Below are 230686 nucleotides of genomic sequence, written 5' to 3'. Positions count from 1 at the left end.
CCGTTTCAATAAGCATGGATTGCTGGACATACACTTGAGCAATGCTTGCAAGAAATGCACCGATGATAAACACCTTACCCACTGCAAAAAATTCCTGGGAAGTATGATGCAATACCCCCTTTAACTTTGAAGCTCCTCTGTTTCGATTTAATGGCCTTTGCAGAGTCAAATCTTCTGTATTAAATTTAAGAATATTTGTTTTCTTGAAACTAACATAAATTACCGTCCCCGCAATGAGAGCTGTGATTATACACAAAATAAATCGCCCGTAAATAATTTCAGGATGTCTTTGAAAGGCATAAAACGTCGAACCGAATACAATAAAATTCAAAATGGGAGCACCAATCAGAAGTACGGTGCCGGCATGCACTGGCATACCCTTTTGAATCAATCTTCTGACCACCGGGATGATTGCGCATTCACACACAGGAAGGATAGCAGCTGCCATTAACGCAGTAATCATTGCCGGAATAGGCCTCTTGGGGATAACTCTCTGTATGATTTCTTCGGTTATAAATATTTGAATAACTGATGCCATTAATGCGCCAATAACTATAAAAGGAAGTGCTTCAAGTAAAATGCCAAGAAAAACAACAAATACAGTCCTCCATTCACCTTGAAAAATGACTCCTATGATTTGAAGGGTTTCATGATTTCCAAAGAAAAAAAGATAAACAAAAAGCAAAAAAAGTCCATAAAGAAATATGTCCTTTACAGGAGATGAAATTGACATATATAGCTCCTTTAAAACGAAATAATTACGATTTATTTTTATGCTTGTCTACTTTATTACATTCCTGTTTTTCTTTTTTGAGCCAAACAAAAGGGTTTCAAATGATGATAACTTTTTGTACTTACATTGCTTAATTTATTCCAAGGCAAAACGTGGTGTTGTGTCTATGCTTCGTTAGTAATTGTAGAGATTCAGTGTAAAACATTTATTTACTGTGTTGGAAAAGAATCGTTGGATTTCCTTTCAGAGACTGTTGACAATCTAATTCGTAATCATTACTATTATTAAGTATTAATTGTAATGGTATCTTGGAGTAAGTACTCCGCCTTCATCAAGCTTCCTAAGAATGCTTTTTCTACCATACTCATCCCTCTTCACCTGCCGTAAGGTCAAGTTTAAATCCACCTGGAATCGCTCTTCCGACAGGAAATGATTCGGTAGATTGCCTAGGCTTTGGTACAGGCTTTTGGTTCTCATGATAGGAATCAATTTCTTCTACGGTCAGTAAAGATTCATTTTCCCAGTTTTTCAGAATCCCAACCACATAGCTTAGCCTTCGCTTGTTATTGGCACAGGCAATATTCATCGCTTTTAAAATCACCTCTTTCGGTTGTAAAAAGATAGAATCATCTAACCATACTAACAGCTGCTCTTTCGCATTCATGTTCGAAAAACCAAAGCCATTGTTGTCCCAAAACTCAATAATTTCTTTTACATCTACAACTTTTTGATTATTTTCTGTGTCTGGATTTTTCTCTTTATTTGGATTAAAAGCTTCTTGTTGTTGTTTTTCTTATTTATTATCTTTTTTATTTTCTTCTTCTTTTTGCCCCCTTCTCGTATCACGATACGTCAACGTATCGTCATGCTTTCCACATTCTATTTCTAGATATGTATCATTTTCATCTTGGTCGCTCACTTCGTTGCCGTGAATCATTTCTTCTTGTTTACAAAAAGATTCATAGAGGCTGCGAATTTCCTGTTCATTATTTACACATAAAAAAAGCTACCAATGTTTGATCGGCAGCTTCAAGTTGTTATTTGATAAAACCCTTTTGTGTTTTGATGTAAGACATCTGAAACTTCCTCAGCGGAAAGCTTCTTGAGCAGAGCGATTTTCCATATGGATTCCTCCATCATATTCGGATGGGTCATTTTCCCTGCAAATGGACCTTCAAATGGCCAAGGACCATCTGTTTCAACCATCATGAGCTCGAGAGGATAGACGCTGACAAGCTGCTGGATTTCTTGTTCATACACCACATCCGGAGTAATAGAAATATGGTAGCCGTTTCTTATCATTCGGTCTATTGTTTTCTGATCCCCTTTAAACCAATGAAAATGCGCTTTGGAAACAGAATATTTTTCGAGAAGGTCACAAACGAGAGGCGCATCATCGTAAACAGCATGAAGAACAATCGGTTTGTCCCATATTTTCGCCTTACTTATAAACACTTCTAATACTTCAAGATAAGGAGCAATCGAAATCCCCTGCTCTTGCCTTAAGTAGTATGGCAGCCCCACCTCTCCTACAGCAATCATCTCGTCACGGTGGTCGTCCATCCAATTTAGCAGCCCCTTTAGCTCGTTTTCAGAAGGCAATGCTTGTTCTGGATGGTAGCCAAATGCAGGTTTTACCTTTTGATATTTTTGTGAAAGCAAAAGGTTTCTTTTACTGGAATCCAAATGAAAGGATACAGAAATCAAGGCTTCGATATGGGCAGAATCCAATACAATCCTTTTGATTTCCTCATCCTGATAGCGATCCAAATGTATATGAGCGTCGATCATGTTCATTTGATTTCACCTACTAATTGGTAATATACATCCCTTTTCCGTTGAATAAAGCTTTCATCTAGTAGAATACCTTCGTGCCGCGGCCTTTCAAATGGAACCTCTATGTTTGAAACGACCTTTGCTTGCTTACCAGACAGCATCATCACTCGATCGGATAGAAACAGTGCTTCCTCAATATGATGAGTAATAAAAAGAATAGTCCTTCGATGTGATTCCCACATTTCCAATAACCATTTCTGCATTTCAAACCGGGTTAGCTCATCTAATGCTGAAAAGGGCTCATCAAGACAGATCACCTCTTGCGGGCTCAATAAGGCACGGATAAAAGCAGCCCGTTGCTTCATTCCTCCAGATAGCATGTGAGGATAGGCGTTTTCATAATCAGAGAGTCCTGCAATCGCCAGCATTTCTCGTGCTGCTTTTACCTCTTTTTTTCCCTGAAGCTCTTGGCCAAGAAGGACATTTTCAAGTATCGTCCTCCACGGGAAAAGAGAAGAAGTTTGAGGCATATAGCTAATAAAACCACGCTTGCCATTAACGCACTGGTTGTCTAATAGGATCTCCCCTTCATCTGGTGAAAGAATTCCTCCTATTAAATTGAAAATGGTGCTTTTCCCACTACCTGAAGGGCCAATAATAGAAACAAATTCATCTTTATTAATGGAAAAATCAAGGTCATTCAGTACTTCATTTTGCCCGAAACGTTTCGAAACGTTTTGAAAACGAAGATAGCTCATTTTTTCTCATCCCCTTTCGGCTGCCAGCGAACCACTCTTCGTTCCATAAAAACGATTAAAAAGAAAAATAAGAGGCTTAAGAACATGATGGTAAAAATGGCAACGAACACCCGGTCCGTTCGAAAAGACGACGATGCGAATGTCATAAAGACACCAATCCCCTGCTTAGCACCAAGCCATTCAGAAATAACGGCACCCATTACACTATACGTGGCAGAAACCTTAAAGCCTGAAAAAATCGAGGGCAACGAAAACGGCAGCTCCAATTTCCAAAAAAGCTGTGTTTTGGATGCACCTGCCATCCTCATATAATGCTTCAACTCTGAAGGGGTTTGGCTAAATCCATCTAAGGCGGCCACTGTAATGGGAAAGAAACATACAAGGGTGATGACAATCATTTTGGGCAATAAGCCAAACCCAAACCAAATCACCAACAGTGGAGCCAGAACGATAATGGGAACATTTTGCGATAAAATCAACAACGGATAAAAAGAATCCCTTAAAACAGGTACCAGATGGAATAAAATGGCGACTGCCAGTCCAATGAATGCTCCAACTACAAATCCAAATAATGAAATTTTAACCGTTGAAAACACATCTGGATAAAAATCACGCCAACCGGCAATGGCCTCTGTGAAAATCTTTGATGGCGGCGGAAGAAGCCATTCCGGCACTTCTGCTATTTTAACGACAATCTCCCAAATGACAAACAAAAGGAGGAGAACTAAAATCGGTCTCCACCCTTTTACAAGATTCTTCCTCATGATCGATATTTCTCCGTTAAGTCATCCATGGAAATGCCTGTTGGCTGATAAAGGATTTTCACTTGAGAAATGACATTTTTGCTTCCCATTTCAATCATTCGTTCATTCATTTTTGAAATCACGGTAAATAATTCGTGCAGTTCGCCTTCCATTGTTGTTTCTAACGGGTGTACCTCATATTTCACACCAGATTCAACAATGACTTTAATGGCTTCATCAACGTATGGAATGACGTCTTGTCCATCCTTTGTTTTCGGTATGATTTGAATGCTGATTAATGAATTTGCCATGTTTTTCTACCCCCTAGTGTTTTGGTAAAAATTCATTTGTAAATGCTTTTTTCGCATCTAATTTCTTGTCAAGAAGCTTATTATCATACATCCATTGCGCATAATTTTCCCAAACCTCTTGCTTTTGAATTCCCCATTCCTTTGCATCATCCTGATATTTTGGAGACAACCATTCTTGACTCTTCTTTACAAGCTTTGGATCTAAATCCGGTGCTGCTTTAATCAGGATATCTGCAGCTTGATCAGGGTTTTTAATGGCAAATTCATACCCCTTGGCAGCGGCATTTACGAACGCCTTAACCGTTTCAGGGTTCTCTTCGATCATTTTTTCATTTGTTTCTAAAACAGGTGTATAGTAGTCCAGTTTGTCAGAGTAATCTGTTAAGTAAACCATATTAATTTTTTCATTACGAAGGTCTGCTTCTACACCAGTCCACCCATAGTAAATCCAAGCGAAATCGATGTCTCGTTTCACAGCCGTAAAAAAGTCCGTATCCCCCATGTTCACGATTTTCACCTTATTAGTATCAGCGTTTTCCTTTTTCATTAGAGAAGTGATGACAGATTTTTCGACTGGCGAGCCCCATCCACCGTATGTTTTTCCTTCAAAATCCTTCGGAGATTGAATCTGTTTGCCAACAGGTGAAGCGAATCCTGATGTATTGTGCTGAATCACTGCAGCGATCGATACGAGCGGCACCCCTTGTATACGTGCCTGAGTAATCGCTTCTTGGTAGCCAACACCAAATTGCGACTTGCCAGAAGCTACTAGTTGGTCAGCACCGGTCTCACCTGGCATGATAATATCCACATCCAAGCCTTCTTTTTTAAAGAATCCTTTTTCTTTTGCAACATATAATCCAGTATGATTGGTATTTGGCGTCCAATCCAGTACAATCGAGACCTTTTTAAGCGGTTGTTTTTTTCCTTTTACGTTTTCTGTTTCTTTTTTGCTGCTACATCCAGTCATTAGAAAGACTGATAGGACTAGTACTAGCCATTTCTTCATTTTGAATCCTCCATATGTAAAAATAATATCTAAAGTGAAACAAAATAAATAGGCTGAAACCTCAGTGTTGGTTTGAAGGCAAAAACTTGCTTAAACAAAATAAAGCACCCAGGCAAAGAAACCTGAGTGCATATCAGCAAACAATTAATTGTTTAAGAATATGTTCCCTCCGCCGGTATCAACCAGATCAGGTTCCAAGGGTCATCGTCTCACGGACTAAATCTCAACCGGCATCACCGGTTCCCCCACATTACATCGTATTCCACTCCATATCCTACTATTATATCAGTCAAGGCAGACAATGCCAACTGCTTTTATCTATTTATGCTTGTTAACAAATACTTCCTATCATGAAACATCCAGTTCTCATCTTCTGTATAATTTCACTCCCATGAAAATTCAAAAAGCCAAAAAAAGAGCATAACAAAATAGACTCAGAAGTTACATATTTGGTTATTATCCTGAGAAAAAATACCATATATTGATGATTTTAACTATAATAGCCGTTCTCAACATTTGAGAACGGCTTTTATAGTATTGATTTATGTTTGAATTATTTAGAAGTCTTCTTTTGTTTTTTATCACAGCAAGTGCATTGTCCGTATAAAGTTGATACTTTCTCATTCTCAAAATGATCAATTGTCTTATTGCAACTTTGGCAAATGATAGTTCCCATTAGAAAAACTCCCTTTTGTTTGAATTTTATAAGATAGACAATTCTAATTTCTTAAAATGTAAGCGTTTTTTATTTGTTAATATTATAATAGTATGTCACATTTTGTTTGTCAATAATAAATTGTATGACACATTTAAAGAGATAATGTGATAATTATCCCAATCTATCGGAAAAACGTTCCGGACCACATCAGTATTGGGGTCGGATGATAAATTTATTTTTATCAGGGGGCTCACCAACATTTCGGAAATTTTGTACGGTAAGCAAATTAAAATAAGAAAATTGCTTGTTATGTGTACACTAAGATCTTACCAAAAATGTATTTAGCCTTAATAATTGGAGCTTTGGTTTTGGTAATGAGTTTTGGTGCTATAAATTAACTGATTTTAGGTCTTAAAAGACTTCGCTTATTCAAGCACCAAAAACGGTCGTTTATGGTCATTTATCCATAACTAATGAATGAAATGACTTTTTTAATTTTGTTCAACAATCGGGCCATTTAGTTGAAGATCTCATCAGATAATTAATAATATTTAAAGGAATAATTCATTCTGATAAAGAATATTAAAAATGTGATGATAAGGAGGCGATTGTATGGCAAATCATGTAGAAAATCTATATAACTATCATGTATGGGCAAATCAACGGATTATTGATCATCTTAAGACACTTTCTCCTGAGAAATATCAAAAGGAAATGAAAAGTGTCTTTTCTTCTGTTTCAAAGGTTTTATCTCATCTCTATTTGGTGGAATATGGATGGCTTAATACCCTCGAGGGTCAGAGTATGAATGAAGCAATGCAATCTTCATTTCAAATTCAAGAAAAGATTGAGAAACTGCCCATTGAAGACTTAGAAACGGAATTTCACACTTTAACATCTCGGTTTAAATCCTTTTTGAACCGACAGGAAGATATGGAAAAGAGAATAATGTTGGATAATCCATGGGCAGGATTAAGAGAAACAAGTCTATCTGAAATGGTCTTACACGTTGTGAATCATGGAACCTATCATAGAGGGAATATTTCAGCTATGTTACATCAGTTGGGTGATTCTTCAGTTATGACTGATTATGCTTTTTATTGGTATTCTGAAAATGTTATTCATTATAAATAGGCAAGAGAAGAGTAATCCATTTTTTCTTCAAAAAGGTGACGTTTATTGAGGATCGAGAGATGTTTAAGATCTTTCTTTGAGCTAACGGATAACTTTAATCAAACAATTGTTGATCCAAAGTAATCTCACTCTTCTACGATATTTAACATTACCAGCAAGAATAAATTAATTGCTTCCACAATACCGGCTAATTTGAGCTTCTTGTTTATTCAAGAAAAGGGCGCTTTAATGAAGTAACTAAAGCCTAATTTCTCGGTGTTAAAAGCGAGAGATTAGGCTTTTTTTTATATATGGATTTCCTTACCGTTGTAAACCCGTATTTTCCTGATGTTACTCTCTTAGCGTATGTTTTCCGCGTTTTGTTGGTAGGACCCCAACTTGGGAGAACAAATAATTTAGTTATTCAAATGGAAAGTCAACTAAAGTTTGAAATCATATTAAAAGCTATCCCAAGAGAATTAGGATAGCTTTAGAAAAGTATTGTGAATTTCAATATTTTTACATATTTAGAGTTTTATATTTTCCACCCTCTTCCTTAATGGCCATACTGTCACAAAAAGGGAGATGACACACCCTGGCTGTCATCTCCCTTTTTTATGCTTATAATCAATCCCAACTAAATACAATTCGCGTCAACTACCTGTCCAGATACCGACATAAGTTCATTTATGTTGACCCATCCACCAATATTTTGAGATTGGTCAACACCTTCTATTGTAAAAGTCAGGCTAATATTGTTGGAAAGTGACAAAGTGGATCTTTTGCCAATGCAATTCTGTGCTTTTTGCAGAGAATCCACCCTTACACCTTCACACGAAATCGTATACCTTTGCATCGGTACGTAAATTAATACTCCTCTTAAAGGATCATAGGTCCTAATTAAACCTTCAGCAGTTGTTCCATCTCGGAATGATAATCTAATCCATCGCTTTTGTTGATAACAAGCAAGAATTTTTTGAAATAGTCCTTGTCTGTAGTCATAGAAATATGGATAGAAAGGCTGGTAAGGATTATTTGGATACAATGCAGCCTCCCCCTTTCTTTTATCAGTAAATCTCCTCATGTATATGAGAAAAAAAAGGGTTGGTGCTTGTCATCACCTGGTGTGTATAAGAAAAGCGAATATTGCTAACTGTTCGTTGGGTTTTATTTGAAATATACCAATATATGAAGGACGGCAAGTATTTTCCTTTTAACTGGAATTTCAATGATTTTTGGCTCGCCAAATACAGTACCTAAAATGACTACAGAACCTCTCTAGCTACGTGAATCATTTATAAAAGTTTTAACGTGGTTCTGAATAGTACCTCGCACCCAAGAGCAACATCTTCAAAAGAACTCCACTCATCTGGATGATGACTTATGCCATTGTGGCTCCTTACAAAAATCATTCCAATATCTGTAAGATCTCCCAACACCATCGCATCATGAGCAGCCCCGCTTGGTAATTCATAAACAGGATACTGTAATTCTTGCAGAGAATCTTTTACTGCTCTCATCACTATTGGTGAACTCATCACAGAAGATAGGGATTGAACCTGCCTAATTTCACACCCTAAACCACGGTTTGCAGCAATTGTCCGAATTGAATTATAGATTTTAGTAACCGTATTTTTACGCCGTTCATTAGATATATCCCGAACATCAAGTGTAAAATCCACTCTCCCAGGAATGACATTACTACTTCCAGGTTTTACTTCCAATTTTCCTACTGTCGCAACACTTCCGATATTGTCCCGTGCTATTTTCTCAATGGCTAATATACATTCTGCTGCAGCTGTTAAAGCATCTTTTCTCTCATTCATCCAGGTCGTTCCTGCATGCCCCGCTTCACCCATGATCGTTACTTCTGCCCATTCTCCACCAGAGATCCCCGTAACTATTCCAACAGCTAAATCTTTATTTTCTAACACTTTTCCCTGCTCAATATGTACTTCAATATAAGCTTTTACCTGACACTCACCCATCCATAAATGGAGGGGGTTCCACCCTTAAACAACCTTAGCTCTTCCAAATCTATAACAAACAAAAGATGGACTTCACTTTGGTCTAAAAGGCTTCGACAGCCGAAATCGTTCGAATGCACATAATCGAAACATGATTATTTACACGGGCTCGGATTCCCTTGCCACTTACAACTTATTGACTGTTCCGGGGTATGTCTGCACCGAGAGATTTAACCTATTAATCTCTAAGGGATTTATACACCAAATGTTGAGATGAATTTTCTATGTGCTTTCATATTTTTCAAATTTGAGATGCACTCATTTAATACATTGGAAAGTTGAAACCAATCTTTTTCAGCCTGTTGAAGATCCACTTGATTTGATTTTGTTACATATCTAGCTAAAAATGCACTGTATAAATCACGTTGTGCCCGGACCCCGCAATCACAACAATGCCAGCGGTCCTTGAGTCTTTTTTCTTAATGGCACCACAATGACAGGTTTGCGATAACTTTGTGGAGTAGGTTGGAAACTCTCGGAACCTTCCACCTTGCGATTCCACTTTTCGTTTTAACATTTTCAAAAACATACTGGGTGCTTTTCTACCAATACTTTTGCCAAACATTTTCTGAAATCCTTTATAGGAGAGTTTTTCTGTTTGAATGGAAGAGGCTTGTTGAAGGATTTGATTGGTATCTCGACCATGGAGTTGTTTTCTAACTTCTTTTATCTTACGTTCCAATTCTCTGTGTTCTGAACGCGTGTTTATGTATCCTTTAGAGTTGACCCACTTCTTTTTACCTTTTTTCATTACGCCATTGCTTTGATAATGATTGGGGTTATTTGCTCGTCGCTGCCGGTCCATTTTACGATTGATTCTTCTTTTTTCCTTATCGAGTAATACAACTTCTTCACAAAATTCCCTTAATTCGGCTTTCGATTCCCCTACCATCGCAAGCGTGGAAGGTCCGATATCCAGTCCAAACTCTTCTTTTCCTAATTCATATTTACGATGGGAGTGTCCTTCAAGAATTAATTGAACATAAAACCGATTTTTCCCTTTCACTTCCTCTTTGATAAGCCGACAATATTTTATTCTTTGCTTTAAGGCATACTGCATCCATTGATCTTTGGGGTCGATTAGGCATTTTAACGATAGAGTTTTCCCGATAAAAACATAACCATTGGAGTAAGTTAGAAATGTTTTATTGTTTTTGCCCTCTAAGGAAACAAACTCACCTTTTCGTTTAAATTTTACTTTTTTAGCTTTCTTAAAAGCGAATTTTTGCACGGCCTTAAATGCTCTTGTCGAGAGTTTTTGACAGATGTGCGTCCCTAAATGTTCCGCAATAAACTTCGATGCATTCTTCGTTTTTGTCCCAAAGGATTGAATAGAATAATCCGTAAAACTAAATGTTGCATTAAGATGTTTAAAGTTAGCTCTACGCTTTTCTATATCAGTTTCCGAAGTTTTAGATAATCGGACGGTTTCCTTATATAATTCTGTGTTTTGAATCACCTTAATCCTCTTCACACTTTCCCCTAAACAAGCATTATAAAGCTGTCTTCCACAATCAGACAACATCAAAAGCAACTTTTCTTCCTTTGCATTTGTTTTTAATCGAATCGTTGCGATAAAAGAGGGCGTTTTTTCTTTTGATGATGCCATGGTTTTACACTCCTTTTTGGTTTTCTATGTACTGTTTTACAACATCAAGCGTTGTTCCCCCAACAGTGGAAACAAAATAGCTATTGGTCCATAGAGATGGAATTCTACTTTTTAACCATGGGAATTCGCTGCGTAAGTAACGAGAACTTCTCCCTTTCATCATTCTTATTAGTTTATTAATTCCAAATTGAGGATCACATTCAACAAGTAGATGAACATGATCTGGCATAATTTCCATTTCGATTACTTCAGATTTTGTCTCTTCTGCAACCTCTAATAGAATAGATTTAAGTCTTTCATCTACTCCATCCATCAATACATTTCTTCTATATTTAGGGCACCAAACCACATGGTATTTACATGAATATACTAGATTATTATTACTTTTATATTGAATTAGACTTTTCATATCCTTGTTATATCAAATATTTTTATCTAATGCCAATTTAAAAGAACGCTTGTTCTAATGAATATAATAAATAAACAACCTTACCCCATTCATAAATGAAGGGGCTTACGGTTGTTTGTTTTGGTCATTATTTCTAATAGAATTTCATGCCAATCTTCTTCTAAATATTTATACAATAATCCAATATTACTACTTTAGATATAAAGGCTAAAGGAAAATAGAAGGATTTACTTTCCTCTTTCGTCTCTTAAAATACATAGTAGGAGGTTGAGCAGCATGTTATTGCATCAAATATTGAATGGAATGCTTCTTTCGATAAAAATAGGAACATGTAGAAGTATAATGGAAACATGTAGTTTAAGTTAAGGAGGGTTGATAGAGTTGGGGGAATTTCTAGCTTTTTTAGTTGAGGATTTTAGGTACAAACTTTATGTTCCGAGCGAATATCAAGCGGAAAAAGAAACTCCGTTGATGGTGATGCTTCATGGATGTGAACAAGATCCGGATGATTTTGCTGCTGGAACGAATATGAACGAGCTTGCTGAGAAAGAAATCTTTCTCGTACTCTATCCTGACATGAATCACCTGTTTAATCCTTTGAATCCGGCTGGTTATAACCCTTTTGGCTGCTGGAACTGGTTTTTGGATAAAAATCAGCACCGAGGAGAGGGACATCCCAAGTTAATTAATGGGATGATTAATCAGGTTAAAAGGACGTACCGTATTGATTCAAGTAAGGTGTACGCAGCGGGATTATCTGTAGGTGCGGCACTTGCTTGCATTCTTGGAGTTACCTATCCAGATGTATTTAGCGGTATCGGAGTGTGTGCGGGACTTCCCTATGATGCTGCGAATGTATTTTTTCTAACCGATCCAATGGCTAAGGCTGCTAAAGAAAGCATGCAAAAAGGCGTTTCGAACCCCTATGCATGTGGTAACAGCGCCTTTCAGGAAATGGGAAAGTTCAAGAAGAAAATGCCTGTTATTGTTTTCCATGGTATCTGCGATACAGTTGTACATCCTATTAATGGACAACAGGTTATCATACAGTGGGCACAAACTAATTTTCTTGTAGAAGGTGGTACAGGAAGAGCTGATATTACACCTCACCAGGTCAAATCACACCTTATCAATGGAAAAAGTTGTACTAAACATGTATACGGTGATGGGGGCGGTGAACTTTTAATGGAACTATGGATGATCGATCAAATGGGGCACGCATGGTCTGGCGGGAGCTCAAATGGTTCATATACCGACCCATTAGGGCCAAATGCAACAGAAATCATTTGGAATTTTTTCACTAAACATCATCAGCACACTGTTGAAAATCTTGTTGAAGATCTGGTCGAAACACCTAAAAAGAACTTTTTTCGTGACCTTTTTACAAAGCTTTTTAAGAAAAGAGGATAAAACTATTCATCTTATTCTCTTAGGTCCACCTACTCCAACCACATCCTCGAAAGCCACCCGATTAAACTCGCAAGGCTTTACTGCTTCACGAAGTTGATGAGTAATTGGATCAACGTAATGAAATCAAACGTTGCATATCGAATGCTAAATGTAAAAAAGACGCAGGTTGCCATTTAATTTTACCGAGGTCCCGTATGAACATTTCAATCACCTCTTCGATTTTCATTATATACGAACTAACGTTTTGTAAAAAAAAGGACCCGTTTAGGTCCAATTAATGGCTTTCTTCAACTAAAGCAACCCGTTAGCCATCCATGCAGCGGAAAAATCGTCGCCGCACCACAAAGAATGAAAATTTACTGAAGTGACCATACTGGTCCTTAATCCAGACAATCCAATCCATAGATCTAAGAATTAGGGCTCTCTTCATTTTTTTTAACGAATGAGCAGGGTCTTTTTAAGTATTGTCATTTTTCTAATGTTGAAGAAACTTATTTTCATTGTAGTTGAAGATTAATTTGTCCAGTAACCATATAACAGGATTGATAAAATAAAAGTTGGTATCAATAGTAAAATCTTAATTCGCAACCTAATAGTGTAAACAAAAAAGAAACGGATTTTTCGCCCGCTTCTTATCGAAAGTTTTGTTCAATGAATTTTTGTTCTTCTTCGGGTGTCAACAATTGTGTCGCAACTCCGATTGTCCCGTTTTGAAGAGAAAGAATTTCGTTGTGTGTTTCGACCGCATTTTCGAAATTCCCTTCGTTCCATTCGTCCAAGATTCGTAAATAAACGTCTTCGTGTACATAATCCGTTTCGTCTATTGTTTTAAGCAATTCGTCAATTCTTTCGGGCGTCATTTCGGTCGACCCGTCCTTCATATCTGCAGCAACTTTTTGGTGCGTCATACGGTGAACAATCCATTGGAATTCGGCTTCGGTAGGAACGTAAATGCCTTCAGTGATTTTCGCTTCAAGTTTGGCTTCGTTTTCTATATCCGTGTCAAGCGAAGTTTCGGTTCCCACTTTTTCTTTCCAGTCACTAGTCATAGCTTGATATATTAGCACACCGACGACAATGACACCCAATACTCCAACAATCGAAATACCAATCAAAAGTCTGTTCAAAAATTTATCCATTTACCCAACCGCCCCTTTTATACTTATCACAATTTTTATTCTTATGAATACGGATTTCAAATCATTTCGTTTCAAAATACGGGTCAAGCAAAGATTCTTTTTCAACTACAACATGACGAAGTTCCTCCGCAAGTTCGGCAATTTCCCATTGTGCCCCACGTCCTTTTCTACGTTTTGAATAGAAATAACGATCAAACCCATTAAAACAAAAATGCAGGGAATTACTCCCTGCATTTTTTGTAACATTTTAAAGGAAATTTCGAAAAGGTAGTTCCCCCTTTTTCCTCCAAGGTTAATTATACCAAAAAATATAATAACATAGGACTTTAGTTGCAATAATTATTGCTAAAAAAATAGAGAGAAATACAATCCTTCATTACTGTACTTCTCTCAATTCCAAGAGAGTAGGATAGCTTTAGAAAAGTATTGTGATTGTGAATTTCAATATTTTTTTTACATATTTAGATTTTTATATTTTCCACCCTCTTCCTTAATGGCCATACTGTCACAAAAAGGGCGATGACACACCCTGGCTGTCATCGCCCTTTTTGTGCTTATAATCAATCCCAACTAAATACAATTCGCATCAACTACCTGTCCAGATACCGACATAAGTTCATTTATGTTAACCCATCCACCAATATTTTGAGATTGTTCAACACCTTCTATTGTAAAAGTTAGGCTTATATTGTTGGAAAGTGTCAAAGTGGATCTTTTGCCGATGCAATTCTGTGCTTTTTGCAGAGAATTCACCCTTACACCTTCACACGAAATCGAATACCTTTGCATCGGTACGTAAATTAATACCCCCCTTAAAGGATCATAGGTCCTTATTAAACCTTCAGCAGTTGTTCCATCTCGGAAAGCTAATCTAATCCAACGCTTTTGCTGATAACAAGCAAGAATTTTTTGAAATAGTCCTTGTCTGTAGTTATAGTAATATGGATAGAAAGGCTGGTAAGGATAATTTAGATACAATGCAGCCTCCCCCTTTCTTTAATCAGTAAATCTTCTCATGTATATGAGAAAAAAAAGGGTTGGTGCTTGTCATCACCTAGTGTATATAAGAAAAGCGAATATTGCTGACTGTTCGCCGGGTTTTATATGAAATAACCAATATATGAAGGACGGCAAGTTTTTTTCCAAATCGACCTTAGTAGGTCTGTATAATTATATTTACAACTTGCATTTCTTTTTTAGGCGAACAGGATTTGTACTGTTCGTCTTTTTAATTTTTTGGCCGTGTTAAACTTGCCTGTTGATTTCCGCTCCATGCGCTTCCCTTTCCGCGGGCGTTTCGGGGGGCCTCTTCGTCGCTTTAGCGCCTGCGGGGTCTCCCCAGACCCGTACTCCCGCAGGAGTCTTCGCGCCTTCTGCTCCAATCAACAGAGTGGTAAAATCAACAATAACCTTTAACACAGCCAAATTTTTTCAAGGGTGCTTGCCTCTCTCAACGTAAAGCAAGAAATAAAAAAGAAGCTCCCCAAAAGTTTACTCAACTTATGAGAAGCTTCCGTTAAAATCCTCGGATATTCAAAATGTTAGAAATTTACTCTATTATTTAATAACCCATATATATCAAGGCTTTGAGAGCGTTATTACACCATTCCGCCCATACATCAAAAATATTGAAGTAATAGGGGTCTTCAAGTTACTACTTTGAAAAAACTTAAAACAAATGAAAAGGATGCTATGAGATGAATAATTAATACTTAATCTCTGCGGAAATCCGCCTCTTTTAATGGAACCATTTTTGTTTTGTTAACAATTTTATAGCCTAAATAGCCCACTAGGAATAGAGGTAGTCCAATATAAGAAACCAATATACCATACCAGTCAACCTTAGAGCCGATAAATGCCCCATAATTTGTTCCAAGCATTGCGATTAAACATAATACTGTCGCCAAAATTGGACCTAATGGGAACCACTTTGCTTTATAGGGCAGGTCGTTGAAATCTTTTCCTTGTGCAACATAAGCTTTACGGAATCGATAATGTGTAACCGAAATACTTAACCAAGAGATATAACCAGCTAAGCCAGCAGCGTTTAATAACCAAGAATAAACAGTTCCATCACCAAAAAGGGAGGTAAGGAAGCACAGCATCCCAACAAGGGTTGACATGTATAATGCGTAAATCGGAACACCGCCTTTATTTACTTTTTTCAAGAATGACGGAGCTTTTCCTTCTTCCGCTAATACCCAAAGGACGCGCGAAGCGGCGTATAAAGTGGAATTTCCTGCTGACAGAACTGAAGTAAGGATTACTGCATTCATAGCAGCAGCAGCAAAGGCAAGACCTGCATTTTCAAATACTAAAGTAAACGGACTCACTGCAATATTCTCTAAATCTGCGCTTAATAATTGTGGGTCGGTATAGCTGATTAAACATCCAATAATAAAAATCGCTATTACATAAAACAATAAAATTCTCCAGAAGATCTGTTTCACTGCCTTAGGTAAATTTTTCTCAGGATTTTCACTTTCACCGGCTGTAATTCCGACAAGCTCCGTGCCTTGAAAGGCAAATCCTACTACCATAAATACACTAAATATGGATAACAAGCCGCCTTTAAATGGTGCTTCTCCTTTTGTGAAATTTTCAAAACCGCCAGTATGACCCTTCAATATTCCAAAGATCATTAATAATCCAACAACAATAAAGATTAAAATGGTTGCAACTTTAATCAATGAAAACCAAAATTCTGATTCACCGTAACCCTTAACGGATAAAACGTTTAGGCCAAAAATAAGTATAAGGAAAATTGCGCTCCAAATAATACCTGGGGCATCGGGAAACCAATATTTCATGATCAATGCCGATGCTGATAATTCCAAAGCAAAAATAATCGCATTATTGTACCAATAGTTCCAACCAACAGCAAAACCCAGTGCAGGGTCGACAAACCTTGAGGTATACGTACTAAAAGAACCTGAAATCGGAATAAAAGATGCCATTTCTCCTAAGCTGCCCATGATAAAATATACCATTATTCCTGCAATTATATAGGCAGCTAAAGCTCCACCAGGACCAGCATCATGAATCGTGGTTCCACTGGCTAAAAATAACCCTGTTCCAATTGTTCCTCCGATAGCAATCATGGAAAGATGCCGTGTTTTAAGCTTTCTTGCTAAATGTTCTCCATACTCGTGTTCGTGTACTGTTTCTTGGGATTTAAGTGCGGTATTTTGCATATGACACCTCTTATTATAGTTTGATTAATAGATAAGTACTTTTACCTAAATTAGCAGGAATCTAAAAGATGTCTTAAAATATGAATTTCATTCTCAATTACGTTGATAGTAGTCTTCTTCTTATTTGTTTACTTTGTCCACTTGCTGAAGTAATTTTGAGAGATTCATTGTTTTCAGACCTTCAGCAGATTTTTCAATATCTTTTGAGAATATACGGTCTTTTTTAATTGAAGGAACAATTTCTCTTCCTTTCTCATAAAGCCGTTTTGTTTGGCTTGCCATTTTTTCAACTCCACGGTATTCAACCGCCTGCATCGCACAAATAAGCTCAATTGCGAGGACTCTTCTTGTATTCTGAATAATTTGATGAGCATGCCTTGAAGCGATCGTTCCCATGCTTACATGATCCTCTTGATTCGCCGAAGAAGGAATCGAATCTACACTTGCTGGATGTGCGAGCGTTTTGTTTTCTGAAGCAAGAGATGCGGCAACTTATTGCATGATCATAGCACCAGATTGTAGTCCCGGTTCAGGGCTCAAAAATGGCGGTAAATCATTTATCTGTGGATTGATTAACCGTTCAATTCGTCTTTCAGATATATTTGCCATTTCCGCAACAGCAATTTTCATAAAATCCATTGCAAAAGCAATTGGCTGTCCATGGAAGTTACCACCGGAAATGACTTTTTCACCATCATCAAAGATTAGTGGATTATCTGTAGCTGCATTCATTTCAATTTCTAATTTTTCTTTTACATAATCAAGTGCTTGCCACGTGGCACCATGAACTTGCGGGATACAGCGGAGGGAATAAGCATCCTGTACTCTCAATTCCCCCTGTGTCGTCGTCAATAAACTATCGCTTAGGTAACCTCGGATTCGTGCTGCGGTATCAATTTGCTGTTGATAACCCCTTGCGATATGAACCTCTTCAGCAAAAGCATCAATAATCCCATGTAATCCTTCAATGGTCATAGAGGAAATTAACTCACTTTGGTATGCGAGTTGTTCTGCTTCTAGATAACCAACAACTCCCATTGCAGTCATTGCTTGGGTTCCATTGATAAGAGCAAGGCCTTCTTTTGCCTCAAGTGTTACTGGGAAGATTTCTTCTTGCTGTAAGGCTTCAAGTGAATCCATTCGATTTCCTTTATAAAATACTTCTCCTTCCCCGATTAGCACTAACGCCAAGTGTGAAAGCGGTGCCAAATCTCCGCTTGCTCCAAGGGAACCTTGCTGCGGAATCACAGGGATAATATCCTTGTTTACTAAATCTAATAACCTTTCAATAACAAGCGGCCTAATTCCAGAATAGCCCTTTAAAAGTGCGTTAGCGCGAAGAAGGACCATTGCTTTTGCGACAACCTCTGGGAACGGCTCACCTACGCCGCAAGCATGTGAACGAATTAAATTTAGCTGAAGATCTTGAACATGATCTTTATTAATAAGGACATCACTAAATTTTCCAAACCCTGTTGTAATCCCATAGACTACTTTTGATTCTGAAACTATTCTTTCTACTGCTTCCCGACTCTTTCTAGCAGACTCCATACTCATTTCTGAAGCGCTTACCTTCTGATTTCCGTATAAAATTTCCTTGATTTGTTTTAATGTTAAACTTTGACCTGTTAATGTTATCATTAACGTTCCTCCTCTAGCACTTTAGTATAATAAAGAAAGAGGCTGGATTCCGATTCCTATTAGAATTGGAGTCCAGCCTCTTTTATAACCATTTTTGAATATTGAACTATTTCTTTTCGCAGCCTCATAGGTAATCATCCTTTTATTCATATTCTATAATCCTATTGCTATGATAATTATTCTATGTAACGTAACCTTATTTGTCAATTAATTTTTCAGAATTTTAGCACAATAATACTTTAGCACAATAGCAAATGAAAGACTGTCATCCTAAATTAAATGTCGACTTCTCTTGAATCCAAAGCGAATTGCTTTATATACCTAAAAAAGGAGAGTATATATTAGACTTCTCTAATACGTACTCTCCTTTATAATAAATCAATAAAGTTAAGAAATCGCTTGACCTCTTTTACTCATAAGGACTTCCATTCACCATACTTATTGGCCCTTAGGACAATTTGGCACTGGATCGAGTTCCTTATTCGGGGCATTCGTGTTATGCGCCTTGTATGTGTTGCCACGTTTGTCCTGAACAATAATCTCCGCGAATGCAGGTTTTTGACCACAATAGATGCTGTGCGTCCATACATCGTCTTTCATTTTTTTTGCTTTGCCATAAAACTGTGTACTGTACTGCTGACCGTCATAAGCTATAAGATTCTTTAAGCCTTTCCCTTTTGCCTCGTTTTCGGCCACTACTTTACCATCAGTGCCAACCAGCTGCACGGTTATACGTTGGATATCCTGTTCCTTGAGTTGCTCCGGAACGACGGAGAACCCTACGTTGTAGCCTGGTACTTTTTCGGCCCCTAACTCCGTTCCATATGTAAAATCCTCCGGGAGGATTACGTTGGTTTGTGCGGAAACCGGTACGCTAAACAATAGTGCTGCTCCGATTCCAAGTCCTGCTAGTAGTTGTCGTTTCATGTATATTTTACCTCCTTTAGTAATTTCCTTCTTAGTATGGAAAGAATTAAAAGGACTATGCATGAAAGGAATACAGTACTTTAGGCACAGCAATACCCCCTGCCGAATGACAGGGGGCTTAGCTTGTTCATTCTCCGAGTTACTTAGCATTAAAACGTTCCACTTTTCTTACATGATCCATCGTGATTCTTGAAGTAACGCCTTGCAATTTATCATCTTGAGGACTTCCAGCCCATTCTTTAGGCCGGCTTCAAGCCATTCCGTATCAAATAACTTTTCCCATGTTGCTTTTACTTCATGTTCAGGGAATCCAAGTTTTTCAAACTCTTCCCAAGGAACAATAGAAATTGTAAAACCCAATCCCCAAACTCCACATTTTTCTTTTATCTATCCGATTCTACTCCTTCCCCGCTATCATATGAAGGAAATGACTGGTTATACTAAAGAGGACGAATTGACTCAGAAAGGGGGGAAAACGATGTGACACGGAACCTGGTAGCCTTTTTTCTGTTTGCTGTCCTCTCTTTCGCCGGCGGTCTCCAGACAGACGGCCAAGCCCCTCCCGACCCCATCCAGATGGGGATGGAAGAGGGATATTATGAGGGAATCCGTTCGGGGCTAGAAGACCGACATAATTTCCGGATTTCACGTGCCTGGCAGCAAATGCCACAATCCCGGCTGTTCATGGACAACAAGAAGGAAATCGTCCTGCCCCTCATGAAAATAGGGCTTCTCCGGCAGGTGTATCTCTCTTTTTCTTCCGGGAAGAAATTCTACTCATACCTTCATGCCCACCCGGAATTGACGGCGGAACAGGCGGCCCGACGGATACTCGGGCAGAGGTTTGTAAGGGCGTACGAAAGAAGCTTCCGGAAAGGCTATGAGAGATCCCTCACGGCCACGCCTGAGGAGGCGGCAAACTATGCGGCCTTTTTGAAGGCGAAAAGCTGATAAGGGGAAAACAAAAAACGGCAATTTTATACTGAGGACATAACGTCTACATCAAAATAAAACTCAAAATCATTGCGATAACGATGATCCATTTTAGGAATTTCCAAGAATATTAAAGGACATTGGAAGTAATAACAAACTACCTGTTGGATCGCTTTAAATCGTAATCACGCTATTTCATTTTGTAGTTGACTAAGTTCTTATAAATCCAGGTTGGCGGGGCTGCGTGGGAATCGACCCCACCAGACCTGGGGGGCCACTTTAAGGACTAATCACGTCTAAATGATTTATCAGCTGTAATATCGTTAAATGGTAAAATCAGTTTTTTCACCTTATCAAGGCTCATCGAATCTATTTCCTGTACTAATCGTGGAATGGACTGCTCTGGATAACCGTAATCACGAAGTAATTTTTCCTTTTCTTCATTTTGTACCATGTATTGACACCTCCAAAATCTTTTTAGAATTAAACTTTGATATAGTTACCAAATAAAGTGAATGTATATCCAATTTGCTAATAATGATACAAGCCCGAATGCAATATTCATCCATGCCAAAATAAACGCTAATATATCGTCTTTTTTCTGTTTAGCTTTTTTGTACATTTTTGCAAGTTTGAACAGTCTTAAAAAAATAAAACATATTTGCATGGTACTGTCCAAAAATTTTAAGATGCTTCACTTGAAAATGACCATTTTTACCTAAAATGTTTTCTATTAAGGCATCTGTTTCTTTTATAGATGCAGAAATCTTACTTTGAGAAATTGATCTATGTACTCCTCCACCTAATTAATACTTTTTGCCACTTTCTTATAAATATTCCTTATGTCTCTTATATCTGGGATTTTATTATCTTGTTGAACCTTTAAGAATACCCAACTACAGTATGCCATCTCAAAATATTTAAGGATGATATAAAAAATGCCCTTTTATCAAAAAAACACGGTTTGGTACGACCGTGTTTCCTTTGACTAAACTTTTCTTTAGTTACCCATATTTTATATTGAGTGGAATTCACTGAGGATAAAAGAGCTCTGACACTATAAAATTGTCAGAGCTTTTATAATTAATTCGTAGTATTTATTTCATGATTCTGTTTCTTAGAGTAAACGCTTATAAAGATAAATGATGCGACTAAGAAAATGAAAAGAATGACTCCCACGATTTCGAAATCTAGTTCTGCCCAAGGGTTAAAGAAAGTAAATGCCAGATAGAAGGAAACCCCGTATGCCAAGACGACAATCACCCAACCCATTATTCGTGACGCAGCTTGACCGATTTTGCTGGACTGGTTCACCATTTTATAGACAATCATCGAATCAATTGTATCTGTAATCATCATGCCAAACATAAAAACTAGCCCTAAAAATAAAGGGGTATATTCACTTGCATTTCCTGCCGCCAAAGACCAGACGGCGGTTTGACTTACTGTCTCGGCAGCCAAGGCAAACAAAGCCCCTACTAAAATAATAAGAAAAGGATTTGTAGTCCCCTTCGCAATTTTTGGAATAAACTTTCCCTTTAGTCCACTAAGTTGAAACTCTTCGTGATTGTTTCTAGTGCGTAACAGATTATACGTATTTAACGTTCCAATAAGGAATAAAGAAATAATCGACACCCATGATGCAATATTATCAAAATAAGCTGGGAATGAAAAATTCTCTATCACCATTCCTAAAATACCAGCTGTCACAGCTACCATTCCTCCGTGACCAAGTGAAAATAATGTACCCACCCAACGTGCAAACGAACTGCCCATTCGCCAATTATAACGGGTTTGTCCATCAATAAAGGCAAGATGATCAGCATCCAACCCATGCCGAAGCCCCAATACAAAAACAAGTAAAAACAGTGATACAGTTTCCATTTAAAAATTCCTCCCTTTTATAAACAGTTGCAACATAAAAAATCAATCCTAAACCTTTGACAGATTGAGGATTTTTGGGTACGTGCAAATAGTCGACAAACTGGCAGAATACAATTGTCGTTTCATCTAATAAAGATGATCCCTAATACAACTGGCATAAAACTTGCCGTATTACCTGCAGCAATCGCCCACATCGATTTTGGGAATCTTTCAAATTATTATCTTTTCCCTGCTTTCATAATGAAATAAATTTATAGGAACACCCTTGAAAGCGAGTGACATTTCCCTAAATAAGTGTGAAACCACCTCATCACCGTTTGGAAGATTTCCATCTAGTAAAATTCCCGCGACCGTTCCACTGTGGGCGACAACGATTCCACCCTGATAGCGATGGGCCAGCTGATCTAATAAAGGAAAAACAGGCTTTGGCAATATTTTTTGATTCACCCGTGCACTGAGGGTTGCTGCCTCCCCAATATAAGTTAAATTTTTCTCCTTAAACCCTTTTGTAACCAGATCATAGGCTTTCATAAATTGCTGTTGATCGTTCTGGCTGTACTCTTTCGGAACTTCATTAAATTCAATTGTGTTGATTATACCCCCAAGGTCGATACCAACGAGGATGAATGGGGGTAAGGCCCCAAAGCTCTCAATCAGCTGACCGTGAATATAGTCATAGACCACGACTTCCTCATACATTACCCCATCGGTAGGTTCCACTTTTGCGGCAATCATTGAGATCATTTCATTTGTGAGCGGAAGACTATAGCTGTCAGCAATTGCTCTTAATGCAGCAACAATATCTGCTGAACTGCTGGCCAGACCTTTACCAACTGGGATATTAGAGCGTATCTCGAGATCCCCGCCGCCCTTTACCCCAAACAGTTGGAATAACCATTCCCCTGCTCTTTGAGCTTTTACTTTTGAGTCTGCCACTCTTATTCCGTTAACGATTGGATCTGGAATAAACCTAGCCTCACTTCTTAAACTCGATATCGGCAGAGTGATTAAATAAGGGCGATCACCAATGATTCCTTGGACCAATTCTCCAAATGTTCCATTGCAGCTTCCTTTTCCTAGTTTCATATAATTAGACTCCCTAGGCCTTCAATGTCCGCAACGGTTTGCCCATCTTTGCCCGCTCAGAAGGTACACCGAAATAGAATCTTTACGAAACAACTGTCGGGCCGTCAGTAAAATGCCGCCATGTCCAAATTTTTCAATGTAGACCATTAAAACTCAATTCCCTTCACGGCAGGAATTCCTTCATTATAATAGTGCTTTACGGGCTTCATTTCGGTTACTAAATCAGCGCAAGTGATGATCTCCTCTTTGGCAGACCGTCCGGTAATGACCAGATGCATCCCCTTGGGGCGGTGCTGAATCAACTCCAGTACTTCTGTCAACGGAAGGACATCGTCAATCGGGAATTTATCAATCGCGAGCGCATTATTCAGTTCATCTAAAATGACAACATCGTAGCCGCCAAACAGTACCTTTTCTTTCGTTAACGCCCACGCTGTTTTTAGGGCTTCCCGATGTTCCTCCGGTGTTTTCGTCCACGTAAAGCCGACTCCTGTCTGCACAATTTCAATCCCCAATTTTTCGAACGTAATTTTTTCTCCGTACGTTCGATCAGGTGATTTAATAAATTGAATCATGAGCACCCGTTTTCCCCGCCCAGCGGCACGGACAGCGAGCCCAAGAGCTGCCGTCGTTTTCCCTTTTCCATCACCGGTATAAACTAATGTAAGACCGCGTTTTGCTTTGTTTTCTGTTAACTTTTCCATCCGTTTCACTCCTCGTTACAGCCAGACTGTTTTTTCTTCAAAGGATGTCCGAGCCGGCACTTTCGCCTTTTTTAATACTTCTGGATCGGGATAACCGATAAACAAATTTCCGATAATTTTCTTGTTTTCGGGTGATCCAATAAACTCAACCATTCGTTGGTCGCGAACAAGTCCGACGCCCCTTGTCCTCCAGACCAGCCCTAATCCCAATTCTTTGGCGGCAAGCCACATCGAATGGATTGCGCAGCATACGGCATATTCATTGTCGGCAGAGGCCTCTTCATCTTCTTGAACGATGTCGGCTGTAACGACAATATGAACCGGTGTGGTTTTCAGCACTTTTAAGGAGCTTTCGATTAAATTTGGTTTGGTTGGAAAGCGTTCCTGTAAATATTCATAGGCCAACGCCTCATATCGTTTTTTAGCTTCGCCTTTGATGACATAAAAACTCCATGGTTCCCGCATCCGGTCATTCGGTGCCCATGTCGCTGCTTCTAATAAGCTGTGAATCTTTTCGTCTTCGACCTCTCGAGCCGCATAATCACGGATCGCTCTTCGATTTTTGATTTCCGCTATAATCGACATCTTAGTCCCTCCCTATTCCAACAATTTGTTTTTCTTCTGCCTCTTGAAACCAGCGTAATTTCTCGCGCAGGCCGACCACATCACCCACCAGAACAATCGCCGGATGAGTAATCCCGGCTTCAAGGACCCGGACTTCGATATCCTTTAAACTTCCGGTCACCGTCTTCTGCTTGGCCGTGGTCCCCCATTGGATAATGGCGGCTTTCGTATCAGGGCTTTTTCCGTTCTCGATTAATCTCGAAACAATATAAGGTAAATTCCCAATTCCCATATAAAAGGCAATCGTATCGATTCCTTGAGCGAGGGCTGGCCAATTTAATTGATCCTCATCCTTTTCCGCTCGGCTGTGGCCAGTGACGATCGCGAAGGAGGAAGCATAATCGCGGTGGGTCACCGGAATTCCGGCATAAGCAGGCGCTGCAATACCAGCTGTAATCCCCGGCACCATTTCATAGCGGATCCCATGTTCCGCGAGAATTTCCGCTTCTTCACCGACACGGCCGAAAATACAGGGATCGCCTCCTTTTAATCTGGTGACAGTCTTGCCCTGACTGGCTTTTTCAATTAACAGCTCGTGAATTTGATCTTGAATGATCTGATGTCTTCCTGGCTGTTTGCCGCAAAATATCAGCTCTGCCTCCGCCTTTGCATATTTCAGCAGTTCCTCATTTACTAAGCGGTCATATAAAATCACATCCGCCTGCTGGATACACTCCATCCCATAAACCGTAATCAGCTTAGGGTCTCCTGGTCCAGCACCAACAAGATACACTTTCCCATTTGTCATCTTCTCGCTCCTTTCCTACGATCCGCTGCTGTCTCACAGATTTCCCTTGCCAAAAGAGTGAGAGGCTTGATGGCTGTTTTTACGCTATTCATTGGGTGATCCCCCTTTTTGGTAATCCTTCATTAATTGTTCAATGACATTGAGTTTTACATGTTCCCTAACATGTTCTGCCAGCCGGTCAAACGCTTCTTCCCTCAATTGGTTAAAAGATGGGCGCTTGTGGATGGGCTCCAACCCCTTTTTGCGTCGGATCTGATTAAGCAATTCCTCGCGAAATTCATCATTATGGAATATCCCATGAAAATAAGTACCAATGATGTTTTCATCTGAAGAATGGCAGCCATCCCATTTTTCATTCGTAAAAATAAGCCCTTGGGACACTCCTGTAGCCAAGGTTTCGCCCATATGAATCTCGTAACCTGTCACATGAAAGTTTTTTCCGAAAAGATGCAGCATCCCATTTGATAGGATCGTCGTCTTTTCTTTCGTAATGGTCGTTTCAATTGGCAGTAACTGAAGACCTTCGATTTCTTGATGGAGCGACTCGATCGCTAAAGGATCCTCAATTTTTTCACCGAGCATTTGATAGCCGCCGCAGATCCCGAAAAGAACGGAGTGTTTCTTTTTCTGATATTCTGCTATTTTTTGAGCGATGCCGCTCTTTCTTAAAAACAGCAAATCTTCAATTGTATTTTTGCTACCTGGGAGAATCACTAAATCTGGGTCATGTAATTGATCCGCTCTCGTTATAAAACGGACATGACAATCGGGCTCGGCAAAAAACGGGTCGACATCGGTGAAATTGGAGATTTTCGGATACTGAATCACCACGATATCCAATTCTTTTTCAGTATTTTGAGTGGAGGTATATTGATTTAAAATCACTGAATCCTCGGCATCAATATTTAGATTCTCCAAGTAAGGAATCACGCCGAGAACGGGTTTACCTGAATACTCCTCAAACCACGTTAAACCGGATTCTAGCAGGCGGATATCGCCGCGGAATTTATTGATGATCACGCCTATCACTCGGTCGCGGTCCGCTGGTTCCATCAGTTGGAGGGTTCCTACTAAACTAGCAAACACTCCGCCTTTTTCGATATCCCCAATTAAGATCACAGGGGCATCCGCCATTTTGGCGACGCGCATATTGACCATTTCCCGGTCATTCAGATTAATCTCGGCCGGACTGCCTGCGCCTTCAATGACAATCCGTTCATAATTTTGGGACAGGGTGGAGAGTGATTTTTGAATTAGTTCCAATCCCGTTTGAAAGAATTCCCGGCGGTACCTTCCTGCTTCCATATTCTTAAATGGTTTACCATGGACGACAATTTGCGATTGGTTATCTCGGTTCGGTTTTAGTAGAATCGGGTTCACATCAGTAGTTGCCTGAATCCCTGCGGCTTCGGCCTGAACTCCCTGTGCTCTGCCGATTTCTTTTCCGTCCACGGTGATATAGGAATTTAACGCCATATTTTGTGATTTAAACGGAACTGTTTTATATCCGTCCTGGGCGAAAATCCGGCAAAAGGCCGTTACGACAACACTTTTGCCGACATCCGAATTGGTACCTTGAAACATAAGTGGAAGAGCTTTAACCATTTTCTTTGAACTCCTTACATTTCTTCACCCAATTTTCCACAAGCTCGGGGCATGAGCCAAAATGAAAATGGGTATAACCTGCAATTAAATTCCCTTTCCGATAGCCCTCCTGCTTAAACCCGCGCATTCCTTTCGTTTGGTAGGCCGGGTCAAAATCCGTTCTCGAATGAAAGGTAGAGTAGTGAAATTCATGACCTCTTGCACTCAGATTACCCGCTAACAAGAAATTTTCTCCTTCTGCGGTGATCTCACGGTATCCCAAAGCCGCTAGTTTTTTCTGCATTTTCACCTTTCCGGGAATGATCCCGACCATTTTGTAACTCGTTTCATCCGTTGTTTCCAACGATTCGGTTAAGTACATAAACCCACCGCATTCCGCCAAGGTTGGCAATCCTTTTTCAATGGCCGATCGAATCGAGTCCTTTACATCGGTTTGTTTGGTCAGCTCCTCGGCAAATTCCTCTGGGAACCCGCCGCCGATATACAAGCCATCGACTTGTTCCGGCAGGCATTCACCCTTTAATGGAGAGAACTCGATCAGCTCTGCTCCGGCGGCTGCTAACATGTCGAGGTTTTCCTGATAGTAAAAGTTAAAGGCGGCATCTCGTGCGACTGCGATTTTTACAGCTGCCTGCTTTTGTCTCTTAAACTGAGATTCGTTTACCTTTAAAGGGGAAGCTTTCGCTAGCTCATATAAAGAATCTACATCGATGGTTTCAAGCACTAAATCACCAAGCTGCTCAAAAAATGGATCCAATTCTCCCCGTTCAACGGAGGGTATCAACCCTAAATGCCGTTCCGGAATCGAGAGTTCCTCGTTTCTTTTCAAATAGCCAAGGACGGGAATACCGCATTCTTGCTCAATCGCGGTTTGAACGATTTTAAAATGCCCTTCGCTCCCTACCCGATTGGCGATCACCCCGACAATATTGGCTTCTTCCAGTAACGTTTGAAATCCCTTCACAATGGCCGCCGCACTACGGGCCATACTGGCACAATTCACGACCAAAATAACAGGACTTTCGGTGATGAGACTGATTTCGGCAGTGGAGCCCGTATTGTTAAGTGGATTTTTCCCATCAAAGAATCCCATTACCCCCTCGATAACGGAAATATCCGCCCCAACACTTGCGCGGTTAACAATCTCTTTGACCATCTCGTGGTTGAGCATCCAGCTGTCAATGTTTCTTGACGTTCTTCCCGTGACGGCCGTATGATAGGTCGGGTCGATATAATCTGGACCGCATTTAAAGCCCTGGACGGTATAACCTTTTTTCCTTAAAGCAGACATCAGCCCAATGGTCAGAGTCGTTTTTCCGACACCGCTGCCTGTTCCTGCAATCACAAGTCTGCGATTTGACATCTTCTTTTCCCTCCTCCATCAATGGGGAATGACCGCTACTGAAATGGTGACATTACCTGATTTCTTCTTCATTAGCGCTAACTGTTCCGCACCGCTGTACAATAAGGCGGCCGGCTCACTGACACCGTACGCACCGGTATATTTAAAAACCGTTTCAGAAGGGTTCTGAAGTTCAATGGCATTCAATTCAGCTGGTGTGTAATAAATAAACTCCCAGCGGTTTTTATTCACCACTTCGAGCAGCCCCGCTTCATCCTGTTTTAGATCAATCGTGCAAACCGCTTTGACACTTTTTTTCGAAAACCCTAATTCCTCAAGCGTTTCGTCGATAACTGCTTCGATTTCAGCACGAGTGGTTCCGCGGTTGCAGCCCATTCCAAGGACAATCACCTTTGGTCGATATAAAACACCATTATGTAAAATCTCCGTTTCGTCCTCGGATAAATTCCGATGGGTTACTACTAAGGCTGCATCCGGCTTTGCGGCCAGCGCTTCTTGGATTGTTGAATACGGCTGAATATTTCCCGGGAGCGGGCGGCCATATGGCCACCAGCCTTTTTCACCTGACTCCTGAACCACGGCGATTTTTTCTTCGTTCACAACCGAAGCGCTAACGGGCGTCAGCTTTTCAGCCGAGTCCCAAATCCAGCCAAACCGTTTTCCGAACAAATCAACCGCAATCGTTTCCTGTACATCTGAAGCGGTGGTAATAATGGGACGGGCCTGTAGGGCGGCCGCCACTTCTTTCGTTAGTTCATTGGCACCGCCGATATGGCCTGACAGTACGCTGATCACATGTTCACCCTTATCGTCGATAACGACAACGGCAGGATCTGTTTTTTTATCCTTTAAAATAGGCGCAATCATTCGGACCACAGCTCCAAGGGAAATGATGATGATCAGCCCCTTATAGGCCTCGAAAAGAGAGGGCAGAAGAAGGCGAACGCTTCCGGTGAATAACTGGATATCCTTGTTCCGCTCATCTCCTTTTTCAAACTTCGCCATATAGTACACATCGGCATGTTGAAACGAATGTCCCAGCTTGCGGGCCAGTTCGACCCCATGCTTTGTAATCGCAACAACGGCATAGTCACCCTTCTGCTGAATGACCGCCTTTTGCGCTTCCTGAAGCTCGATCATTACGAGTCCACCCCCCGGCGGAATCCATGTGTAAATGTTTTGTCATACAGCTTGGAACGATAATCTTGTTCGTGAATGTTTTCATCTAGCGCCCAGCCGGCTAAGATCATCGCCTGTTTACGAATTCCGTTTACTCGCATATCTTCGTCCAAGCGTTCCAGTGTGGTCCGGACAATTTTTTGATCCGGCCACGAGGCTTTATAAACGACCGCAACAGGGGTATCCATGCTCCAGCCAGCCCCGGTCAATTCCTTGACAAGCTTTTTCGTTAACGTCGCACTTAAGAAAAGCGCAATCGTGCAATGATGTTTGGCTAAATCCGCCAGCTTTTCAAATTCTGGCACAGGTGTCCTGCCTTCAGCTCTTGTCAGGATTACGGTTTGCGTTAAATCAGGAATCGTCAGCTCGGCTTGCGCGGCCGCGGCGGCTGCAAACACAGAACTCACACCCGGAACAATCTCTACTTCGATTCCTTTCTTCTTTAACAAGACGATTTGTTCCATAATCGCCCCATAGACAGCCGGATCGCCCGTGTGGACACGAACGACCTTTTTCCCTTGATGAATTCGGTCAGCCATGACGTTGACCATTTCTTCTAAGTGCATCCCGGCCGTTTTTAATATTTCGGCGGAAGGTTTCGCTTTGGCAATTAAGTCTTCGTTTACAAGAGAATCTGCATAAAGAATGACATCTGCCTGCTTAAGATGCTGAAGACCTTTTACCGTGATTAAATCAGGATCGCCTGGTCCGGCACCAATGATATAAAGCTTCATTTTCTCACCACCATTAATGTTAAGTATTCAAGCTCCGCTCCTTCGAGCTCATCTGCCCGCCAAATAATCTCCTCATCCGACGTTACCTTTGTGACGACTGAAGCCTTGTCAAGCAAATCTAAATCACGTAATACTTCCAGCATTAAATCAATGACTTTCGCTACTTTTATAAATATGACACAATCATTGTCTTGAATGACTTTTTTCATGTTTTCATAGTCATCCCGTGCTGGAACAATCGCCACATGCTCATCCCCATCTGCCAATGGAATTCCCAGCCTAGAAGCCGCCCCATTAATGGACGAAATCCCCGGAACGACTTCAATCGGAACCTGCGGATACTTTTCCTGCATCAAACGCATCATATGAATAAACGTGCTGTATAAAAGAGGATCCCCTTCAGTAACAAAAGCGACATCCTTTCCATCCTGCAGTTTCTCCCACACATTTTCCACGGTTTCCGTCCATTTTCTTTCCAAAGTGGCTGGATCCTTTGTCATCGGAAAGACAAGGCCCAGCATTTCTTTTTCGTTCGGCTGAAAATAGACATCAATGATTCGATGGGCATAACTTTTGCTGCCCTTTTGTTTTTTCGGATAGGCAATCACTGGTGATTCCTTTAATTTACGAAACGCCTTAACGGTAATGAGCTCTGGATCCCCCGGGCCAACCCCAAGGCCGTATAATGTACCTAACATGTTTACTCCCCTTCCTTGCGCCATGCTTCTATTATGTAAATCGGATTTAATGCATCAAATCTTGTCAGATTCAAAATGGGCTTACTTCTGGATATTTGCGCAAGAGTAATGTTCGTCTCATATCCCCGCTCTTTAAACGCCATCATCGCTTCGGAAAGATTTTCAATCGTGACGGCATTTAAGACAATGCGTCCACACGCTTTCAAGCGGCTGCAGCAAATATCCAAAATGTCTTCCATTCCGCCTGCCGTCCCGCCAATAAAAACCGCATCCGGATCTGGGAAGGTATCTAATCCCTCTGGTGCTTTCCCGTGAAGAAATGTTGCATCCACACGAAACTTAGCTAAATTTTGCTTACAGTTTTCCAAGTCGCCCTCGTTCTTTTCGATGGCAAACACTTGTCCTTCCCTGGCGATTTTCGCTGCCTCAATCGCAACAGAACCTGTGCATGTCCCAATATCCCAAACCGTACTGTCTTCCATTAACCTTAGGGCACTAATGCTTAGTGTGCGAATTTCCTTTTTGGTAATTAAGCCCTTATCCGGTTTGCGCTGAAAAAACTCCGCATCGTCAATGCCAATCGGCCAATGCGAGCTTTCCCCCTTTTTCTTGAGAATCACCACATTGAGCGGTGAAAACTCTTCATCCTTCATTTCATCAAGGGTAAACCAGCAGCATCGTTCCTTGTCACTGCCAAGGTTCTCTCCCACAAACGCCTCATATTCAGTCATGCCAAAGGAAAGCAAATACTGAGCGATTTTATTCGGGGAATTTTCCGTGTCGGTTAAGATTGCGACCGTTTTTTTTCCATCCACCCGCTGGGCCAGCCCTTTTATACTCCTGCCGTGAACGCTAGTGAAATACACATCCTGCCATCTTTCTTTCATTCTGGCAAAAGCAAGCTGGATCGAACTTAAATATGGATAAATATCCAAATCGATTTTAGAAGATAAGTAGCTTCCAATTCCATAGAACAACGGGTCTCCAGAAGCTAGAATCACTACGTTTCTCGTCTCCGACTGCAACCGTTCGACAAGTGAAGAAAGCCCGCCTTCAATCGCCATTTTTTCGCCGGCGAATTCAGGAAAAAAAGAAAGCTGTCTCTTTCCTCCTATTAATAGTTCACTTTCATTAATCCACTTTTCGTACATCGGGAGCAGGCTGACTTTCCCTTCGTCTCCGATGCCGATCATTTTAATTGATGCCATTCTTTCGCACCACCTTTCCTAACATTTCCCCCTTAATGGTATAAAGGGTCGTATCTATATCGATCCCGCCATCGACTTCCTTTAACGCAGCAAGGCAGCAATGGTCGCTTAGCATTTCGAAAAAGGAAAGATGGCCCTGTGCTGTCATCATATCGCCAACCTGTGATGCCGTATTGGCCGTTCGAATTTGCTCAACCAGAGCGGCATCAGCACCGGTACGGCTTGCCACCTCCGCTAAAAAGTCAAAATCTACCGGAGCACTTTTCGAGTGGACCATCATGATCCCCATTGCCACCTTTGAGAATTTTCCCATCATGCCGACCATCGACACTCTTTTTACCCCTTGCTTCTTGCATTGTTTAAGGGTGAACCCGACAAAGTCACCCATTTCGATAAAAGCTTCCTCAGACAGCTCGGGGAATTGCTTCATGGCATTCTTCTCGCTCCGCCCGCCTGTTGTAATGACAACGTGCTCGCAGCCACTGGCCCGGGCAACACTAATAGCCTGGATGATGCTGGCCTTATAGGCCGCTGTGGAAAAAGGAACGACAATCCCTCGGGTACCGAGGATAGAAATCCCGCCAATGATTCCTAAGCGTCCATTGAGTGTTTTTTTGGCGATTTCTTCACCGGCTGGTACGGAAATGACGATCTTAATCCCTCTCGTAATCCCGAATTCTTTTAATACCCCTTCGGCCGTCTCACGGATCATCCTGCGGGGAACGGGGTTAATCGCGGCTTCGCCAACAGGAACGGGCAATCCGTCCTTTGTGACCCGGCCAACCCCAATTCCCCCGTCAAGGACGATACCTGGTTCATCGAGCCATGACACGGTGGAAACGATTAAGGCCCTGTGGGTGGCATCCGGGTCATCCCCCGCGTCTTTAATCGTACTGGCGGTAGCCGTTTGTTCCGTCACCTCACAGCTTTCTATCTGAAAGGTTGCAAACCGCTTGACGGGCAAGTAAATGGTCGATTCTGTTTGCGGCTCACCGGTTATTAATGCCGTTAGCGCCGCTTTTGTTGTCGCCGTTGCACAGGCCCCTGTCGTATATCCTTCCCGCAGCTTTCCTTTTGGTACTTCCTGCATGGGTTATCCCCGTTCAGCCATAATGGAAATGGCGTTTAATGCAGCAACAGTCACGGTACTGCCGCCTTTCCTGCCAATATTGGTGATGAATGGGATATCGAGCTTGGCTAATTCTTCTTTTGACTCAGCGGCGGAAACAAACCCAACTGGTAGACCAATGACAAGACCTGGTTTCGCTTCTCCTTCTTTAATCAGGCGGATGAGTTCGAGTAAGGCGGTTGGGGCGTTCCCGATGGCAAAAATGCCGCCGTCCGCTTCTTTGATCGCTTTTCGCATCGAAATAATTGCCCGTGTGGTATTTAACCGTTTGGCTTCTTGTACCACATCCGGGTCAGAAATATAGACCTTGATTTCTCCGCCGAATTTTTGAATTCGCGCTTTATTAGCCCCGCTTTGAATCATTTGAACATCGGCAACTACCATTTTCCCGCTCCGAATCGCACGGATGCCGGACTGAATAGCATCAGGATGAAAGAGGACGCTTTTCCCGAGTTCAAAATCAGCGGATGCATGGATGATGCGCTGGACAATCGGATATTGCTCCTCGGTAAACGGGTGCTCCCCAATTTCTTCATTAATCATTTCAAAACTTCTTCCTTCGATCTGTTCCGGTTGGACGGTTAACGGTTTAAATTCGGTACGAAAATCCATTTCTCTCACTCCTGTATTTAAAATGATTGTTCTGTTGTGACGGTTGGTGTGGAACCAATCCTTTTATCTAATTCTGCGATGACATCAATAAAATTAGCATAGACGGTGACATAATTCAGTTTCGGGCGGCCAATAAGGATGACCTCAATCCCCAGTTCCTTGGCCGCTTCCACCTTTTCATCGACCGATCCGACTTTCCCGCTCTCTTTCGTCACCATTAAGGTCACGCCATATTGCTTATATAGGGCTTTGTCGAACTCTTTTGAAAATGGTCCCTGGATCGCAACAATATTTTTCTGCAGCAGCCCTAGCTGCTCACATTTTTCCATATTATCCACACGAGGAAGCATCCTGGCGATCAAGCGGATGTCCGGGTTTCCTAATAGTTTTTCTGTGAAAATTTGAAGCGTCTTGCTGCCAGTCGTCAGCATCACCACGCCTTTTTTGGCCAATGCAAGCTCCGCTGCTTCCTGGTAGCTTTCGACGACTATCATGTTGTCATATTGAAAAGTTTGTGACTCCCGTTCATACCGGATATAGGGGATTCCCGCCGTTTGGGCCGCCTTGATTGCGTTTTTCGAAGCTTCTTCCGCAAATGGATGACTGGCATCGACAACCGCTAGAATCCCTTTTGTTTCAATCAACCCCACCATGTCTTCATCCGTTAATCTTCCTACTTGAACAGGTATCCCTGACTCCCTTAATTCAACCGCTGCATTTTCTGTGACAACGGAGGCCAAGAGATCGAAGCCCTCCTTTTTTATTTCTAAAGCAAGGGCTCGTGCATCACTTGTACCGGCTAATACGAAAATCATCCTCTATCTCCTGCCTTTTGCTCTGCATGTTCGTGATCATGGTGATGGTCGTGGGCATGGTCATGATGGTGATGGTCATGGCCGTGATGATGATCGTGATCATGATCATGGTGGTGGTGATGATCGATATGTTCCATCACATTGAGACGGTATTGGCAGGTATCGCAGTTCATCTTCACCTCATCACGGAGGGCTTCTTCCACCCGATCGATTAAAATCGTCTGTAATTTTGGATGATAACCAAAATAGTCAGCCAACAGAAATTCAACCGCGGAATATTGATTTTGAATAGGAACCATCATTTCTTCTAACCGTTTAATCAGGATGCCGGTGAATAGAAAGTAAGGCAGGATTACCACTTTTTTTGCTCCAAGCTTAATACAGCGCTCAATCCCTTCGTTCACAAGGGGATTGGTCACCCCCATAAAAGCAGGTTCGACGATTTTATAGTTTGTTTTTTCCCATAGTAATCTAGCAATTTTATATAAATCGCTATTCGCATCGGGATCGCTTCCGCCCCGTCCTAACAAAAGGACAGCCGTATCGTCTTCGATGGATTCTAAATTCTCGCCAATTTCCATTAATCTCGTTTTTAGAATTTCAAATGTTTCCTCATGAACTCCAATTGGCCGGCCATAAGTAAATTGAACAAGTGGATATTTATTCTTCGCCTCATCAATAGCTGCTGGAATATGAATTTTGGAGTGTCCTGCCTGTAAGAGCATGATTGGAATCACGACAATATGGTCGGCCCCTTTCTCCACACACAGATCGATTCCTTGATTAATGGTTGGTCGTTCAAATTCTAAAAAGCACGTCTCCACCAGGAAAGAATCGTCCCAAGTCTTTCTCATCTCACGGATGAACTCGCGAACCTGCTGATTTCCCTCTTGATCTCTGCTCCCATGCCCCACAAATAAAATTGCTTTCAAAATATTTCCTCCCCTTTGTTTGTAAATGCCTAACCTGCCAATTGACCGCTAGACGTCTCCCCTTTACTCCCCGCAAACAGCCGCTTCGATTTTAAGGTTTGGTGTGATATCCTGGTACACAAAACCTTGAACCTCTTTGACCCGTTTAAAAAATTTATAGAAACGTTCATTTGGATAGGCCTTTTGTTTGTACTCTTGAACAATCCCCTCTATGACCCCGACAATTTGGTCCGGTGCGATTCCTTCCGCTACGATTTGGCCGGGATGTGCCGTTCTTCCGGCTACCTTTGCCCCTAGAAATAAATCAAACGCTCCTTTTCGGTAAACAATGCCAATATCCTCTTTTACGGCTCCATAACAGGCCATACCGCAGCCATTTACACCCAGTTTTAATTCCTTAGGAAGTTCCATTCCGCCAAGCTTTTCATGTAGTTCCTCTGCATATGGAATGGACTCCTTCTTTTCTCCGTCACAAAAATCACAGGCTTTTACGGTTAATACGTCGCCAACAGGAGCAATCAAAAAGTTAGCCGCCGTTAGTTTTTCAACAATCTCATCAGGCTTAGAGGTTAAAATTTGCAGCTTCATAAAATGGTCTTGTGTGTATTCCATGACACCTTCTTCTCCGACAAGTTGGGAAAGAATGACCATCTGATTCGCGGTAAATTTTTTATTGGCGACACCAGGGCTGACCGCTACCTCCAAAATAGATTGAAAGTCTTGCTTCACCAATAAACCTTGGGTTAGGCCATCGTTCTCCCCAAGGATCATTTGCAAAGCTTCCTCAGCCAGCTCTCTTGGCGACTCTTTCACTGAGGTTGGGGTGACTTGTTTCTTGTTCACCGGTGTTACATCTTCCGTTTGCTCCAGTGCCCATGGTTCGGCTTCCTTTTGCAAACGCTGATGCGGTTTCAACGGCTGTATTGCCTGGTTTAATGTATACTTCCGCTGATAACCGCGCGGAGTGATGATCAAGCCGTCGTAGAAAAATGTGGAGGAGTTTCCAATTAAAACGGTGGTTAACATACCAATTTCATGTTCGAGCATCTCTTTTAAATTGGTTAAGACGATCTTTTGACTATCACGGTAAGCACTCTTTACCAATCCTACAGGGGTTTCTGGCGAGCGATATTTTAGTAGAATTTTTTGAGCTTCCATGATCTGCCGTGTTCTTCTCCCGCTTTTTGGATTATATAAAGCAATCACAAAATCAGCTTGAGCGGCCGCTTCGATTCGTTTCTCGATTATCCTCCAAGGTGTCAAATGGTCACTTAAGCTGATCGTACAGGCATCATGCATGACTGGCGCGCCTAATAAAGCAGCACAGGAGTTGATGGCAGAAATGCCAGGGACCACCTCCACTTCTACCCCTGAGTCTTTTTTCCAGCCTTTTTCGATTAGCACTTCGTAAACCAGTCCTGCCATTCCATATACACCGGCATCACCGCTCGAAATGACGGCTACCGTGTATCCGAGCTCAGCTTGCTTCACAGCCTCCTGGGCACGGCTCACTTCTTCTGTCATTCCTGTGCTGATGATTTGCTTTCCAGTTATTAATCCCTTGATTAAATCAACGTAGGTTTTGTAGCCGATGATGATATCACTTTCTTCGATGGCTTCTTTTGCCCGTCCGGTGATATGTTTTTCATCACCAGGGCCAAAACCAATAACCAATAATTTGCCTTTCACACTATTACGCCACCTTCCAAAATTTCCAACTAGAATCCAGCTACTATCCGCTGTTAAATCTTTTCTTTAACCGCTTTTTGTACTCCTTCGATGCATTCCGACCCTTCTGGCTGTATGAATCCTGCTTCGGAATATTGATAGATCGCATGCTCCTGAAGGCAATGACCTTCCGCCAGATGACGCTTTACAATCGTAGTTCCTACTTCTGGGGTTACGTTTTTATACCAAGTCCCTGACGGATAGACGATGGCAACGGGTGCATCCTTACATCTCCCATTGCATCTCGTTCTTGTTGTATGTATCAGTGAATCTAAGTTTAAATTGGTGATTTCATTCCGAATTGCTTGTGTCGCTTCCTCCCCACCCTTTCTCATACAGCTGCTGCCGTTGCAAATGAAAACATGGTGTTTCGTCCCTTGTAAATTCCAAGTAGTCATGTCACACTCTCCTTTTCGTTTTTTACGTAAAAAAAGCACCCCTATGGACATAGGGGTGCAGAATATATACACACAAAAAAATAGCGGTGTATGTTCAGCACTTCTACCTATGTTCCCGTAGGTTGATTGAAGTTATTAGGTAAAGGCAGGTCTCCTGACTTAGGTTCATCATCCATTGCGTCTTCCCGAATTCCTTCAGTGACATCTGCAATAAACTCCCCATACAGTGGCGGGTACCGTGACGGATTTAAACCGTACTTCCCTATTAAGCACATATTCGTGCACCTATCCTAATCTATTCAATTGTTAAAAAGGCTTGTTCCTTCTAAAGCTAAACTATGAGAATTAAAAATGATTTAGAATCATCAAAACGAAAAAATCCGTTCAACATTAGTTGAACGGATAAAACGTCAGCACAAAAAAAGTTAATAAATAATCCTTTTTGTCCAAACGTTCCATCTTCTCAACCCCCGAAGAAATCGAAACATTAAAAGTTAAGACAGGTCTCCTGACTTGTGTTTCTTCCTACTTTAGACCCTTCCCGAATCGTCATTAAATAAACGGTCCAGTGGTTTGTCTATTTCGTCCACACTCACAGTTGCGGGGACAGTTCTGGTATTGCACCAGATTCCCTATTAAGCCCTAAGGCATCTTAACTAATTGTTAACAAATTCATATGTAATTTTAAGAGATAATAATTATACTAGTCTAACAAATAGAATATTTCAAGTGCTTTTTTAATCCCTTATTTTATAATCCATGTTGGTCACCTCCGAGGATCGATCTTGTCTGGCTTTTTTTAATAAGAATATTATTATACCTATTAAAAATGATGACACAATTTAAAAGTTCTAAAAAAACTAGGGAGACCAAGCCTTTTTTGTATGATTCAACAAAATGAACCAAATAATAAATGAAAGCAAATCAAGGTATTATTAATTTGAGGTGATAAAATGCCAATCCTCGAAGTTGATGAGAGTACCCTTTACTACACTGTTAAAGGTAAAGGAATTCCAATCATATTTATTCATCCGCCCGTTCTAACTTCAATAAATTTCATATACCAGTTAGAAGGACTATCTCGTTATTTTCAGGTTATCACCTTTGATATACGAGGACATGGAAGGAGTCCTTTTTCAAGAAAGCCTGTTACCTATCCACTAATCGTTGAGGATATAAAAAAACTAATGGACTATTTGGATATTAAGCAAGCCTTTTTATGTGGATATTCAGCAGGGGCATCCATCCTATTGGAATTTTTGTTATCAACATCAAAAGGGCGTGCTTTAGGTGGAATCATTATTAGTGGAATGTCTGAGGTAAGTGACTGGCGTCTAAAAAACAGAATACGCCTTGCTAAAAACCTTGCAAAGATTGGGGCATTGCCTGCTTTAGCTCGCTCAGTATCCAATAGCAATTCAAATACAAAAGAGTTGTTCGACAAAATGTTTCTAGAAGCTAAAAAAGGTGATGTTAGAAACATCTTGCAATACTATGATTACAGTTTGAACTATAACATTTCCGATCAACTAGAGAACATTACTATGCCAATTTCCCTCATTTATGGTGGAAAAGATAAAACATTTTATCGTTATGCACAACAACTACATACGAAACTACCTCAAAATGAAATGACCTTTGTTGAAGGCATTAAACATCAGGTCCCAACAAAGGCAGCAAGTAAATTGAATCATGTTATTTATCACTTTATCCAAAACCTTCCAGAAAAACAGGGGTGAATAAGCTTGGATGTTAAACTATTTCATTTAATAAATTTGCTTTCCGGACGTCATTTAATAATAGATAAATTAATGATACTTATTCCAAAAAGATGAAATTTGTTTTCTTTATTATTTTAGTGATTTTGCTTTTAAAAAAAAGGAATGTAACTATTGAAGCAGTAGTGTCTATCATGATTTCGTTATTCTTGCATTTTATAATTAAGTTATTTTATTTTAAGCCTCGCCCATTTATTGAAGGGAGAGTAGGTATACTTACCCCTTCAAAATTCGATTCGTCCTTTCCAAGTAAACATACTTTAATAACTTTCGCCGTTTCGACAATAGTCCTGTTTAGTCAACGCATCCTTGGATCTATTATGTTGGGGTTTTCTTTTTTAACGGGATTGTCACGAATTTGGCTAGGACATCATTATCCTTCTGACATTGCAGGAAGTGCTGTATTAGGCTCTTTTACAAGTGCGATTATTCATAAATTATTACAAAGGAAATGGCAATGAAAACGCTTAAGAAAATTGCATTGCCTATGAGGTATTATGATTTTTTATTGAAAAATGTTGACAAACAATCAGCTGGTTTAGTTCAATAAGAAAAGGTGATTGCCTTTTGTATTAGTAATCACCTCCTGTCTTTTCTATTCAATAAAGTCTATTTTTTTCCCCGACACCATTCAATCGCAATTTCTTTAAAACACTCATCTCGGAAAGGTCCAATTGTTACATCTCCCCACCAAAGGTGGCCACCGTCTGTCTGTCAGGACCAAACGCCTGACCATTCCATTTCAATACAGTTTGTACATATCCTAGACTGTCCGCATTGTACCTGCCAGCTATCCTTTGATACGCTTCGAGTTCATATCTATTATCCCTGTTAAAATCAATCGGGTATAAACCAGACAAGGGATTCACCCACCCATTAATAGGAGCCTTTAATATACCTTGGGGGTTATAGATTTCCGATAAATATTCCTTCCCCTTATAAGTAAGGTCAAGAATATACTTTTCTCTGAAATGATAACTGATTACCTTTGCTTTGTATTGATTTTCATATGTCACATCGTACTTATAGGAATCATTGAATGCATCCGAATCAAATATTTGCCTTATTTGACCGTTCATATAAGAAAAGATATACGCATAAATAGTGCCGGCGCTTCCTCCGGTATCAATGACCACTAAAATATCATCGCCTTTTTTGCCTGTAAAATTACCAAGAAACAAGGTTGGATTGTATCCTGAGTTATTTTTAAAATGAATGTGATCATAGTGATGTGTTCTCCCATTTTGGACAACCAAGGTGATATCTTTCCAAAATGGACTATCAGGAGTTTTATATGCCGTAAGATAAACATTATCCTTTATCCCGTCTCCGTCAATATCACCCCTCTTTACCGTTAAAACTGTTGGACTATTGGTATGAAGTTGTCTTGTATCAGCAGATTGCAGTTCGGCCCGTATTTCTAAAAGTTTGTGCTTCGAAGGATAAGGATTGGGAAAGGACAAAGCCATATCAATCGTTTGAAGTGCTTCATTTGTTAATCCGGCTCTTGCCTGCGTTTTAGCCAAACAGTACCAATAATAGGGATGATTCGTCTCACGTATTTTTGTGTAATAGTGATGCAGTACTTTATTAAAATCATTGGTGTCCATTTACAACCCACCTGTCTTATTATTCTCCATATAGATTTATGTTCAAATCCACAGGAGCATTCCAAGATCTGGTCTACATGGGTTATCGACTAGTAGGTTCCATTTTTTTCATATAAAAAAAGCAGCCTACCTGAGCTATTATCAGCCATAACCTGCTTTTTTCGTTATGTTCATCTAGAATCAGTTTTATCACCTAACAAGTCTATAGGAGAAATGTCTCCACCCAACCAGATTGCTTGAAATCCTAGCTCGATAAAAAGTTAAGGGGCTGCCCAAAAAGTTAAGTACCCGCCTTTTTGAACAGCCCCTTGTTCTATTTAATCAATTCTTTAAGTGATTAACACGGAAAACCGATTTGAACGTTAAAAATTACCTGCTTTTTTAATGATAGGATTTTCGCTCTTCGTCCTTAATTTTCTAATATCTAGACGAATGAGGAGTGAAACGGCTAGAGCTATGACAAATATCCCTGAAAAAATGACTAAAGTCCCGTGATAGCTTCCCGTGGTCTCCCTGACCCAGGATACAAAAATTGGACCCACTAAACCGGCTGCAGCCCATGCAGTCAATATGTAGCCATGAATGGCCCCAAGCTGCTTTGTTCCGAATAAATCGCCGATAAAGGCAGGTATAGAGGCAAATCCTCCTCCATAACAGGTCATGATCATATAAACAATGATAGAAAACAGTATTCCAACTGTAATATTTGGAAGCATAAAAAAGGCAACGATTTGAAAAGCAAAAAATAGTGTGTAAACATTGGGCCTTCCGATGTAATCGGAAATGGTAGCCCAAGCTATCCTTCCTGATCCGTTAAATAACCCCATGATTCCAACCATTGCCGCTGCTCCCGCAGCTGAGATCCCTGCTAACTCTTGAGCCATTGGAGAGGCAACAGAAAGAATCGCGATTCCACAGGTAATATTGATGAAAAGCATCACCCACAAGGCCCAAAACTGTCTTGTTCTGACTGCCTCATTGGCGGTCAACTGACGAAGGTCCTCTTTAATTTTTTTAGTACCGGACTTTTTGGCTGCTGCTTCTAGGCTCTTAGGAACCCATCCCTCTTTTGGCGGCGCAAGATACTGTGCAGAACAAAAGATGATAATGAAGTACGCAGAACCAAGAATATAGAAAGTGTTTGAAATGCCATATGTTTCGATTAAATGATTCATAATCGGACTGCTTATCAATGAAGCAAAACCAAATCCCATGATGGCCAGTCCAGTTGCGAGACCTCTCCTGTCAGGGAACCACTTTACCAGCGTGGAAACAGGTGTGATGTAACCAACTCCCAACCCTATTCCTGCAATCATACCGTAAAATAAATAGAGTAATAGCAATGATTCTAAATGGATGGCTAAACCTGCCCCAGCAATTCCAACTCCAAAAAACAGAGCGCTAAGTGTACCAGCCGCTCTCGGTCCAAACTTCTCGACAAAGTGCCCTAGAAAAGCTGCTGATAAACCTAAAAATAGGATCGCCAAGCTAAACGTAAACGAAATTTGCTTCAATCCCCACCCCATCTGTTCTTGCAGCGGTTTTGTAAAAACACTCCAGGCATAAACTGAACCAATTGAAATATGAATTCCAACGGCCGAAAGAGCGATCAGCCAACGATTTTTTGTTTGCATCCTTCCATCCCCTATTTCATGTTGTATTCCCTTGCTGTTAGTTGATTTCCAATAGTACTTAGTCGTGAGTAACGATCATTTTGCTAGCTGCTACTGCGGCTCGCTGCCTTGCTTCTTCGACTGATTCTCCGCTGCTTAACACTACTGCCATCCGTCGTCCCACTTTTGTTTCCGGTTTTCCAAAGACCCTTACCTGTGTATCTGGGATGGATAAGCTTTCAGAAATTCCAGCTATTTGGTAGGTCTTGCTTTCCTTCGTTGCTTTAATCGTATGACTTGCACCAGGTTTCAATAGCTGAACATATGGAATCGGGTAGCCTAAAATTGCTCTTACATGTAAGGCAAATTCGGATAGGTCCTGCGTTACCATTGTAACCATCCCCGTATCGTGAGGCCGTGGCGATACTTCACTAAAATAAACACCTTGTGGAGAAAGAAATAATTCAACTCCAAAAAGTCCGTACCCGCCAAGAGCATCAGTGATGTTTTTGGCGATATCCTGCGCTTTTGCGATTTGTTCCGTTGACATGTCATGCGGCTGCCAGGATTCAATATAGTCACCATCTTTTTGAACATGTCCTATTGGTGCACAGTAGGTTGTTCCTGAAATGGAACGGACTGTTAGTAGTGAATTTCCGATTCAAAATGGATAAATTCCTCGACAATCACCCGAGTTTTTTTGGCTCTTCCACCTAAAATAGCCTCGTTCCAAGACCATTCTACATCCTCGATCGAACGGCAAACAGTTTGCCCTTTTCCAGATGAACTCATGATTGGTTTAATCACGCATGGAATCCCGATTTCTTCTACGGCATCCCTTAATTCCTCTAATGTGTTCGCAAAAGCATATTTCGCTGTAGGGAGCCCCAGTTCCTCGCTTGCCAAGCGTCGGATTCCTTCCCTATCCATGGTCAAGTTCACAGCTTTAGCCGTCGGTACAATACGAAATCCTTCATTTTCAAGATCAATTAATGTTTCTGTTGCGATCGCTTCTATTTCAGGGACTACCATATCCGGCTTCTCTTGTTCTATCACTCTGCGAAGTTCTTCTCCATCCAGCATGTCCACCACATAGGAACGATGGGCCACTTGCATTGCCGGCGCGTTTTCATATCTGTCTACAGCTATGGTCTCAAGTCCTAAACGCTGAGCCTCGATGACCGTCTCTTTACCAAGCTCACCAGAACCTAGTAACAACACTTTTTTTGTCTGGGTACCAAACATCTTACACAACCCCTTATTGTTTGTCTTTTGCTTATATTAACCCATATTTACACTTCATTCAAGTGATAATTTCACACAAAACACGAACATTATTTAATATTTTTATGAGTTTCATTCGTCATTTTTCTTGAAAGCGTTACTATTTTTTAACAGATGTACTTGTATTATTTATATTTGTTTATTCTTCACTGCCTTGTGTGTTGTTTTTATGTACACCTGCTAACGAATCAGCGTACTCGTCGTCTTTCGCACATCATATTCTTTTCTTTGTTATTAAAGGCAAAAGGACAGGGTCTTATTCATACGAAAGAAAGCGATTCTCTGTATTTGGAGAACCGCTTTTTCTTATTTGGAAACGGATTTAACACCTAAATATTCTTCAAGTGTAATCCCGCTATTATTAATTGGTTTCGAAATATTACCAACGTAACGAAGATGCCACGGCTCATGTTTATAACCCGTAATGGATTCTTTTCCTTTTGGGTAACGAACAATAAACCCATAATTCGCACTGTTTTTACTCAACCAATTCGCTTCTTTTCTGTTTCCGAAACAGGACGAAACTGCACATATTCCGTCTGTTCCGCTTACATCGATCGCTAAACCTGTTTGATGCTCACTTGTGCCCGGAATCGCACTGTATGTTACCGCTTTTTCAAATCCATCACTCTTAACATAATTGTTAAACAATACTTTTTGTGTAGAATAAGAACGATACGCAGATACCCCACTTAAATAAATTCCATCTTTTTTTGCGGCAGCAAACATCTTTTCCAAACTTTTAGCCGCTTCCCATCTCATTTTACGTTTTTCAATTTTTTCTTTGAACAGAAAAGGTACTTCCGGAAATACTAAATTCTTCGGTACATAAGTAACAGGTAAATAATATTTTTTATTTACAACGGTTGCTATCGAAGATGGATAGGGAGTTAAGGCTACAGCGCTTATTCTTGTTTTCCGTTTTTTATTAAGGTTTTTATCGGTTGGATTCGATATGTTCATTTGATTTATTTTGGGCGTCTTAGATGAAGATGATTCATTTGATTTTTTGTTGCATCCAGTAAGACTAATTATTAAAAAGAACATTAAAAGGACAGTGATGTTTTTCTTAATCACGTATCATAACCTCCTTTAAGGTTACTTTTATAATGACTTATTATAAGCAGGTTTAATCTTGGAAATTATTGAAGAATCCGTGCTGTTAGTTCAAAAAGAAGAAGCTGCCTCGATGACAGCTCCGTTCTTCAACTATTGCACCCCAATAGTTGAAGTACAACACTACACAATCTTGTTAAGGAAAGCACTTTGTTCAATAATGCTACATCAAATGTTTCTCAAAACAGTCAACACCTTTACCTCTCCAAGTACTATTAGCATAATACTTAAAACCCAACGATTTCCAAAACTCTATCGCATTCAAATTTTTTTGTATTACACCAATACGAACAATATTGAATTTTTGTTGTTTTAATTTTTCCTCAAAAGAAACATAAGCCTTTTTCCCATATCCCAAAGAATGATAATCACCATGAATTAGGAGTAAACCTAACCATGGATAGTTGTCTTTAGGATTATTTTTTAGAAAATCAATTATTCCAATGTGCTTATTTTCATGTATTATTAGGAAACTATCAGTAATTTGGGTAAGAAATTCACTACTTACTTCTTTTATCGACCTTAAAGGATTTCCATTTTCTAAAATGTTATAGGTTGGATTTGAATTAACTATACTCAAGCACCCGTTAGTTGAACAAGAACGGCTAATAAAAATAAATCCTATTCGTAAAATAAATAATTGGGGTTCGCTGTAAAATTCACTTATTATTCAATCTGTTTTTATAAAAATCTACATACTATGAGTTTTGTCTAAGGCTTCACGCAATGCATTTGCCAATTTGAAAGGATCGTCATTTGCCCAAAAATGCATAAAGAACAGACGTGGATTCTCTGTTAACATGTGATTATGTAAAGCAGTTACTTCGATACCATGTTTACGTAATATTGTTGCAACTGGATTTACTTCTTCAGAAGTAAGTACAAAATCACCAGTTATGGCTGCTTTCCCATTTTCAGTAGGATGTATATGTATTGCTGTTGCCACTCCCATAGCAGGAGGAATTTCCATTCCGTTAGCCATTATTTTTTCTAACCGAGCAATACTTACATGATAAACACCATTTGAAACGGTACCTTTATGTTTAAAGATTTTATCTAATTTTTGATTATCAATTGAAAAGGAATACGAGTGACCTTTTTGATCCAGATTTATTTTGGTTTGTTTCAAACCTAAACGAATCGCTTTCGCTAATTGAACAGCATTACTATGTCCTTCAATATGCATATACATTATCCGAGGTGATTCATCTAATAAATGATTATGTATCGCAGTTACCATAATTCCTTGTTGAAGCAATTCAGTCATAACTGGTTTAATTTCTTTTTCCGTTAGAACTAAATCACCCATAACCATCGCTTGGTTTGCCACTTGTTTAAAAGCCACCCATCCCCCTAATGCCAATCCTGTACGTATTGGCATACCCTTGACGCTTACTTTCAAATCATTTCGTGGTAGGCTGATATAAAAAACTTCATCTTTCCTCAATTCACCTGTTTTTCCTATTTCTTTCTCTACAAGTTTCCATTGTGATGAAAGATCAGCCGTAGCTAAACGGTAGGGTGAATAGTTCTTTGCATAGATTAAGGTACTCGCTGTAAAATTACCAATTAAAACAACAACTAATAAACAGGTTATTATCTTATATTTTCGTATGTGCATAGAATAAGTCTCCTTTGGATGTATAATCGATTTTATCCTATTTAGAATCCCCTTTTTTTTGCTTTTTCTTGCACATAAAATTTTTAACAAACATCTCCCATCACTATAATTATCCAATTCCTTATTCCACTAACCTGACCGTTACTTGAAGAAGATAAAAAGCGATCTTCGTTTTCGAAGAATCGCACCCCGTTATTGAACATCAAAGGAAAAACCATCCCTGTACCCACACAGCACTAAATACATTAGCCACCAAGTAAATCACTTGCCTTAAGATTCAAAATAAAAACGGTCCTGACCAAAAATTCATTTTACATCTTAATGAATTTTTAATGTTTTATTAAGGGAACGAACAAGTTCGTTTTGTATACTTGAAATTGCCCAATTTGATTGCAGTACCATTCTTGAATTCACGACAGAAAACTATAAGGTTATTTGGGTTTAATTTATATAAAAAGATTTTTTGGGGGGGAAAGCAATGAAAAAATTAGTAGAGGCAACCATGCAAAGAGCCATTCTTATGATTGTGTGCGTTGTTATTATTTTGGCTTGGGGAGGTATTTCTGCTTTCCAAATGCAACGAGATTATTTGCCTGGAATAAACAATACCACTCTTTCAGTTAGTATGAGAGTGCCTGGGTACCAAGCAGCTCAGGTAAAACAGCAAGTGACCGATAATCTAGCAAGTGCCGTCAAAACAGTCGATGGTTTATCCAATGTGGAAACCACTTCTTATGATGGTGGATTATTTATGAGTTTGTATTTTCCGATGAATACAGACATGAAACTAGCGGAAGATCAAGTAAACAAAGCCTTGGCAAATGCAGACCTTCCGTCAACGATTACAAGCTCACCTTCTGTAACACGATTAACAACAAGTTCATTCCCAATTTTGACGTACAGTTTAACAAGCTCAAAATTGGATGAGCAAACACTACGTTCCACTGCAACACAAGAAATTGTTAAACAATTAAAATCTGTTCCTGGTGTAGCGGATGTATCCGCAATTGGGGGAGCAAAAGATGGATATGTATTAACTGTCCGCATGAAAGACCTAGTGAAAAACGGATTAACATTGGATGATGTGAATAAATCGTTTGCTTTGGCTGTTCCATCAATGCCACAGGGGACTATTGTAAACAACCAATTGTCAATACCAGTATCTTTTGATGGATTACAATTGACTCCACAGGACATGGAAAACGCAACGATTAAGAATAAGGAAGGAAAAGTAATTCCTATTTCAGCATTTGGTTCCATAACGCATTCCTTAAATGACGTTAAAACCGTCTCCAGAACAAAGGGAGCACCAAGTGTTACTTTAAATGTAATCAAAACACCATCGGCAAATATCACGGATGTTGCAGCTCAAGTAAAGAACCGTGTTTCACACCTTCACTTGGATACGGTAAATCCAAAAGATGTTTCGTTCCAAGTGTTACTTGACCGAGAAAAAGAATTAAACAGTTCTCTTTTCGGATTAGTTCGAGAAGGACTACTTGGATGTTTATTCTCAATGATCTGTGTGTTCTTCTTTTTCCGAAATGTTAGAAGTACATTATTAATTGCGATTTCGCTGCCAATTTCATTGTTTGCTACAACTGCTTTCTTAAAGTCAATGGGTATCACGTTAAATATTTTAACGGTTTCTGGTTTGATTGTAGCGATGGGGCGTATTGTCGATGATTCCATTGTTATCTTGGACAACATGTATCGAAAACGGGAAGAATCGAAAGATAAACCTCTGCTTTCCATTCTTGCATCATCTGTAATAGAAATGATTCCTGCGATATTAGGTTCTACCTTAACAACGATTGCAGTTTATATTCCAATCGCCTTTGTTGGCGGCGTCATCAGTGCATCTTACAGTGGATTTGCCTGGTCAGTCGTAATTGCATTAATCATTTCATTCTTTGTTGCGATGCTTGTCATCCCTGCACTTGCTTTTATGGGATGGAAAGGTGAAAACGGGGAAAAACAAACTGTTAAACTCGATTCAAAAATGAAACCAATCTTGCAATCTGCTTTTAAACATAAAAAAGCAATGATTATTGTTTCTATCTTAGTCTTCTTAGCTGCTGGTATCTATTCTGCTTTTCTTCCAGTAAGTTTATTACCTAGTGGAAAACTTGGGCAAATTGCCATTAAAGCAGAATTGCCAAAAGGAAGCACGTTAGTTCAAGTAGATTCTGAGGTCCAAAAAATCGAAAGAGCATTAAAAGAAAATCCAAAAGTCGATGCGTATTCATCCAATTTTGGTTCCACCATGACACCACAAAGTGATGACGTATTTGACCAAGGTGGAGGTTTTATAACCTATCCAAATGTCGCCAATTTATCTGTTGTTTTGAAAAACGACAAGGATGCAGACTCTGTTATTAAAGAGTTGCAAAAACAGCTTCCGACATTATCTAAAAAAATGATTTATACTGTCACAAGCCAGAACATTTCTGGTGATGACTCACAAATGCGTATCCTGTTTACTGGTTCAGACCAAGCAACTTTGGATCAAGTAGCTCAAGAAGCAAGAACGAACTTATCAAAAATTGCGAACCTAAGCGTCGATGGTAAAGTAGATTTAACGAATGGTTCACCAAAATACAAAGTTACATTTGACCAAAAAGCAATTCAAGATAAAGGGGTTAAAGTTGCTGACATTCTGACCGTTGTTAATCGTTACATGTCTTCATCTAAGGACGCTACGATTACAGTTGATCATAAATCCCTTCCTGTGGACCAATATTTAGATCAAATTGCAACAGGAGCAAACTCTACAATTACATTAAATGCCTCTGCGGATGATGTTTTAGCATCTCTTGCTGCTGAAACGTTTAATGGGAACAATGGTGAAATGGTCCGTTTTGACCAACTAGCAAAGATTACAAAAGACCAGTCTGCTTCAACGATTAGCGAACGAGATGGTCAATCATTCTCTCTTGTAACAGCACAGATTACATCGAATGATATTAGCAAAGTGTCAGGCGAAGCAGATAAGGCTCTAAGCAGCTTGAAACTTCCTAAAGATGTAACCTATTCATTGGGAGGAATCACTGAACAAGTAAAACAAATGATTTTCGATATGTCCGTTGCCGTAGCATTTTCTATCCTTTTAGTTTTACTCATTACTTCTACAATTTTCAAAGGGTGGAGAGCTCCATTATCAGTACTTTTAAGTATCCCACTTGCTTTAAGTGGTGTCGTGATAGCATTAATTCTATTCCACGGCGAATGGAATTTGGCTGCCTTAATCGGAATACTAATGCTTACAGGTATTGTTGTAACAAACGGTATTGTGTTAATTGATAAAATCGAAAGAAATCGAAAAGAGGGAATGCCTGTTAAAGAAGCTGTGTTGAATGGTAGTCTTTCAAGGATTAGACCAATCTTAATGACAGCAGCAACGACAGTCCTTACATTGTTACCACTTGCATTTTCACATAATGCGGATACGGTTATTTCTCAAACCCTCGGTATTGTGGTAATTGGAGGTATGGTAACATCAACAATTAACAGCTTTATCATCATCCCAATCATTTACGAGTGGTTGCATAAAAAAGCAGGAATTAAAAACATTAATACACCAAAAGAAAAAAGTAAGAGCTAATAAATATTGTAAGGTATTTCAATCATAGAACTAGTTTTTGATGTAATAAGGCACTTATTTAAATTAAGTGCCTTGTTTTTTTATTTGGGTTCGCTTCTTTAACAAATAAAACAAGGAATTAACTAAAAAATAAAGTGCAAAATCGATAATCGCTCTTCAACTCCCTCAGTTTGATACGAATATCTCTTGAATGCTCACTTATTCGCAGGATTTCATAACCCTTATAAATAGAATGACGGGTAATTGGAATGAATCCATATCATTTGGCTTCGTGAAGGCATAGTTAAATAAAGGAGTTAGCTATTACTCCATATATTACCATATAATGTACATCTCCACGCCGCCCCTGGAGGCTTTCCCTCCCATGTCTCAACGGGTCAATTGCCCTCTCATTCCTTCGTCATGCCTATCCAAGGGGTGGAGGCCAGTTATGCTAAACTGATGGGTCACAGTGCCCTTTTGTTGAAGAAACCTGGTACTCCGTACATATTTGAAATACTACGAATAAGACAACATTCAAAATTAAAGTTAACTATTTTAATTGTTACATTTTATAAACTAATGTTTTATTTCTAAGCAGCTAAAGGGATTAATTCCTGTATTTTATTTGGACAGTAAGACTCGTTTCGTCGTGCTATTCCTACAAAAATCCTTGCTAGTTTACCGATCAGTTTCATTATTGATTTCATTTTCTTTATCTTCTTAACCTTCACATTATGGGCATGGAGAGCTTTAAACTCAGGGTTATTCATCACAAGGCTCATCGTTGCTAAGTAGAGGAAACGTCGTAGTCTTGACCTTCCACGCTTCGAAATAACAATCTGACCTTTCCACTTGCCAGAACTTGCTTCAGCTAAATGTAATCCTGCATGACGTAAAAGAGAGTTTCCGTGTGAGAATCCACTTAGATTACCTGATTCACCTAGGATCCCAGCTAATGAAATTTCACTTATTCCTTTAATCATAAGTAGTTTTTTTGCAAATGGAATATTGTTGAGAACTTCTGTAACTAGTTGTTCAACTCTTTCGAGTTGTTTTACAGCGAGGTCATATTCTTCTAATAATTGTTCTAGATGGAATTTATAAGCATCAAGTGCTTGTCCCGTTCCAATCGAAGATTTTGCTAGATTGATCAGTAATTGAGCCTTTTTAGGTCCTGGTTGTCTTTTCATTAATGACTTCCATCCCCTCTGGACATCTATTGACTCCATTGAAGATATTTCAGCTGGAGTTGGAAACAAACGAAGGGTTGCGATTGCACCTTTGCACGAAACATCGTTAAACACTTGTCGCAACTCTGGAAAGACAACATCCACCCATCGATTTATTTGATTAATAGTCATTACTAGACGTTTTACAATCACATCACGATTAGACATTAGAACTCTAAGTTTCTCAAATGATTATGAAGATGGGCGAATAAAGGAATAGTAGCCGTTTTTGACCATATCTGCGATAACTAGTGCATCTTTTTTATCACTCTTAGATTGGGTATTATCTCGATTCTCTTTATTCCTTTTTACTAAGTGGGGATTGACTGTTACTACCTCGATCTTTTGGTTATATAACCATTTTGATAGGTTAATCCAGTAATGGCCTGTAGGTTCCATACCTACAATTATTGAATCTAAGTTTTTTAGTTTTTGTAAGTTTTGAATCCAACTTAATAGTTTTACGAACCCCTCTTCATTATTTTCAAATGAAGAGGATCTCCAACTACAATTCCACGGAAGTTAACAGCTCGAGCAACGTGTAATTGTTGGGCTATATCCACACCAACAATAAGATGTGTATCGGAAATTCTTTCTATTAGTTGATTTTGTTTGTCTTGCATTTTAAAATTCATAGTAGGGCTTCCTCCTTAGGACTCTGAGTTAGATTGGACTCTATACTCGTATCTTACTGAGGGGCTCTATTTTTTTCAAACCTGATATTTAACGATCTACAGGAATGCTAAACTGCTTCGTTAGCTTAAGTACAATCCTTCACAATCTCATCGATAAATACCCAAATTTTTTTTAAACTGATCCTCCACAATCTGGCCCAATTCATAAAGAAAGACGCAATTCTTACAGAATAGCGCCAGATTCTTGAATATCATTTTTGTTATAATGAATATAAAAACGGATTCAGTGCGCAAACTGAGTTAAAAAATGAAATAAATTCTGATAGTACAAAAAACCGGCAGGCGCCGGCTTTTTTGCATCATAACGATATCAGCTCTTTTGAGCATTCATTGCTTCCCATTCTTCTTTGCTAGGACCATATACGCCAGGAACTTTCAAGTCAGCTTGTCTCATAAGGACAGTCAATTGTCCGCGATGATGAGCCTGATGTTGAATTAGCAGACGGAAAACAGCTTGAACTGGCATGTCCATTCCAAATAAATTCACCATTTTGTTCATTTTTTCATCTGAAACCTGTTCAGAAAATGCTTGTGTTAACCGCTGACTTACTGTTTTGTAGGTCTCGCTGATTTCAGCAGCTGATTTCGGTGCCTCTTTTTGAAGATCAGGAATCTCAAATTTTAATCCAACCTGTGAAGGAAAGTAGTAAGATGCTCCAGTAATGTGCCAAGCCAGGCTTCCAATGCTGTATAATCTTGGAGAAACTTCCTGATTCAACGATTCATCCGTCAGCACATCCAGCACTTTTTGGGTAACAGCTGCTTCTTGTTTCCATTCGTTTAAGAAATCATTTACTGATGTAAACATTCCATTCCCTCCTTAAATTAGCAAATCCTTCATTTATTAAACAAGCCTTTCAAATTCATTGTATCATGTTCAGCTATCCATCCGCTTCTCTCAAAGGCATATTAATCGAAGGATATTTTGCTATTCTTGTAAAACCCTATTCAACAATCTGGTCCTTAACATAAAGAAAGAGCACAATTCTTGCAACAGAAATGCGCCCGATAATGGAAGAACGAAAATATTATTAAAGGCTATCGAGTCCATTAACCTTATTGACTAGAGTATTAGCTAAATTAGCACCTTATTATAATCAGCGCACTACTTCTGTTCCTGCTATCCAGTCATAAACATTTTTCCTTTTTTTATTTGTGAGAGGAATTATTAGATATAAAAATATTACAAGATTAACAGCATATAGAATCACATAAACTGTAAACTCAGAAAAGTCTGTTGGAAGCATTAATCTCCATATACCGAAGTGAGCAACCTCCCAAGGAAAAAACTTGATAGCTGTTCGAAAAGCTGAGCGACCGATTCCAATGCGCTGACCGACACCGTCAACAACACGGATACCCATTTTTCTCTTCCCCAATGTTCCCTGCCATTTAGAACATTCACATAAAATAAAATAAAGCGTAACTGGCAACGTCATCATAAAAAAACCTGTTAGTTCAGCTTTTACTGGGGAACTTGTAAATAAGGGGTTTAAAAATGATCGAAATACAAAAGAAATGCCACCTATAAAAATACCATATATAACGATTACTAGATAATCTAATAAGGAAGCGTAAATACGGATTTTAAATGGCGCATAAGACATAGCATGACCAGCTCCTCTATTTCCGTCGCATGATCTCCCAAAAAACAACTCCTCACCAAATATATTTATTTCGGAATGATACCTAACAATCTTCTACCTATTAACCATATTGCCAGACTAGTTCCCCATAAGATCAAAGCAGAGCCAAAGCCCACTACAGACATAAATGCATTTATTTGATATTCCCCCAGCGTAACCTTCTCAGGTACAAACAGTAATGTAATAATAGCAAGTAAACAAAGGAGTGTACCCGTAAAATAATAGATTCTTACTCGGAAAAGATGGGCCAATGGAAGAAAATGAACACCGACAATAATAGCGATTATGAGAGGTATAAGTTCAGAATGACGAGTAGCGTTACATACAGCAATCATGATGAATATAGCCAAACCCTCGGCCGCGAAAATAATGTTAAACCAAAACATCGTACGATTCCCACGCCTAAAATCTGTTTTTGAAACCTGATTCGTTAATTCCCGTGATGCACGTATTAATGAAACACCGCAGATGAACAGAACTATACATATGGTAATAGCAGCAATTAACAACAATGGAACTCCCCAGCCGTTTAATCCCATAATCCCTGTATACGCCCACAGAGTTCCAAAAAACGCCATGAAAAATATGCCAACTGCCGATCCACGAACTGCGGCTCTAGGAATAGTACTTGATGCATGTGTCACAAATAAAAATCTCCTTTCACCTATGTATTTGTTCATTACAACCACTTGTTTGTTTACATTTGCTTTAGGCGGTTCATTGGCGAAAAAGCCATCTATACCTTTATATATTTACATTTATATTTATATTTATATTTATATTCAGGCCGGCAAATTAATGAACTATTCTGCTCGCCCCTTATCTCAAATACCTTATTAAACTATATGGACCAATACACGAAAAAGACGCGTTATTAAATAAACGCGCCCGATTGTTGAATATTGGAAAATGTGAAAAAGCTACAAAAATGGCACTTCAGTTATTTTACTAAAGCACCCGTTAGCTTAAGTACATTTCTTCACAAACTTTTTTAAAAATTAAGAACTGAAAAAACAGCTATTGTCCAATTAAGTTATAACGCCAATTATTGCACCTCATAAAGTTTCCTGGAGGATATTCAAATTCGCATTCAGAAATAAACTGAAAGTTAAGCTTCCGACAAATTGCATTAGAAGCAGGATTATCAATCGATGGGAATGCGTGAATGTATGTATATTTGTTCTCATTAGATGCCTCTTCTATCGCTAACTTTACTGCTTTTGTAGCTATTCCTTTCCCTTGATACGAGGGTAGAATGCTCCATCCAGTTTCATATACACTTTCATTATTCCAAGTAGTTTGCCAATAACCCACAGAACCTACTGCTTCTAATTCTGGTAACAATATAATGCTAAACATACATCCTCTATTACCAAGCTCAAGATATCGTTTATGTCGTTTCAAAATCTGCTCTTTACTCTCTGGACCTCCAAGATGCTGCATCATTTCTGGAGCGTTTATACGAAAAAGTAAATCAAGGTCATTATCCTCCCAAGGCTTTATCTGAATGATATACTCCAAATTTTCTTCATCCCCTCATTTTTTATTATTTACTCTTTCTTTACGAAAGCTAAAAATCCTCTATTTAATGATATTGTTGTTTAATTAACGTGATCCGTTAGCACAAAAAGAAAATGAGCTGCGACAGCACCTCATTGTTTAACTCTTGCACCCGTTAGTTGAATAAGGAATTTAAAAATTAATTTTCTTTTTAGGTATTTTGAGTGGTTTTTCAACTAATCTTGCAACTTGTTTACCTTTCTTAAACCTTACATTATTTAGCCAATAAACGAATGCATCTGCATTAAAACTAACTCCGTAGTATATTTTTCCTTCTTCATCAACATGAGCAACCACCCAATAAGGATGATCATTTTTTCTATCATATATCCATCTATCAAAATCCCTTTGAAGTTGTCGAATATTTCTTCCAACTTTTGAAGGACACTCTATATATTCAGTGTCTTCTTCATATGTAAATTCAATTTTTACTATCATTTTGGATACTCCTATTTTAAGATGATTTTAATATATTGTTACTTATTGAACTTACGCACCCGATAGTTTAAGTAAAAATGTTCACAATTTTTTACCTTAACAAAATCTAATCCCTTTATGTGTAGGGGCATATCAAAAAGACGCCTTTCTTACTAACGAAAAGCGCCCGTTTGTTGAATATATTGCATCTCATTTTCGAAGAAATAATCAATAGTATGAGTGAAAATAATTGAATTTATTCTTTCCTGAGAACAGGTGCCTTTCGATACCTCGTCAGCTGCTCAAATCCGAATGCCGCCTCAATTAAAAGTGGTTCACTGAAGGATGTCCCGGCAAAAGTAATTCCCACAGGCTCCCCTTCAAGAGTATATCCAGCTGGGACTGCTATTGTTGGATATCCTGCTTTCGCACTAATGTTCGATCCTTCCTCACCTGGAAAAAGAATCATGTCTAATTGATATTTGTCAAGTGCATAATCAATCCCCTTAGTAGTTGAATGATACTGATCAAACTCAAATGCCTTTACATACTCTTCCTCCGTTAATGTTCCACTTGTCGATTCAGATTCCAGCAAAACAGCTTGACCATACTTAAGCATCTTTTCTTCATTTTCCTTATTAAATTCAATTAAATCATGAAGTGTACGAATAGGAACGGATGGATGAAGGCCATTTAAGTATTCATTTAAATCTGGTTTAAATTCATATGTCAGCACATAGTATGGCCATTTCAATTTTGCAGAAGGAATTTCGATATTCTCGATGATTTCTGCTCCTGATGATTTTAGAATTGAAATGGCATCATGAATGACTTTCAACTGTTCCTGACTAAATACATTAATAAATCCTTCCCAAGCGATTCCAATTCTCTTCCCTTCGAGTCCATTTGAGATAAGATGCTTGGTAAAATCCTTTTCAGCTAACGGATTTGTCATTGTTATAATATCTTCATCATCACGGCCAGATAATATACTTAATAGAATAGCAGCATCCTCTACTGTCCGGGCCATTGGTCCAGCCGTATCCTGAGTATGAGAAATCGGAATAATTCCTCTGCGGCTGATTAAGCCAACGGTCGGTTTGATCCCCACAAGTGAGTTCTTACAAGCAGGAAATAAGATTGATCCTGATGTTTCAGTGCCGATAGAAACGGCAGCAAGATTGGCAGCAATTGCTGCTCCTGACCCAGAACTCGAACCACCAATTTCAAATTTGCCGGGTCCATAAGGATTTAGTACCTGACCACCGCGGGAGCTATATCCTCCCTTCATTCCTATGGCCATAAAGTTCGCCCATTCCGTCATGTTTGTTTTTCCAAGAATTACAGCACCCGCTTTGCGCAATTGTTCTGCGACAAACGAATCTCTTAAAGCAATCGAATCCTTTAACGCTAAGGAGCCGGCACTTGTATGCATCTTATCAGCTGTATCAATGTTATCCTTGATCAAAATAGGAATTCCATGCAATGGACCTCGTGGCCCCTTTGCCCTCCGTTCAGCATCAAGCGCAGCGGCAATCTGCAAAGCATCCGGATTCACTTCTAGGATAGAATTAATCTCCTTATCAAAAACGGAGATTCTATGTAAATACATCAAGACAAGCTCTTTCGATGTTAGCTCACCGCTCTTCAGCTTTACTTGAATCTCCGTGATCGTAACCTCTTCGAGCCAATTATCATGCAGCTCTTTTAACTTTGGATTTTCCATACTTTTCCCTCTCCCGTTCTTCTATATTCTAGAAAGAGAGAGAAAATCCTCTAAGTATTTTTTACATCATGAGTATCCAATTTTTATTTAAAATGTTACCCAATAATCTGGCCCGATTGTTGAAAAAAAGCTAATAACGATTGTTCAACTAAACTGCTCCGTTAGTCGAATAAGAAAAGGCTACCATAATGACAGCCCTGATCTTCAACTCTTGCACCCGTTCGTTAACTTTTTTCAATCTTACAAATCCACTTATAATAATTCAGTAAAATAACTAACAAAATAGGGTCAACAAGAATAGAATACTCCAATTTCCACCACCCATAATTGAAGAATCCCCAAGGTTCTGGAAGTAATGCTATTACTTCATAAATCAACATAAATACTAACCAATAAATATAATAAAGAATTCTTTTTAATAATGGAGAGTTAAATGGATACCAATTCAAAAACATCATATTTACAGGTGGTATAAGCATTGTAAGGGTAGGTAAAGATGCCCAATCAACACCTTTTGTAAAGTACCAATAACCTTGGTATTTGTGGTCAATATACAAATCAGCAAGTCCCTGAGAAATAATGGTAAATGCCCAAATATGAACAATTTGATTTTTAGTAAGACGGTTGTTAGTTATAAAAGCAATTAAATTAAAAAGTATAACAGCTATAATAAGCCCAAACATAAAAAATGTCCTTTTTTTAACTAGTTTTCTCTTATCATTGTTCAATTATCCTGCACCGTTAGTGGAACAAGAAAAAAGGCTTTACCCTTGTTTATTTTCATAACTAACTGTAGTAAACCGCTGCTAATAATAAAAACTGTCTGCTATACAGACAGTGAAAGTTTAAAGTTATAACACTGGTGGTTTATCTTTAACATTTTATTTTATCTTGCTGAGGTGGCTGCTCTTTCCATTTATTTTCAATCATTAAGGCTTCAGCTTTTTTTGCTGATTTTGCAGTATCCCCTAACAAATCCAAGTAATGTCTTTTTAAATCATTCCTCTGACTAGTAGCTAATGACGTAGCATAATCAGAAAGTCCAGCTGCCGATAAAATAGTAATTTGATACATCATCAATTTATCGGAAAACGGAGGGTGCAAGGAGCTAAAAACTTGAGTCTCTGAAGGCATAGGGGCAGGAAGGTCACTACCTGTTAAAAATTGAGTATGCTCATTAATAATTTTATCAGCTAAATCTGCTGATTTTTGCATAAATTCACGAACTTCTTTAGAATCTGCTGTTTGTCCGAAACCTTTAGCTATCGCTTTACCTATTACATTCGCTTCAATGTTCCCATATAAATGAGAAATTTCAACTGCATTTAAATATCTTTGGTTTCCCAACAAATTAATACCATTTAGATAATCTTTATCTTCAATAAAGTCCGTTTTCTTTGGTGGTTCAATGAATGGGGGTCTTGTATATAACCCTTTATCTAACAATACATCACTAACATCATCAAAAACTGTTGTTGAATCTGATAGACCTTTCTTAAAATGTTCTCTAATATCTTTACGAGTAGACAACGTAAACATTAAACCACAAGATACTACCATTACTCTTGATAAATTCTTTATGTACTTTAAAAAAAAGGAGTCTGAAAATAGTCGTGGGGCATTAACATCTACATCCTGACTACCAAACCCTATTGGAATTGGAACACTTTCTGACTGTAATATCTGTTTAGTATTGTCCTTAAGATGTTCTACAATTTGATAGGTCTTTTTCAGAACATCTATTACTTCTAAATCTTCGGCTTTTGCAATAAAGTATTGCAATACACAACTATTGTGTGTGTGACTAATATATTCAGTCCACAAGGAAGCCATTTCTGACGAAGTAAGTTTGACACTTTCTGGAGAACTCATTTAGAAAATCACTCCATTTTTAAAGATTATTTTTAAGTTCTCCCTTGCATAGGATTAATATTCCTACTTATCATTGTTAATTAAAACTCCAATAACTACATAAAAAAATTGCCTCCTTATTGTACTAACCTGCTTCGTTAGTTGAACAAGAAAAGCCACCATAATGGCAGCTTAATCTTAAACCCTTTTCAATTTTCCAGTTCGAAAAGAACTTTTGATTCTCTCTTACATTTTGCTTGAGGTTATTGCTCAGATTTCTCATCAGCAGGTATTCGCTTATGTTTTTCATTAATTATTTTTTTGTTAAGTATCCTAACTCCACCAACCATTAGCAACCTCATATCCTCTACGATATACTTAGCTAACTCTTCGTCAGAAATGTCATCTCCAACAATATCAAGACGAAAATCCTGCCCTTGTATTCCACCACCATTAGTAAACTCGATTTCAAAGTCGAATTGAACTCTTTTATCCATTTTGAATCCACCTTATGTTAGTTTTGGGTTGATTATTATATTCATATTTTAGTTGAATGAAACAATAACCTCCTGAACTAACCTGACCGTTAGAACAACAAGAAAAAGGGATCGCCGCAGCAAACCTTCTTCAATTCTTGCACCCTTTAGTTTAAGTACATTTCTTCACAATCTCACACTAATAAAACTTTTTTAAGTCCATTTTTGTTTAAAATTCCTATTTCATAAAATGGTCCAATATAAAAATAAAAGCACAATTCTTATTCCAGAATTGCGCCCGATTGTTGAATAACATGAAGGTGTTATATCGACAATAGTTACCCTGAGAACATGACAAATAATTAATGCAGGGAAAATTTTTCAGTGCATTTTCCAAACATATATTTTATTTCGGAAGATTTAGTTACCACGAGACACCGAACCGATGGTGTACTTACCCTAACTGGCGTTTAAATTGTTTACTGGCGAAGAAGTAAGCGATGACCATGATGCCGACGCACCAGGCAAGCGCGATCCAGATACCGTTGCCAACAGACCCTTCATACAAGAGTGCACGAATCGCATTCACGATTGAAGTCACGGGCTGGTTCTCAGCGAATGCACGGACAATTTTAGGCATGGTTTCGGTGGGGACAAAGGCCGAACTGATAAAAGGCAGGAAAATCAGCGGGTACGAGTAGGCTGTCGCCCCTTCCATAGACTTCGCTGTCAATCCGGGAATGACCGCCAGCCATGTCAGCGCCAGCGTAAACAGCCCGAGTATCCCAGCTACCGCGAGCCAATCCAGGATATCAGCGCTGGAACGGAAGCCCATCAAGAGAGCGACGAGGATAACCACCACGACAGTAAGCGCATTGGAAACAAGAGAGGTTAACACGTGAGCCCACAATACCGACGAGCGCTTGATGGGCATGGTAATGAAACGCGCCATCAGCCCGCTCTTTACATCCGTAAACAGCCGCAGGGAAGTGTAAGCGACGCCGGATGCGATAGCCATCAGCAAGATTCCCGGCAATAAATAATTGACGTAGTTGTCCGTGCCTGTCTCTATGGCGCCGCCAAATACGTAGACAAACAGCAGCATCATCATAATCGGCGTAATCGCCACCGTGATAATCGTATCCGGGCTGCGCATGATGTTGCGCATTAAACGCCCTAGTAATACCCCTGTATTGCTTTTCATTTACATCTCCACCTTTTTGCCGATGATCGCGAGGAAAATTTCCTCCAATGTAGGCTTCTTCTCGATGTACTCCACTTTCGCTGGCGGAAACATCTCTTTGAGTTCGCTAAGGGTACCGGTCGTGATGATTTTTCCGCCATGCAGGATGGCGATACGGTCCGCCAGTTGTTCGGCTTCCTCAAGGTACTGGGTCGTCAACAAGATGGTCGTGCCGCCGCCGGCAAGCTCCTTGACGGTATCCCAGACTTCAATCCGCGCTTCGGGGTCAAGCCCTGTCGTCGGTTCGTCGAGAAAAATGACCGCTGGAGTCCCGATCAGGCTCATGGCGATGTCAAGCCGGCGCTTCATCCCGCCGGAATACTTATCCGCCCGTCGGTTGGCCGCATCGGTCAGGCTGAATCTTGCAAGCAGATTGTCGGCGACTTGAGCGGGATTAGAAACTCCCTGCAACTTGGCGATCATCATCAGGTTTTCCCGCCCGGTGAGCATGCCGTCTAAAGCTGCGAACTGCCCTGTCAGGCTGATGCTCTGGCGAACATGATCCGGTTGGCGCTGGACGTCAAAGCCGCAAATACCTACTTCTCCGCCATCGGGCTTCATCAGCGTAGAGAGGATGTTGACTGTCGTCGTCTTGCCCGCTCCATTTGAGCCCAGCAGTGCGAAAATTTCGCCACGCCGGACCTCAAAATCCACCCCCTTTAAGACTTCCTTGTCTTTAAAGGATTTTTTTAACCCTTTTACAGAAATCGCTGCATTGTTCATACTTTTTTCCTCCTTATAAAAAGCGTCTTTGCGGAGCAAAATGCCTATACTCTTCTATTTAGTCTGACTGATAATCAGTATTACTTATTACCAGGTTAAAAATATAACTGAATAGCGAAGGCGGCAATTCACATTTGTAACCAGCTAATCAGTCGGTATGATCTATTGAATTTATTTTTTTCCAAATCGCTTCATGATACTCTGATTCAAATCTTCACGATACTTCGCGAAATAGGTTTTAGCGTTTGCCACTAGTTCGTCGGCAAAGGACGCCACGTCGTCCCCAGTGATTTCCAGCACTTGTCTGCCTTCCGCCGCACCAGTTTCGAACAACTCGATTAATTCATACTGCATGTGCAGCATATCCATCCCGTTGCCCGCTGAGAAATTCCACATGTAGTTTTGAATTTTCTTAAATACAAACTGGTAGTCCTCTGGCAGGGCTTCAACCCGTGCCAGCATCATCTTATACTCTTTTTTATCACCAATCATTTTTTTGAACATTTCCAACATGTTATTTTTCCTCCTTTTTTATATAACTGAACAAGACACTCCAAAAATATCGGACGGAATATCTTATGAAGCTAGATTGACTTTAAGACATTGATTTTTGATGATACAAAATCCCATTTTTTCCAAAACAATTCAAGTTCCTGGCGGCCAGCCTCATTAAGTGAGTAAAACTTGCGGGGCGGCCCCATATCTGACGGTTTTTTTTCTATGGTCACAAGTTTTTTCTTTTCTAATCGTACGAGAATGGTGTAGACCGTCCCTTCCACGACTTCGGTAAACCCGAGCTCGTTTAGGCGGCGGGTAATCTCGTAGCCATAGGTTTCATGGCGGCTGATGATTTCCAGCACGCAGCCTTCCAGCGAACCCTTCAGCATTTCAGTTAAATTTTCCATGTTCAAAACCTCCTTTACCTCCTCTATTTTGTCTGACTTATATTCAGTATAACTTAGTACTAAATAAAATTTCTACTTAATAGCTTTTGGGTAATCGCGCTATTAAGTATTGCTTATTATAGGTACATCGTAACACTTAGTAGTAGGGATGTCAACTGTTTTTCTTAAAATATTTTTGTACCCTCACTATTCAGTGGTATCGGTATCCAGTGTTACTTATTACAAGTATATCGTAACACCTAGTAGAGGGACTGTCAACTGGATTTTCTAAATATTTCTAAAACCAGCTATCCCCATTGGATACAGCCATTTTTCTTTATCGAGCTTTTACTTCCTCCTATGCTTCTTTCACAATGATTACACCGTGGATCATTCCCATCCAGCAGCTGTACATGTGAATAGGGAAATTCTATCCCTCCATTATTTTTCTATTATCTAATTCACTACTTGCTCATTAACTTTGTTAAGTAAAAAGCCGTCTTCTGTTTCAATGAACCCACCGAATAGATCTAGAAATTTGCTGTTCATTAGTATATACCTCTTATGTCTTTACTGGATTTATTATAAATTAAAAGCTTTACTCCCTCTAAGAAATAAAGCTAAATATATTTTCTCCATATTAAAAAACATATCCTCCTTATTTAACTAAACTGCCCAGTTAGTGCAACAAGAAAAGGCTTTACTCCTTATTGAAGTAATGCGCCCGAGTGCGGAATATTGAAAAATGCGAAAGAGCAAAAATGCTCTTAGTTATTAAAAGAAAAGCAATAGATAGATAAAGAAATGGTAAACCTTGCAATGAAGATTCCTTAAATATATCTTTCCTTCCTGTTTATCAATTGCATAAGGAAACGGATAAACATCATTAAAAGAAAGGTGCTTATAAATGTGTATATCCATGTCCATGTATGGTATTTAATTAATTCGGTATATCTTTCAAAAAAAAACTCAATTATCGTTAAAACAGTGGTGTACAAAATACATTGTAGAACAATGTTGAGATATCTTGAACGATAAGTCGTTTGATAAAAGTAAATACAAACAACTGGAAATAGAAGATATTCATAAAGAAGGCTGGAACTAAAATAGTTACTTAAAAATCTCACTGGATATTCGAGCATTTTCTCTTCTACAACAAGAACACCAAAAAACGTTGAAAAACAAGAGGACAATGAAAAAATTAAAATCCAATTTTTGATTGGTGGTTTTCTTAAACTAGAAAACAATAGGGTGATCCCGATTATGAGCAGTGACCACAATATTATTCTTTCCATAGATAAAATAGCCCCCTATCTTTACTTTGCTTATCAATGAGTATAACCAAAGTAAAGATCAAAGATTTTATCAATTGCATAAAACCCATTAAAAAAGACGCTTTCCGGAAAAGCACCCGATTGCGGAAGACCCAGATATTGATAATAATTGCTGCCTTTAGCTTGTTAAACTTACGCACCCGTTAGTTTAAGTGCAATCCTTCACATTTTAATACTTTATTAAATCAGTGAAAGACAAAATTGTTAAACCATCAATTTATTTCTGTCATTCTAAATTATAAGGGAGTTTATTTCATAGGAGATAACTATAGATTCCTCTTAAACAATATCCCCACTTGTTCTGCAATCACACGAGGTGGAACTGTCATTCCATTATTAGGCCACCTTTCAAATAACCCTTCGGAAGCTGAGCTAAAAAATTGAACAAAATTTTTTTAAAAAAGGACATACTGTCAGTGGCATATTACTGTCGATGACAGTATACTGTTATTAACAGTAAGTTGTTGCCGAAAAAATTTTACACTTAAATTAGGAGGTTATATATTTCATGAAACATACAGGGAGACATACAGGTGCATTTCTTCTGCTGTTTTTAACAGAGGGAGATAGCTATGGAGGGAAACTTCTGCAGAAATGTGAAGAAGAGCTTCCCATCAATCCAATTGATAGTGCCATTCTTTATCGCACATTAAAAACATTAGAGAAAGAAGGTGCTGTTGAGTCTTATTTGGACACATCTGATCAAGATAAGTTGATAAAAATGTACAAAATTACTTCGGTTGGAAAAAGAAAATTAGAAGATTTTCAAATAGATATCGAAGAAAAAATGAAGAACTTATCATTTTTCTTAAATAAATACAAAGAATGGAAGGAGTCTAATCATGATTAGTGGTGCTATCCTTTACGCTATGGCTATTCTTCTTCTTAGTATTTCATTTATAAAAGATCGAAATAAAACAAGAGATGCTCTATTAAAGTCATGGAAAAGCTTTCGTAATATAATACCTGACATGTTATCAATTATGCTTTTCATTGGACTATCACTATCTATATTAACTCCATCCTTAATTTCTTCAATCATCGGAGAAAAATCTGGATTGACAGGTATTGTTTATTCAGCATTAATTGGATCTATTGCACTAGTTCCAAGCTTTGTTGTATTTCCTCTTGGACATACATTAGTCCAAAATGGTGCAGGACTCCCTCAAGTAGCTGTATTAATGTCTACATTAATGTCAGTAGGAATCACAACTTTACCTATGGAACAAAAGATATTTGGGCGAAGTTTTGCCTATTCCCGCAACGCATCTGCAGTTTTAATGTCTCTAATATTTTCATATATTATATGGGTGGTGATGGGATGAATGAATTAAAAAGATATCGTTTCTTTTTCATTTTATTATTTGGGCTCATAATCCTTACTTATATAAACCAATCGGTGGGATGGAATGCGTTTCAATTAACAGGAAAAAGCATTTTAGATATGCTGTTTCTACTCCCACCTGTCTTAATATTCTTAGGTTTGCTTGACAAATGGGTGGAGAAAGAAACACTAATTAGATATATGGGGAGGAAATCCGGCATCTATGGCATTTCTTTCTCCCTATTATTAGGAGTAATTGCAGCTGGTCCCCTCTACGTAGCCTTTCCAATTGCGGCACTTTTATTAAAAAAAGGAGCAAGTATGCGGTATATTGTATTTTTTTTAGGAGTTTGGACAACTGCAAAATTACCAGTTATTGTTTATGAATTTGCTTCATTTGGAGTTAAATTTACACTCATTCACATTTGTTTTGGTTTATTATTTTTCTATTTAATGGGTATTATTTTCGAGAAATTTTATGACCATCGACAATTGTTAAAGTATGATATTACTAAAGAATTTTAGATTTAGATCAATAAGTCTTTAATCCCTCAATTAAAGATTAGAGGATACAGAATGTACTGAATCCTCTTTTTTATTCCCTTCTTCAACTCCCTTAGTTCGACGCGAACATACATTCGTGTATAATTTCCCCTTTCGAAAATAGACCATTCACTTCTGTAAAAGCAGAATTAGAATTTGCAGAACCTTATCGAAATGAGTTCATAGATACAATCAAGTCCTTTATTGAAGAAGACTTGGCAAATATAAAGATTGACCGCTCTGATTCAGGGTACATAAGAGATTTAGGTGACATGCTGTTACGTGTTGCCTATCATGAATCAGTTCATACTGGTCAGTTATTGGATTATTTAAGAACAGCTGGGGTTCCAAGAATTCGTATCTGGGATTAGCTTTTACATTGGTGCAACACAATTGTGATGCACCTTTTTAATTTGAACGTTTTTTTAGGACATGTAAGTTAGACAATTTCCAAGTTGTGTTCTTGAACTAACCTGCTTCGTTAGTGCAAAAAGAAAAATGCGTCTCCACTTATTGTAGAAACACACCCGTTAGTTTAAGTGAAAATCTTCACAATCTTTTTTTACCATAACAAAGTCTAATCCCTTAATGTGTAGAGGCATATCAAAAAGACGCCTTCTTACTAAAGAAAAGCGCCAAATAAATGAATAAAGATATATCAGAAATGATCATATGTATAGGGATTATTTCTTCAAGAGATATACCTTATTCTTTCCGTTCAAGTGAATGAGTACAGACACCTAATTTTTTTATTTCTTAGCAATCTATTTTCGATCGAGTGTATGAGGAGGTTCTTCCATCCATTCTCGTTCAATCAACATTTCTATTCCATCTTTACCGTAAATCATGATCTCTATAAGAAATTTGGAGTATTGCGTGGCCAAGTCGATTCTCGATGCTGTGGAAATTGCGTGGCCGATATAGGTAATGGCGGTTGAATTAGCTAATGTAATCATCCCCAGAATGAATCGATCTGAAAAGGGGGACACGGTCGATAAAGATACTGTAGCATTGATCATTGAGTTTTCTGGAAGATCATCTTTAGTTAGAGTATCGTTTAAAAACTCTATTTGCTTTTGGGCCAGTTTCTTTCCTCGAATTAGATAATTTTTGATGTTTTCATCTTTGACAATCTGAATAAATGCCGTTAAAAAAGTTTTGCCAAGAAGGTTACGTTCACTATTGAAAAATATATCAGTTAATTCTAAAACATTTAATGACCGACTGGGTTCAAACCATTTAGATAAAATAGTTCCCTTTTCTTTTACGAATTCGATGCGATCTGGATAGGGAATAAATTGAGGCCGATCATAAATTCCTTTTGTAAGCATCATCTGGACTGACTGATTATAAAACTCTATAAAAGACGTTATACGTTTTGAAAAAAACAAGCGTACGTCTTCACGGGCTACACTTGTCAACAACATGCCATCATTCATAATCGCAATCTTGCACATACCGTATAAATAACTAAGTGAAATAGGATCGGAAAATAAAGGGGGTGCAGATAAGTTTACATCCTCCTCCGTATATCCCCTTGGAACAGGGAACTTTTCTTGAATAAACATGTTCTTATTCTCTTCAAGATAGGTTTGAGTGGTATTCAAAGATTCAGAAAGTAATGGTCTTAATTCTTCATCTTTAAGGTGTTTTAAGAAATATTTCGATAAACAAACGTTCATACTATCACTAATATAAGTTGACCATAGCGCCCCAATCTCTGTTGATGTAAAACCGACCTCATGCTTGTTATTCATTGCCCCTTCTCCTTCCAAATAATGAACTTCGTTTTAATATAATCCCCTTTATTACATTATGCGAAAAATTCGATGTTTCTATGAATGGCTTGTTGGAAGTTAATTAAGCATAGAAAAAATATTTGGAGCTTTATTGCATCATATTCTATAATCTGGCCCGATTGTTGATAAAAAGCTATTGACGATTGTTCAACTAACCTGCACCGTAAGTACAACAAATAACAGAATTGCTGCGGCAATTCATCTTTAACTCAAGCACCCGTTACTTTAAGTACATTTCTTCACAATCTGCTTATTTCTTTTTTCGCATAAAAAGAGAGTAAGCTACCATTAATATTTTGATATTACAACGCGGTGTAAACCTTACACCTGAAACAAGTACTATCGTTGTAATTTTCAAATATAAATCAAACTTAAGAGCAAGTTATTTATTTTTAGGTTCATTTTTTTCACCCCAGTTATATACGAAGGATGAACATTAGCAATGCAGAAATAATTGCGAGTAAACTACTCACACCAAAAGCTGTAAAAGCACCAAATGATTGCCACTAAAACCCTGTCATGTTGTATTTCGAGCTGTCAAAAGAATAACAGGAGTATTACTGTTTTCCTTTCTAAAACTCCTTAGTACCTCGATTCCACTTAACCCAGGCAACATCACATCCAATAAAATCAAGTCGATTTCGGATTGTAAGGCGGTTTCTAATCCTGCTTTACCATCATGTTCTACTGTTACTTGAAAACCCTCATACTCCAATTCCACTTTTAAGGCACGAGCAATTTGAGTTTCATCCTCGATTACTAAAATATGCGTTTTCACTTCACATTCGCCCCTTCTACAACTAAACCATTAATCATACTCTACTTTATGCCTGTCCAAAACAAGCCGTAGCATTTCAAACAACAAGAAGTTAAAAAATATCCATACACAGCCATATACATAACCACCCACAATATCACTTGGAAGGTTATGGGCAGAAGCAATATTTACAACCGCCAGACTTATTAATAAAATTAATCCAAATAAAGGACCAAATATGGGTAAATACTTGTTTTTCGAATGACGGACAAGTAAAAACAAACAGGTTCCGTAAATGATAATCATAATCGTAGCATTTATGTCAGGAAAATTTGCGGAATGAAATTTTCCTACAAACCCGAATGATTGAAGGTATGAAAATGTTTTAATTATGGCATCATGAAAGGGTCTTGCACCCCCTATGGAAACCCCAAGAAGAAGATATTCAAGAACCCTGTTCCGTCCCTTTTTCCAAATCCGAATGATGGTTATCGCAATAATGCTAGCAAGGACAAACGGAGGTTGGAATACTAAAAACCCTTTCATCCAACTCATATAAATAACAGACTTGACCATATATTCTGCTATTTCATTAAACTGAGCAAAGTCGTTATATAAATAGTTTTGAGCCATTCCCAGCATCAAGGTAACCATACCGATTAACACTAAAGTGAGAAAAATAAGAAAGATCTCTATTTTTCTAATGGTTTTTAGATGATTCAACAACCGTTGTATGAAACGAATAAAAAAGTCCTTGATTTGATTCTTATAAAACCGATAGGCCAAATAACCTGCCAAAAATATAACAAAAACAAGAATAAATATAATGAAATATTTACTGGCTGCTTTATGAAAGGGCTCCCAACGAGGTCCCAATACTTTTCCTAGGGTAATAAAACAAAATCCCCATAAAAATGAACCTGTAAAAGCAGGAATAATAAATTTTCGAAAAGGCATTCTTGAAATACCTGAAATATAACCAGTGAAATGCCTAATCCCTGGAATGAAATAAGCAAAGACCAACAGTTTGCTGCCTGAACGCTCAAACCAAGCCGAAGTTTTTTTATATCTTTCTGGTCTCAAATGGATATATTTTCCATATCTTTCAATCAATTTATATCCTCCTGCCTTACCAATCCAATAAGTTGCAGTAATACCCGCACCGCCTGATACAAAGACTGTCAGGAGTGCTAAAATGTAACTCATTTTGCCTTGATATACAAAATAACCAGCGTAGCTCATTAAAAATTCGCCTGAAATAGGTAGGGCCAAAAGCTCTAGAAAGATTCCTGTTAATAGAATCAGATAACTGTGCTGTTCAAATATAGTGATTAAATGTGACATAATTATGCCTCCAATATTTATAAAAAGAAACACTAAAGTCAATTCAAATTTAGTTCTAAATACAATGTAGCACGATAAATGAATTCAATTTCCATATTAATGAATTCTTAATCTGGTTTTAAGAGAACAAAAAGGTTGATGGATAAAATAAAAAAGCTAATCCCTTCGTGAACTGTGACCCATAAAATGGACAGTCTAAAAAAAGACCGAGTATTTTAAGCTGCTAATAAGTGACTCCGGTATTGTGCCGGAGTCATTTTATTTAGGCTCCATTGATATCTGTTGGTGTTGTACTCCTCAATATAGGTTCCTATCAATCCCTGTAATTCCTCAAAGCTCTGACATGAAGAATAGTCTACTTCATCCTTTAAATGACCAAAGAATGATTCCATTGGGGCGTTATCCCAACAATTTCCCTTACGGGACATAGACTGAGTAAGCTTTAGCTTTTTCACTCTTTTTTGAAATTCTGGATGCGTGTAATGGAACCCTTGGTCTGAGTGAATCATAGCTTCCGGATGAACTAGATCACCAAGTGCTACAGAGAGTTTATCCAATGTACAATAAACAAGATCCATCTTTAATGTTCTGGACAAATGATAAGCAACAATTTCCCTTGTCGAGGAGTCCTTTACACAAGACAAATAAGCCGGTTGCGCTGCTCCATAGTACACATAAGTAATATCCGTTAGCAATACTTTTCCAGGCTCACCTTGGTCAAATTCTCGATTTAATAGGTTAGAGAGAGTCTTATGTTCTTGGGTAGCTTTAGCCATTTTTTTGTAAGGATTAATTTGGCGAACCTTTGCCACTAAATTAAACTTCCTCATAATCCGTCGGATTTTTTTGTGATTCATTTCCACAAAATAGTCATTCTCTAAAATCATTTTGATAGTAAGTGCTCCAGCGAAACCCTTTTTCTTATTAAATATTTCCTTGATTAACTCATAATCATTCCAATCATTCTCTTCTCGCTCAGACCGCATGCTTTCAGCCTTTACCCAAGCATAATATCCACTTCTGCTTACCTCTGCCTTCTGACAGAGGAATTTCACCATATGTATAAGCCCAAACTTTCTAATAGTTTGTTCGATAAGCATATACTTCTCTGAAACGGTTACTTTTTCTTCTTCTTCGCCTGCCTTTCTAGTTCGTCTAGCTTTTTTAAGAATTCAAGCTCCGCTTCTAGGAATTTAATTCGTGCTTCAGCTTTCTTTAAGTTATCCTCAACTGAAAGAGGCTTTGAAGAGGGTCTACCAGTGCTTGCTTTTCCACGCCTTTCTGTGAAGAAACCATCCTCCCCAAACTGCTCAAATGTTTTCCTCCAGCGTTTTAAACATTCACTAGGTTTATCAGACCCAATCATTTCTAAGTCAAATCCATGTTCAATAAAAATTTGGGCAGGTCCTTTACCATTTGAATTTTCTTTAATTGCTTCTACCTTAAATTCAGGCTTATATGCGATAGAACGATCCGATACGTGTTGTACATTTGGATTCTGTTCTAGTAGTTTCATTTGAATTTCATTAAAAATAATTTTACTCATTATATGTCCTCCGCTCACATCATTGAGTTTGATTATAAACGGGTTTTTGTGAAATGGACACAGAAAAACCCGAATAAGGGACTTTTTATAAAGTGTCCATTATTCGGGTTATAGTTCATCGAAAAGGTTACCAGCTTTTTTACAATGGATATTAAAATTAAAGTTTTTTAACCTTAATTGGACTTACCATTAACAGAGCGAGGAATAAGGTAATCCATGCATTGCTATATAAAAAGAATCCCATACCAGCCAATGGCAATCCAGCAGCTGAAATGGGTAAACCTTTAAAATACCCAATGGTTGGTTTAACACTAAACTTAGCTAATCTTATTGCCCCCATCGTTGGGAAAAGGATAAACGCCAAAGAAGTTAAAATTGATGGTGCTGCTAACGAATGAAATAAAAGTGCTGGAGCAACTCTGAGGTTTGGCATCCACCTGAGGAGAAGACTATGGCTGATACCGTATAATTTTCATTAGTTTCAAGGTAATGATATTCTCTTTGTATACATTTATTACCACTTCTACATTTTAATGTTTTTTCCTTCTATCAATTTTTATTGAACTATTCTTCTTCGTTAGTGCAATAAGAAAAAGGGATCGCCGCAGCCATCCCGATCCTTAACTCTTGCACCCCGTTACTTTAAGTACAATACTTCACAATCTTCTATGTTAATCAACAAAAAAGGCGATACCGTTTTTAAGTATCGCACCTGTAATACCGTTTATAAACTAAACTTTATTTTGATCTATTCGTTGGTTATTTTGTTCTTTTCATTATTTGAATTAAACAATACAATATTCCCCAAGGTAAAATATAGGTAGTAATAATTTTAAAAGCACTAACATAAAGATTTAAATCATTTGTTAACATTTGATTTTCTAAAAAATAATAAAACGTACCTATTAAAACTAGAGTTAAAATAATAAACCTATATTTAAGAAGGAATCTAGTTGAATTTTCTTTAAATTTTATTAAACCGTCTAAAGGAATAACTAATTGCTTTTCCTTATTCATTATTTAAGCCTCCCTTTTATATATAATTCAACATCATAAATGTAAATTCATTCCTCAACTAACCTGCCACGTTAGTTTAATTAATTTGTAGGAATCCTCCCATAATGCCGTATATCCCAACAGCCAAACATAAAAGTCCACCAATCATAAATAAAATTTTAATGAGAAAGAAATTGAACGAGATTGGTAATGGGGTTATATACTTAATTTGCTAAATTGGTTAAACTCTGTTTTTCTCCTGTTTTCTTAGTTTTTCATACACTCTTATTGTCCAACATTAACCAGTTGGTTTGCGCTTACATTGCTGATATACTAGGAAGTGGCTGCAAAAGCCACCTGAAAAATTACTACATGGTTTGGACAATTGGCGCCGTTGTTCACACCGAATGACTTGAGTGATTGCTTTTATATTCTTTAAATCAGAAAATTCGATTAAATTTTTACATATTTAAACTTGATAAAAAAGGCTTTTTCACTTTATGATTGTGTTGTTTAACTCTATTGGTTCTCTTAGTTTTTTTTTGTACTTTTTCTTCAACTATACTGCCCCTTTAGTTGAAGAACGATAAAGAAATAGGCTGCCACAAGCAACCAATTATCTTCTTCAACTCTTGCACCCGTTAGCTTAATAAGAGAAAGAGAAGTATTGTTATTTAGTTACCACTACATATTGCCTCTCTCTAAATGAAAACCGTTCACTTAATTCATCAAATAAGCGTTTTTGGTTTAGCCTAAAATTTCCTATATCATTAATGAAATGCTTTGTTTTTAAGTTAACAATAATATATAGTGTATCGTTCTTTTCTTTCAGTTCATCTCCATCCAAGCAAGTATATAATTCTATACTCTCACCGTCGGAAAGATTTTTATTAATATACTTAAATAAATCGCTATAACATTTTCTATTATTACGACAATCAAGATGATACACAAAAGGGTTGGAAAATTTCCCCCTTATTTCATCATAACCTTCTAAGTCCCATACTGATATGCCAAAAAAGTCATCTTCTGTCTCATAAATAATCATATTCTCATTCTGCTTAGGGTTTTGACCAAAATCACCAGTTGGAATCTCCCTATTTGAAGCTATATAATGATGAACTGTCAAAATTCTCACCCCTTTTAATGAAGAAAAAAGACTGCCGAAACAGCCCATTTGTTGTTAAAAGCACCCTATAGTTTAAGTAGAAATCTTCACAATCTTTTCTTTACCCTAACAAGATCTAAAATCTTAAATGTGTTGGGGCATTACAAAAAGACGCCTTCATATTAAAGAAAAGCACCCGTTCGTAATATAAGGTTAGCCAGATCTGGCTAACCTTTTTTTATAAGATTAATTAATATGAAGGTATCCCCTAGAGATAGGGTCAATCCTCTCCATTTAGATGTTTCTTTATTTAATAAACGGTTACCGTTCTTGCTGAGCTAACTAATCCTTTGGCATCCTTGGCGGTTACAGTCAGTTTTGTTCCGGTTCTTTGTTTTGGAATGGAAACCTTAAAGTTTCCATAGTAGTCAGATTTGGCACTGTAAACCCTTGTACCGATTCTTACACTAACATCTACATATCGTTCTGTCTTACCCGAAACTGTTGTTGAATAATACCTTACTGCATTTACTAAAGGAATATTAGGCGCAACTCGTGCTACCGTAATTGATGCTGCCGCACTAATATTTCCAGCGGTATCTTTAGCTGTTATATAAATTTTTATTCCGCTATTCTGAATCGGAATGGCTATTTTATAGTTACCATAAGCATCGGCTTTCGTGCTGTAGGTTTTCAAATCTATTTTTGCCATTACAATGGCATACTTTTCAGTTTTGCCTGATACATATGAAGATTTATTATTAACCGCATTGACACCAGGAGTATTCGGAGCGACCCTCGAAACCGTCGTGGAACGTGTTGCACTGATGTTTCCTGCCGTGTCCTTAGCTGTAATATTCAGTTTAGCGCCACTATTTTGGATTGGAATAGCTACTTTATAATTCCCATATACATCGGCTTTTGCAGAATAGGAGCGTGTACCTATTCCTACTGTCACGACTGCGTACTTTTCCGTCTTTCCTGTAACCTGTGCCGCTTTATTGGTAACAGCATTAACAGACGGGATATTCGGGGCGACTCTTGAAACAAGAATCTTCTTTTCTATGCTTTGAAGCTGAGCGCAATCCTGAACGGTAATTGAAATCGCAGTACCATAGTTTTGGATTGGTATGCTGATAGAAAAATTACCAGCGGAATCAGCTTTTCCGGTGACCGTTCTATCTGGCACTCTTACCATTACTAAAGCAGAAGGTTCAGTTTTTCCAGTAATAACAGAAGTTTTATTAGTGATTGTCTGAACCAATGGCTGTTCTGGCGGGGTTACGTCTTTTACCCGGATATTCACAGCATTGCTTTCGTAGTATCCGTCCATGGAGATAATTTTTATCTCAGTGTCAGGCGACTGCCTGGTGATAGGGATTGAAAAAGTCCCATCCTCATTAACTAATCCACTTACAAGCTGTTCTCCATTTTTAAAAATAAGAATCGTTGTACCCGGTTTTGCCGTTCCTGTCACCAATGTTGACTGGTCAGTTATTTCGTAAGCGGCTGGGGTAGGAACTGGATTATAAACATAGACGTTTCGCTCCAAGGTTGATTGATTCCCCGAAGCATCTTCCGCTTCAATCCGCAGCTTATATGCTCCAATTTTATGGTTTGTTGTTTCCCATTCTCCAAGATCGACTATAGAGCCTTCAACTTCTTTAATAGGAATCCATTCGACAGGTGATTCACCATAGCCATAAAAAACACTGTACTTTTTTAACTGAAAATCTGAAATCGATCCTTCAATCCGTATTTTTCCATTAATCCTTTGGTTGTCAGCGGGAGAAACTAGGGAAATTTGCGGTCCCATCCGGTCTTCAAACGTAACGGCCATCGTACAGCTACTACCAAAGTATCCTGTATTTTGATTGTACATTTGCCATATTATTTGAGTAGTTCCAAGTTGCATATTGGCCGGCAGCTTAAATTCAAACGTTTTTGTTTCTCCAGGTTTGATGGTATCCGTTGAAGCTAAATCTATTAAGAAATCAGCTCCATTTGCCTTTAATTGATAACCCCCTGCTTGTGTCCAAGGCTCTACACCCATGTTCTTTAATACAATTTTTACATTAGGAGTGCTTCCAGCTTCTTGAACAGAAATAGGGGCAGACCATCCAACAAATTGTGCATCCATTTTCTCTCTGGCCGTTACAGTGACCGGAGATGAATAGGCAGAATAATTACTTTGATAACCGCCCATATCCACAGCCATTACAGAAATTTTATATGTTTCTCTAGGTAAAAGGTACCTTTCAGGAACCGTTATACTATTGGTTTCTGAAGTTCCAGAAAAAACTTGATATCCAGATTCAGTCGTAATTTTTACGTTATACTTCAACTGCGATTTATCCATTGAGGGGTCCCATGTCAGAGTAAAATGGGAGATCAGCTCATCGGAAGCCTTAATATTTTCTGGAACCGTTGGAGCCGTCGTATCCGGCATTTTGACTGCGGCTTCATCAGACAGTTCTGTTTCGCCATATTCGTTATAGGCCGAAATTTTGAAATAATAGGTATCCGCTGCTCTACTGGTATCTCCCTGACGCTGGTACACCAATCCAGGATTATCGGATAAATCCGTCCCCAACCCATCTTTTCGTAGAGCTACATCTCCATTGTTAATCTGGTCATTAGTCGGCCATAAGTTTTTGCCAAATGAGGACCAGCTTGTAGCCGCTCCGTCGTACACCTGTTCAAATTCTTTTCCGTTATAGAGGTAAACCCTATATCCCTTGGCACCTGTAACAGATGACCATTGGAGATTAATCTTCCCTTTCCCGGAGTTAGCCTGTAAACTATTTGCTATTCCACTTGGCGCCTTCGGCTTAGGTGAATATTGAACTTGTAGTACTGGCACCTGGATTAGATTACTGTTTAATTTACTAAAGGTCCTTAGGTATGTATTTGACTGGGTGCCAGAATCCTTAAGTGCCAAGCCTAAATAGCTACCGGGGTTTTTATACCAATCAAGAACAAGACCCGAAACATCCCAGGTAAAATAGGCGCCGTTTACAGGCATAGCTGTTGTCCTACTGGAAATAGGACTTTCTGATATACCTGGCTTATTCGCCCATGTTAAATCGTTAGCGCTCCACGGCTCTAGGATTTTATGGATTGAGAATTGTTCATCTGTATAATATTTACAGTAGTAGCAGTCGTACTCGTTATTCAGCTCTTTAAGGCGAAGCTTCGCCCCTAAAAATAAACCTCCGTTCAACGCAGGAAGGTTGTTCCCAAATTTTATGTAGGTTTCGAATTGCCCATCGGTATCTTTACCAACCTTTACTTCATTATTAAGGGAAAAATTTTTCTCAGGTTCTGCTTCTGAAGCATATGAAATAGCACCACTATCTACTTCTACATTCTGCTTTTGCTCCCATTTCAGTGTGTCTATATTTTGTTGAAATAACGAATAGGGGAAAAGTTCAGCAGTTTGAGACAAATCATAATTGGTATATATCTGTGAAAACTCATCCCTCCCGACAATGTCTTCTGCCGCAAATGAACTTAAAGGCTGTTGTGATAAAATAATTGCAAATATCATAAACATTGAAACTACCTTTTTTATATTTACCTTCATTACAGTCTCCTTCTTTTCGTTGTTTAATAGTCATACGTAGATTTTATCAGAATTATTATCGAAAGCGGATTATTTGTTCGTACGGATTATTTGATTTGTGTGTAAGGCCAAATGTTTTTGCAATACCGTTTGCCTGGCCTCGAGCCATTTTTTTACAACAAGATGACTCTTTCATCAGTGCCTCAAATTGTGTAGGGGGCATTGACAGTTTCGTTCATATCAGTACAATTCTTCACAAACTCAAAATCGTCATTGGATAATAGGAAACCCGTTCGCTGATGAATAGCGACCATCAGCTTGGTATCGTTGCTGTCCATATAATGTAGCCTTATCCAAGGGGATGTTTTGGTATCTAATGTCCAATCATCGGGTATCTCTTTTGGGGTTAAAACGGTAAAGTCAACTTCTTTCTTTATTTCTGAAATAGTTTTGCTTTGTGATTATACTGATTCTCTTTAGCCATAATTATTTCCATTAAACTAGTAATTTTCGGAATTACATTAATTTTCTTAGTTGGACCTTTATATTTCGGCTTATTTAATTATGCGTTTAAATAAAGTGTTTATTTTTTCTCGGTCACTAATACTATTATTTCAACCAATACCAGAGTACCCCCAATGTTTCGGATATGGGAATCAATCGTTCGGTCTTCCATCTCTAATTTAATGCTCCATATAGAGGAGATTAAATGGTCTCTTGAAAATACTTTATTCGGATTTTTAAAAACAAACTTAATAATGAAATTTCCTTCGGTATCATTGGGATTTGCTGATTTTTGTATTTCTATATAAGCTGCTACGTCTAATGTGACTCCCTTAAATTCCAATGGTATCTCTTGATCATTTTTGGTCCTTCGCATTACAGCCTCCATTCGTGCAAGTAATTCCTCTTCATTAAAAGGCTTGGAGACATAGTCATCTGTCCCTTTTTTAATCCTTTAACTACTTGTTCCACGGCATTTCGAGCTGTCAACATAATAATAGGTACATCTGAGAATTCACGGATTTTTTCACACGTTGTCCATCCATCCATTTCAGGCATCATTATATCAAGAAGGCTACTGGGGGATTCGGAATTGGTCTCGCTAACTCTGAGAATGATTAGCTGTCAGTGAAGGTTAAACTAAAGAAAAATGTGACACTTGCAATGCTTTGCAGCAAAAAGACCCCAAAGGGTCTTTGTTATTTCGGTACATTTATAGTGAATGGAACAGTAAATACTTTTCCGTTTTGTTGGAATTGTCCCCAAATTTTATAGAGACCACTATTAGGGAAACTCGTCATAAATTTCGCTTCAGGACCTTTTGCCTTTTCGTCCAAAGGATGAACATGTAAATAAGTATCTATATCACTGCTTATGGTTACAACGTGCCCCACTGCTCCTAAATATGGTTGTAAATTTGTGATGGGCTTTTTCGTTTTAGCATCTTTAATCGTGAAGGTCATTGTCAAATCCATTCCTGTCATCAGATGGTCAAACTTCAATGTAACCTCTTTGCCATCAACCACTTTTGTTAGTTCCTTATCTTCAGTTAATTGTGAAGTTGTCCCTTTGTTTCCTGCTACCGTCACAACGTAAGATTTTACTTTTTTGTCTGCTCCTTTAGGAACAAAATCGGCAAATAGCTTGTACTCCCCACCAGAAGGGAAATTTGGAGTGACCGTAAACGAACCGTCCCCTTTATACTCTGGATGAATATGATCAAAATAGGATAAATCTTCACTAACCACAATTAAGTGCATGAGTTTTTCGTGTTCAACCTTAAAATCCTTAATTGGTATACCGACTTTATTTTTCACCTGAATGTTTAACGGTACTTGTTTGCCACCTTCAGGATTGCCTTGAAAGGAGAACTCTACGATTGTGTTATCTTTTTGGGGAGTGGATGTCATATTCCCGTGATTCATATTCATCCCCTCATGGCTTGTATTTTTTTGTTTTGTATTTAAATTGTTGTCCATATTTTCCATTGAATTATCCTTCGAACAAGCAGCTAAAAATAATGAAACAACTAGTGAAAAAACAACAAGTATTTTGAATCTTGGATTCATCGTTATCCTCCTATTGGTTAATATAAAACATATCTTAATACAAAAATGTGCAGAAAATATGCATTTATAATCATTTCAATGATTTACGTTAATTCTTTTACAGCAACTACTAGCGGGAAATAATACTTGGAAGAAAACACCAATCGCAACGGTAAATTGCTTTTTTTGTAGTCATTCTTTATATAATTCAGAAGTAAAACAAGCTTTGACATTTATGGAGTGCTTAGAATGAAGGTGATGGATTTATTATCAAAAAAGGACCAATTCTATTAAAATACCCTAGAAAAAAAAGAACATCCCTCTGTTACGGGCTGTTCTATTTGACCAAATATCCAATTGTTATTCCATTTTTAATAAATATTTATTGTTCATTCGTCCAGGTGACTGATTCACCTGTGGATGGGCAGGCTGGGAACTTTTCTCCTTGTTGGAGCACAACATGTTCTCCATATACATCTATGTAATGACCTGATTACATTACCGATTCTCCAGTTCTATGAGTATGGCTTGCATGGGTCCAAATTGTAGAGTCTCCTGTGGAAGGGCATTCAGGAAATGTTTCCCCTTGACTTAGTTCCTTTTTTTCACCAGTAGCACAAATATAGGTACCAGCTTCCGATACCGTTTCTCCTGTATGATGATGGTCTGTGAAGTGCGGCATAAAAATCCCTCCTTTACATACTAACATATGCCATTTAGCAACATATTAGGATTAAAAGCAAAAAATGATTAGGACAATCTCCTGATTTGTCGGAAATGATTTTAAAAATTAAACCGCATACTTCTAATTTACTTCAAGAACGAAGGCATACGAAGCGTCGCCGTGAGATACGTTAACTTCTTTTTTGTCCATCCACCATACACTATATGAATAATAATAAATCCCTTGTTGTGTAGGAGCAGTAAAACGATTATTTTCTACTTCGACCTCAATTTCTTTGTTCTCAGTCATCTGTATAACATGAAATTCATTTGGATTTGGTTTATAATTCATTACGAAAGTTATCTTTTCACCAGGTTTTATTTTAATCGGTTTTTCTCCTTCTAAAAGTTCTTTAGGTCCAGCAGTATCAACGCAGGCACCTCTTCCTCTTATATCCCAACAATAACTCCCTAATGTCGTTTTATACATTTTATTCCCTATCTTAATCGAGGCTTTTGGAGGCTTATCTCCAAGCATCCCGCTATTTGAATAGCCCATGAGATTAAGTCCAATGAAAACTACAAACGCTACCAGCCATTTTTTCATTTGAATCCCTCCCCTTTTTTAATTAGACACCCCTTTTCTATTTTTAGTTACTCCATAAATTCAAAGAATCCCCGTTTGCATTTTTTTAATAAATTTCTTAATAAAAAAAAGCAACCCCTTTATGAGATTGCCGTTCCGTCAAATAATTTACATGGTTTTTTTTCAATTAAAAATGGTCAATATACTAACCAAAAAACGTTCGAATCAGTAAATATACATTCAGACAAATGATGACGATTGCTACAATCCAAGCAAGAATTTTAAGCCAAAGTGGATTTGCGAACTCACCCATTTTTTTCTTATCGCTAGTAAATTTAATAAGAGGCACGACGGCAAATGAGAGTTGTAAAGATAATATTACCTGACTCAAAATGAGAAGTTGCGCCGTTCCGCTTTCACCATAAAGACCAGTTACAATAACAGCAGGGACAATAGCAATTAATCGGGTAATAAGTCTTCTAAGCCAAGCTGGGAGGCGAATATTTAAAAATCCTTCCATGACAATTTGACCAGCCAATGTCCCTGTTAATGTTGAGTTTTGACCAGAAGCAAGCAACGCAACCCCAAATAAAATACTTCCAATTGTCGTTCCTAGAATCGGAGTAAGTAAATGATAAGCATCATTAATATCTGCCACTTCCGTCAATCCTGCTTTATGGAATGTGGCAGAGGAAAGGATCAAGATAGCAGCATTAATAAATAATGCAAAGAACAGTGCAATGGTTGAATCCCATGTGGCATATTTAATAGCCTGGCGTTTTCCCAAACTGGTTTGTTGATACTTTCGAGTCTGAACGATTGATGAATGAAGGTACAAGTTGTGTGGCATGACTGTTGCACCTAAAATACCAATGGCAATATAAAGCTTCGTTGGGTTACTAATAATCTCTGTGCTTGGAACAAAGCCTTTTAATATGCCTCCTACATCAGGCTTAGAAAGGAACATTTCAGTTGCAAAACAACCTCCAATCGTAACAATTAAGACAATAACCAACGTTTCAATAAAGCGAAATCCTTTATTTTGTAGCAGCAATACCACTAGTACATCTAAAGCCGTAATAATAACACCATATTTCAACGGAATTCCAAACAAAAGATTTAATGCAATTGCCGAACCGATCACTTCCGCTAAATCACAAGCAGCTATCGCTAGTTCACATAAAATCCACAAACCCATTGCGACTGGCTTACTGTAATGGTCACGGCACGCTTGAGCTAAATCCCTTCCCGTCACGATCCCTAGCTTCCCAGCGAGTGCTTGTAGTAGAATTGCCATCAAATTAGACAATAATATAACAGAAAGTAACGTATATCCGAATAGGGATCCTCCTGCAATATCTGTTGCCCAGTTACCTGGGTCCATATAACCGACCGCCACTAAGTAACCTGGTCCTGCAAAAGCAAGGAATTTTTTTATCCAAGAACCAGTCTTTGGAATACGAACACTTCTATACACTTCTGGTAAAGTCGATTGTGTTCTTTTATTTTTCCAACCTTCTTCCACCGAAATAGGCAGTTCTTTTACATCCTCACTCATTTTTTCATCACCTCATTATTGGTATACACTAAATATGTTGCACCAAGGAAACTTTTTGAGTAAAAAAATCTCATTTGTTAAATAAATTATATTAAGGAGCAAAGAAGTAGTTTCTAAATATAATTTATTTTACAAATTTTTTTAGTCAAAGGAAACTTTGATTGGAAATTAAATGAAAAGAATCTTAAAATCCTCTTGTTACCATACAAAAATTCAGATTAAAGGAATAGCCATAATAATAATGGCAACTAAAGAAATTCTCTCTCCTTTTAAGAATCCCCAATATGAAATCTGTAATTCTTTTAGTCCGACATTTCTTCTGCCCCTTTTAGAACTAAAATTAAGTTATTATTAAGATTTTTCCACAAAAATTTGCAATTCTCTTTAGTTTAAAGTAAGCCTTATATACTGTGCTGTTTATTAAAAGTTTCTTACTTAGAGATTCTGCCGTTTGTACTGTTTTCATCCCCAACGACCATAGGAAAATCATAAATGGAATTATAATTACCCATAATTCTTCATTTAACATTAAATAATTAAATATTCCATGTAATACAGAAGGAATTAATAACGATAAAACCATCCAGAATATTTTCGTTCCTGGGGTAAATTTCTCTTTACTCATATAAAAACCCATAATAACCCCAAATAAAGCATGGCTAGATACACGTAACAAAGCTCGGTTAAAAGCGATTTCTACCCCTGTCGAGCTCATTCCCCATACATGCAGGTCATGGACTTCTAAAATTGTCGGTAAACCACTTAAGTAATCCTTAATTTTATTTGTATCGATTCCCTCTGGTACGGCATCAAGTGACAAATTAATCGATTCCTTCAATAACCCCCAAGTACCAAATAGAATGACAATTGAAATTAGAAGACTAACTAGAGGGTCAAGCCTTTGCCATCCTGTCCAAAGGATAATAAACCCTGCGATTTCTACTCCAAGTGAAACTAATGCATCCGCTGCCATGTGCATGAAAGCTCCACGGATATTTAAATCATTTTTTCTTCCTGACATAAAAAGTAAAGCAGTAATGCCATTAATCACTCCCCTTTAATTAATAAAAAAATGCCAACCCTTATAAGATTGACTCGAAGGATATATAAATAACAATAATAATATAATAAAAAACAATATTAGTTTATTGAAAAACGATAAAGTATGTGTTAAAGTCATTTTATCATTAAATCAGTGAGGTGCTTTAAATGAATGTTAAACGAGGTTCAACCACTTTCTTAAAGGTAATAATTTTACTGGCTGGAATTGCAGTGCTTGCTTTATGTATTTGGTTGCCTGAGATAGCCATTAGAGATGCAAGGGTACATCCAGATACGGCTTACTTCCTAATCCCTTTTTTAGTATGTGCATACGGATTCTGTATTACGTTTTTTGTTGTGTTGTATCAAGCATTTAAACTATTAACCTATATCGAAAGGAACAATGCTTTCTCTGAGTTATCCCTTAAATCTTTGAAGGTTATAAAGAAATGTACTTTTGCAGTCATTTTCTTCATTGTGTTAGGGATAGTAAGCTTAAAGGTGCTTTCTAAAGTTACAGGTGACGACCCAGCAGGTCCAATATCACTAAGTCTAATGGGCATTTTGGCAACAAGTATCATCGCAGCCATTGTGGACGCACTTCAAAAGCCATTAAAAAACGTCCTTGAATTAAAACCAAAAAATGATTAATTTTTTGATAAAATTTTATTAACGAGGTGCCGCTTTCGGAGAGGGTTGGAATTACTATGGCTAATCTCTCCATTCTGAAAAATGGGAAAGCAAAAGCGGTTCGTTTTTCAACATTAGAAGCGATATGTAAGACTTTGGATTGTCGGCCAGGTGATATTTTGGAGTACAAAAGCGACGAAGACACTTATTAAAAACGGACAACAAATTTATTTAATTAACGAGAGTCGATAGATAATTTAAGGGATAGCCATTAAGCTATCCCTTCTTTGCGTTTATTGATGTTATTTACTCTGAGTATTCCATTGAGAATTGCATTGATATTAGTGACAAAAAATAGGATGTGATTTGCAATGTTTGCACCTCAAAAGGTAACCCGTTATTCTGATTCCCCTGTTTTTTGTTGTTAAATGTTGTGCTAATTAAGATGTGTATTATATTGTTAATTAGCTTGTTAATTGACATTTTGTACTTCAAAACAGAACCCGTTAAAAAAAAAGACGCTCTTTTAATTAATGCAAAAGGTTAGTTAATATGGCTCATTTATAAAAATTAACAATTATTTAGACATTCATTTCGATAAATTTAATTACTTTAGTTGCTGTATCAAATGCTTTTCTACACTCCAAGAATTCTACTAATTTATTGTTATGAAATTAAAAACTCCCCAGCAAAGCTGGAGAGTTAACAAACTTTACTCTTCTTTTTTGGATAAACAACGATCACAATCCATCATATAACTTTCTGCTTGCTCTTGCATACGCTGCCCGCATTCAGGACATTCCTTTTTTGGCAGATTACGGAAAAATTCAACAGGACTCATTAACATTTAAATCTCCTCCTTTATTAATACAGTTTGTTTTTACTTATCTTGTTATAGTACAGTATAAGCAAAAAAGAGAAAAAAGTATAGACCTTTTTTAAATAAATCATAAAAGTTTTAATATGTTCATCAAATCTATTTTTACCTTGAATATCCCAATCGAAATCCTCAGTATCATCATCCCATTCCGAGTTAGGAGAATAGAAATCTCTTTAAGCTACAACTATTGTGTTATCTAAGGTAATTCTCCACGAACATTAAATATGTAATGCATATTCTGGTGTTTCTTGGGTTCTGCCTCTTCTGTTTATTTGAATCATATCCCCGAACCCCATCCAAAAAAGGTTAGATGCTCTTCCAGCATTTTGTAACTTTAATCCCGCTAATTTGCCTAATTCAGAAATAATTACTTCTTTCATACACTTCTCCCTGTTCGGATCATTATTTAAGGAATGCACCCGTTAGTTCAACAAGCACCTTCTATTTTATTGCACATTTTCGTCGAAGTGCTACATAACTTCCTATTTATTGTCGAATTTTTTCGATTTTATTTTGTTCAATATAGTGAACGTTTGTAGTACAATTGTTTCATATTATTAACAATTTTTAGAAAAAAGCAAACCATTTGAAAGATTGGGACGCAAAGCTACAGGTCTAAGGTTATAAACTAAGATGGCTGAGTTGCCTAAAATAGTACATATTTTAGGGGGAATATTATGACTGCAACTGCTGGCAAAAAAGAATTAGACAAAGACTGGTTTGACCTCATTTTGGAAGCTCGTAATTTAGGAATTTCTGTTGATGAAATTAAAGAATTTCTAAATAAATCATCTTGACCTCTGTGAGGTCTATTTTTTTAATTTCTTCGCACTTTTGGTCAAATGCTACATTAAAGAGTCAATTTACTTCTTTAACTAAACTGCATCGTTAGTGGAACAAGAGTTGCCGTAGCAACCCCAATCTTCAACTCTTGCACCCGTTAGTTCAAGAAGCATCATCTAAATAATTCTTCTAGGTCTTTCATTTTCATCTTGCTCGTATTTGATGATTTTTTCATACAGTTCATTCGTTAGAAATATTGCAACTAAATCATTCCAACCATACAAAGCAAATAATCTTTCTTTCGTTCCAGCACCTTCTAATAATTTGTTAATAATTGAAAATGCTCTCCGAGTATTTATTTCTACATATTCTTCATTTTCTACATCATCCTGTGTGTAAAGTGTATATTTTTTACCGTTAACTTGAATTTCATATTTTTCTTCATTAAAATCTTCATTATTTATGATAAGCTGTATACCCTGCTTCTCTAAAAAAGGTGAAATTTCGAAAAAAAACGTTCCTACTCCACCTTCTGATAAATCTTCTTCATCAGCTAAGAAATCTCTTCGAGTATCACCGTATAAATACTCCGACTTAATCGCTTCTTCTTTTACCTCATTAATTTTATCTGAATCTAAATACTTAAAAAATCCATTTGATTCGAGTTCATCTAATAACAGAGAAAAATCTGAATAAGATTTTGTTTTTTCATTCGATACTTCGGTTAAGTTTTTTTCTTTTCCAAATAACTTCTTCCAATTCATATTCCTTACACTTCCTTTTTTTCTATAAAGTAAAGATTCGCTAAGCTATTATTATCTCTTTCCCCTTAAGTTCAAATTGCAGCTTCCCTTATTCAGAATACCTTATAAAATTTGGTTTGATTATGAATTTTTATTGAACTAAACTGCCACTTTAGTTGAACAAGAAAAAAAGCCTTACTCCTTGTTGAAGTAAAGCACCCCGTTAGTACAAAAAGAATCATCGCGTGTTTTAACCCTTCTTAAAAGTCCTCCGGTGACCACGTCGTAATGCTGTCGCCTGGACCGGCAACTACCAACCATTCTTCCCCCGTATACCAAGCACCATCTCCAGCCTGCCAGCATTCGTACATTTCGTGGTGACCGTTTACGAACATCGTTTGACCAGATTGAAAAACAATGTGAAGATGTGGTGCAAGTTCACCCATTTGAACGTCAACAACCTTGTCCCTCCGCAATAAAAATAGTAAGTGGTATTCTTCCTCTTCGGTTAGCTCCTCTAATTCACCCTCCGAGTTAGGATAATCTTTCACCCCAGGAGGGAAAACAGTCCATCTGGTCTCAATGTTTATCCATAAATCTTCGGGTTGTTGGTTTGTATAGTGCATAAATTGAATTAGAATGGCTCCCGCTCCAACACCGAATTTGACACCATCTAATTGACTTCCAATGAATATATGTTTAAGTGCTTTTTCAGAGATCTCCCTTTCTTTAACATCCATTTTCTCACTTCTTTCTATGCTATCGGCAACCTGAAAAGTCTTTGGAATTAACTTGTCCTCATATTTGACCTGACCCATTAGTGAATAAGAAAAAAGCCCTCAAGAGGGAGTCAGGATTCTCTACTAATGCACCCTTTAGGTTAACTAGATCACAGGTGGAATGTTAATTTTTATTGTTGTTTTTATGTGCGAACATTATAGTAAACACTATTATGACCATATAAATTAATCCGAAGGTAATATGGATACTCTTGGTTAGACTTTCATTATAAGTGTCAAAAATCATTATTGTAGTTGCAATTGAAAGTATAATTAGTGAAATTAAAACACGTTTCAATTTATCTTTTGAATAAGCCTTATTTTTAGAAGTGGTCAATTCTTAGACTCCTCTCTGAACTTATCCTTAATAAATTTTATGATTAACTCTATTATTGATTCTACACATTATTTTTTTTATCCTTCTTTCACTAACCTGCCCCGTTAGTGGATCAAGCAAAAAAAGCTGCCGAAGCAGCCACTGATCTTAAACTCTTGCACCCGTTACATTATCTCGATTCCAAAAGTATCGAAATTGCACTAAACATCAATAATAAAGCCATAACTATATTAAACTGAGTATTATACTTTGATAAGAACTTGCGGAAAATTGAACCAAACACACCCCAAGAGTAAGTACCTAAAAAACCAACAAAAGCTAGAAAGAATGAATAGAATATTAAGCTGACATTTGAAGTGTGATATGGAAGGACAAAGGTTGATATTGTAGTTATGCCATATAAAATACCTTTCGGATTTATGAATTGTAAGAGCATACCTGTTAAAAAACTGTTATTCTTGTCCCCATCATTGTGATTACCATCATTCTTACTTGTAATAATTTTTATAGCCAGATACAACATATAGATTACACCTAGAATAGTCATTATAAATTCAACTTTTGGAATGAAGCTTTTAAGCAAAAGACCAAAATAAGCACACAATAATATTAGTATAAAGAAACCTGAACCAACCCCTAACGAAAATCTAATTGTCTTTTTTAATCCGTATTTGTTAGCAACTAACATTGCCATAATATTATTTGGACCTGGGGTAAAAGCAGTAACAAAGACATATAACAAAAATGATAATAAAGCCAAAATGGAACCCTCCTTTGATTGTATGTTATAATGTTCGAAATAGACAATATAACGATTTCCTTTATATTGTACGATACGTGCGTTATATTGTAAATAATTAATTTTAGGAGTGTTTTTATGGAAGAAATAAATCAAATCATTGCCAAAAACTTAAAAGCATATAGAGAAAGTAAAAAATTAAGCCTTGAAAAGGTTGCAGAGGTTACTGGTGTAAGTAAAACAATGATTGGTCAAATTGAAAGAGGTGAATCCAGTCCTACTATTACAACTATCTGGAAAATAGCAAATGGATTAAAAATTTCTTTTACTTCTTTAATCAATAATCCGCAGCCAGATACAAAAGTTATTTCAATGAGCGAGGTTCAAACTCTTGTGGAGGATAAAGGGAAATATCGGCTTTACCCATACTTTCCCTTTGAAGATGATAGACGTTTTGAAGTATATTCTGTTGAGATTGAAAAAGGTGGGTTCCTAAGTGCTGATTCGCACAGGGAAGGAACTGAGGAATTTTTAACTATTTATGATGGTGAATTAACTATCCGAGTAAATGACGTTGAATATACAGTGAAAAAAGGCGATTCTATTAGATTCAAGGCTGATAGACCTCATACTTATCATAATTCTGGAGAAACATTAACTCGATTAAGTATGGTTTTATACTATCCAAATTAAAACCCCGTTTAATTAAAACGGGGTTTTATCATTGTATTATTCACTAATATAACAATGCGTTATTAAACTAAACTGCTCCGTTAGTAAAACAAGAAAAGCCGCTAATGGCAGCTGGATCTTGATCTCTTGCAATCGTTAGAAGAGCTTTTATTGTTGATATGGATTTTTAAGTACCTTTTGCATAAATAGTTCTGGATTAACAATCTGTTCAAAACCGTATTGGTTATATAATGAATGTGCATCATTAGTAGCTAGCATAAATCTACGAACTCCCTGTAATTCGGAATGGTTTGTGATAATACCCATTAACCATTTTGATAACCCTAATTTCCGATAATCTGGCAATATAAACACATCACTTAGATAGGCATAAGTTGCTAAATCAGAAATTACCCTTGCAAAACCAACTTGTTCAAAAACGTCTTTACCTACTTCACCTTTATAAACTCCAAAACATAACTGAGAATTTTCAATTGCCTTTTTTACTATTTGCTTTGGTATCCCCTTTGACCAGTAGGCTTCTTGACTCAAGAAGGTATGTATTAATGTTAAATCTAAATACTCTTTATTTGTAGTAATTGAAAATCCTTTATTAATCCACATTTCCAAATTAAGTCCCCCCCAATTTTTTGAATGTTCTGCAATAAATTAAACTACAGATTTAAATTTTGTTCAACTAAACTGCCCCGTTGGTTGAACAAGCATTTCACTTTCTTATGCATATATTTGCGTACTGTAGGTTACACCTGGATTGATCTTTGAAGGGATACATATTAATACCATAGCTCCATTAAAAACAGAATGTGTCCATGCATCCCTCAATATATATTCATCAAAGAACAAAAGTTGAATTAAAATACAGGATACTTATTTATGTGAATTGGAGGAAAAAAATGTTTAAACCTAATCCCGCTAATACAGCAATTGTAATAACTGACCCACAAAATGACTTTCTGTCCCCCGGGGGTAAAGGATACCATTTAACAAAAAATATTATTGAGCATTACAACACACTAGGTAACCTTGAAATTCTAATAAGTACAGCCATGAGTAAAGGATATCAACTTTTTATATCACCCCATTATATATGTCCCCATGATTATAGTTGGCAATTTACTGGAGCTGAACAAGAAATGTTATTAAAGCTTCGAGTATTTCAAAAACAAAATGACTACACTTCTGTAGGAGCCGACTGGGTTCCTTCACTTAAGCCATACATTTTAGCTAACCAAACAGTCATTGCGACCGCCCATAAGATTGCTAGTCCGCAGACAAATGATCTAGTTTACCAATTACGTCAGCATAGGAAAGAAAAGGTCATTTTGGCAGGTGTCCTATCAAACATTTGTGTAGAATCGCATATGAGAGACTTAATCGAGAATGGATTCCAAACAGCTGTTGTTTATGATGCCACTGCCGCTATAAGTGAGAAGGATTTTCAAGCAGCTGTTACAAATTATCAGGCATTCAGCAGTGCTACATGGTTAACTCAACAGGCGATCTCTCAATTATAAGAAATAAAACATTTTTCCCAATCAGTTTCATGATTGATTTCATTTTCTTCATCTTTTTTACCTTCACATTATTGTTATGGATCGCTTTAAAATCAGTGTTATTCATCACAAGGCTCATAGTTGCTTAGTAGATCTGGAGTTGGAAACAAACGGAGGGTTGCGATGGCTCCTTTGCACGAAACATCTTTAAACACTTGTCGCAGCTCTGGAAAGACAACATCTACCCATCGATTTATTTGATTAATAGACATTACGAGACGTTTAACAATAACATCACGATTAGACATTAGAACTCTAAGCTTCTCAAATGATTCTGATGAAGGACGAATATAGGAATAGTAGCCGTTTTTGACCATAACCGCGATAATGAGCGCATCTTTTTTATCACTCTTAGATTGAGTATTATCACGATTCTCTTTATTCCTTTTTACTAAGTGGGGATTGATTTGTTATAACCTCAACGTTTTGGTTATATAACCATGTTGAAAGGTTAATCCAGTAATGGCCTGTAGGCTCCATACCTACTATTGCTGCATTTAAGTGTTTTAATATTTTTAAGTCTTGAATCCAGTTTAATAGTATAAGGAACCCCTCTTCATTATATTCAAATTTAATAGGGTCTCCAACTACAATTCCACGAAAGTTAACTGCTCTTGTAACGTGTAGTTGTTGAGCGATATCCACACCAACAATAAGATGTTTAACGGAAATACTTTCTATTAGTTGATTTTGTTTGTCTTGCATTTCTTCCACTAACCTGCCAATTAGCTCAATATTAAAAGCCGCCCAAAATGGCAGCTGGATCAACAACTCTTGCACCCATTAGTTTAAGTGAACTTATTCACAATGGCACATTTCTTTTGCAGAATGAGAACAATGTCATTTATCTTTAAACCTTAAACAAATATAACCCCGTCTAAAATTAGGACAGGGTGAACATAAAGTTGTTTAGTTGTTGATAAAAACACTTCACCCAACTGAAAACACTCCAATAAAGTCGTTTAGAACTAGGTTACATCTATTTTTACATAAAGTTACTGCTGCAATATCTGAATAAGGTTGCCGCAAGTATCGTCGAAGACAGCTATTGTGATTTCGCCCATTTTTGTCGGCTCCATAGTAAACTTCACGCCGTTTTCCAATAATCGTTTGTACTCTTTATGAATATCTGCAACGCCAAACATTGTTGCTGGGATGCCCTCGGCAAATATCTTCTTTTGATACTCCATTGCGGCAGGATGCTCATTCGGTTCGAGTAAAAGCTCGGTACCGTCATGAGCATCGGGAGAAACAAGCGTAATCCACCTAAATTTCCCCATTGGAACGTCATGCTTTTTTACAAATCCCAGCTTTTCTGAATAAAATTCCAGTGCCTTGTCTTGGTCTTGTACGAAAATACTTGTAACAATGATTTTCATAATGTTTTGCCTCCTTTGATATTTACCACGTTGGTGCTCTCCAAGCAGAAAAACCCCTACATTCATCAGAAGTTTTTAAATAAATTACTCTATCCATCCCTTTAGCAAATTTTTAAGTGGTTCGTTGTTAAATATAACTACTCGATATTTTCCCTTTCGTTTTGATTTTACGAGCCCTGCATCTTCCAGTACAGAAAGATGTTTAGCTATCGCCTGCCGCGTAATGGAAAGGTCGTGCTTCGTAATGAGACGTACCGTAAGTTCATACATCGTCTGCTCGTTGCGTTCGGAAAGTTCGTCTAATATTAGTCGCCGAGTCGAGTCGCCAAGTGCTTTGAATATAGCATCTCTGTCCCAATTCATAAATCGAGTATAAGCAACTCTATGGTTGCTTGTCAAGTATAAGCAACTGAATGGTTGCGTGATAAAGGAACCGTATCATCCAACCATTAAAGTCACATAATAGTAGTTTGAACCATTATAGAAAAATCAATTTTTAACACTTTTCCTATTCAACTCCCTCAGTTTGATACGAATATCTCTTGAATGCTCACTTATTCGCAGGATTTGGATTTACGGATAATTGAAATGAGTTCAGATCATTTTGGCTTCGTGAAGGCATAGTTAAATAAAGGAGTAAGCTACCACTCCATTTTTTACCATATAATGTACATCTCCACGCCGCCCCTGGAGGCTTTCCCTCCCATGTCTAAACGGGTCAATAAGTTTATTAATCTTTTTAAATCTTGAATCCAATTTAATAGGTTAACGAACTCCTCTCATTATTTTCAAATGTAAGAGGGTCTCCAACTACAGTTCCACGAAAGTTAACTGCTCTTGCAACGTGTAGTTGTTGAGCGATATCCACAGCAACAATAAGATGTTTATCGGAAATTCTTTCTATTAGTTGATTTTGTTTGTCTTGCATTTTAAAATTCATAGTAGGGCTTCCCTCCTTAAGACTCTGAGTTAGATTGGACTCTATACTCGTATCTTACTGAGGGTCTCTATTTTTTTTAAACCTGATATTTAACGATCTACAGGAATGCTAACCTGCTTCGTTAGCACAATAAGAAAAACCGCCTAAAAATGAAGCTGGATTTTCAAATCTTGCACCTGTTAGTTAAAGAACTATTCTTCTGTTTCAGATATTATCGTATACATAGCCAAAGTCCTCTTTTGCTTGCTGTATAGCTTCTTCCCAGTATTTTATGTCATCTTGATGTTTTTTTAACTTTACTGTTTGTTTTATGTACCAGGCTAAGATCTTGTGATAATTAAGTCTTTCTTCCATATTTCTAAGAACTTTTTTACATTCTTCGTATGTCATACCCATTGATAATTTCTACTTCCCTCGTAATAACTACTTAAAGTGAGATAGATTTACATCTCACTTATTCAGCTTACCTGTTCGTTAGTTTAATAACAAAAAGGGGTCACCGCCGCAATCCCCTTATTCCACGAAAGCACCCGTTAGTTTATTATAAAAGTGAAAGATTCTTTTGAGGAAGAAACTTTTTTGAACTAAATATTTTAGTTAAGAACTTTTTTAAATACAATCCTTTAGTTCGATGGACTGATTCTCTCCATTATCAAAGATTCGTCACCGTCGCGTTCATATATACCAGTTAATGCATCCATAAAATCTTCAGTTAAATCTACTTTCCATGCATCTCCTACTTTTACTAATTTTATTTTCACTGGTAACGTCACTTTTTTAGCTGAAGGATTTTTAGCGTTTTTATTACATAAGGTTTCGTATCAACTACATAGGAACCATCACCATCATTGGAATCTTTTTCTAAGATCTCCTTCTTTATTTTTTCAAATGCTTTATCTTGAGCTTTACGTGTGTCAATTGTTGTAATCTTTAAATCTATCGTTGCTTTTTTTGCATCTTTTTGTATTTCCCCTGTTGTATATGCCATTTTTTCAAATAAAATACGATTATATTTTTGATGAGTTTCCCCAAGGAAATAATCTTTTGCATCTGGATTTTCAATATAATTAGATGCACTTTTCCATTTCCCTTTTTGAATACTTTGTAAGAATTCATTAGTAGTTTTCTGTGGTGAACTGCTACTACCATTCCAAACTATTAAACTTACAATAATAATGATCATTGCAAATAAAAAGACAAATTTTTTCATGATGTTCTCCTTCTTCTACTCTAATGTTGTTAATGAAATCTTTCTATTTTATCTTATAACTTATTAGATAACAGGAATTTTTAATTTATTTATTTATCTATTTTTATCTAACACGTATATCCAGTTAATACCTCAGGACTAGGTCTAAGTTTATTCTAATATCCCTTTTAAAATGAGATTACTTAATGAACTAACGCACCGGTTAGTTTAATAACTTGCCCTCAGCTTTAATAGAATTTCCCAATTTTTACAATTTCTGATTTAGCTAATTTGCTTTCACCTTTATATTCAACAGTTAATTCTAACTCTTCTTTTTCTTCTTCCCAATCTAAGTATTGCTTACCGTTTTTTTCTTTATAAAAATATTTTGTTCCTTTAATTTTGTTTTTTTATCCCATTTGGGATCATTATACCAACTTACATAATCTGTAGCAGTTATTACAAGCTCGGCTTTTTTTGATATGTAATGTGATTTTAGTTTATCGCACCTCTTACCGCAGGAAGAAGTAGTCATATAACTCTTACTATACTCAAAAGGGATATAGCCGGGTTCAGCTTCTATTCCCACCCAAGCGCCTGCCCAACTTATTGGCATTTTTAGAGTAGGTGTATAGAAAATAACAAAAAATAAAACAACTACTCCAACAGTTAGAAGGCATTTCAATACTTTTTTCTTAGTAATTCGTAGATGTTCCAAAGTTTTTCCTCCAAATAACCTATTTGAGATAATCTTATCAAATTATTCAATTAAAAATTCGTTTTCTTATTGAACTATACTGCTCCGTTACTTGAATAAGAAAATGCCTTACCCCTATTGAAGTAAAGCACCCGTTAGCTTAAGTACAATCTTTCACAAACTCGTTTTAGAATTAGCCCTTGGAAACATTTCAATGACTAATTCGCCTCCACTAATTCTTATTTATCGATTTTAATAATATCCACCACTGACGAGTTAGCTGTAGATTTTCACATAGCCTTACAGCGGAAACGAATCTAATATGAACGAATCAGAGAGGTTATATGGTGCTGTGAGGCGGGCATTATAGTAATAAAGTGTAAATTCCTTTTCATTTTACAAAACAAATGATTTGTGCAAACAGGGGGGAGCCTTCAATCATTATCAACGCATTACAAAATTCAAAACAGCAAAAGGAGAAAAACGAAATGCAGCAGTTACCCATCAAGGGATTAAAAATGGCCATTAATGAAAGCACAGAGGACTTATATTATTTTACCGACAAGATGCTGAATGATGGCATTTTTATAAAATATTAATTTTGCAGCACCCGGATATTCCAGGCAAAAAAGGATTCAAAGAAAATGTCAATGAATGTATTTATTCAAACAGAGATAATAAATAAAAATAGGTATATCTTATATTTTTTTTCTTTACTCTCGGACCCATCTTTAAATTCATACATTTTTGTTACCTCAATTTACCTTCTTTTTTCTTTAGGCTAACAAATAAGTTCTTCAATTATTCTGATCCGATAGTTTATGTACATTACTTCACATCTTCTGCTAGGAGTAAGTATTTTTGAGATTTTGATTACTCATAGAAAAGATCGTAAAAAAAAGGCGATCTTTTAATTAATGCAAGAGGTTAGTTAATATGGCTCATTATAAAAATTAACAAATATTTAGACATTCATTTCGATAAATTTAATTACTTTAGTTGCTGTATCAAATGCTTTTCTACACTCCAAGAATTCTACTAATTTATTGTTATGAAATTAAAAACTCCCCAGCAAAGCTGGAGAGTTAACAAACTTTACTCTTCTTTTTTGGATAAACAACGATCACAATCCATCATATAACTTTCTGCTTGCTCTTGCATATGCTGCCCGCATTCAGGACATTCCTTTTTTGGCAAATTGCGGAAAAATTCAACAGGACTCATTAACATTTAAATCTCCTCCTTTATTAATACAGTTCGTTTTTACTTATCTTGTTATAGTACAGTATAAGCAAAAAAGAGAAAAAAGTATAGACCTTTTTTAAATAAATCATAAAAGTTTTAATATGTTCATCAAATCTATTTTTACCTTGAATATCCCAATCGAAATCCTCAGTATCATCATCCCATTCCGAGTTAGGAGAATAGAAATCTCTTGAAGCTACAACAATTGTGTTATCTAAGGTAATTCACCACGAACATTAAATATGTAATGCATATTCTGGTGTTTCATGGGTTCTGCCTCTCCTATTTATTTGAATCATATCCCCAAACCCCATCCAAAAAAGGATAGATGCTCTTCCAGCATTTTGTAACTTTAATCCCGCTAAAAATAATTACTTCTTTCATACACTTCTCCCTGTTCGGATCATTATTTAAGGAATGCACCCGACAGCTTAATAACCTTTTGAACTAATCACTGAAATCGTTAGATAGTGTCTCTATCTCTTTAACATCATAAAAGTCTCCATCGCTTATGAATTTTTCAATTTCTACTGTACCATCATTCGTAAACTCAACTTCCCAACGTTGCCCTGGAACAGTAATTTCAACCATTATAGCTTCATCTCTTACTTTATTTAGCTTATAAAATATATTACTTTCTTCCAGTTTATTAAGGAAATTGATTAACTCCTTAATCCCCACCAAAACGATCTCCCAAATTAGGTAATATTACAGATTATATTCTAAATCCTTATTGAACAAACCTGCTTCGTTAGTGGAACAAGAAAAAAGGGCTGCCGTAGCAACCCCTTGTTCAACTTAAGCACCCCGTTAGTTGAGAAGGAAGGTTTATAGAAACCATTCACCTTGGGCAATTTTTTCTACTTTTCCTCCTACATATACGGTGATTTCCCCGTTATCTTCACTTGCTTTCAAAAACAATAAGGATGGTCTTTTTATTTCATATCCTTGTTCTACACGAATATTTATTTCACTTTTTTCAAAATACCGATATTTAACTAAGTAAGAAGCTAAACATCCATTAGCACTGCCAGTAGCTGCATCTTCAGGAACACCATAATAATCTGCAAAGTCTCGAACATTTAAATCATTTTCAGAATTATATGCTTCAGGAGAAAACACCATAATGGCTTTTGCATCAGTATCTTCTATTAATTCAAAGTATTTTTCTTTATTTACGCTTACTTTTTTAACTGCTTCTAAAGATGTTAAAGGTACAACAATCACTGGAAGTCCAGTTGAAACCTCTTGGATAGGAAATCTATCATCTATGTATTCTTTATCTATACTTAAAACATCAGAAACTTTATTTGCATCTAAAATCCGACCAAAAGTTGGTTTGTTTTGTTTCATCCATAGTATTTCTTCTTTATTATCGAACGAGACGGGAATCTGTCCGCCTTTAAAATTTAATATAAGCTTATCGGATGGTTCGGTTAATACTTCGCTTTGAATGATATACGCGGTTCCTAAAGTTGGATGCCCAGCAAAAGGGACTTCTTCGTTAGGCGTAAAGATACGAACGTCGTAACCGCCAGCTTTTTCTTTGTCAGATAAAATAAAAGTAGTCTCTGAAAAATTAATTTCCTTAGCTATTTGTTGCATCTCATCATCGGAAATGTTTCCAGCATTTTTAAAAACAGCAAGTTGATTCCCTGTATATTTTCCTTGTGAAAAAACATCTACAATGGAATAATTTATTTTCCCCATAATTTCTCTCCTTATTTGCATTTTTTGTAATATTTTATATAAGATACCATACATTTCATTTAAATTTAAGTGAAAAGCATTACGATAACCGCACTAACCTGCCTCGTTAGTGGAACAAGGAATGGAGCTACCGCAGCAACCCCAATCTTCAACTATTGCACCCGTTAGCTTAAGTACATTTCTTCACAAACTTTTTTAAAAATTAAGAACTGAAAAAACAGCTATTGTCCAATTAAGTTATAACGCCAATTATTGCACCTCATAAAGTTTCCTGGAGGATATTCAAATTCGCATTCAGAAATAAACTGAAAGTTAAGCTTCCGACAAATTGCATTAGAAGCAGGATTATCAATCGATGGGAATGCGTGAATGTATGTATATTTGTTCTCATTAGATGCCTCTTCTATCGCTAACTTTACTGCTTTTGTAGCTATTCCTTTCCCTTGATACGAGGGTAGAATGCTCCATCCAGTTTCATATACACTTTCATTATTCCAAGTAGTTTGCCAATAACCCACAGAACCTACTGCTTCTAATTCTGGTAACAATATAATGCTAAACATACATCCTCTATTACCAAGCTCAAGATATCGTTTATGTCGTTTCAAAATCTGCTCTTTACTCTCTGGACCTCCAAGATGCTGCATCATTTCTGGAGCGTTTATACGAAAAAGTAAATCAAGGTCATTATCCTCCCAAGGCTTTATCTGAATGATATACTCCAAATTTTCTTCATCCCCTCATTTTTTATTATTTACTCTTTCTTTACGAAAGCTAAAAATCCTCTATTTAATGATATTGTTGTTTAATTAACGTGATCCGTTAGCACAAAAGAAAATGAGCTGCGACAGCACCTCATTGTTTAACTCTTGCACCCGTTAGTGCAATAAGCCAGTTGCTTATAATGGCAAGCTCATAGAAACTGTTCGTATCTTAAAGCCCATTTTTTCGTAAAGTTTTATAGCTTGATTCCCTGCAAATGCACTTAGACGGACTTCAGAGTATCCATCTTGTCTTAGATGGTCAATGGCTGTTCTCATTAACCGTTTAGAAATTCCATTCCCTCTAAATTCATCTCTAACAAATAGTTCATAAATAAATCCATTCATCTTATCAGTAAATTGGTCTTTGCTTGCCCCTATAAGAATCCAGCCCATTAAATTATCGTTCTCAGTTGCTATTAAATAATAGCTTCCCTTTTCCAGCAGTGGTTTAACAAGATGTTTGATTTTTTCATTTGTAGGTTTAATATCACCTAATGTACCATCAAATACCGCTTGGGGAGATAGTAAAATAATATTGTTAAGTTCAGAATCATTGGGTTTCCTAATTTCCATTTATAAGATCATTCCTTCGATAAATTTTATTAATTTTAGCATAATATCCCATTAATCTTTTTCAAAAATATAAAATTAAATTGATTTCTTATCCAAGTAACCTGCCACGTTACTTGAAGAGGAAAAGGCGATCATTCTTATTGAATAATCGCACTTGTTAGTTGAAGAAGAAAGCTAATAAAAGTGGCTTTGCATAATGAAACTTTATTATATAATAATAAATGATAAATCGAATGTGCTGGGGGAAACTATGGAACAGTTTACTTATCAAGTACCTGAAAAGGTTCATATTTCAACAATAATACCAATAATAAACGAACATGGGGAATCTGTATTCGAAATAAGAAAAAAGCAACATAAATTCCTTGCCCGTATCGTCCACAACTCAATACGCTATGGCTTACCCTATTGTTACAAAATAGCCAACGTGAATGGAGAACCACTTTATACCATAGACTGTGCGTTTCCTGGTATTGGGTACAAAATGACTGACCATTTATCTTCCCAAACCGTTTCGATTGCTTCACATAGAGTTCAATTAATTGAAAAAGGCTATCATTTTAGAATAGATAACCATGAATTTCTGATTGAAAAAGATCATACGGGTGCTGGTTACTTAAAATGCGACAATAACCAAGTAGCCATTGTTTCCATGCCTATTAAAACAGATATTTCATTGTTCAAAAAATTGGAATTGGATACTATTATTATACGGTCAACGACGCAGGAAGTCGCTGGTCTTGCTGCCGTATTATTTCATACGTTTTATTATTACGATGCTTAAAAGTAATTTACAAAAATCAAGCTGTTCTTCAACTAAACTGCCACGTTAGTTCAACAAGATTAAAGCAGTATTGTCAAACGTATCTATAATAAAATGACAAATTTATGAATCTGGCGAAAAACTCTTTTCAATTTCAGTTTTAATTGATATTATTCCTATTAAAACAGTAGGAATAGTGGGTGTTTCCGAAAATGTCTTTATATGAAAAATTACCAAGTGATTTTTTGATTCAATTTTATTATGAAGTGAAGAAAATGATTTCAAAAGGATTAGTTTCTAAAAATATGTACTATGAATTAGGACTAATAATTGCAGCTGCGTCAAGAAGAGGGATACTATTGGATAAGCCAAAAGATTTTGAACAACACATTGTCCACGAATTATTAATGGAATTAAGTAACTAGAATTCCGCCGTGATTGAATAAATAGTTAATCGTAAGAGGTCTACCATTAAACAAACAAAAAAGCACCCGTTAATTGAAGAACCATTATTTTTTACTATAATCCTAAAACCTTAACAATTATAATGAGGAACAATAAAATGATATTTAGCCAAACGAAAAATTTAATGATAAATTCAGCCCATAACTTCCTTCGTAGTCCAAAATAAAGAATAACACAAAAAAATAGGAGGCTATAAACTTCCCTTTTAATTCCCAAATCATTGAAATCAATGAATGAATTTATTAAAACAGAGATAACAAATAAAAAAATGTAAGTCTTAAATTTTTTTTCTTTTCTCTCGAACTCATCTTTAAATTCATACATTTTTCTTACCTCAACTTTTCTTCCTTTTCCTTAAGTTTAACAAATATGGTTCTTAAACTAAACTGCCCCTTTAGTGCAATAAGAAAAGCTGCCAAAATGACAGCTTGATCTGCAACTCTTGCACCCGTTAGTAGTACAACTAGCACCTTTTCTTCAATGGAAGTGGAACAAGGTTAGACAAAATATCTGTCTTAACCATGCTTATGTTTCTCTTCCTCTTTTTTACGTTTCCCTTCCTCTTTTTTACGTTTCCCTTCCTCTTTTTTACGTTTCTCTTCCTCTTTTTTTGTACCATAATTAGGATGTTTTATTACATTGTCGATTTTTTTCTTTGGTGGAACTTCTGCAGAACTAAAACCTTTTATATAAAGTTCATTATTCACTCTGTAAACACTGTCTGGTTGTTTAAAACTGGATGTGTCCGTTCCGAATGTTTGCATCATCACTTTAAACATCAACTGCGAGATTTTCGTCGTATTTCCGCTCATATAGTTACCCTGGCCGTTTTGAGCATAACCAGTCCAGACAGCCATGGTGTATTGCGGTGTATACCCTGCGAACCAGCTATCATTTGTCGCAGTGCTTGGATATCCATATCTAGCTCTCGTCTTTGAATCAAAGTTGGTTGTACCTGTTTTCCCAGCAACATCCAAGCCAGGGACATTAGCCGTTTTTCCTGTCCCAGCATTGACGACTGTGCGCAGCATATCCGTTACCATATAAGAAGTGTAATCATGCATCACACGTTTTGATTTCCCCGCAAAAATAACGACTGTGCCATCCGGAAAAACAACCTTTTGGACAAAATGCGGTTTGTTGTACATGCCATTATTGGCAAAAGCGCTGTAGGCACCTGCCATGTCTAAAGGACTGACGGCGTTACTGCCGATCGAGTAGGATTCATATACTTGGTCATTTTTAAACGTAATGCCGAGTTGTTCTGCAAATTTCTTCGACTTATCCATCCCCACCTCACGCATTGTTAGCAACGCCGGGATGTTATACGAGTTTTGCAGCGCCGACCTCATAGTCAGCATTCCATGATTTTGGTGATCCCAGTTGGAAATGGACTGGCCGGTTGAGTAAGTCGTCTTCTGGTCATTGATCATATGGGCAGTGGACCATTTCAAGTTTTCTATCGCAGGGCCGTAATCAAAAATCGGCTTAAAGGATGAGCCTGGCTGACGTTTGATATCGACGGAAAAGTTGTGACCTAAGAATTGAGCTTTATAGTCATTTCGCCCGCTCCCAATTGCCCTGACTTCACCCGTTTTGTTATCTAAGAAAACGAACGCCCCCTGAAACTTCTGATCTGGATAGGCAATGATTTCATTGGTATTCATCATTTCGTCTGCAAAATTCTGTGCTTTTGGATCCAGGGTAGTATAAATCGATAATCCATCCTCGCTTATATCGACATCCATCATTTTTCCCTTTACCTCTTTTACAACAGCATCCAAAAATGCTTCATAAGGCATACTTTGCTGTGTGTTATTTTTCACAAGTCCCTCTTTTACAGGAACTTTTTCTGCTTCTTTCATTTGTTTTTCCGTAATATAGCCATCTCGAAGCATGGAACTTAAGACAATGTGACGGCGATTCGTCGCTGATTCTGCGTTTTCCGGTTTGGTCGGATCGTAATTATTTGGACTCTGCGGCAGTCCGGCTAACATGGCTGCCTGAGCGAGCGTCATTTTTTTCAAATCATTGGCTTCGATCCCATAGTAATTCTTCGCTGCAGCCGCAACCCCATAAGAGCGGTGTCCAAGGTAGATTTTGTTCAAATACATCATTAAAATATCGTGTTTGGAATACTTTTGTTCCAGCTGATACGCCAAGTCCCATTCTTGTACTTTTCTCTTTAAAGTCTTCTCTGGCGTCAAAAATGAGTTTTTAATGACTTGCTGAGTAATCGTACTTCCACCCTGAGATCCGAAATTTCCGGTTACGTTGACGAAAATGGCCTTAGCCGTCCTTTTCAGGTCGATCCCATGATGTTCATAAAAATGGGAATCCTCGGTGGCGATAAACGCTTGTTCCAGCACTTTCGGCACTTGATCATAGGTGATTTTTGTCCGCTTTTCCTTCCCGTATTCATAAAGGAAGTTTCCGTTTTTATCGTAAAATTTTGTGGAAAGTGGATCCACCAGCTTAGAAGAATCTAATGTAGGTGTACCCTTAATCATGGATGCGAACGTAATGGCTCCTGCTCCTGTTGAAACAAGACCAAGCAGCAAACAGACGATAATCACCTTTTTTAACAAATGCCCTTTTTTCAACAATGGCCCTTTATTCGGTATTCGATTACTTCTTTCTTTATTTTGTGTTGCCTTTTCCGCTTTTTTTCTTTCCTCACGAGATTGATAGGTTTCTTCTGACATTCTTTTCACTCCTTATTGTGCCTGTCACCGCCCGAATTATGTCGAACACAATTCAAACATGTTGAGATCGATATTCCGTCCGTCGTTTTCATGAACTTGGATATAACGTATTAAGGATGGATTGATGCAATAATCACCATGGTCACCTTTCGCAAGAAAGTATTTGCGCTGTTCGATCTTTTCAATTCTTTCTTGGATAACTTCTTCCTTACTCATTTCAGGCTCTGTTATGATTAATTCTCGTATTATATCATTCTCTAAGGTATAACAAACCACAAATTCCTTCAAATAACTCACCCCATTCAAACCTCTTAAAGTGGATCTCAACCTTTAAAAGAGTAACAGATTGACGTTAATATTGCATGAGCCTATATTTACACATTCGTATGAATTCTTGCATTTATGGGTGATTTCTGGGTATTATTTCTCATATTAATTAAACAAATATGAAAAAAAGATTTGCCGCAGCAACTCATTCTTATTCAACTAAACTGCTCGTTAGTGCAATAAAAAAGCCTTACTCCTTATTGAAGTAAAGCACCTGTTAGTTCAACAAGCACCTTCTCTTCTAGTTGTATTATGTTCGTTTTGTCCAATAACTCATTTTCATTTCGCCGACAAAGTTCACATATTCTTTCCTTCGGTTCTCGAAGAATGGAAAAGGAAGGTTTTCGAATCAAAAACGTATCTTTTTGAAAGAAGTTAATCATTATTTCTAATAGAATTTCATGCCAATCTTCTTCTAAATATTTATACAATAATCCAATATTACTACTTTAGAGATAAAGGCTAAAGGAAAATAGAAGGATTTACTTTCCTCTTTCGTCTCTTAAAATACATAGTAGGAGGTTGAGCAGCATGTTATTGCATCAAATATTGAATGGAATGCTTCTTTCGATAAAAATAGGAACATGTAGAAGTATAATGGAAACATGTAGTTTAAGTTAAGGAGGGTTGATAAAGTTGGGGGAATTTCTAAATTTTTCATATAAGGATTTTAGGTACAAACTTTATGTTCCGAGCGAATATCAAGCGGAAAAAGATACTCCTTTGATAGTGATGCTTCATGGATGTGAACAAGATCCGGATGATTTTGCTGCTGGAACAAATATGAACGAGCTTGCTGAAAAAGAAAACTTTCTCGTACTCTATCCTGACATGAATCACCTGTTTAATCCTTCGAATCCAGCTGCTTATAACCCTTTTGGCTGCTGGAACTGGTTTTTGGATAAAAATCAGCACCGTGGAGAGGGACATCCCAAGTTAATTAATGCGATCATTAATCAGATTAAAGGTACATACCGCATTGATTCAAGTAAGGTGTACGCGGTTGGCTTATCTGCAGGTGCGGCACTTGCTTGCATTCTTGGAGTTACCTATCCAGATGTATTTAACGGTATCGGAGTGTGTGCGGGACTTCCCTATGATGCTGCGAATGTATTTTTTCTAACCGATCCAATGGCTAAGGCTGCTAAAGAAAGCATGCAAAAAGGCGTTTCGGACCCCTATGTATGTGGTAACAGCGCCTTTCAGGAAATGGGAAAGTTCAAGAAGAAAATGCCTGTTATTGTTTTCCATGGTATCTGCGATACAGTTGTACATCCCATTAATGGACAACAGGTTATCATACAGTGGGCACAAACTAATTTTCTTGTAGAAGGTGGTACAGGAAGAGCTGATATTACACCTCACCAGGTCAAATCAGACCTTATCAATGGAAAAAGTTGTACTAAACATGTATACGGTGATGGGGGCGGTGAACTTTTAATGGAACTATGGATGATCGATCAAATGGGGCACGCATGGTCTGGCGGGAGCTCAAATGGTTCATATACCGACCCATTAGGGCCAAATGCAACAGAAATCATTTGGAATTTTTTCACCAAACATCATCAGCACACTGTTGAAAATCTGGTTGAAAATCTGGTCGAAACACCTAAAAAGAACTTTTTTCGTGACCTTTTTACAAAGCTTTTTAAGAAAAGAGGATAAAACTATTCATCTTATTCTCTTAGGTCCACCTACTCCAACCACATCCTCGAATGCCACCCGATAAAACTCGTAAGGCTTTACTGCTTCACGAAGTTGATGAGTAATTGGAACAACGTAATGAAATCAAACGTTGCATATCGAATGCTAAATGTAAAAAAGACGCAGGTTGCCATTTAATTTTACCGAGGTCCCGTATGAACATTTCAATCACCTCTTCGATTTTCATTATATACGAACTAACGTTCTGTTAATAAAAAGGACCCGTTTAGGTCCAATTAATGGCTTTCTTCAACTAAAGCACCCGTTAGCCATCCATGCAGCACAAAATCAGTGCCGCACCACAAAGAATGAAAATGGTTAGGAAGTGTCAATACTGTTACTAACCTTAATCCAGTTAACCCTAATCCATAAACTTATTAATTATCGCTCTCCTCTTTTTTTTAACGATTGAGCAGGGTCTTCTTAAGTATTGTCATTTTTCTAATCTGGAAGAAAGTTATTTTCATGGTAGTTGAAGAAGAATTACCTTATGTTCAATGCCTCGTTTAAGACTAATTTGGAAAACTCGTGGTCATTAATTATAAATGATTGGACAGTTGCCGTTTCTCATTCATACCTTGAATAATAGTATATTATTGAATTTATTAAAAGGAGGTGAGTATGTGCCTGATTTACACGAACACGAACACCCTCACCACCACCACCACCACCACCATCATCACCACGACTGTTTTCAATATACAGCTCTTGGAAATTCCATTGCATTTGGAGAAGGCGCTTCATTTAACGTCAATGATACTGAACAACACGGATACGGATACGTTTACTACTTTCGGGACTTTTTGGAGACGATTTTCCCATGTGTGAAATTGATTAATCTTGCCGAACCTGGTTTCACTAGAAGTGATTTACTTCACCAGCTGCAAACAGATATGGACGCTCGAGAAGCAGTAAAAAAAGCTGATTTAATCACCATTAGTATTGGTGGTGGCGATTTATTAGATTGCATTTTTCCTTCCCCCTCTCCTGATCTAGTCGCCTGTTTGCAAAATGCGCTTGCAAATTTTGCTCGAAACTGCCCACTGATTATGAAGGAAATTAGAAGAAGTATTCGATCCCATGCTGAAATATTCGTAATGACCGTTTACAACCCTTTCATAGGTGGCACCCCATTTTTTAACACGGCAGAGCCCTTTATTCAGGGAATTAATGCTGTGATTAAAGCAAACGGTTCCACTTTTCATTATAATGTGGTTGATGTTCATGAAGATTTTCTGGGACAATTCACTAACACCACGCAACCGAAGGTTTGTATTTGGACACATTCCTGTCTAGCGCTTGATCCACATCCTACCGACGCAGGTCATTTAGAAATTGCACGCTTGCATGAATTATCATTCCTTAAAAATCATCCGGACAAGCTGCGCCATGACGATGATGATGATGAAAGCAGCGATGAAAGTAGTGAATAAAGGTTTAAATGATTAGCATGAGAAGACCGTTCCTTATTTCTATGGAGCGGTCTTACTTTCGACGGGTTTACCCAAATGCCGCTCCTTCGTTAGAGCAACGTACTAATACTAAGCAATACTCCTTGGAAACGCGAATAAGGACATCAATTGCTCAATCATAAAAACTAAAATATATGATAATGTTTTTTATTATTCTTATTAAAATTGCCTCTTGTTGAAAGTATAGTACCCAAATAATACAATCCATGGTAAACAAAAAACAAAAATAATATAAATTAACATATTTTGGTTATTTTCCTTTTTATTTTTTTATCTTTACCTTATTTATCTTTGTTTAAGCTTCATCAACTAAACTGCGACGTTAGTGCAGTAAGAAAAAAGCCACCAAAATTGCAGCTTGATCTGTAACTCTTGCACCCGTTAGCCATCCATGAAGCGCAAAAATCGGTGCTTCACCACTGAGAATGAAAATTGTTCAAGCAGTCTATACTGTTTTAATGCTGGCGAAGAAGGTCTTTGAACTATGGTGCCTTTGAGCCCATCCGTTAGTCTGACTCCAACGACCACGGTGTACCACCGACTGTCGCGCCCTTTAGGGGTAGCACTCATGGGAGATTAATCCTTTTTCTGGTTGTTGCGCCAGCTTTTCCATATTTTATTTTAAGTAGAAAGGTAATACTATTCGATACAGCCACTCCCGTAAATAATCCTTCAAGAGGCTCAGCCTTTTTTAAAAACTGGTTTTTCTGGGTCTGTTTTTTCATGCCCTTCTTCAGTTTATATTTTCATGGGAGTTTAAGTACAAAATTTCACAATCTATACCTATGCTTGATTTAGAAACCATACCTATTTGTTTATTCCCCTCCAAATCAATGAAGTAATTAAAAGTATTACACCAACCGAAGCACCAATTATCTGGTCTAATAGAAGTTCACCAGTTCTGATATAACGAATAATAAAAGTTCCTCCGAAAATCACAATTATAATAATGGCTAACTGTAAAAGATAAGAGTTTATTTTCATCACTTCACCCCTCTTTTACTTTACCATAAATTTACACACACTTTCACTAGTCGAGTAGAAAGGAACCTCTCTACCATACGGTAGATTGTGTTCCTCCCCCTCACAGAACCGTGCTTGAGTCTGTCTAACAATTAATAATAATTTTTATGTGTAAGAAGAAATCTGATATTAATGTCGAATACCTTTAAGAAAGGGGATGTTAATATGGCATTTATTCTTGGTGAAGATAGAAAACAAATCACTTTATTACCATATACTTTAGAGGATTATGTTAGTGAAGATAATCCAGTAAGAGTAATTGATGCATATATAGATAGTTTAAATTTAGAGGACCTAGGATTTGTTGTTTATTCTGGTAACAGTGCTGGTCAAAAACCTTACAGGAGACAAGATCTCCTTAAATTATATATATATTGTTATATGAATAAAATCCGGTCATCACGTATGATGGAGACCGAGGCAACTAGAAACATTGAATTAATGTGGTTGATTGGGAAAATAAAACCTGATCATGGTACCTTATCTTCATTTATGAAAATTAACAAAAATGCCATTAAGCAGTTGTTTAAAGAATTTATACTTATGTTAAAAGGGTTTGGTCTTATTGACGGTACCCTTGTAGCTATTGATGGAACAAAGATAAAAGCAAGTAGTGCAAAAAATAAACATTATAATGAAAATATTATTAAAGAGAAATTAGAATACTATGAAGCGAAAATTGAGGAATATATCAATAACGTTTTAGAAACAACTGAAAATGAAAGTATGAAACAAAAAATAACTGAAAAAATATCGTGCTATAAAGAAAGAATACAGCAGCTGAATGCCATTAAAGAAGAGCTCAAAGAACAAGGAAAGAAACAAGTTTGTTTAACTGATTCAGATGCAAAATCGATGAAGAACAACGGGAAATTTGAAGTTTGCTTTAATGTTCAAGCAATTGTAGACAATAAAAATAAATTATTTGTAGACTACGAAGTAGTAAATGATGTTAATGATCAAGGGCAATTATCAAACATGATTAAAAAAGCAAAGGAAGTATTTGAGGATCAAAATATTACAGCTTTAGCAGATACAGGTTATTTTAATATGTCTGAAATAACAGACGTGGTTGATGAACAGACCGAAATACTAATTAAGCCCCAAAAAGGAAAACAACAAAAGGTTGAAAACGGGTTTGATAAATCAAATTTCAAGTATGATCAAATAAATGATGTTTTTATTTGCCCGATGGGCTACTGTTTAAATTTTAAATGGAATGGGAAGCAAAACGGTAAAGATTTCAAACGTTATACGTGTGTAAACTATAATGAATGTGGGAAAAAGGAGTTGTGTACTTCAGCAAAAGGCGGGAGATCTGTAGTTAGATTTAAAGATGAAGAAATCATTAACCAGGTAACTGAAAATACAATTAAAAAGGATAATATCTACAAGAAAAGGGGTTCAATAATAGAGCACCTATTTGGAACCATTAAACGACATTTTGGTTATACATATTTTTTAACAAGAGGGCTTGAATCAGTAAACACTGAGGTAAGCTTTATTTGTCTTGCTTATAATTTTAAAAGACTGATAAATATTTTCGGAGTAAAGGAATTAATAAGAAAAATCAGAGGGGGCTTTGCCCCCTTTTTATATGATTTTTGTGATTTTATTTATTTTTGTCAAAAATATTCTTGAATTTATTCAAACTTTATCAAAACAGAAACAATTGTTAGACAGACTCGCTTGCGCTATTAACGCACACGGCTCCTCCTAGTTACCATTCACAAAACCTTTCTAATCTCTTAGGATCAGATTTTGCTAATTCTGCTATCCTTACTAGTTTTGTCTCCATTTATTATTCCTACCTCTGTGTGTAGTAAATGGGTCCCTAGCAAGGGTGATAACTGGTAGCTAGCCTTTCCTCCATCGGCATTACCCAACTTCATTGGTACTACGCTGCTATCCGACTCCCTACACCGGCATTTGGTTTCCTTACTTTTTATCGCTTGTACACCATACTCTTCTATCAAGAAAAGACCGGTAGGGTCTCCCGAGTTGCCGTATCATATCAATGTGTAACGTGCCAAGGTCTCTGACTCCAGAGAGGTAATATCCATCTTGCCTTAAACGAAGGATAAAATGTAGCTTTCTGCTGCAGGTAAAGCATCAGCCCTCTCGTTTTACTAACATTATGGAGCTCAATCCCTTCAACCAATTGGCTTTCGGCCCGCCACCTAACTGTCTACGCTTAAAGACTAAAGTTACCTTTAGCCCTCCAAGACTCGCTACGAGCGAATGGCTAGTTCTTACTCGACGGGAATCCCACCCGCTATATGATACGACCTAGGCTCGGCCGCACACCTGCCCCTCTAGTGGAATAACAAAAAAAGGCTATCTTAGCAGCCAAATATTGTTGAACTCAAGCACCCTTTAGTTTAAGTAGATTATTTCAAAAGAAACTCTTGAACGTGTCTTTGCGGATGCAAAAGAAAAGCATGGTATGCGTTGGACACCCTTTAGAGACCTAAAAAAAAATTTTCCATGCAAGCGATGCTTACTTTTGCTGCCATGAATTTAATGTGTAAAGTAGTTTTCCTTTTTGAACCAATGATTGAAAATCCTTAGTATATTCAACCAAGTCTCCCCACCCCATCAAATCCTCGTCTGAAATCTTCCAAGTATGGTTTGCTGAGTCTTGTCGAATAGCAGCAAAATCATATCGATCTGTTGAATAGATGCTAAAGCCTTCTTTTTTGCATTGATCGATAAAAAAGTAATCCTCCGCACGATTTACTTTTTCAAAACGGACATAATAAAACACATTTTTTCTAAACATCAAAGTTGCACCAGCTACTGTATCGGACATTGAATTTTCGATTCCTGGAACATGAATTAAAGCATTTTTATTTTTGAAGTATATATAAATAGAGCTTTTTCCAACAATGGAGATATTGGGATCCTCAAAGACGGACATTGCATTTGCAATATAATCAGGTCCGTAATAATCATCATCGTCAAATTTGGCTATAATATCATAATTTGAGTTCAAGACCCCAAAATTTAAACAATCACCTAAAGCAGCCTTTTCATGAAGTTGATAAACCCGAACATTCGGATATTTCTTTGCCTTCTTAATCCATTTATCAATGTCCATGGAATCTTTATTCAATATAATAAATAATTCTTTTTCCCTCCATGTTTGCTGTTGATAATTCTTAAAAACATTATCCATACATTCATCTCTTATGGTGCAAGTAATAATAGAGACCATTTTTTCACCCCTCTCTTATGAATTGATAACAGTAGCTAAAAATTTTGTTAGGTTCGGAAACCTTTCAAGTTTTTGTATTTGTTGCATATCTCTTTGCAACTCTTTTTTTGCTTCTGAACTGAATCCTGCCGCACCTATTATATTAAAATGTCGTATATCGACTTCTAGCATCAGAATAATCGTTTCTAGGATATAGATAAATTTTTCCGAGAAAACTTGAAATTGCTCTGGATTAGATTTTAGAAGCGATTTATACTCCTTTAAGATGTTATTCATCGTGTTCAAATCTGTCATCCTAGCGAGTTCTAATGCCAAAATTAACACATCGACATCATGATGTTTTATTGTGAATAAGCCGAAGTTTCCAACCGCCTCTTTCCACTTTCTTTCCTCGACAGGATGTTCTTGGTGGTATGTGGGCATTTTATTACTCACTACGTATTTGACGCCCATTTTATATAACCTGTATCCTAATTCCCAATCTTCATAACCGTAATTAAAAAATTCTTCATCAAACAATCCTGCCTGGGTGATAAGCTCCTTTTTGATAGAGATATTCCCTGTTAGAAATGCCATCCATGGAAACATGAACCCTTCTAACTTTACATTGTAATTACTAATTATTTCTTCGAACCATGGGTACGCACTATACGATATATCTTTGAAGTGCCCCTGTACTATATCGTCTTTATTAATCAGTGGATATGGGGTTTCGATAGGATGTTTAGAATTTTTGAATCTCTTATATATTTGTTGATTCTCTTTTGTTAACTTTTCGATTTTATTCGTGAATTGGTCGGAAAATTCGGGGAAAATACAAGAATATAGAGCTTTTGAATGCATCGTGCCTGTCACAATCAGATTATCGGTTATATGGTGATAGTTATAGTGATTTTGTACAAACTCAGGTTCAGTAATCATTTCAGCATCAAGGAAAATAAGAATCCTGCCGCTTGCTGATTCGATACCTAAATTTCTAACCATGGCTCTTCCGAGTTTTTGTGTGCTGTGAATATATTTAAAAATATAGGGAGGATGATAGTTTTTTAATTTTTCTTCTGTTTCATCAGTAGATGCATCATTAATAAAAATTACTTCCATCTTCTTAACGTTAAAGGATTGATTTTCAAGTGAATAAAGGGTAAATAAATTTAACGGATACTTATTTCGGGAAGGTATTATAATACTTACTTCAATATCATCGTTCGTTTCATTATTGGAGATCTTTTTATTCGCAGTAGATTGATGTTTTACATAACGCATGTTTTCACTCCCTTTACAATAAACCTGTCCATTTGGTCTTTATAGAATATGAGTGACATTTATAACTGACTAAACTACTACCTATTTTAAAAGATTAAATGCACTTTTTTAGTTAATTGGTGAATTCAAATATTACAAGAAAAAAGAGCCCGAAAGCTCTTTTATAGATGTCTAATAAAGGTAAACTAACCTGCCACTTTAGTTTAACAAGAAAAAAGAGCCGCAGATACGACTCTTTGTTAAACCCAAGCACCCATTAGTGTAAGTGAGTAAATGCATAAACACTAAAACAAAAACAAATAAAGGCAAATATAAATAACAATGTTTTGGTAACCTGATATGGCAACAGTCTCAAAAAGATGACAACGAATAAAGCGATGATGGCACCGATGATTGAATCAGCTCCAGAACTATCTATACCATCGTTTTCGTGTCTTTTTTTATTATAGGCGAATCCACCATATAACGCTACAAAACCAATCAAAACAGACATTGCACCCAATATATCCATGGTCTCACCCTATTAATAGCGATACCTTATTTAATAGCTTAATTATACCTAACATAATGTTTTTTGTAACTTGGAGAATTTCACCTTTTTTCAACTAAACTGCCTCGTTAGTGGAACAAGGAAAGCGACTGCCCTTATTGAACAATCGCTACCCTATAGTTTAAGTAGAAACCTTCACAATCTCTTATACATTTTAACATAATCCAATCCCTTAAATGTATTGTTCTAGAATCTAACTCATTACAAAAAGACGCCTTCATATTAAAGAATAGCGCCCGATTGTTGAAGATTATTGCTTAAACCTTTTTCAAGATAAGCACCCGATTGAGGAATATTTTCTAAGAATCCGCCCGTCTTTTTATATTAAATCCCAAATCTCTTTTGTAGTGATATGAAAAAGTTTTACTTTTTATCTTCCACCTTCAAAAAATGTCTTCATTTGCGTTAGTCATGTGTCTATCGACTTTAGATGAGTTTTTTATTTTTTCTTGCTCCTGGTGTAGAACTCCATCACGGTTTGCGGGGAATGCAAATTCCGTATCAATACTAGCTCTTGTTCTTCTTTACAATATCAGTGTTACTCCTCCTTATCACTTTGATTTTCACCTTAACTATGAACCCTGTACGAAAAGCCCACCACCGATTAAGGTGATGAGCAAGATGAAACGAGATTCTTTTTTTACATATACAATTATTGAGCTGTATAGCCACCATCAACAGTTAAGCTATTCCCAGTCATGAATGAGGAATCGTCACTTGCCATGAATAGTACAGCTTTTGCCATTTCTTCTGCTTGGCCAAGACGCTTCATCGGAGTCATCGCAGCTAATGCTTGTTTACTTTCTTCTGGAATAATTGGGGTATCAATGAAACCAGGGCATAATGAATTAATACGAATATTTTGTTCTGCATATTCAAGTGCAAGTGAACGTGTTAAGTTAATCACGCCGCCTTTTGCTGCGTTATAGGCTGCTGAACCAGGTGAACCAACCCAGCCGTACATAGATGCTGTATTCACTATTGTACCGCCGCCCGTTTTTAACATTTCACGGATTGCTTCCCGTGCTACTAAGAATACACCATCTAAATCAACATTTACGGTGTTCCGCCACTCAGAGTACTCTAAATCATGTGAAGAATGAACACGACCGATACCTGCATTGTTGAACACAACATCCACTTTACCAAAAGCTTCAACTGCTTGTTTAAAGACACCGGCTACATCTTCTTCACTAGTAATATTTGCTTTTACAAATAGAGCTTCGGCATTTAGAGATTTCAATTCTTCTTCAAATGCTTTCCCTTTTTCTTCATTTAAATCAACAAGAACCACTTTGGCTCCTTCCGATACGAATAAACGTGCTGTTGCTGCACCGATACCGGATGCTCCACCAGTAATCACGGCTACTTTATCTTGTAATTTTCCCATAATCGATTCCTCCCGTATAATAAATTCAAGCTAATATCACACCTTAGCCAGAAAAGATACATAAATCTAACTTTTGTGCTATTTTGTTCACAATTTAATTGTACTATTTTGTTCATATTTAACAACCATTAAGATATCATTAAGTGTCTAATGAGTAGACACTTAGAACTACACTGTCTATTTTCGGGAGGATTCTTTTGATGAATGATCAACAAAGCATGACATCGCAACGTAGAAATCGTACAAAAGAACATTTAAAGTTAGCACTAATCGAACTTATAAAGGAGAAAGGTTACCATTCTGTTTCAATAAAAGACATTGTAAGCTATGCTGCTTATAATCGTAGTACCTTTTATGTTCATTACCAAGATAAAATTGAACTTGCTAAAGATTTACTCGACTCCATGCTTCAAGGGTTAGAAGATTCAGTAGGAAAACCCTATGTACCTGGACATAAAGTATATTCAGCAAAGCTAAATGCACCTTCCTTTAATATTATTTCCTACATATATGGACACCGAAATTTTTTTGAGCTGATTAAATACGAAGACACATTACCAGAATTACATACTAGATTCCCTCAAACCATCTTAAAAATTTATCAAGAACAGTTTATATTTGAAACGATCAACAACATCCCAGTCAACATGGATTATTTTAAACGTTATACAGCCTATGGCTTTTACGGACTGCTTCTGAATTGGATTACAAATGATTTCAAAGAAACCCAAGATGAATTTATCCAAGAAGTGATTGAGCTAACGAAAACGCATATTTACTCTTTTGAGTATATTAGAGAATAACATATCTATCGCACCAATCACTCATTCATAGAAAAAATCTTCAGTGCTTCCTCCCAGCTAAAAAGCCCATTACCGATTAGGCTAATGAGCTTTTTTCTTGGATATATATATTTTTTTATATAAAAACCTCACATTTACTTATGATACGGTTGCCCACTATTAATGCGAAACTAAATCCTCAACAATATGGCCCGATTGCTGATCAAAGATCAAACAGGACTCTTCCACTAAACTACTCCTTTAGTTGAACAAGAAAAAAGCCTTACTCTTTATTGAAGTAAAGCACCCGTTAGTTGAACAAGCACTATATTAACTCACCGTACATTTCATATGTCCCTAAAAATTCCTGTATTTCTTTTTTCACACTTTGCATATCTTCATATCCATCCACAGCCATTTCATAGTCTGCGTCTAATCCATTTATTTTTGAAAATATTTCATCTTCAATATTTCGTTCCCAAGCTAATCTATACATCAAAGTAACCACATGATGAATTTCGATTTCTTTTTTCTCAAATGATTTGTACAGAAGACCTAATATAACTTTTGATGCAGTTTCTATGTGATTTCCTCTTGTTATTTCATTTAAAAGGCTGATAACGTCATCGATCTTTTTATTACTCGATAACGAAACTTCGTACAATTGATTAGGAATTTCAGAAGAGTCCAATTGTAATATCATTAAATCAACCCATTCAACTACTTTAGGAAGTTTAAAATACCCTATTCCCAATCCAAGTTGATATACAGCCACCTTCCCCGACAAGTTCAGCATTTTTTTACTCCACCGTTCACTAAATAATTTGTTTTAATTTTAGCATATTTTACTTCAACTAACCTGCCACGTTAGCTTAATAAGAAAAGGAGCTGCCGCAACAACTCCTTTGTTTAACTCTTGCACCCGATCCTTTAAATACGTTCTTTTCAATCCCTTCTTCACCTCTTCAGTTCTCTTAAATAATGTACTCACCTTAACCGAGTAATAAGTATAAAAAATGGAAAGCACTACAAGGGTTCTTATCCACCAATTCAAAGTAAATAAATTATTTGAATAACTAAACCATCATATGACTAATCTTTAAAGGAAATGGAGAACTTAATCTTGTTAATTAAATTCACGGAGGGAATACACCATGAAAAAGAGCCTAATCTTAATTGCAATCCTTATATTTAGCCTTGAATTAACAGGGTGTGCCAGATATAACGTAAATAAAAATGATCTTGTAAATCGTGATCAAAATGTAACAAGGAACAACATCGACAACGTCAGGGACAATAATGATTCCAGAATGAGAGTTGCTGATGATGCTGCTAAAAAAGTAACCGACCTGAAAGAAGTGGACACGGCAAATGTCATTGTTACAGAAAATAATGCATACGTAGCCGTAAAGCTCTCACCTACATCCCAAAATGAGGATACTAATAGTATTGAACATAAGATTTCACAAAGAGTGAAATCCACTGATCGAGATATTGATAATGTATATGTATCGGAAAACCCTGACTTTTATGATCGCATGAACAAATATGCCTCTGATATTCGTAATGGTAGACCAATCTCAGGTTTCTTTAATGAGTTTACTGAAACAATTCGTAGAGTATTCCCTAAAGCCAAATAAGGTGAATAAAAAATGCTTGGTAATATGCTAAGCATTTTTTTATGATGTTCTTAGGATTAATTATCCACCATTAGATTTGTTATGATGTTGAATAAGGTCTTGACATAAATAGCTAGAGAAAAAAGTTATTAATTTATACTTTATTAAGTTCTTTTTAAGGTTACTTTCTTGGAACTATAAGTGGAATGACATTCATTTTGACATAGCAATTGATGTACATAAAAGCAAAACTCGCCACAGTATTGGCGAGTTCTCTTCTTTATGGGGGTTTAACTCCCTTGATCAACTAAAGCACCCGTTTGTTTAAGTATATTACTTCACATAATTGTGTACAATATGTCCTGTCAATAAAGCAAGTAGCCGTAAATTAATACCTATAAAAGCTAATAAAAAAGTGCAAAATAAATTGGTTTTTATCATGGCTTTGATAGGGTTAAAAAAATTATTTTGGAGGCATAGCAATGATTAAAAAAATCGTAGAACTGGATGTATCGAATCTTTGGACCCCCTATCTCACCAACACGATGGCACGGTGCGTTAATTCCTATGCTTTAAAAACCATTATGGATTCCGACATCTATTCCATTTTTGAAAAAGCACAACAACTGTCCAATCATCTCCTTCAAATGATCACTGAGATTTTTCAAAAAGAACAGTTTCCGATTCCGCATGGATTTACGGAGAAAGATGTCCATCTTGATGCTCCTCGCTTATTTTCTGATGAATTTTGGCTGTTTTATCTTCACGGAATGACTACCCATGGATTAACCGCTTATTCACTCGGAATGACCATATCTCACAGGCTGGACGTACGAAGATTTTATTTAGAAGCATTCAAAGGCGCTTCTGAGATATATGATACGACCTTAGACATGTTAAAATCTAAGGGACTATCGGATCGGGTTCCTACCATCTCCTTGCCAGAAGAAGCGGAATTTGCTAAAAAACAAAGTTTTCTTGCCGGTTGGTTAGGGGACCATCGACCCTTGAACGTTATTGAAATCAGCAGTCTTTATTTTAATTTACAGAAGAGTACACTCGCAAAAGATTTAATCTTAGGTTTTAGCCAAACTGCTGAGTCGAAAGAAATTCGGACATTTTTCCAACGGGTGGTGGAACAGACAGAAGAGCATCTTTCGATTTTTCGTTCAATCCTGCATGAGGACTTTATCAGTTCGTCGATTTCCTGGGATACCCATATCACCGATTCCGAGACAGCACCTTTTTCCGATAAATTAATGATTTTCCATTGTGCCTTTCTTATTCAATCTGCCATGGCATATTATGGAACTGCCTTGTCCGGTTCCATGCGGCGCGATCTAGGACTCAGATATGCTTCTGCAATTAAAAATGATATCAAACTCGCGGAAGACTGTGCGGAAATCATGATTGCTAATGAATGGTTCGAGAAACCACCGCATTCGGTTGATCGTAGAGAATTATCTAATTGATAAAGTTTCACTGAAAACCATCCTATATTGGGTTGGTTTTTATTATTGTTTTTCAACAAACCCGCTTCGTTAGCTCAATAACAAAAAGGATCGCCGCAGCAACCCCATTCTTCAACTTCGCACCCGTTAGTTCAATAAGAACTATTTACACTTTATTAAAGGTAGCTAACTTTCTCCTATTGGTGTAACTATCCCATCCATACTTATAGAATTTTTCTTTTTACGATATTCTTCTAACTCTGTTTCGCTTTTATTGGTAGCCCACTGTTTAAGAGTATCTCGTTCTCCAATGTATGAATAAAATGGTACACTAAATCCACAAGATGTTTTTACTGTTTCGATCTTTGCATAAATAATTTGCCTTGCACCAGGTAGGATTTCAAAATGATTAGCCATGTCATCCCATTCAGGTGTACCTGGTAATACTACTTTACCACTTCCATAAAGACGTAATATTTCAGGAGGACCTTCAAAAGCTAAGAACATAAAAGTAATTCTACCGTTTTCTTTTAGATGTGCACTTGTTTCATTTCCACTACCAGCTAAATCTAAATAAGCGACCTCCGTAGGTGAAAAAATACGCAGTACATCATGACCTTTTGGGGAAATGTTGACATGACCGTCTGCTGATAGAGGTGCTGAACCAACAAAAAAAATTCGTTGCTTCCTAATAAATTCTTCGTGAATTGGAAGTATTGATGAATAAACTGTTCCCATAAAATATTCCTCCTTGTTCAAAATAAAAAGCCTACATCTCATAAGAGACGATAGGCTTTACCTTCGTGGTACCACTCTTGTTGATTTGCTAATACAAATCCACTTTATAACTGATTACGGATGTCAACCGTTAAGACCTACATATCAGTCTTACCACTCGTGGGCGAGTTGGGGAATTTATCGACTGTCTTTCACCAACCGACAGTTCTCTACTCAATAAACATTCCTTAATACTCCCAGTCATTATGTTTTAACATTTTAAATTTTCTCAATTCTATACTGTGATATTAAATTAGACAACCTATTTTTTACCATTTTCTTCTACAACTAACCTGCCCTATTAGCTGAATAAGAATAAGCCACCAAGAATTTTTGGCAGCTGGATCTTCAACTATAGCACCCGTTAGCCATCCATGAAGCGCAAAAATCATCGCTTCACAACAGAGAATGAAAATGGATCAGGCAGTCTATACTGTTTTAATGCTGGCGAAGAAGGTCTTTGAACTATGGTGCCTTTGAGCCCATCCGTTAGTCTGACTCCAACGACAACGGTGTACCACCGACTGTCGCGCCCATTTAGGGGTAGCACTTATGGGAGATTAATCCTTTTTCTGGTTGTTGCGCCAGCTTTCCTGATTTTATTTTAAATAGAAAGGTCTTACTATTTCGTTTTACCAGCTAACCTTATACTCTTTCTTCAAGTGGCTCAGCTTTTTTTAAAAACTGGTTTTTCTGGGTCTATTTTTTCATGCCCTTTTTTCATTTTTTATTTTCATGGGAGTTTAAGTGAAACCTTTCACAATTATTATATAACAACTTAAAAATAAACCAGTAATCTCTCTTCCAATTCTGTATTCCCAAATTTGATACTATGTTAATGGCTACAACAACGGAAAAAGGAGACGAGCACCCTGCTGCATTAACCTCTGTAAAGGAGAGCGCTGACATATATCCTCCATTTGTAAAGAGACAGAATCATGTAGGTCCCGCTCAAATTGTTCTGTAAGGTCTTTTGCCACGTCTTTACTGTAAAAAAATACACAAACTTCGTAATTTAAGCGAAAACTTCTCATATCATAGTTTGCTGCTCCTACTTCCGCTACTTCCCCATCAATAACCATCGACTTCGCGTGCAGCATGCCTTTGTTATATAGGTAGATATGAACCCCTGCTTCCAACAACTCTCCGTAATAAGTAAAACTTGCATGTTCTACGATTTTTTGATCCCCTTGACGAGGAACCATCAGTCTTACACGTACTCCACGTTCAACTGCTGTCTTAAGTCCCATAATAATATCTTGATCTGGTACAAAGTAGGGTGTGGTGATATCAACGGTCTTTGTGGCTTGTGTTATCCCGATAAAGTAAGCCTGCCTAATAACTGGCGTAGGAATACCAGGATTGCCTTCCACTGTCTGTACATAGGCTTGGTGCATCCCATTGGTCGGAACTTCATTCGCGTTTGTTTCTTCAATAGTCCCCAACTCGGTGCTCCATTCTGTCAACATGGTAAATGGGTTTGATAAGCTGGTTGTAGGAGTGATGGGGGAACCATCTTTTCCAGTTTTTGTTTTCATTCTAGATTTTGTATTTATTTGTTCTGGTGAAGCAATATTCCAATGGTCTTCGAAGATCATTTTCAAATCAGATGAAGCTTCACCCACTACTCTTACATGAGTGTCACGCCAGTGTCCTACATTTGGCTTTAATCCGGTATATTCATCCCCAATATTAATCCCACCGGTAAAAGCTTCCCTACCGTCGATTAGAACAATCTTACAATGATCCCGGTTATTCAAAGTTGAAAAAATCCAAAGGGGACGTAAAGGAAAAATAGTCCGACATTCTATTCCTGCATCCATCATCCGAAAAATCTGAGTTTTAGATAATTTTCTGCTCCCCCAACCGTCTCTTATAAAACGGATATTCACACCGTCCAATGACCGTTCAATCAGTAAGTCCGTAATACGCCTTCCAATTTGGTCATCTTTATATATGTAATATTCCAGGTCAATCGTTTTTTTTGCGTTCTGTATAGATTCCATTAGTATATCATAGGTTTTAATCCCATTTATGAGCACCTGTACATGACCAGTCCTCAATCCATCCACGGTCAAATGTTTCAATGCTTGTGCGATCACCTGAGCTGAACCGCCAAGGGAATCAGGAAGCGTGTCTGATTCGTTAGAAGTAGAAGTCGGCTTTTTACGGCGCTTCATACGTATGGGATTTGATGTAATTAAATAAAGCCCAAATCCAATTACAGGGAATATAAAACTAATGGTTATCCAATTTAAAGCCACTGCTGGTCGCCGTACCTCTCGAATCGCCATAATTATCATAAAAACAGTATTTAATAAATAAAGTCCAAAAATCCATCCCAAAATAAGCACCCTCTTTTACCTTTTAAAATGTGCAAATAGTAACAAGTTTATAACATATAACCCTGGGATTAACGAAAACAATTGGTACCCATGTTTTTCTCTTTTTTGATATTGAAGGGTTTCCAAATACCTCAATAAAAGTAACGCGTGGTCCTTTGTTTTATTGAAAACTTGGCTTGACATTAATGGTTGGAATTATTAAAAACAATGATATAAGCACAAGAAACGGGATAGGTAAACGCATATTCTTAATAGCAAAAAGAAATGAGGACTGTTTTTATGAATTCAGAAGTACAGGTTATGCCACAACAAATAGATATAACAAATACAGATGAACGAATTATAAGGAGACCAATTTTCATTAGACCGCCTTTTCTAAGACCTTTTTTTTGGAGACCTCCTATTTTCTGGAGACCTCCATTTTTTTGGAGACCCTATCTTGGAAACCCCTTTCTAGCAGGATTACTGGGTGGAGTATTGGGCGGTCTATTGGTTAGTACATTATATGGTCCTTATAGATATGTTTACTGGTATCCATATCCGCCATATCCATATTATCCGCCATACCTTATTTATTAATTTCTTATAAGTCATCCTTTGGGTGCTTTTTGGTGCTAATCAATATTGTATTAATTTCCTAGTAATATTTAGCGTACAATTTTATTAAGATATAAAATAAAATTTGCCCATTTTCTTTAACCATCCTTTTTTAGGATGGTTTTGCATTTTGTTAAAATTGGTAAATCACCCAATACATAGCAAATAAAAATTTCCAAATACTATTTTATTAATTCAAATTCACCTAAAAGAGGGATATTAAATGACTGTCATTAATCAAACATACTTGTTGAGTAAAATTTTCTTTTAAAGGAATCTATTTAACCATTTCAAGGAGAGATTGAGACTGTATTACTATCAATTTCCCGCAATTCCACCTATTTTGGTTAATTCCTTGTTCAACTATCCTGCCCCGTTAGCACAAGAAGAAAGGGGATCTCCGCAGCCGTCCCGTCTTTAACATAGCACCCGTTAGCTTAAGTACAATTTTTCACAAACTCGCTTAAACACACTTGGATTAGAAACACCCATTTTTATCATTTTAGGTATTCAATTAAATCATTTGTTCCAAATGCTTTTGCTTCTTCCTCAAGTACCTTTAATCTTTTGTAGTAATCAGGAAACTCGTTAAGATGAGCCAGTGCAATTTTTCCAGTAATAATAGGATCATCCCCAGTAACATTTGTTTGGCTGGATTGTTTTCCATGTTCAAGCTCAGTATTTACTCCCATCCAAAACTCATCTAAATCAAACTTGCTTTTATTAAAGTCAATGCCTAAAAGTAAAGCTATTGCTGCTGCTTCCTCTTTAGAAAAGCTTGTTTTAACGTTGTTTAAATTATTTGTTTGAATCCTATTTGGATATTTGTTAATTATATTTTTTTTTGTTGGATGAGTATAGTGCATACAATAGTCAGAACCACGTTCCTCAGCCAATGCATCTGCTTTAGTTACATGAACCGAACCCAATGGATGTTGTGGTGGAGCATATATTGAGTATAGTTTTAACGGAATATTACCTGTATTGGTTACATTGTGCCATGTTCCAGCCGGTATCATAATGGCAGAATCATCAAACAGCTGTCTTACAAAGTTTAAACTGTCTTTTCTTTTGCCCATTTGAACAAGCCCTTGCCCTTGTTCAATACGTAAGAATTGGTCAAGTTCAGGGTGAATTTCTAAACCAATATCTTCACCAACATTAAGACTCATTAATGTGACTTGCAAATGCTTCCCTGTCCATAAAGCAGTCCGAAAGGTTTTGTTTTGCTTTGTTGCCTCATTGATATTAACTACAAATGGTGATGGTCCATAATCTTTTAACTGAATTTTATTTCTTCCCTTTGATGATTGTAAAAAACCCACTCCATTAGCATCAATAGTCCAGTAATTGGGCTGTCTTAAATTGTTATACATTGGTACATTAACATAATAAGGACTTTTATATTGACATTGGTTTGAATATAAACAAGGTGCATAGTACATTTTTCTAAACCCCTTCATAGATTTATTAAATTATTCTATGCACTATTTAAGGGAATGTACTTATATTCATGGTGACCCCATTAAAGGAATTGAGCTTAGCCCTAAACATTTGCTGCATTCCGTTAGTGGAACAAGAAAAGCCTTACCTCTTATTGAAGTCAAGCACCCGTTAGCCATCCATGCAGCACAAAATCAGTGCTGCACCACAGAGAATGAAAATGGTTAGGAAGTGTCAATACTATTACTGACCTTTATCCAGTCAACCCTAATCCATAGACTTATTAATTATCGCTCTCCTCTTTTTTTTTAGGATTGAGCAGGGTCTTCTTAAGCATTGTCATTTTTCTAATCATGAAGCAAGTTATTTTCATGGTAGTTGAAGAAGATTAATTAGGAAATCGGTTCAAAATTTTTAACTTTACTCATTCTATTAGCTAATAAGTAAATGATGAAATATATAGGGAAGGAATAAAGCATATTCCAATCCTTTATAACGTAAAAACCTAACCATAAAAAAAGTGGTTCGCCTATGAGTGTACTTACACTTGCAAAAATCAATCCTTTTAGGATAGGAGAACTTTTAGGTTTAAATAGAATCAAGGTCATAACAAAAACAGGAAGTATAATCCAATCCCAAGGTACATACGAAGGGATAGAAGGAATTACTTTTCCTGTATAGTACCACTTTCCGCATTGCACTCCTAAGAAATCTAACCAAGAAGAAATAATAAAAACAAACATTCCTGTAAATAAAAGACGGCTTGAGCTTTCTTTTTTGCGAATTTTAATCCAAAAAATTATTGGTACAATAGTAAAAACTATAGATAACCAAAAATCCCAATGAAACAACGTATTATCAAGCCAATATTTTAAGTAGTCCTCATTTGCTTTCGAGACTTCATTATAAAATTCACCGACTTTTTTTATTTTCTCTTTTGATTGCAATGTTTTCATTTTAATCTTTCCTTGTACGTTTTTTTTAGTATTCGAAGAAAATAGGAAAGATATTCCCTCTTAAACTAACCTGCCACGTTAGCTTAAGTACATTTATTCACAATCTTCTCTATTTACTTTAACAAAATTTCCCTAATTTCTCATTGAGTGTTATTCAACAAAAGGACCCTTAACAAAAAGAAAGGGCACAATTCTTGTTGCAGAATTGTGCGCGATTGTTGAAGAAGTTGTATATAATATTTTTTAATAGGATTGCTTGCAAATCCTTAACCCAGTGGGGGGGGTGCTCCCATTAGCCATTGTTTAATTTATTTTCTTATTATCTTTACTTAGAACCTGAAATTCATAAGGACCAGAAAATGATTTGTTAATTTGTTTATATTGGAAAAATTCATTTAAGAGTTCTTTAATACGTTTTCCAATTTCTTTAGCATTTTTATCTGTGCTGTTTATTGCGGTATTAATAATAATTGGATTCTTATCGTCTATTATAGTTGTAGATGTAACTTTAAGATCTTTTATTTCTTTTAATCCTTGATTTATTGACGGCATCACTTTCATTTCCCAATCTCGTTTTAAATTTGATTTAAAACGAATATGAATATCCGTAACATTGAATCCTTTTTCTTTAGCTAATTTTAAAAATTCTTTATGAAAATTGTTTACTTCATTTGGATCAATAATTTCTTTGTTGTTTCTATAAAACATTAAGTCCAATTGTACAATGCGTCCGTCAGTAGCTGAATATTGGGTTCCCATCGAAACATTAATTTTATGAGTCTTTTTCATTTTATTTACTATTTCATTTATAATCTTTTGTTCATTTTCTTGTTGTTCTGTCTGATTCGTTTTAGACCAATCAGCAACAACTTTCACTTTATAATCCGTATATTTTTTTGATTGCAAAACTTCTTCAATATTACTTTGAAGGTCGTCCTTTAAATAATTAAAATTTTTCTTAGAATAAGGTCTAATCACAAGAATGACTTCTTTCTTTGCCCGAGAAAGGGTTAGATCATAACCATCTGGATGGCCTTTTTTCTTTAACACCTTTTTGGTGAAAGAAGATTCAATGGAATTTTCTAATTTGATCGTTTCATAATAGGAAATTAAATTATTTGTACTCCCTTTAGTTGTGGCATCATTATCAGAGATTTCCATTTCTTTATTAGTTTTATTTGAAGTGCATGCTACTACAAAAAATAACATACTGAATAAAACGAATAACATTGATATTCTTTTCAAAAAATCAACTCCTCGAACAATTTACATTTTTACATAATATTGCTAAATATAACATATTTCTTAGTGTTTGTTATTAATTTTCACTATTAGGGAACTATGTAGTGCTAATATTCAATAAGTCTTACCCTTAATCTTCAACAATCTTTCCCTAAAATGAAAAATGAGCGCTTTATCCTTATTCCAGGACCGCGCCCAATTGCGAAAGATCAAGATAATTACTAGTATTGCTACTTTAGCTTGTTGAACGAACGCACCCGTTGGTTCAACAAGATCCTTCTCATCTACTTTTCAATTTTCCATACTAGATTTTTAGGTTTGTCCTTTTCAAGAAATGTTAAACGATAGACATGATTATAATCTTTATCCGCAAACTCCACTTTATGATTCAGCTTCCATTCGAGATTTCCAAAATGGCAGAATAAATCCTGTTCATCTGTTTTTTCGACAGAGAATAGTTTCTCTTTATTGATGACTTCACCATTTCTTTTCTTGATCTCCATGTAAACATCGATACTTGCTACTTCATGATGACACAAGACGCTGCAGATGAACTTCCTGTTCGGGCTGCTTTTCTTTAATAGAGGATATACATTCTCATAATCTAGCTGTTTTATGTTCTCATAGACCAAGTCCAGAGAAGAAATGTCCCAATTAAACTCCTCAGCAGCGAGTTTCATTCCCCCGTGCACGATTTCTAGAACTCGTTCTTTCTTTTCTCTGTCGGATGTCAATGCCAGTATATTTTCAACATCCACCTCTACAAATACAGGAAAATAATCAAAGATAATGTGAGTAAACATATCGATTTACTCTTTTTGTTCTAAATTGTCTACACAATAGATTTGTATCCCCTTATCATCCTTTGTCTGTAGCTTTGGCAGAAGACGGCTATATAAAAATGTAATACATCTTGTTTCGTGAAAGAATGTCCAGTTCTGTTCTTTGTTTTTCGGAACGTAAAGCTGAATATCTCTTATGATCGGCATAAACAATCTCCTTATGGACTCTTTTGGAAAGGGTGATCCAGTTTAAGAAACGGTTAGCAGTGGTATCTCCGCAAGAATTACCATTGAAGTATATCATTTATTCAATTAAACTGACCGTTACTTGAATAAGAAAAAAGCTTTACTCCTTATTGAAGTAAAGCACCCCTTAGTTGAAGAAGTGTTATTTAATTTATTTATACAAAATAATGAGTAACAGCCCTATAAACATAATAATTCCTACCCCTACTCTAATTCGTGACCAGAAAACTGTTTTATTTAACAAGACTTTTTCTTTATTTGAAAGTTGTTCATCTTCATCTATATTCCGTTCCAATTCAGATTTCAATGCCTTTAATTTATTTACCTTAACTCTATCCAATATTCCAAACAAAGCAAAACACAAAATAATATAAACAACTACAAAAATGATATGAAAAATAATATCAGGTCCTTCCATAGAAATTGAATTATAAGATTTCTTTCTTTTAATTTCTTCAAATTCTTACTTGTAATTCTTCATTCTTAAAATCGAAGCCTTATTCAATTAACCTGCACCTCTAGTGGAACAACAAAAAAAGGATATCTTAGCAGCCAAATATTGTTGAACTCAAGCACCCGTTAGTTGAATTAGAATGGATTTTCTCCTTTAACAAAAGGAATAAAAATAGCATAAACAGAGCCAATAAAAAGCACCCAAAAGACAATAGATGTTATACGTTCCCTTAACAAGTTGTTATTTTTATTAATAAATAGCCAACGGATAATTGTATAAAGAAAAAACAGAAGATATGAGACTCCGAACCAATTAACCCATACGTTCCCCATAAAACTAATACCGAAATTCCCATAAATCGTTCTTAATACATTTTCAGTTAGAATAAAACCAATAACTAAAAAAACTAATATTTCGAGAATTGTAATAGCGTACGCTTTCCATATGGACAATTTTCTTCCCCTCCCTTATTTGTCTAGTCTCTATATTTTACCATTTAATACCATCTGTTTGAGTCCTATTTTCCTTTTTCTTTCTTCAACTAACCTTCCACGTTAGTTCAAGAACTACAAACGTAAAACAACCTCCCTAAAAACGAAAGGTTGTAATAAAACGGTGTTGTCAAAAGGTATTTAACTCAATACCCCGATTAACCATATTTCATCTGATGAATAATCTTTATCTTCATCGTCTGCTTTAAATCCTTTAACATCTAACCCATTTGGCAGGTGTAATCCCCACTCTATTTCAAGGTCTGGATTTAAAGAAATCAGTCGATGACCTTCTACCTCTTGACTAAACAAGCCCTCATAAAAACTATCTAAACCTTTTTTTGTAAAAAGAATCGTAATTTGAGCACCAACTAAATGTGGCAGAGGGAAAGTACAAAAGACACGATATTCCCTCTGGGATTCTGTTTTCGTATCAATCAAATGTTTAATTCCATTAATAATTGTTTGCACAAAAAATTTCCTAACAGAATTCGGTGTCTTCTTAGAATCAGGAAAGAAGTCATCGAAGCAAATTTGAAGGGAAGAGTAACCTGGATAAGATGGGTCATTATTCTTTGGTATTGGTAAAGAATCAGCTTTTTCAGTTATATAGTTGAAAAAAATACGACATTTTCTTTTTAATCCCCGTACTTTCTTTTTTGAGTTGCTATGAGTAACCCATTGTTTCATAATGCAAAATCCTCCACATAATTCATTTCTTTATGTATAACACATTTATATCGAATTTTGTGTAGGTATTATTAGACATTTCTGCTCAATAAAAGTAGACAACAAAAAAGTAGCAACAAAAACCCCTATTCATCAACATAAGCACCCGTAGTTGAATTTCATGAGTAGAAAAAACGAAAATAAAGGGCAACAATATAATTAACTATAATAATAAAGGAATAGATTTTTCCAATAAATACAAAACACCCTTTTTCTTTTCGCAGGACAATTAAGTAGCCAATACACATTATTAGATTAATAATATACAAAGGGGCTACTACTAATTTTGATGATAGTACTGGTATGCTCAATTCCATAAATTTGTCAGTCACATATGTTCCCCCTAATTTATATCTAATAATAGCATAATTTAATCATTTCTTATTCAACTAAACTGCCCAGTTAGTTACATAAGGAAAAAGCGATACCCTTGTTGAAGTATCGCATCCGTTAGTGTAAGTACAATCCTTCACAATCTGTTTTTGGAACAAGAAAAAAGGGGACTTTGTATATATTTAATAATTTAGTGCTGTCCTAAAGTGCCCTAACTTGTAGTATAATTACAATAACACTTAAGGGTAGGATTGATTTGAAATTGGGACTTTTAGATAAATTCTTCGAAAAAAAGCAGAAAAGGATAAAACCCATTTTTTATTTACAGCTTGTTTTAATTATTGGATATTTTTCACTGTTTTTCTTAGACATCAATCATTCATTTGGTTATATATTTCTTTCGTTAAGCTTTTTGCTAATTGGAATTGAGAGTTATTTATTAAAGGAAAAAAAAGTCATTTTTATTTTAAATTTTATAGCCTTTTTTATGTTCGCTTTAATTTTCATTTTAGATTATTTTAATCTATAAGGGTACTGTTATTACAGTATCCTTTTTTGTCGCATTTATCATTTATAGAGTAGTTCTTATTGAACTATCCTTCCACGTTAGTGCAATAAAAATAGGGATCGCCGTAGCCATCCCAATCTTTAACTCTTGCACCCGTTAGTATAAGTATAATTCTTCACAAACTAGATACTCACCCTAAGCAAATAATTCTACATTGCTTCTGTTCCTTTTTCTTTAAAGACACCAACCAATAATACAATAAGCCCTAAGATGAAAATAATTGGAAACAAGACCCACATAATTAATCCAGCCCAACCATTTCTAAAATGCATATGTTAAGCCGATTGAAAATGAAAGGAAAGGTGCGATTGCTACCATAATGGTAATACCCCAAATGATATACTTTCTTTTTGTCGACTTTCCTTTGCTAAATTGCCAAGCAACTACTGAACCCAGTATTACCATCGCTAATGCTACCATAATTGCCGTCAATTATTTTTCCCCCTTAATATTATTGAGTAATTATATACTGGAAGAAAATTCAAATTCCTTCTTCAGCTATAATATCATTTATTTACAAACTGAAGTATCTATTAAGAATAAAAAGAGGTAAGAACATTTTTTATCATTTATAACTGACATAAACTATTTACTTGTTAATATTAACTTTCGTGTTTTGCCATCATATATTTTATAACCAATTTCAAAATTATGGTCTTTTGTTACTGTCACTCTACAATAATAAGGGATTGACTTTCCGTAAGCATCAAGGTCAGGAATATCTTTGAAAGTAAACACCTCACCAGTATTAAGCATATTAAAGTCCGCTTCAGAAGAACGACCTGATGAATCTATCTCGATAACACACTTCCCACTAACGACATCATATTCCTTCAGCACAACATATTTTAGGCTTGGAAGAGTAACCGCTAAAAGTAAAACACCAATAAATAAGTATCCAAGGCATTTAACTATACCAATATTATTAATAAAGCCAAATACTGCGGCTATTACAAACAAGGTTCCAAGTATGAACATTATATAAAAAAAAGACATTTTTTCACTTCCTATAACAATTATATGGAATATAATATTACCTCTTCTTCCACTATACTGCCCCTTTGTGCAACAAGAAAAGCTGCCAAAATGGCAGCTGGATCTTTAAACTCTTACACCAGTTTGTTTAAGTATATTTCTTCACAATCTAAGCTGAACCATCAGTTAAATAGCAGGGTCATAAAAGTTTTTTAAATCTAATAATAGATTTAATCTCCTTTTGCTTTCCTGAAAATCTTTTAATGCAAGGTCATAATACATCCTAACGTCCATTTCTTCTTTTGGTTTAAAGAAATGTGTATCCCCATAGGGATCTACGGAAGAAAATTCTTTTCCCTCAAGAGCTTTTTCCCAATAGTCAATTCTCCATTGATTATGCTTAAAATCCTCAAACGAAATATGATATTCTTGTTCATAATTTTTCATCTGCTCAATTATTTTCAAGACTTTTTTAATCTTGTCATCTTCGAGTTCACTTATAATTTTAAGCAATTCTTCCCTATTTGACATTCCAATCACAGCCTAAACAAAATAATTTTCAATATTATATTTTTAACTAGTTCTAACTAAAGTAAACTGCGTTAGCTGAATAAGACAAAGCCACCAAATTGCAATGGTAACTGGAACTTCAACTCTTGCATTCGATAGCCTTAATCAAGTTAATAGTTATTTTTTCTTGATGAAAGGTAAATCAGAAAAAGCTGAACCGAGGGATATAGCGAAAGGCAAAAATAAAACCTTTTGAAAATTTATTTCTGATGGTTTTTTAAAGTAGTAATAAATCAAACCGAGACAACTAATTAGGACAAAGCTAATAATGAATTTATATAATCTTTTTCTTATATCTACCCATTCAATTTTACTTAAATTTAATATCGTTCCAATTACGAAATAAAAAACAAATAATACAAGAAAAATCAAATAGCCAAGTACAAATTTAGTGGCAAATGAATTATCAATGTTTTTATTAATTATAAATAATGTAATGATTAACCCGACAATACCTAACGTATACATTAGAATCGCAAAAAAGTTTTTCTTCATTAAATAACCGCCTTCATTTTTTGTCTTCCAAACTCCATTTTCTCAAAATTCAACTTACATTATATACTGGGAATTATTACCTATCGAACTAACCGGCTCCGTTAGTTGAAGATTGCCGTACTGTATCAAATTTAATAATCAGGTCAATAATTCCTCTAAAAATAGAATTTTTAGGGAGAGATGTATTTTGCTATTATTAAAAGCCTGGGAAATTTATGAATCTGATAAACGAATTGAAGGGTTCTCCCAGCAGACTTTAAAGGCCTATAAACTTCAAGCGTTGTTGGTGATACGGTATTTTGAGGATGTAAAACTCGAAACAATTACTACTATCAAATTAAAAGAATACTTGGTCACCAGAAGAGCGAAACTACAAAAATTTATGCCCAATTAAGTGGTAGTCTTAGACAAGAATTGTATAGAAAATATTTTTAACCAATGGCTCAAATGTACAAAAGCAATACTTCTAAAGAGTGTTGCTTCTTTTAACTCTTATCTAATAAAAAATCATCAAAATGGTAGTGGGGTGTTAAACTCTTGCACCCGTTACTTTAAGTGTAATATTTCACAAAGTTCGTAAAGAAAAATTAATAAAAACAATCCTATTCTATTATTGATAATGGTACTTTTTGGATATTATACTAGAGGTGAATTACTATTTAATACTGAAGGGAGATTTACGTATGGAGGTAACATTTTCAGTAAGCAAATGGGATGAAAAGCCAGTAGACGACACTAGAAAAGAATTCCCTATTAATATTGCCCATGTTGAATATGATATTGAGGGTGAATTAACAGGAAAAGCCTTTGTTGAATATTTATTATTTTATATAGACTCTACTATAGATGATGGTCACGTGGCCACTTCTAAAATTTCCGGATTTCTGCATTTCGAAGGAACTTACAAGGGAAAACAGGGGACATTTACGGCTATAGAGCAAGGAATATTTGATAAAGGAAATCTAGATTCTCCAGCAACAATCATCAAAGCTACCGGTGATTTAGAAAGCTTAAAAGGGTCTTATAATTATAAGTTTACAGGTGAAACCAGTAAGATGATTCTAGACTTTAAATTCTAATAAAACCGTAAAAAAGGCATCTCTGTACTACCAGGAATGTCCTTTTCGTCGAAAGAGATTCCTCAACTATCCTGCTCCGCTAGTGGAATAAGAAAAAGGCTGTTGGAACAGCCTTATTTTCTTAAACTCAAGCACCCGTTAGCTTAACAAGCAAAAACATTCTAATTGATACTGTCTACTGTATTTCTTATATTTATGAAACTCTCATCTTTAATAATACTTGGATATTGTTCAATAAGTTCTTGTATAAAATTTTGTAACCCATTTTTCAATCCTTGATTAAATTGAATAATTTCTATAATATTTTTATCGGTTTGGGGAATTTTTTCCGAATGAGATACTCCTATACCATCGTAGTATATTCCTTTTTGCCAAGGAGGTAACGTGGACTCATATTCACAAATTGCAAATGAAACTATATTTTCTCCCAAGGAAAACACAAGACATTTACTTGTTGAATCATCCTCAACAACAACTGTCTCTTCATCCAATAATCTTTGAGGCACTTCAGGTAACACCGCAAGAAAAGTAGCAAGTTGACCTACAAATCCCTCTTTTGTCATTCTCAATGGACCACCATTTTCAGGGTAATTATAATTACTAAAAAACGATACACCGTCAATTAATATATCTAGTTTTCCCCACAAATCAAAGTTATGGTAATCCTCCGCATCCATATCATCATAATAGGGCATAAATTTAAACCTAATATCCTTAACCATATCTGAACTCCTCTTCTTATATGGTATTTGTACGATATAAGTATTTCAGAACAATTGCTAAACGAATAACTATTTTTTATAACAATAAGAAAAATGGATTGCCACAGCCAACCCCTTTACTCAACTAAAGCACCCGTTTGTTGAAGAATTTATGATAAGATGATAAACAGAAATAACTGCGCTGGTGGGGAGATAAATAAAATGATTAGATTAGACTCACTAATATTTTTAGCTATTCCTTGGATAATTTACAGAGTTGTAGTTTTAGCAGTTAAAAAGCAACTCTCGTTAAAAATCGAATTAATTAAAGCTCTTTTCTATTTTTCAGTAATTTTTATCTATTCCTTAACCCTCTTTCCTTTCCCTTTTTATGTTTATCCACATATGGAAAGAGGAGATGCGTTTCAACTTATGAACCTGACTCCCTTTGCGACCATATATAGTTCACTAACTCATTTTAATTATATGGTTACATTAAGAAATATATTTGGAAACATCCTCAACAAAAGCAAATTAGAAAATGATTTTCACGAGAAAGCCTTAAATCCTTTAAAGAGATTAAGGCTTTTTGTATTAAACTATTCTGCACCGTTAGCTTAATAACAAAAAAGGATAGCCGCAGCATTCGTCGTTCTTCCACAATTGCCCCTATTAGTTGAAGAAGAGTTTATTATCCTAACACTTTGGAATATTAAATAACTATTTAATATGTTTATTGTACTCTAATTGTTTTTGAACTCCTGACCTATCAATTTGAATCCAATACTCTGAAATTTTTTCATCTTCTATCTTATATACAGCACTTGTCATTTGAGTTATTGGAAGTCCTGTAGGCTGATATCCATCGACTACTCCTACGTGTGCACCTACTTGTTTCCAGCGGACATATACTTTATTTCCTTGTACCAATAATTCTTGGATTTCTAAAGAATAATTACCATAGGCTTCAATCATTTCTCTTACGTGTTCAGCATAATCTTTAGGCGTCCTTAAGACTGTTTGTTCTTCTTCGGATACAATTTGATGAGCCAATACTTGTACGGACATTAATTGATTTGAGTAGTCAGGATTTTTACCTGATCGTACTTCTTCAAAAAATTTTCTAATTATTTGTTCGGGTGTCATTTGAACACCTCCATATTTATTTCAAAGCTTATTCTACCAGAATTGTTTCTATTATTGCTATTCAACTAACCTGCCCCGTTAGTAAAAAAGCGTCTCCACTTAAAGTAGAAACGCACCCGTTATTTGAAAATCTGTTATCCCATAAGGTTAGATAATAAATATTGAAAACCAAAGGCCCCTAAAGAACTAATACTTGCCACTAAAACTGCAATTGATAATAAAGGATTATAAGCAGATTGCTTTTTGGAACGAAACAAAAAAAGAATGGATAAACCAAAACTTATGATAAAAAAAACAATCCATAGATTGTTAAATGCAAAAGATTCAAAATTGATAAGGTAATTCGCTATGTAAAAAACATTAATCAAAAGCAATAAGATTAGGATAAATCTTCTCACAATATCACCTTCCCTTTATTTTATAATTTATCCAAATTATAACACATAATATATTCCTTCTTGAACTATACTCACCCGTTAGTTGAAGAAACCTCTCAACAAATAAGAGGAAAACCAGATTGGTAGTTCCATACAGTGTTTGTAATACATCCTGCACCAATATAGTAATCAAGAGGGGAATTCTGAGTGTTGCAGAACCTTAAAACCCCTTCTTAAAGGTTCACTTTTATTTACAATCTCTAATAAGGTATCTTCATATTTTTCCATACTTCTATAAATCTCCTTAGTTTACTGGAATTATTGTACATTGGTATTTTTTATAGATCTAAACAGTCAGTTAGTCAAATAGGAGTTGCTCACTCAGCTCCTGCACCCGTTATCTCAAAAAGAAAATAGTCTTTTCAATTGCGAGATAAGATATTTTTCTTTGAAAATTGGACTTAATTCACTCCATGCATCAAATTTATTACCATCTAAAACAAAGAAAACAAAATTCCTTCCAGAATGTCCTCCATTTTCAATTACACCAACTCTAATTTGTTTATCGCTATAATCTCTATGTATGGCTTCTAAAGCATTTAATCCATTAACTTCAAATGTTATAGAAAATCGTTCGGCACCGAAAATATCATAGAAATTTGAGCTTTGATTTTCTTTAGATTTAACAAGGAAAATACTTTGGTTCGCAAAATTAAGAATTGCTTTGTCTTCGTCTTTAGTACTTAACTCTGCCCCCAATTTGTTTACATACCATTCAGAAGAAAGAAACTTATTTTCAGGTAGTTTAACAATGAATTCATTAAAAATAGTTAGGAATATTAAAAGATATGGACTCAATATCATTTTCTTTTGAATAATACATACATATACTATCCTTATATTTTTGCTTAGATGCAGGTATTTCTATAAAATTAAATTTTTTATAAAAGTCTGACCCAATTTCACTGTAAAGGAAAAAATTATTACAATTTTCTTTTTGCTCCAAACCGTTTATCACTGCATTAATTAATAATGAAGCATACCCTTTTTTTCTTAAATGTAAAGGACTGGCGATAGAACCAATCCCTCTTACTATTAGGTTTTCTGAAGGATTTAGCTCATATACAATTAGCGAACTCAACAACTCTTTTGTTTCTGTTTCTTCTAATACATACCATTTCCCCCTTTTGTACTTACTGGAATCTTGACACATAGTTAAATAATCTTTAGAAAGCATATTCTCTCCCCAAACGTCATAACCCATCATATAGACTACTTTCATATCCTCGCTTCTTGCTTCTCTAATTATTCTCAAAGTATCTCTCCTTGTGACTTGTTTAGAATTGCCATTTTTCTAATCTTGAAGAAACTTATTTTCATGGTAGTGAAAGAAGAAATCCAATTAAGATTCCCCTTCCTTGTAGTATTCACCTGTCGTTTCTAAATTGCTTCACGAAACGAATAAACTATTCTTTTTTCGAAAATAAAAACAGCATATGACCATATTCCTGTAATTTCATCAAAAGCAACACCAGTAATATAACTTAGAAATTCAAGGGCAAGGCATTAGATAATCTTTCACAGAATATGATTATTAGACAATAGGTATTCTTTATTTAATATGGGTGTAACTTGTATAGTGGGGGATAATATGAAAAATAAAATACTTGTTGTCGATGATGAAGAGTCGATAGTTACTTTGCTTCAATATAATTTGGAGTAGGCTGGTTTTGAAGTTATAACGGCCATGGATGGTAAAAAGGGAAAAAGACTAGCTGAAACCGAGTCACCAGATATTATCGTATTAGATTTAAAGCTTCCACTATTAAATGGAATGGATGTACTCAAGCAGCTTAGACAAAAAAAGATCATGACTCCTATTTTAATGCTTACTGCTAAAGATGATGAACTTGATAAAATATTAGGATTTGAGCTTGGCGCTGATGATTATATGATAAAACCATTTAGCCTGAGAGAACTACTGGCAAGAGTAAAAGCCCTCCTTAGAAGGACTCAGATTCAAACGGTAGCTGCTAATGACAATGGAAAAGAAGAGACGAAAATAATAATTGGTAAATTAAAAATATATCCTGAGAAATTTGAAGCCTACTTTCAAGAAAATCTCCTAGAGTTAACAGTTAAGGAATTTGAATTTCTCCTCTATATGGCTCATAACAAGAACCGAATATTAACGCGTGAACAATTACTCAACGCTGTTTGGAATTATGATTTTTCTGGCGTTCCTAGAATTGTTGATGTACATATCTCTCGTTTAAGAGAAAAAATTAAAGAGGAAACGAAAAAACCAATTTATATCAAAACACTTCGTGGAATTGGTTATAAATTGGAGGAGCCAAAAGGATAATGACAAAATTTCGGATTGAGTTACTAATTTCACTAACACCTTAAGTATTTTAAAATAATAATGTTTCAATTCATTTGGTGCTAAATTAACCCCTCAATAAGGCTTCAATCCTTGTAATACTAATCTGCCCCTTTAATTCAATAAGAAAAAAGCCACCAATTTGGCAGCTCGATCTTAAACTCTTGCACCCTAAGTTGAAGAAGAAAAAAATTATATCATAAGAAAAACGCTGCGGGCAACAGCCTTATCTTCCTGAACTCAAGCCCTTTAGTTTACTAAAGGTGTACTTTAGCCACCAAAGTTAATAATTATTTTATATTGAACTTATTCATTTACATTCATAATGGGAATCTAATTGCTTCAAAATGCGTGAGAGATGGGTCAGGATCAGTATTACCATCAGTGATAGCTTGGGCAAAAATTTGTACTCTATCACCCTTAGATAATTGGGTTATAGTAGAAACACTCACATGATTATTATTTGTCAATGGTGCACCAATAAAATCATTATCAGTAGCTGCTACATTTTCATCGTTAATAATGATAAACATCTTCACACTATACTTTGTACCAACATCAGGAACATAAGCAAGTCTTGCTATTATAAAATATACTCCATCTTGTTTTGGCTCAAATGTCGATGTACCTGGGTTATATTCATTGTTCAAATCAAGTATTTGATCTGGATACATAATTTGTTTAATGTCTGCAGGACCCACTTCTTGTGAAGTGGTGGCAGCAGCCATAAAAACTGACTGTTGTGCTTTATGTGGTTCAACTCCCATTATTCTCCTTCCTTTCTTTCATAAAGATTACACTATTTATATTAGTGACATTAGAATTTGTATAGGCATAAACACGAAAGAGGTGAATATCAGTTATAAAAAAATACAATACCTAGTTTGGTATCGCATATTTTTACCCATCCATATTCAAGTAACCTGCTCCGTTAGTGGAAAAAGAAAAAAAGTCGCCGGAGCGACCCTTTGTTTAACATAAGCACCCGTTAGCCATCCATGCAGCACAAAATCAGTGCTGCACCACAGAGAATGAAAATGGTTAGGAAGTGTCAATACTGTTACTGACCTTTATCCAGTCAACCCTAATCCATAGACTTATTAATTATCGCTCTCCTCTTTTTTTTAGGATTGAGCAGGGTCTTCTTAAGCATTGTCATTTTTCTAATCATGAAGAAAGTTATTTTCATGGTAGTTTAACAAGAACTTTTAGTTATACTATCTCCTATAGGTGTAACTATGCCATCCATACTTATAGAATTTTTCTTTTTACGGTATTCTTCTAAATCTTCTTCGCCTTTATTAGCAGCCCACTGTTGAAGAGTATCTCGTTCACCATTGTATGAATAAAATGGCACACTAAATCCACATGATGTTTTTACCGTTTCTATCTCTACATGAATAATTTGTCGAGTACCAGGAAGGATGTCAAAATGCTTTGACATATCATCCCATTCAGGTGTACTAGGTAATATCACTTTACCTTTTCCATAAAGTCGCAAAATCATCGGGGGACCTTCAAAAGCTATGAACATAAATGTTATTCTACCGTTATCTTTTAAATGTGCACTTGTTTCATTTCCACTACCAGTTAAATCTAAATAAGCGACTTCTGTTGGAGAAAATATCTGCATTACATCATGACCTTTTGGGGAAATGTTAACATGTCCGTCTTCTAAGAGAGGTGCTGAACCAACGAAAAAAATTCGTTGCTTTCTTATAAATTCTACGTGGTTTGGAAGTATCGATGAATAAACTGTTCCCATAAAATATTCCTCCTTGTTGAAACTATTGTTTAATATAAAAAGCCTACCATCTCATAAGGGACGATAGGATTTATCTTCGTGGTACCACTCTTTTTGATTTGCTTATTAAACAAATCCACTTTATAACTGATTACGGATGTCAACCGTTAAGACCACATATCAGTCTCACCACTCGTAATTGAGTTGGAGACTTTATTGACTGTCTTTCACCAACCGACAGCTCTCTAAACAATAAACATTCCTTAAAACTCCCAGTCACTGCGTTTTAATATTTGAAATTTTCTTAATATTATTATGTGATCTAAAATATGTCAACCATATTTTTCTATTTCTTCTTTAACTAACCTGCCACGTTAGTTCAACAAAAAAGGGAGTTGTCTCAACAACCTCTTTTTAAACTCTTGCACCCTTTAGTTTAAGTACAATGTTTCACACTAGTCGTCTTTATTTCAGTTTAATTAATTAGCTACACTAGCCCTCACTTCGTTAGAAGAATGATTTGCTGGCTTCTTCCAGAATAATGTTATAACTATTCCCAGAGCTAGTATCACAGTCGCAAGGTAGTAAGGGCTGTTAATATCTATATCAAATAATATACCCCCTAGAATTGGTCCACTAATGTTCGCTAAACTTGTAAACATAGAGTTCATTCCACCAACGAAACCTTGTTCGTTCCCGGCGATATTTGAAAGGTAAGAAGTAACTGCTGGTCGGAATAAATCGAATCCTACAAAAACAATAAATGTAACAAGTAAAATAGAGAAATATGAATGAACAACTGTCATTAAAAAGACAAGTATGGCTGATAATATTAAGCTGTATCGAATCAGTTTAATTTCACCCCAAATTCGTGTAAGTCTATCAAATAATATGACTTGTGAAACTGCACCAAAAATTGCACCACCTGTGATAACAATGGCTATATCGGATGGTTTAAATTGAAATTTGTGGTCCACAAATAGACTAAAGAACGATTCAAAAGCTGCTAAACCAAACGAGGCAATAAAAATTAAAATAAACGCAAGGAAATATTTTGGTGCAATAATACGTTTGAGGCCAATCTTATCATCTGAGACTTGTTCATTATTATCTTCTTTACGATTCGGCTCAGATAATAAAATAATAGAAAGTATAGCCGCAATTGTACCAAGTGCTCCTGCAAAGAAGAATGGTATATGTGTTCCATATTCAGCTAAAAATCCACCAATACCAGGACCAATAATAAATCCTGTACTAATTGCAGCTGACATATAACCGAGTGCTTTAGGACGAGTATCAAGATTTGTAATATCAGCAATAAATGCTGTAACAGCTGGCATAATGAATGCAGCACTAACTCCTCCTAGAATACGAGAAATAAATAACATTTCGATTTCTCTGCCGATCCCAAATAAAAATTCTGAGATGCCGAAAATAAATAAGCCAAATACTATCATAATTTTTCTGCCGAATTTATCTGCTGCTTTCCCTGCAAATGGTGAAACAATCAATTGAGCAATTGCAAACGCTGCTGTTAAATAACCAACTGTGGTTCCAGTAATGCCTAGTTCATTCATAAGCGTAGGTAAGACTGGAATTACAAGACCAATTCCCAAAAAGGCAATGAATAAATTTATTAATAATAATCCCAGGGTGACTTTATGAGTCTTCATCTTTTACATTCTCCTTAACAAAACTAATTCCCGCAAACTTACTTGTATTGTTTTCATTTGTTTACAATTTTCATCCTAGTGTATATAGTAACTATATAGTCAAGGGTGGAGCTGTAAAAAATGAATAAAAAAAATGGAAAATATTTAACTACAGGTGAATTCGCGAAGCTTTGCAAAGTAAACAAACAAACACTTTTTTTTTACGATCAAATAGGGCTTTTGTCTCCGGTATTGAAAAATGAAAAAGGGTACCGTTATTATTCAATTCGCCAGATAGATCTATTCTTTGTTATTGATTTATTAAAGGATCTTGGTATGTCGCTAAAAGCTATTCAACAATATACGCAAAATAAATCGCCTGAAAGTTTTTTGTCTTTAATGTATCAAAAAAAAGAAGAGATTATGAAAAAACGTAAGGAGATTGAATCGAAGGAAAAAATTATCGAGGCAAAAATAGCATTAATGGAAGAAGCGTCACACCTTGATTTTCATCAAGTTACGCTTGAACAATTACCAGAAGCAACACTTTATTTAAGTAGAAATATTGAAAATATAACCGATGAAGAATTTGTAGAGGTCGTTTCAGATTTTATTAATGAATTGAACGTATCACAACTTGATACAGGATATCCAATAGGTGTTATAACGAAACGGGAGCAAGTATTAAAGGGAGAATTCACTAATTATAGCTATTTATATATTGAGCAACCAAATCCCAAGGAAGGATATCCGTATTTTAAAAGTGTTAAGGGTGATTTTCTCAGTGGATATCATATAGGAGATGAGAAAACAATACATAAAACATATAAGCGACTTTTTTCAAAGATGGAACGTTTAAATTTAGGCTTAGGTGATTATGTTTTTGAAGAGTATATTTATGATACAGTTGTAATGAATCATAAGGAACATTACGTCACCAAAATTATGATACAAGTCGATCGAGAGAGTTTATTCTACAATAATTCTTGTATAGATGAGCTTAGGAAAATTTAACCCAAGCTTTTTTTATTTTGACATTAAGCAACTCTTGTTAAACTCATTTTGTTGGGGTCCATCCTGATTTCAGGAAATAGAATATATGACTCATTTGATTCGGAATGTGAGAGAAATCCAATAAGAAAACCTACAATTTGTCCATCCTTTTCTGCAATAAAACTTGTATTTGTAAAATGGTCGAAAAACAATTTTGGTAACATATCAGACATATTTCTTCCACCCCACCACTGATTGATTAATGGAGATATAGTATAATAGTCTGAACCTTTTACTAAACGGATTTTCATTTTATTACCCCCTACTTATGTAAAAATCACATTAATTTAATTTTATCATTTAAGTAATTTCTTGTTGAACTAACCTGACCTTTTGCTCAATAAAAAAGAGCCGCCTCAGCAACCCTTTGTTAAACACAAGCACCCGTTAGTTGAAGAACTGTTCCATTTAAAGTGGATTGGTGCTTGAGTTTACTCTCTTCTATTTTGAATATAGGTAAAGTCCAAAATCTTGCATAACGGAGGTGTGTCCCATTTGCCGCAACATAGTAGCTATATTGCCACGGTGATATGATCCATGAGTGACAACGTGTAGTACCGATTCAGAAATAGAAGTTTCAAGCAACCCAGCATATGGATTATCCACCACAATCAACTTTTCAATATCTTCTTGACTATTCAGAAGTGCTTTGTATCGTTCAGATAAGTCTAGAAATATTTTTTTCATTTCCTCAATACTTTTCGTTTCGACCTGTTCTCTTAATTGATTCGTGAACTCCATTGCTTCATTCATACTTTTACCTGAGATAATGTCAAACCATGCATAATCTGTGAGATAAATGTGAGACAACACCTTTGATACCGAAGAAAAACCACTCTGAATCTCCTTATGATAAATTTCCTTTGGAAGTTCTTTTAAACGATCAATTATAACTCCATTTGCCCATACGTGGTAGTTGTACATTATTAATGTGGGGTGTGTCATCTTAAAGTCCCTCATTTCCAATAGTTTTTTCGGATTTAAACAATTGATGCTTAAAAGATAAATAATTTTTCGATAAATTCTGTTGTTCTATTTATTTATTATTCCCCTATAGTTTAAGTAGAAACCTTCACAATCTCTAATACATTTTATTTAAAAATCAGCTTATTTTCTTGCACTAATGATCTCCGTTCGTTGAGCTGTAAAACCTCGAAAGTTGGCTTGTTTGTTTAAAAAGACTGGGCAAGACGGATTCCAAGGTCTTCTATGCAAAATGACGGATGGCTACGACGACGACACGTAGCCCCACAACCCCTAGCCTCTTCAGCCCAGCTACCACCTCTAAAAATTCGGTAGGAGCCGTACACTTGTTCATCATATAAATCCCAACACCACTCCCAAACATTCCCTAACATATCATACAGACCCCATGCATTCGGTTCCTTTCTTCCTATTTCATGGATTTTGCCTCCTGAATTTTCATTATACCAGGCAATCTTATCAAGCTCTCCATATCTATAACTAGTAGTCCCTGCTTTACATGCATATTGCCACTCTGCTTCTGAAGGAAGTCGATAGCCGTCTGATTCCCAATCACAAATAATGTTTTCACCATCATTACTTATAGAATAACACTCTTTTAGTCCAGCTTTCTGTGATAGTAGATTACAAAAAGAAATTGCATCATTCCAAGAAATATTTACAACCGGTTTTAGCTCTCCGTCAAAAGAATTAGGTGATTTATTTGTAATAGCATAGTACAGACTCATAGTTACAGGATACCTGCCAAGAAGAAACGGTCTTATTTCAGCTTTCCATTTGCTTTTTATTCTATCGTCTCTTAAATCTATTTCTCCTCCTGGAATTTTTGCCATTGGATAGTCAATGTAACTCTTTGTTTCATTTGACACTCTACCTTCCTCCTATTAAATTTGATTTTACAAATTTCACCTCGTTTAGAACCATTAAATCAATACAAAAAATACGTTGTTTTTTTTCAGATAACTGCTTCATTAGCTTGAGTACACTTTTTCAAAATCTTTTATATACTTTAACATAAATATCCAATTTCCTTATTGAGTGTTATTCAAGAAAATGGCCCGCAGCCGCTGCCGCCTATTGTTTAACTCAATAAAGAAAGCGATCCCTGATAAAGAATCGCGCCGGCTTGCGGAAGACTAAAAATATTTTCGTCCTATTTTTTGATTTTTCTCAACAAACTTTCTCATTCGAAACCAGTTTCTTCAAGAAACTCTCTTTTCACTGCAATTGTTAAACTCTCTGGTTCTTCTAAACTTCCTCCTGGAAGGTCATAAGATTTATGTATGGTCCACCATTCTTGTTTATTACTAAAAGATTCCCATTTTCAAAACAAATACCATATACACCAAAAGCTCTGTGGTACTTTTCTGTTTTCTCCATTTCCTACATCCCTTTAAAATTATCTTTCTGCTATATTTCTACATACTTATTCTAGTCTCCTTCTCCTTTAGCTATTAAGAGCTGCCCTTTCGATTTCGATAATCCGGTCAATAATTCCAGAAAAAAAGAATTTTTAGGGAGAGATGAACTTGTTATTGTCTCAATACGAAATCAATTATTTATTACCTAAAAATCAAAAAATCCCGTGTCAAAAAACACCAGCGACTCAACCGTACTGATGTTTTTTTGACATTTTATTAAAGTAATTTTCCTAAATAATACGGCATTTGGCGTCGCCACCAAATCCAATCATGCGAAACATCTTCGCCCCACTCATCAAACCAAGCTGGAATTTGTTTTTCTTCAAAGGCTTCTTTTAATGTATAGTATGAAGGCAGCCCATCCTGTTCCCAATCACCCAGCCCGGTACAAATAATGATATCTGCTGAACGATAGCGATCAATAAACCAGCCGTCATTTTGATTCCATATGTAATCACTCGGTGAATTTTCGTATACAAGCGGATCATTTCCGTAATCCCCAAAAAAGAAACGCACATCGTAAACACCGCTTAGTGCAACGGTTGTTTGGAAGACATCCGGATGTCTCAAGAAAAAGTTCAACGCATGATATGCCCCCATACTACACCCCGTTGTCATAATTGGATCAAACCAACCTGTTTTATGTTTAATAAATGGAATAGCTTCTGAAATCACATAACGGTCATATGCCTCATGAGCTAATGCACGGTCATGCGCCGGTTTTGAGTCGTGCAGCCAACTTTCGCTATCTATACTAGCCAATGTAAAAAATTGAACTTTTCCGGATTCAATAAAGTCATGACACACATCAATCATTCCAAAATCATAGTATTCAGAATGCGTCCCTCCAGATGAAGGAAAAACTACGATTGGCATGCCACTGTGTCCATATCTGTTTAACAGCATTTCACGTCCTAATTCGCCACTCCAATGGTTTAACTGTTCTACATGCATAGAAAAATCTCCTTTCCCAAATTTTTTCGTTCATGTACAAAACGGATAATGTCATCCACTTCTTCATGCGAATCTGCATTAATCGCATAAAATTGATTTCCTTGGAGTTCCGCAAACGCATCTGGCATGCGCTGTTCAAACTTCACACGGTCGCCAAATCGTTCATAAATAGCATTCGTATCATGTTTATACTCATACGCATCACGCTGTGTTACACCGACACAAAACTTGTTTTTGGCATCGGACTTCTTAAATTCTCCTCCTGTCACAATAGAAGCATACTGAGCAAATAAATCAATGGAGTACGCGAAATTGTACATATCAATCGTGTAGCCGCCAGCCAAGCGGTTATTGTATTCAAGTGCAACATAATCCCCATTTTCTAATTTAAAAAACTCAATATGGAAAAAGCGTTCTTTCATGCCAAAAGCTTTCACAATCGCCTTTCCATAAGTTTCGAGCTTTGGATCAATTTCTTTTTGAATCACATAAGCTAAATCCAACTGACCATTAACGAGTTCCAGAGTTGGAACATTATATGTAAAACTTGTTTGGAAAACAATGTTCCCTTTCTGATCCACTAAACCATCAAATGTACAAAGCACGCCTCCTTCGACATATGGTTCTAAGAAGTACACTTGTGCTTCTCCCCATTCTTCTTCAAAATGACGTACAGCCTCTTCTGAACTTAATTTAAAGGTTGCAGCTGATCCAACTCCATTATCCGGTTTAGCGATAACTGGCAGTCCTAATTCATCAATGGCTTTAGATAACTCCGTTTTAGTTTTAACGATTCTTCCTTCTACAACAGGCACATCTGCTTTTTTAAACAGCTTCTTCATTTCAGATTTATACTTAACTTTTTTCAAGTCATTCGTTTTATTGCCGTACACGTTAAATTGCTCACGCAACTGAGCATCAAGTTCTAACCAGTATTCGTTATTGGATTCAATGCGGTCAATTGGACCATGTTTATAAAATAAAAATGCAACAGCACGTTTCACTTCATCTACATCTTCTAAATTATTCACACGATAATATTCTGTTAAAGAGTTTTGTAATTCGGAACCTAATTGGTCATATGGCTCTTCGCCAATTCCTAAAACATTGACACCTGCGTCTTTTAAACGATGAGCAAATGACTGAAAATTACCTGGATAATATGGTGATATCAAAATATAATTCATAAAAAAGCTCCTTTCTCAGAATCAAAAAATTCATTATTTTCACGACTAAGGTACAATTATTCCAATTTAATCAATCTAAACTTCCAAAAATATTCAAAAAAAGTGATAGATTCCTCCCATGATCAAATTCAGTCAAATATAATTATTCAGTTCATTCAAGACCACTTCTCACTTAAGAAACGTAAACATTCTGGCAAGTGTTTTGCCCAAGATTTTTCATTATGTTCTTCATCCGCAAAAATATTTAAACGAATGCTATCAATTGGAACAGAGCCTTTTATCAGTTGTTTATAATACTTAAGCGAGCAATCGATATATGCCTGCTTTATATTACCATACATCAATTGTCGATCGGCATCATCGCCTTCCTGAGTCCCAACTTGAATGTACACGCGTTGTTCAGGATCCAACTCTTTTCTAGCAATATAACTGTCAAAGGCTTTACTTGTAATCCAATTGGCTAAAGAAAAAATGCCTAAACCACCAATTTGATCTTTATATTCAATACCCATAAAAGCCGAAATATTTCCTCCAAGTGAACTGCCAATCATCGCTGTATGATATTTATCCGATTTAGTTCGGTAATGCTTATCGATAAACGGCTTCACGACTGTCATGACAAACTCAGCAAACTCCGCGCCTCTTCCGCCTAGTTCAAAATCTTCAGGAAGTGGGCTTTCAGTAATTTTCCAAGGCGTATATTCATTAATTCGATCTTGTTCAGCGTTATCTATCCCAACAACAATCATCTTCGGAAAATCGGGGTTTTGTTTAATTGCATGAATAACTTTCCATGAATACCCGCTATAAGCTTCACTACTGTAGAAAACATTTTGTCCATCATGCATATAGACAACTGGATAATTTTTAGCCTCATCTTTATCATAATTTTTCGGCAATAAAACACGCACGCGACGTTTTTCATTTTTATAAGACATATGTAATTGATGTGTTTCTAGTTTTAAATAAAAATAGGATTGATTCATTTTACCTTCCTCACTCCTTTGATATTACTTACTAAAGGTCCTTATCCAGAGTAACAAAGTAATCAATTGAGTGAAGTTCCTTATTCAATTCGTGAAGATAATGTGTTACAGCTTCTACTAATACAGTTGTGGAAATAAATGTATTTGTCTGTTTCAAACTCTTGCCAAATTGAATAAATTCTCCAATTATCTTCACCCTCATATAGAAAGTTGATTATAGCCTCGTCATGGTCAATGGTATCAAAGTCCATATTCTCTCTAACACCACTACGAATCTTTTGTAACCATTTGCCCAGTTTCCATCCTAGTTCTGCTAGGTTGGTAAATGGTTCTTCGAAAAATAATTTTTCATCTTTATAAATATTTAAATTACCTGTTATATAACCATTCATATAAGATCCATAATATTCTGGTCCAGTTGGTACATCTGTGTCTAAAACAAACGAAAATCATATATCCATAGAATCACTCCTCAGAGAAATATTCTACATTAAAATCACGATTCCTTCTTCCTAACCTGCTCCGTTAGCACAATTTAAAAAGGGGATCGCCGCAGCTTCACCAGCTCAAAGATGGGGATTGCCGATAAACAATTTACGATGAAGGATATTATTTATTTTAAGTAGGTTCTGTTATCTTTCGTTGTTGATTTACTTTATTAAACTATTTGGAAGTTTTGTTGAACAAGTTGTAAATTTAACATTTTAAAGTAAGAGCATTTCTTTGTAATGAGAATTGCTTTTTATTTTGTCAAAATTAAAAGCATATTTCAATAACAATAATAATATAATAAAAAACAATATGATTTTATTGTAAATCGATAAACAATATGATAAAATCATGTTATCATTAAATATGCGAGGTGCTTTTTATGAAACAAGTTACGACACTCTTTTTAAAGCTAGCTGTTATTTTTATAGGAATCCCAGTTCTTGCATTGTGCATATTTTTGGTGCCTAAGATCGGGAATTTTGCTGGAGAATTGTATCCAGATATTGCTTATATGAAATCTCTCGTTTTAATCGATATTTATGCGGCAGCGATACCTTTTTACTTTGCTCTGTATCAAGCTTTTAAACTTTTAAGCTATATTGATAAGAACCAAGCGTTCTCGGAATTATCGGTAAAGGCTTTAAAGAATATAAAATACTGTGCCATCACGATCAGTACCTTGTACCTGCTAGGTATGCCACTCTACTATCTCATGGCGGAAAGAGTTGACCCTCCAAGTTTCATACCAATCGGATTGGTCATTATTTTCGCCTCTATGGTGATCGCCGTTTTTGCTGCTGTTCTCCAAAGACTTTTACAAGAAGCTATTAATATAAAATCAGAAAATGATTTAACGGTCTGAGGTGGAGGATATGGCAATTATTATTAATATAGATGTGATGTTAGCAAAACGAAAAATGAGCGTAACGGAGCTTTCGGAGAGGGTTGGGATTACGATGGCGAATCTTTCCATTCTGAAAAATGGGAAAGCAAAAGCGGTTCGTTTATCAACATTAGAAGCGATATGTAAGACTTTAGATTGTCAACCAGGTGATATTTTGGAGTACAAAAGCGACGAAGACACTTAATAAAAACAGACAACAACTTTCTTCAACCAACGGGATTAGATAGTGAAATTAAGATGAAGAGATAGCGATTAAGCTATCCCTTCTCTGCGTTTATTATTGTTATTTAATTAGAGAATTCCATTGAGAATGCCATTGATATTAGTGATGATGTGATTTGCAATGTTTGCACCTCAAAAGGGAACCCGTTAGCCGCAGCCATCCCATCGTGAAGACAGGGACACTGCTATTTTTGTCACGGAACGGAATCCTCATCGAATGAGTATTTCCCAGATGCGATACATTATTAAGCGGATTCCAAACCGCGCCAGCATTAACAAATACATTCATCCGCACCAACTAAGGCACAGCTATGCAACCCACTTATTGAATAATGGAGCACCTCTAGATGTTATTCAATGCCTATTAGGTCATGAAAAAAGTGAAACCACCCGGATATATGCCCAGTTAAGTGGCAGCATAAGACAAGAATTATATAGGAAGTTTTTTTAGAAATAAATAAGCAACGCATCTCACGATAGCGTTGCTTTATTTCACTCTTGCCCCCGTTACTTGAAGAAGAAAAAAGTATTAAATGTTAGATTAATTTTATAGTTTTTTGCTTTAGATGAAATAAAACCATAGGAATAAGATGGATACCAGATATAAAAGACCATGGGAGCAAATTTATTGGAGAATGCTTTAAGACTTTATTAAGTTTTCCATGCTATAATTCAACAAAATACTAATGATTGTGAGGGGGAAAAATGAAGAAATGGTTTCCTCATGGGAAATGGACGAAATATTATGTATGGCTACACCATTATTCCATTGTATCCTTTTTAGTTCTCATGGTAACAGGACTTGCTCTTAATATCCCATTTTTTCATGTAAGGCTGATACGGTATCTATTCTTCCTTTATGATGCTCATATTTTCTTTGGAATCGTTTTTTTTCTGTCGTTATTTTCTCCTATTGTGAAGAAGTTGCCAAAGGTGAACCGCATACGAAAAGTCGACTGGTTTATGCCAATATTTTTTGGTACAGCAATCGTTTTAACTGGATTTTCTTTGTGGAAGGTCAATTGGTTTCCCGCAAGCATAAGAGAGGCTGCCTTCGCTTGGCATGGGAATTTGTCTTATCTTTTAGGAATTTGGTTTATCATGCATGGTTTCTTCAAAGCAACCGGAACACAATATCCCCAAACTTACGTGACGAAAAAAATGGATTCAGAACGCAGACAATTTCTGCGATGGGGAGTTTCAGGATTAGTGATTGGTGCAATTTCAATGACTCCTTTCTCGAAGCTTTTCACTACACGCGAGAAAGTATCAACAGATTCGAGACCGGGGATACATGTGTTTCCGGAATATTTTACTGTGACAGACAACTATCCAAAGGTCTCGCTCAACAAGTACCAGTTGAAAATTGACGGTCTAGTAACTACTAAAAAATCCATTACGTTGGATCAATTGACGTCTTTACCTGTTACAAAACAGATCAAAAATTTCCAATGCGTTACGGGATGGACGGTAACGGATGTGGAATGGGAAGGAATTCGCATCCGCGAGCTTGTTTCATTGGTAAAACCCACTTCAGAAGCTTCATTCATCACCTTCTATTCTGCTGATGGGGTCTATACAGAAAGTTTATCCCTTAAAGAGGCGATGGAATCCGATGTTCTTCTAGCTTATAAGATGGACAATCAGCCGCTTCGCGTCGAACAAGGTTTTCCGCTTCGATTGGTGGTGCCAAAAATGTATGGGTACAAATCTATCAAATGGGTAAATCGTGTTGAATTTGCATCCACTCGTATTCAAGGATACTGGGAACAACGAGGCTATCCTGCTGAGGCAACATTTTGAGCAAGTAAAAAATACAAGGTCTTTTTGGAATTACGGCTTTTACTTATTTAAGCCTTCTCTCCAACTCACTGATAGTAAAGAGGTGGGATAAAGGTTTATTTTAATTATCCGCTGCGAAATTTGGTTAAAACGATATCTGGATAATCGTGAAAAGCGGAAGTATCAGGCAGGAATTATATAGAAAGTATTTTTAAATAAAATAAGCAATGCGATTGCGTTGCTTTATTTCACTCTTGCACCCGTTTGTTTAAGTATAATTCTTCACATACTCAATTCAATTCAGTTGATTATCATTTAAATCAAATTTATAAATTGGGTTTATACACTCCAAAATAGATACTATTGCATATCAGATTAACGCATTAAGGCACAAAAAAGCCTGCCTTGATGCATCAGGCAGGCTACTTGAGTTTTAGCTTTTTAGGATATCTTCAATACGATTCAATTCTTCTTCAGAGAAACCTAGGTTATTTAATGCTGCAACGTTTTCTTCAATTTGGCTTACACGGCTTGCACCGATCAGGGCGGATGTAACTTTACCACCTCTTAATACCCATGCTAGGGCCATTTGTGCCAGGTTTTGACCACGTTCTACAGCGATTACATTTAACTGCTGGACACGATTAATTACAACTTCCGTTACTTGATCAGTACCCAATGCGCCTGTTGATTTTGATGCCCTAGAATCAGTAGGAATCCCATGCAAGTATTTATTGGTTAACAATCCTTGTGCTAATGGACAAAAGGCGATCGATCCAACACCGTTTTCTTGCAAAACATCTTGCAAGCCATCTTCAATCCATCTATTCAGCATCGAATAGCTAGGTTGATGAATGACAAGAGGAGTGCCTAATTGATTCAATATTTTGATTGCTTCATCTGTTTGTTCAGCACTGTAGCTTGAAATTCCAACATATAATGCTTTACCCTGGCGAACAATTGAGTCTAATGCCCCCATCGTTTCTTCAAGTGGCGTGTTTGGATCAGGTCTATGTGAATAGAAAATATCAACATAATCCAACCCCATTCGCTTTAGGCTTTGGTCTAGACTTGAAATGAGATATTTCCTTGACCCCCAATCCCCATAAGGGCCTGGCCACATATAATACCCTGCTTTTGATGAAATGATCATTTCATCCCGGTATGGAGCAAAATCTGTTTTTAGCATCCTACCAAACATTTCTTCGGCTGATCCTGCAGGTGGGCCATAATTATTAGCTAAGTCAAAATGTGTAATACCTAAATCGAATGCTCGTCTAAGCATGGCACGGCCATTTTCATATGTATCAACACCACCAAAATTATGCCATAAGCCCAGTGATATGGCTGGGAGCTGAAGACCGGAATGTCCGCTTCGATTATATTTCATATTGTCATATCGAGTTTGATCTGCTTGGTAAACCATGATAGCCCCCTCCTTTTTGATTACATGTAATATTATATACGTTCGATTTTATATGTCTATTAAAAGAAAATCTCCCTAGAAAAAATGTATTCTTCTGCCAACCTTAAATTCCCTTTAATCAACTAACCTTTCCGTTAGTCGAAAAAGAAAAAAGGACCGCCTCAACTGATCTGAACCCGAAAAGTTAGACACGAATATTAGGCAGCTTCCTGGGCATGAGTTCGGTATTGAACCGGACTCATGCCTTTTAATTTTGCCTTAATTCGTTTGTGGTTGTAGTAGTGGATATAATCTTCTAATTCTTGTTTGAATTGCTCCATACTGTCAAATTCTCTGAGATATAGTAATTCACTCTTTAATAAGCCAAAGAAGTTCTCCATGACTGCGTTATCTAAACAATTTCCCTTACGTGACATGCTTTGTGTAATCCCTTTTTCTTTTAACGCGTGTTGATACTGCTTCATCTGATAATGCCAGCCCTGATCTGAGTGAAGAATAGGGGTATTGCCATCTTTTAATCGTTCAAATGCTTTATCCAACATCTTTGAAACAAGTGGATAAACAGGACGCTTTTCAAGATTATACGCAATAATTTCCCCGTTATATAGATCGAGAATCGGCGATAAATATAGCTTTTCTCCATGTAAATGAAATTCCGTTACATCCGTTACCCACTTCTCATTGGGTTTCGCTGCTTGGAAATCGCGTTCTAAAATATTGGGCGCAATTTTACCTACTTTTCCACGGTATGAGCGATACTTCTTCATACGAACTAGACATTTTAAACCCAATTCAATCATTAAACGACGGACTGTTTTATGATTTAGTTTTATGGCACGATTACGTAATTCCAGTTTGATACGACGATAGCCATATCGCCCCTGGTGTTCATCAAAAATCTGTTGGATGACTTTTTTCACTTCGCTATATTTATCAGGTCGATTCATTTGTTTTACCCAGTAATAATACGTACTGCGTGGAATATCAGCTATCTTTACTAAATGAATGATTTTATATTCATGCCTTAATTCATAGATTACTTGAGATTTGTCTTGTTCTGAGACTTTGCCTTTTCTTGAATTAAGGTAAGTAACTTTTTTAAATATGCATTCTCCATACGAAGTTGCTCATTTTCTGTACGTAACGATTCTTCCGAACCTTCAACTGGTGGATTTTTCTTTGGAACCTTCTTCATGGATGGACGCCCCTTTACCTTTGATTGTAGAGCGTCAATCCCTTGTGTTTCAAATAAATACTTCCAATTCCACACGGTGCTAGAGCTAGGAATATTGAATACTGAAGTTGCTTCTTCGATGGACGCCCCCATCTTGTTTATATATTTAAGTACGTCCATTTTAAACTCCACTGTGTAATTTGTATATATTTCTTGAAAAGCTTCCTCTCCATGTTCGCGAAACTTCGCTACCCACTTTTTTAACATTGTTGGACTTATATTGTATTTTTGAGCTATATCCTTGAAGGATTCCACACCCTCAAGATAAGCATGAACTGTAACTAATTTTGTTTCCAAAGAATATTTCGTCATAAAAAACTGCACCTCGAATTGTTAGTTGTATCTAACAATTCGGGTGCAGTTCACAACCAGCAATCCTTCTTAAACTCAACTGCACCGTTAGTAGAATAAGAAAAGCTGCCACAATGACAGCTCCGTTCTTCAACTCTCGCACCGTTAAGCGGATTTCTGATAGGGCAGAGATTAGTAAAGTAATTCATCCACACCAACTAAGACATAGCTATGCAACACATTTGTTGAATAATGGAGCACCTCTTGATGTTATCCAAAGTCTACTTGGTCACCAGAAGAGCGAAACTACAAAAATTTATGCCCAATTAAGTGGTAGTCTTAGACAAGAATTGTATAGAAAATATTTTTAATCAATGGTTCAAATATGTACAAAAGCAACACCTTTAAAGAGTGTTGCTTCGTTTAACTCTTTTCTAATAACCACCAAAATGGTAACGGGGTGTTAAACTCTTGCACCCGTTAGTGGAAGAAGGAATTTATCGCTTTCGAATAAATTTATATACTATATAAATAAATCCGCCTATTAGAAATGAATAGCTATAGCTATTACTATTGATTCTTCGACCTCTTTAAAGTCTTTACCTTGGTTAATGATTAAGAGTAATATTCCACAAATAACCGTTACAACCCCTACAAGATACCTTCCCATTTGATACCTCCCGAATTTAAGGAATTCTAATACTGCTTATTTAACTATTTTGCATCCGTTAATTGAATAAGAAAAAGCGATACTTCGTTAATGAAGAATCGCACCCGTTACTTTAATAAGCCTTTACTAAATAAAGGGGCACCTGGAAACAAAATCATAAAAACTGCTAATAGAAAAACTATTCCTGATACACCCAAATACATTTTATACTTAGCATTATTTTGTTTACGTTCAACAATTGCTAGCAGTAGAAAGAGTATCCCTAAAAGTATTGCTATAATTGGATTTCCTACAAAGACATTAGTAAAAAAACGTAGAATGAATAGCAAATAAATTAAAGAAAGGCACACCACTTTTATAACTTTTTGCATAATATTTCCTTCCATATCTATTTTTTATATTTTAGTGTTTATGGATACCAACTTTTTATTCTTTCCTCTTCCACTATCCTGCTTCATTAACTCAATAAGAAAAGCTGCCTCATTGACAGCTCCGATCTTGAACTCTTGCACCCGTTTGTTTAAGTACATTAATTCACAATCTTTTCAGTAATATTAGCATAAATATCTATTAAAAAATCACCTCTAAGAACTCATAGAGGTGAGGTGATTTTAATCAAGCTTTACAAAATCCCCTACTTTGATTTGATTCTTTTCAAACCATCCAAGATTAACTTCGATTGCATAATGATAAGAAAGTTCCGGATCATAAGTAGGACATTCATCCTCTTTACATGGCACCATATCTAGTATTTTTAGAATTTTCCCATCTGAATCAAGAAATGAAATAGATAAAGGAATTAAGGTGTTTTTCATCCAAAAACCGCCATATGTTTTTCCTGAAAATACAAATAGCATCCCCTCATTTTTGGGTAATTTTCTAACAAACATTAAGCCCTTATCTCTTTTTTCTTGAGTATCTGCAACTTGAACGGTTAATTTGGTTGTCCTTTCTCCACTAGATACTTTAATCATTTTTGTTTGAAGACTTGCTTCTTTTTCTTGACGAAAAAGAAAACCGATTAATTTGAATCTATTTTTCAACATATTCACTCACCTTGTCTTTTCCCTTTATAATAAAAGGAAGAAAGTTGGAGATAAAAAGAAAACAAGAAATAAAAACAACGAGGAAAACTCCTTTTCACTTCCTATACTTATTATATGGTTATACATTTAATACTTTATTTTCAATAATCACAGCTACAATATATAAAAAGATTAAGGAAGTTTTATTCAACTAAACTGCTTACGTTAATGCAATAAGAAAAAGCCACCAAGTCTGGCAGCTGGATCTTAAACTCTTGCACCCTTTAGTTGAAGAAGGATTCCAACAAAAACATAACTTATTTTATCAAACTGTGGTGGGTGAAAAATTTTATACTTTCTTTTAAAAATAGATGTCGGCGAGCCTCCTTATAAATTCTATCCATGCCAATAACCAGTTCTTTTATCTAATGTTACAAAAGGATAATTATCTTTTTCGCCCGTATAAGGTAAAGAATCCGTATAAACCTCTACAAAATCACCTCTATCAATTAATTTTTCTATTTTATCTTCCTTATAATAACTGTTATTCCAGTCCTCTAAAAATAGCTCTTTCCAATTATCTTTTATGGGTGCATTCTGAGAAAGGTTTTGGGCTTGTTCAAACAGAGTTCGTTCTTCACCGTTATTTTTTTTCTTAAATTCCTCTATAACATTCCATATCTCATTGGCGGTTAAATTATCATAAAAATTCTCAGACCAGTTAATACCTTTTGCATAAACATAATCAGGACTAGGCATATACTTATCAAATATACATGTCCTAAGCGTCTTCTTTAAATTCTCCATCTCTTTGAGAGAAGCATTTTGGGAATCAACTTTTTCCTGTTTCTGTTGATAAATAAATTCGATAATTTGTCCATTTGGAACCGTTCCATCAATTAAATATTTTTCATAAGCCTTACCTTCAACAGTTCTACCGTCAAAATTACTACCATTTCTTTTCAATAATAGAGCATGTTTTTTGGCTTCTTTATTTGTTATCGTTACAACAGTATACCCATGAGAATCTTTATTTTTAGCGATTACATAAGAAAAATGGTACACGGAATTGACTGTTAATTGCCCATTGTTAAAGTACCAAGTGCTACTTACCCCATCCTGTTTTCCTGTTGCCAGCCAAACTCCACTGATATTATCACTCGCATGTGGTACTTCTGAAGATGTTGAACTTCTAGATGGCGATGTTTTCACTGCCGGTTTTGTGTTTTGCTTCGAACTTTGTGATGTCGTTTCTGTTGTTTTTGTTTTTTGCTTCGAACTTTGTGGGGAAGTTTTGGTTGATTCACCTGTCGTTTTTCCACATCCAGAAAGTACTACCCCAAAAAGAACTACCCAAACAACTATTATCTTTTTCATTTACATTAAACCCTCTTTTATCTTTATTTTAACAATTCTAGTTCAATTAAACTGCCCCTTTAGCTTAATAAGAAAAGGTACCTTTGTATGGTTACTAGTTTTTCAAGTCGGCTTGGGCAACAACCAGGTATCCTTTTCTTCTATTTTCATCCCCTGAAAATCAAGAGTTCATTCAACGCCCGCTGGATACCCGGAAGGTTGTAGTTCCGTTCGTTCAGGATAAATTCCTCCCCTGAAGAAAATGAGAGCAGCAGGCCTTTATCCCGGCGTAAGTAGCTGAAAGCCCAAAGAATCATGGTCAGCAACAGCACAATACCGCCCGCTATCGCCAGACTCTTATTGTTTAGGGCAGCTCCCAGGATGACGAATCCGATACTAAACAAAAGGGAATTCGTAGGCCTTCCCACCTCTTCCACCGTCATTTCATAGGATACCAGGTGCCCGGATGAGAATACTTTGTTCTCTACCACGATCCGGGTACTGCTGATGGTTATTTCATTCTCTGTGTCTTCAAAAAAAACATGTTCCTGCAGCAATTGTCTCTCCCCCTTCCCTTTTATTCTATCAGCCAGTTAGAAGAGAAAAAATCGATATTTTCAAGTCTTTCAAAAAAGTTTTAAAATTTATCTTTAGGAGAAAATAAGATAATCACTAACCTGCCCCGTTAGTACAATTAGAAAAGGCTGCCTCAATGACAGCCTTTATCTTCAACTCTTGCACCCAGTTAGTTCAACAAGCACCTTCTCATGTATTGCATCATTGGTTCGTAGTGTTCATTAAAAAGATTGATTGGAATTAATATACACTTGTCTATTGTTTCTCCCTCTTTTAAACTAAATGTATTCATATCAATTAGTGGAGAAAAAACATGAACAGAATACTTGCATTTTTAGCTACTTTTTCGTTATTAATGGCTCTCAATTTTGGTGCAGCACATCTTTTTCATGCTAATATTATTGACTTAACTTTTCCAGTAGGTATGCTTGGAATCTTAGTTACAGCACCGAATAATCCAATGACCGATTTATTTAACAGCCAAACCTACATGGAGATTGAGTGTAAAAGGCATATTAAATTTGGAAAAATACCAATCTATGCCTCCATTGCTTATACTTTATTTGCGATTATAATCACATTCTTTTATTACAAAAGCTACTTTTTATAGTTCAATAAAATTTTTCTTAATGTGTTGCTATCTTTAGCAGCACTTTTTGTTTTATTACGCAATATGTGTCAAATGCGACATAAAGGAGTCATTTTTCTCTTCAAGTAAACTGCTTACGTTACTTGAATAAGAAAATGGCATTACCCCATTGTTGAAGTAATGCACCCGATAGTTTAAGTACATTCTTTCACAATCCCTTCTTCACCTCTTCAGTTCTCTTAAAAAATGAACTCACCTTAACCGAGTAATAAGTAAATAGGAATAATCTTTTAAGGAAATGGAGAACTTATTCTTGTTTAACTTAATTCACGGAGGGAATACACCATGAAAAAGAGCCTAATTTTAATTGCAGTCCTTATATTTAGCCTTGATTTAACAGGATGTGCCAGAAATAACGTAAATAAAAATGATCTTGTAAATCGTGACCAAAATGTGACAAGGAACAACATCACCAACGTCAGGGACAATAATGATTACGATAATAGATCTAGAATGAGAGTTGCTGATGATGCAGCTAAAAAAATAGCCGACCTGAAAGAAGTGGACACGGCAAATGTCATTGTTACAGAAAATAATGCATATGTAGCCGTAAAGCTCACACCTACATCCCGAAATAAGGATACTTATAGTATTGAACATAAGATTTCACAAAGAGTGAAATCCACGGATCGAGATATTGATAACGTTTATGTATCGGAAAACCCTGACTTTTATGATCGCATGAATACATATGCCTCTGATATTCGTAATGGTAGACCAATCTCAGGTTTCTTTAATGAGTTTACTGAAACAATCCGTAGAGTATTCCCTAAAGCCAAATAAGATAAATAAAAAATGCTTGGCAATATGCTAAGCATTTTTTTATGGAATAAGAAAAAAGGATCCCCACTGTGATTCACCTTGAACTAAAGCACAGTTACTTTAAGTACAATCCTTCACATTGTCTTTGAAAAGTTGTATTTGAATCATTTTAAGGTCAAAAATTATTGGGTCCGAAAGGATTTTCTGGTGGATATTCCTCTAACTTATCAGCTGTTCTTTCATCTGGTGAAGTCGCCCCAGATTTTTTGTCAAAATAAATGGCTATTCCAGCCAATATAATGATAGGTGTAAATATATAAATCCAAATCATCATAACACCTCCAAACTAACCAACGAATTACTAATATTATATTATAAATTTAACTTTTTTTTACAATACTTTTAAACAAAACTGCCCCGTTACTTCAATAGAAAAGCCGCCAAAAAAGGCAGCTGGATCTTCAACTATTGCACCCGATAGTTTAAGTACATTTCTTCACAAACTCAGCATTTATTGGCACTATGCACCCTTTAACAAGCACAAAAATAAAATGTGTCTCTCATTAATGAATTGAACATTAAATCTATCTTAAAGTAAATTTACATGCTATGAGTTTTGTCTAAGGCTTCACGTAAAGCTCTCGCTAATGTTAAAGGATCGTCAATTCCCCAAAAATGCATAAAAAACAAACGGGGATTCTCGGTCAACATATGGTTATGTATAGCAGTTACTTCGATACCATGTTTTCGTAATGTAATTGCAACAGGATTTACTTCTTCAGCAGTAAGCACAAAATCACCGGTTATAGCAGCTTTCCTATTTTCCGTTGGCTGAAAATTTATTGCCGTTGCTACTCCCATGGCTGGAGGAATTTCCATACCATTTTCCATGATTTTTTCAGACCGAGGAATACTTATATGATAAACACCATCAGAAACAGTTCCTTTATGTCTAAAGATACTATCAAGCTTTTGTTTATCGATGGAAAAGGAATGCGAGACATTTTTTTGGCTCCACTGCTTTTTGTCTAAATTTAATCCTGAACGAATTGCTTTCGCTAAATGAACCGCATTACCATGTCCCTCAATGTGCACATACATTATTCGGGGGGTTTCACCGATTAAATGATTATGAATTGCAGTTACCTTAATTCCTTGATTAAAAAGTTCACTCATTACAGGTTGAATTTCCTTTTCAGTTAGAACTAAATCACCCATAACCATCGCTTGGTTTGCTACTTGTTTAAAAGCCACCCATCCCCCTAATGCTAATCCGGTGCGAATTGGTACACCCTTCACACTTACTTTCAAATCATTACGTGGCAGACTGATATAAAATATTCCGCCTGTCCTTAATTCCCCTGTTTTTCCTATTTCTTTCTCTACAAAGTTCCATTGTGGTGAAGGATTTTTTGAAGAAGAATTCTGCGCATGTATTAAGGTACCAGACAATATATTAGCAATTAAAGCAACAACTAAAAAAGCAATAATTGTTCTATATTTTCGTTTAAGCATAAAATAACTCTCCTTTTGAGTGAAATGGATTATATTTGATATAATTCCCTAATTTATACTTTTTCTTGCATATAACGGACCATTGCTTTTCAATGCGTATTTCTTTGAATTAGGATAAGTTTAATCTCATAAATAAAGACCGTTAACGGATAGTTTAACGGTCTGTTATTATTAAAGTCTTTCCTGATTAAGAACTCTTTTATGGCTAGTTTTAGAATTGGTTCTAAATCTAATCAGTAAGAATACAGCTCGAACATATAAATCTATTGCAATTGAAAGCCAAACTCCTGCTATTCCCATATCAAAGTGAATTCCCAGAATATAAACACCAAGAACTCGTATGACCCACATACCAATAGCTGTACTGTACATCGGGCTTTTCGTATCACCAGCACCTTGTAAAGCCCCTGCCAACACTAAACCAATAGCTAAAGCTGGTTGGGCAAATGCATCAATTCGTAAAGCAGTTACAACCATGCCAATAGCATTTTTATCCGTTGTGAACCATGTAGCGAGCCAAGGAGAAAGAAAATACAACAATACCCCAACAAAGGACATAAAACCAACTGCGATCCAGGTCGTCATCATTCCATATTGGTAAGCCTCTTTCGAACGCTTTGCGCCAACACTCTGACCTACGAGAGTGGTAGCTGCAATTGCCAAACCGTATCCAGGCATGTAAGAGAATGTTTCTATATTACCAGCAATTGAATGGGCAGCATAGGTGTCAGCTCCGATTTTCACAATTAATCCAAAATAAAGAACCTGACCTAATCGCATGATTAATCGTTCAATCGCTGCTGGTGTAGATAATTTTAAAATAGAAAAAGAATCCTCTTTTGAATATGAACCAAAGAAGGAAAAGGAGATTTTTGACCTTTTAATATATAAGTACAATGCTATCGTTCCAATTAATCGTACAATGACTGTAGCCCATGCAGCTCCTGCTACCCCAAATCCCTTTAATCCAAAAACTCCAAAAATGAGAACGTAATCCAATCCAATATGGATTAAATTGATCCACCAACTCACTTTCATCGGTGTTTTGGTGTCTCCCGAAGCACGTAAAATACTTCCAAAGATAAACATCAAGGAAATAAAAATTGAAGGGATCGCAACTATTTGAAAATAGGTAACTCCATCTGCCAAAACATTCGCTTTCGCACCCATTAAACGGAGCAACGGTTCACTAAAGAACAAAGTAATCAATCCAAATAACAGACCAAAAATTGCCGAAATAATCGTTGATTGTCGGGCAATGGATTTCGCTTTATCAATATTTCCGGCTCCAATACTTCTTGCAATAAGAGAAGAAGTTCCAACTCCTAATGCCATAAAAATAGCAATATAAACAGCCAAAACTGCATTGGCCACACCCACTGCCGTTACTTCGTTTAACCCCAATTTTGAAACAAAAAGGGTATCAACGAATCCGACTACGGTTTGCAAAATATTTTCAATCATTGCTGGAACAGCCAATGCAATAATTATATAAAACTTTTGTTTTGTTGTTTTAATTTCCTTTATTTCAACCTCCTCCATTTATCCCCATCCCCTTATCGAATAAAATTATCCAACGCTTTTTTTATATCTTTTAATACTTCTTGCTCATTTCCTTTGTGTACTGCATCTACTAGGCAATTCTCCATATGGTCAGTAAAGATTAGTTTTGCCGTATTATCTAGTGCCTTTCTGATTGCAGCAATCTGAAGAAGAATATCAGGACAATCACGACCTTCGATTGCCATCTGTTTTACTCCTCTTACATGTCCTTCAATTCTTGAAAGGCGATTGATAACATTTTTTCGCTCTTTATGATTGTGGTTATGTTGATGATTATCTGTACCCATAATTTATCACTCCTTATCGTCATTATCCCCCCAGGGGGGATATACGGTCAAATAAAAAAGACAAATTCTCATGAATTTGTCACTTTTCGTTGCATTCAGATGATAACCGTTCATACAAAGCTTCGAAAATTAAACTCCCTCTCTCTAATGCCGTTATATCATCAGGGCTGATTAATCGAATTCCATCACATATAAAATCAAGTCCCGGTGCAACAGGCTCTAAAAATACTTCCTGCACCGTATCTGCTTCATCAATAATTTGAGCCATTCGTTCTAATATCGGATCTTTAACTTTATATTCTCTCAGCATCGTGTGAAATGTACAATGTCCTCTTCGATGGGAAAGACGAACACCAGGAATATCAAATGGTTCCGGTCCTTCCGGCAATGGCTTCTGACCAACAGGAACAAATAAAAATTCTGCTTCAGAATCAATCCACTTTTTTATTAGCCATGCACAAGCTATTCTGTCTACTCCCACATTTTCCCAAGTAACCCATTTCATTCTTATATCCCTCCTCTGGTATTTTGTAATTCTTCCAACACACGTTTTCCTAATTCAGAATGAAAATAGTCCTTAATTCTTATTTGTTGATATTTCTTAGAAAGAGAAACAAGGTCGATTTGTTCTTTCTTCAATTCATCCAGTATTTCAGTGTACTCCTGATCCACTTGCTCCAAAAATTCTTTAATAATATATTCATCTTTCATTCCTAACACTAGATGAGACTCCCATAGAGATGCTTCTCCTCCCAGCTCCTGAATCTCAACAGTTAACCATTGAAATTTCTCTTTTGTTTTTGGTGTAGACGGCAGACACCAAACGGACTCATGAAGAAGAACTGCACCCAGTCGTTTAAGTTTCCGCCATACATAAACACGTACTTTACTTGGATTACGTGGAATTTTATAAACTAAATGCAGCCACTCTTGCATGAATCCATCTCCTAATCATTAATGCATCCTCGGGTACACAATTAATCCTATAATAGCTGAAACCAGAATAATAATAGGTTCTGAAACCTTTTTACATTTCCATAAAAGGACTAATGTAATAATAGCAAACATTGCTGTAGGAACGTCGAAAATTGACCTTTTCCCTAATACAATAACCGCACCACTAATGGCTCCTGTGGCAGCAGCCGTTACACCGTTTACAAAGGCGTTGATTCCAGGAAGTTTTCCATATTTTTTAAAGAGAGGCGCAGGAAGAATGGTTAACAAGTAGGCGGGGAGAAAAGTAGCTAGTGCTGCTACTGTTGCACCAGAAAATCCTGCTACCAAATAACCAATGAACCCAGTTGTAATAACAACAGGACCAGGTGTAATCATAGCAACAGCAACCGCATCAAGGAATTGTTGAGTATCTAACCAACCGTATTCCTTTACGACACCACCGTATAGAAAGGGAACAATTGCAAGACCACTACCAAAAAGGAATGCCCCTGCCTTTGTAAAGTAGGTGAATATGTTCCATAAATTACCTGAATTTGAATGGTTCACAACACCTAAAAGGAAAAGCATTGAAAAAGGTTCATAACTATTCAATTTTGTTTTCTTCCATAACCACTTTGGTGGAGATTTAAATAACCAATATAAAATCCCTGCCCCAAGAAATAAAAGAACATTTTCTGTTTCGGTAATGACAGTTACCGTACCTGCAATTAAAAATATAATCCAAAGAATCCAATCCTTGCCTAAAGTCTTTGTTGTTAGTTTATATGCACTGAAGGCAATAATTCCAATTACACTTGCTCCCACTGCATAGAAAACAGCTTGCATCCAAGTTAGTCCACCAAATTTAATATATGCCCACCCCAAAGCTACCACCATTACAAATGAAGGTAAAACAAAAGCAAGCGCAACTAGTGTCGCTCCTATGATTCGGTAGTGCACATAACCTAAATAAATAGCTAATTGTGCTGCCAAAGGACCGGGAGCAAGTTGTGACAAAGCAAGACCATCCTTATAATCCTGCTCAGAAATCCAATTTCGTTTCTCTACAAGATCCCTATACATATAGCCTGTTAATGCAACGGGTCCACCAAAACCAATGGTTCCCAACTTTAAAAAGTATAAAATCATCAGCAAAAGTGAGTACGTTGCGGCTTGTGTCTTAACATTAGACTCAATTTCTAACGGCTTATTCATTGTCTTCTCCCCTTTAAGTAATACTGGTTACATTTATTAAAATCATTATATGTGAAACCAGTAAATATGAGAAGAAGAATTTGTAACATTGGTTACATTTCTCGGTAATAAAAAAATTAGGGTATGGTTAACTGCACCAACCCTTATTTTTCTTATTACACTAACCTGCACCGTTAGCACAACAACAAAATGCCACAGTGGTCATCTTCATTAATAACGATTTAGATTATTTTATTAATGAATAACAATCGCTTAAACTGCTGTACTCCAATATCATAATCAACTTCTTTATTGTCGATGGAAAATATTCTGGTTCCATATGGTTGTAAAGTCAATTCGTTTTCTAGCGTAATATTATTAATCCCATACCCTTTAAAATCAAAGAATACATCCCATACATCCTCAGATTGTCTTTTAAAAGCTATCGACTCATAATCACAGTTATCCTCGTAATAACCTAAATGCAAATGATATTTATCATCATACAAAATAGCCATTTAGCACCTCTTTTGATCAGCATTTAAATTACAATTCGGCAGATCGGATTAGTAATCCTTCTTCAAGTAACCTGCACCGTTAGTTGAATAAGAAAAAGCGTTCACTATTATCGTAGAATCGCACCAGATAGTTGAATAATAACTTTTCCTTACTCCACATTTTTTCTTAATGGGATATATAAAAAGCCAACATTTAATCTGTTGACCTCTTTTTTAATTATGATTTTTTTATATTAACAAGTCATAAAATGGGGAAAAAAAATTATTTATCCTCGTTTTTATCGGTTAAATCCTGGTTGTACTCGCTTTCAACTACATTAGCAAAGCCTTTAAAACGATAAATTCGACTTTTTACTCTTCGACCCGAACCAGTAGCACCTAAATTAAAAGTTCCTTCTTTATACTGTGCACCTAAACTGCCGTCCCCAGAAGAGTCATAAAATTCCTCAATTTCGACTTCAAATGCATTTTCAATTCTCCTTGCAATCGCTAACTCTTGAGCGACTCTTGCTTGAAATTCAGAAATTCTATTTTCAATCTCTTGTATAGCTGCTTCTTCTTGTAATTTATTGATATCCCCAGCTTCAACAGCATTATTAGATTTTTTAATGGCATTTCTTGCAGACTCTGCAATTAGACTAGATAATCCAAATGCAGGAATTAAAAGTCCGCCAGCAATTTTTGCAGCCTTGGCATAATCATTACTCATTTTTCTGTCTCCTTTAAATAATCTATAAAATAGACATTCGGCACTTCACAACACGACTCCTTTATTTTAATCCTCAAAATTCATTAAGGACTTTTTGTTCAACTAAACTGCACTTTAGTGGAACAACGAAAAAAGGCTGCGGAAGCAGCTCGAACTTCAACTCTTGCACCCCGTTAGTTGAACACGTACACACTCTTTTACTAATCTGACGCTTTTTTCTATTCAAGCAAAGTAAATTTCAGATTTATGAGCATATTAAGTAAGTCGAGTAGACAAAAATATTCACATACTTCTTCAATGAAAAGAGGATTTAAAAAATGACAGTTGGAAAAGATGTTCAAACCGTTTTAGCAAGTTTAAAAAGTACACAAGCAAGCTTTGAAAGTTTTGCTTTAGCAACCGATAACCAGAATGCAAAGCAGCTTTATCAACAAGCCGCACAACAAACAAAATCCGTGCTTGATAGCCTTCAACCTCGTCTTCAAGAAATTCAAGGGGAAGAACCTCAGTACAATCAGCAATAAAGTGTAAGCGTCTTTATCAAATATGATAAGATATCCCAGATACATTTTCTGGCGGTCGGAATATGATGTTATATAAAAAATTCTTGTCCATTTTCCTAAACCATCCTTTCTAGGATGGTTTTGTTTTTTAGAACACCATTTATTCTGTTTCATAAGTTTTTAGCTAAATTACATCAAAAAAAATATTTTTATTGCACAATATGGGTCAATTGCGACATAAATGAAAGATGGATTTTCACCTTTCTTGTTCCACTAACCTGCACCGTTAGTGGAACAAGCAAAAAAGCCGCCGAAGCAGCTGGTGATCTTAAACTATCGCACCCGTTAGTTTAACAAGGTTTTACTTCATTCCTGAATAAGGGTCACTCACATTCCCATCTAACTCTTTAATGTTATCTTCAATTTCTTTCCTTACTTCGGTAATTAAATTTGTGTTTACTAAAGAGGCTTTTGCGGTATGAAAACTCTTTTCTAGTCCTAATAAAGCTATTAAAGACAATAAGTTATCAATTAATTTATAATTGTCTATGTTCCAATTGCTTATAACCCAATTATCAATAAGTTTCTTCAAACTCTCTTCTAAATACTCATATGTATTACATTGCCGTTCAGCTAGTTCACAAAAGGCTTCAGATATACTTAAAGGACTGGCAGCATAATTCAATTCAATATATCGCAATAATTCACAGAAATGAGAATTGATTTCCTTAACTGTTAAATAATCAGGAAGTCGGCTATACATATTTAAATCCACAAAATCACCTCATTTCAAAAAATGGTTTTGGTACTATATTTCTTTCCTAAAAGGACAAATTCCTTCTTTAACTAACCTGCCCCGTTAGCTCAATAACAAAAAAGAATCGCCGTAGCAATCCCCGTTCTTTAACTCTTGCACCCGTTAGTTAAAGTAGATGGATAAATAATAATAATTAACGGGGCAAAATAAAGATTATTATTAGTTAAGTTCTAACGTTTCTGAGTAAGTTAGGATTCTTTGCTTTCAAAAATAGACCTACTCCACCTACTGCTGCACACGCTATGTAAAACATCCACTGTTTGGACTCTGTATCTTTTTTCAAAGATAGCTCAACCATTCGTTCGATTCGATCATTCAAATTTTCTCTTTCTTCTGGAATTAAATTTGGATTTTTTAATTGGTCTGCATAAGTATCCATTGCTTTATCGATAATGCTAAATACTTTTTCCTGTACTTTGCTACCTTCTTGAATGAATTTGGTAGACGCTTCTAATAAAGCAGGGGCAGATTTTTGTAAGATTTCAAGTTCTTCGGCAGTTAATTTTTTCATATCGTATTGGTTGTTTTGAAGCTTTGTAAAAGAATTTTCAATCGCATTGATTTCGCTCATTACGGAGCCTCCTATTTTATTATTTTTTTCCTGTTATAACCACAATCCGAAAAAAGAAGATATTCATCAAATTATTTATTCTATAGCTAATACGGGAAATCCTTCTTCCACTAACCTGCTTCATTAGTTCAATAAAAAACTGCCCAAAAAGGCAGCTGTAGTCATATATATTAGTCCCCAATAGCATATAAGTGTTTCTTTAACTTTATAGCTTCTTCACACATATCATTTAATTCTTTAGCAAAACTTTTTATTTTTTGACCCCAATCATCATTCAAATCATATTTGCTAAATAGAGTCTCACAAATTTTGATAAGCTTGGGTATGTCTTTCGTATAAATAATTTCTGTACCATATGGTTTTATATTTAAAAGCAAATCAAAGTTTTGCCCTTTTTGTTGAATTGCCTGTTTAAGTAGATATTGATGTATTCTTTCATCAAAATGAACATATTTATCTGCCTTGGCAGCTTCTTTATGAGTTACTGCCATAACAAAATCTATACCACACATAACTACCACTCCTACGGATAACTAAGCCCTGTTATAATTCATTCTATACCGATTATAGAATTCCTTCTTCAACAAACCTGCACATTTAGTGCAATAAGAAAAGCTGCCAAAATGACAGCTTTATATGCAACTCCTGCACCCGTTAGTTCAATAAGGACTCCAACAAAAGGTTTTTCCTAGATAAACGCAACCATTGCATAATCCTTTTTTAAGTTATCTAGAATAAATTCTTTGAATACGTTCTTTACATTCTCCAAGGTGTTCAAGGTTCCTGTAATTTTACTACAAGGGATGTTGTTCGTAACTGGTATTCCAAGAATTGTTCTTTGGCATTTCCAAATGGGAATCCTTATTTTTATTTTGTACTTTTCTAAATGGGGTTCTATTTCCACTAAAACTAATGAAACGTAACCTGGCGTAAATAAATTGATACCGTTTTTTATAAGCTCTAGATGAAGCCTTTGGTTTTTCTTTTTAAACATAGGTTCAAATTCATTCATTAAGAAACTACAATGTTGAACGAAACTTTGTTCAGTAGATTTTATCATCTTATTTAATTCATCAGAAAAATCACTCTGTGAGTATTCCATAAGAAACCTCCGATTATCTATTTAACTTTCTTGTTAAGCTAACCTGCTTCGTTACTTTAAGTACATTTCTTCACAATATTTTATATGAGAATAGACATTTTCAATTTTCACTCACAAAAAAAATCGTCGAAAGACGATCCTTTATAACTAAAGCTCCGTATCTACTTATACTTGGTTCTAACAAACTCATTCCAGAGTTTGCTAAATTCATTATCGTTGACCCTTAGCACTTTGTAAACATTCCCATATTCACTAATGAGCTTAATTAGCCTATTATGTCCCCATTTACTCTCGCTGAACTCTACCAGAGTGTAACCAACGTCGTAAACCTTTGCTCTTTCAAATCTTTGGTTTAGTTCCTGCAGGCTTGGATACTGTCCATTTTTCATGAATGGTAATGACAGTGGATTTTTAGTCTGATTAGCCTCATAGATAGCCACTGATTCCCAAAGCCAAACCGGGAAAGATTTAAATTTTTTATCAAACTTGTCAGTATTTAGGGCCTCGAATGGTTAGGAAGTGTCAATACTGATACTGACCTTGATCTAGTCAACCCTAATCCATAATCTTATTAATTATCGCTCTCCTCTTTTTTTTAACGTTTGAGTAGGGTCTTCTTAAGTATTGTCATTTTTCTAATGGTGAAGAAAGTTATTTTCATGGTAGTTCAACAAGAAATCAGTCATTCTTCATTTAACAACCTTTGCTTCATTAAAAATTTGTTAACAGAACCATTTTTTCCGTGGTACCGGGTAATATTCGCCCGCGACGAGTTCTGTAGGTACGGCTTCTTCAATTCGTAAAAGTTCGTCTGAACTTAAATTCAGGTCAACTGCGCCGATTGAAACATGAAGTTGTGACTGCGTTCTTGCACCAATCAATGGGATAACATCCTCACCCTTGGATAAAGCCCATGCGATGGCAATCTGCGCAATGGTTACTTGCTTTTCTTCAGCAATTTCACGCAATGCCTCTACAAGGGCTAAATTCTTTTCAATATTTTCGTTGGTAAAACGCGGACCATTACTGCGTTTATCATCCAAACCTAGAACCCGATCTTTTGACCATGTACCGCTCAATAAACCTTTTGAGAGAACACCATAAGCCGAAAGCGAAATACCTAATTTCCGTAGAGTTGGCAAGATATTTGATTCGATGCTCCGATTAAATAGTGAGTATTCCATTTGCAGCCAACTAATAGGATGTATAGCGTGTGCGCGACGAATTGTATCCACTCCTACTTCAGAAAGACCAATGTATCGCACATATCCCTTCTTTACCATATTGGCAATTGCACCAACCGTTTCTTCAATTGGTACGTTGGGATCGATGCAGGCTGTGCCTGGTTGATAAAGATCGATGTATTCAACACCTAGACGCAGTAGGGTATCCTCAAGGAAATTCTTTACTGTATGAGGGTGGTTATCACTCTCCCGATGACTCTTGCCCTGAGAGTGTTGCTTGCCATCGAATTTCACTGAAATGAAGGCATTTTCCCGTTGGATTCCTTGGAATGCTTCACGTAGAAGTAATTCATTGTGTCCATCGCCATAGAAATCCCCTGTATCAAAGAGTGTAATGCCTCCCTCAAGTGCCGCGTGGATTGTTGCAATGCTTTCGCTTCGATCAGCATTACCATATAGCCATGACATCCCCATACAACCGAGACCAATCTCAGAAACTAAAGGACCTTTATTACCAATTACTCTTTTTTTCATTGTCAAATCCCCCTTATATTCTTCAATCCAATATTTACCACCCTGCAGTCTGTACTGTTATTCTATTGGAAAATAATACAAATACAAGTCTATAACTATTCAGTAATTTGTAGTATAAAAATAGTAGAAATTTTAAGTAAGAAATAAATGGATTTAATAAAAGCCTCACTACACCCCTTCATTAACTTACGAGCATAAACTTCTTTTTATTAGCACTATTTATCTTTAAATTGTCTATCTTTCTTCAACTATCTGCACTTTAGTGCAATAACAAAAAAAGCTGCCTCAATGACAGCTCCGATTTTAAACTCTTGCACCCGTTAGCATAACAAAGATTAATCATACATAAAACTTAATAATTCTTCTTTCCTTGGAAAATACCCAACTATGTTCGAAATAACTTTCTTTAATTTTTTAATTTCAAATATATCCCAAATGTAACTAGTTACGTTACACCTAACTTAATGGTTACTGGGAACCAGGTGGAACGTAAAAAGGTGGTACTTTAATCCATCCGCGTTTACGCATTAAATGTTTTAATCTAGTTGCGAAAGCAAATTTTTCTGTTTGAAACTGAATAAACAATAAACCAACATCTGTACGAATCGATTCAGAGGCAGCACCAGCTGCACGCATAATTAAACTTACGATTTTTAATGATAATTCGTTTGCTATCACATCATCCGTTAATTTAACTCCAAGAGGGATACTATTAGAGTCTGATTTTGGCATATCTGCAGGGGCAGGAGGTAGCGGAATTCCTTCCTTATTCATGAAATCATAGAGTCGTTCTCTTTGACTGGTACCTAATTTCATATCTTCTTCAAGTATTGCTTTTAATTCTTCATCTTCCGTGGTATTTATACCTGCTTGCACAGATACTTTAGCTAATTCAAGTCCTGCTAAGTAAATCCAGCATGACATCACTTCTCCAACATGAAGTGGTTGGTCTTCGTCTTGAACTGTCAGTGATTTCATAGCATCAATGACAGTTTCCAATATATTTACCATGCGAAACCCTCCTGAGTTGGTAGTATTCATACATATTGTTTGTACGGTAAGATTTTTTATTCAGATGGGTACCACCAACATTTCAGAAATTATGTATACTTAGTAAATTTCAGCCTAAAAAAGAAAAAAGTTGCCCTACAAATAAGGCATACTTATCTTCAACTCTTGCACCCGTTAGCTTAAGAAGGGGTATGTAGATTTTTTAGTTGCCCTTTTAATTCAACTAACTTGTGTTTAATAAAAGGATCGATTTCTTCAGGTAATTGATTTAATTTAAAAAACTGAGCTTCTATTGCTTGATTACTATCAGGAGTTATTTCTCCTTCGTACTCGGTACATAAATAACCAATTGCAACAGTATGATACTCATCGCCACTTTCTTCGACTCGATTTATTAATTCCTTGCCTGAGTAAACACCAAATAATTGAAGTGAATGTAACTTTACCCCTAAATCTTCTTTTACATTTTTCTTAATACATTCTTCAACTGACTCATTTAGCTGCAATATTCCACCAGGAATTCCCCAGTCTGCACCTGAATACCTACTTAATAATATTTCACCTTTTTTATTTAAGATTGCTACACTTGGTCTTACCATTATCAAAGGAAAATTTCCAATCATTTCTCTTATGTCTTCACAATAGCCCATAAATACTCCTCCTTATGTAAGAATTTTAATAAAATAAAAGCAACCTTGTACTTTAAAAGATAAATTAAAGGAGTAACCTACTCCTTTCTAGAAGGCATTTGTCAGCCACCTTCTACGCAAGTTGCATTTGAGCTACCCACTACATTATTTAATTCAGTTAATAATAATTGAAGAATGTTGTCGTTAACTAGTACTTGCAATGTCTTTTTTGTAATTGGAACATTGAATTTTTGAAAAACATCTACCGTTTTTTCCCACACAACGGTTATAGCCTTTGAAGTCATATTTGATTGTATTACCACAAAATCAACCTCCTTTAATCCTCATCTTACCACTTTCTTCTTCAACTAAACTGCCCCCATTAGTCGAATAAGAGGATTGCCGTAGCAACCCCCTTTCTTAAATTCAAGGCACCCGATAATGCAATAACACATTGGGTTATTCTTGCCCCTGCATACTTCACAAACTTTTTAACACCGTCTTTTTCAATTCCAAAAGATATATTACCAGAATCTTGTTCATCAAAAATACAAAACACTTTACCAAGATTTCTAAGCCAATCAAAATCATGTTTTTCTTTTAAGTAAAATGAAACACTGTCTAAATTTATTGCTTTCGTCTCTCCCATTTAAAACCTCCATTTATTATTCAAAAAAACATAATCTGTACTCTATAAAAAATCCTTCTTTCTCCGTTAACCTGCTACATTATTGAAATAGCTCTGTTCCTTAACTCAAGCACCAGCAGCCCATTTTTTTGCTTTCAGAACTAATTCATTTACAAAATGCTCTTTACCTTGTTGATATTTATGAATATCGTCAGGATATAGGCTGGCTAGCTTTATTTTTAATTCCCCATAATCTTGAGCGTCTTGTGGATGATTTATTAAATATTCTTTAAAATTTAAATGTGTTTTTATATTTTCATTCCCTCTTTGGAAGATTTGTAAATGATGGGTTCGCTTCTCATTCCCCTTCGGAAAGTGTCTTCTTCCAATTATTCCATTCTCGCGCTCCATTTTTCTGACCAAGGAAGAATTTCTGTTTTCCTCAAAAAATTGCCCCCGCAAAAATATTTCCTATTCACCTTAAATATTCTACCTTTATCAAAAACATTCTTCTTCCACTAACCTGCTTACGTTAGCTCAATAAGAAAAAGCCACCAAATGGCAGCTTGATCCTCAACTTTAGCACCCTTTAGTTCAAGTAGGCGCTAGTGCAACTTTTATTTATTCATCTTCTCCTGCATCTATTTTCAAGCTATTTTGCAACTTCCGGATATAAATGATCTGACCAATGTGATATGCGTTATGAGTTGACACATTTCCGAGTATTGCCCACCATTTCACGTGTCCAGGAAAACCATTAACTTCACTCTCTACTTTTTCTTCAGATAATATCTCTTGCCAACGTAAAAGCAACTCTAATAGTTGTTTCTTTAAGTCAGCAAAAGTATGATTTTCAGGAATAATAAAGCTGTTATTATTATTTCCTATGGAAGGCACAGCATCAACGTGAGATTTTTGGTACCTTGTTTGCCATGTTTGATTCCAATATAGTAGATGCTGCACAATTTCAGCAATACTATTACTTTCTTCGTTTGGCTTCCAAAATGCATGTTCCTCAGACAATCTTTCTACTGAATCTGAAAATGGTAGGTACCAACTAGGGTCATTGGCATTTGCCAACAACTGATCCGATAAAACATCTTTTGCATGAACCATAACCAACACTCCTAATTTTTATACCTTTATCTTAGTTATCGTTATTAACACAAAGTTGTGCAGCTATCTCTTGGACCCGTTCTATAGTTACTCCATCTCTCAATTCCACCGATAAAGGATGGTCGGTTGGTTCGAGCTCAATGAAAGGTCGAATGCCATCTGTTCGAGGATGGACCATTGTTTTTAAGTTTACAGTATCAGGATAACAAGGTAATTCGGTAGATAGCCACCCAAACATTGGTTCCAATAATTCTTGTTTATCCCAGTGCTCTTTTATATTGTTAAAATTAGCTTCACTTAATGAAACCCATACACCCCATATTAGGTGTTCATCGGTCCCAATTATAGGAATCTCAATACATCCACGAATAAAGAAATGTTCGTTATCCATAATGCATAAATCGTCATCTAGCTCAAACCTATCCTCTCGCTCTTCAGGTGCAGCATCATAATAATAGACGGGAGCTGGATTTCCGTAACTTGTAGGAAGTTCTTCGTGATATTTACCGCAACAACTGCAAGCGTATCCCTTAATTTTAGTCATTCTGTTCCTCCATTAATTTCACCATTTGAATCTTCTATAACTTCTTATTCATAATTCGTTATCCAAAATACTTATTCCTTCTTTCACTAAACTGTCCGTTTGTTCAATAAGAAAATTAAAAAGCTGGTGGAGTCACTGAAAAAAGTATGGCAGCATGTTCACTAAAATTATTTTCCCATTTATGCTTCATTTGTGCTGGTATTTTCACACTATCACCAGGTTCCAATATGTATTCTTCATCATCTAAAAACACTTTAATTTTCCCCTCTAATACAAAAGCAACTTCTTCTCCTTTATGCTCCAACTGTTTCTCAGATGAAGCAGTGTTCGGTGGAAAATTCATAATGGCTGTTGCCAGGTTTCCAGTAAAATCAGGTGAAACTAGCTCATAAGATAAGTTTTCAATGATCATTTTCTTTCGATGACTAGACCTAACAACTAAATCAACCGTGTTGGTTTCTTCAATGAAAAAACTAAATGTAGGAACGTCTAGGGATTTCGCTAAAACTTTAAGAGTCTGAATAGAGGGGTTTGCTAAGCCACGTTCGATTTGGCTCAACATTGAAGGCGTTATTTCAGCTAACTTTGCTAATTCTCTATTGCTTAAATCTTTAGCTTTTCTATATTTTTCAACCATCTTACCAATATCTATATTTTCCATTCCTATGCACTCCTTGAAAATTAATTGTTAATTATAATTTAACATTTTTAAATAATACTTAACAACTAAAAGTGTCTATGTTAAACTGTGTTTAACTTAATTAAATTATATTTTACTTCGTTTTGATGACTATAATCAATTCAATAAGGAGGACTATCAAAGTGAAAGAGATTGAATTCAGAGATCTACAAACATGGAAAGAACACTATCCTTTACTAATCAAACTCATTTCGATGAAGGAAATATTGTGGTTAAATCCTAAAATTGAAAAGTTTAAAACAGGAATTAAAAAATCCCCCCTTACTCAAGATGATGTAAAAGATGCAGAGGAAAGGTTGAAACGTTTTGCTCCATATATTGCCAAAGTATTCCCAGAAACAAAAAAGATGAATGGGATAATAGAATCTCCTTTAGTGAGAATTCCTTCCATGAAACAATCCTTAGAGCTGGATTATCAACAACCTATATTAGGTGAATTATTGCTTAAGTGTGATAGTCACCTTCCTATATCAGGGTCTATAAAAGCAAGAGGCGGGATTTATGAAGTTCTCAAACATGCAGAAGAATTAGCTCTTCAACATCAATTATTGACGATTCAAGATGACTATTCCATTTTAGATAGTGATAGGTTTCGAACATTCTTCTCCCAATATTCAATCGCAGTAGGCTCGACTGGAAATTTAGGACTTAGTATAGGCATCATGAGTGCAAAGTTAGGTTTTAATGTGACCGTTCATATGTCGGCTGATGCAAAACAATGGAAAAAAGACTTACTTCGAAGCAAAAATGTAAATGTAATTGAATATGAATCCGATTATAGTAAAGCAGTAGAGGAAGGTCGACTCCAAGCAGATGGGGATCCTACATGTTATTTTGTAGATGATGAAAATTCTTATGACCTATTTTTAGGATACGCAGTAGCAGCATCTCGATTAAAAAAACAATTAGAAGAGTTAGAGATAACAATTGATGAAAATCATCCTTTGTTTGTTTATCTTCCATGTGGAGTAGGCGGTGGTCCTGGCGGTATAGCTTTTGGTTTGAAGTTATTTTATCAAGACCATGTTCACTGTTTCTTTGCAGAACCTACCCACTCTCCATGTATGCTACTTGGTTTAATGACTGGACTTCATGATAAAATTTCTGTGCAAGATATTGGTATTGATAATGTAACAGACGCTGATGGACTTGCTGTAGGAAGACCATCTGGATTGGTAGGTAAAACTATAGAACCGTTTCTTAGTGGTAATTATACGGTTAGCGATGAACAGTTGTATAAGTTACTAAAGGAACTAGTTGATACAGAGGGGATTCATTTAGAACCTTCAGCACTAGCAGGCATGATAGGACCAATTAAATTATGTAAAGAAGGAACCGATTATTTACTGAAGCATAATTTAACAAAAAAAATGAGTAAAGGTACACACATTATTTGGGGGACTGGTGGAAATATGGTTCCTGAAGAAATGATGAATCAATATTATCAAAAAGGATTGAATTTAACGTTAGAGAATCAAAGGTAATTCAACACGGGGGTTAGCTGACCCCCGTGTTTTTATTGGAAAAATTATTTCTTGTTGAACTAACCTCCCCGTTAGCACAATAAGAAAACAGGATCGCCGCAGCCATCCCATCTTTAACATAAGCACCAATTAGCTGAAGAAGAAAATCAACACATCTCTTATATCTATGTCATTTTTTCCGTCAACAACTACTCTTTCTAAAACAACTTCTAAAGGAAGCTCTCTTTATATTAAAACCACAATCTTTTATGATAATCATATTCAGAGATATCGTAATTCTCTTCTCTTTCTTTTTTTGGGGTACACTCTTCACAAGGTTCTTCCGACTGGTTATGTTCACATTGTTCTAATAAAAGTTCCATTGTTTGTATCCCCTCTCCTATTTCTTATTATTTATATTAATGGAAGCGATTACATTTGTCAGGTGCTTTTTATTGGAAAATAATAAATCGTGTTATTAAATTTGTGAGGAAATAAGAGTGAAACAATCATAAAATTTTTCTGTTTTTGAATCTGGTAATTTGGACAGTTCCGTCAATTCTTTGATTCCCTCATAAGCCTTCCTATTCCAATCCCTAAATAGGCATTTCTAAACATAATATGAAAATCCGAATTTTCTCCGAAATATCGCTTAAAGCCTTCTAAAACTTTTTCTTTAATTATTAAACAATCGTACCCGTTAGCACAATAGGAAAAGCCGCCTACGATAGCAGCTTGGATCTTCAACTCTTGCACCCTTTGGTTCAATAAATCTGTTTTATCTGAAGTATATTTTATTACGCTCCCAATCTTCAGGAACAAGCAACCATAATCCAGGCATTACACATTTATTGCGTTGTATGTAATCGATTGGAGTATATTTGAAGGGTTTGTTAAGCATATTTTTTATCCCATCTATTGTTTGTATGTTTAAAGCGTTTATCGAGTATTTTTCATATGAATTTAAAATTGAATTTACTTTTTCACTATCTGCTTCAAAAAAGTCATTTTGCAATTCACTAAACCAACCTTCATAATATGTCGATTTTGGACCTCCCATTCCGTGTGGGCATTCTGTTGTTTCATTATTTGGATTAACATAACACCACCAAGATACATCAGAAATAAGTATTCCTAAAGCTGTTAATTCTTTAATAAACTCTTCTAAATTATTTTTCATAACTATACAGTCAATGTACCCGTTTCCAACTGGTTGAACTTTATACTTTGTAAATAGATGTTCTATTTGTGTGACGAATTCATTCTTATTAGAAGTTAAGTAATCAAAATACCTCATCAATTAAGATCTCCTCTTTGTTTACAACAGTACCCGATAGTTCAATAAGAAATATGGGTTGATGTTGCTACTTAATTTTTAAAACAAGACAAATAATATTGTTATGAGGTTAATAAAAAAGAACAGTAATAATAAGAAGGATACAACGCTCCATACATACTCTTTCCTTTTAATTGTATTTATAAAAATAATTGTTATCGCAATACTTGAAACAATTGAATACAAATATCCTGATATATTCGAAATATAGAACCCATTTGCTAATAAATTAACCATAAAAAATGCGATAGAACAGACGACTAAAATCTTTTCTAATTTTTTCCCTCGGACAAAAACATAAATTATAATCACCACAAAAAGTAAATCCAATAAAAAATTTGAGATCATTACTTATTCCTTTCAATAAAAAATTAAATGGCTTTATCTTATTCAATTCAATTATCCTGCTTCTTTAACGCAATAAGAAAAAGGATCGCTGCCGCAACCCTTGTTTAACTCTTGCACCCGTTACTTTAAGTGTAATCGTTCACAAAATCCTTTACCAACCCTTACGATTACACAAGGAAGTAATATGTGCAAGATGATGTCTACCATGCCAAGCATAGATTCCTATATTTTTACCTACTGAAACTTCACCTGAATCTGGATGAATAAATGTCTTTTCCATATCAGCAGGAGTTAGACTACGTAAAAGGTTGGTCCAGCGTTTGTGTAATGTTTCGAGAAGTAAAAGTGAAGTATCAATTGGCAATTTATAATCAGATAGTTCCGCCCATTTCGTTTCGTCATATGGCTTAATTACAGGATTTTCTTCCGTAAGAGCCAATTTAAAACGAACGTAGGCATTCATATGACTATCTGCAAGGTGATGTATTACTTGTCGAACAGTCCACCCTCCAGAACGATAAGCTGTATCAAGCTGTTCATTATCTAAGTCTTCTACAGCATCTCGTAATAATCTGGGTAAATCTTCAATCTCATTTATCCAAACACTTGTAACACTGCTAGAAATTTCATCATCAAATTGAAAAGTGCCAATTGGGTATTTCATATCCATCTACTATTCCCCCTATAAATTCCTTGGTTTTTGTGGCTAACTAAATGAATCGTTTAAAAAATATGTAATTCTACATCAATTTCTCTAATTCCTTTACACCTTAAATGTTATTCAACTATCCTGCTCCGTTAGTCCAATAAGAAAAGCCACCTAAATGACAGCTCTGATCTATTACTAAAGCATGCGTTAGTTACATAAGGATTTACTTTTTAAATTCTTTTTACTCGTCAATATAAAAAGCAAAATAACCACAATTTGGTAATGTGCAAAAATCAAACTTATTAGCTTCTCATTCTTACTGCATAAGGATAAATTGGATCTTTTAATTGAAATTCATAAGTAAGACCATCTACAATTCCAACTACTTTTTCGCTATCGTAGAGATCAAGCATAAATCCAGCCATTTCTTTAGCTGTATGGTATTTAGGAAGAAGTCCTTCAAGCTTAACATTTTCTTCTAAATCATTCGATACTTTCGCAAATTCAGTTTCAGTTGCAGCCGGAGCTAATACTTTTGCTTTCATGCTTGCACCTTTTTCTTTTAATTCATGTGCAAGTCCTTCAGTAAACGCACTTACATAGAATTTAGAAGCACAGTATGTGATTGCATTTCCAATAATCGTATAACCTCCACCTGATGAAACGTTTATTAATTGTGTTCCTTCAACTGTTGAATAGTCACGCACATAAAGAGAAGTTAAAATAGTTAAAGCCTCGATATTTAAATTAAGCATTGTCTCAATTTTAGTTAAGTTTTGATCTCCAACTGATGCGAAATTTCCAAATCCTGCATTATTAATCCATGTTTCAATTTCGTATTCCTTTAGATTTTCATATAATGTATAAGCATTTTTCGTATTAGATAAATCAACTGTTTTTATAACGACATCTAGTTCTGCATTTACTTTTACGATTTCTGATTTTAGTTTTTCAAGCTCCTCAGTTCTACGTGCCACAATCACTAAATTTTTTCCACGAGCAGCAAAAGCAAGAGCTGTTTCATAACCAATACCAGAACTTGCACCTGTAATAACTGTATATTTTTTCATTTCATTTCCTCCTAATATTTTGTTTTTACTAACAAAAATTGATTTTTTAACTGCTACGGATTTATTATAGTGGTTAGAGTAAACTCTAAGTCAAACCTATTTTTTTACACTTGATAAGCATTGGTTAAAAACGGAGGTTAGTATGTATACAATTGGCGAAGTGGCAAAACTAGTGGGAGTTAGCATACATTACGTTACTATGAAAAAGAGAATTATCGAGGATATGGATGCGACAGTTGAATTTTTAATGAGTGACAATAAAGTACGGATAAACAAATACAACTATTGTATAGAAACCCCATTTCTTTTTTTGTATGATTTCCTTCTAATAAACATAAAAAAGAGCTGTATTTCACCTCACTTGTTCAACCTGCCCCGTAAGCACTATAAGAAAAAGACCGCCGAAAATGGCAGCCAGATATTCAACTCTTGCACCCGTTAGTTGTAGAAACATCTAATTAATTAGCATTTAATCGATAAGATAATATATGACTTATGACTTACCGATTAATCCTTTTCTTTAGTCTTATCTATCGAAAACTTCTTAAATGCCAAGACTGCATTATGTCCTCCAAAACCAAAACCATTAGAAATAGCATAGTTTATTTTTGTCTTAACTGCATGGTTTGGAACATAATCTAAATCACAATTTTCATCTGGTATTTCGTAATTGATAGTGGGAGGAGCTATATCTTCCATGATACTTTTGAGGGCTATAATGGCCTCAATTCCCCCTGCAGCTCCAAAAAGGTGTCCAGTCATTGATTTGGTAGAACTCACCTTTAAATTATAAGCATGAATTCCAAAAACACTTTTAATTGCTTTAGTTTCTGATTTATCTCCTTCAGGGGTACTAGTTCCATGGGCATTTATATAATTTACATCAGTAAGGTTTATTACCCCCATTTCTAAAGCTAATTTCATAGCATTTGCTGCACCGTTATAATCAGGGGAAGTAATATGATAGGCATCCGTTGTGGAACCATATCCTACAATTTCTCCTAAAATTTTCGCTCCTCTTACTTTAGCGTGTTCATACTCTTCAAGGAATAAAACACCTGCTCCTTCTGACATAACAAAGCCATCACGCCCTCTGTCAAATGGACGGCTTGCCTTTTCTGGAATATCATTAAAAGTGGACATTGCTCTCATTCTTGAAAATCCAGCAAAAGCTAATGGATTAATAGAAGCTTCAGCCCCTCCAGCTAATATGCCATCAGAGTAACCATGCCGAATATTTAAAAATGCCTCCCCAATCGCTTGATTCCCTGTTGCACAAGCAGAAACAGGAGAATAGCTAGGTCCCTTAAATCCAGTTTTTATGGAAATAATACCTGAAGCCATATTACTAATCATCATAGGAACCATAAATGGAGAAACTCTTCTTGGTCCTCTTTCAATTAAGAATTTATGATTATCTAATATTGTATTAATTCCTCCAATACCTGAGCCAATATATACCCCTAATCGCTCCTTATTTATATTATCCACATCAAGATTTGCTTGGTCTAAAGCTTGTTTAGCAGCAGCATAACCATATTGCACAAACAAATCATATTTCCCTAATTCTTTAACATCAAGATATTGTTCTGCATTAAAGTCGGTAATATAACCACCAATTTGAGTGCTTATATCTTTGAAGTCCTCAGATTGAATTTTTTTGATCCCTGATTTACCTTCTTTAATATTATTCCAAAACTCTTCTACGTTATTTCCTAACGGTGAAACTACTCCATATCCAGTCACTACAACTCTACGTGGCATAATCAACACTCCTCTTTATTCTTCACACTATTAAAACGATTATTTCAAAAGACTTCTAAAAAGTTCGATTACATTTGAAAATAATGTATTCCCCAAAACACGCCTATATTGTTATCCGCCTTTAGTGATTGAAATCAGAAGAACAGCAAACGATTCTTTCTGGAACATGCGAATCTATCACAGTAATACGTGCTTTGGATTTGAAAATAGATTAACCACCTCATTTTATGAATTAAATCAATCTTATAGCTTGGTATTAATACCTGGTACTAATTATACATAAAAAAAATTCTTCTTCAACTAACCTGCTTCGTTAGCATAATAAGAAAAACGATACCTCTTTGAAAAGTATCGTATTGTTCAACCAGCCCTCTTAATAAAAAAGCGCCTATATTAATAGAAACGCACAATCTAAACAGAAATAATTATGTTTAAACTTCTCAATATTATTGAAGAGCAATATCTTTAAATTCTTTAAAAATTGCTATTTCCTTAGTTAAGGTGTCCTTCATTTTCTTTCCGCATTTCTCACTACATAAAGCAAGTATACCATCAGTTCCTTGTTTTTTGGCTTCTGATTCTCTCGCTGTTACAATCAAAGGAACACTAGTGTTTCGTGTACGGAGACCTATTTGTATTATTTTCCCTTCACTTTCGGTGTAATCTACACCTTCTACAAACTTAACACTTAACCCAAATACTGGCTTGTTATTACTAATTTTTTTCATACACCAGGCACATCTCAGCATATAGATCACTCCCATTACCTGAAAATTTTGTAATAAATATACCTCATTAATTTATAAGGTTCAAACTATTAATTGCTCAATAGATTTTTTACCAATTAATCAGCAACTGCTCTACAATAAACTGCCACGTTAGATTAATAAAGAAAAAGAGCAGCCGCTGCCGCTTATTGTTTAACTTAATAAAGAAAGCGATCCTTGCTAAAGAATCGCTCCGGCTTGCGGAAGACTAAAAATATTTTTAAAGGGCTTAAGGGCATGTTTGCGCTTAGCTGGCTAAACAGAAAATTGTTCGGATTTTATATGGTTACTGAAAATAGACAGCCTTTTTGATCGTGTCACTTGTTGGTAGTAACCCTCCAACCAATAAATCCAAATCAATAATCTTTCAGCTCGATCCCGTTAGCAGCTTTGGCTATCATTTTTGAAATCATCTTAAATTGTACGAGCATAATCGGGGGTATGTGCAACATTAAATTGCGTAGAAAGATTTTGAAGTTTGATTTTTCAATCATACTCCCGGCAGCTATTCGTCCTATTTTTTGATTTTTCTCAACAAACTTTCTCATTTTTTGTTCGTAGGCAACAAATGCACGGGCGAAATCGCCATCTACAGCTTTAAGTTCACCAGCTAATACATAAGCCCCGACAAGCGCCAGGCTAGATCCTTGACCTGATAGAGGAGATGGACCATACGCCGCATCGCCTACCAACGTAATCCGCCCTTTTGACCATGTCGGCATGTGAATCTGGCAAACCTCGTCAAAATAAAAGTCTGTAGCATCTTTCATGGTTTTGAGTAGATGCGAGGTTTCCCAACCTGAATCGCCTAAGAAGGCATTTTCTACTAGTTTCTTTTGAGATTCTGTATCATTGCGGTCGTGCTTCAATGCCTCTGATTGGAACAAGAACATACCCCTTGCTTCGGTATTGTCACGAGCGCTATACATACCTACAGTTTTGCCTGGTATCGTATATAACAGTTGGCGGTGGTCGAGGTTGAGGTAATTCTCGAGAGTGAAAATCGAGATATAACAGCCAAGCGTCCGTTTAAACTGTGCTTCATCTCCAAAAGTTAAGGTGCGTACATTAGAATGAAGCCCGTCTGCACCGATGACAAGGTCAAATGTCTGTGGCTTGCCATGAATAAATTGAACTTCTGCACTAGCTTCAGTCTCATTTATAGAGGTAATCGAATCGCCCCAAATGTAATCAACAGTATCCATGGTTAAATCGTACAAAATGTTACTTAGATCGTCTCGCATGACTTCGATGTCCAGACCCTGCTGGTTCCCCATACTTGCTTCGCTTATTTGACCTTGGATCTTCCACTTGCTGTTCACAAAGTAAACACCAGTCATGTTCGTGTCAGCTGCACGAACTTGATCGAGTATACCCATCCCCTTAAGCACGGAAATGGCTGCACCACGGATATCAACCCCGTAACCACCCGCGCGCAATGCTGGAGCACGTTCTATTACAGTCACGTCGAATCCATGACGATGAAGCCAGTAAGCGAGTGCCGGACCGGCAATGCTTGCACCAGAAATAAGGACGCGCATTGTTTGTTTCATAATTGCCTATTCACTCCTATCCTAATTAAAGTCTTAACATATCCACAGTATATTTACGGACGATTTTACTTATTTAGGACAACAAAATAATAGGAATTTAATTTTAAAAGCTGAGACTAATGTTCAACTATCCTGCCCCGTTAGCTGAATAAGAAAAAACGATACTTCGTTATTGAAGAATCGCACCCTACAGTTTAAGTATAAAATTTCACAATCTTCCAAACGGTGACCGTTATCTAATATTGAGGGATCGTCAATGTTAACCTCCATAAATAGAGTCACTTCCCAAAGAAATTTATGCAATTAACGTTCTTCTTGGAAAAGCAACCCCTGTCCTTAGATTCTAATGCAAAGTGTTTTCAAGTATGTAACCATTCTCCCAAGTTCCTATAAGTATAAATCGGTCATCGTTGCTGAATTCTCCAAAACAAGCATATTGGATTTTTTCAACTACAATGGTTGCTAAGTCATCGTATCGTAGGATTAATACAGTTTCGCTATAAGTAATGATAATTAACTGACCATCATTTGACAGATGAATGTGTTGAAAATAACCAAAGTAGCCAGGGTAATCCTTATCTGATAAGTTAACTTTTTTATAAATTTTTTTAAATTGTCCATCAAGTATAACTACGTCATAATTATGAACGACAATATAAACGTTATGAATTGAGCTATATAGGATGGATTCCCAATACCAAATTTCTGAGTTTTCAATCACTTCTATTGAACCTTTGTTTATTGGTTCTTTCACTTTTAATATTTTATGAACTCTGTAATCCTCGTTATTTACATAACTCAATGTAAATAAAAAGGAACTTTCAGTTTGGATAAAATGTTTATAATCGATTAGGGTAAGTGAGTCTTCAATATCGGTTAGTAACGTGTATTCTCCTTTATCAATGTTGATTAATGCGAGCTGGCGTCCTTCTTTGGTTTTAAGTGTATCAAGGATAAGGAAAGGAATATTAGTTAAAGCAAAGTCCGCTTCAACAAATTGAAATTTTTTATTAGATTTAATGGTCTTGATTAACTGAAATCCATCAGTTTCATACACACATATTGTGCCAATTGTGCTTTTTATATATAAATAATCATCATTTTGTGAGAACTGAATATAGCCAGGATTTTTAGGTTTACTGAGCTCCGCAATTTTTTCCCAAGACCTTGAATCAAAAACAATCGTTTTACTACCCATTGTATGGGATAAAAAACATTGGTTATTTGAAAGTTTTAATTGATAAGAGGTTTTAAATTTTTTAATTAGGTTCATTTGAAGCATACTACCGAGCTCCTTAGAAAGAAAACTTATTCTCCTTGTTTTGTATTCTATCCCTTTTAGTTAAAAAATAAAAAGATGAGTTCGCCACAGCAATCCCATCTTTAACATAAGCACCCGTTAGCTTAAGTACACTTTTTCACAAACTCATATAAAAGCACCGTTAAATTACGATACCTTTTTTTCAAATAAAACCTCGTTTGTACCGCTTGTTCATATTACTCAACGCTCAATAATTGCCATTACATTTTAGGAGCATCCATACCTATCATAGCCCATTCCTCTTTCGATGGACCATACAGACCAGGAACGGATAAACCTGCTTGACGCATAAGAATTGTCATTTGTCCTCGATGATGAATTTGATGTTGAATTAATAATAATAAAATGTCTCCCTTGCACATTTTCTGCCCAAAAATTTCTTGTTCTTCTCTAAGGCTTTTGTCAGTCCATTGATTTTTTATAGCTTGAGACAATGCACTACTTGCTTGTTGATAGCTGTCAGAGATGAACTTTGCTGAGGTTGGGACAGGATAATCTTGATTAGGCGAGTCAAAGGAAAGGTCTGTTCGTGATGCTACAACTCCAATTGCTGTTACAGTATGCCAAGCTATTCTTCCTAATGTCCAATTTTGAGGTGTTACTTCTTGGGGTAAGGATTCATCTGTAAGTTGATTAAGAATTTTCTGAGTAGCGTCTACTTCAATATTCCATAATTTAAAGAAACCATCTAGTGTTTGAAACATATTCATCCTCCTCACTTAAATACTTCACAAATATATTCTTCTTTTTCCAAAAAATTACTGCTCGTTTAACAAAAAAGCAATAATTAATTTCTAAAACAATATTATTAATTGAAGCTTTTATTAGCTACCTTGTTGAACTCTGCTTCGTTAGTGAAAAAGCGATTGCTCTAGTTTAGTTATCGCACCCAGGTAGTTGAAGAATTATTTATTTTTTTCGAGGGATAGTTAATGCCCTCCAATCACCTGATTTTAAAATTTTTGCTACATAAATTATTTGCCCAATATGATAAGAATAGTGGTACATTTGGCGTTCAATAGCTTCGATAACTGAATGGGGTTCATTTCGGATGGTAATTATTTTTAAGAGTTGTTCATCTTCAATACTTTTCAATGCGTTAAAAAAGGTATCCCAGCCAAATTCCCACAGTTCCATCATCTGTTCTTTGGTTTGAATATCTCCCACAAATTCATCATCACGATTTCGGTAGGGTTTTTCTCCATCTGTTGTAAGGAAATCAGTCCACCGAGATACCATATTACCACTCATATGTTTCACAATGATGGCGACACTATTGGACTCTTCATTCGGAGCCCAAAATAATTCGTTTTCGGTTAATTGTTCTAAGGCTTTTTCAGCGGTAACTTTTGCATCCATAAATCGTTGAATAACTGTTTTTAAATATTCGCTACCTATATTCATACAATCACCTCACCATAATACCCTTATTTTACCGTATATCCTTATTGAACTGACCGTTAGCACAACAAACAAAAAAAAGACCGCCGCAGCGATCTTCATCTTTAACTCTTGCACCCGTTAGTTAAAGAAGAACCTTTCAATCACTGACATTTCCAATTAGAGTAATCTGGAATTATTTTTATAGTTATCTGTGATTATTTCTTCTTTATAATAACGGAGAGAAAGGGGGAAATCCTATTGAACAGATGGATTATCGGTGTTCTTATATTACTTTTAGTTGGAGGTTCTATTTATATGTTCACAAACAAAAATGACTATAAAGAAGCACCATATGCGGCGGGAATGAATTTTGACCTTGAAAAGGTAGAACCTTTTATAACATTTATCATCCACAGTATTGGATAAAGGTTTCAGTCAAGACGAAATCAATTCCATTACCTCTGAAATCGACAAAATGAAACACAATGAAGTTAGAGAGATTGGAACCTTTGATGTTATTTATAAAGGGAAGCCGACAAAAATTCGAATCGAAGTCGAACTTCATAGTGATGAAGATAGTCCTCCAGAAGTTGTTCTATATATGTATAGTCATCAAGAATTAGTTGACATCATAGATGAAGAAATGATGAAAACTGAAGAAGAAACGGAATAAAAGAGATGTTGTAATTACATCTCTTTATTTAACTAAACTCTATAGTTAGCTCAATAAGAAAAGCCGCCAATATTGGCGACTGGATCTTCAACTCTTGCACCCGTTACTTTAAGTACATTCCTTCACAATATGTTATATATCCTATTAATTAATACAACAAAAAAAGCACTAGGAACAGTTCTTTTTTTAGTAATACCAATCGTTTAACTTTAACTTTAAAATTTGATTTTTTTGTTAAAAAGCGTTTTTTTAATATCATTAATATATTGAAAACTATATAGAAGTAATGCTCTTAAAATGTCAAGTGCTAAGTATTGGAATTTTGTTAATTTAACTAAGGAAAATATTTTGTAACGTTTTACATATTTTAGTCCTTGGAAAATAAATAAAATATGAAGAATAAAATTAGAAATTAAATATATTGGCAATTTACCATATGTCATTTTTAACATCCAAAGACTAGCGACAAAGTAAGGACCAAAATTAAAAAAATCTACGCTACTTAACGGAGGTATCCCTTTATAAAATCGCCACCAATTTTTCTTTTCACCAAATACATCTATACCTTTTGTGAGTGTACTAATAAATATTGCGGCAGGAAGATATTTTTTTAATGCATTCCTACCTAGTAAAGGTATGGTTAGCCAAGGAAGAATAAGAATAGCTAATAAAAATAATTTTGAGTTTTTCATTATAACACCTCCAAATTTTAGCATATGTATTTTTATAAAATTTATAAGATGGTTGCATATATCTTTTATTGCACTAATTGCTTACTTTAGTTCAATTAGAAAATAAGCTACCATAGAAATGGCAGCTGTATAGTCAACTCTTGCACCCGATAGTTTAAGTACACTCCTTCACAAACTCGTAAAACAAAATGGGATTACCCCTTGTTAAAGTAATCCCCCCAGTAAATATTATTGTACAATCTCTTCTCTTTTTAATGCCAGCCAAGAATTTACCATATACCATGCTCCCGCCAGATAAAACAGCATGTGGACGGAAAACCAGTCAAATACGAACCCAGCACCAAGGATGCTCGCCACGATGATCAATTGCAAAATGAACTGATGGATATTTTCTTTTTTCCAGCTTAGATTGTTTTTTATATCAAATTCTTTTTCCGATAATTTGTATAACGCTTGAAAAATCCCCATAAAACATTGTATCAAGCAAACATGGAATATATTTTTAGTGAACGGCACCGAAATCATGGTTAAACCTAGTCCGAATAACGAAACACTGTACATTTTATCAAGCGGAAGCCGAGATGGAATCCAGGTTAACGCATAGAAGCAGGCAGCGGATGATAAAGCGAATATGGCGTAGAGTAAAGAAAACGCGCTGTAATTTTCCCCTATATTTTTTAAAAAGAGCAGATAGTAAGGGAAAATCGCCGTCTGAATGACTAGGACGCTTCCACGGATCAACAATTTAGTTTTCATTTCGATACCTCTCATAAAAAAGACTTGTGATCGACTCATCCGGGTCGTATTTTTCCTTTTCATGGACAAATTCATCGAAGTTAGGGTAGGATTCAAGCAATTGTTTTTTCGTTGCGTACGGATAATAAGGCAAATAAAAGGTTCCGTTGTGCTTCAAGGTAATATCAATCATCTTTTGAATCGATTTTTGCGCTTTTTCCACGTCCTGTTTTTGTTTTCCATGGTTGAATAATGCTACAAGGGCGATCATATCGGTCTTCCCATACGAAAGCCTCGATGAATGGTCTTTGGATACATAGCGAATGGTAAAGTTAAGCAGATTGATGTCATCTTGTTTTAGAAATGCTCCCATGTCTTTGACATAGGAAGGATACTCATCGATTGGGACGAAAAATTCCTGCAGTGTGTCGGTGTTCATTTGGTTTTTGTAAAGCAGAAAATCGCTTTCCGAACGCATGGCGTTGTTCCTTGAGATTAAGCGTTTATCGAGAGACAGGAAGTATTTCTCCTGCAGGTACCAAAGCCAGTCCTTTCCGAAGCTGGTCTTTCGGGATAAATTTAGGAATGAGTAGGTTAAAAATGGCTGCTGGTCTTCTTTCAGCTTACGAAGATTTTCCGTCAGGGGCTTTGTGGTTTTATGGTATTCTACGACAAACATGCTGTTCATCGATGTTTTTGGCGCAACCGAAATTCGTGCATAAGCCATCTTTACTTCTGGATTTTCCCTCAAGGAATGTACATACTTCGGGAATTCCTCTACGCTGACCTTTTTTGTATGGATTTCATACACTTCATCATCTGTCACCTGCAATTCCACATCCAATATGACGCCAAATAGACCGTATCCGCCTATTACATTCTTGAATAATTCCGGTTCGCTTTTCCGGTCGACTTTCACGATTTTTCCGTTTGGAAGCAATAAATGGAACCAATTGATCGAATTGCCTAAGGATTCGTTTTTGATATCCCTCCCATGCACATTGACGCTGATGGATCCTCCCACAGTGAACATATTCTGGCTTTGCATGACTTTTACTGCGAGCCCTTCCGGCGCAAGGGCATTTTGGATGTCATCCCATGTTGTCCCGCTTTGGACATGGATAGTTTTTCTGTTTTTATCGATTCCCAAAATTTTATTAAAACTCGTCATATCCAACACAACCCCGTCCGGGTAAAAGGTATGCCCGCCCTGGGAGTGCCTTTTTCCTGCGATGCTTACTTTTAATCCATCTTGTTTGGCTTTTTTCAGGATATGGACAATCTGGTCTGCTTCTTTCCCTTTTTCAATCCGCTCTATTTTCGTCGGAAGGAGTCTACCGACATCCTGGATGGTCATGCCTTGGTTCAGGTCATCCGTATAATGGATTAACGAATACTGAAAAACGGCAATTGAAACCGAACTTGCGAAAACAATAAGGAAGAGGATTACGAAACAGATTTTCTTCATCTGAAACCCTCCTTGCCAAGGATATCTAACTATAGTGTAATTTTACACTAATTGTATCATATGTTCTTTTGGTTTAGAACATATATTTTCCAGTTTTTTATCACTGTTAGCACAACAAAAAGACAGGATCGCCGCAGCGGTCCTGTCTTAAAATAATGCTCTCGTTTAACAAGGAACTTCAACTTTCTAAACTGTGATATTATTAAAAACGTTTATATAATCAAACTATTGGGAAAAGGAAAGATTGTGCAAAATCAAATAGAATTTTGCTGTGTACTGTGGAAAAGCCGATGATAAATGTGCCGAAGCCCCTGTTAGTTTAAGAAATCGAGTGAACAATATCCCTTATTTCGTTTTATTTTTAATTTATTTGTTAAGATACAAACCGCCATTACCCCTGCCAATCCTAAAAAAACTATCAAAACGCTTTTTGTAAAAAAGGTCCGAGAGATGATTAAACATTAGAATATCGATTTGTTCATAATTATCTAAATGAAAAGACTGTTGATTTCCTTTGTTATCCTTATAGGTAATCTCCCACGTTCGATATTTTTCATTGGTGAAAATAGGAATATTAGCTGGCTTTATCACATAACCCGTATCCACACTTGTCCAGTCCCTAGAACATAATCGAAATAGGGACTATAAATTTCCGTATAATCTACTTTCCAGTACCATGATCCGCATCCACTCAATAATAATACAAACAAAAAAACAATTCATTTCTTCCCTATTCTTTGCTATGTTCCATACTTCTTTTTTATCAATATTTGCCCCCCTAAATTTCTCCACTTTCGTTCATTAAATCATAGAAATTTTTGCGTATTTTTCAGTACCAATATGCTTGATCGAATTAATGCTTATAAAAATTCCCATCTCAAGCCACCTCACATTACAAAGGAGCCAAATCCGTTATTTTTCACTATTTCTATATTCAAATATCAAAGTCCTTCTTCAAGTAACCTGCTCCGTTAGTACAACAAGCAAAAAGATCGCCGCAGCGACCTCTATCTTTACTCTTGCACCCGTTAGCTTAACAATAATCGCCCTTAAATTTCCCTTTTTAATATAAATCTGGGAGGTGAACCCACTTCCTGTTCAGCTTCAAAATAAGCAATTTTCCCTTCAACACACGAAACAATGGAAGGCATTCCATAGCCAACTACTTTCTTTAAGGCTTCATTTAAGGGCAAGTGTCTGCCATCAGTTTCTTGATCCCACGAAATTACATAACACTCATTCCGTGCACCTTGTTTTTTTAGTAAAGACGCAATTTCTTGATAATCAGAATTAGGAGATGGTATTTCAACCATATAATCTGGAACAAGTGTGTTTTCATAATTGTGGCAAAGTCTGCTTAACGCTTCTATCCTTTTCTTCTTTGATGATAGTTCAAAAATAACTCTATCCTGTATCCTTTTAGAAAAGAACATTTTTACAATTTTAATTTCTAATTCTTTATCCACTTTTACCTCCAGTACATTCCGTCTTTATACTTATCTTAGCAATAGCCTTATTGAATTAAACTGCCCCGTTAGTACAAGAAGATAGGGATAGCCGCAACCATCCCCTAATACACCTCTTGGACCCGTTAGTTACATAAGATTTAGACAATAAAAGTTTAAGTGTAAAAAGTTTTTACTTACCTTTATACCTTTTTTCTTTTTTTCTTGAGTTTTCTTTTTGACTTTGGCTTTATCCAAAATAAAAAGCGATCATAAGACTTTTTTTGAAGGATGAGTATCCAAATAAACTCGAATAGTTGCCACAGCACGATAGAAACAAGAAAGGCAAGGCTGATGTAAGACATCCAAAGAAAACATTTTTCAATTGGAACACCACTCATTACAAGCAATCCAAAAATCAAAACATTCAATAGAAAGATTTTCATTTTGTATCTCATAGAGATTTTCACCTATTCATTTTTTTCTCTACTTAATAATTCTATCTTTTACATCGTTTAACCTTTTCTTCTTCAATTTACCTGACCAGTTAGCTCAATAAAAAAAGCACCCAAAATTGCAGCTGTATCTTCTTAGTAAGCACCCTTGAGATAGTTAAAATTTAATCATCTTATAGTATCATTGTCACCAAGATGTTCAATTTGCTCTAATATCCAGGGATTATCTCCTTTTTTTGAGTAACTTGAAAAATAAGTTTTATTAACCTCAATCAAGTTCCAGACCATTGGTTCTTGGACCATTATTTTTATTTCTTTCTTTTCTGTAATACTGTTGGGGTCATATGCTATTATCCACGCTTCTTTATCATCCTTTGAATGTGCCTTTTTAACTACATACAAATCGGAAGATGTTGATGTAAAGGACCACCACAAGCAGTAACAACCAATAGGAAAATAAAAAAAACTAATAAACTAGGGGTCTTTTTCATCGTTCACCACCAATAATCAATATTTATGACCAATATATTACGGTAATATCCTTTCATTCCTTCTTTAAGTAAACTGCTTCGTTAGTTCAATAACGACAATGAAAACAACTGCCGACAACAGCCCCTTATTGTGAAAGTAAAGCACCCGTTAGTTTAAGTGTAACGTTTCACAATCTTTAACTGATACCATATTGTTAACGGCACTAAACAGAGCTTTTACTGAGGAGGTCATAATATCAGTGTCAATTCCGCAGCCCCAATATACAGCACCATTCTTTGCGGTAATTCCTACATAAGATACAGCGTTTGATCCTGAGCCTATTTCTAACGCATGCTCCTTATAGACCAAATCTGTATAGTCGATACCCAGTTTGGTTTGCAGAGCGTTGCTGATAGCATCCAGTCTTCCATTTCCCCCACCAGAAAATTCATGTTCTTCATTATTCATCCGGATCGATACAATCGTTTCGTAATGACCATTTTGAGTGTATTTGTAACGGATAAATTCGACAGGGGTGTTAATATTCACATATTCGTTGATGAAAATGTCATAGATTTCATTCGGCAAAAGTTCCTTGTGCTTATGATCTGAAACATTTTTCACACTATATCCGAAGCTCTCACGCATTTCGGAAGGTAGATCAATTCCATACTTTTGCTGAAGGATATAACCGATTCCTCCCTTACCGGATTGACTGTTAATTCGGATGATATCTCCTTCATACTCTCTTCCAATATCCATAGGATCAATTAATAGATAAGGTACAGTCCAATGCTGACGTTCTTTTTCCTCGCGCCATTTCATACCTTTGGCAATGGCATCTTGATGGGAACCTGAAAATGCAGTAAAGACAAGTTCACCGCCATATGGATGTCTTTCGTGAACCTTCATTCTTGTTAATTTTTCATATTTGGAAATAATGGTAGGGATATTTTCAAAATTCAGAATTGGATCTACCCCGTGTGAATACATGTTTAATGAAAGCGTTACGATGTCCACGTTCCCTGTTCTTTCTCCGTTTCCAAACAATGTTCCTTCGATTCTTTGCGCTCCGGCAAGCATTCCTAGCTCGGCATCTGCTACCCCAGTTCCTCTGTCATTGTGTGGATGAAGTGATAGGATTACATTATCTCGGTAGCTCAGATTGTCACTCATATACTCAATTTGACTTGCGTAAACGTGAGGCATGGACATTGATACAGTAGCTGGTAGGTTGATAATTACCTTGTTATCAGCTGATGGCTGCCAAATATCAAGTACCATTTTGCAAATTTCAAGCGCAAACTCCACTTCTGTACCTGTGAAGCTTTCAGGAGAATACTGAAATTGGAAATTCCCTTCGGTTTCAGCAGCATATTTCTTAAGCATTTTTGCTCCAGTTACAGCAATATCGATAATTTCTTCCTTAGATTTTCTGAATACTTGCTCACGCTGTGCCACAGATGTGGAATTGTACAAGTGCACCACTGCTTTATTCGCACCCTGTAACGCTTCAAATGTTTTTTTGATAATAGTCTCTCTTGACTGTGTCAAAACTTGAATTGTCACATCATCCGGAATCAAATTTTCTTCAATTATTGTACGTAAAAATGCAAATTCGGTTTCCGAAGCAGCTGGAAAACCTACTTCGATTTCCTTGAAACCTACTTGTAAAAGCAATTGAAAATATTCTAACTTTTCCTCTAGACTCATCGGGACAACCAAAGCCTGATTTCCATCGCGAAGATCCACACTACACCAAGTAGGAGCTTCTGTAATATACTCCTTCTCTGTCCATTTCAAGCTTTGCGCTGGGGGCATAAAGTAACCTCTAGAATATTTATCGATATTTTTCATCCTAACTCCCACCTTTTCATATAAAATTGTTAGTTTATTTAAAAATAAAAAAAGCCCCGTCTCTTTAAAAATATAGAGACTAGGCATTGCTCGCGGTACCACTCTAATTGATTAATCATTACATAATTAACCCACTCATTTTCGGCAGCTATCACCACCTATCATCATAACGGTAGAAAACCGACATCCCCTACTGATTATGTTCAGAGAGTAGCTCTTGGATGAGTTCAAAGGCAATAACTACCGATTTTCACCAACCATCGGCTCTCTGACAAGTTTATAAATCCTTTTACTATTTCCAATCTTTGCTTATTGTTATTTAATTAAATACGATAATATATCGATAAACTCGAGTTGTCAATAATAAATTTACCGAAAATAAAGATTATTATGATTTTTAACACTTCTATAAAGGATTAACCCCTAATCCTCAAAACTCTTTTTTAAGTATTCTGCTTCGTTAGTTCAACAAGAAAAAGCTGCCTCAATGACAGCTATGATCTTAAACTCAAGCACCTGTTAGTTGAAAATGAAATTTATTTTCTTTAGCCTACAGGAGGGAGAATCGACAAGTTGCAGCAGTTGGTTGCTTTTTTTATTTGGGGTGGGGATTAGGATTTCCCACCCGTTTGCAAATTCTATTATTTATGTGGTTTGAAAGTAGGAATTGAATGGCACTAGCGTACTCTGGTTTCATTTAGCTTTTTCTGCATTTCATTTTGCATATTAGTGATCTCTTCCGCTGATACCGAATCTACTGGAAAAAGAGGGGCAAATTCTGTAATGGAACAGATACTGATATATAAATCAGTGAACACATTGCTAAATAATCCACCACCAGGAAGAAAGACAGTTTTAGTCACCCTTTCCAAATGGAGGACCGAATTATCTTTCACATTTCTGATAGCTCCTTGAGCTAGAGCCTTATTGCCTTCTTCATAAATATACGCATAAAAACCTTTGAACTGTTCTAGTTTTTCTGCCATTCCCTCAACGCAATTACAACAATCTTCAGAACCTTTAGAACCTTTAGAACCTTTAGAACCTTTAGAACCTTTAGAACCATGTGAATCTGACATTATAATTTCACTTCCTTTGCAAAGAAATTGTTTACATTACAATGTATGCAAGAATTAGATGGCATGTCCTATGCAAAAACACTACTAAATACGCTTTATTAAACTAAACTGCTCCGTTACTTCAATAAGAAGAAAAGAATCGCCGCATAACCCCATTTATTCACCTACTAAGCCATCACCATCTCGATCATCCATATATTTATAGAGCCATGAATCTCGCGTAATTGGCATTTTAAAGCCAGCAGCTTTGGCTTCAGCGATCGTAACACTTCCGTTATGATTGGTATCCACTTTACTAACATCTTCATTACTATTTTCCGTTTCGTTTGCAGGTACATTGTCTGTTTTCGGTGGCGTACTGCTCGTACCTGTCGTTTTCCCTAAATTTTTGTTCACTTCATCTGGGTTTACATTGTCAAATTCATCTGTAATGGATCTGCCCTGAATTTTGTATGTGAATTTATAATGGTTAGGAATTTGCGTCTGAGTATTTGGATATTGAATCACTGCTACGAAATCTGTACAACCTCCTGCATCTCGAATCACTTTTTCCATATAAGCTTGATCGCCGTGCCTATTGAGAATGCTGTCTTGAGGTGTAATGTTATATGAGCCGATTTCTGCCCTCGATGTATCCGTTCAGGCCCAGGTCGTTAATTTACTGATGAAATTGCAAAAGGAAAAAGGCTTAACCTATCTATTTATTGCTCATGATCTTTCCATGGTGAAGCAAATCAGCGACCGTATTGGTGTTATGTATTTAGGGCAATTGGTTGAATTAACGACAAGCAGTGAGCTGTATAAGAAGCCGCTCCATCCATATACACAGGCATTGCTATCAGCCATTCCGATTCCGGACCCGGATATTGAGGACAAGCGTGAAAGGATTATTTGAAAAGGGGAACTTCCAAGCCCGATTAATCCTCCGAGCGGCTGTGTCTTTAGAACCCGCTGTCCAATGGCCATGGAGGTTTGTGGGAAGGAGAAGCCTGTCTGGCAGGAAATTGAAGATAGCCATTATATTGCCTGTCATCTTTATGATAAAAATAAAACCGGTGATCATGATTATTCTCAGGTTGCTGTTACGAGGTAAGCGATGGATCAATTAAAGGTGAGAATCGAAGAAGAACTTCGTGGTCTCAGCGGTCGAGTGGGGCTGGCGGTTGAAATCGAGGGCGAGAGTCTATATGTTAATTGTGAGGAAACATTTCAATCTGCCAGTCTGATTAAGGTTCCCATTTTAATAGAAGCATTTCGGCAGAGTGAGGCAGGGAAACTAAATTTAAATCAATTGGTTTCGATCACAAATCATGTTGGCGGGTCCGGAGTATTGCAGGCATTTTCTCGCGATGCGCTTTTGACTTTGAAGGATCTTATGACCTTAATGATTACAGTTTCAGATAATACGGCCACCAACATGCTGATAGATAAATTGGTAATGGCAGACATAAATCGATCCATTAAGAAAATGGGACTGAAGCATACGATACTTAATCGGAAAATGATGGACTTTGCAGCCATTGGACAAGGTCATGATAACTTTACAATTCCTATAGACATGTTGACTTGCCTGAAAGCTGTCAATGAAGGGTCTTATTTAAAAGAGGAAAGCCGAGCAGCTGTCTTAAAAATAATGAGCTATCAGCAATTTCAAGATAGACTTCCAGGTTTGATGGATCTGGAAAGGGTTGTTGTGGCCAATAAAACAGGCAGTCTTCCTCGCGTTGAAAATGATTGTGCGGTGATTAAATATAAGGGGAAAACCGCCTATGCTGCGGTCTTAATCGACCGGCTAGACGATGTATATGCGGGAAAGCAGAAAATAAGTAAAATTGGTAAGCATATCTATGATTATTTGTTGGAGGAATAATAGAATATTTGAACGAAGAGTGATCGCTCAAACAGCTATCGCTCTTTTTGCTGTTTGAATAAAAGTAGCAATGATTTGACCTATTAGTTAGGAAGAGTATAGTTAATTTTGTCAATAAAGGGAACCATAAATGAAAAATGGCAATTGGTTAAAGGGAGAGTCCATTTTTTATGTAACTACATAGGCATTACAACTAAAGCAGGGGTGTGAGAACGTGTCAGAGACAGATATGTCAAAATATGAGAAGAAAATAATCATCCGAAATATACGCATCGAAGACATTGATGCAATTATAGCGTTAGGGAGAGTCTGCTTTCCTAACATGGATCCCTGGAAGAGGGAACAATTGCTTAGTCACATTCGAATTTTCCCTGAAGGTCAGTTCTGTGTGGAATATGAGGACAAAATTGTCGGTTCCTGTTCAAGCCTAATTGTCAATTTTGACGAATATGATGACCAGCATACTTGGGACATCATCACGGACAATGGCTATATCACCAATCATGATCCTAATGGACTCAATTTATATGGGATTGAAGTGATGGTCGATCCAGAATACCGACGCATGAAATTAGGGCATCGCCTTTACGAGGCTAGAAAAGACCTTGCTGTTCGTTTAAATCTTGAAAGCATCATCATCGGAGGGCGGATTCCTAATTATCACAAATACAAGGATGAAATGACCGCTCGTGAGTACGTAGCAGAAGTGGAGAAGCATAACATTTATGATCCGGTGTTATCCTTCCAGCTCCTTCAAGGTTTTACCATTAAACGGATCAACACAAGCTACCTCCCAGATGACAAGGCTTCTGACTCTATGGCCACTTTGATGGAATGGAACAACGTCGATTACCGTCCAAAGTCAAAGCGTATTTATCGAACATCATTCCCTGTTAGAGTTTGCGTAGTACAGTATATGATGAAGAAAATTGAATCATTTGAGGATTTTAGTACCCAGGTTGAATATTATGTAGACGTTGCAGCTGATTTCGGATCTGACTTTGCCGTATTTCCAGAGATTTTTACCACCCAATTGATGTCCTTTCTGGAAGAAAAACGCCCGGACCGGGCAGTAAGACGGCTTGCAACCTATACGGATCAATACATTGAACTATTTATGCAGCTCGCTGTAAGATATAACATTAATATTGTCGGCGGAACACATTTTGTTGAAGAAAATGGTGATATATACAATGTCAGCTTTCTATTCCGCAGAGACGGATCGATTGAAAGACAAGCTAAAATTCATGTGACCCCTAATGAAAAAAAGTGGTGGGGAATCGCTGAGGGAAATGAGATACACGTCTTTGACACCGATTGCGGAAAAATAGCTATTCAGGTTTCTTACGACATCGAGTTTCCTGAACTAGCAAGAATCGCAGTTCAAAAGGGAGCGAATATAATTTTTGTCCCATTTAGTGCAGAAGATCGCCAAGGATATCTTCGGGTACGCTACTGTGCCCAAGCACGAGCCATTGAGAACCAAATATATACCTGTATTGCTGGAACAGTGGGTAACTTAACACACGTTGAGAACATGGATATTCAATACGCCCAATCGGGGATTTTCTCCCCTTCAGATATTGAATTTGCACGGGATGGCATTGTCGGGGAATGTGACGCAAACATAGATACAGTGGTTGTCGGAGACGTAGACCTTGAGCAGCTGAGACGTTCAAGGAAATCCGGTTCCATGAGCCAATTACGAGACCGGCGGCATGATTTGTATCGAATTGAAAGGACAAACCTAAAGGCGGATTAAGTTAAAGATCGTCGTACTTTTCCAAACTGAAAATAAGGGTATCGGGCACCGAATTTAGACAATTCCTGACACCCTTATTTTTCGGGAATTGGAAAGTAAACTTCTGGGATAATGCGCAGAGGAACATTATTTTGGACTTATGCTATAATTAAACCAAAAGGTTAGCAAATGATTTTTATCAGTGTCTATATTCTATTGGGGGGAAGTTGAAATGAATAAAGAGATTATGTTGCCAACTGAATTATCCATAAAGGATAGAAAGAATATGGTAAAAGGAAATGTTAATCGAACAGCCCTATTTGCAAGAACCAAAGTAATTGATGTGATAACAGCAGATAACGAAAGATTTTATCTTATTTATTATAAAAATTCCCTTATATACGGCGATAAACTGGATAAGGTGGAAGAGGAATCATTTATTAATAAGCATTTCGTGAAGGTATTGTTATTGAAGCCCCTCATCCAATATTAACGAAATTAATCCCCAATCAATCCGTGTTTATTCCAAATAAAAATAAACTCTTCTCTCAACTTCAACTCCATTATTCTCTACAGGAAATGGCCTATATTGCGACCACACTTGATTCATTTTTTGAAAAAGAGCAGCTTGTAAAAATAATTGACAATGTCTTTTTTCATTATAGAAGAAGCGGTAGTTTCATTAAGTCCTTTCAGGTCCTTCAAATATTAAGTGATTTTTTACCTAGCGTTAGATACTCCCCCAAGTGAGTCAGCAATTACATGCCCTTTATCCAAGGTTGGACTCTCTGTACCAGGAACATTTGCTTCATCAGAGTAATATCTACCTGATGACAAAACATGATCAGTATTCGGATTTTGAAGTGTTATATTTTTCGCCTCAACACGAATTAGCTGACCGTATTCATTTGTATACGCCCAATATTCCCGTTCTCCAAATCCGACATCTACTTTGACATTCGGCTGTCTATATCCTGACATATCCCCGCCGTTTACTACAATTAGGGTATATTTGCTGTAATCAAATCCGTCCGTTGTACCTGTTGCCTTTAAAGTGCTAGATGCAGGAACACTTTTGTTGGGTTCACTATCACTCGTTGGTTTTTCTGTGTCATCGGCAGATGTACTCTTATTGGTTTCAACAGTCTTAGAAGCCGTGCTCGTTGGGGATTGCACTTTTTTTGACGAAGTATGTTCAGTGATTTTTCCGCAACCCACAAATACAGATATTAAAATCACAGTAAATAAAATCATAAATATTCTTTTGTTCACACTTCTGCACACCTTTCTCATGTTTCTACCCTAGACAAAAATCATATTTAAACAATAACACATTTTGATCTTTTGCTGGAATATATCTATCTTTGGTACTGAATCCTTATTCAACTAAACTGCTTCTTTAGTACAATAACCAAAAATGACTATAACTTAGACGGTTATGAAGAAGCCTCTATCAACTCCCTTATTCTTCAACGAGTTATTATTATCTTTACTTCACAATAGGGGTAAAACTTAAAAAAACGTTTACATAAAATTCATCAGAACTTAAAAAATTGCTTTTATAATATAATTATTAAGCCATAACTGTAGTTCTAGAGGAAGCAATATCCGCTGATCAAATTAGAGATTAACTTTTTTATTGGATTATCATAATCAAAATAGAAGGAGAAATTTTTTTGCTATGGTTAGATAGTATCTTACTTATGTGGGTAAATAGAATTTTACTTATTGGTACCGTTTTTTCGTTTGTTTTAGCGGTCATTATATTTAAAAAGTCATCTGACCGTGATTTGCCGTTTATTTCTTTTATTATAGGTATTGGCTTTATCAGCACTTTTTTTATAGTTAATTACACATCAAGATGAATAAAATTAACGAATATTTTTTGATTGCGTGTAAATAAAAAAAACCTCGTCATCTCCCAAGTGTTTTTTTGTGTTTTAATATACGAGTACCCTTATTTAACTAACGCTACCCGTTAGCATTCCTGTAGATTGTTATTTTTCGACTTTGAAAAAAATAGGGCTCCTCAGTAAGATATGAGTATAGACACCACTCTAACTCACAACTTTAGGAGGAACCCTACTATGAAGTTTAAAATGCAGAACAAACAAAATCAACTAATAGAAAGAATTTCCGTTAAACATCTGGTTGTCGGCGTGGATATTGCACAACAATTTCATGTCGGCAGAGCCGTAAATTTCCGTGGAATTGTTGTCGGAGATCCTCTTACATTCAAAAATGATGAAGAAGGATTTACTAGTTTTCTAAAATGGATTAAAAATCTTCAAAGATTAAACAACCTATGTGAAGAAATTGTTGGGATGGAACCAACTGGACACTATTGGATCAATCTTTCAAAATGGCTCCTTAAACAAAATATTGAGGTAGTAACGGTGAACCCACATTTAGTAAAGAGGAATAAAGAAAACCGTGATAATACTCAGTCAAAAAGTGATAAAAAAGATGCATTAGTTATAGCTGATATGGTAAAGAACGGCTACTACTCCGAGGTTAGATACACATCAGAATCATTTGAAAAACTAAGGGTCCTAATGTCTAACCGTGATGTAGTGGTTAAGCGACTTGTTAGTTCTATCAATCAGTTAAATCGCTGGATAGATATTGTCTTTCCAGAACTCCGACAAGTCTTTAAAGACATTACTGCAAAAGGAGCAATCGCAACCCTTCGCCTATTTCCAACTCCTATGGAATTGGCCACCAAGCAGCCTCATGAGATTATTATGGGCTGGAAATCTCTGATGAAGAGGCAACCTGGATTAAAAAAGGCCCAATTACTCCTCCAGGTAGCCAAGAATTCCATCGGTTCAAGACAAGCACTAGATGCTTATAAATTTCATTTGGAGCAATTACTTGAAGAATATGATTTAGCAGTAATACAACTCGAAAGAGTTGAAAAGCAAGTTACCGATGTATTGAATAAAATTCCTTATGCTAAAAAGCTGCTTACCATTAAAGGAATTAGTGGAATATCTTTAGCTGGCATATTAGGTGAAGCTGGAGATATTAGTGGATTTTCTCACGGTAATTCGCTACTTCGACATGCTGGTTTACACCTAGCTGAAGCTAGTTCTGGAAAGTGGAAAGGGCAAATTGTTTTATCAAAACGTGGAAGGTCAAGGCTACGGAGATTCCTTTACTTAGCTACAATGAGCCTTGTGATGAACAACCCAGAATTTAAAGGAATCCACACCCATAATGTTAAGGTTAAAAAAATGAAGAAAATGAAATCAATTATGAAATTGATTGGTAAGTTGGCTAGAATTTTTGTAGGAATGGCTCGAAGAAATGAATCCTATAATTCTGAAAAACTTTAAACAATAACACCTATGGCAGCTTAGTGCGAATGGAATATTAGAATATCACTCGTTCTTATTTAGGACATGGAAAAAGTAATAGAAAACAATACACTTTATTATGATACAAATCGAATGTTGGCTTATTCGTAGGATTTTAAATATGTACGGAGTACCAGATTACTTAAACAAAAGGGCTCTGACCCATCCCGTTAGCAAAACTGGCCTCCACCCCTTGGATAGGCATAACGAAGGAATGAAAGGGCAAATGACCCGTTGAGACATGGGAGGGAAAGCCTCCAGGGGCGGCGTGGAGCATGTACATCATATGGTAAAATATGGAGTGCAATTACACTCCTCTATTTCACTATGCCTCCACGAAGCTAATAATGGATCTGACCCTCTATATTCTATCGTTACAAAATATCAAGGTACATGAAATCCTGCGAATAAGCGAGTATTCGGGAGAAAATCGTATTAAACTGAGGGAGTTTAAGTACATTTCTTCACAAACTTGTCCCTCGTCATCACAATTTAAAGAAATTTATTCTTTCTTTTTGAAAACTTATCAATACAATCTATTATCAAAGACACAAACTGTATTATTAAGCCTATACAAAAAAGTACACGAATGTATGTTATCTCTATGACACAGATACCGAAAACAATGAGGATTATAGCTGCTAAATTAAAATACAAAGGAATTTTCAATTTCCCCACTCCATTAACTATTTGATTACATTATAACATTAAGTGCGAATATTAAAGGTAACTCAATTTTTGGGAGAAACAATGGTTCTCTCTTCAATTAACCTGCCCCGTTAGCGGAACAAGGAAAGCGACTGCCATTATTGAACAATCGCACCCTTTACTTTAAGTACAATCCTTCACAATCTACATTTTAATGTATAGGAAAAGACAATATTCCTGGTTAAAGCATCTTCCCAGGAATTATCCTCTTCTTCCTAACTAAATTGAAGTAGGTTTTCATAGGAGATAATTATTCTTTTTCTATAAACAGAACAGGCTGGAAAGGAAATTTTTTCCTTCCCAGCCTCGTTTTGTTTAATGAATCACAGTTGGACCGACTAATTCTCTTGGATTTTTTCCCAATACCAACTTGCTGATATTAGCATAACTCACTTGTCGATACTCTTTTAGCAACTGTTTTAGTTCAAAGAATTTTGGGTCTTTTTTTAATTTTTCGATTTCCCGATGATAGACGGACAATACATAATCATCTTTGGCTATCGGTTTAAATTGGCTTGAGTCTTCATCCATGAGTAACGATCCCATGTATTCATACCCATAATTTAGTTGACGGGTTAGTTCAATGATATTTAACAACTTATCATAAATAGATGGTTTTGTTGCACTTAAGTTTACAATGGCAATTTTTGCATCTTTCAATTCGTTATAATTTGCTGATACCAACATATCATCAACCCCTAATCCTATGGTTTGTCCGATGTAAGTCTGGATACGAGTTTTTTATTTTGCTCCCTTTTGATCATGCGAATTTTTTCGCGTTCTTTTCCGGTTTCGTAAAGAAATTTTTCTTCCTCTGTTTCTGGAATGACTCCAGGGACTTCCAACGGTCTTTTATTTTCATCTAGAGGGACGAAAGTAAAGAATGCAGTAGCGGCAATTCTTCGTTCCCCGGTTTCAAGATCTTCAGCAACCACTTTACAGAAAATCTCCATCGATCTTCTACCTGTATAGCAAACAATCGATTCGATACTGACTGCATCACTTTGCGTAATGGGATGGAGGAAATTAACCGAATCTGTCGATGCCGTAACACATTGTTTTACTCGCGAATGCTTGCGAGCCGAAAGTGTCGCGCATGCATCCATCTTCTTCATTAGAACTCCGCCAAATAATGTATGATAATTATTCAAATCATTAATCAACACCTGATCGGTATGAATAACACGCGTATCTTTAATTTTTTTCGCTTCCATTTCATCACCCTATATAAAGCAATTATTCTTACTCTCAAACGGCTACTCTTAGTATAGGGAAATGTTCTATCAATTAAACGAGTTACATATTTCCAAAAATAACGTCGAATTTTTTCCGGCGTTCCTCTTCCGGTGATGGCAGCAAATGCTGTTGCTCTTTCTGATAATTTTGGAATTTTTCATCTGCTGCTTTTGCACCCGCGGCAGATGATGCTCCACCGAAGGTGGAAGTGAAGGCTGAGAGCAACCCAGTCTACTACCGGAACAAAGTGATTCTGCTAATTATAATGTTAAATACAATGCTAAAAAGGTGCTATTTGTATAGTTATTTTAACTCTTATTTCTTATTTTGCACTTTAATCATTCTTAAAGTAACCTGCTCCGTTAGTGGAACAAGCAAAAAAAGCTGCCGAAGCAGTCACTGATCTTCAACTCTTGCACCCGATAGTTTAACAAGCCACTTCTCATTTACTGTACATTTTGTTCGTATTGTGCAACAACTGTTTTTAAGAACATAAATAATAGATATTTGTTAATACTTAAGTCATCATCATTAAAAAAAGAAAGTCCTTATGTGATGAAAATCAAATAATATAAAGAGGTTATATCAATATATTTATTTACAACGGTTTTTAGCAAGTTTTACATTAAGTCTTTAAGATTGCATAACCAAGTTTTAGATGCTTGGTATACACATTCATTATTTACTTGGCGTTGGTGGATAGGTGTATTACTAATTGTTATCCCTCTAGCCCTTTGGATTAAATTTAGAAATAAAGAAAGCAGCGATCGTTTACAATATGCAGGTTTAATAGTAGCTATTATTTCAGCACATTTAGACTATATTGGAACTTTTTTTGGTTTATGGAAGTACGATTACGATGTGCACCCAGCATTTTCCACTTACATTCCTTTTAGCATTTTTATTTTACCTATAACTGTAATGTTTCTAATACAAACTAAACCGAAAACCAATCTATTTATAAAAGCACTTTTGTTTGCTATCTTTTCATTGATTGCTCTTCCGATTGTTGATTGGATTGGAATTTATGACCCGGTCAAGTGGAACTACTTATATTCCTTTGTTATACAATTTTTTATCTATATACTTGCATATTTCATAAGTAGGAAAAATAAATTTAATGAATTAATAAAATGAAAAAATATATAAGCTGCTTAACCGCTAGGTATATGATTCCTAGCTTTTTTATTGCATAATTTTTGTCAAATGCGACATAAAGTGATCATTTCTCTCTTCAACTAACCTGCTCCGTTACTTCAATAAGATATATTGTTTTTCTTTAGTGTTGAACGTATTTGTAACCGAAATTACTAGGGAAAATTTCAATTTCCTGTTGAAGAAACATACGAAAGCATTCGTAAATCAAAATTTCATACTGCATAGAATTAAATGCTAAAATTAGATTAACCGACTAAGTAGGATAGGAAGGCGATTTTTTTTGAATATCAATCAAAATGCGATTGAATTACTTGAAGAGAATAATTATGAAGAATCATTAAAAATGTTCCAAGAAGCCGTAAAAATATCCAGGGACATTCAATCATTGACTAATCTTTCGTGGATCTATTGCTATGAAGAATATGATGATTCGAAAGCCGTTGGTTTGTTGGAAGAAGCGATTAATATGAATCCAACATCCCATTTTCCATACAATCTATTAGCTGAGGTTTATTTGAGGTTAGAAAAGTGGGAAAAAGCCAAAGATATATTGGAGAAATCTATTGCTATCCATCCTACTAGAATCGCTTATAATAATTTAGGTGTTGCTCATTATCATCTAGGACAAATAAAAGATGCATCAAACTTTTTTCTACTTGGTTCGGAACCTTCCGATTGGGCAGTGTATAGCCATATAAAGTGTTTAATTGAATTAGGAAATATAAATGAGGCTAAACTTAAACTCGATACATTCTCCGAAAAGGATGATGAATTTGTCGGTGAGGTTGATGTAGCTGACTTATATGTTGAGTTGAACCGTCACGAAGAGGCTGTACTATGGTTTGAAAAGGGTTGGGACGTTTATGCAAAAAATCCCAATTGGATTAGTCGATATGTTTACTCGTTGATAAATCTAAATAATCCAACTCGTGCTCAAGAATTGCTTAATGAAACAATAAATGAAAAAATTGAAGAAATCAAAGATATGCATGAAGAAGAATGCGATGAGGATTGGACCGAAAGTGATAAGCAAGAACGCATTAAAGAATTGATTGCTGAAAAGAAAGAGTATGGACAAATATATGCTCGAATTTCAGAAGGTTATTTTCCCAAAATGGAATTTGAAACATCGATAGAGACGGCTTGTTATCTTTTTGGATGTAAACGTCATAACCATCCTGAATATCAAGAATAATAATAAAAAAACGCTTGGTTCAAGCGTTTTTTCTTTGTCTGTAAAAAATCAACATATTATTTAACAGAGCCTATCTAAAAAAAGACGGCTGCCGTTACAACCCTTTATTCAACTCAAGCACCCGTTAGCTCAATAAGTCTCCAATTTGTTTTTTATCCTTAATATTACATAACCCCCCGTGGTAACAGATCACTTTTTCAATATCAAGGTCTAAAAATTTCTCAAGAGAGTCAATTGCAGTTTTCAAATCCAATGTCGTTTGTGGTATGGGTCTCCGTAAAACACCATCTACTACTACCATAGCATCACCTGCGACAAGAGTTTTGCTTTGCTTTAAATAGAGACTAATATGACCTGGAGTGTGCCCTGGTGTAAAAATAATTTGAATACCACCACAATATGAAATTTCTTCACCGTCTTCTAATGTTTTATCTACCTTTGATTTCGGAGGATTCTTATATAAAAATTGCATTTGTTCTGGTAATGATGACCATTGTTCTTTACTCATTCGATTCGGGTCTGTTTTAATAAGAGGTAACGTTCCTTCAATATATGGTTTGTCGAAAATATTTGCATACACTTCTATATGGTTATTGGATTGGTTTAGTATTTCTGGGAGGGAACCTATGTGGTCTAAATCCTGATGAGTTATAATTACGGCTTTCAATTTATCAAAGGAGACTCCGACTTCACTCATAGCAAGACGTATTTGTTCCAATTGTCCAGGCATACCAGTATCAACTAAAACAGCCATTTCATCATCCCATATCAATGTTGGGTTTAATCCGAAACCTTGAATTTTTAATTCTAACATTGCCAATCCTTTATCGATTCTCATTTAATCTCCTCCCAAATTATAAGTAAGTTTTTTCTAAAAAATTACTTAGGATTAATTTACCATCCATGGAGGATATTTTCAATATACAAATTTATTATTATACCATAAATAAAATTTTTTGTCAATATTTATTTTCAAAAAATTTCACCATTACGTTTACATTTAGTTAATGTCTTATTGTGCTAAACTGCTTCGTTAGTAAAAAAGGATTGCTACTGCAATCCCTTGTTTCAATTGACTATTTATCCTTAAAGATGACCTTAGCAATTACTACACCAACAATAAAAAGTACACCAGCATAGATACCGTGATATATTGGTTTATCCCATTCTATGAAAGAGTCCGAAACAGTAATTAACGTGGCAACAAAAAACGCAGTAAATAATATTTGCGGGATACTCAGTTTCTTATTTATTTTTAACACAATTTTCCCCCTAAAGTAACAAGCTAAATTGGATTTATACTTATTGATTCTATCCCCATATTCATAAATCCTTCTTCCACTAACCTGCTTCGTTAGTGGAACAAGAAAAAAGGCTTTACCCTTGTTAAAGTAAAGCACCCTATAGTTTAAGTAGAAACCTTCACAATCTAAAAATCCGAGCATAGCTCCAAATTATAATTGTAGCCTTGTTTGCAGGTTAAAAGGGTAACAGGGCCAATATCTTTCAACCTATGGTTGAAGGGCCGTATTTGCTTAGCCTTGATAAAAAGAAGCTTTTAATTAGCTGTGATACCTGCCAAGTCTGTTCCTCGAGAAGGAAGTGCCCGCCGCAAAGAAGGTGGGATTCCACATTGTACAGTTCCTTGCTATAGGCAATAGCACCATCCAATGTGAAAATAAAATCATTTTTCCCCCAGATAACTGTCACTGGGGGCTGCTTCGTGCGCAGATAATGCTGCCAAACGGGATATTGTTCTACATTTTTCCGATAGTCGTAGGCAAGTTCCAATTGAATTTGAGCATTACCCGGGCGGTTCAAGAAGAGCTGATCCATCAAATAGCTGTCCGGGCTGATCAGATCCTGGGAGCAAGCACCGGTAAGATACTGCTTCTTTGTGAAATCAAAGGTGAGCAAGGTTCCCATTGCCGCTTCAGTGCTTCGGTTTCTGTCTTTCCACAAAGCTTTAAATAGATCGAACGGCTTGCCAAGTCCCTCTTCATGAGCAACGGAATTTTGAATAACAAATCCAAGCACCCTTGACGGCTGGCGAGCAGCAATGCGGAATCCGACGGGACCTCCATAATCATGAACATAGAAGACTGACTGCTTGATACCAAGCAGATCCAGGAGCTTTTCCATAACAAGCGAGATGTTATGGAACGTGTAGGTAAATCCATCGGGAACAGGCATGCTGCTGTTTCCAAAGCCTGGATAATCAGGGGCAATGACATAAAAACGGTCGGACAAAAATGGAATTAAATTACGGAACATATGGGAGGAGCTCGGGAAACCATGGAGCAGCACAATCGCGGGATTTCTGCGACTTCCTGCTTCCCGGTAAAAAATACGTAGACCATCAATTGTGGCAATGTGGCAGCTTACCATCTGTCCATCCCCTCTCAGTTAGTAACCTTCTATCTTTTTATATTCAGATATGGAGGTGTCTAGTATTTTTTATCGGTTATTTAACGTAATGAGATCCTCCCGTCAATTTTTTTCATTATCGTAATAATGATGGCGGCGAGCATGGACAAAAACGGAACTTTATCCGAAATACGGTTTAATTAATACCAGTTATTAACATCCACTTTGCGTGGGGTGTTAGTTGCGCTGGCATTGCCTTAAATTAGTTACCTTATGCCATTAAAGGACCTTCTAATGGTGTAACTTTAAACTTAAAGATATAACCTGCAGAAATCCTTCTTACACCATAAAATGGCCCGATTATTGAACAATAGTAATACACCTCGCTTACTAAACTCCCTCGTAAGCACAAAAAGAAAGGCTGCCATGATGACAGCTGATCTTCAACTCTTGCACCAGTTAGTTGAAGCAAAAATAGCAGATTTACTTATGTTAGAATTCATTTAAGAATTTTAACATTAATCAAACCAGTACATACATTAATTATGGTTAGATGACTACATTTTTTTCAAGGAGGAAAACAACAAATGATGCCTTACTCTGGGATGTCTCCCCAAATGTATTCGGGACAAATGATGCCTTACTCTGGGATGCCGTCCCAAATGTATTCGGGACAAATGATGCCTTACTCTGGGATGTCTCCCCAAATGTATTCGGGACAAATGATGCCTTACTCTGGGATGCCTTCCCAAATGTATTCGGAACAAATGATGCCTTACACTGGTATACCTTCTCATATGTATTCGGGACAAATGATGCCTTACACTGGTATACCTTCCCAAATGTATTCGGGACAAATGATGCCTTACTCTGGTATGCCTTCCCAAATGTATTCGGGACAAATGATGCCTACTGGTAGACAAAATCCTCAAATGGTTCCTCACCCAGTTCTTACCGTTGCAAGACAAACAGCTCCTAATCAAATTGAAATAACCTATGACCAACCGACCGATATGCAATCTGCAACAAATGTTAGTAATTATTGGATTAGAAATAATTTGGATAGACCGTCCGACATTGCAACTGTTGAAGGAGGTAATATGAATCTCCTTCCTACAAATAGTCTTACACCTAATATGGTAAAGATTACACCTGTTGGAAATTCAAAAAAAAGGTTTTTAATGACTTTTAACCTGAACGCTACTCCAGGTGTTAAATATACGGTGCTGCCGTGCTTTGTTAATCTAGAAGGTAGAACAGGTTTTGGGGGAGAAAATTGGGGTCCTGAAAGCAGGAATACCTTTACCGCTCGAAGGTTTTAAAATAACCAAAAACACCAATTGTTTTATAGAGCGATTGGTTGAATCTTAACTATAAAAAGGAGGATAGTTGAATAATGAACGTCCTCCTAATTTATAAAACAACCTGATGCGGTATTCCAAGTAAAAACAGCGATCCTATTTCTTTAACTCTTGCACCCGTTAGTCACCATGCATCGCAAAATTGCGATGCACCACAGAGGATGAAAACATATTAAAACCGTCAATACTATTTCTATGGCTGGGTGAGGAAGGTCGATAAACTATGGTCCCATTGAGCCCATCCGTTAGTCTGACTCCAACGACCACGGTGCATCACAGAATGTCGCTCCCTTACGGGAAGCACTCATGGTAGATTAATCCTTTTTCTGGTTTTTGCACCAGCCTCCTATTTTTATAGCCATAGAAAGGATGGTTTCAATGAAAGTTATAATTGAACGAGTTTGTGGTATGGATGTCCATAAGGACAACATTACTGCCTGTGTTATGACAAAACAAACCACCGCAGAAGGAGGGGGATTTACACATGATTTTCACCCGCAAAGCATTTGCGCTCACGTTGACGATCGCGATTAGCTTCGGTGCGGAGTCTTCAGCCGTCGCCTATCCGAAAAAAGCGCCGATCCAAGCCCCGGCACTGCCCGGCGCGCAGCCGATCTCGGATAACGACCGCGTGTACACCGCCGACCAAGACTCCAACACGGTCACCGTCGTAAATCCGAAAACGAACACGGTACTCGGCACGATTCCGCTCGGTAGCGTTCGTATGGACACGACCAAGGATGTTCTGGGCGCGATGTATCACGGCGAAATTAACGTTCACGGCCTCGGGTTTTCCCGCGACGGACGCTACCTTTGCGTCATCAACGTGACAACCAACTCCGTGTACGTTTTCGATACCGCCACGAACAAAATTTTGAGCACCGTTTACTTGGGGAGAGCGCCGCATGAAGGCTTTTTTTCCCCCGACGGACGCGAACTGTGGGTTGCAGAACGCGGCATGGACACCATTGCAATCGTCGATTGGCGGCAAAATCGCGTCGTTGATCGCATCGTATCGGAGGACGGGCCTTCGAAAATTTTGTTCAGCCCGGATGGCAAGCTAGCCTATGTCAACCACTTGCACGCCGACGCGCTCGACGTCGTCGACGTGGCCAAACGCCGGATCATTCAGCACGTCGCGATTCCGACCGACGCCGGCGGATCCTCGGATATGGCCGTTTCCCCGGACGGCAAGGAAATTTGGCTCGGCATGCCGATCAACGGCAAAACGACTACGGTCGTAAACGCCGAAACGTTCAAAGTCGCAGCCGTAATGGACACGGGACCTCGAACCAATCATCCAAACTTCGTCACGGTTAACGGTATTAATTATGCGTACGTTACGGTCGGCGACTTGAACCAGACGCTCGTTTACCGTCGTTCGCCAAACGGCGGCCCGCCGACGCTCGTGACACGCATCAACAACTCCGGCGGGGGTCCGCATGGCATTTGGCCGAGTCCGGACAACACCCGCATTTACGTCGCATTGCAATATGCCGACGCGATGGACGTCATCGACACGAAAACGATGAAAGTCATCCAAACGTTGCCGATCGGGCAATCCCCGATGGCGCTCGTCTACGTCGCCCGCCCCGATCCTGGCAGCAGCACGGGGCTCAGCTCGCAAGGCTTGAATCAGAAAAACGTGTACCTCACCCTTGACGTGCAAGGCACGACGGGAACCGGACATGCCCAGGTACGCGCAATGCCGGGCATCGACGAAATCATCGTCGACGTTCGGGGCTTGCCCGCGAACTCCAAATTTACCGCGTACGCCACGAACGGCCAGCAAACGGTCGCGCTGCTGACGTCCACGAGCAACGCCATGGGCGCCATGGCCGAAGCGATGGCCTTTGTCCACTTTTTCGCCAACAACTTTAACAAGATCATCATCAAACCGGCCGCGTCTTAACGGAACGGTGGGACGGTTATTTTGGGAAAATAAAAAAGCTCATTCGCGAGAATGGGCTTTTTCGTTGTCTTATTCAAATGATTCTTTGATCGTTCTCCAAGACGATTGTTCCAATGCTTTTTAATGCGGCTACGCAAATCTGCCCGTTAGTCATCATGCATCGCAAAATTGCGATGCACCACAGAGGATGAAAACATATTAAAACCGTCAATACTGTTTCTATGGCTGGGTGAGGAAGGTCGATAAACTATGGTGCCATTGAGCCCATCCGTTAGTCTGACTCCAACGACCACGGTGCATCACAGAATGTCGCTCCCTTACGGGAAGCACTCATGGTAGATTAATCCTTTTTCTGGTTTTTGCACCAGCCTCCTATTTTTATAGCCATAGAAAGGATGGTTTCAATGAAAGTTATAATTGAACGAGTTTGTGGTATGGATGTCCATAAGGACAACATTACTGCCTGTGTTATGACTCCAGAAGGAAAGGAGATTCAAACGTTTTCTACGAAAACAGTATTTCTTGTAAAATTAGTAGATTGGATCAAGTCACATGGATGTACTCATGTTGCAATGGAAAGTACAGGTGTGTTCTGGAAACCTATTGTAAATCTTATCGAAGCTGAGGAAATTGAGTTTCTCGTCGTCAATGCGCAACATATGAAAGCTGTTCCTGGACGTAAAACGGATGTGAAAGATGCCGAATGGATAGCCCAACTTCTTCGCCATGGGTTACTAAAAGCAAGCTTCATTCCTAATCGAAATCAACGAGAACTGCGAGAACTGGTTCGTTACCGTCGAAGTATTATTGAAGAACGGGCACGACAACATAATTGGATTCAAAAGGTACTAGAAGGTGCAAACATTAAACTTGGTTCTGTGGTTTCCGATATTATGGGTGTTTCATCCAAGGATATGCTTCGCGCTATCGCAGATGGCGAAGACGACCCTGAGAAACTATCAAACTTCGCTCGAGGTACAATGAAAAAGAAGAAGGACGAACTTGAGCTCGCTCTTAAAGGTTATGTAAATCCTCATCAACGCATGATGCTTAATACGATTCTAACTCACATTGACTTCCTGACAGAACGAATTGAAAAGTTAGATCACGAGGTTGCCCAGAGAGTAAGCTCTCATCAGGAGGATATAGAACGACTTGATTCCATACCTGGCATCGCCAAAAGAATGGCCGAACAAATACTTGCTGAAGTTGGAACCAATGTTGAAAAACAATTCCAAACTGCACCACAATTATGTTCTTGGGCTGCACTCGTGCCTGGACACAATGAAAGTGCTGGTAAACGAAAATCAACTAAATCCAAGAAGGGCAACAAGTATTTAAAATCTGCTTTAACAGAAGCAGCTCATTCAGTAGGTGCCTCAAAAACTACCTTGGAGCATTATATAGACGAACACTAGCACGAAAAGGTAGAAAAAGAGCTGCCATTGTCGTCGCTCATGCCATATTAAGAATCGCTTTTTATCTTTTAACGAGAAAAGAAATGTATGTAGACTTAGGCGAAGACTACTTCGATAAACAAAAGCAAGTATCCGTTGTACGACATTCAGTTCGAAGACTGGAAAGTCTCGGCTATACAGTGACAATTACAGAAGCTTCTTGATCCATCATTCACATTAAATATCAAAGGAATCCGGCGCTACCATATTTTTAAAAAAAGAATGAGCTGCGTCTTCTTTAGTATTGCCATTTTCCAACATTTCAGAAGTTAGTTTTCATGGTAGTTTAAGTGAAATGATTCACAAACTATGTAGCATTCTAAAAACATCATAACTTTCCAAAATCCTTTAAACAGCAGTGTATGTAAAATTGTTTTTATAAAAATAATAAATAGTAATATTTTATTTAGACAATAACTAATTTTCAATGGAAAGGTACTCTTTGTATGGTAATGGTATTGGTGGTTTCGTTTTCTGTTCTATTATTAATCGCATTCTGTGTAAAAACCAAACATCTTCACCTATTTGAACTATTATCGATTTGGTTTACGGTAACAGCGGTTAATGCCCTTGTTTACACTTATTTCCTTGTTAATAAACATTGGATTACTGTACCAGATAGCAAGGAATTAGCCTTAGTCCGAATAACATGGTCTCTTATATTAAACCCTCTTATTATTACTTGGATTCTTGATAAGGTTCTCCTGTTGAAACACCTTATCGTTAGACTCATATGTTATATTGCAACCCTTGGAGTTCTTTTTTTAGGGGGCTGGACCTTCCACGTATTAGATGTTGCTCGTTTTGTTTCAGTTGGACTACTTTGGTACATACCTTTTAAATCCATTGTTTTGATTATGGCATTATGTTCCGTTTGGATGATTCGATTACTTATACGGAGTGATGGGATTTAGCATGTATTTAATTTCAAATATTAACGTATGGTTTAGTATTTTTGTATTTCTCATGGGATGTCTTATAGTATATTGTTTGCCACAACGTTTACCCAAAGTTGTTTCAGCACTTATTATGAAAATGAGTTTGGCACTTTCGTTGGGTTTAGACGAAACAATTGGGGTCCCACCAATGGATTTATACGACTCAAACATAAATCCAGGGCTGACCATATCGGAGATTCCAACCTGGGGCATGTATCCTATTAGTGGATACCTGTTCATTTATCTCTACGACAAGCTTAAGATTAAAGGGTTGTTAATCCCTTTTTATATTTTGTGTTGGTCTTTATTCGGGACTGCTTTCGAAGCTCTATCTATTACCTTTCGGGTTTTCCAATATAAAGGGTGGGAACTTCGTTATTCATTCCTTGTCTATGTGTTCACTCAATCGTTGACTGTTATTGTGTTCAAGATTCTTATGAAAAACTTCATTCATAATAAAGGAAAATAGAAGGGGAATTGATTAAGGAATTAAAGGTCATTATTTCCATTTGAGAAGGCTATAATCATCACCACTTTTCAGTCTTCAAAGCCTCCTCGATAGAAACTTAATCGTGCTTTGACCTTCAGTAATGTTCTCCAAAATTGATTCCTTTTTTTACTAACCTGCCATGTTACTTCAATAAGGTAAGGTGATCCTTCTTGAAGCATCGCTACCCGTTAGTGAAAGTACAATGTTTCACAATCTCTCCATAGCAACCACTTTCCTGTTCGAAAAACTGTTTATATCTCTGGAAATTTCAAAATTATAACCTGAATAAAATTGGATTGGTCTTCTAAACCTAATTAGGAAAGGAGGTAATGGATAAATGAAAAAAGACATTCAAAATAATTTAACAAACTCACAATCAGTGAAAAACCAGCTTAATCAACTTGAGGCACAAAATGCTACAAATGAGAAAAATAAAAATGGTAGTACGAATGAGATTAACCCAATAGTAACTGATGAAGGACTAAATCAATAAATTACATGCCCTACTAGTACCACGCTAGTAGGGTTCACCAGTTTGTTTATATTAAGTATTCCTGATGTTTTAATTTGTTTCCTTTTAATGCCATCCGCCAAAAGTTTATGTTACAAATCAACTATACTTCCCCCTTGCGTACATAGTGTGTATTTTTGTTGTTGATATAGCGAAATAGCAAAACCACATGAGACAGCCATTCTTGTGGAAAAAATACCTAGCATAATCAGAATCAGGAAACCCGACCCCAAAAACGGCGATTTTCTCCTGTTTCTGTGCGTCAGCGGACGGAATAGGGATTCCCTTGTTCAACTAACCTGCCCCGTTAGTTCAACAAGCACTTATAATCAATGTTCCATCTGGATTAACTGTAACCAATGGATATTCAGGTAAGTTTTCTCCAGTAAGAATACTTTCTTTATCAAGAATCTTTGATAGATTTTTCATAAATTCAAAAACAGCATTTGCCTCAGATCTACTTTTAACTTCTTTTGGGTCAATATCGAATTCTATCTCGTCTTCTGAAAAGAAATTGCAGTTAATCAAAACACCATTGGTGTTAATAGACATTAAAATACGGTGGTTCTCCTTTTCCTCAAAAAAATGGGCAACATCAGTTTCTTCATACACTGTTATGTGTCCATCCTTGTAAAAAACAATATCCCAAGTAGAAGTGCGAATCCATTCAAAAAATTTTTGCCAATCGGTTAAATTAACGTCAACAATATAAATATCCCTTAGACTTCCATCATTGAAAAATACTTTATCCAAAACCTCATATGTTATTTCCATTTAATCAATCCCAATATACAGATTATTTTATTTGTATTTTACCACCTCTTATTGAACTAAACTGCCAGTTACTTCAATAAGAAAAAAAGAGCCTGCCGCCGCAAACTCTTCTTTAACTCAAGCACCCCGTTACTTCAATAAGAAGAAATTCAATTCCAATTATTTTTCAATATGGTGCGGATGGAACAAATATGATTGGATATTTTTCTCCTAGCTGTTTCTTCACTTCTTGGAATAATTGCAACCCTTTTTCATTGTGATTTTTCTGTTGTTTTAATCCATTTTCCTTTAATGAATCGGTTTCTAAATCAATCCATTTACCATATTCCGATACCCATTGCAATAGTTCTTCCCGTAATTTATCTGATAAAGGGAAATCCTCTATATCAAGATTCCAGCCACATACGTTGCACCAAATAGGGTCAGCCACAAAATCCGCTTCTAGTTTAAATGAATTAGTAAATTCGCATTTACAAACATCTTTTAACATCAAAAAGTCATCTCCCAAAAATACAATTTCTCCTGTAAGTTATTCAACTAATCTGCTTTCGTTAGCTCAATAACAAAAAAGGATCGCCGTAGCAATCCCCGTTCTTTAACTCTTGCCCCCGTTACTTTAAGTATATTCTTTCACAAACTTTTCATCTTCCATATCTATTAAGTAAACATCATCATCCTTAACTAAGAACAATTTGCTCCCTCTGCCAACAGCATAATCATATTTCAGTTCTTCTCCAATCTGATTTACCGTTTGAAATTTCTTTCTTCTCTTGTCCCTTAAAGAATACAAGTACACCACTGCCCTATGGTCATAACCATGACTAAACATAACTAGATCATTTAAGATAGCAAATGCATGACTTCCTTTGATAGGAACATTACGAATAATCTTATAACCCGTCTTATTTAATGTAACAAGTGGAAAGTCAGAATAATAATAAATATTTGTGTCTTTAGAAGTGACATTTAAAGCATAACAATCGCTTATGAATGGAACTTTTCTCCCTGTTTGAATGACAAAATCGACGTAATCAAATGTTCGGACTCCTTCATTATCATAACATCTTAAACCTGAATCCATATTTTCATCGAAATAACTTACCCATATATCAGAATCCTTTGTTGTTTGCAAATCTTGAATTGCATCATCAAACTCGAACGTTTTTAACACATTTCCGTGAACATCAAATAAGGTACCGTTCCTTATATACCTCTCTTCCTTGTCGGTTCTTGCACTAACCAATAACCAATTCTCCTCAAGAGGTTGAACAAAATCAAATGCTTCCAATACCGAAGGGAGTTCTATTTTATTTATTTTTCCATTTACAACATGAAATACCTTATGCAAGTACCTTTCTTGTACTTTCTGTTCTGTTAATAAAACAATATTTCCGTCAAAATCGACGCTAATTCTATAATCATCCTGTGCACCAGCAATATGTCTAACGTTGATATAATGGCTAGCTTTTATGTCATTCATTTTTTGTTCCTCCAAAAATCATAACCAACACTTGTTAAACATAAGCACCCGTTACTTTAAGTACATATCTTCACAAACTTTAATTGAACATATAAAACCAAAAGATTTCGATACCTTCTGTCATTCCAAATATTGTATAATTTGTAGCAAGGGGTGATAAATGTGCTCGTAAAAATGAACAAGCAGGATTTCGATTTATTAACACATACTAACTTAAGTCAAGGCTGTTTTGTGCCACTTATTAAGATTTATAAAAACAATGTAGCTGAACAAAGTTCATCTAATGTTTCCCAAATTAAAGAGCAATTTTACGAGCAACTAACTGAAGGTCAACGAGCGTTATTTATGTTTTATGCTTATTATAATCACGTAAGTAAATCACTTATCGAATTTTATTGGTGGAGTGCATATTTTATGGCTCAGCCTCGAAGTTGGTCAGCAATTAAATCTGGTATAAAGTATTTCGATGATAAATCAATGCTTTCACTCCTCGAAAGAGTAGAAGTAGCACTAAAACAACATAATTATCCAGATACTTTAGAGAACTTTACGGTTAAACGTGAAGACCTAGAACGGAATAAAGAACTCCTAGCATCTTTCATATCACTTTATGCCTTACTTGATAAAATTTCCTCACAAACCATTAGCAAAATTAATAAGTGTATTGAACACAACCCTCAAGAATTTTTAGATTTAGAAGATTAGTTTTAAAACTAATAGGCAGCACCTATTAAACGGGTGCTGTCTTTAAAAAAAACAAGTAATATAGGTCAAACACTTACTATCCTGCCACGTTAGTAGAACAAGAAAAAAGAACCGCTACCGCAACCCTGTTAAACATAAGCACCCGTTAGTTGAATAAATTTTGAAAGTCAATTGTTTCCTTATCTTTAACCATTAAATCTCCCCATCAATATTGTATTATAGTAATTACCATCAGAAAGAATTTTGTCCTTTTTTAAAATACCTTCCACTTTAAAACCGTAGTTTTCATAAAGTATTTTCGCTTTATGGTTGGTTTCAAGAACGTTCAAAGTTATTTTCTTAATTCCATTTTTATCTGCCCAATTAATTGTTTCTTTTAATAAGTTTTTTCCAATTCCATATCCCCAATATTCTTTTAATACACAGACCCCAAATTCTACTTTATGGGATGTTCTCTTCAATTTGTTTCCTTCGCATCTTGAAAAACCTACAATTCTTGCATTAACTTCAGCCACTAAAAATAGGGAATTAATACTTTCGGTATCTTCTTTAATTATTTGTTTAAAACCTAATTCATCTATGTACGCCTCGCCCTTTTCTCTATCTAAATTTTCTGTTTCGCCATCTATCTGTAATCTAACTTCTGTCAAATTTTTTGCATCATTTTCTATTGCAGACCTTATAAAATAACGTAAATTATTATAATTAAATTCTTTTGGATTAATCCTCATTTAATATTGCCTCCCCTTATTTTTCCATTCTATATTACCATTTTTATTGCACTAACCTGCTTCGTTAGCTTAAGAAGAAAAAGCCACTAAAAGTGGCATCCGATCTTCAACTCATGCACCCGTTAGCTAAATACCTATTCAAATTTATTTCATTTAATCTCTTATATTGTGCCCTTATTTTAATGTCATGCCCCATTCTCTTTCCCAACTACGTAATAAAACATACCGCTGTATTCCCTTTGTTTTTAAAAGAGCGTTGCGTGCATGAATAAATGCATCTTCTTTCCGATTCTTTTTAACCAAAAGTTCTGTTGTTAATGCTTCCCGCATCCACATTTTCGGATTTTGTTTAATATATGACCGAGCACCTTCAAAATCATTAATCAAAATCGAACGGGCTGCTTGGTAATAGAGAGTAAACGCTGACTTTCTCATACCGTTTAACAACTTTTCCATTTCTTCCGTTCGTTGGTGAAAATAGGCATGAATTAATTGGTGCTGTTTTTTTATACTAGGCAGGTGAAAACCTTGATTGATTTTTCTAATGGACTCGTCTACATCTTTTTCAATTCCATTAGCAAGCCCATAATAAAATCTGTAAAAAGGTTTCTTTTTATTTTTTAAAAGAATTTGTTCTATTTTTTCCACATCACCTATTCCCCAATATAATCGGAATATCGGAAATACAAGGAAGTATGCAACAATGATAATGACGAAAAAGGAAACAAGAGGTTCAGGAAAGTCTAAAAAACCCCCTATAAAGGAAATTACGAATCCAAAAATCGTCGCATATACAAATGATAACCAATTCATTTTTTTCTCCTTATATTTTGTCTTTTCTAACTATACTACCCCGTTAGCTCAATAATAAAAATGCTGCTTTTCATGGGAGTTGAACAAGGTAGTAACCTCATTCTCTTATTCTTATCTGTCTAATTAGTTCTTTAAATGGTGTAGCATACGAGTCTTGATAATTTTTCATATGTTGTGTTAAAACAGACCAATTACTTTCAAGATATGGATGTATCTGAGTGGTGTCAGCAATACTATACAGTTCAATTAAGAAGTAAATAGTTTCCCATATTAATAAGTCATCGTCTAATTTCAACAATACATCTATAACATTTGGAATGTAGTTATAAGCATCTTGAAGACATTCCTTTGGTTATTGCTTCGAAAGAATTACTAAAATACCACTCGTCCTTATCTAATTTAGCTTCCCATTCGTCATATATCTCCAATAGCCTTTTATCCGTTTTAATCACGCCCAAATTGCAATTTAGTTACACATATATTATCATTTCTTGTTCAACTATTCTGCTTCGTTAGTCGAATAAGAAAAAAGGATCGCCGCTGAGATCCTTCTTGAATTCAAGCATCTATTTTAAAAGGCAATATTTATAAGGTGCAAATTTCCTGTTGCATCTAATATCTGTATTACAAATAATCCCTCTTAGCCAAAGGTTAAGAGGGAAATGTAAAAATAGAGGTAACTATATGATACTGGCGATTAATTGGAGCTAATTAAGTCTGCTATTAAAATATATCGCTGCGGTGCGTCACCAATGTATGAAAATGGATAACACGTCGTAACCGTCAGAGTAGCCCTCGGTTTAGGGACAATCACGGTCCGGTCATCAGCATCAACAATCCGTGTTCTTCTTACTTTATAAGTAAACTTGCCCGCAGATGTCCTCACAATTAATAAATCACCTTTTCCGACTTCTCCCAGCTTCCTAAACACTGTATCCCTGTGTCCTGAGAGAACAGAATTATCCTTTTCACCAGGCAGCACGCTACCTGCAAAGTGACCGACTCCTTTAATCAGTTCATCTTCATTTGCCCCATGAAAAATCGGCAAGCTCTTAGAAAGCTTCGGAATGACCAGTTCTCCAATCCGATCCCCTATTTTGTAACGAACTGGATATAGAGACTTCGAACCAATTTTTTCTTTTACTACTTTGGGTGCCATTTTTTCCTGTTTATTTTGAACCTCATTTGTTTGTTGAAAAAAGGGCTTGATGTTTAATCCCACAATCCATAATCCTGCAAGGACTAGCAAGATGCTAATCCACTTTCGAGCCGGGATTTTACTTTTCATTAGGCTTGCTCTTTCCTCTTGCGATAAAAAATGACACCTACAAGAATCAATAATGAACCAGCCAGTACTCCCTCCATATAATTGCCTGCTGTATTTGGCAGTTTGCCACCTTTAATAGTACGTGGCTGCTTTTCCTTTGTCCTTTTTACAGCAGTTTCAATTCTTTTTACAGTCTTTTCAACCTTTTTAATATCATTAACCGTTTCGTCAATTAATTCAGAATTAAGCATTTCTGCAGGAAATAAAGCATCTAGGAGGAGCTTACCCTTTTTATTATAAAGCTCGATTAACAAGCCATACCCTTGAGCGTCTTTCATCTTGACAAGCTCATTCATGGTAACTGGTTTCTTTTCACTGCCCTTTACCAGATAAAAACGCGGCTCTAATTCAACTATGTTAAAAATTTCTTCGGCAATGCTGATCAACTCGGAAGCCTGTCCAGCTGTAAGCTCGCTTGTATTTTCTAAATCAATAAATGGTTCAAGGCGTTTTTCAATGGATGCCATTTTTTCATTAACCGTTGCTTCATCTAGATTAAGGCTTTCAAAATGGGATATCATAGCCATGATTTCATCTTCTGTAATGCTTATTTCGGAAACAATATTCTCTATATCATTTCCGCTCATATACAAGGCTACTGCCATATCCAGATCTTCAATAGTTTTATAGTTGTCCAGTGAATCCTCATTTTTTGCCAATAAATCCTTCAATTCCTGTATGGTCATACCATAATCTTCAAGAAGTTCATTGAGGTTTTCATCTGTAATCGGAGTCCCGCTTTCTTCTGTATAATAAGAAACAGTATAATCAAGGGCATTAATATATCGAAAGACATCCCCGATTTTTTCACCTTCTTCCATTTCCCCGTTTTGAATAAGGAAAGCAACAAGGTCTTCTTCATTTTCGAACTCGTAATCTTTTATTAATGTCTGTAGGTTTTCTTCAGTAATAGGTTCCCCAAGTGTTTCTTTTAGTTCATCAATAGTAGTAAAATCTTTCAAACTCATATCATAGAAATATTCTAGATAGGAGTCTAGTTCTTCTTCTGTCCAATCATCTTCATTTAAAAATGAGGTTAGCTCATCTGGTGCCACTGCATTGCCAACAGCTGGAAAACATCCAAACAGAAGGACGACTGCCAATAAAATCTTTTGAAATTTCTTCACTTTTTTATTTCCCCCTTAATTTTAAAAAACAGAAAAAAATTGTTCCAACTATTTATTTTAGAGGAAAAGTGAGGGGAAAAATAGAGTTTTATTTATGGAAATATCAAATAATAATTAATAAACTTGGGATTTTTTTCATTCTTCACCCCTAAAAGTTATTGATTATTACAATTATATTACAATAAAATTCCTTCTTTCACTAACCTGATCCGTTAGTGCAATAAGAAAAATGTATCTCCACTTTTAGTAAAAACGCATCCGTTAGTGAAAGAAGAAAAACCCACAAATCTTTAAAGAATTGACCATAGTGAGTTATGACTCCTTCGTTATTTCAATAATGTGAGATTCCAGTTTTTTTCTTAATGGTTTAATAAAACTTTTTCCCGCTCCCCAATCAATATCCAATATCCCATCTCCATTTCCTGCTGATATACACTTTACAATTGTCACTCCGCTAAAATTATCAACAGTTACAGTTAATGTAGCTGTATTACCCGTTCGAAGAAAAAATTTTTCAAATACTAGAATTGAAATTTCTTTTTCGTCTACTCCAGTAACTTTATAATCCTCAAATATCAAAGTTGACTTTAAATCCTTGTCCTCCAAAATAAATTGAACCGCTTGAAAAGGCTTTATATCCACATTAAACTCAATGTATCGTCTCATTTAATTTCACTCCCAAAGAATCGCTTTTTCCAGTTAAAAGCTATCATCTCAAGAAAATTCGCTTAGTGTAATAGAGTCTTCGTTAGCAGAATAAGAACCGCTGCCCCGATGACAGATCCGTTCTCCAACTCTAGCACCCGTTAGTGAAAGAAGAACGGAAATTCCGCAACTCTTAGTTTATAATAGTTTCCTCATTCTATATACCAAATATTTTTCATTTTCTTCCCTTAATTTGACCATCCCATATTTAGTATATAAATTCATTGCTCTTTGATTAGAGGGAGCTACACGCAAATGATATTCAGATACATTAGATTTTCTGAAAAAATCTTCTGCATAACGAATTAAATCCTTTCCAAGCCCATTCCCACGATATTCAGGTATAATATAGAATAAATTAACATAACCAATTTCCTTTTCACCGTATTCCCGAATTTGCAGCTCCATTTGCCCAATTGGTAAATCGTCTTTTTCAATAATTACCTGTCCATTTGGGAATTTATTAACTCTTTCTTTAATCCGATTAATATAAGCAATTTCATCTCCAAACCCTTCTTCAGTACCAAAACTTACAACGTAAGAGTCCTTTCTGAATTTAATAATTGTATCTTTATCCTTTTCAATATCAATAGTTCGAAATTTCAAATCATCATCCCCTTTTTATAAATAATATTTCTCCTTATTTATTTTGATTTCCTTCTTCAAGTAAACTGCTTTGTTAGTGAAACAATAAAAGCTGCCTCAATGACAGCTCAGTACTTTAAGTACAATCCTTCACAAACTTTCTTATAGAAATAATAAGAGAACTTCAACTTGGCGACTCCCCAGCATTTATTCGACAATACAATGTTTGAGCTGTTAGATTAATTATTTAAGTCTTTCTCTTCAATGTATTCTAGGAAGCAATCCTGAAGCTCCCCTACAGTATCAATAGAATTAAGCAGCAGTTTTGGTTCCATTGAACAGTCTATTAGGGTTGAACTCCCGTCAATTATCCCAAGCATATTTGAAATGGTATCAATGATTGTTTGCTCGATAATTTTAAATAGAACACCTTTATTTTCTTCATCTAAACTATTGTATAGATTGGAGCCTTTCTCCAGTAATCATCAGTGGTATTACTGACATTCGTTGATTCGTATAAGCTTTTGTACTGCTCAAGATTTTCTTGAACTATTGACTTGTATAAAGATTTAATAAAATCTTCATTCATTGAAACTCCTCATTTCTGAATATAGATTTCCTATATTTATAATTAAAGATTATTTAAGGTTATTCTTCTTAAACAATTCTGAGCCGTTAGTAAAAAAGCGTCTCTATCCTTTGTAGAAATGCATCCGTTAGTACAGCAAGCAACCTGCCCCGTTACTTCAATAAGAAAAGGCTTAGCTCTTTAATCAAGTGAAGCTTAACGGACCTATATAGGTAATTTCATTAGAGTACTCAGCTTCAATTTCCTCACACAACTCAGGGAGTTGCTTCTTAAAGGATTTTACAATCTTTGTGATTTTACTGAATGCATACTTTTCTACTTCGTCATAAGGAATCCATATCTCGCTATTCTGAATCTGTTCATATAGAGACGAAATAACTGTATCGCGGTAATTAGGGGGTAGTTTCCTTGTTGTGCGTCTTTCTTTCATCTTATCGAAGTAGAGATTACAAAATTCTGTTGTGATCCATTCCTTTTGACTATTTTTTAATTGTGAAAAACGTTTGTTTGTTTGAAGAAGCTTTCCATTCACTTTAATATGATTTTTCATCAATAACCATCCTCATTTACCTTTTATCATTTCTCCTAACTTTATTATTCAAGTAAACTACTCCGTCTTAACGATAAAGAAAAAGGTATATACCAAAACATTACATTTTGGCTTTAATTCAAGCACCCATTAATTGAACAAGATAAATCAAACTTTGTTCTGACAAAATAATATTCTTTGTTTTAGGCCTTATTTTTTACCTTTGAATATAGTACATTGTTTTAGTTATAATGTTGGTAAAAAGTAAAGGAATGCATAAAATGAAAGATCAGATTGATGAATTAACGTTATTATTATTACATTTAACATCTTTTACAGAAGATTATGGATTAGGTGATGCTCAGAGAAGTTGGAAAGGTTATCCTTTTGAGTCACTAAATGAATTAACAGAGAATGATTACATTCGTGGCAGCAAGCAATCAAAATCAGTGTATCTAACAGAAAAAGGAATCGAACAAGCCAAGAAACTGATGAAGAAATATAATATAAAAGAACAATAAGGGATCTCTCAAACGAGATTTCCCTTTGCCTTTCTTAAAAAAAGACCTGCGTTGTAAATTAAGTAGACCTTGAACTCTAGCACCCGTTAGTGAAGATAATCCTACATTTCTGAAATAGGGCTAATATTGATATTCATATCTTCAGTATCATTTTCGCTAGATACCATTCCAAATATCCTGCAATTACCGCACTTTTTGCATTCAAACATATATCTTACTTCCTTGTTATACTCATAGGCATTTTCTTCGCTTTGTATTTCTGTATTAAGAGTGCTTTTATACCATTGATTATCGGAACATACATCACATTTTAATTCCTTACCCCAAATTTTCACTTCGTATAGCATTGAAAAGACACCTCACAATTTTATCAATTACTTATAAATTCAGCTTAGTTAGGATTATCTCCTTCTTTCACTAACCTGCATCCGTTAGCTTAATAAGAAAATGAGGTACAGAATTAGTTCACATTAAAAATATCGTCAAATACTTCACCTGTTTCATAGTCGAAAACCATTCTATATTCCCCTATCACAGATTCATCATATTCAAAATTAAGTCTAATAACTACGTGATTAAAATTCTCATCAGGCCAGTTTGTAATTGTAAGTGAAACTGTATTAACATAAATAAACAATTTCTCAGGTTCAAATCCTTCCTGAAAAGTTTCCTCAAATTCTTCAGGGGATTCTTCCCTCCAACTATTAAAGGTCTCCCAAAACCCATTAATAGTTTCTTTTTCTAAATCCTTTTCAATTACCCATTTTTTTAAATCCTTTATATTTATCAAATTAGACATTTTTTCTCACCCGGTAAATGTTAATTTTGGTACTATTCTCAGCCACTATCTATTTCAACTAAACTGCTTCGTTAGCACAATAAGAAAACGGGATCGCCGCAGCCATCCCATTTTTAACATAAGCACCCGTTAGCTTAAGAAGAATTTTCAGGAAAAAGGGTAGCCTTCTAAGGATAAAACTAGACTAACGATAACCCCTATTACAATTCTCCAAATCCAAGATTTAAACAATTGTAATTTTTGATGCCGATGAATAAGTCTAGCTGGTTGTACTGCTAAAGTGGCAGCTGTTTCCTTTTGAGTTTGTTTCAGCTGATTAATAATATAATCTAGATCACTTTTGGATATTTTGCCTTCTTCGTTCATAAGTCTCCCCCCCATACTCAACCTTCATTTTAGTAAAATGAGATTCTGTACCAACACGAACTAACAATTTTTCATAAATCTATTATACTTTAATTCGACATTTTTTGTTGTATCTATTCGAATTCTACCAATCATTCACAATGAGCAAATATATGTCTATTCTCAAATTTGCTCCTAATTTTAGGAAAACATATTTTGAAAATGCACTATTACTTATGGTACGGTATTTTCGCCTATAAAAATGCCCTAGGCAAGTGATATCAATGCTTCAGACTAAAAACCTCATTTACTTATGATACGGTTCCCCGTGACATATCTAAATGAGGTTTTTCAAATTAATAGAATAAACACCTATAAACAAATAGTATCATCTAAAATAATTGTTTTTCAGCGTTTTGAATGATGCTCTGTTTTATTTGCAAAAAATCCCCTTGGTTATTACTCAATCGTTTTTTCAAAAATAAAAACTGATACAGCCATATCCTCTTCAATCTTTGCATCCGAAAATAAATGAAGTAGCTTTGAACCTACGATCTCCTCCATTCCTTCAGGTATTTTCTGCTTATATATATCCCGAATCATTTCGGTTCGGGCACTATGAATTACTTTTTTACCCTCTTGGGATTGTGCAATAAATTTTTCTGTCGGAGTTAGAATACCATACATGGTTGTGATAGCCATATTATCCACGAAGTGAGTAAAAATTCGCTCCGGTCCCTTTCCAAAAATCTCTTTTCGCATTTTCCGTACAATATCATTAAACGCTGTTTCCTTTTTCCCCATGCTCTCTCCTCCTAACAACTCGATACTATACAACACAGTCTATAAAAAATTCAACCAGTCCTAAATTTTTCTTGTTTTTCTGCTTGAGAGGAGTATAATCAATGCAGTTGGACAAAATTTAGACAAATTTAATGATGGAGCACTAATAAAACTTTTTGTTAGAACTCTATTTATTATTCCCAATGGAATGATTTATTAGTAGGCAATGCTAATTGATTACTCCACCACAAAATGTCGTCTGTTGAGACGATTTCTTGTGGTGGAGTTTTTTGTTTAAAAATGGAAAATGATGTTTTTCTCTCTTGCAAGGTATATTCCAACCTTCGTATTTGCGTCTGAAGAGATTAGGAAAATAAATTATTTTTATCAGGAGGTATTTTAAAGGAATGTCTTGGATGGTCCTTCATTTTATCGGAATTATTTCATATGCAGCAAGCGGGGCTTTTGTAGCCCTTGAAGTAGAATATTCCTTTGTTGGGGTTTACGCATTGGGTTTAACCACAGCCTTTGGGGGAGGGCTCGTACGAAATTTGATTATAGGTGTCCCTGTTTCAGAGCTTTGGGACCATTCCATCATTTTAACGGTTTTAATGACGCTGACATTCATCGTATTATTACCGCTAAAGTGGATTAATCATTGGAAGCGGTGGAGTTTATTTTTTGATTCCATTGGTCTTGCTTCCTTCGCTCTTCAAGGAGCAATGTCAGCCCAAGAGGTTTTTTCTAATGATTTGGGCGTAATGGTCTTGGCGTCGATGTTTACCGGCGTTGGAGGGGGTATGATTCGTGACATCATCGCTGCCCGAAAACCCCTTGCTTTAAAGGAAGAAATTCATGCGATTTTAACAATTTTATGTGCCATATGTATTTGGCTGGGTTGGAGCACCCCCATTCAGTTGACGCTGATTGTCCTTATTGTTATAGCTTTACGCATGTCTGCTATTCGTTATCAGTGGCGGCTCCACCTGCCCTGCAATCATAAAAAGGGTAGGAAAACACAGATACGTATTTCTCTAGGTAGGAAATCCATAGAAAAGCCATCTATGAAAAAAGCAAATAAAGATTTACCAGCCTAATTCTTATCAATATCACTTAACTATTTAAGCTTTAAAAATCATAAAAAGATTTAGGCCCAGTAGTCATCCTACTTGGGCTATAATAACGCACTAAAGAAAAATTTATCCGGCGACAATCAGCTTAGACTTTCGAAATTTTACTTCATCAATGGATGAGAGCAGCAAAAACCATGTTCAGCTGATTTCCATCTTTTTAATTTTATAAGAGTAATTTTTTAGTTAAAAACCTCATTTACTTATGGTACGGTTCACGGCAATTGAAGCTAAATTAATTCTAAACTATCTGCCTCTAGTGCTGAAAAAGAGTTAAAAACCACTCTTCAACTAACCTGCTTACGTTAGTTCAACAAGAAAAAAAGACCTCCGCAGCGACCTCCATCTTAAATTAATGCACCTCGTTAGCTTAATTAGAACATCTTGAAAGGATAAGTAACCCTCCAATAATGATAACTACGGTGATAATCTTAGTAAGACACCCTCCATTTGCTAAAGCCCCCAAGTTTCCGACCATTGAACGGTTTATAGCTTCCCCTAAATTACCCGTTGGATTTTCTTTATTAACTTGGTTTTGTTTTTTCTCTTGTTCGTCTTCCGTATTCATTCATTTACCCCCTATAATTTTCCTTAAGGGATTTTATTCTCCAAGATTCAAAATTAATCCTTCTTACACTAAACTGACCCGTTAGTTTAAGTACATTACTTCACATCTTCTGCTAGGAGTAAATATTTTTGAGATTTTGATTACTCATACAAAAGATCGTAAAAAAAAGACGATCTTTTAATTGATGCAAGAGGTTAGTTAATATGGCTCATTTATAAAAATTAACAAATATTTAGACATTCATTTCGATAAATTTAATTACTTTAGTTGCTGTATCAAATGCTTTTCTACACTTCAAGAATTCTACTAATTTATTGTTATGAAATTAAAAACTCCCCAGCAAAGCTGGAGAGTTAACACAAACTTTACTCTTCTTTTTTGGATAAACAACGATCACAATCCATCAAATAACTTTCTGCTTGCTCTTGCATATGCTGCCCGCATTCAGGGCATTCCTTAATACAGTTTATTTTTACTTATCTTGTTATAGTACAGTATAAGCAAAAAAGAGAAAAAAGTATAGACCTTTTTTAAATAAATTATAAAAGTTTTAATATGTTCATCAAATCTATTTTTACCTTGTATATCCCAATCGAAATCCTCTGTATCATCATCCCATTCCGAGTTAGGAGAATAGAAATCTCTTGAAGCTACAACTATTAAGTTATCTAAGGTAATTCTCCACGAACATTAAATATGTAATTCATATTCTGGTGTTTCTTGGGTTCTGCCTCTTCTGTTTATTTGAATCATATCCCCGAACCCCATCCAAAAAAGGTTAGATGCTCTTCCAGCATTTTGTAATTTCAAACCCAATAATTTACATAATTCAACACGAATTACTTCTTTCATACTTGTCTCCTTGTACTGGATTTTATTTAAGGAATGCACCCGACAGCTTAATAACCTTTTGAACAAATCACTGAAATCGTTAGATAGTATCTCTATCTCTTTAACATCATAAAAGTCTCCATCGCTTATGAATTTTTCAATTTTTACTGTACCATCATTCATAAACTCAACTTCACAATGTTGCCCTGGAACAGTAATTTCAACCATTATAGCTTCATCTCTTACTTTATTTAGCTTATAAAATATATTACTTTCTTCCAGTTTATTAAGGAAATTGATTAACTCCTTAATCCCCACCAAAACGATCTCCCAAATTAGGTAATATTACAGATTATATTCTAAATCCTTATTGAACAAACCTGCCCGTTAGTGGAACAACGAAAAAAAGGCTGCCGAAGCAGCAAAATCGTTCTTGAGCTAAAGCACCCGTTAGTGCAATAAAGTCGGTGTCTAACATTTACCGTTCAATGGGGATCGGGATTTCCCCATTCCTCATTTTTTTTGTTTATGAAATTTGTGGTCAGCAAAATCCTTCGGTTTGCTATTGTCCGGATTAAAACGGCTCGATGGCTTTCTCGTTTTTACCTGTTTGCGGCTGATTTTCAATTCTTCTTTCTTCGTCTTCCTTGGGAATTTTTTTCAGTTGTTTATTTACTTCTTCTACTTGATTAGTAGTTATCATTTCATCCATTTTCAAAAACCTCAATTCATTAAAATATTTTTATAAATATAATATGCCGCAGTAACGAAAATTTTATGACCGCTAAATTAGACAAAAGCACCCGTTAGTTTAAGTGAAATAGTTCACATATCTATTCAATTATCTCGCCTGAATAAGCCTTCAGTTTTTCATTAGCATTTGCCATTGCACTATTTAAGTTGTCAGTAAGTGAAAAGCCAGTTGACTTTTGTAGCCAAGTTTCCCATTCACTATCCCAAAAATAAACGTCAATTTCTAAAAGTCCATCTCTCAAACGTTTATTTATTTCCCCTTTATATGCCTTACTAGGTGAGTATATTTCTTTAACAAGTTCAGGCATTATTCTAAACTCCCCTATGAATATGTTTTAACAGCAACTCCTTGTCCAACTATTGCACCCGTTAGCTTAATAAGAATTCTATTGAAAAGTGTACCTTTCTAAGGATAAAACTAAGTCCTTTAGTTCATCTATATTTTCCCTTTCCCATTTTTTCCTTTCAAATGCCCTGATTACTTTTTTTGAAACAGACAGAATTGAATCTCTAAGTTCTTTGATTGAACAAATTGCAGTAAAATTTACTTGCTTTTTTTCTCTCTCGATACAAAAACGTAATTCTAAATTTTCACTATCTAACTTCTTAGCCAGAACAATTGGAGTGCCGTCCATAAAGTCAAACTCGTATGCTCTTCCCGTTTCAGAAATCATTAATCCCTTCATTGATGCTATCCACCAGGATAATATAATAACAACAAAATCAGACCATCCTTCTTCAGGGAAAAAACGATGGTAATCAATGACGAAATATATATCTCCTGTAATGTTTTGTCTATTTTCCAATGATTCTAAATCAACCTCAATCGAAATATGTTGTGGTATTAAAACCACTCCTTGTGTTTTTGATTTACTTAATAATTCTCTATTTGTTTTAATTCCCCTTCTTAAGCTAACTTGCTTCGTTAGTGGAACAAGAAAAGCTGCCAAAATGACAGCTCCCATCTTCAACTCTTGCACCCGGTAGTTGAACAAATAATTATTAAATATATTACTGCTTTCTAAAAATCACCATACCGAAAATCATTGGTATTATCATTAGCATTCCAACTGTTAAAGAAGGAAATGGTAACTTTGAAGCAAAAATTGCACCAAAGGTTCCTAAAAAACCAGCTATAATAAAAGGAATAGCAGTTGATGTTTT

General features: G+C 36.3%; 240 protein-coding genes, 21 pseudogenes, 4 riboswitches and 3 other annotated features (2 of these 268 cut by a window edge). Of the genes and pseudogenes, 55 read left to right on the top strand and 206 right to left on the bottom strand.

Annotation, left to right across the window (positions count from 1 at the left end; all coding sequences use genetic code 11):
* From CCK98_RS16270 to CCK98_RS16235, 9 genes are all read right to left on the bottom strand, one after another.
* A protein-coding gene (locus CCK98_RS16270) for a permease (RefSeq protein WP_088087522.1) crosses the window boundary here: on the bottom strand, positions 1-733 show its 5' portion. It extends 281 nt beyond the left edge of the window; the window shows 733 of its 1014 coding nt (coding positions 1-733); the start codon lies at positions 731-733; its stop codon lies beyond the left edge, outside the window.
* Between the two features lie 364 nt (positions 734-1097).
* Entirely contained in the window at positions 1098-1436 is a 339-nt protein-coding gene (locus CCK98_RS36355; protein ID WP_256942558.1) for a DnaD domain protein, read from the bottom strand.
* Positions 1437-1526: 90 nt separating this feature from the next.
* Positions 1527-1670: a hypothetical protein gene (locus CCK98_RS36350; protein WP_256942370.1), complete on the bottom strand. Its 144-nt coding sequence runs from the start codon at positions 1668-1670 to the stop codon at positions 1527-1529.
* A 92-nt stretch (positions 1671-1762) separates the two neighbouring features.
* Positions 1763-2530, bottom strand: coding sequence for a TatD family hydrolase (locus CCK98_RS16260; protein WP_179195827.1), 768 nt, complete (start codon positions 2528-2530; stop codon positions 1763-1765).
* On the bottom strand, positions 2527-3267 hold the full coding sequence (locus tag CCK98_RS16255; RefSeq protein WP_088087521.1) for an ABC transporter ATP-binding protein: 741 nt from the start codon (positions 3265-3267) through the stop codon (positions 2527-2529). The genes CCK98_RS16260 and CCK98_RS16255 overlap by 4 nt, the downstream gene beginning before the upstream one ends.
* A complete protein-coding gene (locus CCK98_RS16250) occupies positions 3264-4031 on the bottom strand; it encodes an ABC transporter permease (protein WP_088087520.1) in 768 nt (255 codons plus the stop codon). Before CCK98_RS16250 ends, CCK98_RS16255 begins: the two co-directional genes overlap by 4 nt.
* Positions 4028-4321 carry a thiamine-binding protein gene (locus tag CCK98_RS16245; RefSeq protein ID WP_088087519.1) on the bottom strand — a complete coding sequence of 98 codons (294 nt, stop codon included), beginning with the start codon at positions 4319-4321 and terminating at the stop codon, positions 4028-4030. Before CCK98_RS16245 ends, CCK98_RS16250 begins: the two co-directional genes overlap by 4 nt.
* A gap of 13 nt (positions 4322-4334) precedes the next feature.
* Complete coding sequence (locus CCK98_RS16240; protein WP_088087518.1) at positions 4335-5330, bottom strand: ABC transporter substrate-binding protein; 996 nt, start codon at positions 5328-5330, stop codon at positions 4335-4337.
* A 147-nt stretch (positions 5331-5477) separates the two neighbouring features.
* Positions 5478-5587, bottom strand: a riboswitch (TPP riboswitch).
* A 296-nt stretch (positions 5588-5883) separates the two neighbouring features.
* On the bottom strand, positions 5884-6006 hold the full coding sequence (locus CCK98_RS16235; RefSeq protein WP_088087517.1) for a GapA-binding peptide SR1P: 123 nt from the start codon (positions 6004-6006) through the stop codon (positions 5884-5886).
* A gap of 594 nt (positions 6007-6600) precedes the next feature.
* Between CCK98_RS16235 and CCK98_RS16230 the strand changes: the two genes are divergently transcribed.
* A complete protein-coding gene (locus CCK98_RS16230) occupies positions 6601-7122 on the top strand; it encodes a DinB family protein (protein ID WP_003204381.1) in 522 nt (173 codons plus the stop codon).
* A 616-nt stretch (positions 7123-7738) separates the two neighbouring features.
* On the opposite strand, the gene CCK98_RS16225 is transcribed toward CCK98_RS16230, so the two are convergent.
* The 4 genes from CCK98_RS16225 to tnpA all read right to left on the bottom strand — a co-directional run bounded on the left by CCK98_RS16225 (position 7739) and on the right by tnpA (position 11146).
* Positions 7739-8146, bottom strand: a complete 408-nt coding sequence (locus tag CCK98_RS16225; RefSeq protein WP_088087516.1) for a hypothetical protein — start codon at positions 8144-8146, stop codon at positions 7739-7741.
* 250 nt (positions 8147-8396) lie between these two features.
* Entirely contained in the window at positions 8397-9089 is a 693-nt protein-coding gene (locus CCK98_RS16220) for a hydantoinase/carbamoylase family amidase (protein WP_088087515.1), read from the bottom strand.
* Positions 9090-9468: 379 nt separating this feature from the next.
* A complete protein-coding gene (locus CCK98_RS16215) occupies positions 9469-10737 on the bottom strand; it encodes a transposase (RefSeq protein WP_088087514.1) in 1269 nt (422 codons plus the stop codon).
* 4 nt (positions 10738-10741) lie between these two features.
* Complete coding sequence (gene tnpA / locus CCK98_RS16210) at positions 10742-11146, bottom strand: IS200/IS605 family transposase (protein ID WP_088087513.1); 405 nt, start codon at positions 11144-11146, stop codon at positions 10742-10744.
* A 381-nt stretch (positions 11147-11527) separates the two neighbouring features.
* Here tnpA and CCK98_RS16205 point away from each other — a divergent pair, with 381 nt between their 5' ends.
* On the top strand, positions 11528-12556 hold the full coding sequence (locus CCK98_RS16205) for a PHB depolymerase family esterase (protein WP_179195826.1): 1029 nt from the start codon (positions 11528-11530) through the stop codon (positions 12554-12556).
* 632 nt (positions 12557-13188) lie between these two features.
* On the opposite strand, the gene CCK98_RS16200 is transcribed toward CCK98_RS16205, so the two are convergent.
* The 7 genes and pseudogenes from CCK98_RS16200 to CCK98_RS16170 all read right to left on the bottom strand — a co-directional run bounded on the left by CCK98_RS16200 (position 13189) and on the right by CCK98_RS16170 (position 19817).
* Positions 13189-13695: a DUF6241 domain-containing protein gene (locus CCK98_RS16200; protein ID WP_088087511.1), complete on the bottom strand. Its 507-nt coding sequence runs from the start codon at positions 13693-13695 to the stop codon at positions 13189-13191.
* 61 nt (positions 13696-13756) lie between these two features.
* Positions 13757-13879: pseudogene (locus CCK98_RS36345) on the bottom strand (thymidylate synthase (FAD)); the annotation flags it as partial.
* Positions 13880-14265: 386 nt separating this feature from the next.
* Positions 14266-14673, bottom strand: coding sequence for a hypothetical protein (locus CCK98_RS16195; RefSeq protein ID WP_088087510.1), 408 nt, complete (start codon positions 14671-14673; stop codon positions 14266-14268).
* 734 nt (positions 14674-15407) lie between these two features.
* Positions 15408-16889, bottom strand: coding sequence for an amino acid permease (locus CCK98_RS16185; protein ID WP_088087508.1), 1482 nt, complete (start codon positions 16887-16889; stop codon positions 15408-15410).
* Positions 16890-17009: 120 nt separating this feature from the next.
* Positions 17010-18530, bottom strand: a pseudogene (gene hutH / locus CCK98_RS16180) (histidine ammonia-lyase).
* A 438-nt stretch (positions 18531-18968) separates the two neighbouring features.
* Positions 18969-19457: a hypothetical protein gene (locus CCK98_RS16175; protein WP_142292169.1), complete on the bottom strand. Its 489-nt coding sequence runs from the start codon at positions 19455-19457 to the stop codon at positions 18969-18971.
* Positions 19458-19625: 168 nt separating this feature from the next.
* On the bottom strand, positions 19626-19817 hold the full coding sequence (locus CCK98_RS16170) for a hypothetical protein (protein ID WP_088087506.1): 192 nt from the start codon (positions 19815-19817) through the stop codon (positions 19626-19628).
* A gap of 120 nt (positions 19818-19937) precedes the next feature.
* On the opposite strand from CCK98_RS16170, the gene CCK98_RS16165 reads away from it, so the two are divergent.
* Positions 19938-20408: a hypothetical protein gene (locus CCK98_RS16165; protein WP_088087505.1), complete on the top strand. Its 471-nt coding sequence runs from the start codon at positions 19938-19940 to the stop codon at positions 20406-20408.
* A gap of 268 nt (positions 20409-20676) precedes the next feature.
* Here the strand turns inward: CCK98_RS16165 and CCK98_RS35445 are convergent, their stop codons facing one another.
* The 18 genes from CCK98_RS35445 to CCK98_RS16080 form a co-directional block, all read right to left on the bottom strand.
* Positions 20677-20844 carry a hypothetical protein gene (locus CCK98_RS35445; protein ID WP_179195825.1) on the bottom strand — a complete coding sequence of 56 codons (168 nt, stop codon included), beginning with the start codon at positions 20842-20844 and terminating at the stop codon, positions 20677-20679.
* A gap of 629 nt (positions 20845-21473) precedes the next feature.
* On the bottom strand, positions 21474-22274 hold the full coding sequence (locus CCK98_RS16160) for a sodium:proton antiporter (RefSeq protein WP_088087504.1): 801 nt from the start codon (positions 22272-22274) through the stop codon (positions 21474-21476).
* A gap of 210 nt (positions 22275-22484) precedes the next feature.
* Positions 22485-23360, bottom strand: a complete 876-nt coding sequence (locus CCK98_RS16155) for a kinase (RefSeq protein ID WP_088087503.1) — start codon at positions 23358-23360, stop codon at positions 22485-22487.
* A gap of 146 nt (positions 23361-23506) precedes the next feature.
* On the bottom strand, positions 23507-24064 hold the full coding sequence (gene cobO / locus CCK98_RS16150; RefSeq protein WP_088087502.1) for a cob(I)yrinic acid a,c-diamide adenosyltransferase: 558 nt from the start codon (positions 24062-24064) through the stop codon (positions 23507-23509).
* A gap of 15 nt (positions 24065-24079) precedes the next feature.
* Positions 24080-24649, bottom strand: a complete 570-nt coding sequence (locus CCK98_RS16145; protein ID WP_088087501.1) for a nitroreductase — start codon at positions 24647-24649, stop codon at positions 24080-24082.
* Between the two features lies 1 nt (position 24650).
* Positions 24651-25436: a uroporphyrinogen-III C-methyltransferase gene (gene cobA / locus CCK98_RS16140; protein ID WP_088087500.1), complete on the bottom strand. Its 786-nt coding sequence runs from the start codon at positions 25434-25436 to the stop codon at positions 24651-24653.
* Between the two features lie 84 nt (positions 25437-25520).
* Positions 25521-27041, bottom strand: a complete 1521-nt coding sequence (locus tag CCK98_RS16135; protein ID WP_088087499.1) for a cobyric acid synthase — start codon at positions 27039-27041, stop codon at positions 25521-25523.
* Positions 27034-28404, bottom strand: a complete 1371-nt coding sequence (locus CCK98_RS16130; protein WP_088087498.1) for a cobyrinate a,c-diamide synthase — start codon at positions 28402-28404, stop codon at positions 27034-27036. The genes CCK98_RS16135 and CCK98_RS16130 overlap by 8 nt, the downstream gene beginning before the upstream one ends.
* A gap of 18 nt (positions 28405-28422) precedes the next feature.
* Positions 28423-29544 (bottom strand): cobalt-precorrin 5A hydrolase, encoded by a 1122-nt coding sequence (locus tag CCK98_RS16125; RefSeq protein WP_088087497.1) that lies wholly within the window; start codon positions 29542-29544, stop codon positions 28423-28425.
* Positions 29544-30317 (bottom strand): precorrin-4 C(11)-methyltransferase, encoded by a 774-nt coding sequence (gene cobM / locus CCK98_RS16120; RefSeq protein ID WP_088087496.1) that lies wholly within the window; start codon positions 30315-30317, stop codon positions 29544-29546. Before cobM ends, CCK98_RS16125 begins: the two co-directional genes overlap by 1 nt.
* On the bottom strand, positions 30314-31015 hold the full coding sequence (gene cobI / locus CCK98_RS16115; RefSeq protein WP_088087495.1) for a precorrin-2 C(20)-methyltransferase: 702 nt from the start codon (positions 31013-31015) through the stop codon (positions 30314-30316). Before cobI ends, cobM begins: the two co-directional genes overlap by 4 nt.
* A 2-nt stretch (positions 31016-31017) precedes the next feature.
* Positions 31018-32223, bottom strand: a complete 1206-nt coding sequence (cbiE, locus tag CCK98_RS16110; protein WP_088087494.1) for a precorrin-6y C5,15-methyltransferase (decarboxylating) subunit CbiE — start codon at positions 32221-32223, stop codon at positions 31018-31020.
* On the bottom strand, positions 32210-33313 hold the full coding sequence (locus CCK98_RS16105) for a cobalt-precorrin-5B (C(1))-methyltransferase (protein ID WP_088087493.1): 1104 nt from the start codon (positions 33311-33313) through the stop codon (positions 32210-32212). The genes cbiE and CCK98_RS16105 overlap by 14 nt, the downstream gene beginning before the upstream one ends.
* Before the next feature lie 3 nt (positions 33314-33316).
* Entirely contained in the window at positions 33317-33964 is a 648-nt protein-coding gene (locus CCK98_RS16100; protein ID WP_088087492.1) for a precorrin-8X methylmutase, read from the bottom strand.
* A 17-nt stretch (positions 33965-33981) separates the two neighbouring features.
* On the bottom strand, positions 33982-34779 hold the full coding sequence (cobK, locus tag CCK98_RS16095) for a precorrin-6A reductase (protein ID WP_088087491.1): 798 nt from the start codon (positions 34777-34779) through the stop codon (positions 33982-33984).
* Positions 34776-35711 carry a sirohydrochlorin chelatase gene (locus tag CCK98_RS16090; RefSeq protein WP_088087490.1) on the bottom strand — a complete coding sequence of 312 codons (936 nt, stop codon included), beginning with the start codon at positions 35709-35711 and terminating at the stop codon, positions 34776-34778. Before CCK98_RS16090 ends, cobK begins: the two co-directional genes overlap by 4 nt.
* A 63-nt stretch (positions 35712-35774) precedes the next feature.
* Positions 35775-37400 carry a precorrin-3B C(17)-methyltransferase gene (gene cobJ, locus CCK98_RS16085; RefSeq protein WP_088087489.1) on the bottom strand — a complete coding sequence of 542 codons (1626 nt, stop codon included), beginning with the start codon at positions 37398-37400 and terminating at the stop codon, positions 35775-35777.
* Positions 37401-37453: 53 nt separating this feature from the next.
* Positions 37454-37837 (bottom strand): ferredoxin, encoded by a 384-nt coding sequence (locus CCK98_RS16080; RefSeq protein ID WP_088087488.1) that lies wholly within the window; start codon positions 37835-37837, stop codon positions 37454-37456.
* Between the two features lie 126 nt (positions 37838-37963).
* Positions 37964-38141: riboswitch (cobalamin riboswitch) on the bottom strand.
* A gap of 176 nt (positions 38142-38317) precedes the next feature.
* A riboswitch (cobalamin riboswitch) is annotated at positions 38318-38507 on the bottom strand.
* Between the two features lie 283 nt (positions 38508-38790).
* On the opposite strand from CCK98_RS16080, the gene CCK98_RS16075 reads away from it, so the two are divergent.
* Entirely contained in the window at positions 38791-39576 is a 786-nt protein-coding gene (locus CCK98_RS16075; protein ID WP_088087487.1) for an alpha/beta fold hydrolase, read from the top strand.
* 92 nt (positions 39577-39668) lie between these two features.
* Positions 39669-40076, top strand: coding sequence for a phosphatase PAP2 family protein (locus tag CCK98_RS16070; protein WP_256942369.1), 408 nt, complete (start codon positions 39669-39671; stop codon positions 40074-40076).
* Between the two features lie 216 nt (positions 40077-40292).
* On the opposite strand, the gene CCK98_RS16065 is transcribed toward CCK98_RS16070, so the two are convergent.
* The 6 genes and pseudogenes from CCK98_RS16065 to CCK98_RS16040 form a co-directional block, all read right to left on the bottom strand.
* Positions 40293-41225: a VCBS repeat-containing protein gene (locus tag CCK98_RS16065; protein ID WP_256942368.1), complete on the bottom strand. Its 933-nt coding sequence runs from the start codon at positions 41223-41225 to the stop codon at positions 40293-40295.
* A 362-nt stretch (positions 41226-41587) separates the two neighbouring features.
* Positions 41588-42859: an OFA family MFS transporter gene (locus CCK98_RS16060; protein ID WP_088087486.1), complete on the bottom strand. Its 1272-nt coding sequence runs from the start codon at positions 42857-42859 to the stop codon at positions 41588-41590.
* Positions 42860-42917: 58 nt separating this feature from the next.
* Positions 42918-44083: pseudogene (gene purT / locus CCK98_RS16055) on the bottom strand (phosphoribosylglycinamide formyltransferase 2).
* 345 nt (positions 44084-44428) lie between these two features.
* Positions 44429-45199: a D-alanyl-D-alanine carboxypeptidase family protein gene (locus CCK98_RS16050; RefSeq protein WP_256942367.1), complete on the bottom strand. Its 771-nt coding sequence runs from the start codon at positions 45197-45199 to the stop codon at positions 44429-44431.
* A gap of 202 nt (positions 45200-45401) precedes the next feature.
* On the bottom strand, positions 45402-45818 hold the full coding sequence (locus CCK98_RS16045; protein WP_179195824.1) for a GNAT family N-acetyltransferase: 417 nt from the start codon (positions 45816-45818) through the stop codon (positions 45402-45404).
* Between the two features lie 111 nt (positions 45819-45929).
* Entirely contained in the window at positions 45930-46859 is a 930-nt protein-coding gene (locus tag CCK98_RS16040; RefSeq protein WP_088087484.1) for a DUF1259 domain-containing protein, read from the bottom strand.
* Between the two features lie 478 nt (positions 46860-47337).
* On the opposite strand from CCK98_RS16040, the gene CCK98_RS16035 reads away from it, so the two are divergent.
* The gene (locus CCK98_RS16035; protein WP_088087483.1) at positions 47338-50463 is read left to right on the top strand and encodes an efflux RND transporter permease subunit; all 3126 of its coding nucleotides are present in this window, start codon (positions 47338-47340) and stop codon (positions 50461-50463) included.
* A gap of 572 nt (positions 50464-51035) precedes the next feature.
* On the opposite strand, the pseudogene CCK98_RS16025 reads toward CCK98_RS16035, so the two are convergent.
* The 16 genes and pseudogenes from CCK98_RS16025 to CCK98_RS37050 form a co-directional block, all read right to left on the bottom strand.
* Positions 51036-52309, bottom strand: a pseudogene (locus CCK98_RS16025) (IS110 family transposase).
* 370 nt (positions 52310-52679) lie between these two features.
* On the bottom strand, positions 52680-53177 hold the full coding sequence (locus CCK98_RS16020) for a DinB family protein (RefSeq protein WP_088087481.1): 498 nt from the start codon (positions 53175-53177) through the stop codon (positions 52680-52682).
* Positions 53178-53466: 289 nt separating this feature from the next.
* The gene (locus tag CCK98_RS16015; protein WP_088087480.1) at positions 53467-53976 is read right to left on the bottom strand and encodes an RDD family protein; all 510 of its coding nucleotides are present in this window, start codon (positions 53974-53976) and stop codon (positions 53467-53469) included.
* Positions 53977-54041: 65 nt separating this feature from the next.
* Positions 54042-54659: a hypothetical protein gene (locus tag CCK98_RS16010; protein ID WP_256942366.1), complete on the bottom strand. Its 618-nt coding sequence runs from the start codon at positions 54657-54659 to the stop codon at positions 54042-54044.
* A 373-nt stretch (positions 54660-55032) separates the two neighbouring features.
* The gene (locus CCK98_RS16005; protein ID WP_088087441.1) at positions 55033-55536 is read right to left on the bottom strand and encodes a GNAT family N-acetyltransferase; all 504 of its coding nucleotides are present in this window, start codon (positions 55534-55536) and stop codon (positions 55033-55035) included.
* Between the two features lie 171 nt (positions 55537-55707).
* Positions 55708-56013, bottom strand: coding sequence for a hypothetical protein (locus tag CCK98_RS16000; RefSeq protein WP_088087478.1), 306 nt, complete (start codon positions 56011-56013; stop codon positions 55708-55710).
* Between the two features lie 235 nt (positions 56014-56248).
* Positions 56249-57718: an amidase family protein gene (locus CCK98_RS15995; RefSeq protein ID WP_088087477.1), complete on the bottom strand. Its 1470-nt coding sequence runs from the start codon at positions 57716-57718 to the stop codon at positions 56249-56251.
* A 224-nt stretch (positions 57719-57942) separates the two neighbouring features.
* Positions 57943-58446 (bottom strand): hypothetical protein, encoded by a 504-nt coding sequence (locus tag CCK98_RS15990; protein ID WP_306298944.1) that lies wholly within the window; start codon positions 58444-58446, stop codon positions 57943-57945.
* A 145-nt stretch (positions 58447-58591) separates the two neighbouring features.
* On the bottom strand, positions 58592-59590 hold the full coding sequence (locus tag CCK98_RS15985) for a DUF3231 family protein (RefSeq protein ID WP_088087476.1): 999 nt from the start codon (positions 59588-59590) through the stop codon (positions 58592-58594).
* A 242-nt stretch (positions 59591-59832) separates the two neighbouring features.
* On the bottom strand, positions 59833-60066 hold the full coding sequence (locus CCK98_RS15980) for a cyclase (RefSeq protein WP_088087475.1): 234 nt from the start codon (positions 60064-60066) through the stop codon (positions 59833-59835).
* Between the two features lie 433 nt (positions 60067-60499).
* Complete coding sequence (locus CCK98_RS15975) at positions 60500-61249, bottom strand: ABC transporter permease (RefSeq protein ID WP_088087474.1); 750 nt, start codon at positions 61247-61249, stop codon at positions 60500-60502.
* Complete coding sequence (locus CCK98_RS15970; protein WP_088087473.1) at positions 61250-62011, bottom strand: ABC transporter ATP-binding protein; 762 nt, start codon at positions 62009-62011, stop codon at positions 61250-61252.
* 171 nt (positions 62012-62182) lie between these two features.
* The gene (locus CCK98_RS15965) at positions 62183-62524 is read right to left on the bottom strand and encodes a DUF1048 domain-containing protein (protein ID WP_088087472.1); all 342 of its coding nucleotides are present in this window, start codon (positions 62522-62524) and stop codon (positions 62183-62185) included.
* 71 nt (positions 62525-62595) lie between these two features.
* Positions 62596-62916, bottom strand: a complete 321-nt coding sequence (locus CCK98_RS15960; RefSeq protein ID WP_057776084.1) for a PadR family transcriptional regulator — start codon at positions 62914-62916, stop codon at positions 62596-62598.
* Positions 62917-63725: 809 nt separating this feature from the next.
* Entirely contained in the window at positions 63726-64190 is a 465-nt protein-coding gene (locus CCK98_RS36340) for a CBO0543 family protein (protein WP_088087471.1), read from the bottom strand.
* A 305-nt stretch (positions 64191-64495) separates the two neighbouring features.
* Positions 64496-64606 (bottom strand): annotated as a pseudogene (locus CCK98_RS37050) (TetR-like C-terminal domain-containing protein); the annotation flags it as partial.
* Between the two features lie 131 nt (positions 64607-64737).
* Between CCK98_RS37050 and CCK98_RS15950 the strand changes: the two are divergent.
* The 4 genes and pseudogenes from CCK98_RS15950 to CCK98_RS15935 all read left to right on the top strand — a co-directional run.
* A complete protein-coding gene (locus CCK98_RS15950; protein WP_088087470.1) occupies positions 64738-65079 on the top strand; it encodes a PadR family transcriptional regulator in 342 nt (113 codons plus the stop codon).
* Entirely contained in the window at positions 65072-65554 is a 483-nt protein-coding gene (locus CCK98_RS15945; RefSeq protein WP_088087469.1) for a hypothetical protein, read from the top strand. Before CCK98_RS15950 ends, CCK98_RS15945 begins: the two co-directional genes overlap by 8 nt.
* On the top strand, positions 65551-66078 hold the full coding sequence (locus tag CCK98_RS15940) for a permease (RefSeq protein WP_142292168.1): 528 nt from the start codon (positions 65551-65553) through the stop codon (positions 66076-66078). Before CCK98_RS15945 ends, CCK98_RS15940 begins: the two co-directional genes overlap by 4 nt.
* Before the next feature lie 125 nt (positions 66079-66203).
* Positions 66204-66467 (top strand): annotated as a pseudogene (locus CCK98_RS15935) (DinB family protein); the annotation flags it as partial.
* Between the two features lie 393 nt (positions 66468-66860).
* On the opposite strand, the gene CCK98_RS15930 reads toward CCK98_RS15935, so the two are convergent.
* From CCK98_RS15930 to CCK98_RS15860, 15 genes and pseudogenes are all read right to left on the bottom strand, one after another.
* A complete protein-coding gene (locus CCK98_RS15930; protein ID WP_088087467.1) occupies positions 66861-67853 on the bottom strand; it encodes a DUF3231 family protein in 993 nt (330 codons plus the stop codon).
* Between the two features lie 565 nt (positions 67854-68418).
* Positions 68419-68673: pseudogene (locus CCK98_RS15925) on the bottom strand (response regulator); the annotation flags it as partial.
* A gap of 30 nt (positions 68674-68703) precedes the next feature.
* A complete protein-coding gene (locus CCK98_RS15920) occupies positions 68704-69996 on the bottom strand; it encodes a DedA family protein (RefSeq protein ID WP_088087465.1) in 1293 nt (430 codons plus the stop codon).
* A 215-nt stretch (positions 69997-70211) separates the two neighbouring features.
* Positions 70212-71542, bottom strand: a protein-coding gene (locus tag CCK98_RS15915; RefSeq protein WP_088086960.1) for an IS3 family transposase whose coding sequence is annotated in 2 segments (ribosomal slippage) — positions 70212-71170 and positions 71170-71542 — 1332 coding nt in all. Because the reading frame shifts where the segments join, the coding sequence is not laid out codon by codon here.
* Between the two features lie 157 nt (positions 71543-71699).
* Positions 71700-71960, bottom strand: a pseudogene (locus CCK98_RS15910) (CDP-diacylglycerol--serine O-phosphatidyltransferase); the annotation flags it as partial.
* Positions 71961-72301: 341 nt separating this feature from the next.
* Positions 72302-72559, bottom strand: coding sequence for a hypothetical protein (locus tag CCK98_RS15905; protein WP_088087464.1), 258 nt, complete (start codon positions 72557-72559; stop codon positions 72302-72304).
* A gap of 649 nt (positions 72560-73208) precedes the next feature.
* The gene (locus CCK98_RS15900; protein ID WP_088087463.1) at positions 73209-73667 is read right to left on the bottom strand and encodes a hypothetical protein; all 459 of its coding nucleotides are present in this window, start codon (positions 73665-73667) and stop codon (positions 73209-73211) included.
* A 289-nt stretch (positions 73668-73956) separates the two neighbouring features.
* Positions 73957-77232, bottom strand: a complete 3276-nt coding sequence (locus CCK98_RS15895) for an Ig-like domain-containing protein (protein WP_088087462.1) — start codon at positions 77230-77232, stop codon at positions 73957-73959.
* A 562-nt stretch (positions 77233-77794) separates the two neighbouring features.
* Complete coding sequence (locus tag CCK98_RS36335) at positions 77795-78091, bottom strand: winged helix-turn-helix domain-containing protein (protein WP_256942365.1); 297 nt, start codon at positions 78089-78091, stop codon at positions 77795-77797.
* Positions 78091-78264, bottom strand: a complete 174-nt coding sequence (locus CCK98_RS36330; RefSeq protein ID WP_256942364.1) for a hypothetical protein — start codon at positions 78262-78264, stop codon at positions 78091-78093. Before CCK98_RS36330 ends, CCK98_RS36335 begins: the two co-directional genes overlap by 1 nt.
* A gap of 149 nt (positions 78265-78413) precedes the next feature.
* Positions 78414-79283 carry a hypothetical protein gene (locus CCK98_RS15880; protein WP_088087461.1) on the bottom strand — a complete coding sequence of 290 codons (870 nt, stop codon included), beginning with the start codon at positions 79281-79283 and terminating at the stop codon, positions 78414-78416.
* Between the two features lie 472 nt (positions 79284-79755).
* Complete coding sequence (locus CCK98_RS36325) at positions 79756-79944, bottom strand: hypothetical protein (protein ID WP_256942363.1); 189 nt, start codon at positions 79942-79944, stop codon at positions 79756-79758.
* 123 nt (positions 79945-80067) lie between these two features.
* A complete protein-coding gene (locus CCK98_RS15870) occupies positions 80068-80532 on the bottom strand; it encodes a hypothetical protein (protein ID WP_088087460.1) in 465 nt (154 codons plus the stop codon).
* 184 nt (positions 80533-80716) lie between these two features.
* Complete coding sequence (locus CCK98_RS15865; RefSeq protein WP_179195823.1) at positions 80717-82069, bottom strand: Nramp family divalent metal transporter; 1353 nt, start codon at positions 82067-82069, stop codon at positions 80717-80719.
* Positions 82070-82409: 340 nt separating this feature from the next.
* Entirely contained in the window at positions 82410-83120 is a 711-nt protein-coding gene (locus CCK98_RS15860) for a cation diffusion facilitator family transporter (protein ID WP_179195822.1), read from the bottom strand.
* A 158-nt stretch (positions 83121-83278) separates the two neighbouring features.
* Here CCK98_RS15860 and CCK98_RS15855 point away from each other — a divergent pair, with 158 nt between their 5' ends.
* Positions 83279-83761 (top strand): DUF2975 domain-containing protein, encoded by a 483-nt coding sequence (locus tag CCK98_RS15855; protein WP_088087459.1) that lies wholly within the window; start codon positions 83279-83281, stop codon positions 83759-83761.
* Between the two features lie 17 nt (positions 83762-83778).
* Positions 83779-83952 (top strand): helix-turn-helix transcriptional regulator, encoded by a 174-nt coding sequence (locus CCK98_RS15850; RefSeq protein WP_088087458.1) that lies wholly within the window; start codon positions 83779-83781, stop codon positions 83950-83952.
* A 500-nt stretch (positions 83953-84452) separates the two neighbouring features.
* Here CCK98_RS15850 and yhfH (CCK98_RS15845) read toward each other — a convergent pair whose 3' ends face one another.
* A complete protein-coding gene (gene yhfH / locus CCK98_RS15845) occupies positions 84453-84587 on the bottom strand; it encodes a protein YhfH (RefSeq protein WP_088087457.1) in 135 nt (44 codons plus the stop codon).
* A 251-nt stretch (positions 84588-84838) separates the two neighbouring features.
* Complete coding sequence (locus CCK98_RS35440) at positions 84839-85000, bottom strand: hypothetical protein (RefSeq protein WP_179195821.1); 162 nt, start codon at positions 84998-85000, stop codon at positions 84839-84841.
* A 186-nt stretch (positions 85001-85186) separates the two neighbouring features.
* A riboswitch (cyclic di-GMP riboswitch) is annotated at positions 85187-85270 on the top strand.
* A 27-nt stretch (positions 85271-85297) separates the two neighbouring features.
* Between CCK98_RS35440 and CCK98_RS15840 the strand changes: the two genes are divergently transcribed.
* Positions 85298-85417 carry an anti-repressor SinI family protein gene (locus tag CCK98_RS15840; RefSeq protein ID WP_088087456.1) on the top strand — a complete coding sequence of 40 codons (120 nt, stop codon included), beginning with the start codon at positions 85298-85300 and terminating at the stop codon, positions 85415-85417.
* Between the two features lie 162 nt (positions 85418-85579).
* Here the strand turns inward: CCK98_RS15840 and CCK98_RS15835 are convergent, their stop codons facing one another.
* The 3 genes from CCK98_RS15835 to CCK98_RS15820 all read right to left on the bottom strand — a co-directional run bounded on the left by CCK98_RS15835 (position 85580) and on the right by CCK98_RS15820 (position 88022).
* Complete coding sequence (locus CCK98_RS15835) at positions 85580-86167, bottom strand: hypothetical protein (protein ID WP_088087455.1); 588 nt, start codon at positions 86165-86167, stop codon at positions 85580-85582.
* A gap of 239 nt (positions 86168-86406) precedes the next feature.
* Positions 86407-86886 (bottom strand): hypothetical protein, encoded by a 480-nt coding sequence (locus CCK98_RS15830; protein WP_142292167.1) that lies wholly within the window; start codon positions 86884-86886, stop codon positions 86407-86409.
* Positions 86887-87431: 545 nt separating this feature from the next.
* A complete protein-coding gene (locus CCK98_RS15820) occupies positions 87432-88022 on the bottom strand; it encodes a LysE family transporter (RefSeq protein ID WP_088087452.1) in 591 nt (196 codons plus the stop codon).
* Between the two features lie 117 nt (positions 88023-88139).
* On the opposite strand from CCK98_RS15820, the gene CCK98_RS15815 reads away from it, so the two are divergent.
* On the top strand, positions 88140-88694 hold the full coding sequence (locus tag CCK98_RS15815; protein WP_088087451.1) for a helix-turn-helix domain-containing protein: 555 nt from the start codon (positions 88140-88142) through the stop codon (positions 88692-88694).
* Between the two features lie 147 nt (positions 88695-88841).
* On the opposite strand, the gene CCK98_RS15810 is transcribed toward CCK98_RS15815, so the two are convergent.
* On the bottom strand, positions 88842-89297 hold the full coding sequence (locus CCK98_RS15810; RefSeq protein ID WP_088090427.1) for a GNAT family N-acetyltransferase: 456 nt from the start codon (positions 89295-89297) through the stop codon (positions 88842-88844).
* 290 nt (positions 89298-89587) lie between these two features.
* Here CCK98_RS15810 and CCK98_RS15805 point away from each other — a divergent pair, with 290 nt between their 5' ends.
* Positions 89588-90208, top strand: a complete 621-nt coding sequence (locus CCK98_RS15805; protein WP_088087450.1) for a cysteine hydrolase — start codon at positions 89588-89590, stop codon at positions 90206-90208.
* Between the two features lie 110 nt (positions 90209-90318).
* Here CCK98_RS15805 and CCK98_RS15800 read toward each other — a convergent pair.
* The 12 genes and pseudogenes from CCK98_RS15800 to CCK98_RS15745 form a co-directional block, all read right to left on the bottom strand.
* Positions 90319-90952, bottom strand: a pseudogene (locus CCK98_RS15800) (transposase); the annotation flags it as partial.
* 290 nt (positions 90953-91242) lie between these two features.
* Positions 91243-91626, bottom strand: coding sequence for a VOC family protein (locus tag CCK98_RS15795; protein WP_088087449.1), 384 nt, complete (start codon positions 91624-91626; stop codon positions 91243-91245).
* Between the two features lie 84 nt (positions 91627-91710).
* Positions 91711-91989 carry a helix-turn-helix transcriptional regulator gene (locus tag CCK98_RS15790; protein ID WP_088087280.1) on the bottom strand — a complete coding sequence of 93 codons (279 nt, stop codon included), beginning with the start codon at positions 91987-91989 and terminating at the stop codon, positions 91711-91713.
* A 359-nt stretch (positions 91990-92348) separates the two neighbouring features.
* Positions 92349-92566: pseudogene (locus tag CCK98_RS15785) on the bottom strand (IS110 family transposase); the annotation flags it as partial.
* 204 nt (positions 92567-92770) lie between these two features.
* Positions 92771-92962, bottom strand: a complete 192-nt coding sequence (locus tag CCK98_RS15780) for a hypothetical protein (protein WP_088087447.1) — start codon at positions 92960-92962, stop codon at positions 92771-92773.
* Positions 92963-93335: 373 nt separating this feature from the next.
* On the bottom strand, positions 93336-93776 hold the full coding sequence (locus CCK98_RS15775) for a hypothetical protein (RefSeq protein ID WP_088087446.1): 441 nt from the start codon (positions 93774-93776) through the stop codon (positions 93336-93338).
* A gap of 328 nt (positions 93777-94104) precedes the next feature.
* Positions 94105-94473, bottom strand: coding sequence for a hypothetical protein (locus CCK98_RS15770; protein WP_088087445.1), 369 nt, complete (start codon positions 94471-94473; stop codon positions 94105-94107).
* A 1074-nt stretch (positions 94474-95547) separates the two neighbouring features.
* Entirely contained in the window at positions 95548-95682 is a 135-nt protein-coding gene (gene yhfH / locus CCK98_RS15765; RefSeq protein WP_088087444.1) for a protein YhfH, read from the bottom strand.
* 462 nt (positions 95683-96144) lie between these two features.
* On the bottom strand, positions 96145-96378 hold the full coding sequence (locus CCK98_RS15760) for a hypothetical protein (protein ID WP_088087443.1): 234 nt from the start codon (positions 96376-96378) through the stop codon (positions 96145-96147).
* 147 nt (positions 96379-96525) lie between these two features.
* Positions 96526-97407 (bottom strand): PhzF family phenazine biosynthesis protein, encoded by an 882-nt coding sequence (locus tag CCK98_RS15755; RefSeq protein WP_088087442.1) that lies wholly within the window; start codon positions 97405-97407, stop codon positions 96526-96528.
* A gap of 221 nt (positions 97408-97628) precedes the next feature.
* Positions 97629-98132, bottom strand: coding sequence for a GNAT family N-acetyltransferase (locus CCK98_RS15750; RefSeq protein ID WP_088087441.1), 504 nt, complete (start codon positions 98130-98132; stop codon positions 97629-97631).
* 174 nt (positions 98133-98306) lie between these two features.
* Positions 98307-98744 (bottom strand): GNAT family N-acetyltransferase, encoded by a 438-nt coding sequence (locus tag CCK98_RS15745; RefSeq protein ID WP_088087440.1) that lies wholly within the window; start codon positions 98742-98744, stop codon positions 98307-98309.
* Between the two features lie 250 nt (positions 98745-98994).
* Between CCK98_RS15745 and CCK98_RS15740 the strand changes: the two genes are divergently transcribed.
* Positions 98995-99528 (top strand): hypothetical protein, encoded by a 534-nt coding sequence (locus CCK98_RS15740; protein WP_088087439.1) that lies wholly within the window; start codon positions 98995-98997, stop codon positions 99526-99528.
* A gap of 179 nt (positions 99529-99707) precedes the next feature.
* Positions 99708-99932, top strand: coding sequence for a hypothetical protein (locus CCK98_RS15735; RefSeq protein ID WP_142292166.1), 225 nt, complete (start codon positions 99708-99710; stop codon positions 99930-99932).
* Positions 99933-100487: 555 nt separating this feature from the next.
* On the opposite strand, the gene CCK98_RS15725 is transcribed toward CCK98_RS15735, so the two are convergent.
* The 3 genes from CCK98_RS15725 to CCK98_RS15715 form a co-directional block, all read right to left on the bottom strand.
* Positions 100488-102677, bottom strand: coding sequence for a transglycosylase domain-containing protein (locus CCK98_RS15725; protein ID WP_088087437.1), 2190 nt, complete (start codon positions 102675-102677; stop codon positions 100488-100490).
* A 36-nt stretch (positions 102678-102713) separates the two neighbouring features.
* Positions 102714-102974 (bottom strand): hypothetical protein, encoded by a 261-nt coding sequence (locus CCK98_RS15720; RefSeq protein ID WP_142292165.1) that lies wholly within the window; start codon positions 102972-102974, stop codon positions 102714-102716.
* Between the two features lie 227 nt (positions 102975-103201).
* Positions 103202-103435, bottom strand: coding sequence for a hypothetical protein (locus tag CCK98_RS15715; RefSeq protein WP_088087435.1), 234 nt, complete (start codon positions 103433-103435; stop codon positions 103202-103204).
* A 205-nt stretch (positions 103436-103640) separates the two neighbouring features.
* On the opposite strand from CCK98_RS15715, the gene CCK98_RS15710 reads away from it, so the two are divergent.
* The 4 genes and pseudogenes from CCK98_RS15710 to CCK98_RS35435 all read left to right on the top strand — a co-directional run.
* Complete coding sequence (locus tag CCK98_RS15710) at positions 103641-104669, top strand: PHB depolymerase family esterase (protein WP_179195820.1); 1029 nt, start codon at positions 103641-103643, stop codon at positions 104667-104669.
* Positions 104670-105331: 662 nt separating this feature from the next.
* Complete coding sequence (locus CCK98_RS15705; protein WP_179195819.1) at positions 105332-106141, top strand: GDSL-type esterase/lipase family protein; 810 nt, start codon at positions 105332-105334, stop codon at positions 106139-106141.
* Between the two features lie 1227 nt (positions 106142-107368).
* Positions 107369-108844, top strand: coding sequence for an IS1182 family transposase (locus CCK98_RS15700; RefSeq protein ID WP_218780162.1), 1476 nt, complete (start codon positions 107369-107371; stop codon positions 108842-108844).
* Positions 108845-109601: 757 nt separating this feature from the next.
* Positions 109602-109774: pseudogene (locus tag CCK98_RS35435) on the top strand (transposase); the annotation flags it as partial.
* Here CCK98_RS35435 and CCK98_RS15685 read toward each other — a convergent pair.
* From CCK98_RS15685 to CCK98_RS15670, 4 genes are all read right to left on the bottom strand, one after another.
* Positions 109704-110381: a glycosyltransferase gene (locus CCK98_RS15685; RefSeq protein WP_179195818.1), complete on the bottom strand. Its 678-nt coding sequence runs from the start codon at positions 110379-110381 to the stop codon at positions 109704-109706. The pseudogene CCK98_RS35435 and the gene CCK98_RS15685 sit on opposite strands and share 71 nt — an antisense overlap.
* A 54-nt stretch (positions 110382-110435) precedes the next feature.
* The gene (locus CCK98_RS15680) at positions 110436-111683 is read right to left on the bottom strand and encodes a glycosyltransferase family 2 protein (RefSeq protein WP_088087430.1); all 1248 of its coding nucleotides are present in this window, start codon (positions 111681-111683) and stop codon (positions 110436-110438) included.
* A gap of 256 nt (positions 111684-111939) precedes the next feature.
* On the bottom strand, positions 111940-112194 hold the full coding sequence (locus CCK98_RS15675; RefSeq protein ID WP_088087429.1) for a hypothetical protein: 255 nt from the start codon (positions 112192-112194) through the stop codon (positions 111940-111942).
* 691 nt (positions 112195-112885) lie between these two features.
* Complete coding sequence (locus CCK98_RS15670; RefSeq protein ID WP_088087428.1) at positions 112886-113623, bottom strand: SDR family NAD(P)-dependent oxidoreductase; 738 nt, start codon at positions 113621-113623, stop codon at positions 112886-112888.
* A 200-nt stretch (positions 113624-113823) separates the two neighbouring features.
* Here CCK98_RS15670 and CCK98_RS15665 point away from each other — a divergent pair, with 200 nt between their 5' ends.
* Positions 113824-114426, top strand: a complete 603-nt coding sequence (locus CCK98_RS15665; RefSeq protein WP_088087427.1) for a TetR/AcrR family transcriptional regulator — start codon at positions 113824-113826, stop codon at positions 114424-114426.
* A gap of 304 nt (positions 114427-114730) precedes the next feature.
* Here CCK98_RS15665 and CCK98_RS15660 read toward each other — a convergent pair whose 3' ends face one another.
* A complete protein-coding gene (locus CCK98_RS15660) occupies positions 114731-115201 on the bottom strand; it encodes a hypothetical protein (protein ID WP_088087426.1) in 471 nt (156 codons plus the stop codon).
* 358 nt (positions 115202-115559) lie between these two features.
* Between CCK98_RS15660 and CCK98_RS15655 the strand changes: the two genes are divergently transcribed.
* Positions 115560-116045: a YhcN/YlaJ family sporulation lipoprotein gene (locus CCK98_RS15655; RefSeq protein WP_088087425.1), complete on the top strand. Its 486-nt coding sequence runs from the start codon at positions 115560-115562 to the stop codon at positions 116043-116045.
* A gap of 461 nt (positions 116046-116506) precedes the next feature.
* Positions 116507-117496 (top strand): DUF3231 family protein, encoded by a 990-nt coding sequence (locus CCK98_RS15650; RefSeq protein WP_088087424.1) that lies wholly within the window; start codon positions 116507-116509, stop codon positions 117494-117496.
* A 165-nt stretch (positions 117497-117661) separates the two neighbouring features.
* Here CCK98_RS15650 and CCK98_RS15645 read toward each other — a convergent pair whose 3' ends face one another.
* The 14 genes and pseudogenes from CCK98_RS15645 to CCK98_RS15565 form a co-directional block, all read right to left on the bottom strand.
* Positions 117662-118213, bottom strand: a complete 552-nt coding sequence (locus CCK98_RS15645; protein ID WP_088087423.1) for a pyridoxamine 5'-phosphate oxidase family protein — start codon at positions 118211-118213, stop codon at positions 117662-117664.
* Positions 118214-118253: 40 nt separating this feature from the next.
* Positions 118254-118466 (bottom strand) — a binding site (T-box leader).
* Between the two features lie 628 nt (positions 118467-119094).
* Positions 119095-120597: a phospholipase D-like domain-containing protein gene (locus tag CCK98_RS15640; RefSeq protein WP_088087422.1), complete on the bottom strand. Its 1503-nt coding sequence runs from the start codon at positions 120595-120597 to the stop codon at positions 119095-119097.
* A gap of 1094 nt (positions 120598-121691) precedes the next feature.
* Positions 121692-122060: a DUF5661 family protein gene (locus CCK98_RS36315; RefSeq protein WP_256942557.1), complete on the bottom strand. Its 369-nt coding sequence runs from the start codon at positions 122058-122060 to the stop codon at positions 121692-121694.
* A gap of 12 nt (positions 122061-122072) precedes the next feature.
* A pseudogene (locus CCK98_RS15630) lies at positions 122073-122639 on the bottom strand (cupin domain-containing protein); the annotation flags it as partial.
* Positions 122640-123029: 390 nt separating this feature from the next.
* On the bottom strand, positions 123030-123593 hold the full coding sequence (locus tag CCK98_RS15625; protein WP_088087421.1) for a CBO0543 family protein: 564 nt from the start codon (positions 123591-123593) through the stop codon (positions 123030-123032).
* A gap of 303 nt (positions 123594-123896) precedes the next feature.
* Positions 123897-124838 (bottom strand): hypothetical protein, encoded by a 942-nt coding sequence (locus CCK98_RS15620; protein WP_088087420.1) that lies wholly within the window; start codon positions 124836-124838, stop codon positions 123897-123899.
* Between the two features lie 281 nt (positions 124839-125119).
* Positions 125120-125638 (bottom strand): hypothetical protein, encoded by a 519-nt coding sequence (locus CCK98_RS15615; protein ID WP_088087419.1) that lies wholly within the window; start codon positions 125636-125638, stop codon positions 125120-125122.
* Positions 125639-125644: 6 nt separating this feature from the next.
* A complete protein-coding gene (locus CCK98_RS15610) occupies positions 125645-125824 on the bottom strand; it encodes a hypothetical protein (RefSeq protein ID WP_088087418.1) in 180 nt (59 codons plus the stop codon).
* 627 nt (positions 125825-126451) lie between these two features.
* The gene (locus CCK98_RS15600) at positions 126452-126769 is read right to left on the bottom strand and encodes a hypothetical protein (RefSeq protein ID WP_088087416.1); all 318 of its coding nucleotides are present in this window, start codon (positions 126767-126769) and stop codon (positions 126452-126454) included.
* Between the two features lie 180 nt (positions 126770-126949).
* Positions 126950-127498, bottom strand: coding sequence for a DUF3916 domain-containing protein (locus tag CCK98_RS15595; RefSeq protein ID WP_088087415.1), 549 nt, complete (start codon positions 127496-127498; stop codon positions 126950-126952).
* A gap of 1201 nt (positions 127499-128699) precedes the next feature.
* Positions 128700-128870, bottom strand: a complete 171-nt coding sequence (locus CCK98_RS36310) for a hypothetical protein (RefSeq protein WP_256942361.1) — start codon at positions 128868-128870, stop codon at positions 128700-128702.
* Between the two features lie 153 nt (positions 128871-129023).
* Positions 129024-129434, bottom strand: a complete 411-nt coding sequence (locus CCK98_RS15575) for a hypothetical protein (protein WP_088087412.1) — start codon at positions 129432-129434, stop codon at positions 129024-129026.
* Between the two features lie 165 nt (positions 129435-129599).
* Positions 129600-129944 (bottom strand): hypothetical protein, encoded by a 345-nt coding sequence (locus CCK98_RS15570; protein WP_088087411.1) that lies wholly within the window; start codon positions 129942-129944, stop codon positions 129600-129602.
* 156 nt (positions 129945-130100) lie between these two features.
* Positions 130101-130478 carry a hypothetical protein gene (locus CCK98_RS15565; RefSeq protein WP_088087410.1) on the bottom strand — a complete coding sequence of 126 codons (378 nt, stop codon included), beginning with the start codon at positions 130476-130478 and terminating at the stop codon, positions 130101-130103.
* Positions 130479-130665: 187 nt separating this feature from the next.
* Between CCK98_RS15565 and CCK98_RS35430 the strand changes: the two genes are divergently transcribed.
* Positions 130666-130872, top strand: a complete 207-nt coding sequence (locus tag CCK98_RS35430) for a hypothetical protein (protein ID WP_179195817.1) — start codon at positions 130666-130668, stop codon at positions 130870-130872.
* Between the two features lie 289 nt (positions 130873-131161).
* Positions 131162-131557, top strand: a complete 396-nt coding sequence (locus CCK98_RS15555; RefSeq protein ID WP_088087409.1) for a DUF3224 domain-containing protein — start codon at positions 131162-131164, stop codon at positions 131555-131557.
* Between the two features lie 161 nt (positions 131558-131718).
* Here CCK98_RS15555 and CCK98_RS15550 read toward each other — a convergent pair whose 3' ends face one another.
* Positions 131719-132279, bottom strand: a complete 561-nt coding sequence (locus tag CCK98_RS15550; RefSeq protein WP_088087408.1) for a hypothetical protein — start codon at positions 132277-132279, stop codon at positions 131719-131721.
* Positions 132280-132480: 201 nt separating this feature from the next.
* Between CCK98_RS15550 and CCK98_RS15545 the strand changes: the two genes are divergently transcribed.
* Positions 132481-132879 (top strand): hypothetical protein, encoded by a 399-nt coding sequence (locus tag CCK98_RS15545; RefSeq protein WP_088087407.1) that lies wholly within the window; start codon positions 132481-132483, stop codon positions 132877-132879.
* A gap of 99 nt (positions 132880-132978) precedes the next feature.
* On the opposite strand, the gene CCK98_RS15540 is transcribed toward CCK98_RS15545, so the two are convergent.
* The 3 genes from CCK98_RS15540 to CCK98_RS15525 all read right to left on the bottom strand — a co-directional run bounded on the left by CCK98_RS15540 (position 132979) and on the right by CCK98_RS15525 (position 135096).
* The gene (locus CCK98_RS15540) at positions 132979-133404 is read right to left on the bottom strand and encodes an ester cyclase (protein ID WP_088087406.1); all 426 of its coding nucleotides are present in this window, start codon (positions 133402-133404) and stop codon (positions 132979-132981) included.
* A gap of 779 nt (positions 133405-134183) precedes the next feature.
* Positions 134184-134645: a VOC family protein gene (locus tag CCK98_RS15530; RefSeq protein ID WP_256942360.1), complete on the bottom strand. Its 462-nt coding sequence runs from the start codon at positions 134643-134645 to the stop codon at positions 134184-134186.
* A complete protein-coding gene (locus CCK98_RS15525) occupies positions 134602-135096 on the bottom strand; it encodes a GNAT family N-acetyltransferase (RefSeq protein ID WP_088087404.1) in 495 nt (164 codons plus the stop codon). The genes CCK98_RS15530 and CCK98_RS15525 overlap by 44 nt, the downstream gene beginning before the upstream one ends.
* Before the next feature lie 336 nt (positions 135097-135432).
* Here CCK98_RS15525 and CCK98_RS15520 point away from each other — a divergent pair.
* A pseudogene (locus CCK98_RS15520) lies at positions 135433-136146 on the top strand (response regulator transcription factor).
* Positions 136147-136484: 338 nt separating this feature from the next.
* Here the strand turns inward: CCK98_RS15520 and CCK98_RS15515 are convergent.
* The 3 genes from CCK98_RS15515 to norA all read right to left on the bottom strand — a co-directional run bounded on the left by CCK98_RS15515 (position 136485) and on the right by norA (position 139581).
* Complete coding sequence (locus tag CCK98_RS15515; protein ID WP_088087403.1) at positions 136485-136931, bottom strand: hypothetical protein; 447 nt, start codon at positions 136929-136931, stop codon at positions 136485-136487.
* A 428-nt stretch (positions 136932-137359) separates the two neighbouring features.
* Positions 137360-137929 carry a pyridoxamine 5'-phosphate oxidase family protein gene (locus tag CCK98_RS15510; RefSeq protein ID WP_088087402.1) on the bottom strand — a complete coding sequence of 190 codons (570 nt, stop codon included), beginning with the start codon at positions 137927-137929 and terminating at the stop codon, positions 137360-137362.
* Positions 137930-137982: 53 nt separating this feature from the next.
* Positions 137983-138197: a binding site (T-box leader), on the bottom strand.
* A gap of 190 nt (positions 138198-138387) precedes the next feature.
* Positions 138388-139581 (bottom strand): multidrug efflux MFS transporter NorA, encoded by a 1194-nt coding sequence (gene norA / locus CCK98_RS15505; RefSeq protein ID WP_088087401.1) that lies wholly within the window; start codon positions 139579-139581, stop codon positions 138388-138390.
* Positions 139582-139701: 120 nt separating this feature from the next.
* Here norA and CCK98_RS15500 point away from each other — a divergent pair, with 120 nt between their 5' ends.
* Positions 139702-140574 (top strand): MerR family transcriptional regulator, encoded by an 873-nt coding sequence (locus tag CCK98_RS15500; RefSeq protein WP_088087400.1) that lies wholly within the window; start codon positions 139702-139704, stop codon positions 140572-140574.
* Between the two features lie 47 nt (positions 140575-140621).
* Here the strand turns inward: CCK98_RS15500 and CCK98_RS15495 are convergent.
* The 8 genes and pseudogenes from CCK98_RS15495 to CCK98_RS15460 form a co-directional block, all read right to left on the bottom strand.
* Positions 140622-140864: pseudogene (locus tag CCK98_RS15495) on the bottom strand (GNAT family N-acetyltransferase); the annotation flags it as partial.
* Between the two features lie 190 nt (positions 140865-141054).
* Positions 141055-141558 carry a DinB family protein gene (locus CCK98_RS15490; RefSeq protein WP_088087399.1) on the bottom strand — a complete coding sequence of 168 codons (504 nt, stop codon included), beginning with the start codon at positions 141556-141558 and terminating at the stop codon, positions 141055-141057.
* A 227-nt stretch (positions 141559-141785) separates the two neighbouring features.
* On the bottom strand, positions 141786-142430 hold the full coding sequence (locus tag CCK98_RS15485) for a formylglycine-generating enzyme family protein (protein ID WP_179196020.1): 645 nt from the start codon (positions 142428-142430) through the stop codon (positions 141786-141788).
* A 359-nt stretch (positions 142431-142789) separates the two neighbouring features.
* Positions 142790-142977: pseudogene (locus tag CCK98_RS15480) on the bottom strand (NUDIX domain-containing protein); the annotation flags it as partial.
* A gap of 257 nt (positions 142978-143234) precedes the next feature.
* Positions 143235-143972 carry an esterase family protein gene (locus CCK98_RS15475; RefSeq protein WP_088087397.1) on the bottom strand — a complete coding sequence of 246 codons (738 nt, stop codon included), beginning with the start codon at positions 143970-143972 and terminating at the stop codon, positions 143235-143237.
* Complete coding sequence (locus CCK98_RS15470) at positions 143963-145159, bottom strand: acetyl-CoA carboxylase biotin carboxylase subunit family protein (protein ID WP_088087396.1); 1197 nt, start codon at positions 145157-145159, stop codon at positions 143963-143965. Before CCK98_RS15470 ends, CCK98_RS15475 begins: the two co-directional genes overlap by 10 nt.
* A 155-nt stretch (positions 145160-145314) precedes the next feature.
* Positions 145315-146145 (bottom strand): alpha/beta hydrolase, encoded by an 831-nt coding sequence (locus tag CCK98_RS15465; RefSeq protein ID WP_088087395.1) that lies wholly within the window; start codon positions 146143-146145, stop codon positions 145315-145317.
* An 80-nt stretch (positions 146146-146225) separates the two neighbouring features.
* Positions 146226-146537, bottom strand: coding sequence for a hypothetical protein (locus tag CCK98_RS15460; RefSeq protein WP_088087394.1), 312 nt, complete (start codon positions 146535-146537; stop codon positions 146226-146228).
* 479 nt (positions 146538-147016) lie between these two features.
* Here CCK98_RS15460 and CCK98_RS15455 point away from each other — a divergent pair, with 479 nt between their 5' ends.
* From CCK98_RS15455 to CCK98_RS15440, 4 genes and pseudogenes are all read left to right on the top strand, one after another.
* A complete protein-coding gene (locus CCK98_RS15455) occupies positions 147017-147499 on the top strand; it encodes a DUF2975 domain-containing protein (protein WP_088087393.1) in 483 nt (160 codons plus the stop codon).
* 10 nt (positions 147500-147509) lie between these two features.
* Positions 147510-147725 (top strand): helix-turn-helix transcriptional regulator, encoded by a 216-nt coding sequence (locus tag CCK98_RS15450; RefSeq protein WP_088087392.1) that lies wholly within the window; start codon positions 147510-147512, stop codon positions 147723-147725.
* A gap of 204 nt (positions 147726-147929) precedes the next feature.
* Positions 147930-148214 (top strand): annotated as a pseudogene (locus CCK98_RS15445) (tyrosine-type recombinase/integrase); the annotation flags it as partial.
* Between the two features lie 254 nt (positions 148215-148468).
* The gene (locus CCK98_RS15440) at positions 148469-149566 is read left to right on the top strand and encodes a molybdopterin-dependent oxidoreductase (protein ID WP_088087390.1); all 1098 of its coding nucleotides are present in this window, start codon (positions 148469-148471) and stop codon (positions 149564-149566) included.
* Positions 149567-149978: 412 nt separating this feature from the next.
* Here the strand turns inward: CCK98_RS15440 and mgrA are convergent, their stop codons facing one another.
* Positions 149979-150971, bottom strand: a complete 993-nt coding sequence (mgrA, locus tag CCK98_RS15435) for an L-glyceraldehyde 3-phosphate reductase (RefSeq protein ID WP_088087389.1) — start codon at positions 150969-150971, stop codon at positions 149979-149981.
* A 197-nt stretch (positions 150972-151168) separates the two neighbouring features.
* Positions 151169-152517, bottom strand: a protein-coding gene (locus CCK98_RS15430) for an IS3 family transposase (RefSeq protein ID WP_088087388.1) whose coding sequence is annotated in 2 segments (ribosomal slippage) — positions 151169-152061 and positions 152061-152517 — 1350 coding nt in all. Because the reading frame shifts where the segments join, the coding sequence is not laid out codon by codon here.
* A 113-nt stretch (positions 152518-152630) separates the two neighbouring features.
* Here CCK98_RS15430 and CCK98_RS15425 point away from each other — a divergent pair.
* The gene (locus CCK98_RS15425) at positions 152631-152867 is read left to right on the top strand and encodes a tyrosine-type recombinase/integrase (RefSeq protein ID WP_088087387.1); all 237 of its coding nucleotides are present in this window, start codon (positions 152631-152633) and stop codon (positions 152865-152867) included.
* A 173-nt stretch (positions 152868-153040) separates the two neighbouring features.
* On the opposite strand, the gene CCK98_RS36305 is transcribed toward CCK98_RS15425, so the two are convergent.
* The 5 genes from CCK98_RS36305 to CCK98_RS15405 all read right to left on the bottom strand — a co-directional run bounded on the left by CCK98_RS36305 (position 153041) and on the right by CCK98_RS15405 (position 156104).
* The gene (locus CCK98_RS36305) at positions 153041-153166 is read right to left on the bottom strand and encodes a hypothetical protein (protein ID WP_256942359.1); all 126 of its coding nucleotides are present in this window, start codon (positions 153164-153166) and stop codon (positions 153041-153043) included.
* A gap of 107 nt (positions 153167-153273) precedes the next feature.
* The gene (locus CCK98_RS15420) at positions 153274-153537 is read right to left on the bottom strand and encodes a hypothetical protein (RefSeq protein WP_088087386.1); all 264 of its coding nucleotides are present in this window, start codon (positions 153535-153537) and stop codon (positions 153274-153276) included.
* Positions 153538-153777: 240 nt separating this feature from the next.
* A complete protein-coding gene (locus CCK98_RS15415; RefSeq protein WP_088087385.1) occupies positions 153778-154212 on the bottom strand; it encodes a DUF192 domain-containing protein in 435 nt (144 codons plus the stop codon).
* A 375-nt stretch (positions 154213-154587) separates the two neighbouring features.
* A complete protein-coding gene (locus CCK98_RS15410) occupies positions 154588-155568 on the bottom strand; it encodes a hypothetical protein (protein WP_088087384.1) in 981 nt (326 codons plus the stop codon).
* A gap of 146 nt (positions 155569-155714) precedes the next feature.
* The gene (locus CCK98_RS15405; protein ID WP_088087383.1) at positions 155715-156104 is read right to left on the bottom strand and encodes a hypothetical protein; all 390 of its coding nucleotides are present in this window, start codon (positions 156102-156104) and stop codon (positions 155715-155717) included.
* A 332-nt stretch (positions 156105-156436) separates the two neighbouring features.
* Here CCK98_RS15405 and CCK98_RS15400 point away from each other — a divergent pair, with 332 nt between their 5' ends.
* Together CCK98_RS15400 and CCK98_RS15395 are read left to right on the top strand one after the other, a co-directional pair.
* Positions 156437-156733 carry a hypothetical protein gene (locus CCK98_RS15400; RefSeq protein ID WP_088087382.1) on the top strand — a complete coding sequence of 99 codons (297 nt, stop codon included), beginning with the start codon at positions 156437-156439 and terminating at the stop codon, positions 156731-156733.
* Between the two features lie 324 nt (positions 156734-157057).
* On the top strand, positions 157058-157555 hold the full coding sequence (locus CCK98_RS15395) for a YhcN/YlaJ family sporulation lipoprotein (protein WP_088087381.1): 498 nt from the start codon (positions 157058-157060) through the stop codon (positions 157553-157555).
* A gap of 154 nt (positions 157556-157709) precedes the next feature.
* On the opposite strand, the gene CCK98_RS35425 is transcribed toward CCK98_RS15395, so the two are convergent.
* The 9 genes from CCK98_RS35425 to CCK98_RS15355 form a co-directional block, all read right to left on the bottom strand.
* On the bottom strand, positions 157710-157868 hold the full coding sequence (locus tag CCK98_RS35425; RefSeq protein ID WP_179195816.1) for a hypothetical protein: 159 nt from the start codon (positions 157866-157868) through the stop codon (positions 157710-157712).
* Between the two features lie 266 nt (positions 157869-158134).
* Positions 158135-159049 (bottom strand): DUF1259 domain-containing protein, encoded by a 915-nt coding sequence (locus CCK98_RS36300; RefSeq protein ID WP_088087380.1) that lies wholly within the window; start codon positions 159047-159049, stop codon positions 158135-158137.
* 171 nt (positions 159050-159220) lie between these two features.
* Positions 159221-160591, bottom strand: a complete 1371-nt coding sequence (locus tag CCK98_RS15385; protein ID WP_088087379.1) for an MATE family efflux transporter — start codon at positions 160589-160591, stop codon at positions 159221-159223.
* 14 nt (positions 160592-160605) lie between these two features.
* Positions 160606-160899 carry a metal-sensing transcriptional repressor gene (locus tag CCK98_RS15380; protein ID WP_088087378.1) on the bottom strand — a complete coding sequence of 98 codons (294 nt, stop codon included), beginning with the start codon at positions 160897-160899 and terminating at the stop codon, positions 160606-160608.
* 79 nt (positions 160900-160978) lie between these two features.
* Positions 160979-161404: a chromate resistance protein ChrB domain-containing protein gene (locus CCK98_RS15375; protein ID WP_088087377.1), complete on the bottom strand. Its 426-nt coding sequence runs from the start codon at positions 161402-161404 to the stop codon at positions 160979-160981.
* Positions 161405-161406: 2 nt separating this feature from the next.
* The gene (locus CCK98_RS15370; RefSeq protein ID WP_088087376.1) at positions 161407-161835 is read right to left on the bottom strand and encodes a Chromate resistance protein ChrB; all 429 of its coding nucleotides are present in this window, start codon (positions 161833-161835) and stop codon (positions 161407-161409) included.
* 18 nt (positions 161836-161853) lie between these two features.
* Positions 161854-163050, bottom strand: a complete 1197-nt coding sequence (locus CCK98_RS15365) for a chromate transporter (RefSeq protein WP_088087375.1) — start codon at positions 163048-163050, stop codon at positions 161854-161856.
* A gap of 221 nt (positions 163051-163271) precedes the next feature.
* The gene (locus CCK98_RS15360) at positions 163272-163547 is read right to left on the bottom strand and encodes a DUF3986 family protein (RefSeq protein WP_088087374.1); all 276 of its coding nucleotides are present in this window, start codon (positions 163545-163547) and stop codon (positions 163272-163274) included.
* 262 nt (positions 163548-163809) lie between these two features.
* Positions 163810-164256: a hypothetical protein gene (locus tag CCK98_RS15355; RefSeq protein WP_088087373.1), complete on the bottom strand. Its 447-nt coding sequence runs from the start codon at positions 164254-164256 to the stop codon at positions 163810-163812.
* A 317-nt stretch (positions 164257-164573) separates the two neighbouring features.
* Here CCK98_RS15355 and CCK98_RS15350 point away from each other — a divergent pair, with 317 nt between their 5' ends.
* Positions 164574-164780: a DUF1657 domain-containing protein gene (locus CCK98_RS15350; RefSeq protein ID WP_088087372.1), complete on the top strand. Its 207-nt coding sequence runs from the start codon at positions 164574-164576 to the stop codon at positions 164778-164780.
* Between the two features lie 340 nt (positions 164781-165120).
* Here CCK98_RS15350 and CCK98_RS15345 read toward each other — a convergent pair whose 3' ends face one another.
* The 13 genes and pseudogenes from CCK98_RS15345 to CCK98_RS15280 form a co-directional block, all read right to left on the bottom strand.
* The gene (locus CCK98_RS15345) at positions 165121-165534 is read right to left on the bottom strand and encodes a hypothetical protein (RefSeq protein WP_088087371.1); all 414 of its coding nucleotides are present in this window, start codon (positions 165532-165534) and stop codon (positions 165121-165123) included.
* Between the two features lie 205 nt (positions 165535-165739).
* Entirely contained in the window at positions 165740-166147 is a 408-nt protein-coding gene (locus CCK98_RS15340; protein ID WP_088087370.1) for a hypothetical protein, read from the bottom strand.
* A 170-nt stretch (positions 166148-166317) separates the two neighbouring features.
* On the bottom strand, positions 166318-166659 hold the full coding sequence (locus CCK98_RS15335; protein WP_088087369.1) for a hypothetical protein: 342 nt from the start codon (positions 166657-166659) through the stop codon (positions 166318-166320).
* Between the two features lie 176 nt (positions 166660-166835).
* Positions 166836-167249, bottom strand: coding sequence for a hypothetical protein (locus CCK98_RS15330; RefSeq protein WP_088087368.1), 414 nt, complete (start codon positions 167247-167249; stop codon positions 166836-166838).
* 722 nt (positions 167250-167971) lie between these two features.
* Positions 167972-168967 carry an aldo/keto reductase gene (locus CCK98_RS15320; RefSeq protein ID WP_088087366.1) on the bottom strand — a complete coding sequence of 332 codons (996 nt, stop codon included), beginning with the start codon at positions 168965-168967 and terminating at the stop codon, positions 167972-167974.
* Between the two features lie 468 nt (positions 168968-169435).
* The gene (locus CCK98_RS15315; RefSeq protein WP_088087365.1) at positions 169436-169978 is read right to left on the bottom strand and encodes a DUF3231 family protein; all 543 of its coding nucleotides are present in this window, start codon (positions 169976-169978) and stop codon (positions 169436-169438) included.
* Positions 169979-170157: 179 nt separating this feature from the next.
* On the bottom strand, positions 170158-170628 hold the full coding sequence (locus CCK98_RS15310; protein ID WP_088087364.1) for an NUDIX domain-containing protein: 471 nt from the start codon (positions 170626-170628) through the stop codon (positions 170158-170160).
* A 101-nt stretch (positions 170629-170729) separates the two neighbouring features.
* Complete coding sequence (locus CCK98_RS15305; RefSeq protein WP_088087363.1) at positions 170730-170930, bottom strand: hypothetical protein; 201 nt, start codon at positions 170928-170930, stop codon at positions 170730-170732.
* A gap of 140 nt (positions 170931-171070) precedes the next feature.
* Positions 171071-171256 (bottom strand): annotated as a pseudogene (locus CCK98_RS15300) (serine/threonine protein kinase); the annotation flags it as partial.
* A gap of 105 nt (positions 171257-171361) precedes the next feature.
* Positions 171362-171697 carry a GrpB family protein gene (locus tag CCK98_RS15295; RefSeq protein ID WP_256942358.1) on the bottom strand — a complete coding sequence of 112 codons (336 nt, stop codon included), beginning with the start codon at positions 171695-171697 and terminating at the stop codon, positions 171362-171364.
* Between the two features lie 159 nt (positions 171698-171856).
* Entirely contained in the window at positions 171857-172351 is a 495-nt protein-coding gene (locus CCK98_RS15290) for a DinB family protein (protein WP_088087362.1), read from the bottom strand.
* Between the two features lie 31 nt (positions 172352-172382).
* Positions 172383-172895, bottom strand: a complete 513-nt coding sequence (locus tag CCK98_RS15285; protein ID WP_088087361.1) for a DUF2199 domain-containing protein — start codon at positions 172893-172895, stop codon at positions 172383-172385.
* A 115-nt stretch (positions 172896-173010) separates the two neighbouring features.
* The gene (locus CCK98_RS15280) at positions 173011-173556 is read right to left on the bottom strand and encodes a cupin domain-containing protein (RefSeq protein ID WP_088087360.1); all 546 of its coding nucleotides are present in this window, start codon (positions 173554-173556) and stop codon (positions 173011-173013) included.
* A gap of 161 nt (positions 173557-173717) precedes the next feature.
* Between CCK98_RS15280 and CCK98_RS15275 the strand changes: the two genes are divergently transcribed.
* The gene (locus CCK98_RS15275; RefSeq protein ID WP_256942357.1) at positions 173718-175079 is read left to right on the top strand and encodes a D-serine ammonia-lyase; all 1362 of its coding nucleotides are present in this window, start codon (positions 173718-173720) and stop codon (positions 175077-175079) included.
* Positions 175080-175309: 230 nt separating this feature from the next.
* Here CCK98_RS15275 and CCK98_RS36295 read toward each other — a convergent pair whose 3' ends face one another.
* The 11 genes from CCK98_RS36295 to CCK98_RS15215 all read right to left on the bottom strand — a co-directional run bounded on the left by CCK98_RS36295 (position 175310) and on the right by CCK98_RS15215 (position 185270).
* Positions 175310-175441, bottom strand: a complete 132-nt coding sequence (locus CCK98_RS36295; RefSeq protein ID WP_256942356.1) for a hypothetical protein — start codon at positions 175439-175441, stop codon at positions 175310-175312.
* Positions 175442-175613: 172 nt separating this feature from the next.
* The gene (locus CCK98_RS15270) at positions 175614-175805 is read right to left on the bottom strand and encodes a hypothetical protein (protein WP_088087358.1); all 192 of its coding nucleotides are present in this window, start codon (positions 175803-175805) and stop codon (positions 175614-175616) included.
* A 31-nt stretch (positions 175806-175836) separates the two neighbouring features.
* A complete protein-coding gene (locus tag CCK98_RS15265) occupies positions 175837-176355 on the bottom strand; it encodes a hypothetical protein (RefSeq protein WP_088087357.1) in 519 nt (172 codons plus the stop codon).
* Between the two features lie 538 nt (positions 176356-176893).
* Positions 176894-177412, bottom strand: coding sequence for a YfiT family bacillithiol transferase (locus CCK98_RS15255; protein ID WP_088087355.1), 519 nt, complete (start codon positions 177410-177412; stop codon positions 176894-176896).
* Between the two features lie 281 nt (positions 177413-177693).
* On the bottom strand, positions 177694-178461 hold the full coding sequence (locus CCK98_RS15250; RefSeq protein WP_088087354.1) for an SDR family oxidoreductase: 768 nt from the start codon (positions 178459-178461) through the stop codon (positions 177694-177696).
* Positions 178462-178968: 507 nt separating this feature from the next.
* Entirely contained in the window at positions 178969-180225 is a 1257-nt protein-coding gene (gene fabF, locus CCK98_RS15240; RefSeq protein ID WP_088087352.1) for a beta-ketoacyl-ACP synthase II, read from the bottom strand.
* A 446-nt stretch (positions 180226-180671) separates the two neighbouring features.
* Positions 180672-180953, bottom strand: a complete 282-nt coding sequence (locus CCK98_RS15235; protein WP_256942355.1) for a hypothetical protein — start codon at positions 180951-180953, stop codon at positions 180672-180674.
* A gap of 395 nt (positions 180954-181348) precedes the next feature.
* A complete protein-coding gene (locus CCK98_RS15230) occupies positions 181349-182545 on the bottom strand; it encodes an FAD-dependent monooxygenase (RefSeq protein ID WP_088087350.1) in 1197 nt (398 codons plus the stop codon).
* Between the two features lie 343 nt (positions 182546-182888).
* Complete coding sequence (locus tag CCK98_RS15225) at positions 182889-183827, bottom strand: hypothetical protein (RefSeq protein ID WP_088087349.1); 939 nt, start codon at positions 183825-183827, stop codon at positions 182889-182891.
* Between the two features lie 239 nt (positions 183828-184066).
* Positions 184067-184570 carry a DinB family protein gene (locus CCK98_RS15220; protein WP_088087348.1) on the bottom strand — a complete coding sequence of 168 codons (504 nt, stop codon included), beginning with the start codon at positions 184568-184570 and terminating at the stop codon, positions 184067-184069.
* Between the two features lie 205 nt (positions 184571-184775).
* Positions 184776-185270, bottom strand: coding sequence for a DUF1572 family protein (locus CCK98_RS15215; RefSeq protein WP_088087347.1), 495 nt, complete (start codon positions 185268-185270; stop codon positions 184776-184778).
* A gap of 237 nt (positions 185271-185507) precedes the next feature.
* Here CCK98_RS15215 and CCK98_RS35420 point away from each other — a divergent pair, with 237 nt between their 5' ends.
* Both CCK98_RS35420 and CCK98_RS15210 read left to right on the top strand, forming a co-directional pair.
* Complete coding sequence (locus CCK98_RS35420; protein WP_179195815.1) at positions 185508-185675, top strand: hypothetical protein; 168 nt, start codon at positions 185508-185510, stop codon at positions 185673-185675.
* A gap of 49 nt (positions 185676-185724) precedes the next feature.
* On the top strand, positions 185725-185922 hold the full coding sequence (locus tag CCK98_RS15210) for a hypothetical protein (protein ID WP_142292162.1): 198 nt from the start codon (positions 185725-185727) through the stop codon (positions 185920-185922).
* A gap of 215 nt (positions 185923-186137) precedes the next feature.
* On the opposite strand, the gene CCK98_RS15205 is transcribed toward CCK98_RS15210, so the two are convergent.
* The 8 genes and pseudogenes from CCK98_RS15205 to CCK98_RS15160 form a co-directional block, all read right to left on the bottom strand.
* Positions 186138-186614: a hypothetical protein gene (locus CCK98_RS15205; RefSeq protein WP_088087345.1), complete on the bottom strand. Its 477-nt coding sequence runs from the start codon at positions 186612-186614 to the stop codon at positions 186138-186140.
* Positions 186615-186842: 228 nt separating this feature from the next.
* The gene (locus CCK98_RS15200) at positions 186843-187370 is read right to left on the bottom strand and encodes a hypothetical protein (RefSeq protein ID WP_088087344.1); all 528 of its coding nucleotides are present in this window, start codon (positions 187368-187370) and stop codon (positions 186843-186845) included.
* Positions 187360-188817 (bottom strand): FAD-binding protein, encoded by a 1458-nt coding sequence (locus CCK98_RS15195; protein WP_088087343.1) that lies wholly within the window; start codon positions 188815-188817, stop codon positions 187360-187362. The genes CCK98_RS15200 and CCK98_RS15195 overlap by 11 nt, the downstream gene beginning before the upstream one ends.
* A 1049-nt stretch (positions 188818-189866) precedes the next feature.
* Positions 189867-190283, bottom strand: coding sequence for a hypothetical protein (locus tag CCK98_RS15185; RefSeq protein ID WP_088087341.1), 417 nt, complete (start codon positions 190281-190283; stop codon positions 189867-189869).
* 602 nt (positions 190284-190885) lie between these two features.
* Positions 190886-191152, bottom strand: a complete 267-nt coding sequence (locus tag CCK98_RS15175) for a hypothetical protein (RefSeq protein WP_142292161.1) — start codon at positions 191150-191152, stop codon at positions 190886-190888.
* A gap of 204 nt (positions 191153-191356) precedes the next feature.
* On the bottom strand, positions 191357-193045 hold the full coding sequence (locus CCK98_RS15170) for a 2-isopropylmalate synthase (protein WP_088087338.1): 1689 nt from the start codon (positions 193043-193045) through the stop codon (positions 191357-191359).
* Positions 193046-193116: 71 nt separating this feature from the next.
* Positions 193117-193360 (bottom strand) — a binding site (T-box leader).
* Between the two features lie 362 nt (positions 193361-193722).
* The gene (locus CCK98_RS15165) at positions 193723-194124 is read right to left on the bottom strand and encodes a hypothetical protein (protein WP_088087337.1); all 402 of its coding nucleotides are present in this window, start codon (positions 194122-194124) and stop codon (positions 193723-193725) included.
* 156 nt (positions 194125-194280) lie between these two features.
* Positions 194281-194736 (bottom strand): annotated as a pseudogene (locus CCK98_RS15160) (hypothetical protein); the annotation flags it as partial.
* Here CCK98_RS15160 and CCK98_RS36290 point away from each other — a divergent pair.
* From CCK98_RS36290 to CCK98_RS15140, 4 genes and pseudogenes are all read left to right on the top strand, one after another.
* Positions 194735-195217, top strand: a pseudogene (locus CCK98_RS36290) (oligopeptide/dipeptide ABC transporter ATP-binding protein); the annotation flags it as partial. The pseudogenes CCK98_RS15160 and CCK98_RS36290 sit on opposite strands and share 2 nt — an antisense overlap.
* Positions 195218-195220: 3 nt before the next feature.
* Positions 195221-195994, top strand: coding sequence for a serine hydrolase (locus CCK98_RS15150; RefSeq protein ID WP_088087336.1), 774 nt, complete (start codon positions 195221-195223; stop codon positions 195992-195994).
* A gap of 229 nt (positions 195995-196223) precedes the next feature.
* Complete coding sequence (locus tag CCK98_RS15145) at positions 196224-197756, top strand: GNAT family N-acetyltransferase (RefSeq protein ID WP_373408534.1); 1533 nt, start codon at positions 196224-196226, stop codon at positions 197754-197756.
* A gap of 211 nt (positions 197757-197967) precedes the next feature.
* Positions 197968-198228: a hypothetical protein gene (locus tag CCK98_RS15140; RefSeq protein WP_088087334.1), complete on the top strand. Its 261-nt coding sequence runs from the start codon at positions 197968-197970 to the stop codon at positions 198226-198228.
* 227 nt (positions 198229-198455) lie between these two features.
* On the opposite strand, the gene CCK98_RS36825 is transcribed toward CCK98_RS15140, so the two are convergent.
* Positions 198456-199007, bottom strand: coding sequence for a hypothetical protein (locus CCK98_RS36825; RefSeq protein WP_306298943.1), 552 nt, complete (start codon positions 199005-199007; stop codon positions 198456-198458).
* Positions 199008-199822: 815 nt separating this feature from the next.
* On the opposite strand from CCK98_RS36825, the gene CCK98_RS15125 reads away from it, so the two are divergent.
* Positions 199823-201073, top strand: coding sequence for an IS110 family transposase (locus CCK98_RS15125; protein WP_088087332.1), 1251 nt, complete (start codon positions 199823-199825; stop codon positions 201071-201073).
* A gap of 1044 nt (positions 201074-202117) precedes the next feature.
* Here the strand turns inward: CCK98_RS15125 and CCK98_RS15120 are convergent.
* The 3 genes from CCK98_RS15120 to CCK98_RS35400 all read right to left on the bottom strand — a co-directional run bounded on the left by CCK98_RS15120 (position 202118) and on the right by CCK98_RS35400 (position 203263).
* Positions 202118-202489: a hypothetical protein gene (locus tag CCK98_RS15120; RefSeq protein WP_088087331.1), complete on the bottom strand. Its 372-nt coding sequence runs from the start codon at positions 202487-202489 to the stop codon at positions 202118-202120.
* Between the two features lie 17 nt (positions 202490-202506).
* The gene (locus CCK98_RS15115; RefSeq protein WP_088087330.1) at positions 202507-203016 is read right to left on the bottom strand and encodes an acyl-CoA thioesterase; all 510 of its coding nucleotides are present in this window, start codon (positions 203014-203016) and stop codon (positions 202507-202509) included.
* An 82-nt stretch (positions 203017-203098) separates the two neighbouring features.
* Complete coding sequence (locus tag CCK98_RS35400; protein WP_179195813.1) at positions 203099-203263, bottom strand: hypothetical protein; 165 nt, start codon at positions 203261-203263, stop codon at positions 203099-203101.
* Between the two features lie 414 nt (positions 203264-203677).
* On the opposite strand from CCK98_RS35400, the gene CCK98_RS15110 reads away from it, so the two are divergent.
* Positions 203678-204175 (top strand): CBO0543 family protein, encoded by a 498-nt coding sequence (locus tag CCK98_RS15110; protein WP_088087329.1) that lies wholly within the window; start codon positions 203678-203680, stop codon positions 204173-204175.
* Between the two features lie 301 nt (positions 204176-204476).
* The gene (locus tag CCK98_RS15105) at positions 204477-205391 is read left to right on the top strand and encodes a tetratricopeptide repeat protein (RefSeq protein ID WP_088087328.1); all 915 of its coding nucleotides are present in this window, start codon (positions 204477-204479) and stop codon (positions 205389-205391) included.
* Positions 205392-205515: 124 nt separating this feature from the next.
* On the opposite strand, the gene CCK98_RS15100 is transcribed toward CCK98_RS15105, so the two are convergent.
* The 3 genes from CCK98_RS15100 to CCK98_RS15090 form a co-directional block, all read right to left on the bottom strand.
* Positions 205516-206229, bottom strand: a complete 714-nt coding sequence (locus tag CCK98_RS15100; RefSeq protein ID WP_088087327.1) for an MBL fold metallo-hydrolase — start codon at positions 206227-206229, stop codon at positions 205516-205518.
* A gap of 238 nt (positions 206230-206467) precedes the next feature.
* Positions 206468-206653 (bottom strand): hypothetical protein, encoded by a 186-nt coding sequence (locus CCK98_RS34865; protein WP_142292160.1) that lies wholly within the window; start codon positions 206651-206653, stop codon positions 206468-206470.
* Positions 206654-206897: 244 nt separating this feature from the next.
* Positions 206898-207779, bottom strand: a complete 882-nt coding sequence (locus CCK98_RS15090) for an alpha/beta fold hydrolase (RefSeq protein ID WP_088087325.1) — start codon at positions 207777-207779, stop codon at positions 206898-206900.
* A 566-nt stretch (positions 207780-208345) separates the two neighbouring features.
* Here CCK98_RS15090 and CCK98_RS36285 point away from each other — a divergent pair.
* The 5 genes and pseudogenes from CCK98_RS36285 to CCK98_RS35395 all read left to right on the top strand — a co-directional run bounded on the left by CCK98_RS36285 (position 208346) and on the right by CCK98_RS35395 (position 214409).
* Complete coding sequence (locus tag CCK98_RS36285) at positions 208346-209080, top strand: hypothetical protein (RefSeq protein ID WP_256942354.1); 735 nt, start codon at positions 208346-208348, stop codon at positions 209078-209080.
* Positions 209081-209603: 523 nt separating this feature from the next.
* Positions 209604-211031, top strand: coding sequence for a YncE family protein (locus tag CCK98_RS15080; RefSeq protein ID WP_088087324.1), 1428 nt, complete (start codon positions 209604-209606; stop codon positions 211029-211031).
* Between the two features lie 404 nt (positions 211032-211435).
* Positions 211436-212652: pseudogene (locus CCK98_RS15075) on the top strand (IS110 family transposase).
* A 282-nt stretch (positions 212653-212934) separates the two neighbouring features.
* The gene (locus tag CCK98_RS15070) at positions 212935-213402 is read left to right on the top strand and encodes a hypothetical protein (protein WP_088087323.1); all 468 of its coding nucleotides are present in this window, start codon (positions 212935-212937) and stop codon (positions 213400-213402) included.
* An 851-nt stretch (positions 213403-214253) separates the two neighbouring features.
* Positions 214254-214409 (top strand): hypothetical protein, encoded by a 156-nt coding sequence (locus CCK98_RS35395; protein WP_179195812.1) that lies wholly within the window; start codon positions 214254-214256, stop codon positions 214407-214409.
* Positions 214410-214739: 330 nt separating this feature from the next.
* Here the strand turns inward: CCK98_RS35395 and CCK98_RS15055 are convergent, their stop codons facing one another.
* From CCK98_RS15055 to CCK98_RS15045, 3 genes are all read right to left on the bottom strand, one after another.
* Positions 214740-215201 carry a hypothetical protein gene (locus tag CCK98_RS15055; RefSeq protein WP_088087320.1) on the bottom strand — a complete coding sequence of 154 codons (462 nt, stop codon included), beginning with the start codon at positions 215199-215201 and terminating at the stop codon, positions 214740-214742.
* A gap of 166 nt (positions 215202-215367) precedes the next feature.
* Positions 215368-215691 carry a hypothetical protein gene (locus tag CCK98_RS15050; protein WP_088090421.1) on the bottom strand — a complete coding sequence of 108 codons (324 nt, stop codon included), beginning with the start codon at positions 215689-215691 and terminating at the stop codon, positions 215368-215370.
* Positions 215692-215817: 126 nt separating this feature from the next.
* Entirely contained in the window at positions 215818-216681 is an 864-nt protein-coding gene (locus tag CCK98_RS15045) for a hypothetical protein (protein WP_088087319.1), read from the bottom strand.
* Positions 216682-216843: 162 nt separating this feature from the next.
* Here CCK98_RS15045 and CCK98_RS15040 point away from each other — a divergent pair, with 162 nt between their 5' ends.
* On the top strand, positions 216844-217386 hold the full coding sequence (locus tag CCK98_RS15040) for a hypothetical protein (protein WP_088087318.1): 543 nt from the start codon (positions 216844-216846) through the stop codon (positions 217384-217386).
* A gap of 185 nt (positions 217387-217571) precedes the next feature.
* On the opposite strand, the gene CCK98_RS15035 is transcribed toward CCK98_RS15040, so the two are convergent.
* The 7 genes from CCK98_RS15035 to CCK98_RS14995 form a co-directional block, all read right to left on the bottom strand.
* Positions 217572-218117 carry a GNAT family N-acetyltransferase gene (locus tag CCK98_RS15035; protein ID WP_088087317.1) on the bottom strand — a complete coding sequence of 182 codons (546 nt, stop codon included), beginning with the start codon at positions 218115-218117 and terminating at the stop codon, positions 217572-217574.
* Between the two features lie 174 nt (positions 218118-218291).
* Positions 218292-218930, bottom strand: a complete 639-nt coding sequence (locus tag CCK98_RS15030; RefSeq protein ID WP_088087316.1) for a hypothetical protein — start codon at positions 218928-218930, stop codon at positions 218292-218294.
* 697 nt (positions 218931-219627) lie between these two features.
* Positions 219628-220218 carry a class D sortase gene (locus CCK98_RS15020; protein ID WP_088087315.1) on the bottom strand — a complete coding sequence of 197 codons (591 nt, stop codon included), beginning with the start codon at positions 220216-220218 and terminating at the stop codon, positions 219628-219630.
* The gene (locus CCK98_RS15015) at positions 220218-221384 is read right to left on the bottom strand and encodes a processed acidic surface protein (protein ID WP_088087314.1); all 1167 of its coding nucleotides are present in this window, start codon (positions 221382-221384) and stop codon (positions 220218-220220) included. Before CCK98_RS15015 ends, CCK98_RS15020 begins: the two co-directional genes overlap by 1 nt.
* Before the next feature lie 312 nt (positions 221385-221696).
* Positions 221697-222050: a DUF6054 family protein gene (locus CCK98_RS15010; RefSeq protein ID WP_088087313.1), complete on the bottom strand. Its 354-nt coding sequence runs from the start codon at positions 222048-222050 to the stop codon at positions 221697-221699.
* Positions 222051-222227: 177 nt separating this feature from the next.
* The gene (locus CCK98_RS15005; protein WP_088087312.1) at positions 222228-222695 is read right to left on the bottom strand and encodes an N-acetyltransferase; all 468 of its coding nucleotides are present in this window, start codon (positions 222693-222695) and stop codon (positions 222228-222230) included.
* A 752-nt stretch (positions 222696-223447) separates the two neighbouring features.
* A complete protein-coding gene (locus tag CCK98_RS14995; RefSeq protein ID WP_179195811.1) occupies positions 223448-223813 on the bottom strand; it encodes a hypothetical protein in 366 nt (121 codons plus the stop codon).
* A 260-nt stretch (positions 223814-224073) separates the two neighbouring features.
* Here CCK98_RS14995 and CCK98_RS14990 point away from each other — a divergent pair, with 260 nt between their 5' ends.
* On the top strand, positions 224074-224313 hold the full coding sequence (locus CCK98_RS14990; protein WP_088087311.1) for a DUF6429 family protein: 240 nt from the start codon (positions 224074-224076) through the stop codon (positions 224311-224313).
* 101 nt (positions 224314-224414) lie between these two features.
* Here the strand turns inward: CCK98_RS14990 and CCK98_RS14985 are convergent, their stop codons facing one another.
* From CCK98_RS14985 to CCK98_RS14970, 4 genes are all read right to left on the bottom strand, one after another.
* A complete protein-coding gene (locus tag CCK98_RS14985) occupies positions 224415-224660 on the bottom strand; it encodes a hypothetical protein (RefSeq protein WP_088087310.1) in 246 nt (81 codons plus the stop codon).
* 113 nt (positions 224661-224773) lie between these two features.
* Positions 224774-225112: a hypothetical protein gene (locus CCK98_RS14980; protein ID WP_256942353.1), complete on the bottom strand. Its 339-nt coding sequence runs from the start codon at positions 225110-225112 to the stop codon at positions 224774-224776.
* Between the two features lie 147 nt (positions 225113-225259).
* Positions 225260-225478: a hypothetical protein gene (locus tag CCK98_RS14975; RefSeq protein ID WP_088087309.1), complete on the bottom strand. Its 219-nt coding sequence runs from the start codon at positions 225476-225478 to the stop codon at positions 225260-225262.
* A gap of 438 nt (positions 225479-225916) precedes the next feature.
* Complete coding sequence (locus CCK98_RS14970; protein ID WP_088087308.1) at positions 225917-226261, bottom strand: DUF2294 domain-containing protein; 345 nt, start codon at positions 226259-226261, stop codon at positions 225917-225919.
* A gap of 386 nt (positions 226262-226647) precedes the next feature.
* On the opposite strand from CCK98_RS14970, the gene CCK98_RS14965 reads away from it, so the two are divergent.
* Positions 226648-227337 (top strand): trimeric intracellular cation channel family protein, encoded by a 690-nt coding sequence (locus CCK98_RS14965; RefSeq protein ID WP_088087307.1) that lies wholly within the window; start codon positions 226648-226650, stop codon positions 227335-227337.
* A gap of 403 nt (positions 227338-227740) precedes the next feature.
* Here the strand turns inward: CCK98_RS14965 and CCK98_RS14960 are convergent, their stop codons facing one another.
* From CCK98_RS14960 to CCK98_RS14935, 7 genes and pseudogenes are all read right to left on the bottom strand, one after another.
* Complete coding sequence (locus CCK98_RS14960) at positions 227741-227938, bottom strand: DUF6366 family protein (protein WP_088087306.1); 198 nt, start codon at positions 227936-227938, stop codon at positions 227741-227743.
* Between the two features lie 365 nt (positions 227939-228303).
* Positions 228304-228396 (bottom strand): annotated as a pseudogene (gene yhfH / locus CCK98_RS14955) (protein YhfH); the annotation flags it as partial.
* A 232-nt stretch (positions 228397-228628) separates the two neighbouring features.
* Positions 228629-229087: a hypothetical protein gene (locus CCK98_RS35390; RefSeq protein ID WP_179195810.1), complete on the bottom strand. Its 459-nt coding sequence runs from the start codon at positions 229085-229087 to the stop codon at positions 228629-228631.
* Between the two features lie 256 nt (positions 229088-229343).
* A complete protein-coding gene (locus CCK98_RS35385; protein WP_179195809.1) occupies positions 229344-229481 on the bottom strand; it encodes a hypothetical protein in 138 nt (45 codons plus the stop codon).
* 121 nt (positions 229482-229602) lie between these two features.
* On the bottom strand, positions 229603-229830 hold the full coding sequence (locus CCK98_RS14945; RefSeq protein ID WP_088087305.1) for a hypothetical protein: 228 nt from the start codon (positions 229828-229830) through the stop codon (positions 229603-229605).
* 78 nt (positions 229831-229908) lie between these two features.
* A complete protein-coding gene (locus tag CCK98_RS14940) occupies positions 229909-230472 on the bottom strand; it encodes a hypothetical protein (protein WP_142292159.1) in 564 nt (187 codons plus the stop codon).
* Positions 230473-230533: 61 nt separating this feature from the next.
* Positions 230534-230686: the 3' portion of a hypothetical protein gene (locus tag CCK98_RS14935; RefSeq protein ID WP_088090418.1), read on the bottom strand. It continues 267 nt past the right edge of the window; the window shows 153 of its 420 coding nt (coding positions 268-420); the start codon falls outside the window, past its right edge; its stop codon occupies positions 230534-230536.

It is taken from the genome of Bacillus sp. OV166 (genome assembly GCF_900177675.1).
Taxonomy (GTDB): domain Bacteria; phylum Bacillota; class Bacilli; order Bacillales; family Cytobacillaceae; genus Neobacillus.
The sequence above is the reverse complement of the archived record's forward strand: the minus strand, read 5'-3'. Positions and strand labels throughout refer to the sequence as shown.

Coding starts and splice junctions, on each gene's coding strand:
- CCK98_RS36350 (WP_256942370.1), bottom strand. CDS start 1,670: ATGATTCACGGCAACGAAGTGAGCGACCAAGATGAAAATGATACATAT.
- CCK98_RS16260 (WP_179195827.1), bottom strand. CDS start 2,530: ATGAACATGATCGACGCTCATATACATTTGGATCGCTATCAGGATGAG.
- CCK98_RS16255 (WP_088087521.1), bottom strand. CDS start 3,267: ATGAGCTATCTTCGTTTTCAAAACGTTTCGAAACGTTTCGGGCAAAAT.
- CCK98_RS16250 (WP_088087520.1), bottom strand. CDS start 4,031: ATGAGGAAGAATCTTGTAAAAGGGTGGAGACCGATTTTAGTTCTCCTC.
- CCK98_RS16245 (WP_088087519.1), bottom strand. CDS start 4,321: ATGGCAAATTCATTAATCAGCATTCAAATCATACCGAAAACAAAGGAT.
- CCK98_RS16240 (WP_088087518.1), bottom strand. CDS start 5,330: ATGAAGAAATGGCTAGTACTAGTCCTATCAGTCTTTCTAATGACTGGA.
- CCK98_RS16235 (WP_088087517.1), bottom strand. CDS start 6,006: ATGGGAACTATCATTTGCCAAAGTTGCAATAAGACAATTGATCATTTT.
- CCK98_RS16230 (WP_003204381.1), top strand. CDS start 6,601: ATGGCAAATCATGTAGAAAATCTATATAACTATCATGTATGGGCAAAT.
- CCK98_RS16220 (WP_088087515.1), bottom strand. CDS start 9,089: ATGGGTGAGTGTCAGGTAAAAGCTTATATTGAAGTACATATTGAGCAG.
- CCK98_RS16215 (WP_088087514.1), bottom strand. CDS start 10,737: ATGGCATCATCAAAAGAAAAAACGCCCTCTTTTATCGCAACGATTCGA.
- tnpA (WP_088087513.1), bottom strand. CDS start 11,146: ATGAAAAGTCTAATTCAATATAAAAGTAATAATAATCTAGTATATTCA.
- CCK98_RS16200 (WP_088087511.1), bottom strand. CDS start 13,695: ATGGATAAATTTTTGAACAGACTTTTGATTGGTATTTCGATTGTTGGA.
- CCK98_RS16185 (WP_088087508.1), bottom strand. CDS start 16,889: ATGCAAAATACCGCACTTAAATCCCAAGAAACAGTACACGAACACGAG.
- CCK98_RS16175 (WP_142292169.1), bottom strand. CDS start 19,457: ATGAAACGACAACTACTAGCAGGACTTGGAATCGGAGCAGCACTATTG.
- CCK98_RS35445 (WP_179195825.1), bottom strand. CDS start 20,844: ATGGTACAAAATGAAGAAAAGGAAAAATTACTTCGTGATTACGGTTAT.
- CCK98_RS16160 (WP_088087504.1), bottom strand. CDS start 22,274: ATGGAAACTGTATCACTGTTTTTACTTGTTTTTGTATTGGGGCTTCGG.
- CCK98_RS16155 (WP_088087503.1), bottom strand. CDS start 23,360: ATGAAACTAGGAAAAGGAAGCTGCAATGGAACATTTGGAGAATTGGTC.
- cobO (WP_088087502.1), bottom strand. CDS start 24,064: ATGGAAAAGTTAACAGAAAACAAAGCAAAACGCGGTCTTACATTAGTT.
- CCK98_RS16145 (WP_088087501.1), bottom strand. CDS start 24,649: ATGTCGATTATAGCGGAAATCAAAAATCGAAGAGCGATCCGTGATTAT.
- cobA (WP_088087500.1), bottom strand. CDS start 25,436: ATGACAAATGGGAAAGTGTATCTTGTTGGTGCTGGACCAGGAGACCCT.
- CCK98_RS16135 (WP_088087499.1), bottom strand. CDS start 27,041: ATGGTTAAAGCTCTTCCACTTATGTTTCAAGGTACCAATTCGGATGTC.
- CCK98_RS16130 (WP_088087498.1), bottom strand. CDS start 28,404: ATGTCAAATCGCAGACTTGTGATTGCAGGAACAGGCAGCGGTGTCGGA.
- CCK98_RS16125 (WP_088087497.1), bottom strand. CDS start 29,544: ATGATCGAGCTTCAGGAAGCGCAAAAGGCGGTCATTCAGCAGAAGGGT.
- cobM (WP_088087496.1), bottom strand. CDS start 30,317: ATGAAGCTTTATATCATTGGTGCCGGACCAGGCGATCCTGATTTAATC.
- cobI (WP_088087495.1), bottom strand. CDS start 31,015: ATGTTAGGTACATTATACGGCCTTGGGGTTGGCCCGGGGGATCCAGAG.
- cbiE (WP_088087494.1), bottom strand. CDS start 32,223: ATGGCATCAATTAAAATGATCGGCATCGGAGACGAAGGGAAAGTCAGC.
- CCK98_RS16105 (WP_088087493.1), bottom strand. CDS start 33,313: ATGCAGGAAGTACCAAAAGGAAAGCTGCGGGAAGGATATACGACAGGG.
- CCK98_RS16100 (WP_088087492.1), bottom strand. CDS start 33,964: ATGGATTTTCGTACCGAATTTAAACCGTTAACCGTCCAACCGGAACAG.
- cobK (WP_088087491.1), bottom strand. CDS start 34,779: ATGATTTTCGTATTAGCCGGTACAAGTGATGCACGAGCCCTTGCTTTA.
- CCK98_RS16080 (WP_088087488.1), bottom strand. CDS start 37,837: ATGACTACTTGGAATTTACAAGGGACGAAACACCATGTTTTCATTTGC.
- CCK98_RS16075 (WP_088087487.1), top strand. CDS start 38,791: ATGCCAATCCTCGAAGTTGATGAGAGTACCCTTTACTACACTGTTAAA.
- CCK98_RS16070 (WP_256942369.1), top strand. CDS start 39,669: ATGAAATTTGTTTTCTTTATTATTTTAGTGATTTTGCTTTTAAAAAAA.
- CCK98_RS16065 (WP_256942368.1), bottom strand. CDS start 41,225: ATGGACACCAATGATTTTAATAAAGTACTGCATCACTATTACACAAAA.
- CCK98_RS16060 (WP_088087486.1), bottom strand. CDS start 42,859: ATGCAAACAAAAAATCGTTGGCTGATCGCTCTTTCGGCCGTTGGAATT.
- CCK98_RS16040 (WP_088087484.1), bottom strand. CDS start 46,859: ATGCACATACGAAAATATAAGATAATAACCTGTTTATTAGTTGTTGTT.
- CCK98_RS16035 (WP_088087483.1), top strand. CDS start 47,338: ATGAAAAAATTAGTAGAGGCAACCATGCAAAGAGCCATTCTTATGATT.
- CCK98_RS16020 (WP_088087481.1), bottom strand. CDS start 53,177: ATGTTTACATCAGTAAATGATTTCTTAAACGAATGGAAACAAGAAGCA.
- CCK98_RS16015 (WP_088087480.1), bottom strand. CDS start 53,976: ATGTCTTATGCGCCATTTAAAATCCGTATTTACGCTTCCTTATTAGAT.
- CCK98_RS16000 (WP_088087478.1), bottom strand. CDS start 56,013: ATGATAGTAAAAATTGAATTTACATATGAAGAAGACACTGAATATATA.
- CCK98_RS15995 (WP_088087477.1), bottom strand. CDS start 57,718: ATGGAAAATCCAAAGTTAAAAGAGCTGCATGATAATTGGCTCGAAGAG.
- CCK98_RS15985 (WP_088087476.1), bottom strand. CDS start 59,590: ATGAGTTCTCCAGAAAGTGTCAAACTTACTTCGTCAGAAATGGCTTCC.
- CCK98_RS15980 (WP_088087475.1), bottom strand. CDS start 60,066: ATGGATAAAAGAGTTCAATTCGACTTTGAAATCGAGTTTACTAATGGT.
- CCK98_RS15975 (WP_088087474.1), bottom strand. CDS start 61,249: ATGAAAAGCAATACAGGGGTATTACTAGGGCGTTTAATGCGCAACATC.
- CCK98_RS15970 (WP_088087473.1), bottom strand. CDS start 62,011: ATGAACAATGCAGCGATTTCTGTAAAAGGGTTAAAAAAATCCTTTAAA.
- CCK98_RS15965 (WP_088087472.1), bottom strand. CDS start 62,524: ATGTTGGAAATGTTCAAAAAAATGATTGGTGATAAAAAAGAGTATAAG.
- CCK98_RS15960 (WP_057776084.1), bottom strand. CDS start 62,916: ATGGAAAATTTAACTGAAATGCTGAAGGGTTCGCTGGAAGGCTGCGTG.
- CCK98_RS36340 (WP_088087471.1), bottom strand. CDS start 64,190: ATGGAAAGAATAATATTGTGGTCACTGCTCATAATCGGGATCACCCTA.
- CCK98_RS15950 (WP_088087470.1), top strand. CDS start 64,738: ATGAAACATACAGGGAGACATACAGGTGCATTTCTTCTGCTGTTTTTA.
- CCK98_RS15945 (WP_088087469.1), top strand. CDS start 65,072: ATGATTAGTGGTGCTATCCTTTACGCTATGGCTATTCTTCTTCTTAGT.
- CCK98_RS15940 (WP_142292168.1), top strand. CDS start 65,551: ATGAATGAATTAAAAAGATATCGTTTCTTTTTCATTTTATTATTTGGG.
- CCK98_RS15930 (WP_088087467.1), bottom strand. CDS start 67,853: ATGAATAACAAGCATGAGGTCGGTTTTACATCAACAGAGATTGGGGCG.
- CCK98_RS15920 (WP_088087465.1), bottom strand. CDS start 69,996: ATGTCACATTTAATCACTATATTTGAACAGCACAGTTATCTGATTCTA.
- CCK98_RS15905 (WP_088087464.1), bottom strand. CDS start 72,559: ATGAATAAGGAAAAGCAATTAGTTATTCCTTTAGACGGTTTAATAAAA.
- CCK98_RS15895 (WP_088087462.1), bottom strand. CDS start 77,232: ATGAAGGTAAATATAAAAAAGGTAGTTTCAATGTTTATGATATTTGCA.
- CCK98_RS36335 (WP_256942365.1), bottom strand. CDS start 78,091: ATGCGAAGGACCAAAAATGATCAAGAGATACCATTGGAATTTAAGGGA.
- CCK98_RS36330 (WP_256942364.1), bottom strand. CDS start 78,264: ATGGATGGATGGACAACGTGTGAAAAAATCCGTGAATTCTCAGATGTA.
- CCK98_RS15880 (WP_088087461.1), bottom strand. CDS start 79,283: ATGAATCCAAGATTCAAAATACTTGTTGTTTTTTCACTAGTTGTTTCA.
- CCK98_RS36325 (WP_256942363.1), bottom strand. CDS start 79,944: ATGCCGCACTTCACAGACCATCATCATACAGGAGAAACGGTATCGGAA.
- CCK98_RS15870 (WP_088087460.1), bottom strand. CDS start 80,532: ATGAAAAAATGGCTGGTAGCGTTTGTAGTTTTCATTGGACTTAATCTC.
- CCK98_RS15865 (WP_179195823.1), bottom strand. CDS start 82,069: ATGAGTGAGGATGTAAAAGAACTGCCTATTTCGGTGGAAGAAGGTTGG.
- CCK98_RS15855 (WP_088087459.1), top strand. CDS start 83,279: ATGAATGTTAAACGAGGTTCAACCACTTTCTTAAAGGTAATAATTTTA.
- yhfH (WP_088087457.1), bottom strand. CDS start 84,587: ATGTTAATGAGTCCTGTTGAATTTTTCCGTAATCTGCCAAAAAAGGAA.
- CCK98_RS35440 (WP_179195821.1), bottom strand. CDS start 85,000: ATGAAAGAAGTAATTATTTCTGAATTAGGCAAATTAGCGGGATTAAAG.
- CCK98_RS15840 (WP_088087456.1), top strand. CDS start 85,298: ATGACTGCAACTGCTGGCAAAAAAGAATTAGACAAAGACTGGTTTGAC.
- CCK98_RS15835 (WP_088087455.1), bottom strand. CDS start 86,167: ATGAATTGGAAGAAGTTATTTGGAAAAGAAAAAAACTTAACCGAAGTA.
- CCK98_RS15830 (WP_142292167.1), bottom strand. CDS start 86,886: ATGGATGTTAAAGAAAGGGAGATCTCTGAAAAAGCACTTAAACATATA.
- CCK98_RS15815 (WP_088087451.1), top strand. CDS start 88,140: ATGGAAGAAATAAATCAAATCATTGCCAAAAACTTAAAAGCATATAGA.
- CCK98_RS15810 (WP_088090427.1), bottom strand. CDS start 89,297: ATGTGGATTAATAAAGGATTTTCAATTACTACAAATAAAGAGTATTTA.
- CCK98_RS15805 (WP_088087450.1), top strand. CDS start 89,588: ATGTTTAAACCTAATCCCGCTAATACAGCAATTGTAATAACTGACCCA.
- CCK98_RS15795 (WP_088087449.1), bottom strand. CDS start 91,626: ATGAAAATCATTGTTACAAGTATTTTCGTACAAGACCAAGACAAGGCA.
- CCK98_RS15790 (WP_088087280.1), bottom strand. CDS start 91,989: ATGAATTGGGACAGAGATGCTATATTCAAAGCACTTGGCGACTCGACT.
- CCK98_RS15780 (WP_088087447.1), bottom strand. CDS start 92,962: ATGGGTATGACATACGAAGAATGTAAAAAAGTTCTTAGAAATATGGAA.
- CCK98_RS15775 (WP_088087446.1), bottom strand. CDS start 93,776: ATGAAAAAATTTGTCTTTTTATTTGCAATGATCATTATTATTGTAAGT.
- yhfH (WP_088087444.1), bottom strand. CDS start 95,682: ATGTTAATGAGTCCTGTTGAATTTTTCCGCAATTTGCCAAAAAAGGAA.
- CCK98_RS15755 (WP_088087442.1), bottom strand. CDS start 97,407: ATGGGGAAAATAAATTATTCCATTGTAGATGTTTTTTCACAAGGAAAA.
- CCK98_RS15745 (WP_088087440.1), bottom strand. CDS start 98,744: ATGGAAATTAGGAAACCCAATGATTCTGAACTTAACAATATTATTTTA.
- CCK98_RS15740 (WP_088087439.1), top strand. CDS start 98,995: ATGGAACAGTTTACTTATCAAGTACCTGAAAAGGTTCATATTTCAACA.
- CCK98_RS15725 (WP_088087437.1), bottom strand. CDS start 102,677: ATGTCAGAAGAAACCTATCAATCTCGTGAGGAAAGAAAAAAAGCGGAA.
- CCK98_RS15700 (WP_218780162.1), top strand. CDS start 107,369: ATGGCATTTATTCTTGGTGAAGATAGAAAACAAATCACTTTATTACCA.
- CCK98_RS15685 (WP_179195818.1), bottom strand. CDS start 110,381: ATGGATAATGTTTTTAAGAATTATCAACAGCAAACATGGAGGGAAAAA.
- CCK98_RS15680 (WP_088087430.1), bottom strand. CDS start 111,683: ATGCGTTATGTAAAACATCAATCTACTGCGAATAAAAAGATCTCCAAT.
- CCK98_RS15675 (WP_088087429.1), bottom strand. CDS start 112,194: ATGGATATATTGGGTGCAATGTCTGTTTTGATTGGTTTTGTAGCGTTA.
- CCK98_RS15670 (WP_088087428.1), bottom strand. CDS start 113,623: ATGGGAAAATTACAAGATAAAGTAGCCGTGATTACTGGTGGAGCATCC.
- CCK98_RS15665 (WP_088087427.1), top strand. CDS start 113,824: ATGAATGATCAACAAAGCATGACATCGCAACGTAGAAATCGTACAAAA.
- CCK98_RS15660 (WP_088087426.1), bottom strand. CDS start 115,201: ATGCTGAACTTGTCGGGGAAGGTGGCTGTATATCAACTTGGATTGGGA.
- CCK98_RS15655 (WP_088087425.1), top strand. CDS start 115,560: ATGAAAAAGAGCCTAATCTTAATTGCAATCCTTATATTTAGCCTTGAA.
- CCK98_RS15650 (WP_088087424.1), top strand. CDS start 116,507: ATGATTAAAAAAATCGTAGAACTGGATGTATCGAATCTTTGGACCCCC.
- CCK98_RS15645 (WP_088087423.1), bottom strand. CDS start 118,213: ATGGGAACAGTTTATTCATCAATACTTCCAATTCACGAAGAATTTATT.
- CCK98_RS36315 (WP_256942557.1), bottom strand. CDS start 122,060: ATGCACTATACTCATCCAACAAAAAAAAATATAATTAACAAATATCCA.
- CCK98_RS15625 (WP_088087421.1), bottom strand. CDS start 123,593: ATGAAAACATTGCAATCAAAAGAGAAAATAAAAAAAGTCGGTGAATTT.
- CCK98_RS15615 (WP_088087419.1), bottom strand. CDS start 125,638: ATGTTTACTCACATTATCTTTGATTATTTTCCTGTATTTGTAGAGGTG.
- CCK98_RS15610 (WP_088087418.1), bottom strand. CDS start 125,824: ATGCCGATCATAAGAGATATTCAGCTTTACGTTCCGAAAAACAAAGAA.
- CCK98_RS15595 (WP_088087415.1), bottom strand. CDS start 127,498: ATGAAACAATGGGTTACTCATAGCAACTCAAAAAAGAAAGTACGGGGA.
- CCK98_RS15575 (WP_088087412.1), bottom strand. CDS start 129,434: ATGTCTTTTTTTTATATAATGTTCATACTTGGAACCTTGTTTGTAATA.
- CCK98_RS15570 (WP_088087411.1), bottom strand. CDS start 129,944: ATGTCAAATAGGGAAGAATTGCTTAAAATTATAAGTGAACTCGAAGAT.
- CCK98_RS15565 (WP_088087410.1), bottom strand. CDS start 130,478: ATGAAGAAAAACTTTTTTGCGATTCTAATGTATACGTTAGGTATTGTC.
- CCK98_RS15555 (WP_088087409.1), top strand. CDS start 131,162: ATGGAGGTAACATTTTCAGTAAGCAAATGGGATGAAAAGCCAGTAGAC.
- CCK98_RS15550 (WP_088087408.1), bottom strand. CDS start 132,279: ATGGTTAAGGATATTAGGTTTAAATTTATGCCCTATTATGATGATATG.
- CCK98_RS15545 (WP_088087407.1), top strand. CDS start 132,481: ATGATTAGATTAGACTCACTAATATTTTTAGCTATTCCTTGGATAATT.
- CCK98_RS15540 (WP_088087406.1), bottom strand. CDS start 133,404: ATGACACCCGAACAAATAATTAGAAAATTTTTTGAAGAAGTACGATCA.
- CCK98_RS15530 (WP_256942360.1), bottom strand. CDS start 134,645: ATGATATTGAGTCCATATCTTTTAATATTCCTAACTATTTTTAATGAA.
- CCK98_RS15515 (WP_088087403.1), bottom strand. CDS start 136,931: ATGGGAGTTGAACCACATAAAGCACAACAGTCAGTTTTTATGGCTGCT.
- CCK98_RS15510 (WP_088087402.1), bottom strand. CDS start 137,929: ATGGGAACAGTTTATTCATCGATACTTCCAAACCACGTAGAATTTATA.
- norA (WP_088087401.1), bottom strand. CDS start 139,581: ATGAAGACTCATAAAGTCACCCTGGGATTATTATTAATAAATTTATTC.
- CCK98_RS15500 (WP_088087400.1), top strand. CDS start 139,702: ATGAATAAAAAAAATGGAAAATATTTAACTACAGGTGAATTCGCGAAG.
- CCK98_RS15490 (WP_088087399.1), bottom strand. CDS start 141,558: ATGACACACCCCACATTAATAATGTACAACTACCACGTATGGGCAAAT.
- CCK98_RS15485 (WP_179196020.1), bottom strand. CDS start 142,430: ATGGCAAAAATTCCAGGAGGAGAAATAGATTTAAGAGACGATAGAATA.
- CCK98_RS15475 (WP_088087397.1), bottom strand. CDS start 143,972: ATGCATGTAGAACAGTTAAACCATTGGAGTGGCGAATTAGGACGTGAA.
- CCK98_RS15470 (WP_088087396.1), bottom strand. CDS start 145,159: ATGAATTATATTTTGATATCACCATATTATCCAGGTAATTTTCAGTCA.
- CCK98_RS15465 (WP_088087395.1), bottom strand. CDS start 146,145: ATGAATCAATCCTATTTTTATTTAAAACTAGAAACACATCAATTACAT.
- CCK98_RS15460 (WP_088087394.1), bottom strand. CDS start 146,537: ATGAATGGTTATATAACAGGTAATTTAAATATTTATAAAGATGAAAAA.
- CCK98_RS15455 (WP_088087393.1), top strand. CDS start 147,017: ATGAAACAAGTTACGACACTCTTTTTAAAGCTAGCTGTTATTTTTATA.
- CCK98_RS15450 (WP_088087392.1), top strand. CDS start 147,510: ATGGCAATTATTATTAATATAGATGTGATGTTAGCAAAACGAAAAATG.
- CCK98_RS15440 (WP_088087390.1), top strand. CDS start 148,469: ATGAAGAAATGGTTTCCTCATGGGAAATGGACGAAATATTATGTATGG.
- mgrA (WP_088087389.1), bottom strand. CDS start 150,971: ATGGTTTACCAAGCAGATCAAACTCGATATGACAATATGAAATATAAT.
- CCK98_RS15425 (WP_088087387.1), top strand. CDS start 152,631: ATGACAGCTCCGTTCTTCAACTCTCGCACCGTTAAGCGGATTTCTGAT.
- CCK98_RS36305 (WP_256942359.1), bottom strand. CDS start 153,166: ATGGGAAGGTATCTTGTAGGGGTTGTAACGGTTATTTGTGGAATATTA.
- CCK98_RS15420 (WP_088087386.1), bottom strand. CDS start 153,537: ATGCAAAAAGTTATAAAAGTGGTGTGCCTTTCTTTAATTTATTTGCTA.
- CCK98_RS15415 (WP_088087385.1), bottom strand. CDS start 154,212: ATGTTGAAAAATAGATTCAAATTAATCGGTTTTCTTTTTCGTCAAGAA.
- CCK98_RS15410 (WP_088087384.1), bottom strand. CDS start 155,568: ATGAAAAAGATAATAGTTGTTTGGGTAGTTCTTTTTGGGGTAGTACTT.
- CCK98_RS15400 (WP_088087382.1), top strand. CDS start 156,437: ATGAACAGAATACTTGCATTTTTAGCTACTTTTTCGTTATTAATGGCT.
- CCK98_RS15395 (WP_088087381.1), top strand. CDS start 157,058: ATGAAAAAGAGCCTAATTTTAATTGCAGTCCTTATATTTAGCCTTGAT.
- CCK98_RS35425 (WP_179195816.1), bottom strand. CDS start 157,868: ATGATGATTTGGATTTATATATTTACACCTATCATTATATTGGCTGGA.
- CCK98_RS36300 (WP_088087380.1), bottom strand. CDS start 159,049: ATGCTTAAACGAAAATATAGAACAATTATTGCTTTTTTAGTTGTTGCT.
- CCK98_RS15385 (WP_088087379.1), bottom strand. CDS start 160,591: ATGGAGGAGGTTGAAATAAAGGAAATTAAAACAACAAAACAAAAGTTT.
- CCK98_RS15380 (WP_088087378.1), bottom strand. CDS start 160,899: ATGGGTACAGATAATCATCAACATAACCACAATCATAAAGAGCGAAAA.
- CCK98_RS15375 (WP_088087377.1), bottom strand. CDS start 161,404: ATGAAATGGGTTACTTGGGAAAATGTGGGAGTAGACAGAATAGCTTGT.
- CCK98_RS15370 (WP_088087376.1), bottom strand. CDS start 161,835: ATGCAAGAGTGGCTGCATTTAGTTTATAAAATTCCACGTAATCCAAGT.
- CCK98_RS15365 (WP_088087375.1), bottom strand. CDS start 163,050: ATGAATAAGCCGTTAGAAATTGAGTCTAATGTTAAGACACAAGCCGCA.
- CCK98_RS15360 (WP_088087374.1), bottom strand. CDS start 163,547: ATGGCTATTTTGTATGATGATAAATATCATTTGCATTTAGGTTATTAC.
- CCK98_RS15355 (WP_088087373.1), bottom strand. CDS start 164,256: ATGAGTAATGATTATGCCAAGGCTGCAAAAATTGCTGGCGGACTTTTA.
- CCK98_RS15350 (WP_088087372.1), top strand. CDS start 164,574: ATGACAGTTGGAAAAGATGTTCAAACCGTTTTAGCAAGTTTAAAAAGT.
- CCK98_RS15340 (WP_088087370.1), bottom strand. CDS start 166,147: ATGAGCGAAATCAATGCGATTGAAAATTCTTTTACAAAGCTTCAAAAC.
- CCK98_RS15335 (WP_088087369.1), bottom strand. CDS start 166,659: ATGTGTGGTATAGATTTTGTTATGGCAGTAACTCATAAAGAAGCTGCC.
- CCK98_RS15330 (WP_088087368.1), bottom strand. CDS start 167,249: ATGGAATACTCACAGAGTGATTTTTCTGATGAATTAAATAAGATGATA.
- CCK98_RS15320 (WP_088087366.1), bottom strand. CDS start 168,967: ATGAAAAAAAGAGTAATTGGTAATAAAGGTCCTTTAGTTTCTGAGATT.
- CCK98_RS15315 (WP_088087365.1), bottom strand. CDS start 169,978: ATGGTAAATATATTGGAAACTGTCATTGATGCTATGAAATCACTGACA.
- CCK98_RS15310 (WP_088087364.1), bottom strand. CDS start 170,628: ATGGGCTATTGTGAAGACATAAGAGAAATGATTGGAAATTTTCCTTTG.
- CCK98_RS15290 (WP_088087362.1), bottom strand. CDS start 172,351: ATGGTTCATGCAAAAGATGTTTTATCGGATCAGTTGTTGGCAAATGCC.
- CCK98_RS15285 (WP_088087361.1), bottom strand. CDS start 172,895: ATGACTAAAATTAAGGGATACGCTTGCAGTTGTTGCGGTAAATATCAC.
- CCK98_RS15280 (WP_088087360.1), bottom strand. CDS start 173,556: ATGGAAAATATAGATATTGGTAAGATGGTTGAAAAATATAGAAAAGCT.
- CCK98_RS36295 (WP_256942356.1), bottom strand. CDS start 175,441: ATGGAACTTTTATTAGAACAATGTGAACATAACCAGTCGGAAGAACCT.
- CCK98_RS15265 (WP_088087357.1), bottom strand. CDS start 176,355: ATGAGGTATTTTGATTACTTAACTTCTAATAAGAATGAATTCGTCACA.
- CCK98_RS15255 (WP_088087355.1), bottom strand. CDS start 177,412: ATGGATATGAAATACCCAATTGGCACTTTTCAATTTGATGATGAAATT.
- CCK98_RS15250 (WP_088087354.1), bottom strand. CDS start 178,461: ATGAAAAAATATACAGTTATTACAGGTGCAAGTTCTGGTATTGGTTAT.
- fabF (WP_088087352.1), bottom strand. CDS start 180,225: ATGCCACGTAGAGTTGTAGTGACTGGATATGGAGTAGTTTCACCGTTA.
- CCK98_RS15235 (WP_256942355.1), bottom strand. CDS start 180,953: ATGAAAAAAATTAGTAATAACAAGCCAGTATTTGGGTTAAGTGTTAAG.
- CCK98_RS15230 (WP_088087350.1), bottom strand. CDS start 182,545: ATGAAACAAACAATGCGCGTCCTTATTTCTGGTGCAAGCATTGCCGGT.
- CCK98_RS15225 (WP_088087349.1), bottom strand. CDS start 183,827: ATGCTTCAAATGAACCTAATTAAAAAATTTAAAACCTCTTATCAATTA.
- CCK98_RS15220 (WP_088087348.1), bottom strand. CDS start 184,570: ATGTTTCAAACACTAGATGGTTTCTTTAAATTATGGAATATTGAAGTA.
- CCK98_RS15215 (WP_088087347.1), bottom strand. CDS start 185,270: ATGAATATAGGTAGCGAATATTTAAAAACAGTTATTCAACGATTTATG.
- CCK98_RS15210 (WP_142292162.1), top strand. CDS start 185,725: ATGAAACACAATGAAGTTAGAGAGATTGGAACCTTTGATGTTATTTAT.
- CCK98_RS15205 (WP_088087345.1), bottom strand. CDS start 186,614: ATGAAAAACTCAAAATTATTTTTATTAGCTATTCTTATTCTTCCTTGG.
- CCK98_RS15200 (WP_088087344.1), bottom strand. CDS start 187,370: ATGAAAACTAAATTGTTGATCCGTGGAAGCGTCCTAGTCATTCAGACG.
- CCK98_RS15195 (WP_088087343.1), bottom strand. CDS start 188,817: ATGAAGAAAATCTGTTTCGTAATCCTCTTCCTTATTGTTTTCGCAAGT.
- CCK98_RS15170 (WP_088087338.1), bottom strand. CDS start 193,045: ATGAAAAATATCGATAAATATTCTAGAGGTTACTTTATGCCCCCAGCG.
- CCK98_RS15165 (WP_088087337.1), bottom strand. CDS start 194,124: ATGTCAGATTCACATGGTTCTAAAGGTTCTAAAGGTTCTAAAGGTTCT.
- CCK98_RS15150 (WP_088087336.1), top strand. CDS start 195,221: ATGGATCAATTAAAGGTGAGAATCGAAGAAGAACTTCGTGGTCTCAGC.
- CCK98_RS15145 (WP_373408534.1), top strand. CDS start 196,224: ATGTCAAAATATGAGAAGAAAATAATCATCCGAAATATACGCATCGAA.
- CCK98_RS15140 (WP_088087334.1), top strand. CDS start 197,968: ATGAATAAAGAGATTATGTTGCCAACTGAATTATCCATAAAGGATAGA.
- CCK98_RS15125 (WP_088087332.1), top strand. CDS start 199,823: ATGAAGTTTAAAATGCAGAACAAACAAAATCAACTAATAGAAAGAATT.
- CCK98_RS15120 (WP_088087331.1), bottom strand. CDS start 202,489: ATGTTGGTATCAGCAAATTATAACGAATTGAAAGATGCAAAAATTGCC.
- CCK98_RS15115 (WP_088087330.1), bottom strand. CDS start 203,016: ATGGAAGCGAAAAAAATTAAAGATACGCGTGTTATTCATACCGATCAG.
- CCK98_RS15100 (WP_088087327.1), bottom strand. CDS start 206,229: ATGAGAATCGATAAAGGATTGGCAATGTTAGAATTAAAAATTCAAGGT.
- CCK98_RS15090 (WP_088087325.1), bottom strand. CDS start 207,779: ATGGTAAGCTGCCACATTGCCACAATTGATGGTCTACGTATTTTTTAC.
- CCK98_RS36285 (WP_256942354.1), top strand. CDS start 208,346: ATGATGCCTTACTCTGGGATGTCTCCCCAAATGTATTCGGGACAAATG.
- CCK98_RS15080 (WP_088087324.1), top strand. CDS start 209,604: ATGATTTTCACCCGCAAAGCATTTGCGCTCACGTTGACGATCGCGATT.
- CCK98_RS15070 (WP_088087323.1), top strand. CDS start 212,935: ATGGTAATGGTATTGGTGGTTTCGTTTTCTGTTCTATTATTAATCGCA.
- CCK98_RS35395 (WP_179195812.1), top strand. CDS start 214,254: ATGAAAAAAGACATTCAAAATAATTTAACAAACTCACAATCAGTGAAA.
- CCK98_RS15055 (WP_088087320.1), bottom strand. CDS start 215,201: ATGGAAATAACATATGAGGTTTTGGATAAAGTATTTTTCAATGATGGA.
- CCK98_RS15050 (WP_088090421.1), bottom strand. CDS start 215,691: ATGTTAAAAGATGTTTGTAAATGCGAATTTACTAATTCATTTAAACTA.
- CCK98_RS15045 (WP_088087319.1), bottom strand. CDS start 216,681: ATGAATGACATAAAAGCTAGCCATTATATCAACGTTAGACATATTGCT.
- CCK98_RS15035 (WP_088087317.1), bottom strand. CDS start 218,117: ATGAGGATTAATCCAAAAGAATTTAATTATAATAATTTACGTTATTTT.
- CCK98_RS15030 (WP_088087316.1), bottom strand. CDS start 218,930: ATGAATTGGTTATCATTTGTATATGCGACGATTTTTGGATTCGTAATT.
- CCK98_RS15020 (WP_088087315.1), bottom strand. CDS start 220,218: ATGAAAAGTAAAATCCCGGCTCGAAAGTGGATTAGCATCTTGCTAGTC.
- CCK98_RS15010 (WP_088087313.1), bottom strand. CDS start 222,050: ATGAGACGATACATTGAGTTTAATGTGGATATAAAGCCTTTTCAAGCG.
- CCK98_RS14995 (WP_179195811.1), bottom strand. CDS start 223,813: ATGAAAAATCATATTAAAGTGAATGGAAAGCTTCTTCAAACAAACAAA.
- CCK98_RS14990 (WP_088087311.1), top strand. CDS start 224,074: ATGAAAGATCAGATTGATGAATTAACGTTATTATTATTACATTTAACA.
- CCK98_RS14985 (WP_088087310.1), bottom strand. CDS start 224,660: ATGCTATACGAAGTGAAAATTTGGGGTAAGGAATTAAAATGTGATGTA.
- CCK98_RS14980 (WP_256942353.1), bottom strand. CDS start 225,112: ATGTCTAATTTGATAAATATAAAGGATTTAAAAAAATGGGTAATTGAA.
- CCK98_RS14975 (WP_088087309.1), bottom strand. CDS start 225,478: ATGAACGAAGAAGGCAAAATATCCAAAAGTGATCTAGATTATATTATT.
- CCK98_RS14970 (WP_088087308.1), bottom strand. CDS start 226,261: ATGGGGAAAAAGGAAACAGCGTTTAATGATATTGTACGGAAAATGCGA.
- CCK98_RS14965 (WP_088087307.1), top strand. CDS start 226,648: ATGTCTTGGATGGTCCTTCATTTTATCGGAATTATTTCATATGCAGCA.
- CCK98_RS14960 (WP_088087306.1), bottom strand. CDS start 227,938: ATGAATACGGAAGACGAACAAGAGAAAAAACAAAACCAAGTTAATAAA.
- CCK98_RS35385 (WP_179195809.1), bottom strand. CDS start 229,481: ATGGATGAAATGATAACTACTAATCAAGTAGAAGAAGTAAATAAACAA.
- CCK98_RS14945 (WP_088087305.1), bottom strand. CDS start 229,830: ATGCCTGAACTTGTTAAAGAAATATACTCACCTAGTAAGGCATATAAA.